This is a genomic window from Pseudomonas arsenicoxydans (assembly GCF_006438915.1).
Classification (GTDB): Bacteria; Pseudomonadota; Gammaproteobacteria; order Pseudomonadales; family Pseudomonadaceae; genus Aquipseudomonas; species Aquipseudomonas arsenicoxydans_A.
Genome location: NZ_RCZE01000007.1, coordinates 1 through 230,686 on the forward strand (window position 1 = coordinate 1; position 230,686 = coordinate 230,686).

Below are 230,686 nucleotides of genomic sequence, written 5' to 3' on the forward strand. Positions count from 1 at the left end.
GTTTAACATTCAGCAGAGATGTTGACTGTCACACCGCCTTCGCGAGCAAGCCCGCTCCCACATTTGATCAGTGTCATGGACTGAAAATGGGAGAAAAAAAAAGGCCTCGCACATGCGAGGCCTTTTATTTTGGTTTCAATCTGGTCAACTTTGCGGCCTCATTCCCTGGGCAAGTCCGAACATGAGCAATAACAAATCATGGTCAGGTTGCGCCGCCGTCGAGGCCTTGATTGCGCGTGGTAATGGACAGTGAGCATCGCTGCTCACTGAACTCAGGACCTGCGTGCGTGGCTGCTCCCAGGCAGCCACCGCCAATGAAGCAACTGCCAAGGCTCCTACTAAAAACAAACCTCGTGCAATTTCTAGTTTCATCGCTATAAACCTTTGATAGCGCTGCCAAACGCCGTCTCATAAAAGTAGACGAGTTTTTTCCAGTCTGCATCGCTGAATGACGAATGGCGACGCAGTTGCTTCAGGTCATGAGCGGCCGCTTGATGAGCGGTCATACGCTGTCGGCACTTCTCCAGATCGATCAAGGCGATTTCGACTTTGGCCGATTCACCTTCGCCGGTCACCCGCAAAAACACGTGCTTGATATAGAGGCAGCTGTGCTGCCAACGGCCCTTGTGCATGCGGGCGAGGTTCTCGGCCAGATCCTTTAACACGCGATCATTCACCGCCTCGCCATGACGCTCGCGACCACCACCGGCGTACCAGTGTTCGATTTCCTCGAAGCCATCCAGCGACTTGGTCACCAGCAATGCGCGCCATTTGTGCACAGGGTCGCGCTGTGCGCCGCAGAAAACGATTTCAGGAACACGCACATCGAGCTTGCGCAGGCCGATCAGCGCGTCTTGCTCGCGCAACACGGTCGGACGGCCAAACGGGTGCAGCCAGCTGCGATAGATATGGCCGGTCTGGCGCTTGGCATAGAGCAATTGTCCATCGCTGCCCATGACGCGCTGCACGCCACTTTCCCCGCCACGGCGAACGTTGGGTTCTTCAACCCATTCACCGCGCTGATTCCAGAAATAGTCGAAGCGGTCCTTGGGAGCGACTTCCGTTTCTGCTGCACATTGCACTGCCATCCTGTTACCTCTTGCGTAATACGTAAACGCGCCACATGGCGTAGAGCGGTATAAAGTCCAGTTTTTCCTGGATGCGGAAACCCGCTTGCTCGAATTCTTTTTCTACCGTTGCGGCCGGTAACACAAAGCGGTTTTGGTAACCTTCCTGCCCACGCCGCGCTTCTGAACGCTTGCGTTTCCAAGCCTTGAAGTTGCCGTCCACCCACAACGAAATGATCACGCTGTCACGGCTGACACGCTCGAATTCGCGCAGAATCGCCATTCGATGCTCGGCTTCACCGATGTGGTGCAACAAACGCATACAGAAAATGCTATCGACGGCGTTATCAGGCAAGGCGATGTCGAACGCAGAAGTGTGCAAGGGTTGTACCCGTTTTACCACGTCAGCGGGCTGCGCCTGGCAAGCTATCTTCACCATCGATTCAGAGTTGTCGGCGCCGATGATCGCGCGGTTGGCCTTCTCCGCCAGCATTGGCCAGAAACGCCCGGCACCGCATGGCAGGTCGAGCACCAGTCCAGGATCGCCGGCCAGCGTCAGCGCCTTGCGCCCCAGCTGAACGTCGCGCCAGTGGGACAGCTTGCGACCGAGGCCATCCTGATGCTTTTGCAGGTAGCGTTTAGCGTGTTGATCGTCGTATTTTTCGGAAAAGTCGAGTTTGATCGGGCCGTCCATCATCAGGTCTCCTGAAATGCTGATGCCACCAACCTTAGGTAGTTTAGTGTCGGAGTCAGGTCATTCAATTGTGAAAATTTCGTTGATGGAAACCCTGAACTATTTCAAGGTTTTACAGGATATCAACAATAGCTGAGGGCCATCCCAACGCAACCTGGCAATCAATTAGCATCCGACGCCTGTAACTCGACCTGAAATCGACAGCCATTGGGCTCCATGGTCGTCAGGCTGACGGTCCAGCCCTGGTTCTCACAAATCCGCTGCACCAGCGACAGCCCCAGACCCAGACCCTCGCCACGTTTTTCCGAACCCCGCACGAAAGGCTCGAACATCGCCTCGCGTTTTTCTTCGGGAATGCCCACCCCGCTGTCCTCGACCACAAACCCCGTGGCTGAGAGTGTCAGGCGAATGAAACCGTGTTCGGTGTAATGCAGCGCGTTGCGCAACAGGTTGCCCATCACCGCATGCAGGAGCGTTGCGTTGTAACGGGTTGTTGGCGGAGGACCCGCTTCGAAAATCAGCTTCAGCCCCTTGGTTTCAATGGGCTCTCGCCACAGCGTGAGCAACCCGCCAGCAACCTGTTTCAGGTTTTGCTGCGGCGACATGCTGGCGTCTTCACGTTGTGCGCGGGCCAGCATCAGAAAGGTTTGTACGAGTTCACGCATCTCTTCACAGGCACGGGCAATGCGCTCGACCTGGGCGCGGCCGCGCTGATCGATCCCGGGGTTTTCCAGCAGCAGCTCACAGGAACTGGCCAACACCATCAGGGGCGTACGCAGTTCGTGGCTGACGTCACTGGTAAACAACCGCTCGCGGGTCAGCGCCTGGCGCAAACGCCCCAGGGTGGCGTCGAAAGCTACGGCCAGTTCGCCCACTTCGTCAGCGGCATAATCCGGCGCCAGAGGCGGCGCCAGTCCCAACAATTGATCGCGATGACGCACCTGGCGGGCCAGTCGTACCACGGGCGCCATGACTTTACGCGCCAGGACCCAGCCGAGAAAAACCGCCAGCGCCAGGCTCAGGACGAAGCCGACCAGCACCACGGCAAACAGCACCCGCTCACGTTCTTCGAAATCGCTTTGGTCCTGAAGCAGCACGTAACGCCGGCCGTCGACGATTTCGACCATGGCGTGATACGACAGCTGATCGCGGAAAACCTCGTGAAAACCCGAATCGAGGTTACGCAAATCCTTGGGCAGTTCGAAATCCCCTGCCCCGCCGCTGAAGTAGAACAGTTGATCCGGCTCGGGGCGGTGGCTCCAGTCCGACATACTGTCCATCAGCAACAGTCGCTGCAGATCGCCACCCAGTCCGGACGAAATCAGCTTTTCTTCCACCACGTGCACGGTCGCGATAATGCCCATGGCAAAGGCGCCGGCCACCAATGCGCTCATCAGCGCAAAGGCGATGATGATCCGTTGAGCAAGGCTTTGCTTAAACTCCATCACGGCCCTCGGCCAAGCGATAACCCACACCGTGTACGGTTTGCAGCAATGGTTTGGCGAAGGGCTTGTCGATCACCTGACGCAATTGATGGACGTGGCTGCGCAGGCTGTCGCTGTCCGGGCAGTCATCACCCCACAGCGCTTCTTCGAGAATTTCCCGACGCAGCACGTGCGGGCTTTTCTGCATCAACACGGCCAGCAATTTCAGGCCCACCGGGTTGAGTTTCAGCAGTCGCCCTTCGCGGGTCACTTCCAGGGTGTCGAGGTCGTAGGCCAGATCGCCGACCTGCAACGTGCGACGACCGCCACCTTGGGTGCGACGCATCACCGCCTCGATCCGCGCGGCCAGCTCAGACAGCGCAAACGGTTTGATCAGGTAGTCGTCGGCGCCGGACTTGAAGCCCTGCAACCGGTCGTCGAGTTGATCGCGGGCGGTGAGCATGATCACCGGCGTGTCGCGGCGGGCGTCTTCGCGCAGGCGTTTGCATAAGGTGTAGCCGTCAATGCCGGGCAGCATGATATCAAGCACGATCAAGTCATAATGCTCGGTGGCTGCCAGGTGCAGGCCGGACAAACCGTCTTGTGCGCAATCCACGGTGTAGCCTTTGAGGCCCAGGTAATCAGCCAGATTGGCCAGGATATCGCGGTTGTCTTCAACCAATAGAATTCGCATGGGCACACCTCTGTAACACAGTAACGGCCGTCTTGGCCCGCGCAGCTTAAGGCCAAGTGTGGCTCAGGACTAGGGTTTCGCGTCGTAGAATCAATTCGTTCAACCAAATGGTAGGGTTAACACCTTTTTCACTGTCGATTCACACCCTGGCAACAGCATCCAGGCGAGAATCCCACGCGATTGATAATAAGGAAGGTTACACAATGGATTTCTTCAAGACGGCGCCAATGCGCTTCCTCCTGCTGGTTACCGGCGCCTGGCTGGCGATTTTCTTCCTGACCCGAACGGTTCTGCTACTCACTCACCTGGACGAGACCGGCAGCGGTTTCCTGTCCGTGTTTGGCATCGGCTTGCTGTATGACCTGGGCTTTATTGCCTATGCAGCATTGCCCATGGGCCTGTACTTGCTGTTATGTCCGCCAGCGTTGTGGCGCCTGCGTGGTCATCGCTGGTTGCTTCAGGGCCTGCTGACGGTCAGCCTGTTCGCCATGTTGTTCACCGCCGTGGCCGAATGGTTGTTCTGGGATGAATTTGGCGTGCGCTTCAATTTCATCGCCGTTGACTACCTGGTGTATTCCGATGAAGTACTGAACAACCTGCTCGAGTCCTATCCGATCGGCAAATTGTTGAGCCTGCTCGCGGTCCTGGCGGTCGGCCTGAGCTTCGCATTGCGCAAGCCCTTCAATGCCGCGATGAACGCCCCTTTGCCGCCATTGCGCGGGCGTCTGCTGAATGCTTTGGGCTTACTGATCGTGGCCGGTTTGAGCCTGCAACTGCTCAGCCAGGATTCACCTCGCGCACAAGGCGGTAACGCCTACCAGAATGAATTGGCGAGCAATGGCCCGTACCAGTTTTTCGCAGCGTTTCGCAACAACGATCTGGATTACCCGCAGTTCTACAGCACGCTGCCGGCCGACGTTGTCGCACAGCAGATTCGGGCCGAACTCAGCGAACCCAATGCACGTTTTGTCGGTAAGGACCCGCAAGACATCCGTCGGGACATCGATAACCCCGGCACCCTGCGCAAACCCAACATCGTGCTGGTGACCATCGAAAGCTTCAGTGCCAAGTACATGGGCAGCAATGGTGACCAGCGTAACCTGACGCCCAACCTCGATGCCCTGCGCAAACAGAGCCTGTACTTCAACAATTTCTACGCCACCGGCACCCGTACGGATCGCGGCCTGGAAGCCATCACACTGGCCATCCCGCCAACGCCGGGGCGCTCGATCGTCAAGCGCATAGGCCGTGAGAGCGGTTTTGCCAGCCTCGGCCAACAGCTAAAGGCCGTGGGTTACGACAGCGTGTTCGTTTACGGCGGTCGCGGTTACTTCGACAACATGAACGCGTTCTTCGGCGGCAACGGTTACCGCGTGGTCGACCAGAGCAGCGTCGATGAAGCCGAGATTCACTTCAAGAATGCCTGGGGCATGGCCGACGAGGACCTGTATACGCAAACGCTGAAACTGGCTGACGCCGATTATGCGAAGCAACAGCCGTTCCTGCTGCAACTGATGACGACGTCCAACCACCGCCCTTACACCTACCCGGACAACCGGATCGACATCAAATCCGGTAACGGCCGTGACGGCGCCGTGAAGTACACCGACTATGCCATTGGTCAGTTCCTCGATCAGGCGCGCAAAAAGCCGTGGTTTGACAATACAATCTTCGTCTTCGTCGCTGACCACACTGCGGGCAGCGCCGGTAAAGAAGATTTGCCGATCACCAACTACCAGATTCCGCTGTTCATTTATGCACCGAAGTTGATCCCGGCCCGTGAGACCGCACAACTGGCCAGCCAGATCGACCTCGCCCCCACATTGCTGGGCTTGCTGAATCTGGATTACGAATCGACCTTCTTTGGTCGCAACCTGTTGCAGGACAATCCGCTGCCGCCGCGCGTGGTGGTTGGCAATTATCAACACCTGGGGTTGTTTGACGGCAAGGATCTGGCGATCCTAAGCCCGCGCCAAGGGTTGCGCCGGCATGATGACGCGCTGACAGAAAGTCGCGAGTCCCGTGCCACCGCCAATGATCCATTGATCACCCGTGCGATTACGTATTACCAATCGGCCAGTTATGGCTTCAAGCAACAGCTGCTTGGCTGGAAGGCACCCAAGGAGGGTGCCGGCCAAGTTGGCGAACGTTAACCGAATCGCCCCGGGCTGATGCCCCGGGGTTTTCTTTTGTTCAGGATCCACCATGTCATCTACCGTTGTCCGTCCTGCCTCGCGCCCGCTCAATTTGTGGGTGTGCCTGGGTATTCCCGCCGTCGCGGCGATCGTTCTGGTGCTGCTCGAACTGACGTCCCTGGACATGGACCTTGCCAAGCTGTTCTACGATCCAGTGGCGGGGGATTTCATCGGACGCCACAGTTACTTCCTGGAAGACATCCTGCATGAGCGAGCCAAGCAGGTGGTCATCGCCTTTTCCGTGTTTTCGATCATCGGTTTTATTGCCTGCTTTTTCGTGGACAAGTTCAAGCCGTTCAAGCGGGAATTGGGCTGTCTGGTGCTGTCGCTGGCACTGGCAACCTCCTTTGTGACCCCGATGAAGGCAGTGACGGCGGTGCAATGCCCATGGAGCCTTGAGCAGTTCGGCGGTCACGAGACCTACAGCGAACTGCTGAGCCCTCGCCCGCACACGGAAAAACCTGGCCGTTGCTGGCCGGGTGGCCATGCCGCCACCGGTTTCACACTGTTTGCCCTGTTCTTTGTGTTGCGTGACCGTCGTCCGCGCATGGCGCGTGCGGCGTTTATCTTCGCCTTCACCCTGGGTTCGGTGTTCTCGATTGGCCGGATGATGCAAGGCGCGCACTTCTTTTCGCACAACGTGTGGACGGCGGTTTTCTGCTGGCTGATTTGCCTGGGATCGTATTACTACGTTCTATACCGGCCGGCTTCCAAGGTTGAATCGGTGGCCAAAGTGAAAGCAGTCAACGCCTGAAACACAGATCAAAATGTGGGAGCGGGCTTGCTCGCGAATGCGGTGTAACATCCAACGAATATGTTGCCTGTTACACCGCATTCGCGAGCAAGCCCGCTCCCAGGGTCCGGTGTAACTTCAGATTTTGGGCAATAAAAAACCCCGCCTGCTTTCGCAGGCGGGGTTTTTTTATACAGGGGTAAGGCTGGCTTACATCATGCCGCCCATACCGCCCATACCGCCCATGTCTGGCATGCCGCCAGCTGGAGCGTCGTCCTTGATCTCGGCGATCATGGCTTCGGTCGTGATCATCAGGCTGGCGATGGAAGCCGCTGCCTGCAGAGCCGAACGAGTCACTTTAGCCGGGTCGAGGATACCCATTTCGATCATGTCGCCGTATTCGCCGGTAGCAGCGTTGTAACCGTAGTTACCCGAACCCTGCTTGACCTTGTCGACCACTACGCTTGGCTCGTCACCGGAGTTGGCAACGATCTGGCGCAGTGGCGCTTCAACAGCGCGACGCAGCAACTGGATACCAACGTCCTGATCAGCGTTGTCGCCTTTCAGTTCGGAGATCGCCTGCAGAGCGCGAACCAGTGCCACGCCGCCGCCAGGTACCACGCCTTCTTCAACGGCTGCACGGGTAGCGTGCAGGGCGTCTTCAACGCGGGCTTTCTTCTCTTTCATTTCAACTTCGGAACCAGCGCCAACCTTGATCACTGCAACGCCGCCGGACAGTTTGGCCAGACGCTCTTGCAGTTTTTCACGGTCGTAGTCGGACGAAGTGTCAGCCACTTGCTGACGGATCTGCAGAACGCGAGCCTGGATGTCAGCCTCAACGCCGGCGCCGTCGATCACGGTGGTGTTTTCTTTGGACAGGATCACGCGCTTGGCATTACCCAGGTGTTCCAGGGTAGTGCTTTCCAGGCTCAGACCGATCTCTTCGGAGATTACGGTACCGCCGGTCAGGACAGCGATGTCCTGCAGCATGGCCTTGCGACGGTCGCCGAAGCCTGGAGCCTTGACGGCTGCGACTTTAACGATGCCACGCATGTTGTTCACAACCAGAGTCGCCAAGGCTTCGCCTTCAACGTCTTCGGCCACGATCAGCAGTGGACGGCCGGCTTTGGCAACGGCTTCCAGTACTGGCAACATTTCGCGGATGTTGGAGATCTTTTTGTCGACCAGCAGGATCAGCGGACCGTCCAGCTCGGCAGTCATGGTCTCTGGCTTGTTGACGAAGTACGGGGACAGGTAACCACGGTCGAACTGCATGCCTTCAACAACCGACAGTTCGTTTTCCAGGCCCGAGCCTTCTTCAACGGTGATCACGCCTTCTTTACCGACTTTTTCCATGGCTTCGGCAATGATGTCGCCGATGGAGCTGTCGGAGTTGGCCGAAATGGTGCCGACCTGAGCGATTGCCTTGGTGTCAGCGCAAGGCTTGGACAGGGCTTTGAGCTCTTTGACGATAGCGATGGTCGCTTTGTCGATGCCGCGCTTCAGGTCCATCGGGTTCATGCCGGCAGCGACGGCTTTCAGGCCTTCGTTGACGATCGATTGAGCCAGAACGGTAGCGGTGGTGGTGCCGTCGCCTGCGTCATCGTTGGCACGGGAGGCAACGTCTTTGACCAGCTGCGCGCCCATGTTTTCGAAGCGATCTTTCAGCTCGATTTCTTTGGCAACGGAAACGCCGTCCTTGGTGATGGTCGGAGCGCCGAAGCTCTTCTCGATGATCACGTTACGGCCTTTAGGGCCCAGGGTCGCTTTTACTGCGTCAGCCAGGACGTTCACACCGGCGAGCATTTTCTTGCGGGCGGAATCGCCGAATTTAACTTCTTTAGCAGCCATGATCGATATTCCTTAAATACTTTGTAGTAGCGGGAAAATGAGCGGGGAATCAGCCTTCGATAACAGCGAGAATCTCGTTCTCAGCCATTACCAGCAGGTCTTCGCCGTCAACTTTCACGGTGTTGCTGCCGGAGTACGGGCCGAACACAACCTTGTCACCCACTTTAACGGCCAGTGCACGCACTTCACCGTTGTCCAGCACGCGGCCGGTACCGACAGCGAGAATCTCGCCGCTGTTGGCTTTTTCAGCAGCCGAACCTGGCAGGACGATACCGCCAGCGGTTTTCTTTTCTTCTTCGCTGCGACGGATGACGACGCGGTCATGCAGAGGACGAAGCTTCATTGTCGATCTCTCCTAATTGTGGTTTTCATCGGCCGGTGTATTCCCGGCGGGTTTAACAAATCCGGCGGAGCCGGGTGCGGCTCGACAAGCGAGACGCGGAAGTCTGTCTGGCGTGATCGCCAGAAACCTTGCGGTGACCGTTACATAAGGGCGCATAAGCTTATTACAAGGGCGGGGATCGAAATTTTTTACAACGATGACCCGAAACAGACACGGCACCCGAAGGTGCCGTGCAGGTGAAACGTTTTACTGGGTGTCGCGGTGTTCGAACTCGCCTTCGATCACATTGGGCTCACGGCCCAGCGGCTCGCGTGGAGCAGGACCGCCACGCGGCTGCAGGTTGTCGGCGAATGCGCGCTGACGGATCGCGGCCTCTTCGGCGCGCTGACGCATTTTGTTGGCCAGCAGTCGACGGGAGATCGGCAGCAGCATGATCAGGCCCAGCACATCAGTCACGAAGCCCGGCAGGATCAATAGACCACCCGCCAGGGCCAGCATCAAGCCTTCCAGCATGGTCTGGGCCGGCAGCTCGCCACGATTCAGGCTTTCTCGGGCACGCAGTGCAGTGGCCAGACCGGCGATGCGCAACACGAACACGCCGAGCATCGAGCCGAGAATGATCAGTAGCAGGGCCGGGAAAAACCCGATTGCCCCACTGACTTTGACGAATACGAATAGCTCCAACACCGGGAACAGTACAAAGAGCAATAAAAAAGGGCGCATCAAATGGTTCCTCAACGCAAGAATGCCTTGCCAGTAAGCCTTAGATGACGTCGCCCTTTCGTGAATTCAAGCGTCGGCGACTTCTTTTTTGGGCCAATGCTCGGCGTGAGCCAGGAAAACCAAGGCTTCCCGGACTTGTGTCGGCGTATTACAAGGCGCTTGAAACGGCAACCAATACAGCGCCTGACCGATGCGCAAATGCATGCCTTCGGTGTCGATGCCGGCCAGCTGCGCCGGTTCGGTTTTCGGCAGGCCCGCCAGTTCGACGTAGTGCGCGATGGCTTTGGCGTGATCGGCATTCATGTGCTCGACCATGCTCACTTCGGCTTTGCCGGCAAACGGGTTGGCCAACGTCAGATGATCGACCCAGTGAATCGCACCGAAGCCGCCGATGTAGCGGTGACGCACCGGTTTGAGTACCCAGAAATCGAAATCGTGGGCCTTGTGATAACTCTGTGAATCCGGGAAGTAACGGTAGTAGCGATCGGCCGCCGCTTCAATGGCTGCCTCGTCTTCGAGCTTTTCTGCCTCGGCGAGGTACGTCAGGCGACCAACGGCTTGCACGTCGTCGGCCTCTCGCTCGCCTACGAACAGTGAGCATTTCGGGTCTTTCAGCAGGTTATGCGTGTGCTGGGCGATGCGGCTGATAAGGATCAGCGGCCGGCCCTGATCGTCCAGGCAGTAAGGAACCACCGAGCCAAACGGGTAACCCGGCATCGACTTGGAGTGGGTCGAAAGCACTCCACGGTATTCCTTGAGAAGCAATTCTCGGGCATTCTTGGCCGCTTCAACGCTCAATTTATGACTCCTTATATAGAATCCGTCGAAAAAACGGACAGGCGCCTGGGAATAAGTATCCAGTACGCCATCGGGGCAGTTCTCATGTGCAGCCAGGCCACACCAGGCGCAGATCGAGAGGCCCTCTAGAAGGAAACCACTCTGACCTGCTATTGGGGCATGCGAATGCAACTCACTGACAAAGTAATCATTATCACTGGCGGTTGCCAGGGTTTAGGCCGTTCGATGGCCGAGTATTTCGCGGGTAAAGGCGCGAAGCTGGCGCTGGTGGACCTGAACCAGGAAAAGCTCGACGACGCCGTCGCCGCGTGCAGGGTCAAGGGCGTCGAGGCGCGCAGCTACCTGTGCAACGTCGCCAATGAAGAGCAAGTGACCCACATGGTCGCCCAGGTCGCCGAAGATTTCGGTGCGATCCACGGCCTGATCAACAACGCCGGCATCCTGCGCGACGGCCTGTTGCTGAAGGTCAAGGACGGCGAAATGACCAAGATGAGCCTGGCCCAGTGGCAGGCGGTTATCGACGTCAACCTGACCGGCGTGTTCCTGTGCACCCGTGAAGTCGCGGCAAAAATGGTCGAGCTGAACAACAGCGGCGCGATCATCAATATCTCCTCGATTTCGCGTGCCGGCAACGTTGGCCAGACCAACTACTCGGCGGCCAAGGCAGGCGTCGCGGCAGCGACCGTGACCTGGGCCAAGGAACTGGCGCGCTACGGCATTCGCGTGGCGGGCATTGCCCCGGGCTTTATCGAAACCGAGATGACGCTGGGCATGAAGCCTGAAGCGCTGGAGAAAATGACGGCCGGTATTCCGCTCAAGCGCATGGGCAAACCGGAAGAGATCGCCCATTCGGCGGCGTACATTTTCGAGAACGACTACTACACCGGCCGGATCCTGGAAATGGATGGCGGGTTGCGGATATAAACCCACCGCAAAACCAATGTGGGAGCGGGCTTGCTCGCGAATGCGGAAGATCAGTCAACTTATCTGTTGAATGACACACCGCATTCGCGAGCAAGCCCGCTCCCACATTTAACTGTATTTCAGATTATCAATCGTCGCTGATGGTGATGTTCGGCATCGATGGCGACGCCGCTTCCTGCAACACGATCCGCGCGCCGACGTGGCGAGCGAGTTCCTGATACACCATCGCAATCGGGCTGTCCGGCTCGGCGATCACCGTTGGCTTGCCGCCATCGGCCTGCTCACGAATGGCCATTGCCAGCGGCAACGAGGCCAGCACTTCAACCCCGTACTGATTGGCCAGCTTCACCCCACCGCCCTCCCCAAACAGATGCTCCGCATGCCCGCAGTTGGAGCAGATGTGCACGGCCATGTTTTCCACCACGCCCAGCACCGGGATGTTGACCTTGCGGAACATCTCTACGCCTTTGCGCGCATCCAGCAACGCCAGGTCTTGCGGGGTGGTGACGATCACGGCACCGGCCACCGGGACTTTCTGTGCCAGGGTCAGCTGAATGTCACCGGTGCCTGGCGGCATGTCGATGACCAGGTAATCGAGGTCGCCCCACGCGGTTTGGGTCACCAATTGCAGCAGCGCACCGGAGACCATCGGCCCACGCCAGACCATCGGTGTGTTGTCGTCGGTCAGGAATGCCATCGACATCACTTCGACGCCATGGGACTCGATCGGCACGAACCATTTCTGATCCTTGACCTTTGGTCGGGTGCCTTCAGGGATGCCGAACATAATGCCCTGGCTCGGACCATAGATGTCCGCGTCGAGAATCCCGACCTTGGCGCCTTCACGGGCCAACGCCAGCGCCAGGTTCGCGGCGGTGGTGGACTTGCCCACGCCGCCCTTGCCGGATGCCACGGCCACCACGTTTTTCACGTTCGCCAGCCCCGGAATTTGTGCCTGGGCCTTGTGCGCGGCAATCACGCTGGTGATGTCGACACGGGCCGTCGTCACGCCGTCCAGGCCTTCGATAGCCATTTGCAGCATCTGCGACCAACCGCTCTTGAACAGACCGGCGGCGTAACCCAACTCCAGCTGGACGCTGACGCGATCGCCCTGGATGTCGATGTTACGCACGCATCCGGCGCTGACCGGGTCCTGGTTCAGGTAAGGGTCGGTGTATTGGCGAAGGACGGCTTCCACCGCTGCGCGATTGACGGCGCTCATGGGCAACTCCGATAGCAAGACTGGAAAATCAGGCGGGTATCCTACGCCGGACATACATTTGTGGCGAACAGATTACTGTGGCTGGAATGCTTCCTGTGGCGAGGGGGCTTGCCCCCGTTGGGTGGCGAAGCCGCCCCGAAACCAGCACACGCAATCCGGCAGATACACCGCAATCTCCGGTTTTACGACTGCTGCGCAGCCGAGCGGGGGCAAGCCCCCTCGCCACAAAAGCTCTTTTGTAACAGTAAGCCCTCAGGCCTCGGGGGTGAAAAATATGCGCCGGCGCTTTATAGTGGCCGACCTCCGTTTCATCAAGTAGCCGAGCCCCATGTCCGAGCCACGCAAGATCCTCGTCACCAGCGCCCTGCCCTATGCCAATGGTTCGATCCATCTTGGCCACATGCTGGAATACATCCAGACCGACATGTGGGTGCGCTTCCAGAAGCACCGCGGCAATCAATGCATTTATGTCTGCGCCGACGACGCCCACGGTTCGGCGATCATGCTGCGCGCGGAAAAGGAAGGCATCACCCCGGAACAACTGATCGCCAACGTCCAGGCTGAACACAGCGCCGACTTTGCCGAGTTCCTGGTGGACTTCGACAACTTCCACTCCACTCACGCCGAAGAAAACCGTGAGCTGTCGAGCCAGATCTACCTGAAGCTGCGCGACGCCGGGCACATTGCCCAGCGTTCCATCACGCAATACTTCGACCCGGAAAAGAAAATGTTCCTGGCCGACCGCTTCATCAAGGGCACCTGCCCGAAATGCGGCACTGAAGACCAGTACGGCGACAACTGCGAAAAATGCGGTGCGACCTACGCGCCCACCGACCTGAAGGATCCGAAGTCGGCGATCTCTGGCGCCACGCCGGTGCTCAAGGATTCCCAGCACTTTTTCTTCAAGCTGCCCGACTTCCAGGAAATGCTGCAAACCTGGACCCGCAGCGGCACCCTGCAAGACGCCGTGGCCAACAAAATCGCCGAATGGCTGGATGCCGGCCTGCAACAGTGGGACATCTCCCGCGATGCGCCGTACTTCGGTTTCGAGATCCCTGACGAGCCTGGCAAATATTTCTACGTGTGGCTGGATGCGCCGATCGGCTACATGGCCAGCTTCAAGAACCTGTGTGATCGCACGCCGGAGCTGGACTTCGACGCGTTCTGGGGCAAGGACTCCACGGCCGAGCTGTACCATTTCATCGGCAAGGACATCGTCAACTTCCACGCGCTGTTCTGGCCAGCCATGCTCGAAGGCGCGGGTTTCCGTAAACCGACCGGCATCAACGTGCACGGCTACCTGACCGTCAACGGTCAGAAAATGTCCAAGTCCCGCGGCACCTTCATCAAGGCCCGGACGTACCTCGATCACCTGTCGCCGGAATACCTGCGCTACTACTACGCGGCCAAGCTGAGCCGTGGCGTCGACGACCTCGACCTGAACCTCGAAGACTTCGTGCAGAAGGTCAACTCGGACCTGGTCGGCAAAGTCGTCAACATCGCCAGCCGTTGCGCCGGTTTCATCCATAAAGGCAACGCCGGTGTGCTGGTGGCGGGTAATGCCGCGCCTGAGCTGACCGACGCATTCCTGGCCGCTGCGCCAAGCATCGCCGAGGCTTACGAGGCTCGCGACTTCGCCCGCGCCATGCGCGAAATCATGGGTCTGGCCGACCGTGCCAACGCCTGGATCGCCGACAAGGCGCCGTGGTCGCTGAACAAACAGGAAGGCAAGCAGGACGAAGTCCAGGCCATCTGCGCCTTGGGCGTCAACCTGTTCCGCCAGTTGGTGATCTTCCTCAAGCCCGTCCTGCCGTTGCTGGCCGCCGATGCCGAGGCGTTCCTGAACGTCGCGCCGCTGACCTGGAACGACCACGCGACCCTGCTCAGCAATCATCAGTTGAACGAGTTCAAGCCGTTGATGACCCGCATCGACCCGGTGAAAGTGCAGGCCATGAGCGACGCTTCGAAAGAAGACCTGACCGCCAGCGCAACCGATACCGGCGAAGCTGCACCGGCCGGCAACGGCGAATTGGCCAAGGATCCGCTGTCGCCAGAGATCGAGTTCGACGCATTCGCTGCGATCGACCTGCGCGTCGCGCTGATCGTCAAGGCTGAACACGTGGAAGGCGCCGACAAGCTGCTGCGCCTGACCCTGGACATCGGCGACGAGCAACGCAACGTGTTCTCCGGGATCAAGAGCGCTTACCCGGACCCGTCCAAGCTCGATGGTCGCCTGACCATGATGATCGCCAACCTCAAGCCACGGAAAATGAAGTTCGGCATCTCCGAAGGCATGGTGATGGCGGCCGGTCCTGGCGGCGAAGAAATCTACCTGCTCAGCCCTGATAGCGGCGCCAAGCCGGGTCAGCGCATCAAGTAAGGTCTTGCTGCAAACCGATCCCACAGTCGTGCCTGGCGCGACTGTGGGATTTTCATATCTGGCCCACCCTCCGTCCTTGCCGGATAATGCCTAAGCTTTTTAGACCGCTCGTTATAAAGCCCCCGTTCTTGCCGGCACGATCATGACCGAGATACTGCTTACGCTTATCAGCGCTGCCCTGATCAACAATGTCGTGTTGCACTGGCCGCTGGGCGCCGATCCGCTGCTGGGTAACGTGCATCGGCAAGTCCATGCGCTGGGCATTGCGACCACCTGTTTGATGCTGATGGTTGGCACGCTAGGTTATTCAGCGGACCGTTGGCTGCTGGTGCCGTTGGAGCTGACGTCCCTGCGCCTGTTCGTGTTCTTGCCCTTAAGCGTTTTGTTGATCGCACCGATGCTGAAAGCGCTGTCGCGGGCACTGCCAAAACTGGCGTTCGACGGGCTCTGGCCGCTTCTCTTGGGCAACGCTGGCGTGCTCGGGTTGACGTTGCTCAATGCTCAGGACGACAAGGGATTCTTTCACGCCACCTTCCTGAGCCTCGGCGCCGGGTTGGGGTTTTGGCTGGTGCTGAGCCTGTTCAGCGATTTGCGCCAGCGCACACTCGATAACGATGTTCCCCTGCCCTTTCGTGGCCTGCCGATTCAGTTGATCGGCGCCGGACTGGTCGCAGTGGCATTTCTCGGATTTAGCGGACTGATCAAAACATGAGTCTGATTCAACGCATCGACGCCCTCCTGCCGCAGACTCAATGCGGCAAGTGTGGCCACCCCGGATGCAAGCCCTACGCCGAAGGCATCGCCAGCGGCGAGCTGATCAACAAGTGCCCGCCCGGCGGCAGCGAAACCATTGCAGCCCTGGCCGATCTGCTGAAAGTACCGGTGCTGGAACTGGACACCAGTCGCGGCTCAGCCCCGGCGCAGATTGCCTATATTCGCGAAGCCGAATGCATCGGTTGCACCAAGTGCATCCAGGCCTGCCCGGTGGATGCCATCGTAGGCGCGGCCAAGTTGATGCACACGGTGATCGTCGACGAATGCACCGGTTGCGACCTCTGCGTGGCGCCCTGCCCGGTGGATTGCATCGAGATGCGCCCGTTGCCGCTGGCCACGGTCCTGCCGATTGTCGGGGGCCTGGCCTTCAGCCTTGAAGAGCAACGGGCTCGCGCCGCCAAACGCAACCATGCACGGCGCCGCTTTGAACAACGCAATGCCCGCTTGCAGCGTGAGGAACAACAAAAAATCGCAGAACGCCAGGCCCGCGCCCAACGCGCCGTTGGGCACAGTGAAGTGACGACGACTGACCCGGTGCAAGCGGCGCTGGAACGCGTGCGCGCGCAAAAAGCGGCGAACGCTGATGCGGCGCTGAAAAAAGCCAAGATCGATGTGGCGATGAGTCGGGCGCAACTGAACAAATCGCTCAAGGCCTTCGGGCATCCACCGACCTTCGAGCAGCAATCGCAACTGATCGTGCTGCAACAACAGTTCGAGGCCGCCGCACAGGTCTTGGCACAACTGGAGAGCACTTCGCCGCCAACCCCGGCGCCGGTTACCCCGGCGAAGGACGCCGACTTGAAGCGGGCGAAAATCCAATTGGCCGTGCGTCGCGCCGAACTCAAGAAAGCCCAGGCCAACGAAGCACCGGCCGAACAGCTCGACGCCCTGCAACGTGCGCTCAACGAGGCCGAACAGGCCTTGCACGTCGCTGAAGCGGCGAGTGAACAACCGCTGCCGGACCTGACACGTATCGAAAAGCGCCCCATCGACAGCCAGCTTCGACAGTTGAAAACCGAATTGGCCTACGCCCGTGCCGACGTCAGCAAACTCGAACGAGGTGTGGACACCCCGAGCGAATTGATCGACAAGGCCCGCGCGCGGCTGCTGGAAGCCCAGCGTCAGGTGGACGCCTATGTCGCCCCTTGAATCGGTGGACGAACGCCTCCAGCAGGCCATGAAGCTGGTGTTGCTGGCGACCATGCCGGGGATGCTGACGTTGTTTTGGCTGTATGGCTGGGGCGTCTTGATCAACCTGATGCTGGCGGCCATCACCGCGCTGGCGGTTGAAGGCGCCGTCTTGCAACTGCGCCGGCGTCCGCTGAAACCCACGTTGAGCGACGGCAGTGCGATGGTCAGTGCGACGCTGCTGGCGCTGGCATTGCCATCGTACTGTCCATGGTGGATGACGGTGTGTGCGGCGGCGTTCGCGATATTGGGCAAGCAGGTATATGGCGGCGTGGGCAAGAATCCGTTCAATCCGGCGATGCTCGGTTTCGCCCTGGTGCTGGTGACCTTTCCCCAACAAATGACCCATTGGCCGTCCTCCCACGGCATGGACTTGCTCAGCGGCCTGCAACAGATATTCGGCTTCCACCTCAGCGCTGCACCAGACGCCTGGGCCCAGGCCACTGCGCTGGACAGCCTGCGCATCAACAAAAGCCTGACCATGGATGAACTCTTCGCCGGCAACCCGGCGTTCGGCCATTTCGGCGGACGCGGCGTGGAATGGGTCAACCTGGCCTTTCTGGCCGGTGGCGCGTTTCTCCTGCAACGGCGGGTATTCAGTTGGCATGCGCCGGTCGGCATGCTCGCCAGCCTGTTTGTCATCAGCCTGCTCTGCTGGAACGGTTCGGGCTCCGACTCCCATGGCTCACCGCTGTTTCATCTGCTCACCGGCGCGACCATGCTGGGGGCTTTTTTCATTGCCACTGAACCGGTGTCCGGGGCAAAAAGCGCGGGGGCCCGATTGCTCTTTGGTATCGGTGTGGGCTTGCTGACATACCTGATACGGACCTGGGGCGGCTATCCGGACGGATTGGCATTTGCCGTGTTACTGATGAACCTTTGCGTACCGGCGCTGGAGCGTTTTATTGCGTCCCGGCAGGAGCCCGTAAGCCCATGAACCGAGCGTCCAGCGTTTTGATTCTGGTGCTGCTCGCCGGACTGGGAATCGGCGCGACCTACCTCGCGCATTACACCAGCGCTCCGCGCATTGCCGCAGAACAACGACTGATCGACAGTCGCAACCTGCTGGACTTGCTGCCGGCGCAAAGCTACGACAATCAGCCGCTGGAACAGCCGCTTGCTGTCACCAACATCCCGTTGGCCAACAGCACGCTGCTGGGCGGCTACCTGGCGACCAAGGCCGGCCAGCCGAGCGTGGTGTTGCTGCGCAGCCAGACACTGGGCTATGAAGGCAAAATCGAGTTGATGATTGCCATCGATGCCAACGGTAAGTTGTTGGGGGTCAAAACCCTCAAGCAATCGGAAACCCCGGGGCTGGGTGGCAAGATCGCCGACTGGCCGAACGCATGGCTTCAGGCGTTTACCGGCAAGTCCCGCAACGAACCCGGCGATACTGGCTGGGCCTTGAAAAAGGATCAGGGACAATTCGATCAGGTGGCGGGGGCGACCATCACTTCAAGGGCGGTGATCAGCGCCATTCATGACGCCTTGCGCTACTTCGATGAACACCGCGAACCATTGATCGGGAGTGGCGCCCATGACTAAGTCATTGCCCCTGCAAAACTCACTGATGCTGGCGCCCCTGATCGGCGCCACGACTTCCTGGTCGGCGGCGCTGGGACTGTGGCTGATGTTCATTGTGGTGATCAGTGCCTATGGCGTTGGCATGTGTGCTTTGCGCTCGCGACTGGTTCCGCCGGCCTGCTTGCTTGCCAGCATCCTGCTGGCCGCCACGCTCACCAGCTGCGTGCAAATGGCCGCCCAAGCCTGGTCACTCCAATGGCATCAGCCTGTGGCGCTTTACGCTGGACTGATCGCCCTGCAATGCGTTGTGCTGGAATACAACGGTTTCTTCCAGAGCCCACGCCTTGATCGCGTGCGTCTGTGCGCCGCGTTTGGTGCTTTGATGCTGGGCTTGGGCCTGCTGCGCGAACTCCTTGGCAACGGCGGCCTGCACCTCGCCACGCTAGTCCCAGGCGGTTTCATCCTGCTGGGATTGTTGATTGCCGCACATCAGGCCTGGGCTCGCTCGACGCCCTCACATTGATTGACTGTTTTTAGGGATACGCATCGTTCATGAATGCCGCAAAACGTTTGGAAATTTTCCGCCGGTTTCACGAAGACAACCCGGAACCCAAGACGGAACTGGCGTATTCGTCGCCCTTCGAATTGCTGATTGCTGTCATTCTTTCCGCTCAGTCGACCGATGTCGGCGTCAATAAGGCCACCGCCAAACTCTATCCCGTGGCCAACACCCCGGCGGCGATCCATGCGCTGGGCGTCGAAGGGCTGTCTGATTACATCAAGACGATCGGCCTGTTTAATAGCAAAGCGAAAAACGTGATCGAAACCTGTCGCTTGCTGGTAGAGCGCCACGGCGGCGAAGTCCCGCAAACCCGCGAAGAACTGGAAGCGCTCCCTGGCGTCGGCCGTAAGACGGCGAACGTGGTGCTCAATACCGCCTTTCGCCAACTGACCATGGCCGTGGACACCCATATCTTCCGGGTCAGCAACCGCACCGGCATTGCTCCCGGCAAAAATGTCGTCGAGGTTGAGCAGAAACTGATGAAGTTTGTACCCAGGCAATACCTGCTCGACTCCCATCACTGGCTGATCCTTCACGGGCGCTACGTTTGCCTGGCCCGCAAGCCCCGCTGCGGCAGCTGCCGGATCGAGGATTTGTGCGAATACAAGCAAAAGACCTCAGACGATTGAGGCGCTATTAAAATTATTGATGTATCGATTGAAAAAATCTTTTTTACCCGCCGGGCGATTATCGATATAAGGGGCGCCAAAGGCAGTCTTAGCCTGGAGTTGACCTATGAGCACTGGCAAAGAGCAATTGGACGTAGAAGACGACTTCACACCCGTTGAGGCTGATGACGCTGAACCGGTGGTAGAGGTGGCAAAGACCAACCTGAGCAAACGTCGCACCATCGACAATTTGCTGGAGGAGCGCCGACTGCAAAAGCAATTGGCCGATTACGATTTTGACCTGTAATACCTAAAAGCCTCCCGAAACGGAGGCTTTTTACTAAGCGCCAATCGCTGATGAGCACGGCTTCATCAGACGTGGGTGGCACTTATACCAAGCCATTGCGTTGAGCCAGTTCGATCAGGTCGACCAGGGAGCGAGCATTGAGCTTCAACAACAGGCGGGTTTTGTAGGTACTGACGGTTTTATTGCTGAGAAACATTCCATCGGCAATCTCCTTATTGGTTTTTCCTCTGGCCAACTGTTGTAAAACCATCATTTCGCGTCCGGACAAACGATCCACCATATCGGCTTCACTGGCATTACCAAGACTTGAGCGCACGGTATGCAACGCTTGATTCGGAAAATAACTGTAGCCTGACAGCACGGCTTTTATTGCACTGAGCAACTCCGTCAGGTCCTGTTGTTTACACACATAGCCTGCCGCCCCCGACTGCATGCAACGCATGGAAAAATGCCCCGGTGCCTGTGAAGTCAATATCAGCACTTTAAGTGGCATCGCCGTCGATGTCAGCCGCGCAATAACCTCCAGACCATCCAGCTTGGGTATTCCAATATCCAGAATGACAATATCCGGCATAAGTTCGCGGGCAAGTTGTAATGCGTCCACGCCGTTATCTGTTTCTGCAATGACTTCGTAGCCATGGCGCTCCATTAGCATACGTACCGCAAGACGAATGACGGGGTGATCATCCACGATCAGCACTTTATTCATGGGCAAGTCCAATTTCGCTGTTCGAATTTTTAGAGCCCGCACAATAGCCTAGTCGCTTCATCCATGGCATGCCGCCCCCCTCGGCCACCCACAGCCAGAGACATTTCTTACAAACTTAAAAGACTAGTCCTACAAATTTCTTAAAACAAATTGCATCCTGCGTGGTATCAAACTTCGCGAAGCCAGCCTCCCGGCAGTTTTTCTGTATCGAAATACGGCAATAAAAAAAATAGCAATCCATCACGCGCGCACCTCCGACACCACACCAGGATTCAGCTACGCTTAAAAACAAGCAAGCCCCCTCACCGATAAAAAACCTTACACAAAAAAATGTCATTCTCAGAAACAACTAACCGCTTATTTTAAGACACACTTAAATCCAGACAACCCCACTATATTTCCCAGTAAAACGCCCCACACTCAACCCACACACAAACAATAACGCTATTCTATCAACCCCTTAAAAAATACAATTTTAAACCGGAGACTTACCCATCTACATCACTAATATTTTTCACACGATACAACTAAACCCTAACAAACAACCCTTCAACCCTCGAGCAAAAGCCAATACCATAATGAGCAAAAAACATGATAAAACTCAAAAGCAAAATTACGAACCCCATGACTATCATTGCAATATTCGCAACACTGTCTGAAGCATCAGCGGCCGTTTCACTACCCTTTCTCGGCGATGAGGAACGAACGCTTTACATCTGGTTTCTGATCAGTTTTCCGTTTTATTTGCTTCTACTATTCTTCGCGACCCTTAACTTCAACTATCGGTCGCTTTACGCGCCTTCTGATTTTGAAAAGGGAGAGCACTTTTTAACCGTCATGAAAAGCGCCGGTCGCAAGAGCCATACTTCCTCCGCGCCTAATCTTCCGGCCCGGCATTATGTCTGCCTGCCTGAAAGGCTGAAGGACCTGCACATCGTCGATGCACGCTCGACGGATCAGCCGTTAGAGTTCAGCTCGCTGCTGGCGAGCATTCAGCCAGCACAGAAAAAGCTCGCGCGAGTGATCGTATTTCTCACGTGCGGCGACTCGGAGACATCACTGAAAGAAAGCGTGCTCAAGCATTCGAAGCTGACAAAGAAGCGCAGCGGCTCCATCTTCTGCGTTGCTTATAATTCGAGCTCTCAAGCGCTGACAATCATTGGGCAAACGTTTTATCCGGCAGGGACCGGTAGGTAGCTCTTGAAGAGAAAAAGGAGAGAAAAACAGCAGGAAGGTGTAACGCACATCAAGAAAAAGCTGAATGCTCAATGAATGCCTGGCAGAACATCCCCCTTGCGAGGTGTGGCCTTGTCATCGACAAGGCCACACTTCTATTACCAGCTCAAAGGTCTCAGAACAGCTTGCGGCCTTTGTTCGCGGCAATGCGCATACGCAGGGCGTTGAGCTTGATGAAGCCCGCTGCGTCGGCCTGGTTGTAAGCGCCGCCGTCTTCTTCGAAGGTCGCGATGTTGGCATCGAACAACGATTCGTTAGACTTGCGACCGGTCACGATCACGTTGCCTTTGTACAGCTTCAGGCGAACAACGCCGTTCACGTGGGCCTGGGACGCATCGATCATCTGTTGCAACATCAGACGCTCAGGGCTCCACCAGTAACCGGTGTAGATCAGGCTGGCGTACTTGGGCATCAACTCGTCTTTGAGGTGAGCCACTTCGCGGTCCAGGGTGATCGATTCGATCGCACGGTGAGCGCGCAGCATGATGGTGCCGCCAGGCGTTTCGTAGCAGCCACGGGACTTCATGCCCACGTAACGGTTCTCGACAATGTCGAGACGGCCGATACCGTGTTCACCACCGATACGGTTCAGGGTCGCCAACACGGTGGCAGGGGTCATTTCGACGTCGTCCAGTGCAACGATGTCGCCGTTACGGTAGGTCAGTTCGAGGTACTGTGCTTTGTCAGGAGCGTTCTCCGGGGAGACGGTCCATTTCCACATGTCTTCTTCGTGCTCGGTCCAGGTGTCTTCCAGCACGCCGCCTTCATAGGAGATGTGCAGCAGGTTGGCATCCATCGAGTACGGGGATTTTTTCTTGCCGTGACGTTCGATCGGGATGTTGTGCTTTTCAGCGTAATCCATCAGCTTTTCACGGGACAGCAGGTCCCATTCACGCCACGGAGCAATCACTTTTACACCTGGCTTCAAGGCGTACGCGCCCAGTTCGAAACGAACCTGGTCGTTGCCCTTGCCAGTGGCGCCGTGGGAAATGGCGTCAGCGCCGGTTTCGTTGGCGATTTCAATCAGGCGTTTGGCGATCAACGGACGAGCGATGGAAGTACCCAGCAGGTACTCGCCTTCGTAAACGGTGTTGGCGCGGAACATCGGGAAAACGAAATCACGCACGAATTCTTCGCGCAAGTCGTCGATGTAGATCTCTTTGACGCCCATGGCCTGTGCCTTGGCGCGCGCAGGTTCGACCTCTTCGCCCTGACCCAGGTCAGCGGTAAAGGTCACCACTTCACAGTTATAAGTATCCTGCAGCCACTTGAGGATCACCGAAGTGTCCAGGCCGCCGGAATACGCCAGAACGACCTTGTTTACGTCCGCCATGCCATCACTCCACGGGGTTCTACGGAAAGCCGTGAAGTCTACCGGTCATACGAAATAATTTACAGTGGCGCGACAGCTTATGACGACGAAGCGACAGATTCTTTCGATCGAGCGACGAACTCAACAGGGTCAGGAGGTGGTCGCGGCGCTTCCTGATGTCGTGCCTTGAGGCGCGACGTTCTGGGTCGGTGCTACGCGCTCCAGGCGCACCGCGACCCGACGATTCTTCGCGCGGTTGGCGGCGTTGGTGTTGGGCGCCACAGGGTAACGCTCGCCGTGGAAGCGCATGGTGATCTGCGATTCCTGAATGCCGTTGGCCTTGAAATAGTCCATCACTGCCAGGGCGCGCCGGCGCGACAATTCACGGTTGGCCAAGCGATTGCCACTGTTATCGGAGTGCCCGTCGAGTTCGATGTGATTGACTGACGGATCAGCCTTCATGAACTCCAGCATCACTTGCAACTGCGCCTTGGCGTGCCCATCGAGTTCGATGCCTTCAGCACCCGTGAAGGTGATCTCGGACTGTTTGACCTGTTCGAAATTCTTCGGCAACAGTTTCGCCACACAGCTTTGGTAATCGTTGAACGCCTTGCTGAACTTGACCGGCAACAGCCGCACTTCCGACACCCGGCCATCGCCGGAGGCATGCCGGATCACCGGACTGCGCCCATCGATCAAGCCACTGATCAGACGCCCGGCTTGAGCTTGCGAGCTATTGAACAGCACATTGCCGCTGCCCAGGCGTACCGAGCCCAGATTGATATCGCCACGCCCTGGCTGCCACGGCGCGGCGGCCGCCAGCAAGGTCGCCGAACCACCACCGATCATCGCGTTGTAGGCATTCAGACGAAATATCGCCTGCTCGCCGGCACGGCGTACGAATTCACCCGAGCCGAAATCAGTGATCGGCTGAGTCAGGCGGCATTCGAACTTGTCACCTTCGACCGTCCACTCGATGCTCTCCAGACGCGTCTGGAAAGTGAGCGCCATCGCAGGAAGGCTGGCAAACACACTGAGCAAGGCTAAATAACGCTGGCGCACGGGAGGCTCCACTGGCTTCTACAACAAAAAGACCGACACACGCATGTTTCCGGCATACCTGATTCATATCGGTAGGTTCCTGCAAAACTTGATAGCGAGTGCCTGCAAGAGTCTTTTCCGGTAGCATTCCCCTGAGTTTGACCCGCCTGGAATCCCCTCATGTCCGACCGCCTGACCCTGCTGCGTCCCGACGACTGGCACATTCATCTTCGCGATGGTGCCGTGTTGACCAATACCGTTGCGGATGTTGCGCGCACCTTTGGTCGCGCCATCATCATGCCCAACCTGGTACCTCCGGTGCGTAACGCCGCTGAAGCCGACGGCTATCGCCAGCGAATCCTCGCTGCACGCCCGGCCGGCAGTCGCTTCGAACCGTTGATGGTGCTTTATCTGACCGACCGCACCCAGCCCGAAGAAATTCGCGAGGCCAAGGCCAGCGGTTTCGTGTATGCCGCCAAGCTGTACCCGGCCGGCGCGACCACCAACTCGGATTCTGGCGTCACCAGCATCGACAAGATCTTCCCTGCGCTAGAGGCCATGGCCGACGTCGGGATGCCTTTGCTGATTCACGGTGAAGTCACCCGTGGCGATGTGGACGTGTTCGACCGCGAAAAAATCTTTATCGATGAGCACATGCGCCGCGTGGTCGAGCGTTTCCCGACGCTCAAAGTGGTGTTCGAACACATCACCACCGCCGACGCCGTGCAATTCGTCAACGAGGCTTCGGCCAACGTCGGCGCCACCATCACCGCGCATCACCTGCTGTACAACCGCAACCACATGCTGGTGGGCGGGATTCGGCCGCACTTCTATTGCCTGCCGATTCTCAAGCGCAATACACACCAGGAAGCCCTGCTCGACGCCGCCACCAGTGGCAGCGAAAAGTTTTTCCTGGGCACCGACTCGGCCCCCCACGCCCAGCACGCCAAAGAAGCCGCGTGTGGCTGCGCCGGTTGCTACACCGCGTATGCGGCCATCGAGATGTACGCCGAAGCGTTCGAACAGCGCAACGCGCTGGACAAGCTCGAAGCCTTCGCCAGCCTTAACGGCCCGCGTTTCTATGGCCTGCCAGCGAACACCGACCGCATTACCCTGGTCCGCGATGAGTGGACCGCCCCGACCAGCCTGCCATTTGGCGAGCTGACCGTTATCCCGCTGCGCGCCGGTGAAAAACTGCGCTGGCGCCTGCTGGAGGAACACGCGTGAGTGAAGACCATTTCGACGACGAACAGGACGGTCAAGGCGGTGGAGGCGGTCCTCGTCATCCAATGGCTGCCAGATTCCGTGGCTACCTGCCGGTCGTCGTCGACGTAGAAACCGGTGGTTTCAACTCGGCCACCGACGCTCTGCTGGAAATTGCTGCAACCACCATCGCCATGGACGAGAAAGGGTTTGTGTACCCCGATCACACCTACTTCTTCCGTGTGGAGCCTTTTGAAGGCGCAAACATCGAAGCGGCGGCGCTGGAATTCACCGGGATCAAACTCGACCACCCGCTGCGCATGGCCGTGAGTGAAGAAGCAGCGCTGACCGATATTTTCCGCGGTATCCGCAAGGCCTTGAAAGCCAACGGCTGCAAACGGGCAATTCTGGTTGGCCACAACAGCAGCTTCGATTTGGGCTTCCTCAACGCAGCGGTCGCACGCCTGGACATGAAACGTAACCCGTTTCATCCGTTCTCCAGCTTCGACACCGCGACCCTTGCCGGTCTGGCCTACGGTCAAACCGTGCTGGCCAAGGCTTGCCAGGCAGCGGATATCGACTTCGACGGTCGCGAGGCTCACTCGGCTCGCTATGACACCGAGAAGACGGCCGAGCTATTCTGCGGCATCGTCAATCGCTGGAAACAGATGGGTGGCTGGGAAGACTTCAACGACTGAACTCGTTGATTTATCCCGCGCATAAAAAAACCGGCCTCTCAGAGGCCGGTTTTTATTGCCTGACGCGTGGGCTTACAAGGCCGCAGCGTGCTCGGTCAGGTAAGCAGCAACGCCTTCTGGCGAAGCGTTCATGCCCTTGTCGCCTTTTTTCCAGTTGGCAGGGCAAACTTCGCCGTGCTCTTCGTGGAATTGCAGAGCGTCGACCAGACGGATCAGCTCTTCCATGTTACGGCCCAGCGGCAGGTCGTTGATGATCTGCGAGCGGACAACGCCTTTGTCGTCGATCAGGAACGCGCCACGGAAAGCCACGCCGTCAGCGGACTGAACGTCATAGGCCTTCATGATTTCCTGCTTGATGTCGGCAGCCATGGTGTAGCGAACCTGGCCGATACCGCCATTGTTCACCGGGGTGTTGCGCCAGGCGTTGTGGGTGAAGTGCGAGTCGATCGACACGGCAACCACTTCAACGTTGCGGGACTTGAAGTCAGCCATGCGGTTGTCCAGAGCGATCAGCTCGGACGGGCAAACGAAGGTGAAGTCCAGTGGGTAGAAGAACACCAGGCCGTATTTGCCTTTGATGGCCGACGACAGGGTGAAGCTGTCTACGATTTCGCCATTGCCGAGAACGGCTGGAACGGTGAAGTCCGGGGCTTGTTTGCCTACGAGTACGCTCATTGGATATCTCCTGGTCTATTAACGTGAAGAACTGGATTCGCATCAGCCTGCCACCCTCAGGCGACAGCCCTGTGACACGACCCCCCTTCGAAGGACCGACCATCATACACGGCGTTTTTAGGCTGTCCTCAACGGTTTTTTGCTGGACGGTCAAAATTGCCGTCTTGAGCGTTACTGGCAGATTGCCTGGATAAAAACCGTTCGTCGGTCACGCCTGTTTATAGCGCAAAGCTTTCAGAAACCACTTTGACAATCATTCTCGTTAACATTAAGATCCATCGCAATTGAGTCACAACCAGCGACGGTTTTTTCTTATGTATGTCTGCCTCTGCACTGGCGTCACCGACGGTCAAATCCGCGATGCAATCTATGAAGGTTGCTGCAGCTATAAGGAAGTCCGTCAAACCACCGGCGTAGCCAGCCAATGCGGCAAATGCGCCTGCCTTGCAAAGGAAGTGGTTCGCGAAACCCTGACTAAATTGCAATCCGCCCAGGCAGCCATTCCTTTCCCTGTAGAATTTACTGCCGCGTAATTACCCTGTTTCAAAGAACCGGACCAGATGTCCGGTTTTTTTATGCCTGAAAATCAACTGCTTACGCTCTAGACGCGGAACACAAACATTCTTATTCCGATTAATTTTCATATAAGTTTCAATAACTTAGGTTTGACACCCTTACTTACGCGGCTCAAACTCAGCCTCATTGACAGCTACTCAGGGCAGGACCCCATCATGAAAGGCGACGTTACCGTCATCCAGCATCTCAACAAGATCCTTGCCAATGAGCTGGTCGCGATCAATCAATACTTTTTGCATGCACGCATGTACGAAGATTGGGGCCTGAACAAGCTGGGCAAGCACGAGTACCACGAATCCATCGATGAGATGAAGCACGCGGACAAGCTGATCAAGCGCATCCTGTTCCTTGAAGGCCTGCCGAACGTCCAGGACCTGGGCAAGCTGCACATCGGCGAGCACACCAAGGAAATGCTTGAGTGCGACCTGCGTATCGAACGCATCGGCCATGCCGACCTGAAAATCGCCATCGCTCATTGCGAAACGGTCGGCGACTTCGGTAGCCGTGAACTGCTCGAAGATATTCTCGAGTCCGAAGAAGAACATATCGACTGGCTGGAAACCCAACTGGGCCTGATCGATAAAGTCGGTCTTGAGAATTACCTGCAATCGCAGATGGGCGAAGACGAGTAAGTTAGCGCCCGCTAAACTCGAGACACTAAAAAGCCCCGCTCTCTTTTTAAGAGGCGGGGCTTTTTTATTGCCTGTAGGAGCATGGCTTGCCAGCGATAAACGATGAAGCGGTGTTCTTGCTGAACCGCGGCGCCTGCATCGCGAGCAAGCTCGGCTCCTACAAAGATCGAATCAAGCTTCGGTCTTGTTGGCAGCAGCCGCTTCAACAGCGGTTTTGATCGTGGTCTGCAACGAACCGTCAGCAGCCATTTCAGTCATGATGTCGCTACCGCCGACCAGCTCACCACCGACCCACAGTTGCGGGAAGGTTGGCCAGTTGGCGTATTTTGGCAGGTTGGCGCGGATTTCCGGGTTCTGCAGGATGTCCACGTACGCAAACTTTTCACCACATGCCATCACGGCCTGCGCGGCTTTCGCGGAGAAGCCACACTGCGGGGCATTCGGCGAACCTTTCATGTAAAGCAGAATGGTGTTGTTAGCAATCTGCTCTTTAATCGTTTCGATGATATCCATGGAGCACCTCGGCTGAACTTTCCGACTCAGAGGTCGGCACGGTGGCGCATTGTAACGGAAACCCGAGCGCCATGCTCGGTCTCCCCGACAGACACGATCACGCCGCCGCCACGGTGACCGGCACGCCGTTCAACGCCGCATTCCCTGACAACTCGTCGAGCTGACATTCGTCGGTCAGGTCATTGGCGCTGGATCCCGGCTGGGCACTGGCAATTGTCATCTGCACACCCGGTCGCGCATGCCCCCAGCCGTGCGGCAGGCTGACCACGCCTTTCATCATGTCCAGGCTGGCGACCACTTCCACTTCAATCATCCCGACCCGTGAACTCACCCGCACACGTTGCCCATCGCTGAGCCCGCGACTGGACAGGTCTTCCGGATGCATCAACAGTTGATGGCGCGGCTTGCCCTTCACCAGACGGTGATAGTTGTGCATCCACGAGTTGTTGCTGCGCACATGCCGGCGGCCAATCATCAGCAATTGGTCGGCGGCCGGTGCTTGCAGTGCGGCGAAACGGGCGAGGTCGGCAAGGATCACCGGCGGCGCTGCCTGCACGCGTTGATTGGCGGTTTTCAAACGTGGCGCGAGGTTGGATTTCAACGCGCCTAGGTCGACCCCATGCGGATGGTCGAACAAGGTTGCCAGCGACAGCTTGTGTTCCGACGCATCGCCATACAAACCCATTCGCAAGCCAAGGTCGATCATTTGCGCAGGAGGAATCGTCGGTTTGAGTTCCTTTCCTGTCTTCGTGGCAAACGCCTTGGCCAGGCCGACGAAAATCTCCCAGTCATGCAGCGCGCCGTCAGGCTTGGCCAGAATCGCCCGGTTGAAACGTGTCACGTTGCGCACCGCGAACAGGTTGAACGTCGTGTCGTAGTGATCGTTTTCCAGCGCCGAGGTCGACGGCAGAATCAGGTCGGCATAGCGTGTGGTTTCATTGATGTACAGGTCGACGCTGACCATGAACTCCAGACCATCCAGCGCCTGTTCCAGTTGCCGGCCATTGGGTGTCGACAGCACCGGATTGCCGGCGACGGTGATCAGCGCGCGGACCTGCCCATCCCCTTCGGTGAGCATTTCTTCTGCCAGCGCCGACACCGGCAACTCGCCGGCGTACTCCGGACGTGCGGACACACGGCTTTGCCACCGATTGAAATGCCCGCCTGAAGTCGACGCCACCAAATCCACCGCCGGCTCGGTGCACAGCGCGCCACCGACGCTATCAAGGTTGCCGGTGACCAGATTGATCAGTTGCACCAGCCAATGGCACAGCGTACCGAATGCTTGGGTGGAGACGCCCATGCGGCCGTAACACACCGCTGTCGGCGCTGCCGCAAAATCCCGCGCCAGTTGGCGAATCTGTTCGGCCGGCACGGCGCACAACGGGCTCATGGTTTCGGCGGTGAACGTGGCGATGGCCTGGCGCACGTCGTCCAGACCGTCGACCGGCAAATGACTCTCACGCGTCAGGTTTTCAGCGAACAAGGTATTGAGCAGCCCGAACAACAACGCCGCATCGCCACCGGGACGCACGAACAGGTGTTGATCGGCCATCGCGGCGGTTTCGCTGCGACGCGGATCGACCACCACCACTTTGCCGCCCCGGGCCTGAATCGCCTTCAAGCGTTTTTCCACATCCGGCACGGTCATGATGCTGCCGTTGGACGCCAGCGGGTTACCGCCCAGGATCAGCATGAAATCAGTGTGATCGATGTCCGGAATCGGCAACAACAACCCGTGGCCATACATCAAATGACTGGTCAGGTGATGCGGCAACTGGTCGACCGACGTCGCGGAAAAACGGTTACGGGTTTTCAGCAGGCCAAGGAAATAATTACTGTGGGTCATCAACCCGTAGTTGTGCACACTGGGATTGCCCTGGTACACCGCCACCGCATTCTGCCCGTGACGTTCCTGAATCGCCGCGAGGCGTTCGGCCACGAGGTTGAAGGCGTCTTCCCACGCGATAGGCTGCCATTCGCTGCCCACTCGCAGCATCGGCTGACGCAGGCGATCCGGATCGTTCTGAATATCTTGCAGGGCCACCGCCTTGGGGCAGATGTGCCCACGACTGAACGTATCCAGCGGATCACCCTTGATCGAGGTGATCTGCACCGCGCCGTCGGCTTCGGTGGTTTCGAGGGTCAGGCCGCAAATGGCTTCACACAAGTGGCAGGCACGGTGATGGAGAGTCTTGGTCATGGCCAGTCTCTGTCTTGTTCTGGGCGGGCAATATCGGCCGCGGGATCAAAACTATGGCGCCAGACACGCTCCTGCGCCAGCGACGTTCGTCTTGTGAATCGGCGCCCATCAGGCTAGCCGATGGCCGTATCCACTCAGTTCGGCGGCAATCGGGGTGGCGCCTGCAACTGGACTTCCTGAAGGGTTTCGACCTGCTCCTGAGGAACATGCACCCCGGTGAGCTCGCCGATCAGTCGCCAATGCTCGTCGAGCCCGGTGCTGATGGTTGCCATGCGATCAATCATCCGTCGACCGGCGGCTTGGGTCACTTCGTCTTCGCTGCGCATCAGCTCGAAGCACATCGAGGTCATTGAGGCGGTGAGGTGGGTCAGGGAGCGGGCTGTGATGCCGAGTAAATCCATTAACAGCTGTTCTTTCGATTCCATTTCGAAGGCTTCCTGCGTCACTTGTCAGGTAGTTATAACCCAGCACTTTGCATTAGCAAATGTTTCAGGCCTGACCCGGAACTTAGCGGGACGCAGAAGCCTTCAACGTTTGCTTCTTGAGGGGTGAAATCAATGCCGTCCATATGCCCCCAACGGCCAACCAAAGCATGACGCCAGAGCCGATCAGGATGATTGCTTTCTGGTTTGCCAGGATACCCAATTGATGAGGTTCCGCTTGATAGACCTGCAACGCAATATCGACAACGCTTACCACGGTAAACCACGCAACCACCAAGGCAGCGCCATGTTTGAGGTCGGGCGTTGATCGGTGGAGCAGTGAAGCGCCCAGATAAATTCCCGTTGCGATCAATCCACCCACTACCAAACACTGGGTCGAATCAATCTGCACTCGTGTCGTCCTTGAAATTCTTCACGCCAATAAAAGCACCGACGATGGCCCCCACCACGGCGCTCGGAACGCCGGGATAAATCGTGCTGGCGATGATCGCGAAGCCCATGACCGTGGACAGCACTGCCATATCAAATGCCGGAGAGACCCGACGAAGCCTTGTCAGGCCTGCGTATCCGGTTTTATTGATCGACATACGGGGTTCCCTCCTTGGGAGTGTTTGACTTGATTCAATCGACATTACGCAACGAGGCGCAGGTTACCTGAGTGCAGCCTGATTCCCGCACGCAAAACCGTAACAACAGACAACGCCGCCCTTGAGAAAACCAGCCATTTCGTTGCACACCCCCGGGAAGGCGCACGAATTCAATGCACGAACCCGATAAAAGGGGTGGTTGCATACCCGCTTCGGCACCGTGTACAAATGCTGGGCGACGAGGATCTGTACCCCCTCGCTAGCACCGAACGGTTGCAACGCTGCAACCTGTCGAAGCGGTAAAAATGAGCCCCCTATTGGTAAGACGCGACATTTAATTATAAGATCGCGCCTTCCCCTATTTCGTCGCCCCGTGCGGCTTACGCCGCAGGTCTCGCCCGTTGTTCCGTTAAACAAGGCTTTGAGCATCTGCGGTTTGTAGCAAAAAGGTAGTCAATGATGAGCGCAAGGCACTTTCTCTCCCTGATGGATTGCACGCCCGAAGAGCTGGTCAGCGTGATCCGTCGAGGCGTTGAGCTCAAGGACCTGCGTAACCGCGGCGTACTGTTCGAGCCTCTGAAAAACCGCGTCCTGGGGATGATTTTCGAGAAGTCCTCGACCCGCACCCGGATCTCCTTCGAAGCCGGCATGATCCAGCTCGGCGGCCAGGCGATCTTCCTGTCGCCACGCGACACGCAACTGGGCCGTGGCGAGCCGATCGGCGATGCCGCCATTGTCATGTCGAGCATGCTCGATGCGGTGATGATCCGTACGTTTTCCCACAGCACACTGACCGAATTCGCCGCCAATTCGCGCGTCCCGCTGATCAACGGCCTGTCCGATGACCTGCACCCGTGTCAGTTGCTGGCCGACATGCAAACCTTCCTTGAACATCGCGGTTCGATCCAGGGCAAGACCGTGGCCTGGATCGGCGACGGCAACAATATGTGCAACAGCTATATAGAAGCGGCGATCCAGTTCGACTTCCAGCTGCGCATTGCCTGCCCTGAAGGTTATGAACCCAACCCTGCCTTCGTGGCCAAGGCCGGCGATCGGGTGACCATCGTCCGCGATCCAAAGGAAGCCGTGCGCGGCGCTCACCTGGTCAGCACCGACGTCTGGACCTCCATGGGCCAGGAAGAAGAAACCGCCAAACGCCTGAAGCTGTTCGCGCCCTACCAGGTCAATCGCGCGCTGCTCGACCTGGCTGCTGACGACGTGCTGTTCATGCACTGCCTGCCGGCTCACCGCGGCGAAGAGATCAGCGTCGACCTGCTCGACGACAAACGCTCGGTCGCCTGGGACCAAGCCGAAAACCGTCTTCATGCACAAAAGGCCCTGCTCGAATTTCTCGTCGAACCGGCGTATCACCACGCATGAGCCAGCCATTACTGCTTAACCTGCGCAACCTCGCCTGCGGCTATCAAGACCAGCGGGTCGTGCAGAACCTCAACCTGCATTTGAATGCCGGTGACATCGGTTGCCTGCTCGGCTCTTCGGGCTGCGGTAAAACCACCACGTTGCGGGCGATTGCCGGTTTCGAACCGGTGCACGAAGGTGAAATCACCTTGGCCGGCGAGACCATTTCCCGTGCCGGTTTCACCCTCGCCCCGGAGAAACGCCGGATCGGCATGGTGTTCCAGGATTACGCGCTGTTTCCGCACTTGAGCGTGGCCGAGAACATCGCCTTCGGGATCCGCAAGCATCCGCAAAAGGAGCGCGTAACCGAAGAGCTGCTGGAACTGGTCAACCTGAAGAACCTTGGCAAGCGCTTCCCGCATGAACTGTCCGGCGGCCAACAGCAGCGTGTTGCCTTGGCTCGAGCCCTGGCACCGGAACCACAACTTCTATTGCTCGACGAACCGTTCTCCAACCTTGATGGCGAACTGCGACGCAAGCTCAGCCATGAGGTGCGCGACATTCTGAAAGCCCGTGGCACCAGCGCGATTCTGGTGACCCACGACCAGGAAGAAGCGTTCGCGGTCAGCGATCATGTCGGCGTGTTCAAGGAAGGTAGGCTGGAACAGTGGGATACGCCCTACAACCTGTATCACGAACCGCAGACACCGTTCGTGGCCAGCTTCATTGGCCAGGGTTACTTCATTCGCGGCCAGCTGAGCAGCCCGGAATCGGTGCAGACCGAGCTGGGTGAATTGCGCGGCAATCGGGCTTACACCTGGCCGATGGGCGGCGCGGTAAACGTGCTGCTGCGCCCGGACGATATCGTCTATGCGCCAGACAGCTCATTGAAGGCGCGAATTGTCGGCAAGTCTTTCCAGGGTGCATCGACGTTGTATCGGTTGCAGATGCCAACCGGGGCGCAACTGGAGTCTATTTTTCCGAGCCATGCTGATCATCAGGTCGGTGCTGACGTCGGCATTCGTGTGGCGGCTGATCACTTGGTGCTGTTTCAGGCGTCCGGCAGCATCGCCGCGCAGATTCCGGCCGTCGAGTCCGGCGTGCGCCGCTACAGCAACGCCAACTGATACACGCGGGCCAAATGTGGGAGCGAACCCCTGTGGCGAGGGGGCTTGCCCCCGTTGGGTCGCGAAGCGGCCCCGGCATTTCAAAGTTAACCAGTTTACGACTGCTTCGCAGCCGAACGGGGGCAAGCCCCCTCGCCACACATGCTCGCTCCCACAGTGGTTCTGCGCTAGGTCAGCATCAATGTGCCGCTCGCAACGAGCGTCGCATTCCCGCCAATCTTGACCCGATCACCTTCCAACCGACAGAACAACTCCCCACCCCGCTTCGAACACTGATACGCAGTCAGGCTCGTTTTACCCAGCCGCTTCGACCAATACGGAATCAGGCTGCAATGAGTCGAGCCCGTCACGGGATCTTCGTTGATCCCAATCGCCGGGGCGAAATAGCGGGAGACAAAATCATGCTTGCTGCCTTTGGCGGTCACGATCGCCCCAGGCCACGGCAGCTTCGCCAGCGCGACCATGTCGGGCTGGCAATCCAGCACAGCCTGTTCGGACTCCAGCACAACAAACAACTCGTTTGAACCGAGCACATCGACCACTTCGACACCCAGGGCGCGCTCGACGTCTAGAGTGACGCCCACTTCCGAAGGCGTGATCGCCGGAAAATCCAGCCACAAACGTTCACCTTCGCGGCTCACCCTCAATAGGCCGGACTTGCAAATGAAGTCCAGGCGTTCGGCGGGTTCTTTATAGATTTCAAACAATACACAGGCGCTGGCCAATGTCGCGTGGCCGCACAGCGGCACCTCAGTAGTCGGAGTAAACCAGCGGATGTGCCACCCCTGCCCTTCACGCACCACAAAGGCAGTTTCGGCGAGATTGTGTTCTGCGGCGATTTTTTGCATCAGCTCCTCAGCGAGCCAGGCATCGAGTCGATAGACCATCGCCGGGTTGCCACTGAACGGCCGATCACTGAACGCGTCGACCTGGTGAAATTCAAGCTGCATAACCCTCTCCCCGATTCAGGCGCGGCCAATGTCGGCGAATTTCGCCTGAGTATGTTCGGCCAGTACCGCCGGCGCCAACTCCACCTCAAGACCACGTCGACCGGCACTGACAAAAATGCTGGCGAAAGGCTGAGCCGAGTTATCGATGAATGTCCGCAAACGCTTCTTCTGCCCCAACGGACTGATTCCGCCCAACAAATAACCCGTCGCTCGCTGCGCTGCCGCCGGATCGGCCATTTCGACTTTTTTCACACCCGCCGCATGCGCCAGATGCTTCAAGTCCAGACTCCCGACGACCGGTACCACCGCCACCAGCAATTCACCTTTTTCACTGGCCGCGAGCAAGGTCTTGAACACCTGCGCCGGGTCGAGCCCGAGCTTTTCTGCTGCCTCCAACCCGTAGGACGCGGCCTTTGGATCATGTTCGTAACTGTGCACGCGATGTTCGGCTCGAACTTTTTTCAACAAATCCAATGCGGGGGTCATGACAGCTCCAGACTGGGCGGCAGTAGAAAAATCCTGCGCTGAATTCTAGGACATTGCCTCGCAAAAGGCTCTACTGCGGCCCTGATTTCAAGGTCTGGCGCCGTCTTTTACCGTTCGTCCACGAAGGAACCGTTGCGTGAACAATACGATCATTCACCTGACTAATAGTTGGATTGTGACCGACAGTTCACTTTCGACCTTTGACAGCAGTGTTTCTTGTCTATATTTTTTCGAATCTGAATACAGCACGAAAAGTCCTACAGCAGCACCCGGCAGCAAACCAAGACCAGGATGGGGATCCTGCCTTGGTGAAAATCGCGCTTCGACCATGATGAAAAAAGCGCCAGACAACAAAAACAATTGAGGTTTTCAATGACAACTGCTTTACAACAACCGTCGCTCTCGAGCCAATGCATGGCCGAGTTCCTGGGCACTGCGCTGCTTATCTTTTTTGGTACCGGTTGTGTTGCCGCGCTCAAGGTCGCGGGTGCCAGCTTTGGCTTGTGGGAAATAAGCATCATCTGGGGTGTCGGCGTCAGCATGGCCATCTACCTGACCGCCGGGGTTTCCGGGGCGCACCTCAATCCTGCCGTGAGCATTGCACTGAGCATTTTCGCTGACTTCGAAAAGCGCAAATTGCCGTTCTACATCCTCGCCCAAGTGGCGGGCGCCTTCTGCGGCGCGCTGCTGGTCTACACGCTTTACAGCAATCTATTCTTCGATTTCGAACAAACCCACCACATGGTCCGCGGCACTCAGGCCAGCCTGGAATTGGCGTCGGTGTTCTCGACTTTCCCCAATCCGGTCCTGACCACGGCCCAGGCGTTTCTGGTGGAGGTGATCATCACCGCGATCCTGATGGGCGTGATCATGTCCCTGACCGATGACAACAATGGTCTGCCCAACGGGCCAATGGCACCGCTGCTGATCGGCCTGCTGATTGCGGTGATCGGCAGTTCGATGGGCCCGCTGACCGGTTTCGCGATGAACCCGGCGCGTGATTTCGGCCCGAAACTGATGACTTTCTTCGCGGGCTGGGGTGAAATTTCCTTCACCGGCGGGCGAGATATCCCGTACTTCCTGATTCCAGTTTTTGCACCGATTGTCGGTGCCTGCCTCGGTGCTGCCGCCTATCGCGGGCTGATTGCCCGTCATCTGCCCAGCGCCACACCTGCTACAAAGGAAGCAACACCGGCCATTGACGGCAAACCAAGAACCTCTTGATACCGTAGGCGCGTGGTCCTGCCCCTGTGGCGCGCGCCTGACCTCAACCCCTTTTTTCGTCCAAGGCAATCGACATGACCGACACTCAGAATAAGAACTACATCATTGCCCTCGATCAGGGTACGACCAGCTCGCGCGCGATCATTTTCGACCGCGATGCGAACGTGGTCTGCACCGCCCAGCGCGAATTCGCCCAGCATTACCCGCAAGCCGGTTGGGTCGAACATGACCCGATGGAAATCTTCGCCACCCAAAGCGCCGTGATGGTCGAAGCCCTGGCACAAGCCGGCCTGCATCACGATCAGGTCGCGGCCATCGGCATCACCAACCAGCGCGAAACCACCGTGGTCTGGGACAAGACCACCGGCCGCCCGATCTACAACGCGATCGTCTGGCAGTGCCGCCGCAGCACCGAGATCTGCCAACAGCTCAAGCGCGACGGACATGAGCAATACATCAGCGACACCACAGGCCTGGTCACCGACCCGTACTTCTCCGGCACCAAGCTCAAGTGGATCCTCGACAACGTCGAAGGCAGCCGCGAGCGTGCGCGCAACGGCGAACTGCTGTTCGGCACCGTCGACAGCTGGCTGATCTGGAAATTTACCGGCGGCAAAGTCCACGTCACCGACTACACCAACGCCTCGCGCACCCTGCTCTTCAACATCCACACTCTGGAGTGGGACGCGAAGATGCTGGAGGTGCTGGATATTCCGCGCGAAATGCTGCCGGAAGTTAAGTCGTCTTCGGAAATCTACGGCCACACCAAAAGCGGCATCGCCATCGGCGGTATTGCCGGTGACCAGCAAGCCGCCCTGTTCGGCCAGATGTGCGTCGAGCCAGGCCAGGCGAAAAACACCTATGGCACCGGTTGCTTCCTGCTGATGAACACCGGCGACAAAGCGGTGAAGTCCAAGCACGGCATGCTGACCACCATCGCCTGCGGCCCGCGCGGCGAAGTGGCCTATGCGCTGGAAGGTGCAGTATTCAACGGCGGCTCCACGGTTCAGTGGCTGCGTGATGAACTGAAAATCATCAATGACGCCCACGACACCGAATACTTCGCCAACAAGGTCAAGGACAGCAACGGCGTGTACCTGGTGCCGGCCTTCACCGGTCTGGGCGCACCGTATTGGGACCCGTATGCCCGTGGTGCCCTGTTCGGCCTGACGCGGGGTGTGCGCGTGGACCACATCATTCGTGCCGCCCTGGAATCGATTGCCTACCAGACACGCGACGTACTTGACGCCATGCAACAGGATTCCGGCGAACGCCTCAAAGCATTGCGCGTGGACGGCGGTGCGGTAGCGAACAACTTCCTGATGCAATTCCAGGCCGACATCCTCGGCACTCAGGTCGAACGTCCGCAAATGCGTGAAACCACCGCACTTGGCGCCGCTTACCTCGCTGGCCTGGCGTGCGGCTTCTGGGGCAGCCTGGAAGAACTGCGCGGCAAGGCCGTGATCGAGCGCGAATTCGAACCGACCCTGGACGAAGCCGCGAAGGAAAAACTCTACGCCGGCTGGAAAAAAGCCGTCAGCCGCACCCGCGACTGGGAACCGCATGAAGGCGCTGAATAAGCCAACAACAGGTTCGCAATAGGTTGTAACTGGTCGGGAGCGGATTCCTGCGGCATCATGGGCAAATTTTGCACGGCAGCCCAAAGGAAGCCCCATGAATCTGCCTCCCCGTCAGCAGCAAATCCTCGAACTGGTTCGCGAACGCGGCTACGTCAGCATTGAGGAAATGGCCACGCTGTTCGTCGTTACACCGCAGACCATCCGCCGCGATATCAATCAGCTTGCGGAAGCCAATTTGTTGCGTCGTTACCATGGCGGCGCGGCCTACGATTCCAGTGTCGAAAACACTGCCTACGCCATGCGCGCCGATCAGATGCGCGATGAAAAACAGCGCATCGGCGAAGCCATTGCCGCCCAGATCCCTGATCACGCCTCGTTGTTCATCAATATTGGGACCACCACCGAATCGATTGCCCGGGCGCTGCTCAACCACAATCACCTGAAAATCATCACCAACAACCTGCACGTGGCCTCGATGCTCAGCGCCAAGGACGACTTCGACGTTCTGTTGACTGGCGGTAATGTGCGGCGCGACGGCGGCGTGGTCGGTCAGGCGAGTGTCGACTTTATCAATCAGTTCAAAGTCGACTTCGCGTTGGTGGGCATCAGCGGCATCGATGAAGATGGCAGCCTGCTGGACTTCGATTATCAGGAAGTGCGGGTGTCGCAGGCGATCATCGCCAATGCGCGCCAGGTGATTCTGGCGGCGGACTCCAGCAAATTCGGGCGCAACGCCATGATTCGCCTGGGGCCGATCAGCCTGATCGATTGCCTGGTCACCGACCAGCCGCCGGTCCCGGCGCTGGCGCAATTGTTGAGTCAGCACAAGATTCGACTCGAAGTCGTTTAACCCTCCAAAAGCAGCTCCCCTGTGGCGAGGGGGCTTGCTCCCGCTGGGTGGCGAAGCCGCCCCAAACCAAACAATGCGGCCTGTCAGGTAAACCGCACCCACCTTTTTGGGAGTGCTGCGCACTCCAGCGGGAGCAAGCTCCCTCGCCACGAAAATCAGCACCCCCTTCATTCAATGTTCGAAAATTTTCCTTTAACCGCCCTTCGATCAGTTTTTTCAATCGAAGTTAGCTGGCTGTGGACGTCCTAATGGGCTACCATTTTCGCAAATGAACATTAATGTTCGAATTCAAATACCAATACAAGCACCGAGGCCAGCCGATGCCCACTTCTACCTTGCCTACGCCCCCTCTCGCTGAGGTCTACGACATCGCCGTCATCGGTGGCGGGATCAATGGCGTGGGGATCGCAGCAGATGCCGCCGGTCGCGGTCTGTCGGTGTTCCTTTGTGAAAAGGACGACCTGGCCAGCCACACGTCCTCGGCCAGCAGCAAGCTGATCCACGGCGGCCTGCGCTACCTCGAACATTACGAATTCCGCCTGGTGCGCGAAGCCCTCGCCGAGCGCGAAGTGCTGTTGGCCAAGGCGCCGCACATCGTCAAGCAAATGCGCTTCGTGTTGCCGCATCGCCCGCACCTGCGTCCGGCGTGGATGATTCGCGCCGGCCTGTTTCTGTATGACCACCTCGGCAAACGGGAAAAACTGGCAGGTTCGAAAAGCCTGAAGTTCGGCCCGGAAAGCGCACTGAAAAGCGAAATCACCAAAGGCTTTGAATACTCCGATTGCTGGGTCGATGACGCACGCCTCGTTGTGCTGAACGCCATGGCCGCCCGTGAAAAAGGCGCCCACGTTCACACCCAGACCCGTTGTGTCAGCGCTCGTCGCACTAAAGGCCTGTGGCACCTGCACCTGGAACGCGCCGATGGCAGTCTGTTTTCGATCCGCGCCAAGGCATTGGTGAATGCCGCCGGCCCATGGGTGGCCAAGTTCATTCGCGACGACCTGAAGATGGAATCGCCGTACGGTATCCGCCTGATCCAGGGCAGCCACCTGATCGTGCCGAAGCTGTACGAAGGTGAACACGCGCACATTCTGCAAAACGAAGATCAGCGCATCGTTTTCACCATTCCGTACCTGAACCACTTCACCCTGATCGGCACCACCGACCGTGAGTACACCGGCGATCCCGCCAAAGTGGCAATCACCGAAGGCGAAACCGACTACCTGCTGAAAGTGGTCAACGCTCACTTCAAGAAGCAGATCAGCCGCGACGATATCCTGCACAGCTATTCCGGTGTTCGCCCCCTGTGCAACGACGAATCCGACAACCCGTCGGCCGTCACCCGCGATTACACCCTGGCGCTGTCGGGCACCGGTGAAGAAGCGCCATTGCTGTCGGTGTTCGGCGGCAAGCTGACGACCTACCGCAAACTGGCCGAGTCGGCGCTGGCACAACTGGCACCGTACTTCACGCACATCAAGCCAAGCTGGACCGCCAGCGCCACGCTGCCGGGCGGCGAAGACATGACCACCCCGCAAGCCTTGTGCGCCTTGATCCGCGACAAATACGACTGGGTGCCGACCGAGATCGCCCGCCGCTGGGCCACGACTTACGGCAGCCGCACCTGGCGCATGCTCGAAGGCGTACAGAACCTCAATGACATGGGTGAACACATCGGCGGCGGGCTCTACACCCGTGAAGTCGATTACCTGTGCAGCGATGAGTGGGCCACCACGGCGCATGACATCCTGTGGCGCCGCAGCAAGCTCGGGTTGTTCACCACCCCGGCCGAACAGCAGAAGCTGGCGGATTACCTGAGCAAGGTTGAACAGAATCGCAGCAAAATCGAAGCGGCCTGATTGGCAATCGGTTAAAGCAAAGCCCCCGAATCGAGAGATTCAGGGGCTTTTTGCTTTCCAGAGTCACCACAAACCAAATGTGGGAGCGGGCTTGCTCGCGAAGGCGTCGTGTCAGTCGACAACTGCTTTGACTGATACACCGCTTTCGCGAGCAAGCCCGCTCCCACAATGGATACATGCTCGGTAGGATATTCGGTTTTCCGAACGCGACCCATCAGTCGATTCGGTTAACCGGATACTTCCTCGCGAAAAATAACGCCATAAATATTTAATCCCCTTATAAATCAATATGTTGATCTATCCCGTCTGGCCTGGCACGAGTCATGCTCTACACTTCTTCGACGAATGCCCGTTGCGCCCCGTCAGGAGCCCACCGGCATTCGAAGCACAAAAGGGCCGACGAACTGGCTCCATAAAAAAAACAATGTCGAGGAAAATTTGATGCGCATCGTTCCCCATATCCTGGGCGCAGCCATTGCTGCCGCTCTGATCAGCACTCCGGTTTTCGCCGCCGAACTCACCGGCACCCTGAAAAAGATCAAAGAGTCCGGTGTCATCACCCTCGGGCATCGTGACGCTTCCATTCCGTTTTCCTACATCGCGGACGCTACCGGCAAACCGGTTGGCTACTCCCACGATCTGCAACTGAAAATCGTTGAAGCCATCAAGAAAGACCTGGACATGCCGAATCTCCAGGTCAAATACAATCTGGTGACCTCGCAAACCCGTATCCCGCTGGTGCAGAACGGTACCGTGGACGTCGAGTGCGGCTCCACCACCAACAACGTCGAGCGTCAGCAGCAAGTTGACTTCTCCGTCGGCATCTTCGAGATCGGCACCCGTCTGCTGTCCAAGAAAGATTCGCCGTACAAAGACTTCACCGACCTCAAAGGCAAGAACGTCGTGACCACCGCGGGCACCACGTCCGAGCGCCTCCTCAAGTCGATGAACGCCGACAAGCAAATGGGCATGAACGTCATCTCCGCCAAAGACCACGGCGAATCCTTCCAGATGCTGGAATCGGGCCGCGCGGTTGCGTTCATGATGGACGACGCCTTGCTGGCCGGCGAAGCCGCCAAAGCCAAGAAGGCTGATGACTGGGCCGTGACCGGTACTCCACAGTCCTACGAAATCTACGGCTGCATGGTCCGCAAGGGCGACGAGCCGTTCAAAAAGGCTGTGGATGACGCCATCGTCGCCACTTACAAGTCGGGCGAGATCAACAAGATCTACGAAAAATGGTTCATGCAGCCAATCCCGCCAAAAGGCCTGAACCTGAACTTCCCGATGAGCGACGAGCTCAAGGCCCTGATCGCCAATCCGACCGATAAAGCGGCTGACGACAAGAAGTCCTGATTTTCTGACTACCCTTATCTCCTGAGAGGGCCGTTGCCCTCCCAGGAGTTTGTCACTCCCTGCTGGCATTTTTGGAAACACTCGAACCGGTGGCTGTCGAGCCGCTCGTGTGTGCCTGACTATCATGGTCGGGCGGGAACGGAGCTTCCCCAGGCGGGCACTTGTACATCGATCGATCTGAGGGGAGACCCTAATGAATTACAACTGGGACTGGGGCGTATTCTTCAAGTCCACCGGGGTTGGCAGCGAGACCTATCTCGACTGGTACATCACCGGTTTGGGCTGGACCATTGCCATCGCCATCGTGGCCTGGATCATTGCCCTGACACTGGGCTCGGTTCTGGGCGTCATGCGCACCGTGCCGAATCGCATCGTATCGGGCATCGCGACCTGCTACGTCGAACTCTTCCGTAACGTGCCGCTGCTGGTTCAGCTGTTCATCTGGTACTTCCTGGTACCCGATCTGTTGCCGCAAAACCTGCAGGACTGGTACAAACAGGACCTCAACCCGACTACTTCGGCTTTCCTCAGCGTCGTCGTCTGCCTGGGCCTGTTCACCACCGCTCGCGTTTGCGAACAAGTGCGCACCGGTATCCAGGCCCTGCCAAAAGGTCAGGAATCCGCGGCCCGTGCCATGGGTTTCAAACTGCCGCAGATTTATTGGAACGTGCTGCTGCCCCAGGCCTACCGGATCATCATTCCGCCGCTTACCTCGGAATTCCTCAACGTGTTCAAGAACACGTCCGTGGCCTCGCTGATCGGCCTGATGGAGTTGCTCGCGCAAACCAAACAGACCGCCGAGTTCTCCGCCAACCTGTTCGAGGCGTTCACCCTGGCGACCCTGATCTACTTCACCCTGAACATGAGCCTGATGCTGCTGATGCGTCTGGTCGAGAAGAAAGTCGCCGTACCGGGCCTGATCTCCGTAGGGGGTAAATAATGGAACTCGACTTCTCGGGCATCATCCCGTCCCTGCCGGGCTTGTGGAACGGCATGGTCATGACCCTGCAACTGATGGCGCTGGGCGTGGTCGGCGGGATCATCCTCGGCACGATCCTGGCGCTGTGCCGACTGTCCCACAGCAAACTGCTGTCGAACCTTGCCGGCGCGTACGTTAACTACTTCCGCTCGATCCCGCTGCTGCTGGTGATCACCTGGTTCTACCTGGCGGTGCCGTTCGTACTGCGCTGGATCACTGGCGAAGACACCCCGATCGGCGCGTTCGCTTCGTGCATCGTGGCCTTCATGATGTTTGAAGCCGCGTACTTCTGCGAAATCGTCCGGGCCGGTGTGCAGTCGATTCCCAAGGGCCAGATGGGCGCAGCCCAGGCGCTGGGCATGACGTACGGCCAGATGATGCGTCTGATCATCCTGCCGCAAGCGTTCCGCAAGATGACCCCGCTGTTGCTGCAACAAAGCATCATCCTGTTCCAGGACACCTCGCTGGTCTACGCGGTTGGCCTGGTGGACTTCCTCAATGCTTCGCGTGCCAGTGGCGACATTATTGGTCGCTCCAATGAGTTCCTGATCTTCGCAGGTCTCGTGTACTTCACAATCAGCTTTGCCGCCTCGCTGCTGGTCAAGCGTCTGCAAAAAAGGTTTGCCGTATGATCTCTATCAAGAACATCAACAAGTGGTATGGCGACTTCCAGGTACTGACTGATTGCAGCACCGAGGTCAAAAAAGGCGAAGTGATCGTGGTGTGCGGGCCGTCCGGTTCCGGCAAATCCACGCTGATCAAATGCGTCAACGCGCTGGAACCGTTCCAGAAAGGCGACATCGTGGTCGATGGCACATCCATCGCAGACCCGAAGACCAACCTGCCGAAACTGCGTTCGCGCGTGGGCATGGTGTTCCAGCATTTCGAGCTGTTCCCGCACTTGACCATCACCGAAAACCTGACCATCGCGCAGATCAAGGTGTTGGGCCGCAGCAAGGAAGAAGCCACCAAGAAAGGCTTGCAACTGCTTGAGCGCGTCGGGCTGTCTGCCCATGCGCACAAACATCCGGGCCAGCTGTCCGGTGGTCAGCAACAGCGTGTGGCCATTGCCCGTGCGCTGGCGATGGACCCGATCGTCATGCTGTTCGACGAACCGACCTCGGCGCTGGACCCGGAAATGGTCAACGAAGTACTCGACGTGATGGTGCAACTGGCCCACGAAGGCATGACCATGATGTGCGTGACCCACGAAATGGGCTTCGCCCGTAAAGTGGCGGACCGGGTGATCTTCATGGACGCGGGCAAAATCATCGAAGACTGCAAGAAAGAAGAGTTCTTCGGCGACATCAGCCACCGGGCCGAGCGGACACAGCACTTCCTCAACAAGATTTTGCAGCACTAAAAACGGCACTGCCCTTGCCAGAAGGGCAGGCTCCCCTTTGTGGCGAGGGAGCTTGCTCCCGCTGGGTCGCGCAGCGGCCCCAAAACCTGCAAATGCAATTTGGCTGACACAACGCATTTGCCGGTTTTACGACTGCTTCGCAGCCGAGCGGGAGCAAGCTCCCTCGCCACAGGTCCCGCGTTCGACTGGAAACCAGAGCAAGCCCGTTGCGACGCTGGTTGACCCAAGGCATCTGTGATGAAATGCGACCCCCCTCTCTATCGCGCAGCGCCGCCATCACTTGCCGTGAAACCCCGTCTGATTCGCCATTTGCTCCTGCCGCCGCTGATCATCGCCCTGATGATCGGACTGGGTTACGCCGGCTTCTGGATCAGTGAACACTACGGCATTCGCAGCCTCAGCGAGAACGGCCAGCGTCAGCTCGAACTGCACGCCCGCGCCGTCGAGAGCGAGATCAGCAAGTACACCTACCTGCCCAGCCTGCTGGAGCTCGAATCCAGTGTTTCAGAACTGCTGGACGACCCATCGCCGGAACACCGGCAAACGGTCAATGATTACCTTGAAGGCCTGAACCGGCGCAGTCGCAGTCGGGCCATCTATGTGATGGACACCACCGGTCGCGTCATGGCCACCAGCAACTGGCGCGATGTCGACAGTTACCTCGGGGAAGACCTGTCCTTCCGCGCCTATTTCCAGAACGCCATTCGCGGCCAGCCGGGACGTTTCTACGGCATCGGCAGCACCAACGGCGAACCCGGTTATTACCTGGCCCACGGCCTTGAAGAACACGGCAAAATCATCGGCGTCGCGGTGGTCAAGGTGCGCCTCGAAGCCATGGAAGAACGCTGGCAGCGGGCGCGCCTCGAAGCGTTCGTCAGCGACGAGAACGGCATCATCATCCTCTCCAGCGACCCGGCGCGGCGCCTGAAGTCAGTCGTGCCGCTGAGCGACGAGACCAAGGAAAAACTCGCCCGAAGCCTCCAGTACTACTGGTTCCCGCTGAACGAACTGCAACCGCTGGCCCGTGAAACCCTGGCCGAAGGCGTGGAGAAACTAACCTTCCCCGCCAACAGCGAAGTGAAGTCCGACGAAGAGGACATCAGCTACCTGGCCCAGACCCGGCCCCTGAGCGACACACCGTGGAATTTCACCCTGCTCACGCCGTTGCAGGATTTGCGCCGCGAAGCGATCAACCAAGGGATTCTAGTGGCGGTGGCGTTTGCCCTCGTGGCGTTCTTGCTCATCGCCTGGAACGAGCGGCGCAAGGTCATCGCCACCCGCCTCGCCGCCCGGGAGGCCTTGCAGGAAGCCAACAATCAACTGGAGCGTCGGATTACCGAACGCACCACCGACCTGCGCGCCAGCAACGAACGGCTCAAGGCTCAGATCCGCGAGCGCCGGCAGGCTGAAGAGACGCTGCGCCGCGCCCAGGATGAACTGGTACAAGCTGGAAAACTCGCGGCCATTGGCCAAATGTCGACCAGCATAGCCCACGAATTGAACCAGCCATTGGCGGCCCTGCGAACCTTGTCCGGCAACACCGTACGCTTTCTGGAGCGCGGTCAGCTGGATGTCGCCAGCACCAACCTCAAGACCATCAACGAACTGATCGACCGCATGGGCCGGATTACCGCCAGCCTGCGTTCCTTCGCCCGTCGTGGTGACGACAAAGGCCAGGCCTGCCTCGGCAAAGCGGTGGACGCGGCCCTGCAACTGCTCGGCGGTCGGGTGGAAAGTGTTCATCTGCAACTGCATCGGGAATTCGCCGATGTGCAGGTGCAGATCGACCAGACCCGCCTCGAACAGATTCTGGTCAACCTGATCGGCAACGCCCTTGACGCCATGCACGCCCAGCCGCTGCCGGAGTTGTGGCTGGAAGGCGACGAATTCGACGGCAAATATCGCCTTCGCGTGCGCGACAACGGCCACGGCATTGACGCCGAAGCGCGCAAGCACCTGTTCGAACCGTTCTTCACCACCAAACCCGGCGAACAAGGGCTGGGCCTCGGCCTGACCCTGTCCGCCAGCCTGGCCGCCGCCACCGGCGGGCATTTGGGTGTCGAACACCCGGCCAGTGGTGGTACCACCTTCGTCCTCAGTTTACCGTTGGTAAGCCCCACTCCCGCCGAGCCAATATGAACAACGACCTTAGTGTGCTGATCGTCGAAGACGACCCTCATGTGCTGCTTGGCTGCCAACAGGCGCTGACCCTGGAAGACATTCCTTGCGTCGGTGTGGGCAGCGCCGAAGAAGCGCTGGAACGTGTCGGCGACAACTTTGCCGGCATCGTCATCAGCGACATTCGCCTGCCCGGCATCGATGGCCTGGAACTGCTGACCCGGCTCAAGGCCCGCGATCGCAGCCTGCCGGTGGTGCTGATTACCGGTCACGGCGACATCTCCATGGCGGTCGGCGCGATGCAAAAAGGCGCCTATGACTTCATGGAGAAACCCTTCTCCCCCGAACGCTTGGTGGACGTCGCCCGTCGAGCATTGGAACAACGTAGCCTCGCTCGAGAAGTCTCTTCGTTGCGCCGGCAACTGGCGGAGCGCGACTCGCTGGAAGGCCGGATCATCGGCCGTTCGCCGGCCATGCAAAATCTGCGAGAACTGATCGCCAACGTCGCCGACACCTCGGCCAACGTGCTGATCGAAGGCGAGACCGGCACCGGCAAAGAACTGGTCGCGCGCTGTCTGCATGACTTCAGTCGCCGCCACACCAAACAATTCGTCGCGCTGAACTGCGGCGGCTTGCCGGAGAATCTGTTCGAAAGTGAAATCTTCGGTCACGAGGCCAACGCCTTTACCGGTGCCGGCAAGCGGCGAATCGGCAAGATCGAACACGCCGACGGCGGCACGTTGTTCCTCGACGAAGTGGAAAGCATGCCCCTGCCGCTGCAAATCAAATTGCTGCGGGTGTTGCAGGAACGCACCCTCGAACGCCTCGGCTCGAACCAGAGCGTGGCAGTGGATTGCCGGGTGATCGCAGCCACCAAATCCGATCTGGCCGAAACCAGCAAGGCCGGCGAATTCCGCAGCGACCTGTATTACCGCTTAAACGTGGTGACCCTGGAACTGCCGCCGCTGCGCGAACGTCGCGAAGACATCCTGCAACTGTTCGAGCACTTCCTGCAGCAGTCGTCCCTGCGTTTTGATCGCGCGGTTCCGGAGCTGGACAACCAGACCCTGTCTAACCTGATGAGCCACGACTGGCCGGGCAATGTGCGTGAACTGCGCAACGTCGCTGAACGCTTTGCCCTCGGCCTGCCGGCCTTTAAAAAAAGCGGCGCCAGTGGCAGCAATCAGGGCCTCGCGTTCGCCGAAGCGGTGGAAGCCTTCGAGCGCACCTTGCTCGGCGACGCCTTGCAGCGCAGCGGCGGCAACCTGACCCAGGCCAGCCTGGAACTGGGGATGGCCAAGACCACGCTGTTCGACAAAGTCAAAAAGTACGGGCTAAGCCACTGATGGATTTGATGCTGAAAGCGGCGTTGGGTGCGGCGGTTGTACTGATTCTGGCGGCGCTGGCCAAGACCAAAAACTATTACATCGCCGGGCTGGTGCCGTTGTTTCCGACCTTTGCGCTGATTGCGCATTTCATCGTCGGCAAAGGGCGTTCGGTGGAGGACTTGAAGACCACCATCGTGTTTGGCATGTGGTCGATCATTCCGTACTTCGTTTACCTGGCGACGTTGTATGTGATGGTGGACCGGATGCGGTTGGAGGCTTCACTCGCGGTGGCGGCAGTCGGTTGGCTGATCGCGGCGACAATCCTCGTCACCGTGTGGGTCCGCCTCCACGCCTGACCGCCCACAGTTCCCTGTGGGAGCGGGCTTGCTCGCGAAGAGGCCAGCACATTCAACATCCATGTTGGCTGACACACCGCTTTCGCGAGCAAGCCCGCGCCCACCAGGGAACCGCATCGTCAGGGGGGCTGGCCCGTCCCTTGCATTTACCCCGCACAGCCCTCCCGGCCGGTCTTCATGTTTGATGAACCCGGTGTCCGGGAGGATCCGCCGAGGGTGAATCCTGACCGTGCCTATCCTAGATCCCGACCTGACCTTCACCGTCATCCTGCTGGTCGCCTTTTCCATCGTGCTGGACGTCATCGGCCAGCTCTGCTTCAAGCTAGGCCTGGACCGTTTGCCGGAACTCGAAGGCGGTTTCCGGCTGAACGCCTTCTGGGGCCAAGTGTTCAACGCGCCGCTGCTGTGGTTTGGAATCGGCGCCTATGCGCTGGAGTTTTTCGTCTGGCTTGAAGCCTTGTCCCGAGCCCCGCTGAGCCTGTTGTTTCCGGCCGGAGCCCTGGCTTATTGCGGCGTGGTGCTGGCGGGCAAGGTGGTGCTGGGCGAAACCGTCAGCCGCCGACGCTGGCTGGCAACGCTGGTGATTACGGTGGGCGTGATGCTCGTGTGTGCCGGTCATGCTTGAGCCCAAACCGATGGAATGGTTGCACGGGCGGCTCGGCACCGTGGTGCTCTGGGCACTGCTGATTATTCTGGAAAGTGCCGGACAGATTGCGACCAAGGTCGGTGGCGATCAGTTGGGCCAGATGACGTTCACCCTGCAATGGCTGCGGGCTGTGGTGGTCGACCCCGGCGTGTTGAGTGCAGTGGGCTGCGGCATCGGCGCTTTTTTTGTGTGGATGCTGATTTTGCGCCGCAGTAGTTTGTCGCTGGCGTTTCCGCTGAGTTCATTGGTGTTTGTCGGGGTTTTGCTCGGATCGTGGCTAGGACTGGGCGAGCAGATCAGCGGACTGCACTGGATAGGTGTGGCGGTGATTATTGGCGGGATTGCGTTGCTGGCTGAAGGTGAAGAAAGCTAGATCTCTGTTGAATTCGAGGACGCCTTCGCGAGCAAGCCCGCTCCCACATTCGACCGTGTTTTTCCTGAATGAATGCGATTGAATGTGGGAGCGGGCTTGCTCGCGAAGGCGTCAGTCAATTCAATAAAGATCCTTCAGTCGAATTTGTAAGCAATCGCCGCCTGCACTTCCCCCTGGTTACTATCCCCAACCTGTTTGACAAGGCTGCTATCCGCCGCCGAACCCGTCAGGTGAATCCAGCTCGCACTGGTCAGCAACGACCAGTGCGGCGCCAGCGGAAACTCAAAACTCTGGGTTAACGCCACATTCTGCAATCCACCTGCGGCGTTATAAGGCCGAATCCCGGAAGCCAGCGACTCATCCCCGCTGACACCAAAAAATGCCTGATTCTGCCGGGCATTGGCAAAGTGCGCCGTCACATTGGAGCTGCCAATCACCCCGCCACCCACGGGATAACCCACTTCGCCGCCGACCCGGCCCAACACCCCGCCACGCGCGCCGACCGCTTGCCCGGCAGAGGCAAACACCCGCCAGAAATCAGCCGGTGCGTACTGCACAAACCCGCCCACTTCGCCCATGTCCGGCACGTCGTGCAGGCCTTGCAGCTCACCGTTGGCAGTCCGTCCCGGCAGGTAATTCACGAACGGTCCGGCGCTGAAACCGTTGGCCTTCAACGCATTCCAGGTCAGGCCGTCATCCGTGCTCAGGCTGACATCGCCCCAGTCCAGATCGAGGTACGGCACCGGCCGGACTTCGTAGCGACTGCCGCTCGGATCGTGTGGCTGATAGCTGAGACCCGCTCCGGCCTCCCCGGTAATGCCGGCCGCTGAAACACTGGCCGACAGGCACGTCAGCGCGGTGAATAGAACAACAGTGATCCTCGACATGAGGCCATTCCTTGTACGGGATAGGCGCGCATCAATCCCCTTTTCACCTCCCCCGCGCAAGCACTCATGTTGTTTGTAGCGACCTACAAAAATTGTAGCTTCGCAGCGCCCCAACCCCGCCAGAACCCCAGCCCTGCGGGGCCAAACCCGGTTGGCACAGTCCCTGCTCTATCCCCTTGGCAAGCGCAGACAGCGCGCAACGCCCAATAGGTACTGCAGATGATTGACTGGCATATCGTGTGTGATTTCGACGGGACCATCACCCGCACCGACGTGATCGACAGCATCCTCCAACGCTTCGCCGACCCGAGTTGGGAAGCGATCGAAAACGAGTGGCTGGAAGGTCAGATCGGTTCCCGTGAATGCCTCAGCCGCCAGCTCGCGCTGGTCAAGGCCACCCCCAGTGAACTGCTCGGGTTCTTCGACACCATCGAGATCGACCCGGACTTCCCCGACTTCGTCGACCACGCCATCGGCCTCGGCGCCTCGTTTGAAGTGGTCAGCGACGGCATCGAACAAGGCATCGCCCGAATCCTTGCACGCCACTACGTCAGCCTGTTGCCGATCCTCGCCAACCGCTTGCGTCAGCTCGATCACGACAGCTGGCGCATCGACTTCCCCCACGCCAGCGACGCCTGCCGCGCCGCTTCCGGCAACTGCAAATGCAAATCCACCCCCAGCACTAAACGCGTGCTGGTGATCGGTGATGGCCAGTCCGACATGTGCGTCGCCGCCACCGCCGATTTCGTGTTCGCCAAGGATCGCCTGGCCGAGCACTGCGAGCGCAACGGCATCGCCCATGCGCGCTTCGACAGCTTCGCAGAACTCCCTGCCCTGTTGGCCCTGCTGCCAAACGCAAGCGCTGCCAACACCACCCCTTTCACCGCAGAAACACAGGAACGCTTCCACCATGTCTGATATTCGAATCGCTACCCCTGAAGACCAGATCCTCCTGGATAAAGAAGCCAAATACTGCTCGTACGGCGACACCGTTCACTACATCGACCCGCCGCGCATTTTCAGCCGTTGCGAAGGCTCCTACGTCTGGGACACCGAAGACCAGGCCTACCTCGACCTGCAAATGTGGTACTCGGCGGTCAACTTCGGTTACGCCAACCCACGCCTGAACAATGCGCTGAAACAACAGATCGACACCCTGCCGCAGATCGCCAGCCAGTACCTGCACAAAGGCAAGATCGAGCTCTCGGAAATGATCGCGGTCGACGCCAAGAAGAAGTTCGGCCTCGACGGTCGCGTGCACTTCAACGTCGGCGGTTCACAATCCATCGAGGACTCGCTGAAAGTCGTGCGCAACGCCACCAACGGCAAAAGCCTGATGTTCGCCTTCGAGGGTGGTTATCACGGCCGGACCCTCGGCGCCTCGTCGATCACCTCCAGCTACCGCTATCGCCGTCGCTACGGCCACTTCGGCGAGCGCGCCAATTTCATCCCGTTCCCGTATCACTTCCGTGGCCCGAAAGGCATGACCAAGGAAGAATACGGCAGCCACTGCGTGCAGCAATTCGCCCGCCTGTTCGAGACCGAATACAACGGCGTCTGGGACCCGAAAGTCGGCCAGAGTGAATACGCCGCGTTCTACGTCGAACCGATCCAGGGCACCGGCGGCTACGTGATTCCGCCGATGAATTTCTACAGCGAGCTCAAGCATGTGCTGGATCAGCACGGCATCCTGATGGTGGTCGATGAAATCCAGATGGGTTTCTGGCGCACCGGCAAACTGTGGTCGATCGAGCATTTCGACGTCAAACCGGACGTCATCGTCTTCGGCAAAGCCTTGACCAACGGCCTCAATCCGCTGGGCGGGATCTGGGCCAAAGAAGAACTGATCAACCCGAAAATCTTCCCGCCAGGGTCGACCCACTCCACCTTCGCCTCCAACCCGTTGGGCACCGCGGTGGGCCTGGAAATGTTCAAGATGACCAGCGAAGTCGACTACGGCGCCATGGTCATGAACAAGGGCAAATACTTCCTCGAAGGCCTGAAAGACTTGCAGAAGCGCTACCCGATCATCGGCGACGTCGACGGTCTGGGCCTGGCACTGCGTTGCGAAATTTGCGGCCCGGACGGTTTCACGCCGGACAAGGCAACCCTGGACTTCATGGTCGATGAAGGCATGAAGGGCGACATCGAAATCGACGGCAAACGCCTCGGCTTGATCCTCGACGTGGGCGGTTACTACAAAAACGTGATCACCCTCGCGCCGTCGCTGGAAATCAGCTACCCGGAAATCGACCTCGGCATCGCCCTGCTCGACCGTTTGCTGCATCGGGCCATGAAACGATGAACGCCGCAGAGATCGACATGGGCGAAGGCAGCGCCGGTTTCGTTCTCGGCTCAGGGGAGGTCGCGGTGTTGTTGATCCACGGCCTCACGGGCACCCCGACCGAGTTGCGTCGGGTGGCAATGGGCCTGGCCAAGGCCGGGTGCACCGTCTATGTGCCGACCCTGGCCGGCCATTGCGGGAACAACGCCGACCTGCAAGCCACCGGTTGGCGCGACTGGTACGAAAGCGCGCGCAACACCTTCGTCGGCGTGCGACGCAAACACAAGCATGTGTTCGTCGGCGGTTTGTCGATGGGCGCGGTGTTGTCGATGTACCTGGCTGCCGAGCATCCGGGGCAGATCGAAGGGTTGTTGCTGTACTCGACGACCCTGCGCTACGACGGCTGGAACATGCCCTGGGTGGCGAAATTGAGCAGCCTGGTGATGTCGATTCCGTACGGCGTGCACCTGTGCCGCTTCAACGAAAAATCACCGTTCGGCATCAAGGACGAACGCTTGCGCGCGATTGTCGAGCGACAGATGAAGGCCGGTGAAAGCAGCAATGCCGGCCTGCTGACCATGTCCGGGGTCAGCGTTCGCGAGCTGCATCGGCTGGTGGCGGCGGTGAAAAAACGTATGCCGCAGATCACTACTCAGGCGTTGGTGCTGCATTCAAGGGAGGACGACATCACCAGCGTGTGGAATGCCGACTATGTGGAGCGAAAACTCGGTGGGCCGGTGGTGAAAGTCTTGCTCGACGATTGCTATCACATGATCACCGTCGACCTGCAATACCGCCGCGTGGTGGAACTGAGCGCCGATTTCATCCAGCACCGTTTCATGCAGCAAGGTTACGCCCCGCAACCCATACGACAGGATTACCGTCAATTGGCCTGAACACGACCTGTAGCAACGGGCGAAGCCTGCTGCTACAGGGCGAAGTCGGCTACTGTATTGAAACGGTTTATCCGATCGGACCTGCTGCGATAAGCGAAACCCAATGACCAAAGAATCACCCGTCACCGCCCGACCGTTCGCCCTCTCCGGCTGGAGCCTGCAACGCAAACTGGTGCTCGCCTTCTGGTTGGTCAGCGTGATCCCGACCATGATTGCCGCCGAACTGGCGGCCACCACGCTGTCGCAGATTTTCGACAGCAACGTGCGCATCTGGCTGCAGGAATCGACCAAGATCGTCGAAGACGAAATCACTGAAATCCTCCACGAAAACGCCCGGGCCGCACAGTTGTTCCTGCGCTACACCCGCCCGCCCACGGATCGACTGTCGACCAGGCACGACAAACTCACCACCGACATTGCCGATTCCATGGGCATCGACGTGGTGGCGCTGGTGCGCAACAGCGATCACAAAGTGGTGTTCAGCACCGTCGCCGACGACATCGTCCGGCAAATCAGCATCGAACCCAAAGCGGTGTTGCAGACCCTGCAAGTCGGCGGCGTGGCGACCGGCACGGTGGTCTCGACCTTCGAGACCGATCAGGACAACGTTGACTATAAACTGGTGGTCGCGACGTACCTCGACAGCAGCTTCCTCACCAGCGTGGCCGATGTGCACTCTCTCGATCTGCGCTTGTACCTGGCCAAGGCCGACGACTTCCTGGAGATCTTCGCCACCCAGCGCTTCGAAGATCACCCGGCGACCGTGCCAGAGAAGATCGAACAAATCCTGCGCACCACCAAGCAGCCGATCGAGCAATTCACCAACCGCTACAGCGGCATCTATCGACCGATATTCAATGAAAACGGCGAGCTGCAAGGCGTGATTTTCAGCGGCCTGCTGCGCCACACCAGCCTGGTCGGGCTGGTGAACCAGAGCAACCTGTTCATCCTGATTTTCCTGCTCAGCTCGGCGGCGTCCCTGGCGGTCGGCTGGCTGGTGTCGCAGCGCCTGACCAAGCCGTTGCGCGGGCTGTCAAAAGGCGTACAAGCGGTGATTGCCGGCGATTACCGCCAGCGTCTGGAGGTCACCGGCGGCGACGAACTGGCGGAACTGAGCAGCACGTTCAACCACATGAGCGAACGCCTCGGCGAGTTGCAACACCTGGAATCACAGCTGCGCCGTCGCGACCGTTTGCATGCGCTGGGCGAAGTGGCGATGGGCCTGGCGCATGAAATCCGCAACCCCCTGGGCATCATCAAAACCGCCACGCAATTACTGCACCGGCGCGCCGATCTGCCCGAGACCGACAAACGTCACCTGGAATACGTGGTCAGCGAAGTCAGCCGCATCAATGACCTGATCACTGACTTCCTCGACTTCGCCAAGCCCAGCGCACCGATGCGCTCAACGCAACTGGCCCGTCCGCTGGTGGACGAGTTGATCGGCTTCTGCGCCCCGGAACTGGCCAGCCACAATATCGAGGTGCTTATCGAGGACCGCGCGCCGGCCGCGACCCTGTATGCCGATGCGCGGCAACTCAAGCAGGCCGGGCTGAACCTGGTGGTCAATGCCATCGACGCCATGCCCGAGGGCGGTCGCCTGACCGTCGGGATCAGCAGTGAACAGCACGTCACCGTTATCCGCTTCACGGACACCGGCCAGGGCATCGCCCCGGACATGCTCGAACGAATCTTCACGCCGTTCGTCACCACCAAGGCGTCAGGCACCGGGCTGGGTCTGGCCAAGGTCTTCTCGATCATGGAAAGTCACGACGGACGCATCGAATGCGTCAGTGAAAAAGCGGCCGGGGCGACCTTCACCTTGTACATCCCGGCCAACGGCGAACACTTCGACAGGGGCAGTGATGACACATAACGTACTGGTGGTCGACGACGAACCCAAGCTGTGCGACCTGCTGGCATCGGCCTTGAGTCAGAGCGGCATTCAGGTGTTCACCGCTGGCAATGGCTTGCACGCACTCAAGGTGCTGGAGGCCGAGGACATCGACCTGGTGATCAGCGACTGGCGCATGCCCGGCATGGACGGCCCGCAATTACTCGCGGAAATCAAAACCCGCTATCCGCAATTGCCGGTGATCGTCATGACCGCCTACAGCACGGTGAAAAACGCCGTGCAGTCAATGCGCAATGGCGCCTTCGACTACATCGCCAAGCCGTTCGATATCGACGAACTGGACATCACCGTCAACAAAGCCCTGCAGTTTCGCGACATCCTCAAAGACAACCAGCGCATGCGCGCCGAACTCGACGAACACCAGCAGATCGACAGCCTGATCGGCGACAGCCCGAGCTTCCGCCGGGTGCTGCACGCCATCGACTCGGTGCGTGAAAGCAACGCGACCATCCTGCTGACCGGCGAGAGCGGCACCGGCAAGGAAATGGTCGCCCGCGCCATCCACAAACACGGCAATCGCGCAGACAAACCCTTCGTTGCGGTGAACTGCGCGGCGATCCCGGAAGGCCTGCTGGAAAGCGAAATGTTCGGCCACCGCAAAGGCGCGTTTACCGGCGCCGTGGCAGATCGGGTCGGGCGCTTTATGCAGGCGGACCAAGGGACGTTGTTCCTCGATGAGATCGGTGAAATGCCGTTGGCCTTGCAGGCGAAAATTCTACGGGCGTTGCAGGAGCGGGTGATTGAACCGGTGGGCGATCCGCGCGAGCGCAAGGTGGATGTGCGGGTGATCGCGGCGACCAACAAGAACTTGCTGGACGCGGTGGCGAACAAGGAGTTTCGCGAAGACCTTTACTACCGCCTCAACGTGTTCCCGATTCCGTTGCCGGCGCTGCGTGAGCGGGTCGAAGACATCGCCCCACTGGCCCGGCACTTCGCCCATACGCTGGGGGCCACGGCGGGCAAGCGCATCACCGGTTTCAGCGCCGAGGCATTGCAGGCGATGGCCAATTATTCGTGGCCGGGGAATATTCGAGAACTGCAAAACTGCGTGGAGCGCGCGACCATCGTGGCGTCGGCGGCGGTGATTGAAGAGGATGATTTGCCGGCGTACCTGTTTGCGTCACGATCCACTGACAGTGGTGTTCTGGTCGCGGAAGGCAGCGTGCCGGCGGACCTGGAAGCGGCACTGGCACAGGTGGAGAAATTCTACATTCTGGCGGCGTTGGCGCAGAGCAATGGCGTGCAGGCTGCGGCGGCACAGTTGATCGGGATCTCCGAGCGCAGCTTTTGGTATCGACTGAAAAAACTGGGTATCCATGTGGACAAGATTGTCCGCTGATCACTGAACTGTGCGGCGATTGCCCATCGTCGCACGGCTAGTGCGCATACACCTTCTGCAACTGTGCTTGGCTCATGGCGTCTTCAAACGGCACCGGCACCGATTTCACCGCGCCGTACAGGTTGCGATAGCGCCAGTAGCTGCCGTTGGTGGCCAGTTGATAACCGCGCTCGACCACCCTCTGGCCATCGAGAACATAACGCAAGGTTTCCTGGGCCGCCGGCGGTGGCGGTGGCTGCATCAGGTCGGTGGACAGAACGCGCATCGATTCGTCGATACACTCGTCGAGCGCGGCCGTGACCTTCGCCAGATCGAGGCTGCCGTCGTCGATGCATTCCTTGCCACAGCGCCGAATCGGTTGGCTGACCACTTCGATGCGCATGCGATACAGGGCCGAACCGGCAATGTCCTGGACTTGCACCTGATTGATCAGCACGAAACTGCCACGATCCGGGGTCAGCATCAGTTTGGGTTCAATCACCAGGCGCGCGGTGACCTGCCCCTCTCCCTGCTTGAACCCGGCCACTTGCGAAGCCTGTTTATAGCGCTGTTGCAGACGCTCCTGCAACGGAACACCCGCCAGCAAGTCGGCCATGGGCCGCGCCTCATTGAGCGCCGCTTTTTCGGCATCGCGCTGCAACGTGCCGCTGCCCATTTGCGTATTGACCAGGCTGGCAACCAGCACGCCAGCAAGCCCGGCACTGTTGCCCGAACTCGCCACCATGTTGTAACTCGAGGTCGCGGCGGCCTGGGCTGCCTTGGTATCGATCACCGTGCTGGCACCGACAAACGTCGGCGGTAGTTGCACCTCAACCTTTAGCCCGTGAGCCTGGACATAGGGCAACGCGCCCTGGTCCTTGAAACCGGGCTGGGGGCCCGGTTTCTGCGCACAACCGCCCAACATCAGCAACGTCAGCGCCGCAGCGGCCGCGCTTGAGCGTTTCATTGCGCGAACGGGGTAATCATTTGCTGGCGGCTCGTGTCCATGGCCTGGTAGAAGGCGTTGGACAAGTTGGCGTAGTTTGGCTCATCCCATTCGCCCTGGGCGGCTTGCACCGCGGCAAAGGGTTGGAACCACAACAGTTTGTTGTCCGCCAGATCGACCACCATGCCCTGCCCGGTCACCTGGGCCATCGGAGCGCTGGTTGGCACGACGCTGTAGTAGCTGCGAGTGGCGCCGGTGGCGAAGACGTTGACCAACAGCAGTCGATCGACACCTTGAGCGGCTTTGATCGGGGTCAAGTCGCGTACCGTGTAGCCTTCGCGGAAACTGGTTTCCTTGAATTTTTGCAGGTCCAGCGGCTCGTCGATCCGCTTGGCCTTGTAGCCTTTGGCTTGCAGCTTGGCGACGATCACATCCGGCAACGTATTAAGGTCGCGGGTTTGCCAATGCTCCACGTTGTCGCTGAGCTTGCTGTTGACGCCGCGGTTGATCGCGTAATCGATAAGGCCCTGGTTACCGGTCAATGCCAGCACCGGCGCCGGCAGCACCGTGATTGCCACGCCGATGGTCGGCTCTTTGGCATCCCAGAATTGATGGTCCAGCGGCACAGGAGGCTGGACGTGAGCACAGCCAGTGAGGGTCAGGCAGGCCAGCAACGTGATGGCAGCCCAAGTACGAAACGCGTGAAAGGTCATGGATCAAGTCCCTATGATTGATAACAGTGCTTCCTGTGTCGGCAGCTTTCGTCTCAACTGTAGTGGCACATTGATATTTTTTTACGCGCAACGCTCTAGCGGCCGTGCTGGCTTCAGTTCACTTGCCCGCCCTTGGACTCACTCATGATCTGCCGGATCGCCCCGACAAACGTCTCCACCGGCTGCCCGCCAGTGACGGCGTACTGCCCGTTGAACACCACCGTCGGCACTGAACTCACGCCTCGGGTCAGCCATAGCTGCTCTTCCTCAACCACCTCTTTGGCGTATTCCTCCGACGCCAGAATCGCCTCGGCCCGCTGCCGGTTCAGCCCGACGCTTTCGGCAATCTGCGCCAACTGCCCGTGATCGGACGGGTTGCCGCCGTCGGTGAAATACGCCTTGAACAGCGCTTCTTTCAGGTTGAACTGCAAGCCTTCCAGCCCTGCCCAGTACAGCAACCGATGCGCATCAAAGGTGTTGTAGATGCGGCTGGTGCCGTCGGTGCGAAACGTAAACCCGACCTCGGCGCCACGGGCGCGGATCATTTCGCGGTTCTTCTGCGATTGCTCGGGCGTCGAGCCGTATTTTTCGCTGATGTGTTCGGTGATGTTCTGCCCTTCGGGGCCCATCTTCGGGTTCAGCTCGAACGGCTGGAAGCGGATCTCGGCCTGGACCTCATCACGCAAAATTTCCAGCGCCCGGGTCAGGCCGTACAAGCCGACGACGCACCAAGGGCAGGACACGTCGCTGACGAAATCGATTTTCAAAGGGGTACTCATCACACACCTCGCTGGCTGGATCGCGCGGGAAAGTTCGAACGATACACCCGACAGGCCCAAGGTGGCAGCCATACCACAATCCCCTGTGGGAGCAACCCTGTGGCGAGGGGGCTTGCCCCCGTTGGGTGGCGAAGCCGCCCCAGCATTTCAAAGTTAAACCGCATACACCGGGTTTACGACTGCTGCGCAGCCGGACGGGGGCAAGCCCCCTCGCCACAGGGTTGTTCCAATAGGGGATTTGGGGTGTTTTCTGGGGGTGTGTTTAGTTCTGTTTAAGGTTACTTCCGGAAAGCTACAGCGCCTTGCGCCGTCGCCTACAACCACGTCAGAATCCGCCGGCTTGTGCGCCTGGAGGCCCGTCGGTAACTTGGTCCTGTCACTGATTTCCAGTGATCGGGTTTAGTAGCCCGGCTAGATTATCCTCGGATGCACAAGTGTCATCAGTCAGGTTTCGACCTGCACTTGATGGTAGCTGTGCGCATGGCGCCCTCGGGCGCGCCGGGTTTTTGGGTAATCTTTACCGGTCTACTAACTTGCGCACAGCTGCCACCCTTTCCGTTTAGTAGCGAGACAGGTTGCGGCTCTGACTTTAGGAAGAATACCCAATGTTCAAAATTACTCCGAATCCACCGGAAACCGACGACGTTTCCCCCTACGAAACCCCCGAGTCCAAAAAACTCAACGAAGCCGCCGACCGCGCCCTCGATTACTACCTCAAACCGGTCATCCCCAAAGACACCCCACGCAAACCCAGCACCATTTACTTCGTTGCCCCCGACACCGACCACGAAACCCTGCTGGTCAACGCCTGCGAATCCCTGGCGTCAGCGAGCGTGATGTTGAGTGATTTCGCGGGGCAGTTGAACGGCACACAGCGTCACACGCTGCTGGGCATTCAGCACTCGGTCATGCTCGGCGAACTGGCGGTGAACCTGATGCTGGATAACGTCGTCCCCACCTAACCCCGAATCTGTCGTGACTGGGGAGCCTTTGTGGCGAGGGAGCTTGCTCCCGCTCGGCTGCGCAGCAGTCGTAAACCGGTGAATACGGACTTTCTGAGACTCCGCGTACGCAGGTTTTGGGCTGCTTCGCAGCCCAGCGGGAGCAAGCTCCCTCGCCACAGGGTTTTTGTCCAACAGATGGATTGGGGGTTACAGGAGATTCGGGGACGGCACCGGGTCAATCTGCGCCCAGTGCGAAGTGTCCTCGCGATGGGTCTGCAAGTACGGCAACACCGCCGCCAGCAGCGGTGCCTTGAACGCTTCCTGGAAGCGATGCGCCAACCCCGGAATCAGCACCAGTTGACTGCCACGAATGTGCGCCGCCAAATGCACGCCGTGCATCACCGGCAACAACGGATCAGCCGTGCCATGCACCACCAGCGTCGGCACGCGCAAGTGGTTGAGCAAACCCACACGACTGCGCTCGGCGAGGATTGCCATGATCTGGCGCTTTACGCCCTCGGGGTTGAACGCCCGGTCGTAGGACTGCGCCGCTTGTTGCAGCAACGCCTGACGGTCATCCGTCACCGACGGACTGCCCAGCGCCGCGAGCAAATCGGCCTGCTGCTCGAGCGCCACTTCACGATTCGGCGCGCCACGACGCGACAACAATTGCACCAGCGCCGCACTCGGCGCCGGCAAGCCTTCGGCCCCGGAGCTGGTCATGATCAACGTCAGGCTTTCCACACGCTGCGGCGCCATCGCCGCCATGTGCTGAGCAATCATCCCGCCCATGCTCGCGCCCAAGACGTGGAATTGTTCGACGTGCAAGACGTCCATCAACCCCAGCGCATCATCGGCCATGTCGGTCAGGGTGTACGGCGCCGACACCGGCAAGCCGAGTTTGTAGCGCAAGGCTTCGAAGGTCAGGTTGGCTTCGGCCGGGGTTTGCCGCCAGGTGGACAGGCCAACATCACGATTGTCGTAACGAATCACCCGGAAACCCTGCTGACACAGCGCGACCACCACCTCATCCGGCCAATGAATCAACTGCCCGCCCAACCCCATCACCAGCAACAAAGCAGGATCCGACGCACGGCCGATGCTCTGGTACGCCAGGCTTACCTGCGCCAGATCGGCATGTTCGGTTGGAACGTTGACGTCGCAACGGGACGCCGCGAAAGACGGCAGGCCGAACAGCAGCGCGGCCAGAAAGGCCGCTGTTGATAAAAATCGTGCACGCATGAAAAACACCAAAACGCAGAACCCCAGTAGAGCGCGAGTCTGATGATGTTTGTTCAATCGCGCTGCCACAGTTGCGTGACAATTTCGTGAATCTCGCCCAATGGTCAATGCGATAACTATGTAGTGCCATGGACGCGGGTAGATTTCTTTTAATGGTGCGCTTCAAGAGCGGATACGCCGCTCCCCTGCACAGAGCCCCGTTGCCATGAATGACAGTGCGTTCAGCACCCTGCCGGTTTCCCCACCTATTGGGATATCGGCCCCCGCGCTCCTGAAAAACAACCCTGATGAAAGCCTGCTGCTGAGCGCTTGGGCACGTTGGCGCGAGTGCAGCCAGGGTTTGCAGGCGTTGTTTGACGCCGCTCCGCGTCGAGGTCACCGCCCGGAACCGACGCTCAATGAACGCTGGAATGCCTATTGGGATGCCCGGGCACCGGGTACGCCGGTGTCGCGGCGCGAGCGGGCGGGTCAGTTGTACTGCCGTCATTTCGAGGCCTGCGCGCAGGTGGCATTCGCTCGCCGGACCCTGACGGCTGAACAGTTGCAGCCGTTGTTGTTGATCCTGGCTCCGCCCACCTCTGTTCTGCGTCTGAACGATGAGCCCATCCACACCGAGCAGTTGACCTTGGTGTTGAGCGACAGCGGCACCCTGAAACTCCCGGCCGCCTGGGTCATCAGCGTCGGCGACCGGCAACCCGCCGCGCAGTGGCTGTACCTGCCGGGCCGGCCGGTTCCCATTCAGCGCTTCAATCAGCGCAGTGACATGGAAGACTGGTTGTCCGGGCAATCCCTCGTTCCGCAGGGCCTGCCCGACGATGACGTGCGCGTTGAATACACCGCGAAAGCCGAGCCCCTCATTGTCGGAATCACAGAACTGCTTTTACACCCGCAGTACGCGAACGCCGTGGTTTTCACCGTTCCTGCGGACCTTGAAATCCCCCTGCCGTACAGCGCGCTTGAAGATGAACCACCGCTGTTCGACAGCCTGTTCGCCGACATTCCCTGGCCCCAGCGCCAGGCTTCACTGAACCGACAGCGCGATGCGCTCGAAGCACTGTTGGGCGACGATCTCGGCAGCGACCGCCACCCGTCATTCAAAGAGGCATTGAAGACGCTGGAGACGGCTGAGCAAGCCGCCGATACATCCGCAACCGCCCTGCTTTACCGGTCGCGCGCCCTCGATTTTACGACCCTCAACCGCGAGTTCAGCGCACTCCATCAGGCGCACAAGGATGGCCTGCGCTCCGAAGCCCAGCTTCAGTTCGCGCTCAAGCAACTCGACAATGATGAGTTCAGCCTGATCAACGCGGTGCTGGATACGCCGCTCGCGGCCGATCGCGACGCCGCCATCACCGCCGCCAGCCTGACGCTGTCGATGATCGGGGCCAACGGCAGCACTACCCGCGAGGCGCTCAACGGTCCCTTCGTCATCACCCGGGATACGCCATCGCCGCACAGTCTTTTGTTGTACTGGCCCGGCACCGGAGGCGGTTTGCAACGGTTTGCCAACCGCTCAGAACTGGAGCGACAGCTGTTCAAGATCCAGAGTCAGGACAAGGTCCTGGCCCTGCACCTGAACACAATCGTTAGCGACCCGCTGCATTTCAGCCTTGATCAGCAGACCACCCATTTCGAAGAACAAGCCGCGCATTTACGCCTGCCCACTCCCGACGCCGCCCAAGCCCTACAACGTGCAGACGAACTGGAAAAATTGCGCAAACAAACACTCGCCACCTTGCAAGTGCCGGTGCCGGCCGCACGGAGCCTGGCCTTCTCTCACCTGCTGGAACAAAGCCGCGCCGCAACCCTCTTCTCCCTGTTGCCCGAATGGTTGGGCACTTTATCGGCGTCCGACCGCACTGAACTCAAGGGGTTGGTCGAGGCGTATATCCTCGCCATGCACCGTAGTCACCAACAGTTGGAAAGCGCCCTGCCTCCTCGTGACGATTTCACCCGTCAGCACTTGCAGGCCCGTCTGCGAAAAGACTTCTCACTCAACGGGCATTTCAGCGTGCAACTGGATCTGCCCGACGCGGTGACGTTGCGAAAACAACTGTCCGATGGCGCCACCCCGGGAACCCCACAGAAACTCGTCGCAGTGCCCAGTGCAAGCCGCAGCAAAATGTCACTCGAAGAACTTGCCCAGCTCAACATCGATAACACGCCCTCGATGCAGCTGGAGCCCCTTTCACTGCGACTGGGTTTTATGCGATTGGAGGTCACGGCCGCGGATGAAGCCGAACGCCGCGCGTTGGCGAACGGCATCACCCTGCCCTGGCTGCGTAAAGTGCTGCCGGAGCTGGACCTGCCCCAAACTTATGAAAACCTGATTCGCGATACCTTCATGGGCTCGGCCAGCGAGGCCGCGTTCGTGAAGGAACATCGGCGTGAATGCCTGATCGAGCCTTGGCGAGCAATGCTCCAGTTGCAGGGGATGTGCGCGCGCCTGCAAAAGCACATCAATCAAAACCAATGTCAGGTCTTTAACATCGCCATTGAGGCCGATACCCCGCAAGCCTGGAACGTCGAAGGCAAGCGCATCGTGCTCTTGCCGGCGTACCTGAGCGCCGGTGGCAAGGACACGCCAAACGGGGGACCCACCACGTTGTCCGGGGTGACTTTCGTTGAAGAGCAAGTCAGCGGGATGACCCTGCTTTATTTGCCTGACAGTCCCGACGGCCAGTTCCTGCGCCGCTATGACAATCTCGAGACAGCTCGCAAGGCCCTGTTCAATCTGTGCCTGCGCAGCGAGATGGTCAGCTATCTGGCAGGACGCGCCTTGCAAGGCACAGTGAGTGCTCATGAAAGCCGCATCAACCAGGCGGTGCTCAAGCATTTCGACGCGATGATCGGGATTGGCATGCCCTGGCCGAAAACCACGTCACTGTCGGCCCATTTGCTCAATGCGCACATGGGACGACTGATCGAAGTGCATCGCGCAACCTCGCGCTCCAACGATGCCTTGTACCTGGAACGCTACGCGCTCAGCGGTCCGAGGGCGTTCAACTACATGAAAATGGCCGTGAGCATGGTGCCATATGTCGGCGCGGGCATCGCGATCTACGATGCCTGGCACAGCGCCAACCACGCCGCCGCGGCCCTGTTGCGCGGTGAGGTAGGCGACGGCCTGACGGAGATTGAATCGGTGTTGCTGTCACTGATCGATGCCGCCATGGACGTCCTTCCGGGCGCGTCCGCAGGATCCCGGTCAGCCAAGGGCGCCCGTTCACTGGCACGGCTTCGTCAAATCAACGCATTGGGCAAAAGTGCGGGGGCGCTGCAAGGAAAATCAAGGCGTCAAGCGCGGCATGGCTTCAATCGCTTCGCCGGTTACGATTATCAAAAGCCGATCTCTCTTGCCGGCTTACAACCGGCCACCCACGGGATGTACCGCAATATTTACCGGCACGCAGACGGCGACTTTATCGTTCGCCAGGGGCGAATCTTTCAGGTTGAACGCAGCACGGACTCACGTTATTGGCGACTGACCGGCACTCATCAAAAAACCTATAAACAACCCATCGGCCTTGATGAGGCGGGCCGTTGGGACACTTACTTCGGTGTCTACGGAGTCGCCTTCGAGGGCGGCGGACTGGGAGGCGGTGGGGCACTCGGGCACCTGGCGGACGGGCTAGACCGCTCTGGCCAGCGGCCATTCGCGCACGCCTGCCACGCTGGTGGGCCGATCATGCCTTTCGGCGCCATCACCAATTGACCGAAGCCGCCGATGACTTTGCCCCAAAACTCGACACCCAAGTCCCCCGGACCAATGCCCTGATCGAACAGTACAACGCCAGTACCGCCGCTCATCGCCCGACACTGATGGCGGCGACAGAAACCGCGTGTATCGCCGACATCGAATTGGCTGGCAGGCACTACCAGACGCTGGTTGAACTGTCGCCCCTCACTCACGGCAACAAAAAACGCGCGCTCCGGGAGATGCAGAGCCATGACGCCCTGTTGATCGCTGACCGGTACAAGCAACGCGCGTTCTTTGCCAACCATCGGACAAGCCCGCTGATCGACAGGATCGACGAGCTTGTCGAGCGCCTTGATGAACTGCCGGACAACGCGCTCAGTGAGCGTTTCCAGATACTGCGAGACATCCGCAAGTTACGTGTGGACTTTTTACACGGGCTGGATCAAATCGATGCCGCGATGCGCAATCTCAACCTGTGGTATGAGCGCATATCGGTCAGCAGCCAAAAGGCACAAATGAGCCCTGAAGTCATGATGCTGAACAGTCGGCTCAGCGAGATGAATCTGCTTTATCTGAGAACCGGGCATTTGCTGGAAATCGTCAAACGCTTTGATACGACCCAAGATGTTTCCTGGTTCTATCTGCAAGGCCAGGCCGAGAATCTGCGGATCAAAGTCGATCGCGCCCTGTTCACCCAATACAGCCTGCCGGAAGTCACCGCCACCCGAGCTCAACGCAATCAGATCTTGCAAGAGTGCTTCGATCTGTACGGGCAGTTTCGCCGCGACATGAATGCCTGGACCGCCAGCTATCCTCAGCACTTCCATCTGGACGCCGTCGCCCCATTGCTGGACGGTATCGAAAAAATGGCCGAACGAGCGCGCAGGGCCATGGATCAGCCGGCCCCCGCTTCCCCCGGCGGGCAACGCAGTAAAAAAGTATTCACCACCGAAGATGATCATTTGCTGATCGGGGTGGAGCATTGGGAGTCGACCACCCAGACGCACCGATACACGCTGACAGGCCGGGGTGGCTATGAGGAAATCTGGGAACTGGGCGTCAACGGCAAGTCTCGTCTGCTGAACCCGCCTAAACAGACGTCTGGAGCGCCACAAAGAAACCTTCAGGCCTTGGTCGAAGATGCCAATAACCGCCTGCAATCCCAGGAAACCTACAAGGTCAGGGTTCAAGCCTATGCGGATAAGGACATGCTTGGGGTCGATCTGGAGCACATGATGGTCAGCGAGGCCAGTGAGCTGAACCGTCGCGCCCTCACTATCGAAGAACTTGCCCCGCACGACTCCATCATTGAGCAACTGCGCGACAAGGCCACGGAACTCACGGCTACCGGGCGTCAAATGCGTACGCGCCAGTCGATACGTACGCAAAAACCTACCGATGGCATGCTCGACGACCTGATCAACCAAAACGCGGTGCAGATCCGTAAAACGGCGCCGATGAAAAATCTCGGCAAACGCCCTGACGGACGGATCGATTACCTGCAGGAGTACCCAGTGTGGGACCTGACGGCAACGCCGCCCAAGGTGCTGTGGTATGCCCACTTCCACTACAGCAAGCCCGCACCGGCATTTGCCGAATTCGAGAAAGCCCACTTGAAACTGCCCGAGCACCGGTATCTGACCCACGCCGACAACGCTGCCCTTCCCTACGCCGATATCGGCAAAAGATCAGTAGCGCTTAAGCACTTCGAGCCGCTGTAGCGCGCAAAACGGGAGCGGTTTGTCCGCTCCCGTTTTGGGCTTTTTATGCCAACTGGCTGCGCAGTTGTCGCGCCGCCGCCACCATATTTACCAACGCCGCTTCGGTCTCCGGCCACGCGCGGGTTTTCAACCCGCAATCGGGGTTCACCCACAACCGCTCCGCAGGAATGCGCTTTACGGCTTTGCTCATCAACTTGACCATTTGCGCGGTGTCCGGGACCCGTGGCGAGTGGATGTCGTAGACACCCGGCCCGATGTCGTTCGGGTAGTCGAATGCTTCGAACGCCTCCAGCAACTCCATGTCCGAACGCGAGGTTTCGAGGGTGATCACATCGGCATCCATCGCCGCGATGGACTCGATCACGTCGTTGAATTCGCTGTAGCACATGTGGGTGTGGATCTGGGTTTCATCCCGCACGCCGGAGGCTGTGAGGCGGAACGCTTGCACCGCCCAATCCAGATACTCCTGCCATTGCGCCCGGCGCAGCGGCAAGCCTTCGCGGAAGGCGGCTTCGTCGATCTGCACGATCTTGATGCCGGCGTTTTCCAGGTCCACCACTTCATCACGCAGGGCCAGCGCCAACTGCTGCGCCTGAATTTTGCGCGACACATCTTCACGGGGGAACGACCACATCAGCATGGTCACGGGACCGGTGAGCATGCCTTTCATCACGTTGTCGGTCAGTCCCTGTGCATAAGTGATCCAGTCGACTGTCATCGCCTTTGGACGGCTCAAGTCACCGTAGATAATCGCGGGTTTGACGCAGCGCGACCCGTAGCTCTGGACCCAGCCGAAACGGGTGAACAGGTAGCCGTCCAGTTGTTCGGCGAAGTATTCGACCATGTCATTGCGCTCGGCTTCCCCGTGCACCAACACGTCCAGGCCCAGGCGTTCCTGTATTTGCACGGCGTGGCGGATTTCGCTGTGCATGGCGTCGGTGTAATCGTTGGCTGACAGCTTGCCCTGCTTGAACGCCTGACGGGCCAGACGAATCGAACCGGTCTGCGGGAACGAGCCGATGGTGGTGGTCGGGAATGCTGGCAGCTTCAAGCGCGCACGTTGCTGCTCGATGCGCTGGGCAAACGGTGATTGGCGTTGGCTGTCCTTGTCACTGATGGCATTTATCCGTGCCTGCACCGCGGCTTTATGGATACGCGGCGACTCGGCGCGACTGAGCTGAATCGCCCGGCTCTCGGCCAGTGCGGCGTGTACTTTGGGTGACTGCGGATCGTTGAGGGCATCGCGCAACACGGCAATTTCGTCACACTTCTGCACGGCAAACGCCAGCCAGCTTTTCAGTTCCGGATCGAGCTTGTCTTCGCGACGCAGATCCACCGGGCTGTGCAGCAACGAGCAAGAACTGCTGACCCACAGGTTGTCGCCAAAACGCTCTTGCGCCGGTTGCAGCTGAGCCAGCGCCTGCTCCAGTTCGCACCGCCAGACGTTGCGACCGTTGACCAGGCCGACCGAGAGAATCTTGTAGGTCGGCAGGCGATCCAGCACCTGGCCGAGTTGATCCGGTGCGCGCACGGCGTCGATATGCAGGCCTTGCACCGGCAGGCCGACGGCCAGGCCGAGGTTGTCTTCCAGACCGCTGAAGTAGGTCGCTACGAGTTTCTTCAGCGGCGAGTATTGAAGGATGTGATAGGCGCGTTCGAAGGCGCTTTTCCAGGCTTGCGGCAGGTCGAGGGTCAGGATCGGCTCGTCGATCTGCACCCATTCCACGCCTTGTGCGGCGAGACGACCGAGGATTTCGTTGTACACCGGCAGCAGGCGTTCCAGCAGGTCGAGTTTGTCGAAGTCGTTGCCTTTGCCCTTGCCCAGCCACAGGTAAGTCAGTGGACCGATGATCACCGGTTTGACGTTGTGACCGAGGGCCTTGGCTTCATCCACTTCGTCGAACAGTTGCTCCCAGCTCAGCTTGAATTGCTGGTCAGCAGTGAATTCCGGGACCAGGTAATGGTAGTTGGTGTCGAACCACTTGGTCAGTTCCTGGGCGTATTGCGCGGTGCCGTGGTCGCCGCCGCAGCAACTGGCCGTGGCGCCACGGGCCATGGCGAACAAGGTGTCGAGGGTTGGCAGGCCGGCTGCATCTTTGGTGCGGTCGAAACGCTCGGGGATCACACCGAAGGTCAGCGAATGGGTCAGCACCTGGTCGTACCAGGCGAAGTCGCCCACGGGCAGCAGGTCGATGCCGGCGCCTTTCTGCAATTGCCAGTGCATGGCGCGCAATTGGCGGCCCACGCGGTCCAGGCCAGCCTGATCAATGTCGCCCTTCCAGTAGGATTCGAGGGCTTTTTTCAGTTCACGGTCCGCGCCGATGCGTGGGAAACCGAGTGTGTGGGCCAGCGCCATGGTGAATTGCTCCTGTAAAAGATGGCGCTATTGTCGACAGGCAAGCCAACATGAGACAAACTCAACCTTTTCGTGTTGATCACAAGTTTTCCTCATGGAGCCATCCGGTGCTTGAAATCCGCCACCTCAAGACCCTGCACGCCTTGCGTGAAGCCGACAGCCTGGTCGATGCCGCCGACCGTTTACACCTGACGCAATCGGCCCTGTCCCACCAGTTCAAGGAACTGGAGGAGCGCATGGGCATGCAGCTGTTCGTGCGCAAGACCAAACCGGTGCGCTTCACCAGCGCCGGCCTGCGGCTGCTGCAACTGGCCGATGCCACCCTGCCGCTGCTGCGTGGCGCCGAGCGTGATATCGCGCGATTGGCCGGTGGCACCGCCGGACGGCTGCACATGGCGATCGAGTGCCACAGTTGCTTCCAGTGGCTGATGCCGACCATCGACCAGTTCCGCGATGCGTGGCCCGAAGTCGAACTGGACCTGGCGTCCGGGTTTTCCTTTGCGCCGTTGCCGGCGCTGGCACGCGGTGATCTGGACCTGGTGGTGACCTCCGACCCGCTGGACATCGCCGGGATCACCTATGTGCCGTTGTTCACCTATGAAGCCATGTTGGCGGTGGCGAACCAGCACCGGTTGGCGAGCAAGGCTTACATCGTTCCCGAAGACTTGCTCACGGAGACTCTGATCACCTACCCGGTGGAACGTGATCGACTGGACATCTTCACCCGTTTCCTCGAGCCGGCCGACATCGAACCGGCGCAGGTCCGCACCTCGGAACTGTCGGTAATGATGATGCAACTGGTGGCCAGCGGACGCGGCGTGTGCGGCATGCCGCATTGGGCACTGCATGAATACAGCTCGCGGGGGTATGTGAAGGCCAAGCGGTTGGGCGAGAAAGGCTTGTTTGCAACGTTGTACGCGGGGATCCGCGCGGACATGCTGGATGCGCCGTACATGCGCGATTTTTTGCTGACGGCGAAGGACACGTCGTTCTCGACACTGGATGGTGTGAGCGCCGTTCGCTGATCATTTACTGACTGGAATGCAATCAAATGTGGGAGCGGGCTTGCTCGCGAATGCGGACTGACTTTCAGCATTGATGTTGGCTGATCCACCGCATTCGCGAGCAAGCCCGCTCCCACATTGGATATCGGTGAGGTTCAGATCTCACGCCACATGTGGATCTTGTCGAAGTAGTCCTCGCCGACCCGCACCGCCAGCGGTTCCAGGCCGAACTGGATGAAGCCGCAACGCTGGTACAGGTTGAAAGCGGCTTCGTTGCCGGCGGTGACGGTGAGCTGAATGAGTTTCAGCGAAGTATGGTTTTGCGCTTCGGCCAGCGCGGCTTGCACCAGTTCATAACCCAAGCCGTGCTGACGAAAATCGGCCGACACGTACATGCCAAACAGTGTCGCCTTGTGCCGGGCCTTTTCCCGAGGCTCGAAGGCGAGACCGACGATGCCGGCCAACCTGCCCTCCTCGAATGCACCGAACACCCCATCCAGCTTGCTGGTCAGGCGCCCTTCCCACCAGCTCAAAGGCATCGCCGCACGTTCGCGCACGCTGGAGGTGAACGCCTGCGGATGCCGGTCATACGCTTCGAGCATCAGTTCCCGGTAAGCCAGCGCATGGCTGGCGTCCAGCCGTTCGATCCACATGGTCAAGCCGCCCTGCGTTGCTCAAGCATCAGCCGTACCGCCAGCGCTGCCAACACAAACCCCATGACATAACGCTGCACCGCCAGCCAGGTCGGGTTCCTGACGAACCACGAGGCGATGCCCGCCGCGAACAATGCGATCAACAGGTTGACGCAGAAACTGACGCTGATCTGGGTCAGGCCGAGGATGATGCTTTGGCTGAACACCGAGCCGTGTTCAGGGTTGATGAACTGCGGAAACACCGACAGGTAAAACACCGCAATCTTCGGGTTCAGCGCGCTGGTGAGAAACCCCATGGTGATCAGTTTGCGCGACGAATCCGGCGGCAACTGCTGCGGCTCGAACGGCGAACGCGCACCGGGTTTGACCGCCTGCCAGGCCAACCACAGCAAATACAACGCCCCCGCCCATTTCAACACTTCATAGGCCATCGGCACGGCCAGAAACACCGCGGTCAAACCGGCTGCAGCCGCGAACAAATGCACGAAGAACCCCGCGACCACGCCGAGCAACGATGTCACGCCAGCCTTGCGCCCCTGGCAGATCGAACGGGAGATCAGGTAGATCATGTTCGGCCCCGGCGTCAGCACCATCAGCAACGCGGCAGCGGCGAAAATCAGCAGGTCTTGAAGCGGGATCATGGGCAATCCTTCGTCCGGAAATGATCAGGCAGTTTCGGTCAGTGAGGCTCGATAAAACGGCAGGATCAGGTCCCGTGTCAAGGGTGCCAGCGTGACACCGCCGTCGGTGGCCGGGTCGATCCAGATCACTTCTTCGATCTCGGCAGCCGGGGTGACGTCGACATCGATGGTCAGCAAAAACAGCTCGGCCTGTACGACAAAACCCGGCTCGTTGGCCGCCGGTGCCGAGAATTGCCCGAGGTAACCGGCCTGCGCGGGATCGATGATCAGCCCCAGCTCTTCTTCCAGCTCGCGGGCCAAGGCGTGAACCGGTTGCTCATGGGCTTCGATCTTGCCGCCCGGTTGCATGAAGGCTTGGGTGCCGCGCTTGCGCACCAGCAATGTACGGCCGTCGGGGCCGATCAACAGGGCGGCGGCGATGCGGATGATGCGGGGCGAAGCAGCGGATGACAGCGTCATGGATCAGGATCGTCCTTGGAAAAAGGAGCAAGGATCACATGGCTGCCGCTGCCTCGTCACGCCGAAAACATCTTCAAAGCACCACAGGGGGGGCCGCGACTGAAAACTCTAACCCACCTCGAGAATCGCGCCGTTCACTTGCTCTGGCACCTTCACGAAAATGCTGTATTTCGCGCCTTCAATGGCTTCGAAGGCGATTAGCTTTTCCACCAAGGGTCCGTTCAACACCTTACCGGCGTTACGCAGCAGCATGCCATTGTCGGCGTTGAGATTACGCGCCAGGATCAGCCCGCGCTGCAATTCGATGAAATCCACCGCCAGTTTCAACAGCCGCGAACCGAGCGGGATCGCCTCGCCTTTGAGCTTGTCGGGAAAACCGCTGCCGTCCCAGCGCTCCTGATGGTGAAGAATCAGACGGGCGGCATCCTTCATTGGATCGAGCATCATCAACAGCGATTCGCTCTGCTTTGGATAACTGCGATAGCGCTCGCGATCGTTATGGTGCAGCAGGTCCGAAGGCGCCGTCATCATGCTGTCGGACCAGCTCAACTTGCCGATGTTGTAGAGCGCCGCGGCCATGCTCAGGTCGCGGCTGGTGCCTTCATCCAGGCCATGCAGTTTGCAGTACACCCGCACCAGTTCGATGATCTGGCGGTTGGTCTGCTTGGCCGGCGACAGACGCAAGTTGGCCAGCTACGAGAACACCTCGGTGCCGGTAACGTAACTGCGCTTGAGTTCTTCTTTGGCCAGGTCGAGCATGTCGGCGGTCTGCTGGAGCTCAGCGGTGCGGGCCGCGACGTGTTTTTCCAGGGTGGTATTGAGCGATTTCAGTTGGTCGTTCTGCTGCCGCGTCAACTGCAACAGACGTTGGCGTTCGCGCTCGGAATACTGATGAGCCAGGGCCTGGCGTAAGGTCAGGAGTATTTCCTCGTCGTTCCAGGATTTGCTGATATAGCGGTGGATCTGCCCTTCATTGATCGCTTTGACAATCGTCGTCAGATCGGCGTAGCTGGTGAGCAGGATGCGGGTGGTTTCAGGGTGGCGCTAGTGGATATGCGCCAGCAGCGTGGCGCCGTCCATGCTGGGCATGCGTGCGTCGCTCATCACCTGGTCGATGGGTTGTTGCGCCAAGATTTCTAGCGCCTGAGCACCACGGGTGGCCAGCAGCACGTCGTTGGACTGGCCACGTAACAGACGGCGCAGGCTGTTGAGAATCACCCCTCGTCATCGACCAGCAGCACCTTGGGTTTATCGATCAACGGTGTGGGGATTTGCTCTTCCATGGCATGACCTCAAGTGAAACGGCAGCATCGTGACAAGCGCCGGGTAAACACCCCCTATTGCCGGGACCTGACCTACAGGCTAGATGATTTCTCGTGCCTCAACTAAACGATTCGTCTCAGCCAGCCCCGCGAAGTCGTGGCCAGGCGACTATGCTCACTTCACTCGGATCCATTATCTGTACCGGTTCGGCCAGGTGATCAGGGAAAGGATGCCCAATGAAAACACCGCACAAAACCGCTGTCGGCCCCCGCGCATGTCAATGAATACGCTGCTGGCGCGGGCCAACCGTCGAATTCTTATCGTCGACGACACGACTTCGATCCATGAGGACTTCATCAAGATCCTCAGCCGTCCATCGTTAGATGACGACAGCCTGAGCAGCGCTGAACACGCCCTGTTCGGCACGGCTGCGGCGATATCGTTGCAAGGCTTTGTGCTCGACTCGGCGTTTCAGGGCCTCGAAGCCCTGGACAAGGTCGAGACGGCGCTGGCCAACGACCTGCCCTACGCGATGGCCTTCATCGACATGCGCATGCCACCGGGCTGGGACGGCCTGGAGACCATCGAACGGCTGTGGCAGGTCGATCCAAAACTGCAAGTGGCTCTCTGCACGGCCTATTCCGACTATTCCTGGGAAGACATCGACGAGCGCCTGGAACTGGGCGATCGCCTGCTGATTCTGAAGAAGCCCTTCGATGCCATCGAAATCCGTCAGTTGGCCAGCGCACTGACCGCCAAGTGGCAAATGACCGAAGACGCGGCGCTGAAAATGTCACTGCTGGAACAAGCGGTCGAGGAACGCACCCGGGAGCTGTCCGATGCCAACATTATTGTGCAGAACAGCCCGACCATTCTGTATCGGCTGCGGGGCGAGCCATCGTTTCCGCTGATGTATATCTCGCACAACATCACCAAATACGGTCACATCGCGGCAAATCTCGTGGCGTCGGCCAACTGGGCCCAGGAGCTCATTCATCCCGACGATCAATCGAAGGTCGACACTGCCATGGCGCGGGTGCTGGACCGCCATGCGGCAGGTGCTTCCATCGAATTTCGGATGCGCACCGCAGACGGAGCCTGGCGTTGGGTCGAAAACCGCTATATCCCGGTGCGCGACGATGAAGGCCGCCTGCTGGAGGTCGAAGGCATCATCATCGATGTCACCGAGCGCAAGCTGGCCGAGGAGAAAATCGCCCTGCTGGCGCGCACCGACGGGCTGACCGGGTTGGCCAACCGCGCGACACTGATCGAGCGACTTCACCAGGCTTTCGCTGCTGCGCGTCGGGGCGCGTCACCGTTCGCCATGTTTTACCTGGACCTGGACCACTTCAAACGCATCAACGACACCCTCGGTCACCCGGTAGGGGACTCGTTGCTGCAGGAAGTCTCCCGGCGGATCAAGGCCTGTGTGCGCGAAAACGATGTGGTCGCCCGCCTCGGTGGCGACGAGTTTGCGATATTGCAACTGGACGTCAGCGACCCGACCCACTCCGCAGCCCTGGCCACCAAGGTCCGCGATGCACTGGTGCTGCCCTACTCCCTGGCCGGCAACGATGTGCGGGTCTCCGTCAGCATCGGCATCAGCAGTTACAGCCCGGCCAGCACTAGCGCCGACGGCCTGTTGACCCAGGCGGACATGGCGCTTTATCGCTCCAAGGAAAAGGGCCGCAACCAGTACCACTTCCATTCCGAGGAGATCAACCAGGAGGTGGTCGAACGTATGGCCATCGCCAGCGACTTGAGAGCGGCCATCGAACACGAAGAACTTGAACTGCATTACTGGCCGGAAGTGGACCTGACGACCGGTAAAATCCTCGGCATGGAGGTGGTGGTGAGCTGGAACCACCCCGAACGTGGTTTGCTGGAAGCCCCGGCGTTCCTCCCAGCTGCCGAAAAGACCGGTACGATCATCGCCCTCGGTCATTGGGTCCTGGATCGAGCCTGCCGGCAAATGCGCCAGTGGCGTGATGAAGGCGTCGCGCCACCGGTGATTGCGATCAAGCTCTCGTTGGCTCAGCTCAAGAGTGGTCCCGAACTGATCTATGACGTGCTGCGCACCACCGCGCGCTGGGAGCTCTGCGCCTGGGACCTGCGCTTCGACGTCACCGAAGCGACGCTGGCCCAGACCAAATGGACCCACAACGATGTGCTGCCGCGCTTGCGTGAACTGGGGGTGAAGATCGCCATCGACGACTTCGGCACCGAATATTCATCGTTCGACTACCTCAAGACCTACCAGGTCAATCACCTGAAACTCGCCCAGGCCTTCATCGACACTGCCGCCCGCGACCCGGCCAGCGCCAACACCCTGCGCGCCATTATCAACTTTGCCCGGGATGTCGGCATCGGCATCATCGCCGAAGGCGTCGAAACCCAGGAACAACGCAGTTCGCTGATGGCCACCGGCTCACCCATGAACGCGCAGGGTTACTACTTCAGCAAAGCCGTCAGCAGCCAACAGGCCGTCGAGTTGCTGAAGGCCGGCAGCATCGTACCGCCGAGCCACGACATCGGGCCAATCCGGGACAATCCGCAACGGTCCACGGAGGACAAAGGATGAAAGCGCCTTTCGTGCGGATCAACCGGCGCATTCTGATCGTCGACGACACGCCTTCGATTCATGATGATTTTCACAAGATCCTCGGCCCCGAGACCGAAGTTGAACAGTCCCTGGCCGGCACTGAAGAAGCCCTGTTCGGCACGCAGCAACCGGACAGGCTGACGTTCCAGCTCGACTCGGCCTATCAGGGTCAGGAAGCCCTCGAACGGGTCAAGCTCGCACTGGCCGAAGGACGTCCCTACGCCCTGGTGTTCACCGACATGCGCATGCCGCCGGGCTGGGATGGGCTGGAAACCATCGAACAACTGTGGAAGGCCGACCCGCACCTGCAAATTGCGCTGTGCACGGCGTATTCGGATTACTCTTGGGAGGCCATGGCCGAGCGGCTGGAATTCGGCGATCAGTTGCTGGTGCTGAAAAAGCCCTTTGACAGTCTGGAGATCCGCCAGATGGCCAGCGCCTTGACCTGGAAGTGGCAGATGGCGCAGGACGCGGCGCTGAAGGTGCTGAGCCTGGAGCAAACCATCGAGGCCCGGGTTCACGAATTGCTCAAGGTGTCGCACCTGTTGCAGTACGACGTATTAACCGAACTGCCCAACAGCACGTTGCTCGGTGACCGGTTGAACCAGTCACTGGCCCTGTCCCGACGCCATGACAAACAGCTGGCGGTGATGTTTCTGGGGCTCGATCGCTTCAAGCGCATCAACAATGCGCTGGGGCATCCGGCCGGTGACGAAATCCTCAAACGGGTCGGGAGAAACCTGGTGGCCACGGTGCGCGAGTCCGATTCGGTGTTTCGCTACGGTTCCGACGAATTCGTGGTGATCCTCGCCGACATCCGCCATCCGCAGCAGACCAAGGGCATCGCTGAAAAACTTTTGAATGCCATCCGTACGCCCCAGCACATCGCCGGCCACGATCTGAGCGTGACCGCCAGCCTGGGCATCAGCATTTACCCGCAAGACGGTTTCGATGCCATCGCACTGATCAAGAAAGCCGAAACCGCGATGCGCAACATCAAGGAAATCGGCCCGAACGATTTCAGTTTTTTCATCGACGAAATGAACCAGCGCGCACGGGATCAGCAACGCATTGAAACGGGCATTCGCCTGGGGCTGGAAAGGAAAGAGTTTGTCCTGCATTACCAACCCAAACTGGACCTGGTCAGCGGCCAGGTGGTGGGTGCCGAGGCCTTGATCCGTTGGCAAAAGCCGGGCGTCGGCCTGGTCTACCCGTCGGAGTTCATCGGTGTGGCCGAAGACAGCGGGTTGATTGTGCCGTTGAGCAAATGGGTGCTCGCCGAGGCCTGCCGACAAGCCTGTGCCTGGCAGGCAGACGGGCTGCCGAAAATCTGCATATCGGTGAATATGTCGGCCATCGATTTCCGTCAACGGGACTTTGTCGACGGTATCGAACAGACCCTCGAACAAACCGGTCTGGAGCCCGCCTTGCTGGAGCTGGAAATCACCGAAGGCGTGTTAATGCAAAACATCGATGCCACGGTCACCGCCCTGAATCGGCTCAAGGCATTGGGGGTGCGGCTGGCCATCGATGACTTCGGCACGGGTTACTCCAGCCTGAGTTACCTGCGCCGGTTTCCCATCGATGTGCTGAAGATCGATCAGTCGTTCATTCGTGGTTTGAGCAACGACAGCAATGACGCCGCCCTCGTCAGCTCCATCATCAGTATGGGCCGCAGCCTCAACCTGACCATCATCGCCGAAGGGGTGGAGACCCTTGAGCAATTGGACTTCCTCAAGGCGCATCAATGCGAGGAAGGCCAGGGTTACTACTTCAGCAAAGCCGTGGAGCCGAGTGCCTTCGTCCAGTATCTGAGGTCGTTAAACCCGCCACCACCCACCGTCTCGTGAACGAGACGCAACGATACTCAGGCCGTCAGCCAAGGAATCACCCGATGTCGCTCTCCTTCCACCACCTGTTCCTGGTGCCGCTACTCGGGCTTTGTCTGAACGCCGTCGGCGCGCCGCTGGATGAACCGCTCAAACCGCTGCCGGCGGTGCCACCGCTAGATCCGCAGCGGGTCGAACTCGGTCGCCAGTTGTTCAACGAACCCCGCTTGTCGGTCAACGGCAGCCTGTCCTGCGCCAGTTGCCATCGACTGGAAAACGGTGGCGCCGACAACAAGGCGCTTTCCATCGGCTTCACCGGCCTCCCGGTGACGGTCAACACCCCCAGCGTGTTCAACGCCAGTCTGAACTTCCGGCAATTCTGGAACGGTCGCTCCGACACCCTGGAAAACCAGGTCCACGAAGTGGTACAGAGCCCCGGCGAGATGGGCAGCAACTGGGAACATGTGGTGCAGACGCTGTCTGCCGATCCGGCTTATCAGACCTCATTCGGCGACGCCTACCCGGACGGCGTGACCATGAGCAACGTGCAAAACGCCCTCGCGAGCTATGAACGCACGCTGATCAGCGCCAACTCGCGTTTCGACCAATACCTGCAAGGCAACACCGAGATTCTCACGACCGACGAAAAGTACGGTTATCAACGCTTCAAGGAGTACGGCTGCATCGCCTGCCATCAGGGGGTGAACATCGGCGGCAACATGTACCAGAAGTTCGGTGTGATAGGCGACTACTTCCAGGCCAGGGGCCACCCGACCGAATCGGACCTTGGACGTTACCTGGTGACCAAGGATGAAGAGGATCGCTATGTGTTCAAGGTTCCGAGCTTGCGCAACGTCGCCGTGACCGCGCCGTACTTTCACGACGGCTCGGCCAACACCCTTGAAGACGCGGTGGACGTGATGTTCAAGTTCCAGCTCGGGCGTGTCCCGACGGACGAGGACAAGACCCTGATCGTCAAATTCCTCAAGACCCTGACCGGTGAATGGGAAGGCAAACCGTTATGAAAATGTCCCGCCGCCGCAGCCTCGCGCTGCTGAGTGTCGTGGCCTTGATGCTGGCCTCGACGCTGCTGTTCCTGTACCTCAAGTCCAACTCGAACCAGACAACCGACTACGCCGAATCCCGAGACCTGATCGGGCGCATCAAGCAGCTGAACGCGCAATGGGAAACCGAGATCCTCAAGGCCCGGATCGCAGCCCAATACAACTATGATTCGCTGGTCACACCCCTGACCGAGATAACGCAGCTGTGGGAACGGTTCACCAGCCTCGAATCGCACCACGGCCGCAACGAGTCACCCGTCTGGCGAGCCAGCCATGAGGCGTACTTGACAGCCATCCAGCAAAAGACCCGGTTGGTGGAACAGTTCAAGTCGCACAACGCGGTGCTGCGCAACTCCCTGGCCTACCTGCCAAATGTCGAAGACGACATTCAGCAGCAACTGTCCCAGTTAGTGGATGGCGACAAACTGCAGCTGCAAAATATCGCCACCGACACCTACGACTTGTTGCTCAGCAGCCTGGAATTTTCACAGGACACTTCTGACGACAAGGCGGCCGACATCCTGCTGGGCCTGAACAAACTCGGGGTGAACAAGCAGCGATTGCCGGAGCCGTTCCACACGCCGATCGATGTGCTGAGCAACCACATCGCGTTGATCCTGCGTGAACAACCGGTGGTGAATCGCTTGCTGGAAAACATCGAGGCCATCCCCGTGGCCGAACGCCTGGACGACATCACCCGACTGCTGAACACCGACCAGCAGCAAGTCGTCGCGGTCGATCAGCGCTATCACTTTTATATGCTGGTGTTTTCAACGTTGTTGGTGCTGTTGCTGGTGTACCTGGCCGTTCACCTGATGCGCAGTTTCACGGAAATCAATCGCGTCAATAAAGCCCTGCAAACCGCCAATGACGACCTTGAGCTGCGCGTTGAAGAGCGCACCCGTGAACTCAGGGATACCCAGAGCGAACTGCTCGACTCCGCGCGCCAGGCGGGCATGGCCGAGATCGCCACCAATGTGCTGCACAACGTCGGCAACGTGCTCAACAGCGTCAACATCTCGGCCGACCTGGTGAGCCGCAAACTGCGCGCGAGCAAGGCGCAGGGCCTGCGCAAGGCCATGCAGTTGATCAACGAGCATCCCGATGACCTCGGTGCCTTTCTGACTCTGGACCAGAAGGGCAAGTTGCTGCCCGGCTACCTCAATCAACTGGTGGAGGCCATTGCCCTGGAACAACTGGGCATGACCGACGAACTCGCCCAACTGAGCAAAAGCGTCGACCACATCAAGGACATTGTGGCCACGCAGCAATCCTACGCGGGCGCCAACAGCCTGCTCGAACCGCTGCACATCAGCGAACTGCTGGAGGACGCCCTGCGCATGAACTCCGGGGCACTCACTCGGCACCAGGTCATGGTGATCAAGGAGTACGGCGAGGTGCCGCTGGTCATGGGCGACAAGCACCGCTTGCTGCTGATTTTGATCAACCTGATCAGCAACGCCAAATACGCCATGTCCGGCCTCAACAACCGTCCGCGACACATGACCCTCGGGGTCAAGATCGTCGACGACACGACCCTGCAAATCAGCGTCAAGGACGACGGCGAAGGCATCGCCGAGGAAAACATGACACGCATCTTTGCCCACGGTTTTACCACCCGCAAGGAGGGTCACGGCTTTGGCCTGCACAGCTGCGCCCTGGCCGCCATCGAGATGAATGGCCACCTCACCGCCCACAGCGACGGGCCCGGCAAGGGGGCGCAGTTCACGTTGCAAATCCCATTGAAAACCGTCATGGAGGAAGCATGAGCGCGCTTTCGAACCGACGCATTTTGCTGATCGACGATACCCCATCCATTCACGAGGACTTTCGCAAGATCCTCACGCCCACGCCGCTCCGGCAAACTGCCGATTCACCAGACAAGGCCCGCCGCCTGAACACCACGCCAATTGCCTGAACTCCAGCGCATTCCTGTGGGAGGTGGCTTGCCAGCGAAAGCAATCTCAAGAGCCATGTAACTCTTCAGACCGCTATCGCCGGCAAGCCGGTTCCTACAATGGGTTCGGCCCGCCTTAGGTGGCTTCTTGGAAATCCATCTCCGGAGGCTGGCGACGGAAGCCGCCGGTCAGCACCGCCAGGTACACCACGCCAATCGCCAGCCAGCTCAGGCCCAGGTAAATCGCCAGGTGATCGAGGCTGACCATCAGCCACAAATCCGCCACAAGACCGATGAACGGGAACACCAGGAACAACACCAGCTCACGCGGGCCTTTTTTCTCGCCGCCGATCCAGTAGTGGAAGATCACCGACAGGTTGACCAGGCTGAAGGCGAGGAACGCGCCGAAGTTGATGAACGAGGTCGAGGTGGTGACGTCCAGTTTCAGCGCCAGCAACGCGACGACGGCGCACAACAGGATGCTGTTGACCGGGGTGCCGAAGCGTTCGTGCAAGGTGCCAAAGAACGATTTCGGCAGCACACCGTCGCGGCCCATGGCGAACAATAGCCGCGAACCGCTGGCCTGCGCCGACAGGCCCGAGGCGAACTGGCCGACGATCAGGCCGATCAGGAAGATCGACACGAACAGGTCGCCGCCGATGTTGCGGGCGATTTCATAGGCTGCCGAGTCGACGTTGTCGAACTGGAACGAGGGGTGCGCGATCTGCACGAAGTACGAGACGCTGACGAAGATCAGCCCGCCGATCAGGGTAATCAGCATGATTGCCCGCGGGATGGTGCGGCGTGGGTCGCGGGTTTCTTCGGTCAGGGTGCTGACCGCATCGAAGCCGAGGAACGAGTAACAGGCGATGGCCGCGCCGCTCATGATCAGCGGCATCTGCATGTCGCCGTTGAAGAACGGTTTGATCGACCACAACGGCGTGCTCGCATCGCCGCCGACGTAGTGGACGCACAGCACGACGAAGGCGATCAGCACCAGGGCCTGCACCAGCATCAGCAAAGCGTTAATGCCGTTGGCCAGTTTCAGGCCGATGATGTTGATCGCGCTGGTGATGCCGATGAACGCCAGCACCCACAGCCATTGCGGCACGGCCGGGAACGCGGAGTTGAGGTAGGCGGCGCCGATCAGCCAGATCGCCATCGGCAGGAACAGGTAATCGAGCAGCACCGCCCACCCGGCGATGAAGCCAAGTTTCGGGCTGATGGCTTTGCGCACGTAGCTGTAGGCCGAACCGGCGACGGGGAATGCCGAGGCCATTCGGCCGTAGCTCATGGCGGTGAAAAACATCGCCACCAGTGCCGCCAGGTACGCGGCCGGGACCCTGCCGGCGGTGGATTGAGCGAGGATGCCAAAGGTGCCGAGCACAATGATCGGCGTCATGTAGGCAATGCCAAACAGCACCACCGAACCCAATGACAGGGTGCGTTGCAAACGAGCCATGAGCGACTACTCCGAATTTATTAGATTTATGGCAGAGCCGAGTTCGGCGCTAAATTTCGGGGGTTACTTTGTTGTTTTTGGTTCAAGGGACAAACAGGTGTGTCGTCTGTCAGGGCCTCTTCGCGAGCAAGCCCGCTCCCACATTTGATCGCATTCCATTGAACAACTCGGTCGAATGTGGGAGCGGCGGTGCGACGATTCGACTTGCTCGCGAAGGGGCCAGTCAGAGCACTGCAACAACAGGATCAACGCGCAGGAATCAGCAACTCCCGAACCCCAGAAGCCCGCTCGACAATTTCCCCAGGCAACTTCAGCCGTTGATCATCCAGATACCGGTAGTCCTTGCGTGCCGCCCCCAACCGGTCGAAATCCAGCTCAACTGTAAATTGCCCTTCATCGCGACCCGCTTCGAACAACAGCGTGCCCAGCGGATCCACCAGCGCACTGCCGCCGGCGAACATCAATCCGTCATCGCCCGCTTCCACCCGATTGACCATCAGCGAAAACGCCTGGTTTTCCTGGGCGCGGGCCATGATCGCGGTGCGGTGGGTCGGGCCGTAGGGGTCCATGTTGCCGTTGGTGACGATCAGCAATTCGGCGCCCAGTTGCGCCAGCGCGCGGGCGGTTTCCGGGAATTCGATGTCGTAGCAGATCAGCAGGCCGACCCGCACACCGTTCCACTCGCAAGTGGCGTAACGGTCGCCGGGCTCGAACACGCCGCGATCCGAGGCCCACAAATGCGTCTTGCGGTATTTCAGCGCGATGCCTTCGGGGGTGATCAGCAGCGTGGTGTTGTAGAAGCGGCCGTTGTCGTTCTCGGCCATGCCGATCACCACGGCAATGTTGCGCTCGCGGGCGGCGGCGAGCACTGCACTGACGGTCGGGCCGTCCAGTGGCTCGGCGGTTTGCGCCACGGTGTCGGCGGTCGGGAAGCCCATCAGGTGGGTTTCCGGGAAGACGATCAGTTGGGTGTCGGCAGCGCAGGCTGAAATCGCCGCCAGGGCGCGTTCGAGGTTGTACGCGGTGCCGTTGTCACGGCCCGCCAACTGGGCGAGTTCGATTTTCATCGGTATTCCTTGTTCTTGGGGACGCCGGGCGGCAGAAAGATTGCCCGGCCGGTTTCTGTGCGCCAGTATGCGCAGCAAGCCACCGGCCGGGGAATCACGCCGCTGGGGTAACCCGATAGGGGTAGAGGCATGACACTTTCGCTGGACGACATCGCTTGGCACCGCTCGGTCGGGCAATTGATCGACGCGCTGGACAAGCCCAATTTCTGGACGCAACTGGTGCGTCTGCTGGATCAGTACGTGACCTTCGACAGTTGGGTGGCCCTGCTTTTCAGCGCCGACCAGCACCCGCAAGTGTTCGCCGAATGCCCGGGCGAGGACGGCAGCCCGGATCAGCTGTTTCAGGATTACCTGCGTGGTTTGTACCTGCTCGACCCGTTCTACATCGCCTGCCGCGAGCAATCGCGCACCGGCCTCTATCGCTTGTCGGAAGTGGCGCCGGAGCACTTCGAGCTGACCGAGTATTACCAGCGCTACTTTCGTCTGAATGTGGTCGCCGATGAAATCCAGTTCAATTGCCAGCTCGAAGGCGATCGTACGTTGTGCCTGTCGCTGGGCAGCAAGCAGCGCTTCAGTGGCCAGCAAATTGCCTTGCTGTCGCTGATCCAGCCGTGGGTGCTGGGCCTGTTGCGCCAACGCCTGCCTTATGAAATCAACGAAGTCGTGGCCCTCGCACCGTCGCCACCACAACCTGACTGGCGCGTGCAGCTGGAAGCGTCGGTGCAGCAACTCAAAGGCGCGCAACTGACTGCTCGGGAACTGGATGTGGGGCGGTTGATGCTCAGCGGTTGCTCCAGTAAAGAAATCGCCCGTAAGCTGGAAATCTCCGTGGAAACCGTGAAAGTCCATAAGAAACACATGTACAGCAAGCTGGGGATCAAATCCCAGTCCGAGCTGTTTTCGATTTTTCTGCAGGCGCAGAATGCCTGACAACCGCTGTTACACCACAGATCCCTGTGGCGAGGGAGCTTGCTCCCGCTGGACCGCGAAGCGGTCCCCATACAGGCGCCGCATTCAGTCAGACAAAACCCGTCAGCAGGTTTTGCGACTGCTTCGCAGCCGAGCGGGAGCAAGCTCCCTCGCCACAAGAGCCAGTTGCAGCATTGCCACAATTATTGAGTCCGAACCCAAGGAAACCGTATGAGCCTGTCACTCCTGAGCCGCTACGCCTTCTTTGCCGCTTGCGTGATTTTCACCCTCGCCAGCCTGCCTTTCCTCGAAAACGACTGGCTCTGGCCGATCACCGCCGTCACCGGCGTGCTCAGCCTGATCGGCCTGTTCGATCTGCTGCAAAGCCCACACGCAGTGCGCCGCAATTACCCGATCCTCGGCAACATTCGTTATCTGGTGGAAGGCATTCGTCCGGAAATCCGCCAATACCTGCTCGAATCCGACAGCGATGCCCTGCCCTTCTCCCGGGCCCAGCGGTCGCTGGTCTATTCGCGGGCCAAGAACGAAAGCGCCGACAAGCCTTTCGGCACGCTGATCGATGTGTATCAGTCGGGTTTCGAGTTCATCGGCCATTCGATGCGCCCGGCGCCGTTGAGCGACCCGAGCAGTTTTCGGGTGATCGTCGGCGGCCCGCAATGCACGCAACCGTACTCGGCCTCGGTGTTCAACATTTCGGCCATGAGTTTCGGCTCGCTCAGTGCCAACGCGATTCGTGCGTTGAACCAGGGCGCCAAGCTCGGCAATTTTGCCCATGACACCGGCGAAGGCAGCATCAGCGCTTATCACCGGGAAAACGGCGGCGACCTGACCTGGGAACTCGGCAGCGGCTACTTTGGCTGCCGCACCGCCGACGGGCGCTTCGACCCGGAACGCTTCGCCGCCCAGGCGCAAACGCCGCAAGTGCGCATGATCGAAATCAAGATGAGCCAAGGCGCCAAACCCGGCCATGGCGGGATCCTGCCCAAGCACAAAGTCACCAGGGAAATCGCCGAAACCCGCGGCATCCTGATGGGCGAAGACTGCATCTCGCCGTCACGGCACAGCGCGTTTTCGACGCCGATCGAACTGATGCATTTCATCCAGCAGTTGCGAGAACTGTCCGGCGGCAAACCAGTGGGCTTCAAGTTCTGCCTCGGTCACCCGTGGGAATTCATGGGCATCGCCAAAGCCATGCTGGAAACCGGTATTCTCCCGGACTTCATCGTCGTCGACGGCAAGGAAGGCGGCACCGGTGCAGCGCCGGTGGAGTTCACCGACCACATCGGCGTGCCGATGCGCGAAGGTTTGTTGTTCGTGCACAACACGCTGGTCGGCCTGAACCTGCGGGACAAAATCAAACTCGGTGCCAGCGGCAAGATCGTCAGCGCCTTCGACATCGCCAGCGTCCTGGCCATCGGTGCCGACTGGGCCAACTCGGCACGCGGCTTCATGTTTGCCATCGGTTGCATCCAGTCGCAAAGCTGCCACACCAACAAATGCCCGACTGGCGTCGCCACACAAGACGCTTTGCGCCAGCGCGCACTGGTGGTCCCGGACAAGGCCCAGCGGGTGTTCAACTTCCACCGCAACACGCTTAAAGCCCTGGCCGAAATGTTGGCGGCGGCAGGCCTCGATCACCCTTCGCAGTTGTCGGCCAAGCATCTGGTTCGGCGCATGTCAGCAACCGAGATCAAGTTGTTCTCGCAGTTGCATGTGTTCCTGAAACCGGGGGAATTGCTCACTGGTGAAGTGAATGGCGAGTTTTATTCGCGGATGTGGCAGATGGCGCGGGCGGACAGTTTTGAGCCTAATGAGGTGGCTGCTGCGTAAAAATACTGGGGCGCCAACTTCTTATTAAGAGGTTGGTGTCAAACAGGTCGAGAAAATCCGTTTGGAGTCGAGCGAACCTGTCTCAAACAGCTGAACCTGCGCATCCCCAGCAATAAAAGTTCTAATCAAGCGCCAGTTCTGTGGAAATACAGTTCCCTTTGATCCACGCAGATCCGTGCCCAGCACCCAGATTCGTCCGGACTTTGAGTTCATACATTCAAAATTATCCATATAAATATTGTCCGCCTCATTTTGAACTAAAGTCCATATCTGATAGCCTTCAGGCCGCCCCGAAGTCCCATCCCTCTTCGGGGGCGTATACAATTTCGGCGCTATGGTGGTGCTATTGTAATAAACGAAGGGAAAATACAAAAAGCCGTTCGTAACCAGAACACCATCATCACTTCCAGCATATTCATTTAAGTACGCGGAAAGAACATCCATCCTGTTCACTTCATCATAGACCGCATGCCCTCTCCGATAAACGTTACCTACACCCACCACTTCTAAAATAACAATCAACAGAAAAACCAGATAACACCCACTTACTTTACGCACCATAAAATTATCCAGCGCGATGGCCAGTACCATCGGCAACCCCATGGCCGCAAATATAAAGTAACGATCCACAAATAGTGGGTAGAAAAATGAGACAACCACAATCAGCAGCAAAGGAAACCATGTATAAATAACAAGCAGCGCGCTGCTTCCTTTCTTGCTTTTATCTTGCGCGACGACAACAAAGGACATCACAACAAAAACCACTGGCAAACTGTAATATGCCCAGGCAGCAAACATCAGGCCATCGGTGTAATTTAAAAATACCCATACCGCTGAGACCACCGCATGAATACCTGGCATCGCTACCCAATTAAAACCGGAAAACTTCAACTGATGTAAAAGACTAGGCACCCACGCGATAAAAATACAAACAATTGCCAGATTGGCCAACCACCAATCCACCGCAAAAAAATATTTATACCTCGTATCACGCCAGAACATCAAAATCAAAAGATAGACCCAATGCGAAGCCATGCACACCGCCGCAAAATAATGGGTATACAACCCGGCAGCCATCAACAGGGTATACACAACAATCGCAGGTTTCCGGTGAACCCCATTAACCCAGTAAACAAGTGCGACTGTTGCTCCCATCATAAAAAGAGCAAACAGTGAATACATTCGAATTTCTTGACTGTATCGAACCGCCATAGGCAGTAGCGCCAACATCACGCCACCCAGTATGGCAGCGCGCTTGGTACTGATTAACAGCAGCCACCACATCCCCATCATTACAGTCAGACAGCCGGCCACTACGCTAAGGCTTCGAGCAGAAAACACTCCGTTGCCAAATACCATCATCCAGGCATGTAAAGCCAGGTAGTAAAGTGGCGGATGAACATCTTGAGCTGTATGAAAAATGATCTGAGAGGGTGAATATGAACTCAAGATCAATGTAAATGCTTCATCCGACCAGATCGAAGTTCCCCCCAGAGCATGAAGTCGCACCCACACTGAAACCAAAAAAACTAAAGCCATCAGCAACATCATTAAATAACGGCGCTGAACACGCACGTCTTTCCTGACAATTGAGCTGTCCACTATTCAATTCCCCCACTGTCCAGCCCATTGAGCCCCTTTTGTTCGCGCAACAGCACAAACTTCGAAAAGAATCCCCCGCAAACCAGACTCAACAGCGAGAACGAAGCGACGGTCACCACCCCATGGAGTTTCCACACATCGGCGAAATGCCCAACGACGAAACTCATTACGCCCATGAAGCCGATATACGCGAGATAACGAAGTACCGACGTCCCGGCTTCAAACGTGTACAGCGCATGCACATAGAACGAAAACGTCGCGGCCACACAAAATGCCGAAAGGTTACTGGCCGCCTGACTTATTCCGGCGGCAGTGTTCAGGACATAAAAGAGCTGCCAATGAATCAGTGTATTGGCCACGCCAACCACCGCGTAGGTGGAGAACTCTTTCCATAAGGCTTTCATGTCCGTTCCCTGGCTGGTTGCTGTTTCAGGCGTTAACCTATCGCCAGTGCAAGATGTGCGTCTACTGTCAGAACTAACAGGTAACGCGGCCTTCCAGACCAACGGTCGATTACCACTGCAGCGTGGTCACCCGGGGCGGTTCTTTCATGACGATAAAACCGTAATCCCCCAGCAGATAAATGCGATAGAACAGGCTGTCCACCAGCGGTGGATAACCCTGGTAGCCCACCCGCGTGGCGTTGCGCCGTTCCTTTTCCCGGACCACGTTGGTGATGCCGGTTTTCGGCAGGTTTTCCGCGAGCATGTAGAAGTCGATGTTCAGCAGGTAGTGCAACACCGGCATTTGCTTGAACGACCCGGCGGCCGCCACCAGCCAGTGATCCGAGTAACTGACCGACAGGTAAATGCGCTTGGCGTTGCGCAATGCCGGGCGGGAGGCGATGTCGGCACTCAAGGCATACAGCGCATTGGTCGAAAAGGTCTTTTGCAGGGTCAGTACGCGGCCATAGGCGAAAGACAACGAGAGCGTCGCCAACAGCGGGATCAACAACAGCAATGGCAGCTTTCCATGCACTGGCGCCAGCACCCGATGACTCAGGTAAAACAGCAAAACCAGGACGACGCCAAAGCCCATCAAGGTTCGGGCGCCTTCATTGAAGTCGCGGAAAAACAAGGAGGCGCCGGGCACCAGCACTACCAAAACCGGCAACATTAAAAGACACGCGATACCAATCAGCGCTTTGTGCAGGCCCGTGTCCCACCGCGCCAGCACACCCCGCCCCACGCACACACCACCGGCGACAGCGCACAACAACAGCGCGCCGAACACCCAGGCAAATCCGCCATGAAACAGCAGCATGATTTTTTCCAGGACCCGGCCGGCATTGATTTCAACTTGCAGCAACGGTGCCGCCGCGCCGTTCAACATCGAGGTGCGGGTTTGACTCATGAAAGCAAAAGCCGTGGCGTAATAGATCAAGCCAGCCAGCAACAACTGCGCGACTTTCCAGCCGAGCAACCGGCACCACGCGGGCCACGATAATCGATCGTTGGCGCCCCGCAGCAATTCCAGGCAACAGAGCCCGAGAAACACATTGATGCTGACTTGATAAAGACCGATGGCCAATGCGGTCAGCAGTGCCGGAACCATGAGTTGCTGGACGCGCGAGAGGCTGCGAAAAGTGATCGCGAAGATCACCGCCACCACGCTCAGCGCCATGGTCGGGCCGTCGTATTGGTACGAGAGGTTTTGCAGGAAAAACGGGTTGTACCAAAGTGGCAGCAACACCAGGCAATGGGCAAACGACGGTTCGGGGAAATAGTGGAACGTCAGGCGTGTCAGGGCGGCGCTCATGGCCAGCGTGGCGATCAACAACGGCAACGGGAAGATATTGGGTGCGGCACCGCTGAAGGTCAGCAGGTTATAGAACCACTGCGCGAACAGGCGTCCCTCCTCTGTCCACGCCGTGCCGGCCGCCAGGGAACGCCAGTTGTCGTCGATGTAGGGGTAATCCGCGAGGATCATCGGCAGGACGTACAGCAGGGTCGCGATAAGAAACAACAACCAGACTTGACGGCCTGTGAACTCTTTGTCGAGCCATTCGCTGATCTTCATGCCGGCGCCTCAGGGGAATTCCGCCTTCAATCGATAAAGCTTTGATCCCGACGGTAGTCAGAGATCGTGAGGCTGCCGGGCTTTTAGACAAGCGGTTGCTTTTGGCAATGCTTGAGACATTCCGTAATACCCACGCTTTGCAATTGCCGGCGAATCCCTGCACCCTGCGCGCCGCCGATGAGCGGCGTACACCCCTTTGTGATGCCGCTCGCTCCTGTTTCAAAACCGTTCAAGAGCCCGCCGCCATGACGACTGAACGCGATCACCGAATCGACTTTTTCCGTGGCTTGGCACTGATCTTCATTTTCTGGGATCACGTGCCCCACAACCCCTTGGGTCAAATCACCCTGCGTAACTTCGGCTTCAGCGATGCGGCGGAAATCTTTGTGTTTCTGGCCGGTTACGCGGCGGTCCTGGCCTACGGCAAGATTCTCGCGCGCGACGGTTATCTGATCGCCTGCGTGAAAATCCTGCGCCGCGCCTGGGTGCTGTATGTGGTGCACATTTTCCTGCTGGCGATGCTGATGGGCATCGTGTTTTACGCCAACAGCCATGTGGAAACCCGTGATCTGGTCGAGGAAATGGGCCTGCACCACTTCATCACCAACCCGCAGCAAGCGTTGACGGATGAATTGCTGCTGCGCTTCAAGCCGAACCTGATGGACCCGTTGCCGCTGTACATCGTGCTGCTGGCCGGGTTGCCGCTGGTGTTGCCGATGCTGGTGCGCAAGGCGTGGGCGGTGGTGGCGGTGTCGTTGACCGTTTACCTGTTGGCGCCTTCGTTTGGCTGGAACCTGGCCGCGATCAAGGACGGCGTGTGGTACTTCAACCCCGTCACCTGGCAACTGCTGTTTGTGCTCGGTGGCGCGGCGGCGATTCACGGGCAAAAGCCCCGGTCGGTCGAGACGCGCCCGCTAACGCGCCAGCCTTTGTTTGTCGGTGCGGCGATGTATGCGGTGCTGGCCGGCGTGATTACCGTGTCCTGGCGCTGGCCGGAAATACATGACGCCGTGATGCCAACGATGCTGAGTAACCTGCTGTACCCGATCAGCAAGACCGACTTGTCGCCGGTGCGATTGCTGCACTTTCTGGCGCTGGCGTATGTCACGGCGAAACTGTTGCCGGACACGGGATGGACGCAACAGTGGCTGGCCCGACAATGCTCGCGCATGGGCCGTTACTCGCTGGAAGTGTTCTGCCTCGGCGTGTTGCTGGCGCCGCTGGCCGACATGGTCAACGCCCTGACCGACGATGCGTTTGCCATGCAAATCTTCACCGCGTTGGTAGGGGCCGGGTTGATGGGGTTGCTGGCGGTCTGGCTGGAGTTCAATAAACGCCTGATGCAATCACCGCAAAACGCCGTCGCCTGAAACCAAAAAGCCCCGGTCATCTCGACCGGGGCTTTTTGCATTTCAAGCGTTACGTCTTACGAAGCCGAACGCACCGCACCTTGCGACACCTGGGTCGGTTGCAACTTGAACACGTAGAACAACACCGTCAGCAGCACCAGGAACGCCGGCCCCACATACAGCGCCACGCGGGTGTCCGGGAAGTACGCCATCAGGCCGACCACCAACACCAGAAACGCCAGCGCCAGGTACGAACTGACCGGGTACAGCCACATCTTGTATTTGAGGCCGGCACGCTCGCTGGCGCTCAGGCCTTGGCGGAATTTGAGCTGGGCCAACAGGATCATCACCCAGGTCCAGATCGCGCCGAAGGTGGCAATCGCGGTGACCCAGACGAAGACCTTCTCCGGCACCAGGTAGTTGAGCAACACGCCCAGCAGCAACGCGCCCATCGACAACAACAAGGCGCGACGCGGCACGCCGTTGCTCGAGGTCTTGGCAAAACCGGCCGGGGCCTGACCATTCTGCGCCAGGCTATAGAGCATGCGCCCGGTGCTGAAGATGCCACCGTTGCAGGACGACAGCGCAGCGGTGATCACCACGAAGTTGATGATGCCGGCGGCGGTCTTGATGCCCAGACGCTCGAAGGTCATCACAAACGGACTGCCCTGAGTGCCGATTTCATTCCACGGGTAAATCGACAGGATCACGAACAGCGCGCCAACGTAGAACAGCAGAATCCGCCAGAACACCGAGCCGATGGCATCCGGGATGGTCTTCTGCGGGTTCTTCGCTTCACCGGCGGTCAGGCCGATCATCTCGACGCCGAGGTAGGCGAACATGACCATCTGCAGCGACATCAACACGCCTTGCACACCGTTGGGCATGAAACCGCCGTGGGCCCAGAGATTGGAAATCCCCAGCGCCACGCCATCATTACCGAAGCCGAATGCAATCACGCCGACGCCGCCGATGACCATCGCAATGATGGTGACGATCTTGATCAGGGCGAACCAGAATTCGAATTCACCGAAGGCTTTAACGGCGATCAGATTGATGGTGCCCATGCTGATCAACGCCGACAGCGCCCAGATCCAGCGGGGCACATCGGGGAACCAGACGCCCATGTACACCGCCACCGCAGTGATTTCCGCGACGCAGGTTACCAGCCACAGGAACCAGTAATTCCAGCCGGTGAGGAAGCCCGCCAAGGGGCCGAGGTAGTCTTGGGCGTAACGGCTGAACGAGCCGGCGACCGGGTTGTGCACGGCCATCTCGCCGAGGGCACGCATGATCACCAGAATCGCCAGGCCACCGATGATGTACGACAGCATGATGGCGGGGCCGGCCATTTCGATGGCCTTGGCCGAACCGAGAAACAGCCCGACACCAATACAGGCACCGAGTGCCATCAAGCGAATATGCCGTTCGCCGAGTTCGCGTTTAAGCGGGCCGCCCTGAGCGGTCTCGCCGTGGGGCAGGTGATTGCCGACTGGCATAGGGGACATCCTCGTCTTGTTATTGGATATGACCACCGAGTGTCGAAGCGCTGACCGATAAGCCATTGCTTGCCTGAAACCGGCCTTGCTTCGTGAGCAGGACCGTCCTGTAGGACAAAACCTCCAGGATCAGCGGGACGTGCAGTATAAAAAGCATTGCCCAGGCGTTTTCACTCTATAAACCACAAAATGCAGCCACAACTCTCGGCAAAAGGCGCTTTTGCGGAGAGGCTTTAACTGGCTAAAAGTGATTTCACCCGTGGCAGAAAACGGCGCCGAGTATTGCACAGCATGGGTGCATCGTCATGCCCAGACCTTCGCCGCATTTACCCGGCGAGGTGTCTATCTCAGCTATTTCAGACACAACCGCTCTCCCTCAGGCAAGAAGAGCTGTTGTGGATGCCTGCTGGTTGTCACACCTACCCAAGGTCATCTACGCCCCTGTGGCGAGGGAGCTTGCTCCCGCTCGACTGCGCAGCAGTCGTAAAACCTGCGACCCCATTTGCCTGAAAAACCACGATTGCCAGGGTTGGGACTGCTTCGCAGCCCAGCGGGAGCAAGCTCCCTCGCCACAGAAACCGTTCCTTCAGATGATTCAGACATTTCACTCAGAAGTTGAAGCCACGCAGAAACGAAGGCATGGCTAAGGTGAACTGGACTACCAGCTCAAGGACGCCAAGGAATGCATCCACGCCCAAATTCGCACCTGCTGCGCCATGGACGCTGTTCGGAGCCCGGCAGGGCCTATCTCATCACTGCAGTTACTCATCAGCGCCGTTGCATTTTTACCGACTGGCAAATGGGCCGTTTGCTGGTCGCCGAGCTCAGGCGAGCCCATGAAGAGAAATGGGTCAATTCGATAGCCTGGGTCGTCATGCCGGATCATTTCCATTGGCTGGTGCAACTCGAACAGCGCACCTTGGCGCAACTCATGCAGGCCATCAAATCACGCAGCACGCTCACCAATAACCAGGCATCAAACAGTCGAGGCGCCTTCTGGCAAACCGGCTATCACGACCGTGCAATCCGCGATGGCGAAGAACTCCTGCCGTTCGCCCGATACATAGTTGCCAACCCGTTGCGTGCCGGGCTGGTGGAAAAAATTGGTGATTACCCACTATGGGATGCCTGCTGGTTGTAACACTACCCAAGGTCACCTACGCACCTGTGGCGAGGGAGCTTGCTCCCGCTCGACTGCGCAGCAGTCGTAAAACCTGCGACCCCATTTGCCTGAAAAACCACGATTGCCAGGGTTGGGGCCGCTTCGCAGCCCAGCGGGAGCAAGCTCCCTCGCCACAAAAGGCAATACGTGTAGAAAAATTGGGTGCTCACAATTTTTTCACCATTGCCAACCACCGTCTAAGCTTCAGACAAGTCAGATCAATCTGCGTGAATGGATCAATCGGCTATGGGCGCTTTGTGGCAAACCGATACGAGTAAAACTGTGGTCCCGACTGAACGTGTGGATGAAGCGCCATCACCTGAAAAACCTCGCACCAGTCGTGTCAAACACGGCTGGAAGGCGTTTTGGTTGCTGCTGCTGATCATCGCGATTGTCGTGGGACTGGCGGCCGCCAAGGAAATGCGCACCTCGAAATTTCAATCCGGGGAAGTCAGCAAATTTGCCGCGTCCCTGAGCTACAAGCTGGAACCGGGCCCCAGCGACGCCATTCGTTACCCTGGCGCCGGGCCTTTTGATTTGCGTCTTGGCTACAGCTCACTGGATGTGTTCCTGCCCCGGTTGCTCAAGCGCGACTACGTGATAGCAGCCCAAACCCGTTTTTCCAAAAAGTTGATGGACTACAGCGACAAGGGCCTTTTCGTGCCCTACTCCGAAAAAATCCAGGCCGGCCTGTCGATTACCGACTGCCGTGCCATGCCGCTGTACCAGTTCAAATACCCACAACAGCTTTATTCAAGCTTTGACTCGATTCCGCCTGTAGTGGTCAGCAGCCTGTTGTTCATCGAGAACCGCTTCCTGCTCGACCCCAAGCAACCCTTGGCCAACCCCGCCGTGGACTGGCCGCGCTTCGGCATGGCCGCGTGGTCGCAGGTGGCCAAGTTGATTCACCTGCCGGGTCAATCGGCGGGTGGCAGCACGCTCGCGACACAGCTCGAAAAGTATCGGCACTCACCTGATGGCCTGACAGTCTCGGGCGGGGAAAAGATCCGGCAGATGATCTCCGCCACCGTGCGCGCTTATCAGGCCGGTCCGGAAACCCTAGACGCCCGGAAAAATGTGGTGCGCGACTACCTCAACAGCGTGCCGCTGTCCGCCGTGCCGGGCCACGGTGAAGTGCATGGCATGGCCGAAGGGTTGCGCGTCTGGTACGGCGCCGACTTCGACAAAGCCAACGAAACGCTGGCCAGCAACGACACGGATCCCAAGACCCTGGCCGCCAAAGGCTTGGCCCTGCGTGAAATGCTGTCATTGATGATTGCCCAGCGCCGCCCTTCTCACTACTTGACCAAGGGCCGTGACGAATTGGCCGATCTCACTGACAGCCACATTCGCCTGCTCGCACAGAACAACGTGATCGATGCGCCTTTTGCGGCGGCGGCGCTGGCCAGCAAGGTCACGTATCGCGACTGGCAAACCCAGCCGACCATTCAGCCAATCGAAACCAACAAAGGCATCAGTGTGGCCCGCAGTCGCCTGGGCGGGTTGCTCAATCGTCCGCTGTACGACCTCGACCGTCTCGACTTGTCTGCCACCAGCACCCTGCAAGGCGATTTGCAAAGCCAGGCCACGGAGTACCTCAAGCACCTGGCCGACCCGGTTTTTGCGACGCAGATCGGTTTGATGGGCGAACGCTTGCTCACCCCCACCAGCACCACGCAAGTGCGCTACAGCTTCACGCTGTTCGAACTAACGCCGGATGGCGCGCGCGTACGCGTGCAAACCGACAGCACCGACCAGCCGTTCGATATCAACGAAGGCAGCAAACTGGAACTGGGCTCTACCGCGAAAATGCGCGTACTGACCACTTACCTGCAGATCATTGCCGAGCTGCACGACAAGTACGCCAATATGACCGTCCCGGAACTGAAGAAAGTCGACGTCCCGGACCAGGACCGTCTGAGCCGCTGGGCCGTCGATTATCTGATCCAGAACAAAGACCGTAACCTGCCGGCCATGCTCGGCGCCGCGCTTGATCGCAAATACTCCGCGAGCCCCGGCGAAGCCTTTTTCACAGGTGGCGGGCTGCACGTGTTTCATAACTTTCGCAAGGAAGACAACGGCCGCATGCCGACGCTGCGCGATGCGATCCGTGAGTCGATCAACTTGCCGTTCATTCGGCTGATGCGCGACCTGGTGCGCTACACCACCTATTCCGGCCCCAACAACAGCGCCGAATTGCTCAAGGACGACCGCGACCCTCGGCGCCAGGAATACCTGGCCGACTTCGCTGACCGCGAAGGCACTTCGTTCTTGCTCAAGTTCTGGAAGAAATACAAAAACAAAGACACCCAGGCGCGGCTCGACACCTTCCTCGACAGCATGCGCCCGACCCCGATCCGCCTGGCCGCCGTGCATCGTTATCTGCTACCGCAAGCCAGCCAGGAAAGCTTCAACACCTTTGTGCGCTCGCACCTGAAAGGCGCCAAGCTCACCGAAAAACTCACTGACGAACGCCTGCAACGGCTTTACGAAAGCTACAGCCCCGGTGCCTACGATCTGCCGGACCAAGGCTTCATCGCCAAGGTCCACCCGCTGGACCTGTGGCTGATGGGTTACCTGCTGAACAACCCGGACGCCAAGTGGAGTCAGATTGTCAAAGCCAGCCAGTTCGAACGTCAGGAAGTCTATAGCTGGCTGTTCAAAAGCCAGCACAAGGGTGCCCGCGACAGTCGCATTCGTACCATGCTGGAGATCGAAGCGTTCCTGGACATTCACCAGCGCTGGCAGAAAGTCGGCTACCCGTTCGATCACCTGGTGCCGTCGCTGGCCACTGCCATCGGCAGCTCCGGCGACCGTCCGGCAGCGCTGGGCGAGTTGATCGGCACCATTCTCAACGATGGCGTGCGCATGCCGACACTGCGCATCGACACGCTCCATTTCGCGGCGAATACGCCCTACGAAACCAAACTGATCAATGACCCGGTCGCGGGCAAACGGGTGATGCCGTCCGAAGTGGCAACGGCCATGCGCGAGGCCTTGTCGCAAGTGGTGGATGCCGGTACCGCCAAACGTGTTTCCGGCAGTTTCATCACCCCCGATGGCAAACCCCTGGCGATGGGCGGCAAGACCGGGACCGGGGATAACCGCATCTCAGCCATCGGTTCCGGCGGGCAGGTCATCAGTTCGAAATCCCTCAACCGCACGGCCACCTTCGTGTTCTATATCGGTGATAGCCACTTCGGTACATTGACCGCGTTCGTGCCGGGGCGCACGGCCGAAGCCTTTAAATTCACCTCGGCGTTGCCGGTACAAGTGCTCAAGGGCATGGCGCCGATCCTGACACCGTATCTGCAACCGGGAAGTCACACTGGATGCCTGCCTGTTGAAGTTGCCCGACGCTAATACGGGCGGTAATTAATTATTTTCGGCATTGATAATCTCAATGCGTCGACACGTATTCAGCGGTATTCAACAGCAGTAATTCAGACTTTTACTTTGAGCCTTGGGCGTTAGGCTGGTGACTCCCATCAATGCTCAAGGTTTATAAAAGCATGCCTGAAATACAAGGAAGTATATTCAAAGGCCCTTTACAGGAGGCCGACGATACCAAAGGCCGTCATTACCCCTTAATAAAGGACCGGATCCACCCCACCTTCACCAGCGCTTCATTGCAAAGGGCCCGGGAACTGAGCCTTACTCAGAAGGTAACCGGGCCATGGATAAAGAGCGCCAGCGACGTTGATCATGACCGGTTACAAGAAGCCAATCTCAAACTCTGGTCCACTCAAAACCGGGTGGATGGTTTTATTGATAAGTTACAAAACATCTATAAGTTCGCCGAGCCGTTACTCACCGACGCATTAAGTAAACAGTACGGCGTCGATGTGGATGTCAAGACGACGTATTTACACCTTTACTTGCCCAAAGAGCGCCCGTGGTATGTGGTTGACCTCTCCGGCGGTGCGGTGACCCGCACGGTTTCACTGCTGGACGCGGCGCTGCACAACTTTGCGCTGAGCGAAACCTGCGAAGCCGATTCGGACTTCATCAGCCAGCCCGATGCGCGCGGGCACTTCGACATTCAGCCCATCAAACAGAAAATGACCATCGCACAGTTCCAGGCGTTATGCCGCGAACTGGACATCGGCGCGCGCTACTCCCGGTACCTCAATGAACAGCTGCTGCCCAGCGACGGCCTGGCCCGGATTTTTTTGAAACGTAACGTCGTCGAGCACGAGAGAGCCGCGTTCAAAGCGGCTGCGCAACAGGCCGTGATGACCCGTGACATCGACGCCGACGCGTGCGACCTGATCCTGAAAATGCTTGAGGGCCAGCGCAACCTCACCCGTAAGGGCCGAGTGATGCAATTCACTCAATTGTTCCTGCAGGACAGCCTGCTGACCGGGATTGTATTGATCACCCCGGACCTGGAACGAACCCGCGACGTCGTGCCGATTTTTGCCTACGTGCCGCAAGACCCCGAACACCCCCTCAAAGAATATCCGTCAACCGTTGCGTTCATGAATGAGCTGACTCGCCAGCTGCGCGACAACAAGGTCATCTCGTCGACCACCATGACTTATCGCCAATACTTCAGCCGGTTTGTCGACCAATCCGCGCGCGGGCATTTTTTCGGCGGGTTGCAGCAACGTCTGTTCGAGGTCAAATGGCATCACAAAGAACCGCTGGACCAACGCCCGAGCTGGCGCGAGGAGCCGGTCAGCAGTCCCAATCTGCAATTCAGCGCCGAACCGATTCGCGGTGACGTGTGGGAGCACCTCTATCAGCAGAAGCTGAACAAGATCCTCAATGATGCGCGGCATATCGCCGTGTCCACCGCCGATACCGATCGCAATGCCCGATGGGCCTGGTGGGAGAACTTCAAGAAAATTGTCTCGGACATCTTCAATGTCGCGCTGATGGTCGTCACACCGTTCGTGCCGGGGTTGGGGGAATTGATGATGGTCTACACCGCCTATCAGATGGTCAGCGATGTCATCGAAGGCATCGTCGACATGACGTTGGGGCTATGGACCGAATTCGCCGAGCATATCGTCGGCGTGGTGACGGATGTCATTCAATTGGCGGCGTTTGCGGCCGGCGTGAAGATTGGCGAGGTCGCACGCCTCAAACTTTCACCGCTGATCGAAGGCATGAAACCGGTGGAACTGCCCAATGGCCAGCAGCGTTTGTGGCATCCCGACCTCAAGCCCTACGAGCAGCCGAACATCGAGTTGCCGGCCGATTCAAAACCTGACGCATTGGGTCTGCATACCCACGAAGGTCAAAAGATTCTGCCGCTGGACAATAAACATTACGCCGTGCAAAAAGACCCGAAAACGGGCACCTATCGTGTCAAACACCCCCATCGCGGCGAGGCCTATTTACCCGAGCTGAAACACAACGGTTTCGGCGCCTGGACACATGAAGCGGAAAGCCCGCGAGGCTGGGATCACCCGACACTGATGCGCCGTCTCGGTCACCGCGCCGACGGTTTCAACGATGCGCAGCTGGAGCAGATCCGCATTGCCAGCGGCACCGAGGCGGCTGCATTACGCCAAATGTACGTTGAAAACACCGCACCACCCACGTTGCTCGCCGACGGGCTTGATCGCGCAGACATTCAAGAGCAAACCGAGCAGGCGATTCATGACATTCGCTCCGGATTGCCCATCGATCCCGCTGCTTACTGGTTCGAACCGCTGGCGACTTACCTTGAAGGCTGGCCCTCGGACAAAGCCCTGAAAGTCTACGAAAACGCCGACCTGAGGGGCCGCTTTCGCACCTACGGTAATGCCCGGGCGAGCGATGAACAGACGCTCGCCACCAGTCTGTCGCGTCTCATGCAGGGTGACCTGCCAAAGCAACTCATCGAGTTCCTGAGCGAAGAAGAACTTCAAGCGCTGCTCGGCCCGGGTGTTGCCAGGGAAAAACAGCTCCAGGCGCTGCGCAATCAACTGGCTGACGAGGCAAACCGCCTCAGACCCGACATCTTCAATCAGCGCTATCAAGCCGCACAAGCGAGCGCCAACCCGCAGATTCAACGGCTGCGCGAGGTGGCCCCAGCGTTGCCAACCCGCGCGGCAACCGTACTGCTCAACAGTGCCAACGGCGCTGAGCTGCAACGCATGACACGTGACAAACGCCTGCCACTGAACCTGAAAAACCAGGCGCGTGAAGCGGCCTTCGAAACCTTGGCCAACCACGCCTATGAAGGTTTCAACGATGATGCGCGCTGGGTTCCAGAGACCGAGCGACTGGTGCTGAACGCGCTCAGGATTCACACCGACGCGTTCGGCGATTTGCGTATCGACGTTCGTCAGGGCACCGACATTGGGCCCTTACGATGCAGCGTGGGAGCAGAAGACGCTTCGGTCGTCCGGGTATTGATCAAGGATGACGGGGCACGGTACGAAGTGTGGGACGCCGACAACCACAAATTGCACGAAGCCGACGACTTCTACGAATCGGTACTCAATGCCCTGCCAGCCAGTAAACGCACGCAACTGGGTTATCGACCCGGCCAGGGAACTTCGTTCCGGCAATGGGTGCTGGTCAAGACCGAAGCCCCCGCCGAGCGCCGGATCGCACTGGCAGAGCCGCCGATTCGCCCGGTCGGCGACCCGGACACCTTGCTGCTGTTGCGTGGTCCGGGCTTTTCCATACAAAGGGCCACCCTGGCGGAGCGGGTGCAGGATATTTACCCGCACTTGAACGAGCGCGAGGTCAGCACCTTTGTCCGCTCGCTGGGCGAAGAACCTCAGGCACGCAAAACCCTCGTTCGACTTGACCGCGAACTGGCGGATCTGCAAGTCGCACTCAACATATGGCGGTATCGCCAACCTGAAGCCTGGGGCCCGGATCGTAACGGATTCGTGAAGGGTGGTGGGTTGCACATTTACGAGCGGCTCATCGAGTGCTTTCAAAGAAAGTCGAGGGCCTTTGGCGAGCGCAGTGACACGCTTGAAGGCGGGTATGTGCTGGACCTGTCAACGGAGTTCAACACACTCGATCTGGAGCTGTGGTGGCGTGAACTGCCTGATCTCAAGTATTACCTCGATCAGGTCAGTACGCTCAATCTGGACCGCACCCTCTTTTCCGCCAGCAACACGGGGCTGCTGAAGGATTTCCCTAATCTTCGGCAACTGAGTGCCCGAGGCTGCGGATTGGAAAAGCTGCCGGTAACGATTGGCAAAATGCATTTTCTGCGCACGCTGCGCTTGATGAACAACCGGCTCCGCTTGACCCGGTCGGCCGTCGAGCAATTGCGGCATTTGACGCACATGGAAACGCTCAGGCTCGATGACAACCCGCAGTTGGGTCTGCTGCCGAACGTCGAACGCATGCCGAAACTGAAGATTCTGAGTTTGAGTAACACCGGCGCAACCGCCTGGCCTGACGGCCTGTTCACCCGGCATCGCCCGCGAGGGTTTTATCTGGACCTGATGCAAAACCCGTTGCGCGACATCCCCTTGGTCGTTCCGGGTTCCGAGGCCGCGCGCCTCGTGGCCCGTACTCGACTGTTTCCGACCGATCTTTCGGACGCCAACCTGATTGTCTATATGGACTACCGAAGGTCAGTGGGCATCAGCTCGGATCATCTGTACTCGGCCGTCGCTGATCGTGCGATCGATCAATGGCCCATGTCAGACGATTCCCAATGGTGGAGCTACAAGTCTGCCGGCCTGGGTATCTTCAGGGTAGAAGCCTGGCATGACCTGATGACCGAGCCAGACTCCCAAGGGTTCTTCAGCTTGATCCAGAAGCAGACAGAGTCGGCCGACTACCGCGCCGGTGGCGAACGGCGCAAGCAACTGAGTGATCGCGTATGGCGAATGATCGAGGCCATCGACCTGGACACGACATTGCGCAAAGAGTTGTTCGAGATGGCGACCGCACCGACCACGTGCGCTGACGCTGGCGCCCAGGTATTCAACAACATGGGCATCAAAGTCCTGGTCAGCGAGGCCTATGCCCAGTCGACATCGGCCGCGATCCTGGAAAGCAAGCTGGTGGCCTTGGCAAAAGGCGCCGCGCGTCTCGAACGGGTGGATGACATCGCCCGAGCGGATTTCGCCAGCCGAAAAGGTAATCCCGATGAAGTCGAAGTGTTCCTCGCTTACGAGACCGGCCTTGCCCAGCGTCTCGATTTACCCTGGCAATCGGAGACCATGCTCTATCGACCCGTTGCCGGCGTGAGTGCCAAAACGCTCGATACGGCCTTCGATACGGTGATGTCGATGGAAAGCGGCGACGGTTTGATCAATCACATGATCGAGCAGTCGTTCTGGGAAAAATACCTGCATGACACGTACCCCGCGGAGTTCAGCCGCAATGCCCGGACGTATGAAATCAGAACCGATCAATTGGATGAATTGCGCGAGGCCCAGCGTTCCTGGGCGAATTCCAAAGGACGGGTGATTGCGCAAAGACAGGCGCTCAAGAAGCGCCTGCTGGACCTGGCCAATCAACTGAACGTCCAGGAAAACCGTGTGCTCACCGATGAAGAAATGACCGACGAGGTCTACGGCGCATTGCTGAACGACATCGGCTACGAGGAAAAACAGCTAAGCAGGCGGTTGACCCGACAGGCGCTGCTCAACGCCAAGTAACAGCACTTGCCCTGGAGGCAGCACGCCTCCAGGGCAGGCTTTGATTACCCGATATCGGAGTCCCAGATCACGGTGATATTTCCAGAATAGCGAGAGGCCTCACCGGATTTGATCATGTAGTTCACGTAATAAGGTGCAATCTCGAAATGCAGGATGCCCGGCGCACGGTCCACGTAAAAGCCGGGTTTGAATTCTTGCGCATTCACCTGTCCAACATGCAACGGACGACGCGTGACCGGTTGCCCACTGATATCCGTCAGGCCATTCGGCAAGCTGACGCTCAGTTGCACCACGGCAGCGCGCTGCGAAACGGGGTCGCGAATCATGCAATCGAGCAACCCGGAAATTTCACACTCCAGCTGCATCTTGAAACGGCTCGACGAAGAGATATTGAACGTCTGATCACGAAACAATCGGGTCGGTTTACGCCCTTGGGTCAGCCAGGCTTGCCAGCCCCCTGGCGGAACGAGTTCCACTTGATTGCCGCCTGGGGGAATATCCACCTTCAAGGTGTGCTCGACAGTCAAAGCGAAGTTGAGCGTGATCAGGTTATCTTCCGGCAACATCACATCACCCATGTCGAAGTCGCCCCCGGGCCCGACGCGATAACTTAGGGTCCCCGTATAAAGCCCGGATGACATTTCCAACGGGTTCGGTGTACGAAGCTCGTAAGCAAAATCTACATAGTTGTAAGTCATTGCCGGTATTGGATATCGGGTCGATTTGACACAAACGCCTTCAACAGGCGTTTTCCAGAAAAAGGCATAGCTCCAGGGGTCGTAGGAGCCGACACCACTGTATTCGCAGGGCGGCGGTGAGTAGACCCAACTTGAGCCCCATAAGGTCTGATGCCCTTCGAGCCAGTTCGAGGCACCTGTCAGGCTGACGGTCGTCTCACTGAGCTTGTATTGAGACCCCATACCGGCAATGCGTACCTCGACCTGCTCCAACTCCCCCGTCTCTTCATTCTTCACGGGCAGCGACCTCCACTGGGCCGGAACTTTGAACATTGCATTACTACGTGGCTCGGCATCAGGCAGGATGGGCCTGATTGACTCGAATCTCAGTGGTAGCCGAATGCTGAACATGTTCAGGTTCTTGCACTCGGAGGGGTACGACGCGCAATAACCACTGCTTGGCGTCTGGTTGATGAATTTGTTGTCTGCAGGCTTCGATGGATCAGGCCGAAATACCGCCTTAATGTCCATTGACGTCGACATCGCCGGCTCAATGCTCCATCCGAACGCCACGATGGCCCAAGCCAACCGACTCGGAATTTTTTCAGTGCTCAGGATGTTCATCGTCTCTCTCAGGCCCCCGGAAGAATCGCATTGAAGATCATGTTGACGCTGCCAAAGTAACTACCAGGCTTGTAAACCCCATCGGCAGGCGGCATCGGGACGATTTCCAGCAACACGCGTTTGCCGGGGGCTGCCTCGGTCAGCGAAACCACTTCGCTGTTTTTGTGCTCGCTCAACAGCGTGCCGTTGAACAGCACCCGCAAGGCAATGTCATGGGCGTCGGTGCCGTTGGACAGATAGGGACGACCGTCAAGCCGCGCCTCGATCGAGCCTGCCTCGTTTTTCACGTCGAAATATTTGCGCAAGCCACCCAATGTCGACGACGTCAGATTCCATGGCAGTTGCTGCTCACGGTGGATCCAGCCCGGGTCGGATGGAATGACATAAAACGCCTGGGTCGGAATCGTCACGAACACTTCAAAGGTGTGCACTTCCCTGGCGGCGAAGGCACCAGCGCTCGACCCCATCACCACGGCCGACAAAAAAACCTGGATCAGCTTCTTGCTCATGGGTTATCCCTTCACGTCCAGTTTTTTGCTGCTTTCACCTTCAACCAGGGTAAAGCGATATTCGCGACCGGCCTGCTTCTCGAACTGAAACGTGCGGCCGGCCAGAATGTGATGCTTGGTTGTCGGTTGGCAGTCCTGCTCGTTCTTGATCGAGCAATCCTTGAACTCGTCGATCACCACCACGGTGTTGCCGTTGTTGCGGATCCGGTAGTTGCCGGCCTCGTTCTCGATTGCGCTGTCAAAACGTGTTTCTTTAGGCCGCACGAAAAACACTGCGCCGTAACCTGCCAGCACGGTGACCCCGGCGGACAAAGACTTTTTGTAGTCTTCGCGCTCTTCGCTGGAAACGGCGAATTCGTCTTCCTTCTCCGGCACGACCGGGACGAAACGCACCCGGAAATACCGCTCCCTGTCGCGTTCGCCCATGTACAGCAACCGTGTGCCCTGCATGCCATTGGCCGGCACGATCAGACGTGCCGGACTGGCCATCAAGCCATCCCGGGCGTTGCCGTCGGCCTGGGTCTTGAGCGGCACTTCGCGCGAGGTGCCGTCAGCCTCATAGAGGATTTCAAGGATGTTGACCTTGACGAAGGCCGTGCTGTCTCCGCCATTGAACACACGTTTCAGATAGGTGCTTTTATCGCCGTCCAGATAGTCGTAGACGGTCCCGATATTGATGCTCGGTGCCGCGTGAGCCAGTTGCGCGAAAAGATAAAAACCAAACAGTGCCAACAGGTGTTTCATCGTACTGAACCTCGTTGAATTGAATGCTGCAAAGTGCGGCTTGCTAGATGTCTGAATCCCAGATCACCGTCACATTCCCGGAGTACTGCCGTAGTTGCTCGGGCCTTATCATTTCCGCTACTGCGTCGGGAGGAATCTCGAAGTGCAGCGTTCCCGGTCTTCGCTCCACATAGAAAGCCGGTTGAAATAATCCGGTACCGCTGCCGTCACGCAGCAGGGGACGCCGTTCGACAGCGAGGCCATTGGCGTCGCTCAAACCACGAGGCAGGCTGACGCCGACGTTCAGGGGCACGACATGGCCGGACACTGGCTCGCGTAACGAGCAGGTCTTGCCGTCCTGGGTGTATTCACACTCCAGACTCATCTTGAAGCGCGAACTGGCCGAGATATTGAAGGTCTGGTCGCGGAACAGGCGTGTGGGTCTGCGCCCCTGCTGCAACCAGGCTTGCCAGCCGCCTTGCGGCAACAGCTCGACCCGATTGCCGCCTGGGGGAATCTCGACTTTGAGGGTGTGCTCGACGGTCAGGGTGAAGTCGAGCTGGATGATTGCGTCCGCGGGCACGACGATGTCACCGAGGTCAAAATCGCCGCCAGGGCCGATCGAATAGACCTGCTTCCCCACATAGACGCCCGTGGACATCTTCAGCGGGTCAGGCGTGCGCAGTTGGTAGGTGAAGTCCAGAGCGCCGTAACCAAACGCGGGAATGAGGAATTTGGCCTGCTTGCCACACACCGCCTCTTCAGGGGTCAGCCAGAAGAATTGGAAACCGGTCGCACCGTAATAGCTTGGAGGGCCAATTGCCCGGCACGGCCCCGGCGCAATTTGCCAGTCGCGTCCCCACAACGCCCTGTGCGCACTGACATAATCCGGTTGCCCTGTCAGCACCAACGCGGAGTGGCTAAGCGTGTAAACACCGCCTACCCCGGCAATACGCACCTCGACCGTGGCCGGCTCGCCAGTTTCGCGGTTCAACACCGGCAACGCTCGCCAGGCGGATGGCGCCTTGATCATCGCGCCTTGTCGTACGTTTTCGTGGTTAGGCTGGATCGGGCCGTTGAGTGCAATATTAAGATGAGAGCGCAAGCTGAATATGTCGTGAGCCTTGCAGATGGCGGGGTAACTCTGACAAAACCCTCTATTGGGCGTGGTATTGCTGAACTCGTTTTTCTGCGGGTTACTCGGGTCAGGGTTGAAAGTGGCCGTGATCGGAAGTACGACCGCGACAGCCTGCAGGCTTGACACCACCAGACAGGCCCCGATGAAAAGAGCCACCACCGTGCGCCATGGGAAAGTAGTCGAAACATTCATCGAGTTATGCACTCCAGAGATTGAGCAACACACATCAACCGGCGCTCTGCACGGCGTCGCCAACGTCTGCCAACGTATCCGGCGTGCAGCGCAGATCGCCGATCATCAGCACATTGTTTTCCGTGCGGCCATTGCTCGGGTCGAGGCGGAACTGACACAGCAACTGGTCGCCGTAGCGCACTTCCAGGGTCGGTGAGCCGGCGTTCATTTCCATGGAGAAGAAACCGTCCACCTCGCTCACCCCGCGACTGGCGTGGTTGATGATGTGATGGCCCTTGAGCGGGTTGCCCTGGGGGTCGATCAGGCGGCCGAGGACGGTGAGGGTTCTCATCACGCGAATCTGCCGATAATCCACGCCGCCCTTGTTCAGGTGATAACTGGAACGGGCCGGCTGGATGGTCGCGGCAGGCACGTGGTTGCCTTCGAAATCGAAACTGACGGAGCTGCTTTTGTAGGCCGTGATCGGCACAAAATTGCGCCCGGGCTTGAGCACCGCACTGCCGCCGCCCAAATCGTCGGCGCGCAAGGTAATGTCGTCGATGTCCGACTCGACATCGATGATCATGCCCGCGCCGTTGCGATGGTATTGGCTGGTCACGACCATTTTCCGTGCGCCGACGGCCACGGTGCTGTCCAGGTTCAAACCGCCAGTGAGGTCGTTGTTGAACGACGAGCGCTGAATGAAACCATCGCCGTTGACCAGGTCCGATTGCATCGTTGCCATCGTATTCAAGCCGATGCCGTAGGTATCGCTAATGGCCGTGGCAGACACACTTTGCAGAATGTGATCCTGCAGGTCTTTGCGGTAACTGACCGAGGCGTTGTTATCCCGGCCGCCCTCGCGCGCGGTTCGCGAGCCGATGCTGCCGGAGATCTGTTCACCGGGGCCACCCAGGGCAATGTTGACGCTCAGGTCGACACCACGGTTGCGCGCATCATCCGAACTGATGCTGCCCGGCCGATCGAACAAGGACAATCGCCAGTTGGCATCGCTGCCAAACAGCCGGGTCCGCTGGGTCCATCCCAGATCCACCCCGGTGCCATTGGTGTTGCCCTCACTGTGGGAGAACCGCGCATTGACCGAACTTTTGCTGTTCAGTCGATGGTTGATCGACAACGAAGCGTTGCTGGTTTGTCCGATAAACACGTTGGGCTGCCGTACCCGCGTGCCATCGGGCAGGGTGTCATACAGTTTTGTGGTGTCGAGCCAGCTGCGGTTATAGCTGGCGACAAGGCTGCCGCTGCCATAAGAGTAGAGCCCCTGCACGTCGAGACCGGTGCCGTAATTTTCGGTCTGGTAGACGTTGGCATACAGGCTGGCGTTATTGACGATGGCCCAATCCACCGATGTGCCGAGTTGCAGGCTATCGCTCACTTGTCGACCGCTCAGGCCGAGAATCACTCGCGGGTGCCACAGGTAGTTGATTGCGGCACCGGCGGTCATGTCGCCATCGTCGGGTTGATCCCAGTTGCTGAGCAAGCCCGATTCACGGCCGGCGAACAGGTTGTAGCGCCAGCGCTCGTCGTGATTGCGCCAGTTGTTCGGCTTGTAGACCAGTTCCTGAGTGCTGGACGTGATCTGCCCGTCCTCGATCAGGCGCACTTCCACTTCGTAAATCCCCCCCGGCAGCGGACGGGTATCGAGGGTCTGCAAACCGGCAGGCATTGCCTGGGTATTGATCAGCAGACCGTCGCGATAAATCTCCACGGACCCCTGGCGATTGGCGGTGACGTAAATCGGGTAAACCGCCGGTTTCGGGTTATTGATGGCCAGACTGTCGGAGCTGCCATACATCACGCCCAACGCCGTGTCGGGGCTGGTGCCAAAAGTGCGCGGCTGGCGGGACAGCCCCTCGGATGAGGGGGTGAAATAACCCAGGCGCAGAAAATTGCCTTGCAGTTCGCGCTGGGTATAAAGCTCATTGACGGCGTGGTAGAGCGTGTTATCCATGCCCCCCAGTCGCGACAGCTGAATATTGACCGCTTGGGTCCAATTGCCAAGGCTGCTACTGGCTTCCAGACCGTAGCGCCCACCAAGGTCCTGGTCCTGGCCGCCATTGAGGTTTAGTTGGTTACGCACGATCAACCCGGTGCTGCCGCCTTCGGGCAGGTTGTAATACTGCTGCACTTGATCGTCCCGTTCGGCGTTCTCCGTGAGAATCGAGACCAAGGAGTTTTCGAGACTGTAGTGCACGGCCAACAATTGTTCTGGGCATTTGGCCTCGCAGCTGCCGAGGGCCACACCTTGTTTCAGATAGCTCGACCAAATGTCGCGCTCACTGGGTTTGAACTGGCTGTCGCTGACATCCGTGAAGTCAACGAGGGTGATGCGATCATCGCGTGTTAACACGACCATCGCCTCACCGAGAAACTGTTGATCAAGTTCCACGCGCACCGCCAGCGGTACATCAAAGAAGTGCTCTTCGAACTCGCTCGGTAAACCCTTGGCTTGCGCAAGCAAACTACGAGGTGTGTGGCCGTTGTCCGCTGGCGCGGCCAGGGCAGTTGCACAAAAACATAGGGCAAGCGCCGTCGCGATGGGAGTCATCGGGAACATGAACGGGATACTCTGAAGATAAGTGCGTTGAAACCCGATCGACAGGCAATGATTACCCATCGACCGGTAAGTGCTAACGAATAAGGCTAAGCCTTAAGTCATGGCTGACTTAGATGCGCGGAACGGCATCGAAGACCACGACGGGATTGGCCGTGTAAGAACCTGTCTGACCGGTAGCAGGCGGGCCGGCAGTAATCACCAGATCAGCCCGCATGCCCCCGTTGGATGCGGCATCGCTGACCACTTCTTTGGGAGAAGCGGTCAAGGTTACGCCGTTGAAGGTGTAGAACAGCGGAATGTTGTTGATGCCGTTGAACAGCGGTTGCGGACCACCTTCCACATACGCATGGACCGAACCGTTATTGTGGCGGATATCGTAAGCCGCACGCAGCGGGCTCAAGGTCTCGGATACCACGTTGTAGGCCATTTTTTCATCTTTACCGAAGTCAGGATTCACCGGTTGGGCGTGGAATACTTCGGTGGGGATATTAGCGCTGATGTTGATGGACGAACGCGCTTGTTCCGCAGCGAATGCCATCGAAGAGCTGAGGGCCAGGAGGGTCATCGGAACGGCGATTGCAAGCTTCTTGAACATTATTAAGTACCTGTCTATATCAAAGGATTGGGCCGAGGAAAGTTTTGACAAGCAAACACCACTCCAAGCGGTGATGGCGATTTCGCTTAACTTTCGACGCCAGAGAATGATCGTCCAATCCCTTGAGAAAGTAAGTACGTAACTTCCGAAGAACATGTAGTAACAATGGCCTCCGAACAGCAGGAAAAAAGTTAAAAACACACTAAATGAATTGTTTTACCCTCAGAGAAATACTACACACAGCCTCAACTAAAAAAGCACACAGATAAGAACCAACCCACTTCCGTAAGACCCATACTACTTAACACCTGGCCATACACTAATGATCAACAAGTTAACCTGACAATTAGTTCAATTACTCTAAAAAAGCAATCAACTCATCATTCATTGCGCGTGGTCTTCAAGCGCCGCCCAAGGCCGACAGGATGGCAACCGTTGGTCGAGAACGCTTGCCCAAGTCGTAAGATATATCTTAAGTTGTATCTAAACACGACGAGAGAAGACTCAAAATGAGAGACCATCATTCCCATCGAGATCACAGCGACAGCCGCGACGGCTTCGAAAAACGCCCAGGCCCCGGCCGCGAACGCGGTGGACGCGGGCCACGGGTGTTCGCCCCCGGAGATCTGAAATTGCTGCTGTTGGCGCTGATCGCCGAACAGCCCTGCCACGGCTATGACCTGATCCGCCAGATCGAAAGCATGTTCGACGGCGCCTACAGCCCCAGCCCCGGCGTGATCTACCCGACCCTGACCTTCCTTGAAGAAAGCGAAATGATCCTGGGCGATGCCGAGGGCGGCAAAAAGCGCTACAGCATCACCGACGCCGGACGTCTGTCATTGACGGACCAGGCCATTGCGCTGGACGGTGTGCGGATGCGCATCGAGGTCAGCAAGCGCTCATTGCGCGGCCATGATCGTCCCGCCGAGATCCATGAGGCTGTGCATAACTTGCGTCACGCCTTGCAGATGCACCACGGCCGCTGGAGCCCGGAAGAAATCCTGCGGGTGCGCGACTTGCTCAACAACACCGCCAAAGCCATTGTCGACGGCCCTGCCGTTCAACCCGTTCAGGAGAAAGCTGAATGACTGAAGTGATCGTGCAATCCATCCACCGTGTCATGCATGAAATCAAACGCCGTCGATTGCAAGTGTTGCGCGTGGTCGACCTGACGCCGCGCATGCGCCGGATTACCTTGGGCGGGCCGGAGCTGGCCGGATTCGTCAGCCTCGGCACGGACGACCACGTCAAACTGCTGTTCCCACAGAACGCGGCGGAACACGCGGCGCTGGAAACGTTGGTGCTCGGCGCCGGCAAAGACAACGGGCCGATGCCGGCGATGCGTGACTACACGCCACGTCGTTATGACCTCGAAACTCAGGAGCTGGACATCGATTTCGTCCTGCACGGCGACGGTCCTGCCTCGACCTGGGCCGAGCAGGCTCAACCCGGCCAGTTCCTGCACATCGGTGGGCCACGCGGCTCTATGATCGTGCCGGACATGTTCGACAGCTACTTGCTGATCGGCGATGAAACCGCCCTGCCCGCCATCGCCCGCCGCCTCGAAGGCCTGGCGGCCAATCGGCGTGCGCTGGTGATTGTGGAAGTGGAGAACGGTGCCGAGCAGCAGCGTCTGGAAAGCCCCGCGCAGGTCAACGTTATCTGGGTCTTGCGCGAGGGCGGCAAGAACAACCTGCTGAACACCGTGAAACAACTGCAAGTACCCAGCGGCAATCTGTATGCGTGGGTGGCGACCGAGACCAAAGTCTCGCGCCAGATCCGTCGGGTATTGCTCGATGAGCATGGCTTGAATGAGCAGTTTGTTAAAGCGGTCGGCTACTGGCGGCTGGATGACAGCGACGATGAATAACTGAAGCCTGACCAGCATCCTGTGGCCAGGGGGCTTCTGTGGTAAGGGGGCTTCTGTGGCGAGGGGGCTTGCCCCCGTTGGGCTGTGAAGCGGCCCCAAAGTCCGGGAGCGCTGCGCACTCCAACGGGGGCAAGCCCCCTCGCCACAACAGCCCCCTCACCACAACAGCCTCCTTACCACAGCGGCCCCCTCGCCACAGTTCAGGTTCACTTTCGGGCCAGCCATCTGTCGAGTCCGATCACTATCAGCGCCACCACCACAAATCCCGCCAACAATCCCCCCGCATTCACGAACACCTGTGGATAACCCAACTTATCCACATCAATGAACGGATAGGGATAAACCGCCAACAAATGCCCGCGCCATAACGCATACCCGAAGTACATCAGCGGATAGATCACCCACAGGCCAATGTGCCGTAGCCGTAACGTCCCTTTGGGCACGCACTTCCACCAATAGGCCAGGAACAGCAACGGCATGATGTCGTGCAGCAATTCATCCGCCAGAAACTGCCAGCCTTCGGGGTGCCACAAATGCCGCAGCAATACGCTGTACCCCAACCCCACCACAGCGATGCTCACGGCAATCGCGCTGCTCACCCACGGCTGCAAAAACCAGCGGCGAGCCGCAGACTCGCGGGACGTCCATTCGCAGGTCAGAACCGTCGCCACCAGCGTGTTGGTCAGCACCGTGAAATAGCTGAAAAAGCTCACCAGACCGCCGATCAACCGGGCGTCCAGCGTCCAGCGTGAATACAGAATCAGGTACAGCTGAATGGCCAGTCCCGCCCAGCCCAGCACCGCCGCAGCGGCCACAAAACGACGCCTCGCGACCGAGCCCGGCATGTTCAGAGCGGTCGCTTGGTGCGCATCAACTTCACGTACAAGCGCTCGACCTTCTCGCGCGCCCACGGGGTTTTGCGCAGGAACGTCAGGCTCGACTTGATGCTCGGGTCGCTCTTGAAGCAGCGGATATCAATGCGCTCGGCCAGCCCCGACCATTCGTAATGTTCAACCAGGGCGTTGAGGATCTGTTCCAGCGTCACGCCATGCAGCGGGTTGTTGTTCTGTTCGGTCATGCCGGGCCTTCGAGCGATGTAAGGAGTGGGAAGCCGCGCACCTTAGCCGAGGGTGTGATCGGGTGGAAGCGCTGCGTGCGCTATCAGTCAATGTAGGTGACGTTGAAGATTGCCGCCCGGCACTGTTACCGAATCTGAAACGATCCATGTCCATAAAAGCCCTTTCTCTATTTGTAACAGAACATTATCCTTGCGCCGCCAAGCTGAAACGCTTCTTCAATCGGCTTCACGCCCTGCTGCACTCCGTATCTTCCCTAGAAAAAGACCCAGAATTTCTTCTCTATGCCTTACTTTCAAACTTCGCGAGACAGCGCTGTCTGCACAGCTGTTGCCAGCCGAAAAACCCTGAGCCTTATCGGTGGATTCACCGCGCTGGGCCTCGCCACCTGCACCCAGGCAGCCCCGGCCTTCGATAGCAATTCACCGTGGATGCTCGGCGACTGGAACGGCACGCGCACCGAACTTGCGGAAAAAGGCTACGACTTCAAAGTCGATTACACCGGCGAGATGGGCAGCAACCTGCACGGTGGCTACGACCATGACCGCACTGCGCGCTACAGCGATCAGTTTGGCCTCGGCACCCACCTGGATTTGCAGAAGATTCTGGACTGGGACGACGCCGAATTTCAGCTGACCATCACCGAGCGCAACGGCAATAACATTAGCAATGACCGCATCAACGATCCGCGCGTGGGCGGCTTTACCTCGGCCCAGGAAGTCTGGGGCCGTGGGCAAACTTGGCGCTTGACGCAGATGTGGTATCAGCAAAAACTCTTCGACCAGAAGCTCGACATCAAGGCCGGTCGTTTCGGCGAAGGCGAAGACTTCAACAGCTTCCCGTGCGACTTCCAGAACCTGGCGTTCTGCGGCTCGCAGGTCGGCAACTGGGTTGGCGACATCTGGTACAACTGGCCGGTCAGCCAATGGGCGATGCGCGTTAAATACCACCTGACGCCGCAGCTGTACGCGCAGGTCGGTGCCTACGAGCAAAACCCGTCGAACCTGGATCGCGACAACGGCTTCAAGCTCAGTGGCAGCGGCACCCAGGGCGCGATTTTGCCGGTGGAACTGGTGTGGACGCCGAAGCTCAACGGCCTGCCGGGTGAATACCGCGCCGGGTATTACTACAGCAGCGCCAGCGCCACCGACGTTTATAAAGACAGCAATGGTCAGCCAGCGGCTCTGAGTGGCGAGGCGTATCGCAGTGCATCGAGCAAACACGGTGTGTGGCTGGGCATTCAGCAGCAGATCACTAGCGTCGCCAGCGATAACAGCCGTGGTTTGAACGTGTTCGCCAACGGCACGATGCACGACAAAAAGACCAACGCCATCGACAACTACGTCCAGGCCGGCGTGGTCTACAAGGGCTTGTTCGATGCGCGCGCCAATGACGACATCGGCTTCGCCCTGGCCCGGGTTCACGTCAACCCGGCCTATCGCAAAAACGCCGAGGCAACCAATCAGGCGCGCGCCGTCTACAACTACGACGACCCGTCGTACCTGCCGCCGCAAGACACCGAATACAGCGCCGAACTCTATTACGGCGTGCATGTGACGAACTGGCTGACCGTGCGCCCGAACCTGCAATACATCCGCCATCCCGGTGGCGTGGACCAGGTCGATGACGCCCTGATTGGCGGGATCAAGATCACCTCGTCCTTTTAAAACACACACAGAACCTGTGGGAGCGGGCTTGCTCGCGAAGGGGCCGTCAGCCTCAACATCACTGTTGACTGACACATCGCATTCGCGAGCAAGCCCGCTCCCACAAGGGTTGCATCAACCGAACAGATTTCAACTGAACCATGCCCACGCCAGATCGTCATCTACAGTGAACTTGCGCGGGACTACTTAAAACGTCACGGAGAACCACACTATGAGCACTGATGGTGCTTTGAGTCGAAGCCGTCTGTTGCCGAGCCTGCTCGGCATCCTGCTTCTGCTAATGGGCCTGGCCATGCTGGCCGGCGGGATCAAGCTGAGCATGCTCGGCGGCTCGCTGTATTACCTGCTGGCCGGTATCGGCCTGACGCTGACCGGCGTGCTGCTGATCCTCGCCCGCCGCGCTGCACTGGGCCTTTACGCACTGGTGCTGTTTGCCAGCACCGTCTGGGCCTTGTGGGAAGTCGGCCTCGACTGGTGGCAACTGGTGCCGCGTCTGGCGCTGTGGTTTGCGCTGGGTATCGTCATGCTGCTGCCATGGTTGCGCCGCCCGCTGCTGCGCGAAGGCGCTGCACCGATGGGCACCGGCGCCCTGAGCGTCGCCGTGGTCGTGGCAGGCGTGGCCGCATTGGCCAGCCAATTCACCCACCCCGGTGAAATCAAAGGCCAACTGGACCGCGACAGCGTTCCCGGCATGACCAACACCGCGCCGGCCATGCCCGACGGTGACTGGAACTCCTACGGCCGCAGCGCCCACGGTGATCGTTACTCGCCCCTGGCGCAGATCACTCCGCAAAACGCGCACAAACTGGTCCCGGCGTGGACTTACCGGACCGGCGACCTGCCAGGCCCGAACGATCCCGGCGAGACCACCGCTGAAAACACCCCGCTGAAAGTCAACGGCATGCTCTACGTGTGCACGCCGCACAGCCAGGTGATCGCGCTGGACCCGGACACCGGCAAGGAAATCTGGCGTTTCGACCCTAAGCTCTCCACGCAAAACGCGGCGAACTTCAAGGGTTGGGCGCACATGACCTGCCGTGGCGTGTCGTATCACGATGACGCCGTCTACGCCTCCGAGCAGAGCCCGACCGGCAGCGCCAGCGCCGCCGTGACCAATGCCTGCCCACGCCGGATCTTCCTGCCGACCGCCGACACCCGTCTGATCGCCCTCAACGCCGACACCGGCAAGATGTGCGAAGACTTCGGCGACAAGGGCCAGGTTGACCTGCGCGCCAACATCGGCGGCTTCACCGCCGGCGGTTACTACTCCACCTCGCCGCCAGCGGTCACCAAAGACCTGGTGGTGATTGGCGGCCACGTCACCGATAACGTCTCCACCGACGAGCCTAGCGGCGTGATCCGCGCGTTCGACGTGCACACCGGCAAACTGGTGTGGAACTGGGACAGCGGCAAGCCGGACGACACCACGCCGATTGCCGAAGGCCAGACCTACACCCGCAACTCGCCGAACATGTGGTCCATGTTCGCGGTCGACGAAAAACTCGGCATGCTCTACCTGCCGATGGGCAACCAGACCCCGGACCAATTTGGTGGCGAACGCACCCCTGAATCGGAACTGCACGCCGCCGGCCTGACCGCTCTGGACATCGCCACCGGCAAAGTGCGCTGGCACTTCCAGTTCACCCACCACGATCTGTGGGACATGGACGTCGGCGGCCAGCCAACCCTGATGGACCTGAAAACCGCTGACGGCGTGAAGCCAGCGGTACTTGCGTCCACCAAGCAAGGCAGCATCTACGTGCTGGATCGCAGCACCGGCAAGGCCATCGTGCCGATCAACGAAGTGCCGGTGCCGCAAGGCGCTGTCGCCGGTGATCACACCTCGCCGACCCAACCCAAGTCCGACCTCAACTTCATGCCGCCGCCGTTGAAAGAACGCGACATGTGGGGTGTCACGCCGTTCGACCAACTGGTCTGCCGGATCACCTTCAAATCCCTGCGTTACGACGGCCCGTTCACCCCGCCATCGCTGCAAGGTTCGATCGTTTATCCGGGTAACTTCGGCGTGTTCGACTGGGGCGGTGTCTCGGTGGATCCAGTGCGTCAGATCCTGTTCGTGAACCCGGACTGGATGGCCTTTAAATCGAAGCTGATCCCGGCTGCGGAAATCGCCGCCCAAGGCCCGCGCAAAAGCGAAACCGAAGGCGTGCAGCCAAACAAAGGCGCGCCGTACGGCGTCGTCCTCGAACCTCTGCTGTCGCCAATGGGCCTGCCTTGCCAGGCACCGGCATGGGGCTACGTGGCCGCGGTCGACCTGACCACCCATGAAAAAATCTGGATGCACAAGAACGGCACCGTGCGCGACAGCTCACCGGTTCCGATCCCGTTGAGCATGGGTGTGCCAAGCCTGGGCGGTACCTTCGTCACTGCTGGCGGCGTAGGTTTCCTCAGCGGCACCCTCGACCAATACCTGCGCGCCTATGACGTGAAAAACGGCAAGCAACTGTGGGAAGGCCGCCTGCCTGCCGGCGCGCAAACCACACCGATGACCTACACCGGCAAAGACGGCAAGCAATACGTGCTGGTTGTTGCGGGCGGTCACGGATCGCTGGGCACCAAACAAGGCGACTATGTGATGGCGTACAAACTGTCCGAGTAAGGTTTAGCGGCGGTTAATGCAAAGGCGACTCCTGTGAGGGGGTCGCCTTTTTTTGTGGCCGCCATATCCGCCACACCGCAGAACAAATGTGGGAGCGGGCTTGCTCGCGAAAGCGGTGTGTCAGTCGATAAAAATGTTGAATGTTAAACAGCCTTCGCGAGCAAGCCCGCTCCCACATTTCGATTGAGATCAGTCTGAAAATACTGCGTTGGTCCCGCAATACCGCCATGGACATCCAGCAAATCGTCATGCTCGCCGAACTGGCGGCGAACCGGATGATGGACAACCTCGAACTGCCCAAATCCGCGCCACACCGCTAATCCCACTGATGCGCTCAATCCTGTAGGAGCCGAGCTTGCTCGCGATGACGGAGTGTCAGTCGCCATCAACGTTGAATGTGAATCCGCTATCGCGAGCGAGCTCGGCTCCTACGGTGGAACGGTGTGTATCAGGTAGAGATTGGTCGGCTATCAGGCCGCCAAGCCAGCTCGGTGCATCTACACTGGACAGGCCTACACGCGCACCTGTCCAGACCCTGAACACACAACTTGAAATATCCCGTGCCATTGAAACCACCCCCCACCTGCCCCATCTAACACCCATACCCAATTGCGCAGGTGCCCCATGAGCGACCAGCAAGAATTCCCCGAAGACCCGAGCGAGTACGACGAAGCCGAGCAAATCGAACACCACGCCACCGGCAAAGGCCTCGCCCTGCCCGGCCAGAACCTGCCGGACAAGGTCTACATTATCCCGATCCACAACCGCCCGTTCTTCCCGGCTCAAGTGCTGCCGGTCATCGTCAACGAAGAACCCTGGGCCGAAACCCTCGACCTGGTCAGCAAAGCCGATCACCACTCCCTGGCCCTGTTCTACATGGACACGCCCCAGGAAGACCCGCGCCATTTCAACACCGGCGCACTCCCCGAGTACGGCACGCTGGTCAAGGTTCACCACGCCAGTCGTGAAAACGGCAAACTGCAATTCGTCGCCCAGGGCCTGACCCGGGTGCGCATCAAGACCTGGCTCAAACACCATCGCCCACCCTACCTGGTGGAAGTCGAATACCCGCACCAGCCCACCGAGCCGACCGACGAGGTCAAGGCCTACGGCATGGCGCTGATCAACGCGATCAAGGAACTGCTGCCGCTCAACCCGCTGTACAGCGAAGAGCTGAAAAACTACCTCAACCGCTTCAGCCCCAACGACCCGTCGCCGCTGACCGATTTCGCTGCCGCCCTGACCTCAGCCACCGGTGGCGAGCTGCAAGAAGTCCTCGACTGCGTACCCATGCTCAAGCGCATGGAAAAAGTCCTGCCGATGTTGCGCAAGGAAGTCGAAGTCGCGCGCCTGCAAAAAGAGATCTCCGCCGAAGTTAACCGCAAGATTGGCGAGCATCAGCGTGAGTTCTTCCTCAAGGAACAACTCAAGGTGATCCAGCAAGAGCTGGGCCTGACCAAGGACGACCGCAGCGCCGACATCGAGCAGTTCGAGCAACGCCTGACCGGCAAAGTGCTCTCGCCGCAGGCGCAGAAACGCATCGAAGAGGAAATGAACAAGTTGTCGATCCTCGAGACCGGCTCGCCGGAGTACGCCGTCACCCGCAACTACCTCGACTGGGCGACCTCGGTGCCGTGGGGCGTGTACGGCGAAGACAAACTCGACCTCAAGCACGCGCGCAAGGTCCTGGACAAACACCACGCAGGCCTCGACGACATCAAGGACCGCATCCTCGAATTCCTCGCGGTCGGCGCTTACAAAGGCGAAATCAGCGGCTCCATCGTGCTGCTGGTCGGGCCGCCGGGCGTGGGTAAAACCAGCGTCGGCAAGTCCATCGCCGAATCCCTCGGCCGGCCGTTCTACCGCTTCAGCCTCGGTGGCATGCGCGATGAAGCCGAGATCAAGGGCCACCGCCGCACCTACATCGGCGCGCAACCGGGCAAACTCGTGCAGGCGTTGAAAGACGTCGAAGTGATGAACCCGGTGATCATGCTCGACGAGATCGACAAGATGGGCCAAAGCTACCAGGGCGACCCGGCCTCGGCGCTGCTGGAAACGCTTGATCCGGAACAGAACGTCGAATTCCTCGACCACTACCTGGACCTGCGTCTGGACCTGTCGAAAGTGCTGTTCGTGTGCACCGCCAACACCCTGGACTCGATCCCCGGCCCGTTGCTCGACCGGATGGAAGTGATTCGCTTGTCGGGTTACATCACCGAAGAAAAAATCGCCATCGCCAAGCGTCACCTGTGGCCCAAGCAGCTGGAAAAGGCCGGCGTGTCCAAAGGCAGCCTGAGCATCAGCGACAGCGCGCTCAAAGCCTTGATCGACGGTTACGCCCGTGAAGCCGGCGTACGCCAGTTGGAAAAACAACTGGGCAAACTGGTGCGCAAAGCCGTGGTGAAGTTGATCGACGAACCGAAAGCGGTGATCAAAATCGCGCCGAAAGACCTTGAAGCCTCACTCGGTCACCCGGTGTTCCGCAACGAGCAAGTGCTGTCCGGCACCGGCGTTATCACCGGGCTGGCCTGGACCAGCATGGGCGGCGCGACCTTGCCGATTGAAGCCACGCGGATTCACACCTTGAACCGTGGTTTCAAACTCACCGGGCAACTGGGCGATGTGATGAAAGAGTCGGCGGAAATCGCCTACAGCTACGTCAGCTCGAATCTGAAGTCGTTTGGCGGCGATCCGAAATTCTTCGACGAGGCCTTCGTCCACCTCCACGTCCCGGAAGGCGCCACCCCGAAAGACGGCCCGAGCGCCGGCGTGACCATGGCCAGCGCCCTGCTCTCGCTCGCACGCAACCAGCCGCCGAAAAAAGGCGTGGCCATGACCGGTGAACTGACGTTGACCGGGCATGTACTGCCGATTGGCGGGGTGCGCGAGAAAGTGATCGCGGCGCGGCGGCAGAAGATTTTCGAGTTGATCCTGCCGGAGCCGAACCGCGGAAGCTTTGAAGAACTGCCGGATTATTTGAAGGAAGGAATTACCGTGCACTTTGCCAAACGCTTTGCGGATGTGGCGAAGATATTGTTTTAAATAATTCGAATGCGCCACTGCCTGACCGACATGGGCAGTGAGCGCATTTGATTATAAGAAAAACCAAACCTTAAACAAAACAGACTAAAAAACTGTCATTCCTGACAGTTACCTTCTCCATGACGTTCGCCGCACACTTCCATTTCGGTTTCTACTTTTTACAGGAAGTGTCTTATGGCGAACACCCAAGCAATCGACGGCGTTTTAGTTGACGGCCAATTAACCGTTGAAACAAAAGACGTTACAAACCCAACCTCACCCTTACAGATGACAACATTTACAACCACTGCCATGAAGTACTCAGACAATCCACTCAGACCCGGGTTTTTTATCAGTTGTTTTAAAGATAAAGGTCTTTCCAGCGAAAGAACGCTGACTTTGGCCTTCACAACCGACGCAGTACCCCGTTTCACTGGGTACACGGAAGCCTTCACCACAAAAACAGAGACAGAGCCCTATAGTTTCGACATTATCGACTACACCGGCAAGATTGAAACAATGGAAATAACGCGAGACAAACGTCGGTACAACGTGATCGAGTTCGAAATTCTGGCCAAAAGAAGTGATAACAATGAAACACGTAAACTGACTGGCAAAGGGCATATTTTTATCACCAACCTGTCGATGGCACTTTAGGCTTCAGCGCCTGCCTGCGCGCAACACCGATGCCGGTCAAGTGCCGGCAGGTGATCCGCGCAGGCACCGTCACACTTTGTCTCATCTTCAGTTATGCTCGCCGTTCGTCGTGAACGCTGGAGCCGCTGACCTTATGTCCCCCACTCGCTTGTTTGTCCCCCTCGCCCTTTCCTTGCTGGCCGCCTGCGCCACGCAGCCGAAACAGAACGTGACCGTGGAAAAACAAAGCCAATGCCCGGTGAAACTCAACAGCGGGCAAAACCTGATCCTGACCCTGCCGAGCAACCCGACCACCGGTTATCGCTGGGCGATCCAGGACTCGGCCGGTGGTGTGCTGCATGCGCTCAGCCCTGAGGTGTACAGCAATCCGGAAGACGCCGGGATCGTCGGCAGCGCCGGTATTTCGACCTGGCGCTTTCAGGCCTTTACCGCCGGCACCGGGCGCTTGCGCCTGACCTCGCAGCAGCCTTGGGCCCCGGAAGTGTTGCCGGTGGAAACTTTCGACTGCGCAATCTCGGTTAACTGATCGTGGGCTGGCTGATTCTGGCGCTGATGGGCGCGGTGACCTTTCTGTATGGCGTGAGTGTGCACGCGACGTTGCTTTGTCTGCTGGTCAAACCGTTGCCAGTGCTGGCCCTGCTCGGCTGGTTGCACGACGCGCCGCCGAGCGACTATCGGCGCTGGATCAGTCTTGGCCTGATTTTTTCGCTGCTCGGCGACGTGTTGCTGGCGTGGCCGGGGGATCTGTTTGTGTTTGGTCTCGGGGCGTTTCTGGTCGCGCACCTGGCGTATCTGAAAGCCTATTTGAGTGATTGCCGGCGGTTGGCGGCGTTGCCATTGGTGATTGCGCTGGGAGTCGGCGCGGTGTTGCTGGGGATTCTGATTTCCCACGGCCTCGGACCATTGCTGATCCCGGTGATTGTTTACGGGTTGGCCATCAGCGCAATGCTCTGGCGGGCACTGGCTCGCTTGGGCACGAATGTGCCGAAACGCTCGGCACTGCTGGCGGCAGCAGGTGCGCTGGCGTTTGTATTCTCCGACAGCGTGATTGGCATCAGCCGCTTTGTCGCGCCTTTCGACGCAGCGCCTTATGTGATCATCCTCAGTTACTGGCTGGGACAGTGGGGAATTACCGCTTCGGCGTTCAGTTCAAAACCGCGCTGACCCCTGTGGCGAGGGAGCTTGCTCCCGCTCGGCTGCGAAGCAGTCGTTACGTCTGTAAATGCGGTAAGCCTGAAAAAATACACGGGAGCGCTTCGCACTCCAGCGGGAGCAAGCTCCCTCGCCACAAAAGTGTTTATCCCCGTTAGGCGAGGTGAACCCGGCGGTTTATCAGACAACCCGCGCATCCCCCCGTCAATTTGGCTAAAATGCCGGCCTTTTCCACCAACGCCGCTGGAACCGCCGTGAGCAAAGAACCCGATCGCCTTTTCGCCCAGCCTTTGGCCCAGGTGCCTGACTTCGCCTTTAACGAGGACGTGGTGCGGGTGTTCCCGGACATGATCAAGCGCTCGGTGCCGGGTTATCCGACCATCGTGGAAAACCTCGGCGTGCTCGCTGCGCAATTCGCCCAGCCCAACAGCGTGCTCTACGACCTCGGTTCGTCCCTGGGCGCCGTGACTCAGGCGTTGCGCCGTCACGTGCGCACCGACGGTTGCCGAGTCATCGCTGTGGATAACTCGGCGGCGATGGTCGAACGCTGCCGCGAATACCTCAACGGTCAGGACTCGATGTTCCAGGAGTTGCTGCCGGTAGAAGTGATCGAAGGCGACATCCTCGCCCTCGACTTCCAGCCAGCCTCGGTGGTGGCGCTGAACTTCACCTTGCAATTTATCGCCCCGGACCAGCGCACCGCGTTGCTCGCGCGCATTCGCCAGTCGTTGTTGCCGGGCGGCGCGCTGATCCTGTCGGAGAAGCTGCGCTTCAACGACCTCGAAGAACACGCGCTGCTCACCGACCTGCACGTCGCCTTCAAACGCGCCAACGGCTACAGCGAACTGGAAATCGCCCAGAAGCGCAGCGCCATCGAAAATGTCATGAAGCCCGACAGCCTCGAAGAACACCGCGACCGCCTGCTGGCCGCCGGGTTCTCGAAAGTCGTGCCGTGGTTTCAGTGTCTAAACTTTGCCTCGTTGATTGCCTTGCCATGATTGATCTGTCCCCCCTCGCCCGCCGTCTGGCCGGTACACCACTGGCCGCCTGGGCCAACACTCTGCAAGCGCAACTCGACAAGAAAATGGAGAAGGGTCACGGCGACCTGGAGCGCTGGCAAAGTGCGCTGGACGCCTTGCCGAAGATCCAGCCGAGGGTCGTCGACCTGCTAAACGGCCTGATGCTGGACACCGAGTGCGGCGACGAAACCCGTGCGCAGATGCGTACCGCGCTGATGGGGTTGTCGCCATGGCGCAAAGGGCCGTTTGATTTGTTTGGTGTGCACGTCGACACCGAATGGCGTTCGGACTGGAAGTGGTCGCGTGTTGCGCCGCATCTGGATCTGAAGGGCAAACGCATTCTTGATGTGGGGTGCGGCAACGGCTACTACATGTGGCGCATGCTCGGCGCCGGTGCCGACAGCGTGATCGGCGTTGACCCGAACTGGCTGTTCTTCTGCCAGTTCCAGGCCGTGCAACGTTACCTGTCCGAACCCAACGCCTGGCACCTGCCTTTCCCGTTCGAAGACTTGCCGCCGGAGCTGGAAGGCTTCGACACTGTTTTTTCCATGGGCGTGTTCTATCACCGTCGTTCGCCGATCGAGCATTTGCTGACGCTGAAGGATTGCCTGGTCAAGGGCGGTGAACTGGTGCTGGAGACGTTGGTGATCGAAGGCGATCAGCAACAGGTGCTGGTGCCGGAAGACCGTTACGCGCAGATGCGCAACGTGTGGTTCCTGCCGTCGGTGCCGGCGTTGGAGCTGTGGTTGCGCCGTGCCGGGTTTACCGATGTGCGTTGTGTGGACGTGAGCGTGACCACGGTCGAGGAACAGCGCGGGACGGAGTGGATGAAGTATCAGTCGCTGAGCGACTTCCTCGACCCGGACGATCACAGCAAGACGATTGAAGGGCTGCCGGCGCCGATGCGTGCAGTCATCGTCGCCCGCAAGTAAGCCAATCTCCCTGCCAATGGAGATCAAATGTGGGAGCGGGCTTGCTCGCGAAAGTGGTGGGTCAGTCAACATTTTAGTTGAATGATATTCCGCATTCGCGAGCAAGCCCGCTCCCACATTGGTTCTGTATTTATTCAGTAGGTTTGGCGCGTCTAGCCTTGAAGAACTCGCTCAACACCGCCCCACACTCCTGCGCCAACACCCCGCCTTCAAACAACACCCGGTGGTTCAAAAATCCTTGGGTGAAGAACTGCCCCTGACTCTGCACAATCCCGGCCTTGGGCTCCAGCGCGCCATACACCACCCGCGCAATCCGCGAGTGCACGATCAGGCCGGCGCACATGCTGCACGGCTCCAGCGTCACGTACAGCGTGCTGCCGGGCAGGCGATAGTTGCTGGCGGCCAAGGCGGCGGCGCGGATCGCGACCATCTCGGCATGGGCGCTCGGGTCGTTGCCGCTGATCGGGCAATTGAAGCCGCGCCCTATGATTTCGCCGTCCTGCACCAGCACTGCGCCCACGGGCACTTCACCCAACGCTGCGCCTTGTGCGGCCAGGGCCAGGGCTTCGCGCATGAAGTCGCGATCACGGCTGCGGTCGATGATCGCGGCGGGACGAATCTGACGCATCACGCCACCTCGATGGCGGCCATCAGGCCGGTTTCCATGTGATCGATCACATGGCAGTGGAACATCCAGATGCCCGGGTTATCCGCCACCAACGCCACTTGCGCACGTTCGTTCTTGCCCAACAGATACGTGTCGGTGAAGTACGGAATGACTTTGTGCCGGTTCGAGGCGATGACCTTGAAGCTCATGCCGTGCAAGTGAATCGGGTGCTGATACTGAGTCATGTTCTTCAATTCGAAAATGTAGCTCTTGCCCTTCTCGAGCTTGGCAATCGGGCGGTCAGCGCAAGTCTTGTCCGTGATGTCCCACGCCTTGCCGTTGATTTGCCACAGGCTGGGCGGTTTGCCGTTATCGACATTTACCGACACCGAGCCCACCCACTCGAAATTGAAGTTGAGTTTCTCGGCATTAGCCAGGTCCGGCTCGGCGATCGGGTTGGCAGGCAGCGCCGGCGGCCATGGTGTCGGTGCGTCGGTATTCGCCACTGAACGCAAGGTGCCCAGGCGAACCGGTCCGTTGCGCAGGGACAATTCCTCACCGGCCGGCGGCGCCTTGATCGCCAGGCAAATTCGCATGCCGGGGCCCAGCCAGTATTCCTTGCCCAGCGGGCGCGGCTCAATGGGATTGCCGTCCAGTGCGTAGATCTGCGCGTCGACACCGGGGATGTTGAGTCGATAGGTCAGGGTGTTATCGAGGTTGAGCACGCGCACTCGGGTGATCTGTCCGGCGGGCAAATCGATCACCGCTTGCGAGACGCCATTGATGGTCGACAAACGTCCCGCCGTACCGCCGCGCGCGGCTTCACGAGGAATGCTGAACGCAACGAACGCGCCCTCTTCATCGACGTGCCAGCTCTTGAGGCTCAGGGTTTTTTCGTACTTGAAACCGGTGGGCTCACGCTCCTCGATGATCAGCGGACCGACCAGCCCGCGACCAAGCTCTTCGCTGCTGTTCACGTGCGGGTGATACCAATAGCTGCCCGCGTCGGGCACGCGGAATTTGTAATCGAAGTATTCCCCCGGCAGCACCGGCAGTTGCGAAACGTAAGGCACGCCATCCATCTCCAGCGGCAGGCGGATGCCGTGCCAGTGAATGGTGGTCGCCACAGGCAGGTGGTTGATAAAACGCACCCGCAACCAGTCGCCCTGCCGGACGCGCAATTCAGTACCCGGTGCCGACGGGCCGAATGCCCAGGCTTCGGTCTTGTGCCCGGCCACCAGTTCGACGTCCAGCGGTGCTGCGATCAGTTCGTAGTCGTGACCTGCGTCAGCGTCGGCCATCTTGCCCAACCAGTAACGCGACGCGCCCCCCGCTCCGACACCAACGACAACAAGACCGGCCAGGCCACCGAGGATTTGGCGACGGGTAAAGGACATGAACTTAACTACCTCACGTATCAGCGACAGGCACCAAGGCCTGCAAAAGGCGAATACGATACACCTGCGGTTGAGAAACAGTAAGGGTGGGGTGGCAATGGGACACAGGGAGATCAAGGCTGGCAAAGCACGACACGTTGTTCTTTTCGGATGTGGCACGGCGCTGACCCTACACGGTCACGAAAGGCATGTGGGTATAACTATGTAGTGCACGTGCCTTGAGCAAACGGGTCATCCTCACGGCCCATTTCTCATGGAGCGAGAGCATGCCCGTTGATCAGAGTACCGAAGCCTTACCCAATGCTGCCGACAAGGAGCAGCTGAAAACAATTGCCCCCGTGGTTGTGACAGCCTGCCCGGGCTTGAAGGAAGAAGCCCACGCGGTCGCCAGCGAAATCCTGAAAAAATACGGCATCACCGGCATGGACCCGGATGAGGTCTGGTGGCACCGGTTCGATAACGTCTCGGCCAGCAGCACCAGAGCCTTTCTGGGTTGGGAGCACGCCCCCAAACCCTGTGAATCATTGACCCTGACGCAACTGGTCATCCAGGGATACCGCGTCACCGACCAAGACGACGCCCTCGAACTGAACAGTAACGGCGGGTTTTACACAGCAGATGCAAGCGCCAGCATTTTCAATGAAACCAATGAAGTGCGGATGTACCCCAGCAAGGTCCTCACGGACCTGTGGGAGATGAACCTCAGTGAACGCTATCTGAATAAACTGAACGCGTTCTGGGCCACTCATTTCGATGACTTCCGGACGCTGGCCAAAGGTAACTACCTCAGCAAGGCCGTCGAGGCGCGGCAAAACGGTCAACTGGAAGAGGAGGATTTTCAGACCGTCGTCAGGGCCGCCGTCGGTGCTGCGACCTGGCCGATCACCCTGGCGACCCTGCAGTCCCAAACCAAGCCGCCTGCAGATCTTCGTGTTTGCGCATTGGATGTCGCAGGGCATGTCGCCACCGATATTCTGCGCATCGTTGACCGCAACGGTCGGCAGATCACTTACGTTCCCGGCGCCGCACAGGCTTTCCACGTGCACCCGACACCGACGGACATGCACTGGTGGACTTTGCTGCAAATGAATGAGGAGCAGCCGCGCACCGAGTTCATGACCCATTTCCCGCTATCGGTACGTAAAGAAGTCCATGACAACATCACCCCGCTGATGAACCAGTTGGTCGGCACCTGGGGAAAATACGACCACCACTTGATCAATCAGAAAAACATCACGATCAGCGGCGATGCCTTCACTTGGCAGAGCCGGGCGGTCCAGAGCACGATGCTAGAAGAGGCGGATCTGACGCTGGTGACCCACGGACAAATGCGCAAACAGCTTTGGCTGGGTTACCTGACAGCCGGGCTGCATGTGTTTGGCCCCTTGGCGGTGATGGGCTGGCCAATCGCGTTGCCGGTGATCGGGGCCAGCATCGCCGCGATGGGCTTGAACATCGACAAGGCGGTCAATGGCAAAACGGCGGCGCAACGCAAGGCTGGCGTCATCGGCGCGGTGCTCGATGGCATCAATGTCCTGTTCAATATCCCGATGCTCAAGGAAGCCAGTGTTCTGGATGAAGTCGGGGCTTCAGTGGATGCCGCCGAAGCCGCCGACATGGCTTCGCTGAGGGAGTCGGACACTGCCGCTGAATCTACCGTAACGGAAGATCCGCGCGAGCCCGACAGTGCAGAGTCGAATCGCCCTCAACCCGACGGGTCACCTTTATCGCCGAAAGAACCGGTTGTAGTGCCTGAACAATGGCAATGCCATGAGCCGCTGGAAGGCGCAATGCTGTCTACCCAGAGCGGAAAATTTCAGGGGATCTATTCGCTCAATTCCAACCCATCGACCGCGATCAGGATGAACGACGTAGCCTATTACGTGCGCTTCGAAGCCGATGCCAACGGTGGCGGCAAATGGGCAATTATTGATCCAGAAAACCCCGACGCTTTCTCGGGCTCGCTTCCCGTTCGCCTGAACGTTGACGGTCAGTGGGAACTGATGACCCGCACAGGCCTGAAAGGAGGAATGCAATCGCCGCCCACCAACACGTTGGGTGAGTCCTCTCTACCCCAAGACGGGGCATGGGCGCAGGAACCCGGCACTTATGTAAAAAAACTGCGAAGTCCCCGCATGAGGGAATGGGCCCTCGGCGGTCCGGATGAGTTTATTACGGTTATTGAGGAAGAAGGACATGAAGTACAGACCAGTCGATTTGCCTGGCATCAGCGCATTGCACGTAACCGGCTGATACACGACGCCGAAGCCTACTACGAAGCTCATCCACCGTTGCCACCCGTGCAAACTTCTTCCCCCCCTCCGTTCAAAACGGCGGCAGAGCTGTTTCAAACAGCATCCGAACAAAAGTCCGGGTTGGTCTTGGGTCAGACTCCGGGCAGCATCGCCGGTAGAAAATTGTTGATCGAATATATGCCAACACTGGCGAAACTGGGGTTCAAGAGGCTCTATCTTCAAGGGCTACTGACCAACGCCAATCAAGTTGATCTGGACACTTTCGCTCGCACCGGGGAAATGCCCGCAGAGCTCGAAGACTACCTGCAGAAACTCGATCTCAAGACGGGTCAGGACCCGGAGGGAAAGTTCACTTCCCTGGAACTCGTGAAGGCCGCCAATGCGCAGCATATCCGTGTTCAAGCCGTCGACTGCGCGATTACTTACAACATCAATGGTCATGTCAGCCTCGAGCCGCAACAACAAATGGCACGAAGTTTTTTTGCTGGCGAAGTCATTCAACTGAATGAGCAAGCGCACGGATCAGCCAGTTGGGTGGCGTTGGTCAATCGGGAAAACATGAGCACCTTCAGGAGTTATCAAGGCATCAGTGAACAGGTGGGCGCTGTGAGTGTGCGCATCGATGAGGTGAGCCCCGGACTGGCGGAGCCCATTACAGCCGATTCCGGAGCGGCGGTGGTGTATGAGGACTCTGCGGACACGCCTGTCTATGATCTTCATGAAGCCTCCTTTGAGGACTTGAACGCCGTACAGTCATCCATCAAAGGCGCTTGGCGGCTGCCAGTGGAAACGCCCTGGACCTATAGATCCTCGACAAACCTGAAAGCCCTGTTGCCGGAGTCAGGCATGTACACCTTTCAGCGTTCTGATAGCGCCGTGCTTTTGGTCTATCGCAATGCCAACAAGCAGATAGAAGAAACCATTATCAAAACGATGCCCGGCGGATACATCGAACTCGATTCCCCCCTATGGCCGGACTTCGTCTTCAAGCCTTTCAATAATCTTGAAGCACTTAAAAACGCACTCGCCGCGAAGGGCATGAAACTCATGGGCTGGCCTGTCCAGCCGTTGGAAACGGCGGATGCCGTTGAACAAGTCGCCACTCAGAACACAACCTCCGAGGCATTCGGGACAGGCCAGGTGCTCGAAAAGCTCACTCCGACACTGCCTGAAATCGAGCCACAGACCGCAGTACCGGAGCACTGGCAGAGTAATGAAATTCTGGAAAGCGAGGCTCCTCTGGCCACCAGCGGAAAATTCCAGGGCATCTATTCGCTGAACTCAAACCCGTCCACCGCGATCCTGATGAACGATCAGTCCTACTACGTGCGTTATGAAGCCGACATCAATGGCGGCGGAACCTGGGCCATCATCGACCCGGCTAACCCACATGCCTCCACGGGTTCAATGCCGGTGCGATTGAATGGCGAGGGCGAATGGAAGCTGGCACCGAAAAGCGAATTGAGGGGCGGTGGCAAGGACCTGCCCGACCCCGTTCCCGGCTCCTCCACAGGAACCACCCATGCCCGGCCACCGGCCAGGTTTTTCAGACACTTGACTAAATACGACGCCCCCAATGGTCGCTCCTTGAACTTCCTGGCACTGGGAAAAAAAGAAACGCACATCAAAATTGTTAACCTTCCCGATGGGACCCTGAAAGGGGTGACTCCTTACGAAGAGTTCATCGCCGAACGACGTACTTCACTGGTGAAAGATGCGCGCGCATTCCATGCCCCAAAAAACTTCTTCGCCTCATTGCCCGCGCGTCCGGTACAGCCTGTTATCACGCCATCCATGACGCTCTCGGAGCTCATTGAGAAAATATTCGAGGCCGCACCCGGGTTAGTCATCGGTGAGAGTCAGGATCGCATTGCCAGCATGCGGTTCCTCATCGAGAACATGCAGACGCTGGCAAAGCATGGCGTCAAGACGATCTACATGCACCGTCTGCTAAACGACTTCATTCAGGTCGCCCTGAATACTTTTGCCGAATCAGGGCAAATGGATGGCATGTTGGAACTGTATTTGAAACAGCTCCAGACCGACCCTGCCGGTCAGTTCACCCCCCTTGAGGTTGTCCGAACTGCGCGTCAGTACGGCATTCGAATCCAGGCCACTGATTGCTTCGCGAGCTATCGGTATGAAGGCGCTTCCTTTGGCGTCACTTCACAACAATCCATCAAGAATTACCTCACTCATACGATCATCCAGGCCAACGAAGCCTACAGTCCCGGGAAGTGGGTAGCGCTGACTGGCCAGGAAAACACCAACACGTTCAGGGGCATCGCTGGCATCAGCGAAACAGAGGGGGGGATCGGTTTACGGATTGAAGAGGTACGTCCTGATCAGAGTCTGCACATCGAGATAGACCATGGAATCGAGGTCGGCCGTGACGTTCCGCTACAACCGCAAATGAACGGCGACTTTGACACTTTGTATGCCGACGTCAGCCTGGAAATGCCCACGCCTGCCATTCAACGAACACAGGAAGCAATCCTTCGACTCCTCTACCGTGCAGGCATGTTCACCATCGAGCGATCAGAAGATACCTGGACGTTGATCCATCGCAGCAGGACCGGTGAGATTGTGCGCACGATGATTGAGCGAACGGAGGGTGGCGCCTTTCTGATCAACCGTCCCGCCTGGACCGATATGCATCAAGTCAGCTACCAAAATATTGGCCTTCTTGTGCGAGCGCTCAACCGCATGGGTATGACGCTTGAAGGGCGTCTGCCCGTGTAACCAAGCAGGACCTGATACGCAAAAAGCCCCGTGAACTTACGCTCACGGGGCCTTTGAGGTGTTACGGACGATCAGTTGAAACCGGGATCACTCCCACTCAATCGTCGCAGGCGGCTTGCTCGACACGTCGTAAGTGACGCGGGAGATGCCTTCGATTTCATTGATGATGCGGCCGCTGACGGTTTCCAGCAGTTCGTAAGGCAGGTGAGCCCAACGCGCGGTCATGAAGTCGATGGTTTCAACGGCGCGCAGGGCTACGACCCAGGCGTAACGACGGCCATCGCCTACAACGCCAACCGACTTCACCGGTTGGAACACTACGAAGGCTTGGCTGACTTTGTGGTACCAGTCGGCCTTGCGCAGTTCTTCGATGAAGATGTGGTCGGCACGACGCAGCAGGTCGGCGTATTCCTTCTTCACTTCACCGAGAATCCGCACGCCCAGGCCCGGGCCCGGGAATGGGTGACGGTAGACCATGTCGTACGGCAGGCCGAGTTCCAGGCCCAGACGACGGACTTCGTCCTTGAACAGCTCGCGCAGTGGCTCGACCAGTTTCAGGTTCATCTCTTCCGGCAGGCCGCCCACGTTGTGGTGCGACTTGATCACGTGAGCCTTGCCGCTTTTGGCGCCAGCCGACTCAATCACGTCCGGGTAGATGGTGCCTTGGGCGAGGTACTTGATGTTGTCCAGTTTGTTGGACTGGGCATCGAAGACGTCGATGAAGGTACGGCCGATGATCTTGCGTTTCTTCTCTGGGTCGCTTTCGCCAGCCAGGTTGTTCAGGAACTGATCTTCGGCGTTGGCGCGGATCACCTTGACGCCCATGTTCTCGGCGAACATGGCCATCACTTGCTCGCCTTCGTGCAGACGCAGCAGGCCGTTGTCGACGAAGACGCAAGTCAGTTGGTCGCCGATGGCTTTGTGCAGCAATGCAGCCACTACCGAGGAGTCAACGCCGCCGGACAGGCCGAGCAGTACGTTGTCGGTGCCGACCTGGGCGCGAATGTTGGCGATGGCGTCTTCAGCAATCTTCGAAGGCGTCCACAGGGCTTCGCAGCCGCAGATGTCGAGGATGAAGCGCGAGAGGATGCGACCGCCCTGCTTGGTGTGGGTCACTTCCGGGTGGAACTGCACGCCGTAGTAGCCGCGAGCGTCGTTGAACATGCCGGCGATCGGGCAGCTTGGGGTGCTGGCGAGGATGTGGAAGTCCTGCGGCATCTTGGTGACCTTGTCACCGTGGCTCATCCACACGTCGAGGCCGAACAGGCCGTCGGCGTCGATGTGGTCTTCGATCCCGTCGAGCAGGCGGCTCTTGCCGACCACGTCAACGCGAGCGTAACCGAACTCACGCAGCTCGGAACCTTCAACCTTGCCACCCAGCTGTTCAGCCATGGTCTGCATGCCGTAGCAGATACCGAAGACCGGCACGCCCAGGTCAAACACCGCTTGCGGGCAGCGCGGGCTGTCGGCGACGTGCACGGACTCGGGGCCGCCGGCGAGAATGACGCCTTTTGGAGCGAATTCGCGGATCGCTTCGTCGTCCATGTCGAACGGATGCAGTTCGCAATACACGCCGATTTCGCGCACGCGGCGGGCGATCAGCTGGGTGTACTGGGAACCGAAGTCGAGGATCAGGATGCGGTGGGCGTGAATGTCGAGGGCCATGATTCAGTCTCGTCTAAGTAATTCAGAAACAGTCGTGATTCAGAAACAACTCGGGGCTGAATAAAACAGCCCCGGTTACTTAACTTTTTGCTGGAAGCCTCAACCTACGCGGTAGTTTGGCGCTTCTTTGGTGATTTGTACGTCGTGCACGTGGGACTCGGCCATGCCAGCACCGGTGATCCGCACGAACTCAGGCTTGGTGCGCATTTCTTCGATGTCGGCACTGCCGGTGTAACCCATCGAGGAACGCAGGCCGCCCATCAGTTGATGGATGATGGCGCTCAGTGTGCCCTTGTAAGGAACACGCCCTTCGATACCTTCCGGAACGAGTTTCTCGGCGCCTGCCGAGGAGTCCTGGAAGTAACGGTCGGAGGAACCCTGAGCCTGGGACATGGCGCCCAGCGAACCCATGCCACGGTAAGCCTTGTACGAACGCCCCTGGAACAGTTCGATCTCGCCCGGTGCTTCTTCAGTACCGGCGAACATCGAGCCCATCATCACGCAGGAAGCACCGGCTACGATGGCCTTGGACAGGTCACCGGAGAAGCGGATGCCGCCGTCGGCGATCAACGGAACGCCAGTGCCTTCAAGGGCAGCGGCGACGTTGGCGATGGCACTGATTTGCGGGACGCCGACACCGGCAACAATACGGGTGGTGCAGATCGAGCCAGGGCCGATACCGACCTTGACTGCGTCAGCGCCCGCTTCGGCCAGGGCCAGAGCGGCAGCGCCGGTGGCGATGTTGCCGCCGATGACCTGCACTTCAGGGAAATTCTGTTTGACCCAGCGAACGCGGTCGATCACGCCTTTGGAGTGGCCGTGAGCGGTGTCGACCACCACCACATCAACGCCGGCATTGACCAGGGCAGCGACGCGGTCACCGGTGTCTTTACCGGTACCGACAGCAGCGCCCACACGCAGACGACCTTGATCGTCCTTGCTGGCCAGCGGGTAAGCCTTGGCTTTTTCGATGTCGTTGACGGTCATCATGCCTTTAAGGGCGAATTTGTCGTCGACGATCAGTACGCGTTCGATACGGTGTTTGTGCAACAACTCGCGAACGTCGTTCTTGTCGGCGCCTTCCTTGACCGTGACCAGACGCTCTTTAGGCGTCATCACTTCACGGACGGAGACGTCCAAGCGGTTCTCGAAGCGCACGTCACGGGATGTGACGATGCCGACCAGGTCGCCATCGTGCAGTACCGGAACGCCGGAGATGTTGTGCATGCGGGTCAGTTCGAACAGTTCACGAACCGTGGCGTCTGCCTCGATCGTGATCGGGTCCTTGACCACGCCGGCTTCGTAACGCTTGACCTTGCGCACTTCGGCAGCTTGCTGCTCGATGGTCATGTTCTTGTGGATGATGCCGATGCCACCTTCCTGAGCCATGGCGATTGCCAGACGGGCTTCAGTGACGGTGTCCATGGCGGCAGAAACCAGAGGAATATTCAGCTCGATGCCACGGGTTAGGCGGGTCTTGAGACTGACTTCGTTAGGAAGTACCTCGGAATAACCGGGCACTAGGAGAATGTCGTCGAATGTCAGAGCTTCTTGGCTGATACGCAGCATCGCGGGGGCTCCCGAGCGGGAAAATGGAAGCGCGCCATTATAGTCAGACACCCCCTCGGGTTCAATGTAAAACTCTGTCTATTATCGATACGGTCGATTGACGGGCATTTAACCCCGAATTCTGTAGCAGCATGGCTTGCCCGCGATAACGTCCTTATGTCCGCCATCGCCAGCAAGCTGTGCTCCTACAGTTCGACTTTGACCCAACTGACTGGCTGATCCAGCCAATCGGCAAATTCATCGATAAAGCTCTGCTTGAACCCGGCTTCTGCCCAGTTGTTGAAGATAAAACCCAGGTTGGAAAAACCGCACTCCTGGAGGAAAAGGAACCCGTTGATGTCATCTTCATGCCCGCATTCGGGACAAGTGAAGTTATCGGTTCGGCCCGGCATCCAGTCTTCCAGGCTTTCGAACAGCGCTTCGCCGACTTCCTTGCGGCACTCGGCGCAGCCCGCCTCGCTCAGGAAACCTTTTGCCGGCGTATAGATGCAGCGCTTGGTGATGATCTCCAGGCCATTGATCGGCTCACCAAAGGGCAACGCTTCCGGGTGCAAGACCACCGCACGGGCGCCGTCGGCAAGGGCGTGGCCCATGCGATTGCCGGTGCGGCCGCAGGTGGTCAGTTCTTCCTTGATGATGTTTTTGCGCACCAGCCACCGCACGACCGCCCGGGCTCGGGGTTCGTGCACGGGCAGCGTAGAGATTTTCGGGACGATGATGCTTTGAGAGTTCATGGTGCGGCCCTGCAAATACTGAATATTCACCCTTGTGGCGAGGGAGCTTGCTCCCGCTCGGCTGCGCAGCAGTCGTATCCAACGCATGCGGTGTGCCTGACACACAACACTGCAGGTATTGGGGCCGCTTCGCAGCCCAGCGGGAGCAAGCTCCCTCGCCACAGGGACTGCGCCGGGCAGCTTAATCCCTGAGATGTTCCGGTCAAGTGCTCAGGTAACGCCCGATCAAGGCAATCCCGCTGGCCAGCACCAACCAGGTCACCAGTCGCACAAATGCCTCGCGCGATAACCTCCTGGTCAATCGCCGCCCGATCCACAGCCCCAAGGCCATGGCCGGCAACAAACACAGCGCCAACACCAACAAGGGTAGCTCGGCATACACACCTGCGACGGCAAACAGGCTCAAGCGCACCACCGTGCTGCAACTGATCAGCGCGCTCTGGGTCGCGCGGGCCGCCTCTTTGGGCAGGCGACTGTTCAAGTAGATGGCATACAAGAAGCCGCCACTGCCGAACAACGCCCCGAACATCCCGCCCACCGTGCCCATCGGCACCGCCCACGCGGCGGATAACTGCGTCGGACGGGTTTTGACCCACAGGCTGTAAATCGCATAGGCGCTGATAAACAGCCCCATCAGCAGCAGCAACACGTCTGACTTCAGGTTCAGCAGAAAAATCACCCCCAGCGTGCAACCCACCGCCATGCACGGCAGCAATCGCAGCAACTCGGGTTTCGCCACATCGCGCCTTGAAGGCAGCAGATTGCCAAACGCCGCGACAAAATCCAGCAGCACCAGCAACGGCACGATCTTCGACAGTGGCATGAACAGAATCAGAATCGGCCCCGCCACCAGCGCGGTGCCGAAGCCGGCGATGCCAAACACGATGTAAGCCAGAGCGATGCCCAGCCCGATGATCAGCCAATCCGTTGCGCCGAAGGGCCATTGGTGCAACATCTCGAATGCATTCATTGCAGGTCTTCCTTGAGTCCGGGCCCCGACTTTACCCCTGTAGGAGTGAGCCTGCTCGCGATAGCGGTGTATCAGTCGACAACAGTTTTGAATGCTAAACCGCTATCGCGAGCAGGCTCACTCCTACAAGGGATTTTTGTTGATGCATGGAGATTGATCGCCGAATGCCTTTAAACTGCGCCCCATGATTAAAGATCCCTTTGCAAGACTCGGCCTGGACCGTGAAGTCCTGACTGTCAGCCAGCTCAACGGCCGCGCGCGGGTGTTGCTCGAAGACGTGTTCAGCAATATCTGGGTCGAAGGTGAAATCTCCAACCTCGCCCGCCCGGCGTCCGGCCACGTGTATTTCACCCTCAAGGACAGCGGCGCCCAAGTGCGTTGCGCGTTGTTCCGGCAGAACGCAGCACGGGTTCGCCAGGCGCTGAAAGATGGCCTGGCGGTCAAAGTCCGCGGCAAGGTTTCATTGTTCGAGGGACGCGGCGACTATCAGCTGATCCTCGACACCGTGGAGCCGGCCGGTGACGGCGCGCTGCGTTTGGCTTTCGATGCACTGAAAGAAAAGCTCAGCGCCGAAGGCCTGTTCAGTGCCGAGCGAAAAGTGCCGCTGCCGGCGCATCCGCAACGCATCGGCATCATCAGCTCGCCAACCGGCGCGGTGATTCGCGACATTATCAGCGTGTTCCGCCGCCGTGCTCCGCAGATCCAGCTGACGCTGATCCCCACTGCCGTGCAAGGTCGCGAGGCCACCGCGCAGATTGTCCGCGCGCTGAAACTGGCGGACGCCCGCGGTTTCGACGCGCTGATCCTGGCCCGTGGCGGCGGTTCGCTGGAAGACCTCTGGTGCTTCAACGAAGAAGCGGTAGCCCGCGCCGTTGATGCCTGTGTCACGCCGATTGTCAGCGCCGTCGGTCACGAAACCGACGTGTCGATCAGTGATTTCGTCGCTGACGTTCGCGCCCCTACACCCTCCGCCGCCGCCGAGTTGCTCGCCCCGGACTCCAGCGATCTCGTGCGCCGGGTCGAAAGCCTGCATCGCCGGCTGGTGATGCGCATGCGCGACCGTTTGATGCGCGACCGCCTGCGCCTGGAAGGCATTTCCCGCCGCCTGCGCCATCCCGGCGAACGCCTGCGCCAGCAAGCGCAGCGCCTGGATGACCTGGACATGCGCATGCGTCGCGCCTTCGAGCACAGCCTCAACACCCGCCGCGAACGTTTGATTCGCTTGGAAACCCGCCTCGCCGGGCAACATCCCGGCCGGCAACTGGCGATGCTCCGCCAGCGCCTCGACAGCCTCGCCGAACGCCTGCCCCGTGCCATCCGCGAAGGCCTGAAGTCGCGACGCCTGCAACTGCAAAGTCAGGTGCAGACGTTGCAAGTGGTCAGCCCGCTGGCGACCCTCGCTCGTGGCTACAGCATTTTGCTGGACGAACGCGGCAATGCGATCCGCAGCGCCGAGCAAACCCACAACGGTCAGCGCCTCAAGGCCAAACTCGGCGACGGCGAACTGCAAGTACGGGTCGAAGACAATCACCTGACGCCTGTCACCCTTTCTTTACTGGATTGATCCATGCCGCGTTTTTTAGCTCCGCTGTTGTTGCTGTGCCTGACCTTCAACGCCCACGCCGACAGCTACATCACTCGCCTGTTGAACAAACCGGTGCCGGGCGGCGTGGCCGTGGTGGATCTGGGCGCCGCTGCCCAGGCGCCGAAAGCCAGCTATCAAGGCAAACCGGTGCTGGTGGTCAAGGAACAGAACAACTGGCTGGCGATTGTCGGCGTGCCGCTGACCGTGAAACCGGGTACGCAGCAGATCAGCAGCGGCGGTCGCAACCTGAACTTCACCGTCGGCAACAAGAAATACCCGGAACAACACATCACCCTGAAAAATACCCAGCAGGTCAATCCGAACGCGGACAACCTCAAGCGCATCGAAGGCGAACTGGCCGAGCAGATCCAGGCCTACCGCAGCTTCAGCCCGAACACGCCGAGTAACCTGCTGCTGGACAAACCGGTCAACGGGCCGCTGTCGAGCAAGTTTGGTGTGCGCCGTTTCTTTAATGGTGAAGAACGCAATCCGCACGCCGGGCTGGACTTTGCTGTGCCGGCGGGTACGCCGATCAAGACGCCGGCCGCGGGCAAGGTGATTCTGATCGGCAACTACTTCTTCAACGGCAACACGGTGTTTGTCGATCATGGGCAGGGCTTTATCAGCATGTTCTGTCATATGTCGAAAATTGATGTGAAGGTTGGGCAGCAGTTGGCGCGTGGTGGCGTGGTGGGCAAGGTCGGTGCTACTGGCCGAGCGACCGGGCCGCACATGCACTGGAATATCAGCCTGAATGATGCGCGGGTGGATCCGGCGATTTTTATCGGGGCGTTTCAACCTTAAATTAGTCGGTGAGGCTACTGACCTCTTCGCGAGCAAGCCCGCTCCCACATTGGATTTGTGTACGCCGCAGATCAAATGTGGGAGCGGGCTTGCTCGCGAAGGCGGCATCGCAGACGCTACCTATTCAGCCTCAAGATCCTCGATCCCATGGGCCTCCCGATCCGCCAAACAATGCCTGACCCACTCCTGCGTCTCCGCCGAAAACCCCGCCAACTCCTCAGACGTGATCAACTCCCGCGCGCACAACCCAAGTAAGTGCGACTGAGCCTCGTGCCGCGAAAACCTAAACACACCAAACGCCCAATACAGCTCCTTTTGTCTGGACTGAAGCAGCTCTTCAGTAGCTTCGATCCGATCATAAGGCTCCAGGCTTTTATCCAGCACGGTGCGCTCGACCTCCTCCATGATCCGGATACACATCCGCTCATGCGCCAACGGCCGCAACGCGCTATATCGCTTCCAGTCCGACTCGTTCATGTGCGACTCCTGCCTTGTTCAGGCTTTAAGCATAGCTGCGCTCAGGGAGGCATCGGCGCAATTCTCCAATTGCGCAGTGCTCAAACCTCGCGCAATCATCAACACAATCACCGCCACCCCTAGCAATAAAATCTCGATAAATTTGTGTTTTCGAGTATTCCTCTCAATTTTTTTCGACTGCTTGCCATCCTTCACCCCCGAGGTTAGGGTTGAAGGCATGAAAACCTTTCACACCCTCATTCAGCTTCGCCAGCACCGCAGCCTGTGCCTCGTCAGCGCACGACTGCCAGGCTGAATCGCGGTGCCTCGCCCCACGCTTTCCCCCAAGACAAAGAACAGTTGATCCACCGGCAGGCCGCCTTTTTTCGGCCAACACAATAAGGATTCCCCCGATGAGCATGCTCAAAGACCCGTCTTCGAAATACCGCGCGTTCCCGACAATCGACATCCCGGACCGCACCTGGCCGTCGAAGACCATCACCGCCGCGCCGATCTGGTGCAGCTCTGACCTTCGTGATGGCAACCAGTCGCTGATCGAGCCAATGGACGCGGTCAAGAAACTGCGCTTCTGGAAAACCCTGGTGTCGGTCGGTGTGAAAGAAATCGAAGCCTCGTTCCCGGCCGCATCGCAAACCGACTTCGACTTCGTGCGTACCCTGATCGAAGGCAAGCACATCCCGGACGACACCACCATTCAGGTGCTGACCCAAGGCCGTGAAGACTTGATCGAGCGCACGTTCGAATCCCTGCGCGGCGCGAAGAAAGCCATCGTTCACCTGTACAACGCGACCTCCCCTTCTTTCCGCCGGATTGTCTTCAATCAGGACAAGGACGGGATCAAGGAAATCGCCGTCAGCGCGGCCAAGTTGTTCGTCAAATACGCCGCCCAGCAACCGGACACCGAGTGGACCTTCGAGTACTCACCAGAGACTTTCAGCGCCACCGAACTGGAATTCGCCAAGGAAGTCTGCGATGCCGTGATCGAGGTCTGGAACCCGACACCTGAGCACAAGATGATCCTCAACTTGCCTGCCACCGTCGAATGCGCCACCCCGAACATCTACGCCGACCAGATCGAATGGTTCGGCCGTCACATCAACCGTCGTGACAGCGTGATCATCAGCCTGCACACCCACAACGACCGTGGCACCGGTGTCGCCGCTACCGAATTGGGCCTGATGGCCGGCGCCGACCGTGTCGAAGGCTGCCTGTTCGGCAACGGCGAGCGTACCGGTAACGTCGACCTCGTGACCGTGGCGCTGAACCTCTACACCCAGGGCGTTCACCCTGAACTGGACTTCTCCGACATCGACGGCGTGCGCAAGGTCGTCGAAGAGTGCAACCAGATCCAGGTACACCCACGTCACCCATACGTGGGCGATCTGGTGCACACCGCGTTCTCCGGCTCCCACCAGGATGCGATCCGCAAGGGCTTCGCCCAGCAGAAACCGGATGCCTTGTGGGAAGTGCCGTACTTGCCGATCGACCCGGCCGACATCGGTCGTAGCTACGAGGCGGTGATCCGCGTCAACAGCCAGTCGGGCAAGGGCGGTATCGCTTACCTGCTGGAACAGGAATACGGCATTAACTTGCCACGCCGCATGCAGATCGAGTTCAGCCAGGTCGTACAGCGCGAAACCGACCGCCTGGGCCTCGAGATGACCGCTCAACAGATCCACGCGTTGCTGCACAGCGAGTACTTGCAAGCCAACACCCCGTACGCGCTGGTCAGCCACCGCCTGCAGGAAGAAAACGGTCACAGCGCCGTGGAAGTGGAAGTCTCCAGCAAAGGTCAGGGCGAAACCAACCTGCACTGGCGCGGCAAAGGCAACGGCGCACTGGAAGCCCTGGTGGCCGGCCTGCCGATTCCGGTGGAGATCATGGACTACAACGAACACGCGATCGGCGCGGGCACCAATGCCAAGGCTGCGGCCTACATTGAACTGCGTGTGAACGGTGAACGTGCGGTGCACGGTGTGGGTATTGATGAAAACATCACCACTGCCAGCTTTAAAGCACTGTTCAGCGCGCTGAACCGCTCGCTGAGCCAGCCGGAAGCGAAAGCGGCGTAAGCCTGTCGCCGTAATGCAGAAGGCCCCGAGGTGCGAACCTTGGGGCCTTTTTGTTTGCCTGTGTTTTTTGTATGGGCTGAGCCGGCCCCTTCGCGAGCAAGCCCGCTCCCACATTAGACCGCGATTAAATGTGGGAGCGGGCTTGCTCGCGAAGAGGCCGGGGCGGTCAGCGAAAATCTCAGGTGAACTCGAACGTATCTGCGTCAAGGTTCGCCGGGAAACGCGTGCGATAGGCCTGAAGGTCCGCAGCATTCAGGACTACCTGAAACACACCGTCGGCCTCGCCGGCACTGAGCAGGGTTTCGCCCTGGAAATCCAGCACCTGACTGTCACCGGTGTACGCGAAACCTTTGCCATCGGTGCCGATGCGATTCACTGCGGCCACGTAGCAGAGGTTTTCGATGGCCCGTGCCGGCAGCAAGCGATTCCAATGCTGACGCCGCGCCCCCGGCCAGTTGGCGGTATACAGCAACAGATCGGTGTCGTGGGCATCGCGGCTCCAGACCGGGAAGCGCAGGTCGTAACAAATCAGCGGCCGCACGCGCCAGCCCTTGAGCTCGAACTGCACCTGACGCTCGCCCGGCGTGTAGTGGTTATGCTCGCCGGCCATGCGGAACAGATGGCGCTTGTCGTAATGCCACACCTCCCCGTCCGGCCGCGCCCACAGCAGGCGATTGCGATGACTGCCGTCTGCGGTTTGCACGATGATGCTGCCGGTGATGACCGCGTCGTGCTTCGCCGCCTGAACGCGCAGCCACTTGCTGGTCGGACCGTTTTCCGCCTCCGCCAGCGTTTGCGACTCCATGGAGAAACCGGTGGTGAACATCTCCGGCAGGATGATCAGGTCCGCGCCGCGCGCCTGCTCCAGCAACTGCTCGAAATGCTCGAGGTTGGCTTGCCGGTCGTGCCAGGCCAGCGTGGTCTGGATCAGCGCGACATTCAGGTTGGGCAGTGCACTCAGATCACGCATAGTTTTGCCGCTGCTTCACGCAGGGTCTCCTCGCGTTTGGCGAAGCACAGGCGCACCAGGCGCTGGCCTTCGGGTGGGGTCTGGTAGAACACCGAGATCGGGATGCTCGCCACACCATGTTCGCGGGTCATCCACAGCGCCATCTCGACGTCATTGAGGTCCGGGCGGATTTGCGAGTAGTCGACCAATTGGAAATAGGTGCCGGTCACGCGAGTGAAGCTGAAACGCGACGGTACCAACAGGTCGCAGAACAGATCCCGCTTGGCTTGATAGAAACCGGGCAACTCTTCGACGTGTTCCGGGTGCTCGGCCATGAAGTCGGCCAAGGCAAATTGCAGCGGAGTGACGCCGCAGAAACTGACGTATTGATGCACCTTGCGCAGCTCGGCGGTGAGCGCCGGTGGTGCGACCACGTAGCCGGTTTTCCAGCCAGTGACGTGGTAAGTCTTGCCGAAGGAACTGACCACGAAAGCGCGTTGATACAGCTCTTCGTGATTCAACACGCTGACATGAGGCACGCCGTCAAACACCAGGTGTTCGTAGACTTCATCGCTGACCAGATAGATGTCGCGACCCCGAATCAGATCCGCCAACTGATCCAGCTCCGCCCGGCTGATCAGCGCCCCACTCGGATTGTGCGGCGAGTTGAGCACGATCATCCGTGTACGCGGCGTGATGGCGTCAGCCAGTTTCTGGAAGTCGATGGAAAAATCATTCAGCCCGAGTTGCACATGCACGCAGCGTCCACCGGCCAGCTCCACCGACGGTTCATAACTGTCGTAGCAAGGATCGAACACGATCACTTCGTCACCGCTGTGGATAACCGCCTGAATCGCGCAGAAGATCGCTTGGGTGGCGCCGGGGGTGATGGTCACTTCGTGATCGGCATCGACGTTGACGCCATAGCTGCGAGCAATCTTCGATGACACTTGCTGACGCAGCACCGGCAGGCCAGTCATTGGCGAATACTGGTTATGGCCATTGGCGATGTGCCGGCCGACCGCATCGCACAGGGCTTGCGGGGCATCGAAATCGGGAAAACCCTGGGACAGGTTGATCGCCCCGGTTTGCGCCGCGAGTTGAGACATCTGAGTGAAGATAGTGATGCCGACATTCGGCAGCTTACTGGTGATCATCGGTGAGCCCCTGCAGGTGAGCTGCAAGTTTCCAGCGACAAGCTGCGAGCGGTCAAGCCTCAAACCTTCAGGCACAAAAAAGGGCCCCGAACAGGACCCTTTCTTGCGTTAACTTGAAGCTTGCAGCTTGAAACTTAAAGCTGCTTCTATTTCTTATCGCGGCGCTTTTTGTCGGCCTTTTTGTGGTGCGACATCATGCGACGCTTCTTGTTGACCTGTCGGTCGGTCAGCGTGGTCTTTTTGCCTTCGAACGGGTTCTCGCCGCCCTTGAACTCGATGCGGATCGGCGTACCGACCAGCTTCAAGACACGCCGGTAAGTGTTTTCCAGGTAACGAACGTAAGACTTCGGCACCTTCTCGATCTGGTTACCGTGGATCACGATGATCGGCGGGTTCGCACCACCCAAGTGGGCGTAACGCAGCTTGATCCGGCGGTTGTTGACCATCGGTGGCGCGTGCTCGCCAACCGCATCTTCCAGAATCGTGGTCAGGCGGTTGGTTGGCCAGCGAGTGACCGCAGACTTGAACGAGTTCTGTACGGAGGCGTAGAGGTTGCCAACGCCCGTGCCGTGCAGGGCCGAGATAAAGTGAATGTCGGCGTAGTCAACGAAGAACAGTCGACGTTGCAGCTCGACCTTCACGAAGTCGCGCTCGCTCGGCGTCATGCCGTCCCACTTGTTGATCGCGATAACCAGCGCACGACCGGCTTCAACGGCAAAGCCCAGCAAGTTCAGGTCGTGGTCCACCACGCCTTCGCGGGCGTCCATGACGAAGATCACCACGTTGGCGTCTTTGATCGCTTGCAGGGTTTTGACCACGGAGAACTTTTCAACTTCTTCGTGGATCTTGCCGCGCTTGCGCACACCGGCTGTGTCGATCAGCGTGTACTTCTCGTCGTTACGCTCGAACGGGATGTAGATACTGTCGCGGGTGGTGCCGGGCTCGTCATACACGATGACCCGGTCTTCACCGAGCATGCGGTTGACCAGGGTCGACTTGCCGACGTTCGGACGGCCGATGATCGCGATCTTGATCCCGTCTTTTTCGCTTGGGCCAGGAATGCGCTTGGCTTCCTCGCCTTCGGCAACGATCTCTTCTTCGCCTTCTTCCGACTCATCTTCATCTTTCGGGAAGGTGCTCAGAGCGATTTCCAGCATCTGGGTGATGCCGCGACCGTGAGCACCGGCGATTGGAATCGCGTGGCCCATGCCCAACGGGGCGAACTCAGCGCGGGCCATTTCAGGGTCGATGTTGTCGACCTTGTTGGCAACCACGTAGGAACGCTTGTTACGTTTGCGCAAATGCTCGGCGATCATCTGGTCGGCGGCGGTGAAACCGGCCTTGGCATCTACCAGGAACAGAACAACATCTGCTTCTTCAATGGCCAGCAGCGACTGCTCGGCCATTTTTTCGTCCATACCGTGCTCGTCACCGGAGATACCGCCGGTGTCGACCAGAATGTAGGAACGCCCTTGCCACTTGGCCTCACCGTATTGGCGATCACGGGTCAGACCGGACAAGTCGCCGACGATGGCGTCACGAGTCCTGGTCAGGCGGTTGAACAAGGTGGACTTGCCGACGTTCGGTCGGCCCACCAGGGCGATTACGGGAACCATGCGGCTCTCCACTTCGTTATTTCAGAAAATACAAAAGCCGCTGCGAGGCAGCGGCTGGTGCTCGGGGCAACGCTTGAGGGCGCCGCAAGCCTTGCAGAACAAGGCCGCTTGGGGGTTAAACCCCAAGCATAGTCAAACCTTTACTTAATGGTCAGGGCTTCCAGTTTGCCGCTGTTGCCATACACATAAATCGTGTCACCCACCACCAGCGGACGGGCACGCAGGCCGTCGCTGTCGATGCGCTCGCGGCCGACGAAACGACCGTCCACCTGACTCAGCAGGTGCAGGTAGCCTTCCATGTCGCCGACTGCAACGTAGCTAGAGAACACTTCCGGAGCCGACAGTTGACGACGGGCCAGCGAGTCGTTGCTCCACAATGCCGTGGTGGAACGCTCGTCGACGCCTTCAACAGTGCCCGCAGACAGGCTCACGTAGACGTTGCCAAAACCCTGGGCGACACCGGCATAGCTGGAAGCATCACGCTGCCAGAGCTGACGACCGCTTTGCAGGTCCAGTGCCGCAACGCGACCCTGGTAGCTGGCGACGTACAGGGTTTCGCCGGACAGCAGCAGACCGCCGTCGATGTCGACCACGCGCTCCAGTTCCGAACGACCCTGTGGAATCGCTACCCGTTGTTCCCATACCGGCACGCCGTTGGAAATGTCGAGAGCGACTACTTTACCAGTCGACAGGCCAGCCACCGCGAGGCGGTTGGTGACGATCGGTGCGCTGGTGCCGCGCAGGGTCAGGACCGCAGGGGTGCTGTCATACAACCAGCGCTGGTTGCCGGTCGCGGCATCCAGACCGATCAGACGGTCGTCCTGAGTCTGAACCACAACTACGTCACCGTTGTTGGCCGGCGGTGCGAGGACTTCACTGGTCACGCGAGCGCGCCATTTCTCTTCACCGTTGATCGCGTCCAGGGCAACGATTTCGCCTTTGAGCGTGCCAATCATGACCAGCCCGTAACCCACGCCAACGGCGCCGGAAACAGGCAGTTCGAGATCTTTCTTCCATTTGACGTCGCCATTGCTGCGATCCATCGCGACCACCACGCCAGTAACGTCGGCAGCATAGATGGTGTCGCCATCGATCGCCGGTACCAGCATGTTGTAGGTTTCGCCCTGACCGTCACCGATCGAACGACTCCACTGCTTGTGCAGGACCACTTCTTCTTTGAAGTCGACCAGCTCGGCAGGCGGCAATTCTTTTTTGCTGTTGCTGCTGCAACCCGCGGCCAAAATGGCCAGGGCCAGCAATGCTGCATGTTTCCAACGAATCACGTCACGCATCCCCTTTGGCCAGATCGTCCAGCTTGATTTGTAGACCGCCGACCGCCGCTTCATCCGACAGCGCTGCCTTGGCTTTTTGATACGCCTTGTTCGCTTCGTCGGTACGACCCAACTGCACCAGCAGGTCGCCTTTGAGTTCTTCGCGAGTGGCCAGGAATGCTTTGTCGGCATCGCCTTCGAGCAACTTCAGGGCTTCGTCGGCCTTGTTCTGCGCGGCCAGTACCTGCGCCAGACGCTGACGGGCAATTTCACCCAGCGCCGGGTTGGCCGGTTTGGCGATAATGGCTTTCAGCTCGGTGGCGGCGTCGTCCAGCTTGGCGCTGTCGACCGCGACTTTCGCCACGAACAGGCTGCCGTATTGCGCGTAGGCACTGCCGGCGAACTCGCTGTTGAGCTTGCCAGCCAGGTCGGCAACACGGGCTGCGTCGGGCTTGCCGTCAGGTGTCAGCGTGGTTTCGAGCAATTGCTGATAGAGCATCGAGGCGCCTTGCGACTGATTGCTCTGATACTTGTGAAAGGCTTGCCAGCCGAACACGATGACCAGCGCCAGCAGGCCGCCAGTAACCAGGGGCTTGCCGTTGCGTGACCACCAGTCCTTCAAATCCGCCAGTTGTTCGTCTTCGGTACTCGACACCCCAATACTCCTTAATCGCTAAATCAGCTGTTTGACAGCTTCAACCCTGCACGACGCAGGTGGCCAGGTGTGCAGCAAGCGCATCCCAGGCAATGCTTTGTTGTTCGCCCTGGCCACGCAGGGGTTTGAAACCTACCACTTGCTGGGCCATCTCATCGTCACCGAGGATCAGCGCATACAGCGCACCGCTCTTGTCGGCCTTCTTGAACTGGCTTTTGAAGCTGCCGGCGCCGGCATTGACTTGCAAGCGCAGGTTGGGCAATTGATCACGGACACGTTCGCTCAGGGTCAGGCCGGCGAGTTCCGCCGCTTCGCCGAAGGCGCAGAGGTAGACGTCGACCTGACGGGAGATTTCTTCCGGGATCTGCTCCAGGGTCTCAAGCAGCAGCACCAGACGCTCGATGCCCATGGCGAAACCAACGCCCGTGGTCGGCTTGCCGCCCATCTGCTCGACCAGACCGTCGTAACGACCACCGGCACACACGGTGCCCTGGGCGCCCAACTTGTCGGTGACCCATTCGAAAACGGTCTTGCTGTAGTAATCCAGCCCGCGAACCAGCTTCGGGTTGATCACATAAGGAATGCCGGCGGCGTCCAGACGAGCCTTGAGGCCCTCGAAGTGCACGCGGGACTCATCGTCCAGGTAATCGGCCATTTTCGGCGCGTCGACGAGGATCGCTTGGGTGTCGGCGTTCTTGGTATCCAGAACCCGCAGCGGGTTGGTCTTCAGACGGCGCTGGCTGTCTTCGTCCAGCTTGTCCAGATGCCCGGACAGGAACTCGACCAGCGCCTCACGATAGCGACCGCGCGATTCAGCAGTGCCCAGGCTGTTGAGCTCGAGCTTGACCGCATCACGAATGCCCAACTCGCCCCACAGGCGCCAGGTCAACACGATCAGCTCGGCATCAATGTCCGGACCGTCGAGGTTGAACACTTCGACACCGATCTGGTGGAACTGGCGATAACGGCCTTTCTGTGGACGCTCGTGACGGAACATCGGGCCGATGTACCAGAGTTTCTGCACCTGGCCACCGCCGGTGATGCCGTGCTCAAGCACTGCACGCACGCACGCAGCCGTGCCTTCCGGACGCAGGGTCAGGGAGTCGCCGTTGCGATCTTCGAAGGTGTACATCTCTTTTTCGACGATGTCGGTCACTTCACCGATGGAGCGCTTGAACAGCTCGGTGAACTCGACGATCGGCATACGGATCTGCTTGTAACCGTAGTTATCCAGCAGACGCGAAACGGTGCCCTCGAAATGACGCCACAGGGGAGTCTGTTCGGGCAGGATGTCGTTCATGCCACGAATGGCTTGCAGAGACTTGCTCACAATAAATCCTTAAATTCGTTCGGCTCTTGAGTCCGGCTCAGCCACGCGCAATAACGGCAGCGTCAGCTTCGACCTTCTCGGCCGCTTTCTGGCGGATCAAGCGTTCAAGCTCATCCACCAGATTGTCATTCGTCAGTTTCTGCGACGGCTTGCCGTCGATGTAAATCAGGTTGGGTGTGCCGCCGGTCAAGCCGATATGGGCTTCCTTGGCTTCACCCGGCCCGTTGACCACGCATCCGATGACCGCGACATCCAGCGGCACCAGCAGGTCTTCGAGGCGCCCTTCCAGCTCGTTCATGGTCTTGACCACATCGAAGTTCTGCCGCGAGCAGCTCGGGCAGGCGATGAAGTTGATGCCACGGGAACGCAGATGCAGGGACTTGAGAATGTCGTAGCCGACTTTCACTTCCTCGACCGGGTCAGCCGCCAACGAGATGCGAATGGTATCGCCAATCCCTTCGGCGAGCAGCATACCGAGGCCCACGGCGGATTTCACTGTGCCTGAACGCAAACCACCCGCTTCGGTGATGCCCAAGTGCAGCGGCTGGACGATTTCCTTGGCCAGCAGGCGGTAAGCTTCGACGGCCATGAACACGTCGGAGGCCTTCACGCTGACCTTGAAGTCCTGGAAGTTCAGGCGCTCGAGGTGCTCGACGTGACGCAGGGCAGATTCGACCAGCGCCGCCGGGGTCGGCTCGCCGTACTTCTTCTGCAGGTCTTTTTCCAGGGAGCCGGCGTTGACGCCGATGCGGATCGGAATCCCGCGATCACGGGCGGCATCGACTACCGCGCGGACGCGATCTTCACGACCAATGTTGCCCGGGTTGATGCGCAAGCAATCGACGCCCAGTTCGGCTACGCGCAAGGCGATCTTGTAGTCGAAGTGAATGTCGGCCACCAACGGCACTTTAACCAGTTGCTTGATCTTGCCGAAGGCTTCGGCGGCATCCATGTCTGGCACGGAAATGCGCACGATATCGACGCCAGCGGCTTCCAGACGATTGATCTGGGCCACGGTGGCGGCGACGTCATTGGTGTCGCTGTTGGTCATGCTCTGCACAGCGATAGGCGCATCGCCGCCAACAGGCACGTTACCGACCCAGATCTTGCGGGATTCGCGACGTTTGATTGGAGATTCGCCGTGCATGACTTATTGACCCAACTTCAGGCGAGCAGTCTCGCCACTGGTGAACGGAGCGACATCAACCGCCTGACCGTTGTAGCTGACCTGTGCACCACGGGCAAAGCCCAGGCGCACGGCAAACGGCGGCTTGCCGCTGACGGAAACGCTATCGCCTTTACGCTTGAGACCACTCAACAGCACTTTGCCGGTGCCATCGGTCACTTGCGTCCAGCAATCGGCGGTGAACTGCAGCTGAACCTGGCCTTGGCCGGCCACTGGAGCCGACGCAACCTGAGCTTGGGCAGTCGGAGCAACCGGAGCGGTCACTACCGGTGCCGGAACCGCGGGAACAGCCGGCGCCGGAGCAGTCGGTGTTGCAACCACAGGGGCAGTGTTGTGCGCTGGAGCGACAACCACTGGCGCAGCGCTGTGCGTCGGAGCTACCGGCGTCGGTGCTACCGGAGCAGCAGGCGCGGTTGCTTCAGCTTCAGCCGGGGCTTCAGAGGAGGTCTCTGCTTGTGGCAATGCCAGCGAAGTAGAGCCTTCAGCCTGACCTTGCGCGACGGCCTGGTCTTCCGGCTCGTCCAGCGGATGGATCTGGGTGGTGCCGTCGGCGCCTTCCACTTCAACGTGTTCCGGGGCGAGGCTGGTCAAATCCTTGTTGCGCAGTGAGGCTTGATCCTGCCACCAGACAAAACCGCCACCAATCACCGCGATCAGCAACAACAGGCTGACGATGCGCAAAATGGTATGGGAAACCCGCACCGGCTCTTCGATACGCCCCAGGCTGTGAACGCTGCTGCCCTTGGAATCGGTGCCAGTGGATTGGTCGAACTGCTGGACAAGAACGGCCTGGTCCATGCCGAGCAATTTGGCGTACGCACGGATATAACCGCGAGCAAAAGTATGCCCAGGCAGCTTGTCGAATGCGCCGGCTTCAAGATTGCTCAAGGAGGTAACAGTGAGGTTGAGCTTGAGGGCCACTTCGGCCAGCGACCAGCCATTGCTTTCGCGGGCCTGGCGCAAAGTCTCACCGGGGTTAACGCGATTCGCTGCTACAACTTCGGGATGCGCCGCTTTCATCATTGCTCCGACAGGTATTGCTGATATTCCGGCGTACCGGGATAGAGTCGTTTTAGTTGCAGGCCTGCACTTGCGGCCTTGTCGCGATCTTCGAACACGTTTGCCAGCCGAACGCCGAGCAATAGACTACGTGCATTTTGCTCGGCCAGCAGGCTAAAACGATCGTAATAGTCACGCGCGGGCACATAATGCCTGTCTTCGAAGGACAACTCAGCCATTTCGAGCAATGCACGTGGCTGTTGGCGATTCAAACGCAGGGCTTTTTCAAGTTGCTGCTGTGCAAGATCACGCTCGCCCAGCTTTGAAGCGGTCATGCCCAGGTTCTCGAATACTCGCGAACGCTCAGGATACAGCGTATCGGCGGCGGCCTGTTCAAAGCGCTCGTACGCCTCTTTGTAGCGTTTTTCCTCGAACAGGAAACTGCCGTAATTGTTCAGGATTCGTGCGTCGTTGGGGCGGGAGGACAGCGCCTTGCGAAAATGCTGGTCGGCCAGTTCCGGCTCCATTTCGGCCTGGAACACCAGACCCAGCGCGGCGTTGGCATCAGGGTCCGAGTTATCCAGTTCCAAAGCCTTTTTCAGCGGGACTTTGGCGCGCTCAGTCATGCCCTGCTGCAAGTACCCCAACCCCAACTGCACATAGGCCACACGCGCTTCATCGCGCCCCTTGCTGGTCTTCATCGGGTTGAAATCGCCCGACAGGACGCAACCAGTACATAGACTGGCCCACAGCAAAAGCAGCGCGAAGCGCAGGGACATAGAGATCCTCTCTTTAATTATTTCGCAGCGTTTGTAGCCATATCGTTTTCGGCGCTCAACTCGCGCACGGCGATATAACGTTCGCTGCGACGGGTGCGATCCAGCACCTGTCCTACCAATTGGCCACACGCGGCATCGATGTCTTCACCGCGGGTGGTGCGTACGGTGACATTGAAGCCTGCATGGTGAAGCTGATCCTGAAACCGGCGAATCGCGTTGTTGCTCGGGCGCTCGTAACCGGAATGCGGGAACGGGTTAAACGGAATCAGGTTGATTTTGCACGGGATGTTCTTGAGCAGCTCGATCATCTCAACGGCATGCTCAACCTTGTCGTTGATGTCCTTGAGCAAGGTGTACTCGATGGTCAGCACACGTTTTTCGCCCAGGGACGACATGTAGCGCTGGCACGACTCGAGCAGCATCTTAAGCGGATATTTCTTGTTGATCGGCACCAATTGGTTACGCAATGCGTCATTTGGTGCGTGCAGCGACAACGCCAGGGAGACGTCGATGTGCTTGGACAGCTCATCGATCATCGGTACCACGCCGGAGGTCGACAGGGTCACTCGGCGCTTGGAAATGCCGTAGCCCAGGTCGTCCATCATCAGGTGCATGGCCGCGACGACGTTGTCGAAGTTCAGCAGCGGCTCGCCCATGCCCATCATCACCACGTTGGTGATGGCACGGTCGGCAGTCGCCGGGATGCTGCCAAACGATTTATTGGCAATCCACACCTGACCGATGACTTCGGCGGCGGTGAGGTTGCTATTGAAACCTTGCTTGCCGGTGGAGCAGAAACTGCAATCCAGGGCACAGCCTGCCTGGGACGAAACGCACAGAGTGCCGCGTTTGCCCTGGGGAATGTACACGGTCTCGACGCAGCTGCCGGACGCCACGCGCACCACCCACTTACGGGTGCCGTCGGTGGAAATGTCCTCGCTGACCACTTCAGGACCGCGAACTTCAGCAATCACCTTGAGCTTGTCGCGCAAGGCTTTGCTGACGTTCGTCATGGCGTCGAAATCATCGACGCCAAGGTGGTGAATCCATTTCATTACCTGACCGGCACGGAAACGCTTCTCCCCGATCGAGTCGAAGAATTTTTCCATTTCCTGTTGAGTCAGACCCAGCAGGTTAGTTTTTACAGTCGATGTAGTCATGGATTCACCTTCACTCTTAAGCTAATGCTCAGCGAGTGGTTACTTCAGTAGCTGCGAAGAAGTACGAGATTTCGCGAGCAGCAGCGGCTTCGGAGTCCGAACCGTGTACGGCGTTGGCGTCGATGGAGTCAGCGAAGTCAGCGCGGATGGTGCCGGCAGCAGCTTCTTTAGGGTTGGTAGCGCCCATCAGCTCACGGTTCAGAGCGATAGCGTTTTCGCCTTCCAGAACCTGAACAACAACCGGGCCGGAGATCATGAAAGCAACCAGGTCACCGAAGAAACCACGAGCGCTGTGCTCAGCGTAGAAGCCTTCAGCTTCAGCTTTGGACAGTTGCTTCAGTTTCGAAGCTACAACGCGCAGGCCTGCTTTTTCGAAACGAGTGGTGATCTCGCCGATGACGTTTTTAGCAACAGCGTCAGGCTTGATGATGGAGAAAGTACGTTGAACAGCCATGGTGTAACTCCAGAAACGGTAATTTGTGAAAAATTAAACCCGCGAATTATACGCGGGTTCTTGGGTATTGCCTAACTGCGTACGGTGCAGACTCAGTCTGCTTCTTCGATCCAGGCAGCCTGAATGGCTTCAAGCACCTTCTCGCCACCGCGGGTCGGATCATCACTGAACTCCGGCAATGCCAGCACCCACTTGTGCAGATCGACGAAGTTCACGTAACGCGGGTCCACTTCCGGCTTGGATTCAGCCAGCTGGATCGCGATTTCCAGCACATCAACCCATTTCAGACTCATGTCACTTCCTTGAATCAGTGCGGCGCTTCAGCCGCATGGTTGAGCGAGTATTTCGGAATTTCAACGGTCAGGTCTTCAGTCCCGACAATCGCCTGACAGCCTAGACGAGATTGCGGCTCCAGACCCCAGGCCCGATCAAGAAAGTCTTCTTCCAGCTCATCGGCTTCTTCGAGCGAGTTAAAACCTTCACGAATGATGCAGTGACACGTGGTGCAGGCGCAAACGCCGCCACAGGCACTTTCCATCTCGATATGGTTGTCATGAGCCACTTCGAGAATGGACTTACCGGTTTCAGCCTCGACAACCATCCCGTCCGGGCAATGCTCGGCGTGAGGCAGAAAAATGATCTGCGGCATCAGTTATTCCTCGATTTCATTCAGGTTGCGCCCCGCCAGCGCGGCTTTCACCGTCGAGTCCAGGCGGCGGGCAGCAAAGGCATCGGTCACTTGCGACAGACGCTTGGTCTGCTGCTCGATGGCGTAACCATCGGTACCTTTCATCAGTTCGGTCAATTCCTGCACTTGCATGTCGATGACCAGACGCTCTTCGGCATCCAGCAAGCGCTCGCCATCAGCCTCCAGAGCCGCCTGCACCGCCTCAATCAGGCGCTGTGCGTCGACTTGCTGCTCACGCAGTACACGGGCGACTTTGTCGTCATTGGCGTGCTGGAACGAATCCTTGAGCATTTTGGCGATTTCGCCATCGGTCAGACCGTAGGACGGCTTGACCTGAATGCTCGCTTCAACGCCCGAACCCAATTCACGGGCCGAAACGCTGAGCAGACCGTCGGCATCAACCTGGAAGGTCACGCGAATCTTCGCCGCACCGGCCACCATCGCCGGAATGCCGCGCAATTCAAAACGCGCCAGGGAGCGGCAGTCGCTGATCAGCTCGCGCTCACCCTGCAACACGTGGATCGCCATGGCCGACTGGCCGTCTTTGTAGGTGGTGAAGTCCTGGGCGCGAGCGACGGGGATGGTGGTGTTGCGCGGAATCACCTTCTCCATCAGGCCGCCCATGGTTTCCAGCCCCAGGGACAACGGAATCACGTCGAGCAACAGCAACTCATCGCCATCGCGCTTGTTGCCAGCCAGGGTATCGGCCTGGATCGCGGCACCGATGGCCACCACTTGATCCGGATCGATTTCAGTCAGCGGCTGACGACCAAAGGCTTCAGCGACCGCTTCGCGAACGCGGGGCACACGCGTCGAGCCGCCAACCATGACCACTGCATGCACTTCTTCCAGCTCGACACCGGAGTCACGCACTGCGCGGCGACAGGCTTTCAGGCTGCGCGCGACCATCGGCTCGATCAGCGCATCAAAGGCTTCGCGGGTCAGCTCGGCTTTCCAGCCGCCATGAGCCACTTCAACCGACGAGGCGGTGGTCAGCGCTTCTTTGGCAGCGCAGGCTGTTTGCAACAGTTGACGCTGCGCGCCCGGATCGAGGTCGGCGGACAAACCGGCGCTCTCGATGATCCAGCCAGCAATCGCGTGATCGAAGTCATCGCCGCCCAGCGCGCTGTCGCCGCCGGTAGCCAAAACTTCAAACACGCCGCCGGTCAGGCGCAGAATCGAAATATCAAAGGTGCCGCCGCCCAAGTCATAAATGGCGACCAGGCCTTCAGCGTGCTGATCCAGACCGTAAGCCACTGCGGCCGCGGTTGGCTCATTGAGCAAACGCAGCACGTTCAGACCGGCCAGCTTGGCCGCGTCCTTGGTGGCTTGACGCTGCGCATCATCGAAATAGGCGGGAACGGTGATCACCGCGCCGACCAACTCGCCACCCAACGTCGCTTCAGCGCGCTGACGCAGCACTTTGAGGATATCGGCGGAGACTTCGACCGGGCTTTTCGGCCCCTGCACGGTGTCGATGAACGGCATGTGCGATTCGCCGCCGACAAAGCGGTAAGGCAGTTGATCGCCCAATTGCTTGACGTCGGACAGACCACGACCCATCAAGCGCTTGACCGACAGCACGGTGTTCAAAGGATCTGTGGCGGCAGCCAGCTTGGCGGATTCGCCGACTTCGACGCGATCAGCGTGATAGCGCACCGCAGACGGCAGGATGACCTGCCCGTCAGCGTCGGCCAGAGGCTCGGAAAGACCACTGCGCAACGCAGCGACCAGCGAATTGGTAGTGCCCAAGTCGATCCCCACAGCCAGACGACGCTGGTGCGGTTGAGGACTTTGGCCGGGTTCGGCGATCTGCAGTAGGGCCATTGGTATCAGGACTTATCTGTATATCAGGCGTGCGACCGGAGCGGCACTGGGTTAATCGTCGAGGCGCTCTTCTAACTGGCGCACTTCGTAGGTGAGCTTGTCGAGGAACTGCATGCGCCGCATCAGGCGTTCGGCCTGCTCACGGTGCGCCGCATCATTCCAACAAGCCGCGAAGCTTTGGTTCAGTACATCCTGGGCGGTTTTCAAGCGACGCTTGAACGCTGCAACACCGGCCAGATCGGCACTGTCTTGCAGGTCTTCGAGCTCTTCCCGCAGCTCCATCTGCTGCAGCAGAAACTCCGGATCATGCACCGTGACCTCCAGCGGCAGCTCGCCACCGTTCAAGGCGAGCAAGTAACGCGCGCGCTTGGGCGGACTTTTGAGCGTCTGGTAGGCCTCGTTGAGGCTCGCGGATTGCTCTAGCGCCAACCGCTGCTCACGCTCGGAAGCGTCAGCAAAGCGGTCCGGATGAACACTGCGCGCCAACTCACGGTAGCGCGTAGCCAGCTGATCGAGGTCCAGATTGAAACTCGGTTGCAGCTCAAATAAAGCGAAATGACAAGGAGTACCCACGACAAGCCTCAGATGTTGAAGCTTTCGCCGCAGCCACATTCACCGCGTACGTTGGGGTTGTTGAACTTGAAGCCTTCGTTCAACCCTTCCTTGACGAAATCGAGTTCGGTGCCGTCCAGGTAGGACAGGCTTTTCGGGTCGATAATCACTTTTTCACCGTGACTTTCGAACACCTGATCCTCTTCAACCACCTCGTCGACAAACTCCAGCACGTAGGCAAGGCCGGAACAGCCTGTGGTGCGAACACCCAGACGAATCCCTTCACCTTTGCCGCGCCCGTCGAGGGAGCGCCGCACGTGTCGAGCAGCCGCTTCTGTCATGCTGATAGCCATCGGTGACTCCTTACTCGTCGCCAAAACCTGAAAGTCAGATCAAGCCTTTCTTCTGCTTGTAGTCACGAACGGCCGCTTTGATAGCGTCTTCTGCGAGTACGGAGCAGTGGATTTTCACTGGCGGCAGAGCCAGTTCTTCAGCCAGCTGAGTGTTCTTGATGGTCTCGGCTTCGTCCAGGGTCTTGCCCTTCATCCACTCGGTAGCGAGGGAGCTGGAGGCGATAGCCGAACCGCAACCGTAGGTCTTGAACTTGGCGTCTTCGATGATGCCTTGCTCGTTGACCTTGATTTGCAGGCGCATAACGTCGCCGCACGCCGGAGCGCCAACCATGCCAGTGCCGACATCAGGATCTTCCGCGTCCATCTTGCCGACGTTGCGCGGGTTTTCGTAGTGGTCGATGACCTTTTCGCTGTAAGCCATGATGCTTAATCCTCACTCATCAGAGAGTCGCTCTTAAAGCCCTGCAAACCTTGGTCGTACAGGGCCGGTTCGCGGCGACTTGGAATCAGTGTGCCGCCCACTCGATTTTCGAAATGTCGACACCGTCTTTGTACATGTCCCACAGCGGCGACAGAGTGCGCAGCTTGGTAACGGCCTCGCAGACTTTCTGCGCGGCGTAGTCGATTTCTTCTTCGGTGGTGAAACGGCCGAAGGTGAAGCGAATCGAGCTGTGTGCCAGTTCGTCGTTGCGGCCCAGGGCGCGCAGTACGTACGAAGGCTCCAGCGAAGCTGAGGTGCAGGCCGAACCGGACGAAACAGCCAGGTCCTTGAGCGCCATGATCAGCGACTCGCCTTCAACGTAGTTGAAGCTCAGGTTCAGGTTGTGCGGTACGCGGGCGGTCATGCTGCCGTTGATGTACAGCTCTTCCAGGCCTTCGACCTGTTTGAAGAAGCGGTCGCTCAAGGCTTTGATGCGCACGTTTTCGGCAGCCATGTCTTCTTTGGCTACGCGGAAAGCTTCACCCATGCCGACGATCTGGTGGGTCGCCAGGGTGCCGGAACGCATGCCACGCTCGTGACCGCCGCCGTGCATGGTCGCTTCGATGCGAACACGCGGCTTGCGGCTGACGTACAGCGCGCCGATGCCTTTAGGGCCGTAGGTTTTGTGGGCAGAGAACGACATCAGGTCGACTTTCAGCTTCGACAGGTCGATGTCGACCTTGCCGGTGGACTGAGCCGCGTCGACGTGGAACAGAATGCCCTTGGAGCGGAGCAGTTCGCCGATGGCTTCGATGTCGTTGATGGTGCCGATTTCGTTGTTCACGTGCATGACCGAAACCAGAATGGTGTCGTCACGCAGTGCCGCTTCGATCATGGCCGGCGTTACCAAACCATCAGTCTGAGGCTCGAGGTAGGTCACTTCAAAACCTTCACGCTCCAGTTGGCGCATGGTGTCGAGGACAGCCTTGTGCTCAATCTTGGTGGTGATCAGGTGTTTGCCTTTGGTCGCATAGAAATGCGCCGCACCCTTGATTGCCAGGTTGTCGGATTCGGTGGCACCGGAGGTCCAGACGATTTCACGCGGATCGGCGTTGACCAGGTCTGCAACCTGACGACGGGCGTTTTCGACGGACTCTTCAGCTTTCCAGCCGAACACGTGGGAACGGGACGCCGGGTTACCGAAGTTTCCGTCAACCAGCAGGCATTCACTCATTTTTTGCGCAACACGCGGATCAACCGGGGTGGTCGCAGAGTAATCAAGGTAAATCGGCAATTTCATGGACTATCTCCTAAATCAGGCTGGCTGGCGTGCCGTTAGCTCTTTGGCTGTCATTCGACGGCGGACGCTTCAATCTTGTCCAGGCGTGGCGCCTTGCTGTTGCAACGGCGCTGGTCCTGACGCTGGGCTATGTCTTGTACCTCACGGCGAGTCACAAGGTCAGCCAAGCTGATACCGCTCAGAAATTCGTGAATCTGCAGGCTCAGGTCACACCACAAGTGGTGAGTCAGGCAGGTATCGCCTGAATGGCAATCGCCTTGGCCCTGGCATTTGGTGGCATCCACCGATTCGTTCACTGCATCGATCACCTGGGCGACCTGAATGCCCTGCATCTCGCGGGACAGTTGGTAGCCGCCGCCCGGACCGCGGACGCTGGACACCAGATTGCTGCGGCGCAATTTGGCGAAAAGCTGTTCGAGGTAGGACAGGGAGATGCCTTGGCGCTCGGAGATATCGGCCAGGGACACCGGCCCGTGCTGCGCGTGCAACGCCAGATCGAGCATGGCGGTCACAGCGTATCGGCCTTTTGTAGTCAGTCGCATGGACAATTACCACGGAGTTCGGAATGGGGCGAGTATGCAATTCCCGAGTATTTAAGTCAACTATAAGACCTAGTACTTTAGTCAGGTTTACCCGCAAAAGAGCGGCCGCATCATAGCAAAGGCTGGGGGTGTATCACCAGTAAATGCGCGTTATTGTTCTTCGCGAGCAAGCCCGCTCCCACAATGGAATGCATTTCAAATGTGGGAGCGGGCTTGCTCGCGAAGGGGGTCGACCCGGTCTAGCTGGCCTGACTCTGATCCTTGTCCTTCACGCAGGCGAAATCTTCTTCGCGCAGCTCAGGCAGATCCTTGGCACAGTAGTTACTGCCCAGATCTTTCAGTGCGCCGCACATCCCCTCCAGACGACCATCGACCGCCTGCAAGTGATCCAGCAACTGACCAATGGCACGCGCCACCGGGTCCGGCATGTCTTCGCCGACGCCGTAGGCATCGAAGCCGATCTTCTCGGCCATGGCCTTACGCTTGGCGTCCTGCTCGTCATCGGACTTGACGATGATCCGCCCGGGAATACCGACAACGGTCGCCCCGGCAGGCACTGCCTTGGTCACCACGGCGTTAGAACCGACCTTGGCACCCGCGCCGACGGTAAACGGGCCAAGTACCTTGGCGCCCGCACCGACGACCACGCCATCTTCAAGGGTCGGGTGACGTTTGCCCTTGTTCCAACTGGTCCCCCCGAGTGTCACGCCTTGATAAAGGGTGACGTCGTTGCCGATCTCGGCGGTTTCACCAATAACGATGCCCATGCCATGGTCAATAAAGAAGCGACGACCAACCTTGGCACCCGGATGGATCTCGATCCCGGTCAGCCAGCGACCGAAGTTCGATACCAGGCGCGCCAGCCATTTCAGCTCTGCGCGCCACAAGGCCGCCGACAGACGATGAATCCAGATGGCATGCATGCCCGGGTAGCACGTCAGAACTTCAAAAGCGTTACGCGCCGCCGGGTCTCGATGGAATACGCTTTGGATATCTTCACGCAGACGCTCAAACATTATTAATCCTTCCGCTTAAGAAGCTCGCCACGGGCCGCTTTTTGGGTTTCCGTGAGTATGCCGCGCAATATGTTCATTTCCGCCCGACTGACCGAGCTACGTCCGTACAACCGGCGCAGGCGCGCCATCAAGTGCCGTGGCTTTTCCGGATCGAGGAATTCGATGGCCACCAGGGTTTGTTCCAGGTGCTCATAGAATCGCTCCAGCTCATCCATGGTCGCCAGCTCACCACTTTTGGTGGACGCCACTTCATCTTTCTCGACCTTGCTCGGCTGCCCTTGGGCCGCAAGCCAGGACATGCGCACTTCATAGCCCAGCACCTGCACCGCCGCCCCAAGGTTCAGCGAACTGAACTCAGGGTCCGAGGGGATGTGCACGTGATAATGACATCGCTGCAGCTCTTCATTGGTCAGGCCGGAATCTTCACGACCAAATACCAAGGCAATCTCGGCGCCCTGCCCGGCTTCTTCCACCACTTTCACGCCGCATTCGCGGGGATCGAGCAGAGGCCAGGGAATGCGCCGGTCGCGAGCGCTGGTGCCAAGCACCAGATTGCAGCCGACCAAGGCATCTTCCAAGGTGGCGACGACTTGCGCGTTTTCAAGGATGTCACCGGCGCCGGAAGCACGAGCATCGGCTTCGTGATGCGGAAATAGCCGCGGTTCGACCAGCACCAGCCGCGACAGGCCCATGTTCTTCATGGCACGCGCAGCCCCGCCGATGTTGCCGGGATGGCTGGTATTGACCAGGACGACACGAATGTTATGCAGCACGGGAGGCGTTCTCGAACACAGAAATAGGGAGCCGAATCTTACAGTTCCTCCGGGTGTCCCGCCTCAAAAATAACTGTTCACTTTTGACGGCGTTCAATGTCGGCATGCTGCGTTGCCGCTTCTCCCTATAGCGAGCTATGAGTCGGCGCGGCGCCTTGCCTGCCAACATTGACCACTCGTCAAAAAGTGAACGTATTTCCGAGGCGGGACACACCGTTAAGCTATGAAAGCGAACACCGACCTTCACCTGTAGAAAAGTTCTGATAGAATGCCCGGCTTTCTTTAACAACCTTAGGTGACACATCCATGCAGCCCATGCTGAATATCGCGCTGCGCGCCGCCCGCAGCGCCAGTGAATTGATTTTCCGCTCCATCGAGCGCCTGGATACCATCAAGGTCGACGAAAAAGACGCCAAGGATTACGTATCCGAGGTGGATCGCGCCGCCGAACAGAAAATCATCGATGCGCTGCGCAAGGCCTACCCGAACCACTCGATCCTGGGTGAAGAGACCGGCATGCACGCCGGCAACGGTATCGAAGGCGAAGAATACCTGTGGATCATTGATCCGCTGGACGGCACCACCAACTTCCTGCGCGGCATTCCTCACTTCGCTGTCAGCATCGCCTGCAAATACCGCGGTCGCCTGGAACACGCCGTTGTTCTGGACCCGGTTCGCCAGGAAGAATTCACCGCCAGCCGTGGTCGCGGCGCTCAACTGAACGGTCGTCGCCTGCGCGTCAGCGGTCGCACCAGCCTGGATGGCGCCCTGCTGGGTACCGGCTTCCCGTTCCGTGACGACCAAATGGACAACCTCGAGAACTACCTGGGCATGTTCCGCGCTCTGGTTGGCCAGACCGCCGGCATCCGCCGCGCCGGTTCGGCAAGCCTGGACCTGGCCTACGTGGCTGCTGGTCGTTTCGACGCGTTCTGGGAGTCGGGTCTGTCCGAGTGGGACATGGCCGCAGGCGCCCTGCTGATTCAGGAAGCCGGCGGTTTGATCAGCGACTTCACCGGCGGTCACGACTTCCTTGAAAAAGGCCACGTCGTTGCCGGTAACACCAAATGCTTCAAGGCAGTTCTGACGGCGATCCAGCCGCACCTGCCGGCCTCGCTGAAGCGCTAAGCTTCCAGCGACAGAAAAAGCACCCTTCGAGGTGCTTTTTTTATGCATGGAATACTGCCCCACTCACACCAAAAACCTAATGTGGGAGCGGGCTTGCTCGCGAAAGCGGTGTATCAGCCCCCATCAATGCTGCATGTGAAGCCGCCTTCGCGAGCAAGCCCGCTCCCACATTGGAATTGTGGTGATTCATGAATTGCGGGCACAAAAAAAGCACCCCAAAGGGTGCTTATTTTTGACTCTCAAACCTGCGTATTCAGCGGTTTTCTTCATTCTGCGACAGGACCAGTTTGCCTTCCTTGTCGACCGGAATCTGGTTGCCGGGATCACGATCCATCCGCACTTTGCCTTCCTTGCCATCCAGCGAATAACGAACGTCGTAACCTACGACCTTGTCGCTGATGTCATTCACCGTATTGCAGCGAGTTTGAGTCGTGGTGTAGGTGTCACGCTCTTGCATGCCTTCCTGAACCTTGTTGCCTGCATAACCACCGCCGACAGCGCCTGCGACCGTGGCAATCTTCTTGCCGGTGCCGCCGCCGATCTGGTTACCCAGCAAACCACCTGCTAATGCACCGACCACCGTACCGGCAATCTGGTGTTGATCCTTGACCGGCGCTTGCCGAGTCACTGCGACATCCTTGCAGACTTCACGTGGCGTCTTGATCTGTGTCTTGACCGGTTCAACGGCTAGTACTTGCGCATACTCAGGGCCGCTTTTAACCAGGCTATAGGTGGCAACAGCACCCCCGGCAGTCACACCGACAGCACCCAATACCGCACCAACCAGCAACGACTTGTTCACATGAACCTCCTGACCATCACATGCGGGAAGAACCCGCGCTTCTCCCAGCCTTGGAGCATAAAAAAAGGCGCGAGTTCAACTCGCGCCTTTTTTGGCAGACAGCGGGAAACGATGGCCGTTATGGACGGTCGTCGACTTCCTTCTCGGTTGCCGCAGGAGGAATCAGATCCTCGCTGTTGAGGTTCAGCCAGATCAGCACCACGTTCGCGATGTAGATCGACGAGTAAGTACCCGCCAGAACACCGATGAACAGGGCAATGGAGAAACCGAACAGGTTGTCGCCACCGAAGAACAACAGGGCCGAGATCGCCAGCAACGTGGAGATCGAGGTCGCCATGGTGCGCAGCAGGGTTTGCGTGGTCGAGATGTTGATGTTCTCGATCAGGCTGGCCTTGCGCAGCACCCGGAAGTTCTCACGAACCCGGTCGAATACCACGATGGTGTCGTTGAGCGAGTAACCAATGATCGCCAGTACCGCCGCCAACACCGTCAGATCGAAGGTGATCTGGAAGAACGACAGGATACCGATGGTCACGATCACGTCGTGGATCAACGAAACGATGGCACCGACCGCAAACTTCCACTGAAAGCGGAACGCCAGGTAGATCAGGATGCCGCCCAGCGCCATCAGCATGCCGAGGCCGCCCTGGTCGCGCAACTCTTCACCCACCTGCGGGCCGACGAACTCGACGCGCTTGACGCTGGCCGGGTTGTCGCCGCCGACTTTCTGCAGCGCTTCAGCCACCTGGTGACCCAGTTGCGGATCTTCACCCGGCATACGTACCAGCAAATCGGTAGTTGCACCGAAGCTCTGCACGATTGCTTCGTGATAACCCGATGTCACCAGCTGCTCACGCACCTTGGTGACGTCGGCCGGACGCTCGTAGGTCAGCTCAATGAGCGTACCGCCGGTAAAGTCCAGGCCCCAGTTCATGCCCTTGTGGAAGACGCTGAAAATGGCCAGCGCCGTAAGGAACAATGTGACGCCGAACGCAAAGTTGCGAACGCCCATGAAGTTGATTGTACGTAACATGGCAGCCCCTTAAATCCACAACTTCTTGAAGTCACGACCGCCGAAGATCAGGTTGACCATCGCGCGGGTCACCATGATGGCCGTGAACATCGAGGTAAAGATCCCGAGGGACATGGTCACTGCGAAGCCTTTGACCGGGCCGGTGCCCATCGCAAAGAGAATCCCGCCGACCAACAATGTTGTCAGGTTGGCGTCGAGAATCGCGGTGAATGCCCGGCCGAAGCCTTCGTTGATTGCCCGTTGTACGGTCATGCCAGCTGCGATCTCTTCACGAATCCGCGAGAAGATCAGTACGTTGGCGTCGACCGCCATACCCATGGTCAATACGATACCGGCGATACCCGGCAGGGTCAGTGTTGCACCCAGCAGCGACATCAAGGCCAGCAGCAGCACCATGTTCACCGCCAGCGCGACGGTGGCAATGATGCCGAAGAAGCGGTAGATGGCGATGATGAACAGCGAGACAAACAGCATGCCCCACAGCGATGCATCGATACCCTTGGTGATGTTGTCGGCACCCAGGCTTGGACCAATGGTGCGCTCTTCAGCGAAGTACATCGGTGCAGCCAGACCACCGGCACGCAACAGCAGCGCCAGCTCGGAGGACTCGCCCTGACCGTTCAGGCCAGTGATGCGGAACTGAGCACCCAGCGGCGACTGGATGGTCGCCAGGCTGATGATTTTCTTCTCTTCTTTAAACGTCTGGACCGCAACGTCTTTCTCGACGCCGTTGACCATTTGCTTGGTGTAGGTGGTAACAGGGCGCTGCTCGATGAAGATCACCGCCATGCTGCGACCGACGTTGCTGCGAGTCGCACGACTCATCAGCTCGCCGCCATGACCATCCAGATGGATGTTCACTTCTGGCGTGCCGTGCTCGCCGAAGCCAGCCTTGGCGTTGGTGACCTGGTCACCGGTGATGATCAGGCCACGCTCGATCTGTGCTGGCGGACGCTTGCCTTCACGGAATTCGAACGTTTCGGTTGTGGCTTTCGAAGCCCCCGGCTCAGCGGCCAGACGGAACTCAAGGTTGGCCGTCTTGCCGAGGATACGCTTGGCTTCTGCGGTGTCCTGCACGCCCGGCAGCTCAACCACGATGCGGTTGGCGCCCTGACGCTGGACGATCGGTTCGGCAACACCCAGCTCGTTGACGCGGTTACGGACCGTGGTCAAGTTCTGCTTGATGGAGTATTCACGGATTTCCGCCAGCCTAGCTGGGGTCATCGCCAGACGCAGTACCGGTTGGCCATTGAGGTCGGCCGGAACAATGTCGAAATCGTTGAAGTTCTTGTGGATCAGCGCACGGGCCTGTTCGCGGGCAGCTTCATCACTGAAGCCCAACTGAATGGCACCGTTGAATTGCGGCAGGCTGCGATAGCGCAGTTTCTCTTTACGCAACAGGCTCTTTACATCGCCTTCGTACACTTTCAAGCGTGCGTCGATTGCCTTGTCCATGTCCACTTCCAGCAGGAAGTGCACACCACCGGACAAGTCCAGACCCAGCTTCATCGGGTGCGCACCGAGGCTGCGCAGCCACTGCGGAGTGGTTTGTGCCAGGTTCAGTGCAACAACGTAGTCATCGCCCAATGCCTTGCGCACGACGTCTTTGGCCGGCAGCTGATCTTCAGCCTTGGTCAGACGAATCAGACCGCCCTTGCCATTGGCCGCCAGCGTGGCTGCCTTGACGTTGATCCCGGATTCCTTGAGCGCAGTGCTCACACGATCCAGATCAGCCTGATTGACCAACAGCGCAGTACTTGCACCGCTGACCTGAATGGCCGGGTCATCAGGATATAGATTGGGAGCGGAATAAATCAGACCGACCGCCAGCACCGCCAGGATCAGAATGTATTTCCACAGAGGGTATTTGTTCAGCATCACGCCGCCCGTTTATGACGCGGGGCGCCTTGCGCGCCCCGTCGATTGAATATGAAGTTGAAACTTAGATCGCTTTCAGCGTGCCTTTTGGCAGCGTCGCGGCAATAGCGCCCTTCTGGAACTTCATTTCGACAGTGTCGGAAACTTCCAGAACAACGAAATCGTCTGCCACTTTAGTGATCTTGCCGGCGATACCACCGGTGGTCACAACTTCGTCGCCTTTTTGCAGGCTGCCCAGCAGGTTCTTCTGCTCTTTGGCGCGCTTGGCCTGTGGACGCCAGATCATCAGGTAGAAGATGACCAGGAAACCGACCAGGAAAATCCACTCAAAACCGCCACCCATTGGGCCGGCAGCAGCAGGTGCAGCAGCGTCAGCCATGGCATTAGAGATAAAAAAGCTCATTTAGCACTCCAGTTGCAAATGTTGAATCTTGGGTCAGAAAACTCAGTCCAAAGGCGGAACAGGTAACCCGCGTTTGGCGTAGAAGGCATCGACAAAGGCGGCCAATGTACCCTGTTGAATAGCCTCGCGTAAACCAGCCATAAGCACTTGATAATGCCGCAAGTTATGGATGGTATTGAGCATGCTTCCCAGCATTTCGCCGCACTTGTCCAAGTGATGCAGATAAGCACGGGAGAAGTTCTGGCAGGTATAGCAATCACAGGTCGGATCCAGCGGCGAATCATCATGGCGATGGAACGCGTTACGGATCTTCAGCACGCCGGTGTCGATGAACAGATGCCCATTGCGGGCATTACGGGTTGGCATCACGCAATCGAACATGTCCACACCGCGGCGCACACCCTCAACCAGATCTTCCGGTTTGCCAACGCCCATAAGGTAACGAGGTTTGTCAGCCGGCATCTGACCCGGCAGGTAATCCAGCACCTTGATCATTTCGTGCTTGGGCTCGCCCACCGACAGACCGCCAATGGCCAGGCCATCAAAGCCGATCTGGTCGAGGCCTTCCAGCGAGCGCATGCGCAGGTCCTGGTGCATGCCGCCCTGAACGATGCCGAACAGCGCCGCCGTGTTGTCGCCATGGGCTTCTTTCGAGCGCTTGGCCCAACGCAACGACAGCTCCATCGAAATACGTGCGACGTCTTCGTCAGCCGGGTACGGCGTGCATTCGTCGAAAATCATCACGATGTCCGAGCCCAGGTCACGCTGGACCTGCATCGATTCTTCCGGCCCCATGAACACTTTGGCGCCGTCGACAGGAGAAGCGAAGGTCACGCCCTCCTCCTTGATCTTGCGCATGGCGCCCAGGCTGAACACCTGGAAACCGCCGGAGTCGGTCAGAATTGGGCCTTTCCACTGCATGAAATCGTGCAGGTCGCCGTGCTTCTTGATCACTTCAGTGCCAGGACGCAGCCACAAGTGGAAAGTGTTGCCCAGAATGATTTCCGCGCCGGTGGCGGTAATATCCCGCGGCAACATGCCCTTGACGGTGCCGTAGGTGCCCACCGGCATGAAGGCCGGGGTTTCTACGGTGCCGCGTGGAAAGGTCAAACGACCGCGACGAGCCTTGCCGTCAGTAGCAAGCAACTCAAACGACATACGACTTTGGCGACTCATTCTTTGTCCTCAGGGCCACGTGGTGCGGGGTTACGGGTGATAAACATCGCATCACCGTAGCTGAAAAAGCGGTATCCATGCTCGACGGCCGCTTTATAGGCAGCCATGGCTTCGGGATAACCGGCGAACGCCGAAACCAGCATCAACAGCGTGGATTCAGGCAAATGGAAGTTGGTGACCAAGGCATCGACCACATGAAACGGTCGGCCCGGGTAGATAAAGATATCGGTGTCGCCACTGAACGGCTTGAGCACGCCATCGCGCGCAGCACTTTCCAGCGAACGCACGCTGGTGGTACCCACGGCCACCACGCGACCACCGCGAGCGCGACACGCTGCCACCGCATCCACCACGTCCTGGCCGACTTCCAGCCATTCGCTGTGCATGTGGTGATCTTCGATCTTCTCGACGCGCACCGGCTGGAACGTACCCGCACCGACGTGCAAGGTCACGAACGCGGTCTCGACGCCCTTGGCGGCAATCGCCTCCATCAGCGGCTGATCGAAATGCAGCCCCGCCGTCGGCGCCGCCACCGCGCCCAGGCGCTCGGCGTAGACCGTCTGATAACGCTCACGGTCCGAGCCTTCATCCGGGCGGTCTATATAAGGCGGCAACGGCATGTGCCCGACGCGGTCCAGCAGCGGCAACACCTCTTCGGCGAACCCCAGTTCGAACAACGCATCGTGACGCGCCAGCATCTCGGCCTCGCCACCGCCATCAATCAGGATCTTCGACCCCGGCTTCGGCGACTTGCTGGAACGCACATGCGCCAGCACGCGATGACTGTCGAGCACGCGCTCGACCAGGATTTCCAGCTTGCCGCCGGAAGCCTTCTGGCCAAACAGCCGCGCCGGAATCACCCGGGTATTGTTGAACACCATCAAATCGCCCGGGCGCAAATGCTCGAGCAAATCTGTGAATTGACGGTGTGCCAGGGCGCCGCTGACCCCATCAAGGGTCAACAGGCGACTGTTGCGACGCTCAGCCAAAGGGTGGCGGGCGATCAGCGAATCTGGGAGTTCGAAAGTAAAGTCAGCAACGCGCATGATGGGGTTCGTCTAGCAGGGGCCGGAAGTCTAGCCGAAATAGTGAAAATTCTCTATGTACCTGATTGACCGACGGTAATCTCATCTCTATACTCCGCGGCCATTGAGCCCTGATGGCGGAATTGGTAGACGCGGCGGATTCAAAATCCGTTTTCGAAAGGAGTGGGAGTTCGAGTCTCCCTCGGGGCACCAAAATTAAGAAAGGTCTTGCTTAGCAAGGCCTTTTTTTTTGTCTGCCAAAAAGTGCCTGACACAACGCCGACCTGTAGGAGCCGGCTTGCTGGCGATGCTTTTGATTTCTCGCCTCCTCGACCGGTACGACCCTTCTCAAGGATTCACCCCATGGAACTGCTGCTGGAAACCGTCGCCCTGTTCTGCCTCAAGCTTGCTTATGAGACGGAGGATTCGAGTCCGATTCTTCGGGATGATTTGGTGATGAGTGATTATGAGCGGGAGGTTTTTGGGTTGCTCGTGCGTCGGGGGGATGTTGAGGGGATTCAGTTTCGAGTGGCTCACTGCATTGGTTTGGCACTGGACGCTATAGGTGGTCTTGATACGCCGCTTGGGCGTGAGCTGCATCGGTTGTCTGCTGATTTCTGCAATGCACGGGCGATAGAGCAGCTTGAAGCGCCGGTCCTTGCGCTTAGGGACTATTTGAAAGACATTCAGTGAATGATGATCCCGCGTGCACACCAGGCGTTTCCGTCTTGTCTTGAACAAGAGGCGAAGGCTCTTGACCATGTTATGGGTCAGCTCCGTCAGGCGCGCGTGGCAATGCATCGATTCATAGAGGTCAGAGTCGGTGACGAGGAATTGGTCATTCCCTACCGGATTTATCATCAGGATCATGAAAGTGCCCTCACCCACCTGACTGAAACCCAGAGCATTTTGTACTCGTGTCTTCTGACACGGCACCATGATGGTCATGTGCGCCAACGTCATCTGGAGCGCATTGTCTCAGTGCATGAACTCTGGATTGTCCCGTTCGTGCTCCAGTTGACGGGCGAATACGTCATCGAGACTCTTGAAGCCGTCGAAGCGCATCTACCTACGCTCGATCCGGCTCTTTACGGTCGTTTCATTCGAGACAATCAGGCGTACTTTCAAACGACGCAAGCACGCATGATCAGCTATTGGGATTGCTACTACCGACGCCTGTATAAAAACCCATCCGACTATGTGGGGTTTCGCATCCTATCCAAATTTTGTGAGTTTTCTAAAAGCAGCTAGAACTCGACTCTGCCCCCCACCCACACCCAAAACAGCATGACTCGTCCGCCGTGCGTTTATTACACTGCATCGTCGAAAGCTGGAAGACCAAAGTGAAACAAACTGCATATGAAAAAGGCCCTGACGGGCCCTTTTTGGTGATGACGCTAAACTCAAAAGCAAATCAAACTTCGCTGTCAACTCACAGCCTGCTGACAATCTCCTTCCAGATGTACCCGTAGTTATATTCCAACCAACGAACAAGTAGTTTGTCGAACTGCCTACGAAACCAATTGTTCTTCCGGGCGGCGCGCCGTTCTTCAATCATGGCATTGAGGGAGTCAGGATCGAAGCCTGTCCATACCGTTGGGAGGGCCGCTGCAATATTGGTAAAGCACACAGGCGCAACTTCGGAGTAAAGAATCTCGTAGAGGGTTTGAGGATCAACTCCTCTCACCTGACTCGCTATGTAATCGTAATCAACCGGGAAATCATTGAACGGATCCGAGAGCGCGACCCTAATCTTTGTCAACTCAGATTGATTCAAAGAATATCCCAATGTGAAAACTCCTCTAATTCCTCATCAAGCGAGTCCGCTACCGTTCCGCCTGCGACGCCCCCAACAACAGTTCCCAGAAACACAACGGCAAATGCACAGATCGGGGCGCCTGGCCCACAGAGAGCGCTGACTCCAAGCCCTGCCAGAATACCGCCCGCCGCGCCGCCGCCCACAATGAGCCCTTGACGCGCCGTTTCCTTTTGTTTGTTTTCCGCATTCAGAATTTGATAAGTCGCGATAGCAGCTGTGACCAAAATGCCAAGCTTGCCCATTAGCTGCATTTTTTTAGTGCCATTTGTGAACTTGGAATTGTCCCGCCCTGCGGCCTCCAAAATTGTGTAATGAACCTTGCTCTGCTCCGTCGGTGAAAGGCTGTCGTAACTCTTCTTGAACAGCTCCTTGGAGTAACGATCAAAAAGCGTTTGAAGCGTTCTGCCATCGGCCTTCTTTTTTTGCACGACAGCCAAGCCCTGCACAGAGGTAACCTTGCGGTGCTCCATCAAGATCTTGTTTCGCATTTCATGACTGAACTGCACGCCCTCTCGCGCAGTGATCTTCCCGGTCTTCACATCGGCCAACGTCTGTTGTGACATACGTTTTATGTTTTTCAGGTAGCTCGCCCGGACCTTTTCGTCAGAGACCGCGTCCAGAGAGAACCTAAGTGCAGTTCCCTCCATCAGTTCTAACGCCCTATCGAGCGGAGAATCTTGTAAGGCGTGTTCACGCTGAACGACATAGCTGCCGGTGACGAGATATGGTTCTGTCATAGGATGTTCTTTATCCTAATATTCTATTCAAAAAGCTTTCTGTGAGAGACGACGTACCGGCTGGAGCTTCATCATCAAATTTGAGCATCACGCAGGTCTTACCGGACGGATTCGTAAACTTAACGGCATTGTCTTTACTGAACACCCCTGGCAGTGACGACCCATCCTCGAAATGAGCGGTGCACGATAAGCCTTCATAGCTTTCGTCAGCTGGAATTCTGAAGCCGATCCAGCTTGCGAAACCCGTTAACGGCGCAGGAGGAACAAATTCGCAGGGTGTGTGGGTATCGCCAATTATTACCGTACCCGAACCACCAATCACGATGCCGCCGTGGGTACCTCCGGTATCGATGGTCGCTGCATTCTTGCCGTAATGAACACGGTCGCAGACAGTCCTGAAGAGAGCGCACTACCGCAAGTGCAGGTGTCGCCCTGACGCGCTGCGGGAAGGCCGTCGAAGAATACGTCGGGAGATCCTGATGCAATCGGGTTGGTACCGTGCCCCGGTAAAGGACAACGGTATAAATCGCTTTTACGCGCTGCTGGCTTAGCCACTTTGACCTCCTGTCAAAAATCCTTGCGAGCGTCATAACCTACCCGAAACAAAGGGGACGGACCACATTACTTCACAACGTAATTTGGGCTCGATGTGTTCGAAGGTTGCGAGAACAGGGCCTCCACGATACCCTCCCACCGTCGCTGCCAATTCAGCGGCCGGGCTTGGTAACCCGAGGTAAATCACTGCGCAGCAGTGCCATGCGTTCGCAGGCGCTTTTTTTTTCGCCTGCGATCTGCGTTATGGCGGCTGTGCGTGGGACGTCTTCGGACGTGCCGGTTTCCTTGATTTCCCGGTTTACCAACCTGCGCACAGCTGCCACCCATTCGCTTGGTAACGAATTGTGGCGGCTCTTAAAAATTAAGGAGCTTCACAATGCGCTGTATGGATACGTACACAATTTGGCTTTTCCCTCAACGCAACTCCCAGTTGCGTAACGCCCCACCGTCCGCCCTCTCCCACCGCATCTCCATCATCGGAGGTGGCCAATGACCTATCAATCAGAGCTGAAAACCATCGGCCTAACCCCCGCCATTTACTGTGCCGATCAACCACTCTTCCACGTCACTCGTGGTGTTCCCCTTGGGGATGCATTAGCCATGGCTTCTGACTTTCTGTTTCTCGCCAAGAAGCTGAATGAAGATGCGGCGTATGCCACGGACACCGACCGGCACGCCTGGGCCGCGCATTATTTGACGGCGATGAGTAAGGCGGTGGTTGATGATGCGGTGAAGGTGCTTGGGCGGGGGCGGGGTTCTGCGGCGGCGGCTGAGCGGGCGGGGGCGACGTCTGAAGGATAGTGGTTGAAAAATGGGGAGTGGGCTGCTTGATGGTGGCGGTAGGGTCAGCATTGATGTTGGCTGGTCTGACGCCTTCGCGAGCAAGCCCGCTCCCACATTGGATGTGTGTTTAGTCAGTTGGGCCCCGAGTTTTTCGGGGTTTTTTCGTGTTGGGGTCAGAGGACGTGTTGGGAGATCAGTTTTGAGATTTCTACCATTGATGTTCTGCCGGTGAATTCGAACTTCACTTTTCCCAACGACGAGAAGTAGATCTCCAGCTCCGAATCCAGGTCGAAGGTGCCGGATGTTTCCACCGAGTACGCCACGATGTTTTTGTAGGGCAGCGAGGTAAAGTCTTTTTTGCTGCCGGTGAGGCCCTGGACGTTGACGGCGATGATGCGTTTGTTGGTGAACACCACGCCGTCGCGCATGGATTTGTAGGCGTCGATGACCTGCTCCCCTTCCAGCAGCAGTGCGCTGACGCGTTCGGCGTATTCTTCGTTTTGCTTGAGTTTGAAGAATCCCTTGTTGTTGAAATCGATCATGTGTCGCTCCTGTTATTCAATCTGTATCGGTCCTTTGGTCCCGGCATCGCTGTCGGTCCAGTAGTCCTGATTCTGCAGGCTTCGATCGCCCTGGAGGGTGAAGAGAATTTTGCCCTGGCGAAACTGTAGCGTGCCGTCGATACGCTTGGCGTTGACCTGTTTGCCGTTGACCCACACCTGTTCCTTGGCATCGATGCGGAGGGTGGCGACGGTTGCGCCGGCATCGCTCTTGGCCACCCATTGCCCGACGTAGGGGGTTTGGGCGCTTGAGCTGTCCGCGGTGGGGTTGCTGAAGCCGGCCTTGGCGTTTTCTGCCTTGCTCTTGTGGATATCGCAGCCTTGGGTTTCGCTGACCTGGGTGCAACCGGATTGCTCCAGCTGTTTGCGGTATGTGTCGTTGATGGCGTAGGCCGGGGATTGCGCCGCGATCAGGATGACCAGCGCAGGCAGGATGAGTCGGTTCATGTGTGCTCCTTTGCGATCTCGTCGGACGGCATCGTACGTTTACTGTAGCGGGCGAGTGTGCCGCGCTTGTGCCACAAAACATTTCAGACAATGCGCGCCGTGGTCAGTGCTCTTCTAGACTTAACGGGTGGTCGTGGAAAGAACCGAGCACGTCGCTTTGGTGCAGTCGAATCAATACCAGCGTGGCAAGCTGCCTCAATGCCCTATAAAAGGTGCGGCAAAGACCGCGCCGGGCACAACAAGATGCCCGCTCAGGGTGCCCTGGCCAACGGCCTGACAATGCCACGATACCGTGACGTGGTGTGAATGCCGCAGCCGACACTTTCGGACGACCGACAACCGCCAGGTTTGTCCGTGACCGTGAGGAATGCTGTATGCCTGATGAGATGTTGCAATTGCCTATGGTCAACAGCGTGCTGGAGCGCCACAAGGGCTCTGCGGGTGCACTGTTGCCCATCCTTCATGAGATTCAGGCCGGGATCGGTTACATCCCCGATGCCGCCATCCCCGAGATTGCCCACGCCCTCAATCAGAGTCAGGCCGAGATTCGTGGGGTGATCAGCTTTTACCATGACTTCCGCACCGCGCCGCCGGCCCGACATATTCTGCGTCTGTGTCGGGCTGAGTCGTGCAAGAGTCGTGGCGCCGAGCAGCTTGCCGCGCAGTTGCGTGAACGACTGCAACTGGACGATCACGGCAGCAGCGCCGATGGCAGCATCAGTTTGCGTCCGGTGTATTGCCTTGGCGCTTGTGCTTGTTCGCCAGCGCTGGAACTTGATGGTCAGGTGCATGCGCGGCTCAGTGCCGAGCGTCTCGATGCTTTGCTCGACGCTTGCCGGGAGGACGTATGAGCCTCTATCTATCCTGTGATTCCCTGGCCCGTGCCGTGGGTGCCGATGCGGTGGCGTCTGCCCTTGCCAGCCAGGACCTGCAACGCACCAGTTCTCGCGGCCTGTACTGGCTGGAACCGCTGTTGGAAGTGGACACCGCGCAAGGCCGTATCGGTTTTGGCCCGCTGACCGCTAGCGATGTGCCGTCCGTGCTCGATGCGCTGCAAGGCGAGCCGTCCTCGCACCCACTGGCCTTGGGCCTGGTGGAAGAATTGCCGTATCTGAAGTCTCAACAACGTTTGCTGTTTGCCCGCGCCGGCATCACCCGGCCGTTGTCGCTGGACGATTACCGGGCCCACGGAGGTTTCGAGGGTTTAACAAGGGCCGTCACTATTGGCGGCGATGAGACCGCGACCGCGGTGTTCGATTCAGGCCTGCGTGGCCGTGGCGGCGCGGCCTTCCCCGCCGGGATCAAATGGCGCACGGTGCGCGCCACCCAGGCGACGCAGAAATACATTGTGTGCAACGCCGACGAAGGCGACTCCGGCACTTTCGCCGACCGCATGTTGATGGAAGGTGACCCCTTCCTGCTGATCGAAGGCATGGCCATTGCCGGCATCACCGTCGGCGCCAGCTACGGCTACATCTATGTGCGCTCGGAATATCCACAGGCCATCGCCACGCTGAACGAGGCGCTGGTGATTGCCCGGACTAACGGTTACCTCGGCGCCAATGTCGGCGGCAGCGGCTTGGCCTTCGATATGGAAGTGCGCGTCGGTGCAGGCGCTTATATCTGCGGTGAAGAAACCGCGCTGCTGGATTCGCTGGAAGGCAAGCGCGGGATCGTCCGCGCCAAGCCGCCGATCCCCGCGTTGAAAGGCCTATTCGGTTTGCCGACTCTGGTGCACAACGTACTGACGCTGGCCTCGGTGCCGCTGATTCTGGCCAAGGGTGCGCAGTTCTATCGCGATTACGGCATGGGCCGCTCCTTGGGCACGATGCCGTTCCAATTGGCGGGCAATATTCGTCGTGGCGGTCTGGTGGAACGGGCTTTCGGCCTGACCCTGCGGGAACTGGTGGAAGACTACGGCGGCGGCACCGCCAGTGGCCGACCATTGAAAGCTGCGCAAGTCGGCGGCCCACTCGGCGCCTGGGTGCCACCGTCGCAATTCGACACACCGCTGGATTACGAAGCGTTCGCCGGCATCGGCGCGATGCTCGGTCATGGCGGTGTGGTGGTGGCTGACGACACGCTTGACATGGCCCACATGGCGCGCTTCGCCATGCAGTTCTGCGCCGAGGAATCCTGTGGCAAGTGCACGCCCTGCCGCATCGGCTCGACCCGGGGCGTGGAGGTGATCGACCGCTTGCTGGCAGCACCGGACCAGAACGGTCGCGATGAGCAGGTGATCCTCCTCAAGGACCTGTGCGACACCCTGCAATACGGTTCGCTGTGCGCCTTGGGCGGCATGGTGTCCTTTCCCGTCGCCAGCGCCCTCAAGTACTTCCCCGCCGACTTCGGTCTGCAATCTTCGGAGGCCGACCAATGATCACTCTCTTCGACCCGAACACCGACATCGATCTGGGCACTCCGGCCCGCGAAAGTCAGGTGCAAATCACCCTGAACATCGACGGCCGCAGCATCAGCGTGCCCGAAGGCACTTCGGTGATGCGCGCCGCCGCGCTGATGGGCACCACGATTCCGAAACTGTGCGCCACCGACAGCCTCGAAGCCTTCGGTTCTTGCCGCATGTGTCTGGTAGAAATCGATGGCATGCGCGGCTACCCGGCGTCCTGCACCACGCCGGTCAGCGAAGGCATGAGCGTTCACACCCAGACGCCGAAACTCGCGACCCTGCGCCGCAACGTCATGGAGTTGTACATCTCCGATCACCCGCTGGACTGCCTGACCTGCTCGGCCAACGGCAACTGCGAACTGCAAACCGTTGCCGGTCAGGTTGGCCTGCGGGAAGTGCGTTACGGCTATGAAGGCGAGAATCATCTGGCCGATGTGAAGGACACTTCCAACCCCTATTTCGACTACGACCCGAGCAAGTGCATCGTCTGCAACCGTTGCGTGCGCGCCTGCGAAGAAACCCAAGGCACGTTTGCCCTGACCATTACCGGTCGCGGGTTCGAGTCCCGGGTCGAGGCCGCCGGTGGCGATAACTTCCTCGACTCGGAATGCGTGTCTTGCGGCGCCTGTGTGCAAGCCTGCCCTACCGCGACGCTGATGGAAAAAAGCGTGGTCGAACTGGGTCAGCCCGAACGCAGCGTGATCACCACGTGCGCCTATTGCGGCGTGGGTTGCTCGTTCCGCGCAGAGATGAAAGGCGACCAACTGGTGCGCATGGTTCCGGACAAGAACGGTCAGGCCAACCACGGCCACTCCTGCGTCAAAGGACGCTTTGCCTGGGGCTACGCCACTCACCCGGATCGCATCACCAAACCGATGATCCGTAAGCACATCAACGACCCGTGGCAGGAAGTCAGCTGGGATGAAGCGGTGACCTACGCCGCCAGCGAATTCCGTCGGCTGCAGCAAAAATACGGCCGTGATTCCATTGGTGGGATCACCTCCAGCCGTTGCACCAACGAAGAAACCTATCTGGTGCAAAAACTGGTGCGCGCCGCGTTCGGCAACAACAACGTCGACACCTGCGCGCGGGTCTGCCACTCGCCGACCGGTTATGGCTTGAAACAAACGCTCGGTGAGTCCGCCGGCACCCAGAGTTTCGACTCGGTGATGCAGGCCGACGTGATCCTGGTGATGGGCGCCAACCCCAGCGACGCCCACCCTGTGTTCGCCTCCCAGCTCAAACGCCGTCTGCGTGAAGGCGCGCGGCTGATCGTCATCGACCCACGCCGCATTGATCTGGTGGACTCGGTGCATGCCCGCGCTGAATATCATTTGGCCCTGCGTCCGGGCACCAACGTCGCGATGCTCAACGCCTTGGCCCACGTGATCGTCACCGAAGGCCTGCTTGATCAAGCCTTTATCGACGCCCGCTGCGAGGGCAGCGATTTCGCGCGCTGGAGTGAGTTCGTCAGCCGCGCAGAAAACTCACCGGAAGTGCTCGCCGCCATCTGCGGCGTAGACGCTGCCGACATCCGCGCCGCCGCCCGCCTGTATGCCACCGGCGGCAACGCGGCGATCTATTACGGCCTCGGCGTCACCGAGCACAGCCAGGGCAGCACCGCGGTCATGGGCATCGCCAACCTGGCCATGGCCACCGGCAACATCGGCCGCGAAGGCGTCGGCGTGAACCCGCTGCGGGGGCAGAATAACGTGCAGGGCTCTTGCGACATGGGCTCCTTCCCCCACGAATTGCCGGGCTACCGACACATCTCCAACGAGGTGGTGCGGGCGCAGTTCGAACAGGCGTGGAACGTCACCCTGCAACCCGATCCGGGCCTGCGCATTCCGAACATGTTCGAGGCCGCCCTCAGCGGCAGTTTCAAGGGCCTGTATTGCCAGGGCGAGGACATCGCCCAGAGCGATCCGAATACCCAGCACGTCACCGCAGCCCTGTCGGCCATGGAATGCATCGTGGTGCAGGATATTTTCCTCAACGAAACCGCCAGGTTCGCCCACGTGTTCCTGCCGGGCAGTTCGTTCCTGGAAAAAGACGGCACCTTCACCAACGCCGAGCGCCGCATCTCTCGGGTGCGCAAGGTCATGGACCCTCTGGGCGGCAAGGCCGACTGGGAAGGCACCGTGGCCCTGGCCAACGCCTTGGGCTACCCGATGAACTACCAGCATCCGTCAGAAATCATGGATGAAATCGCCAGCCTGACGCCGACCTTCACCAACGTCAGCTACGCCGAACTGGATCGCCATGGCAGCCTGCAATGGCCGTGCAACGCCGCAGCACCGGACGGCACGCCGACCATGCACATCGAGGAGTTCGTGCGCGGCAAGGGGCGTTTCATGCTCACCGGGTACGTGCCCACCGAAGAGAAGGTCAACAACCGCTATCCGCTGCTGCTGACCACCGGGCGCATCCTCAGCCAGTACAACGTCGGCGCTCAGACCCGGCGTACCGAAAACGTCGCCTGGCACGACGAAGATCGTCTGGAAATCCACCCGACCGACGCCGAGAGTCGTGGCATCAATGAGGGTGACTGGGTCGGCATCGGCAGCCGCGCGGGTCAGACCGTGCTGCGTGCGCGGGTCACCGAACGGGTCGCGCCGGGCGTGGTGTACACCACGTTCCACTTCCCTGAATCGGGGGCCAACGTGATCACCACCGACAACTCTGACTGGGCCACCAACTGTCCGGAGTACAAGGTCACCGCCGTGGAGGTCAGCCGCGTTTACCACCCTTCCGAGTGGCAAAAACGCTATCAGGCGTTCAGTGATGAACAGGACCGTTTGCTCAAGGAACGCCGGCATGCCCGTGGCGCTAAAGCGGAGGTGCGCCGATGAGCACTGAAAACCTGATCAAGATGGCCAACCAGATCGCCCAGTATTTCGCCACCGAACCGGACCAGCAACAGGCCGTGCTCGGCGTACGCAATCATCTGCAGATGTACTGGACGCCAAGCATGCGCAAGGAATTGCTGGCCTGGCAGACGGAGCATCAGGGCGCGGACATGCATCCATTGGCGCAGGCGGCGGTCAGTGGGGCGGGGTGGGCGGCTTAGGTTCACACGATCCTCGGAAAGGATTGCCCCTTGGCCTGTTGACTGAAAACTGTGGCGAGGGAGCTTGCTCCCGCTGAACTGCGCAGCAGTCCCCTTCTTCTTCGGAACTTAGGGGGCCGCTTCGCGACCCAGCGGGAGCAAGCTCCCTCGCCACATTGGAGTCGCGCTGCGGCTCAAATAATCGACATAAACCCACAACGCCCTTCAGCTCAAAGCCACTGATTTGATATCGTGCGTGCCATCGCCTCATCAAAGACCCACGACGTTGTTAACAGGGAAGGTTGAATGCAGTTAATCAGTATGTTGCTGTTCTTCGCTGCAACAGCAGGGATGTGGATTTGGGTCGTGAAGAGCCGTGGCCCGTTGAATATCTGGCTGGCGAACCTTGGCGCCGCCGTGGCCAGTTTTATCGTCGGGGCTGCGATACTGATTCTTTGCTCGAGATGGCTAACCCCGGACATCCCCTTCTCCCGAGCCCCGGCCTTTGCGCTGTATACGTTGATGGCATATATAGGCGTTCTGATCGGGACCTGGCTCTTTATGATCGCCAGGTGCAACCAGGAACAATCCCCCTTCTATCGTCATTTGGCTGCGTTAGCGTGCAGCCTGGTGGCCGCATTGATTGCGCTGGTGGTGTCGGTCACGATCTTTCCCCTCAAGTGACCCCCTCGGGCGATTGATGAAGCTCAGCCAGGGCTCTGCGCTATCATCGCCGACCTGTGCGCCAAGAGCCTTGAACCCGGATGTCCGTATCTCTGCCATTGCCTGACGATAAACACTCACTGCCACCGGTGCTGGTCGGCCCGCTGTTGCGGCGGCTGGAACCTGCGCGGCTGGTCATGTGGCTCGTGGGCTCCCGGGCGCTGTCGCTGACGTTGCGCCTGCAAGACTGTGCCGACATCCGACTGGATGCCGGACAGTGCACCGTCATCCCGGTCGGCACTCACGCGTTTATCCACTTGATCGATGTGCCGCTGGCGACCGCCCTGCCCTGCGACACCATGATCGATTACGACCTGTTGATCGACGGGACTGGCATCGCCGACTGGGCCCCGCATCTGCTCTACGGCGAGGCGCGCTGCCCGAACTTCGTGCTGCGCTCGCGCATTGATCAATTACTGCATGGCTCCTGCCGTAAACCCCATCACCCGGCCACCGATGGCTTGCTCTGTGTCGACGGACTATTGGCAACGGAACATGACGCATCGCAGCGCCCGGCACTGCTGATGATGACCGGCGATCAGGTGTACGCGGATGATGTCGCGGGCCCGATGCTGCGAGCGATCCATGCCTTGATCGACCGTCTGGGTCTGTTTGAAGAACACCTCGAAGGCGCCGTGGTCAGCGACAGCGCCAGACTCTACGAACACCCGGCCAGTTACTACCACCGTGCGGATTTGTTACCGGCGCTTGAGAGCAACGAAACCCTGCGCGAGCGATTTTTCGGTGGCGCGCGCAAGCCGATTTTCACCAGCAGCAGTGCCGACAATCACCTGGTGACGTTTGCTGAAGTGATGGCCATGTATTTGCTGGTCTGGTCGCCGACGCCGTGGACATTGATCGCCCCGCAACCGCCCGCGCTGACGCCTGAAAGACTCAAGCGTTATGCCGTTGAACAAACCCATATCGATGGCTTCAAGTCCGGCCTGGGCGGTGTCGCTCGGGCCATGGCGCACCTGCCGTGCCTGATGATTTTCGACGACCATGACATCACCGACGACTGGAACCTTTCCGCGCAATGGGAAGAAACGGCCTACGGCCATCCGTTCTCCAAGCGCATCATCGGCAACGCCTTGATCGCCTACATGCTTTGCCAGGGCTGGGGCAACAACCCGGACGCGTTCAACGGTGTGCTGGAAAAAATCCGTTTGCTCAGCATCACCGGGGGCGACCGTTACCTCGACAGTCCGGTGCAGGATGACTTGATCGATGCGCTGTTGAGCTTTCAGCAGTGGCATTACGTGCTGCCCACCACGCCCGCACTGGTGGTGATCGACACCCGCACCCGGCGCTGGCGCAGCGAGATGAACCTCAAGCAACCGTCGGGCCTGCTGGACTGGGAAGCCCTCAGCGAACTGCAACAGGAACTGCTCGATCACCCGTCGGCGATCATCGTTTCACCGGCGCCGATCTTCGGCGTCAAACTGATCGAAACCGTGCAGAAAGTCTTCAGCTGGTTCGGTTATCCCCTGTTGGTGGACGCCGAAAACTGGATGGCCCATCGCGGCGCGGCGCAAGTGATCCTGAACATCTTCCGACACTCGCGTACACCGGGTAACTACGTGGTGCTGTCCGGTGATGTGCATTATTCCTTCGTCTACGAAGTGCTGATCCGACACCGCAAGGCCGGTCCGAAAATCTGGCAGATCACCAGCAGCGGCATCAAAAACGAATTCCCGCCGACGCTGCTCGAATGGTTCGACCGCCTCAACCGCTGGCTCTACTCGCCGCGCTCGCCCCTCAACTGGCTGACCAAACGCCGACGCATGCGCATCGTCCCGCACATCCCCGAACATGCCGAGGCCGGCGAACGGCTATGGAACTCGGCGGGCATCGGCCAGGTGTACTTCAATGAGAAAGGGCAACCCCAGGATATCTATCAGCACAACTCAAACGGCTCGCCCAAGACCCGGATGGTTGCGCCTGAACATGACGACTGAAACGGCGAGTCACCATGAACCTCACCCGCACGCTGATCATCGGCAACTCTGGCGCCGGAAAAAGCTGGCTGGCGGAACGATTGGCCGCACAACTCAAGGCGCCATGGATCGATCTCGACCTGATTTACTGGGTCTCGGACGAACACAGCATCGCCCGCCCGCACGCGGCGGCACTGGGCATCGCGCGGGTGGCGGCCGATGAAGATGAGTGGGTGATCGAAGGTGTTTATGGCTGGATCGTCAGAGAACTTATCCACAGGGCAACGGCGCTGATCTGGTTGTGTGTGGATGACGACAGCTGTGTGGCCAATATTCGTCAGCGAGAACACAGACCGGACAATGACGAGTTGCTGAAAGCGTTGGTGGAATGGGCCGCCAGTTATCGGATACGCGAGGACGCCAGTGGATTTACCGCACACCGGCAGTTGTTCGCAGGGTTTCACGGCTCAAAAATCAAACTCATGGATCGAGGTGAGATCAGCGCTTTCGCGAACACGCAATCAAACCAACTCTGACACCTACCCTGTGGCGAGGGAGCTTGCTCCCGCTGGGCTGCGAAGCGGCCCCAACAAATGGGCCTGCTGCGCAAGCCAGCGGGAGCAAGCTCCCTCGCCACAGTTTAATCAGCGCAGGCAATGGTCACGGCCCGGCCAACCCCTCTGACAATCATCTCCACCTCCCGCTCATCGATCGTCAGCGGCGGCAACAAGCGAATGGTCTTCCCCCGGGTTACGTTAATCAGCAAACCGTGATCCCGCGCGGCGATCAGGGTCAGGTCGCGGATCGGCTGCTTGAGTTCGATGCCGATCATCAAGCCTTTACCACGGATCGCCAGGACGTTCGGATTGTCCGCCAGTTCGCTGCGTAATCTGGCGAGCAGGCGTTCGCCCTGAAGCCTGGCGTTCTCCAGCAGACCTTGCTCTTCGATGATGTCCAGCACCGTGCAGCCGACGCGACAGGCCAATGGATTACCGCCGAACGTGCTGCCATGACTGCCCGGTGTGAACAGATCGGCGGCTTTGCCCCGGGCCAGGCAGGCGCCGATGGGGATGCCGTTGCCGAGGCCTTTGGCCAGGGTCATGACGTCCGGGACAATGCCCTCGTGCTGGAACGCGAACCATTGGCCGGTGCGGCCGATGCCGGTCTGGATTTCGTCGAGCATCATCAACCACGAGCGCTTGTTGCAGAGTTCGCGCACCGCTTTGAGATAGCCCGGCGGCGCCAGCCGAACACCGCTTTCGCCCTGGATCGGCTCCATCAGGACTGCCACGATTCGTTGGCCATGGGCTTGTTGCACCTTTTCCAGCGCGCGCAGGTCACCGAACGGTACTTTGACGAAATCCCCCGGCAACTCATTGAAGCCCAGACGCACAGCCGGGCCATCGCTGGCGGATAACGTGCCCAGCGTTCGCCCATGGAAGGCATTTTCCATGACCACCACCAGCGGTTGCTCGACGCCTTTGTGCCAGCCGTAAAGCCGTGCGAGTTTCAGCGCGGTTTCGTTGGCTTCGGCACCGGAGTTGTTGAAGAACGCCCGCTCCATACCGGACAACATCGTCAGCCGCTGCGCCAACCGTTGTTGCCAATCGATGCAGTAGAGGTTGGACGTGTGCAACAGCAAACCGGCTTGCTCGCTGATCGCCGAGACGATTCGAGGATGGGAGTGGCCAACGTTGGTCACCGCCACGCCCGCCACCGCGTCCAGGTATTCACGACCCGCCTCATCCCACAGGCGCGTACCCAACCCTTTGCTGAAACTCAGGGCCAGCGGTTGGTAAGTACTCATCAGGCAGGCGGCGGTCATGGCATCAAGCTCCATCAATGGTCAGTGTTTTTGCAGTATGGTTAGCCACCTGAGCTGGATAAACGCTGCAATACTTCAATCATCTTAAAGCCGAGCTTGATAATGGATTTATTCCAGGCAATGACCGTTTACGTACGCGTGGTAGAAGCCGGCAGCATGACGGCCGCCGCGCAGCAGTGTGAAATGTCCACGACCATGGTTGGCAATCACCTGCGCGCGCTGGAACAACGCCTGGGTGTGCGCTTGCTCCACCGTACGACACGGCGCCAGCGCCTGACGGAATTCGGCTCGGCTTATTACCAGCGCTGCCTTGAAGTATTGGGATTGGTCGCCGATTCCGAACGGCTGGCCGAACAGAGTCAGGACGCGCCCAGCGGTACCTTGCGCATCACGGCACCGCTGACCTTCGGCACGGAAAGGCTCGCGCCGGCGCTCAGCGAGTTTTCCCTGCAATGTCCGAAGGTCAAACTGGACGTGGTGCTCACCAACGGGCGTCCCGACCTGCTCGAAAACGGCCTTGATGTGGCGTTTCGCCTGGGCGCCATTGAGCCGTCCAACCTGATCGCCCGGCCTCTGATCGACTACACCCTGACCATGTGCGCATCACCGGAGTACCTGGCACGCCGATCAACACCGGAAAAACCCGAAGACCTGCAACATCACGACTGCTTGTCCTTTGCCTACCCGGTCGGGGATGACTGGCAATCGGTTGAAAAACAATGGCGCCTGAGCGGCCCGGAAGGTGAAGTGATGGTGGCCGTCAGTGGTCCGATGCTGATCAACAGTTCGGCGGGGTTGCATCAGGCAGCCCGAACCGGAATGGGCATCGTGATGCTGCCCGATGCGTTGGTCGAACAGGACCTGCTCGACGGAAAACTGGTGGCGTTGATGCAGCACTATCAACTGCCGAGCCGGCCCATGCACCTGGTGTATGCCCAGGACCGCTACCGGCTGCCGAAATTACGCCACTTCGTCGACTTTGCCATGCAGTTATGGGGCAAACACTAGCCGTGGCATTGCGCCATGAACTAATCTCGACGCCAGGCGGATCAATTGATATCTGTGCGTCAGGGAGAGCGGTGATGGGGGAAGCGTCGAATATCACGCCGTTGAAATTCAATGTCTCAGATTTTAGCGAAGACCTGCTCCACACCATTCTGGAACTGGTCAGCGATGGCATTTGGGACTGGAACGCCAACACAGGTTTTGTTTACCGCAACCCCGGTTGGTACAAGATGCTCGGCTACGAGCCTCATTCCCTGGACAACACCGCGTTGACTTGGGAAAACCTCATCCACCCTGACGATTACCCCGGCGTCATGGCCGTGTTTGATGACTACCTGAAACAGCGCGCGCCCACCTATCAAGCCGAATATCGCTGCCGCATGCTGGACGGCAACTACACCTGGATCGAAGACCGCGGCTATGTGCTGTCCCGCAATGCCGACGGTTCGGTGGCGCGCATGGTCGGCGCGCACCGCAGCATCGACGACAAACGACGTCTGCTCGAGGAGTTGGAACGACGCGCTCATTCCCTTGAAGCCATCGTTGAAGAGCGTACGCGGGAGTTGTCCCGGGTCAATCAGCAGCTTCAGATTCAACTCGAAGAGAACTGCAAACTGGCGGAAACCGACGCGCTCACCGCCATCGCCAATCGCTACCTGATGGAAAAAAGTCTGCCTCAGGAATGCGAACGAGCCCAACGCTTTCGACGACCGCTGTCTCTGATTGCCATGGACATCGATGACTTCAAGATCATCAACGATCACTACGGCCATGCCTTGGGTGATGCAGCCATCGTGCAGGTGGTCGAGGGCGTGAAGCACTTCGTGCGCGAAGGTGATCTGCTGGCGCGATGGGGCGGTGACGAGTTCGTCATGATCCTTCCCGATACCTCATTGGCTGACGCCAGACTCCTGGCCGAAAAAATCCGCGATGGCCTGTCGAGCCTGCCCCCGGTGGGCGCGTTTCAGGTGACCATGAGTTTTGGCGTGGTTCAGCGCTTTGAGGAAGAACAGCAGACTGGTTTGCTGGCTCGGGCTGATCAGGCGCTTTATCGGTCGAAGGTAGCGGGCAAGAATGTGATTTCGGGGTGAATGACATCTTGCTCATTCGCGATGTTCTGCCCTCGGAAGTGGAATCCGTACGAGTCTTTTTGGGCGAAAACGGATGGTCTCACCGAATAGGATCCACTGAAAATTTTGCGCAGTTGATTGCCAACTCCCAACGTACAGCGCTTGCATTGAAGGATGCCAAAATCATCGGGTTTGCCCGTGGCATCACTGACGGTCTATCCAATGGGTATCTATCGATGGTGGTCGTGAGTGGACAACATCGGCGTGAAGGTGTCGGCCAGGCACTGGTCGAACATGTCATGGGACAGAACGCCGATATCACCTGGGTGCTGCGAGCCGGCCGGGAAGGCACCTCGACGTTCTTTTCGAGCTTGGGCTTTGAGCCGTCGAACATCGCAATGGAGCGCCCGCGTCGTAAATAGCCCGACTGCCATTCACATCCCCGCCTTCACCAACACTGGTTTTTCCTGATAACGGTCGGGATACAACTGCTTCAACTGCGCCACTTTCGGTAGATCGTTGATCACGATGTACGGATAGGTCGGGTGTTCGGTCAGAAAATCTTGATGCTCCTCCTCCGCCGGGTAGAAACCGTTGTAGGTTTCCAGCCTGGTCACGATGGGTTTGTTGAACGAATGAGCCGCGTCTAACTGGGCGATGTAAGCCTGGGCGACGCGTTGCTGTTCGGTGTTCTCAATGAAAATCGCCGATCGGTATTGAGTGCCGCTGTCGGGGCCCTGACGGTTCAGTTCGGTGGGGTTGTGGGCCACCGAAAAATAGATCTGCAGCAACTTCCCATAACTGACCTGAGCCGGATCGAAAGTGACCTCGACGGATTCCGCATGGCCAGTATCGCCCTCGCTGACCCGTTCATATTGGGCGGTGTTCGCCGCACCGCCGGCGTAACCGGAGACCGCTTTCTTCACGCCTTTAACGTGCTGGAAAACGCCTTGGACGCCCCAAAAACATCCGCCGGCAAACACCACCTTTTCGCTGTGGGCCTGGGTCGTTTCATCCAGTGCTGGCGGAGGGATGACGACCGCTTCTTCGGCTCCGAACGAGAATGCCGAACACTGACTGATAACGCCGGCAGCGGCCATTCCCAACAGGGTGCGGCGCCAGGTGAACAGGGTTTTCATGGAGCAGACTCCTCAACAAATGAAATGACTTCAACCGAACGTGAACGCATAAGCCGAGACACCCGGATCGAGAAACTCGATGCTGAACGTCCGATCTGTCACGCCGCCGTTCTGGCGTACCAATTGATACAAACGCTGTGAATTCACACTGCCGCTGCCATCGGGTGCCACATCGGTGCCGTGGGCATCACCTGGGGCTTTGCCGTCGATGAGCACTTTGAATCGCACCGGTTTACCGTCGGCACCGGGGCCCAGCACCAGGTGCAGATCACGGGCATGGAAGCGATACACGATGCGACTGGCTGGCGCGCTGGAGGTCGCACGCTCTGAACCGACATTCCACGTCCCGTCCAGGCTCCAGTCGTTGAGGGCCAGTTCGGCGGGAGGGCTGTACGCGGCGACTTTGTCCGGCACAAGGCCGGTTTCAGGGACGAAATGCTCCGCCCGCTGGAAACCGACATAGGTTTCCGTTGATTGCACTTCGCTCATGTCCGGCGCGAGCTGAACCCCTGTCGCCTCCGCGTTGATCAAACCGTCCGCGACTTTCACCGCGCCCGCTTCACGCAAAAGTTGCTGGATGACCCTTTCCGATTCGGCGTAATCGCCTTCACCAAAGTGGTGATAACGAATGCGCCCCTGAGCATCGGCAAAATAGTGGGCCGGCCAGTATTCGTTGTTGAAGGCGCGCCAGATCTTGTAGTCGTTATCGATGGCCACCGGGTAAGTGATGCCCAGGTCCTTCATGGCCTTGGTGACATTACCGACGTCCCGTTCGAAGGCGAATTCGGGGGCATGAACACCGATCACCACCAATCCCTGATCGCGATACTTCTCTGCCCAGGCTTTCACATACGGCAAGGTGCGCAGGCAGTTGATGCAGGAGTAAGTCCAGAAATCCACCAACACGACTTTGCCCTTCAAGGCCTGCGCGCTCAGAGGTGGGGAATTGAGCCATTGCACCGCGCCATCCAGCGGTGGGAGATTGCCTTCAATCGGCAACGCGCCCGATGCCTTGTCACTCACCTTCATCGCCCCACCCGCAGCCATCATCGCCCCGCTGTTGTTCAGCGACTTGCCGGCCAACCGGCCCACCAGGGCTTGCTCGATCCCGCCGGTGGACGCGGTCGAAACCCGCGCCAGAATCCCCGTATCCACCCCCAGGGCAATCGCGGCGACACCCGCCAGCATCGCTGCCCCCAGACCGCGCCGAACCCATTCGCCAGCGCCAATCGAGCGCTTCATCGCCGCAAAGACTTTACCGCCAAGCAGCAATGCCACGGCGAGCGACGTGGCGGCACCGGCCGCATACGCCAGCAGCAACAACGTGGTTTCGATGCTTGCCCCTTGCAGCGCCGCACCGGTCAGCAACAGGCCCAGAATCGGCCCGGCGCAAGGTGCCCAGAGCAGGCCCGTGGCGACGCCGATCAGGAACGAAGCGCCGGGACGCGGCCGGGCATCGGCGCCTGCGGCTTCCGACAGTCGGCTGCCGGCCGCCACCAGTGGCCGCGTCAGCCGCTCGGCCAGTTGCGGCAACAGCAGCGTCAGTCCGAACAATGCAACGAACAGCAACGCGAGCCAGCGACCGTACTGATTGACTTGCACCACCCAACCGCCGCCCACCGCCGCTAACGTGGCGACCAGGGCGAAGGTCAACGCCATCCCCGCCAACAGCGGCAAGCCACTTTTCATAAACGGCTGCCCGGTTCGCGCGAAGACAAAGGGCAGCACCGGCAGAATGCAGGGGCTGACAATCGTCAATACACCACCGAGATAAGCGAGAACCAAAAGCCACATAGCGTCGACCTGCATCAAGTGAGTGAAAGGACATGCCCAAGGATCAAGCTGCCTGTGGCTCGAACGTCAACGCCAGACCATTCATGCAATAACGCAGGCCGGTAGGCTTTGGCCCGTCATCGAAGACATGCCCCAGATGACCGCCACAGCGCCGACAGTGGACTTCTTCACGCAGCACGCCAAAGGACCGGTCCTGACGAGTGGCCACCGCTTTGTCCAGGGGGGCCCAGAAGCTGGGCCAGCCGGTGCGGCTGTCAAACTTGGTATTGGATGAGAACAGTGGCAGATCACAACCGGCGCAGGCGAAAACGCCTTCGCGATGTTCATTGTTCAAAGGGCTGCTGTAAGCCCGCTCGGTGCCCTCTTCACGCAGGATTTCGTACTGCTCGTCGCTGAGCATGGCGTGCCATTCGCTGTCGCTGTGGGTCACCTCGAATACCTGCGCCGCGCCGGCATCACTGACCAGTGCGGTACTGGCGGCAAATTTTGGCAACACACCGATCACCAAGGCTGCAGCGCCCAGCCCGCCGCCCGCTACAAGAAACTGTCGCCGTGAAAACATGGTCTTCTCCAAAATTCCCGATGCCTGATAAGGAACACAGCCTAGGCTTGGGTTGATCGCCAAATCCTCACGAGCAGTTAAACAATTCGTGATAACTCGGACTGAGGAAAACCCGCACAATGTGCCCATTGCGCTACAAAGGATTGAGCTTTATGGAACAGACCAAACGTGTCCTGGTAGTCGAGGACGACCTGCACATCGCCGACCTTATCTGCCTGCATCTTCGCGATGAACAGTTCGAGGTGGTGCACTGCGCCGACGGTGACGAAGGCATGCGCCTGCTACAGCAAGGAAGCTGGGACGCGTTGATCCTCGACCTGATGTTGCCCGGTGTCGACGGCCTGGAAATCTGCCGCCGGGCGCGGGCGATGGCCCGCTACACCCCGATCATCATCACCAGCGCACGCTCCAGCGAAGTACACCGGATCCTCGGGCTTGAACTCGGCGCCGACGATTACCTCGCCAAACCCTTTTCGATGCTGGAACTGGTCGCCCGGGTCAAAGCCCTGCTGCGCCGGGTCGACGCCATGGCCCGCAACCTGAAAATGGACTCGGGCAGCCTGATGACGGACGGCCTGTCCATCGACCCGATCACCCGCGACGTCTCGCTCGACGGTCGGCGTCTGGACCTCACACCACGGGAGTTCGACTTGCTGTACTTCTTCGTCCGCCAACCCGGAAAAGTCTTCTCGCGTATGGACCTGCTCAACGCAGTCTGGGGTTACAGCCATGAAGGTTACGAACACACGGTGAACACCCACATCAACCGTCTGCGGGCCAAGATCGAAGCCGATCCGGCGCTCCCCGCGCGCATCCTCACGGTGTGGGGCCGAGGCTACAAATTCGCCGTCAAGGAGGAGCAGCCATGAGGCTGACCCTGACACAACGCCTGTCCCTGGTGTTCGCCATTCTGTTGCTGGTGTGCTGTGGCACATCGGCCTGGATGCAAGTGCGCTCCAACAAAATGCATGAACTGGAAGTGGTCCAGGGGCTGTCGCGTGATCTGGCGCAACACATCGCCCAAGACACGGTGCTGATGGACAGCAGCGGCCTGATGCCCAATGCCATTCGTGAACTGTTCAGCAAACTCATGCAGGTCAACCCCAGCGTTGAGGTTTATCTGCTGGACACCGAGGGCAAGATCGTCGGAAGCGCCGCACCCGAGGGCCGGATTCATCGGGAGCGGATCGATCTGGCCCCCGTCCAGCGCCTGCTCAAAGGCGATGCCCTGCCGATTCTCGGTGATGACCCGCGCAGTATCGATGGCCGCAAGGTGTTCAGCGCCGCGCCATTGCGGGTCAACGGTCAGCCGGCCGGTTATCTATATGTGGTACTGCTCAGCGAAGAACACGACCGCCTCGCGGAACGCGGTGCCACCAGCGCCGCGCTCAATACCGCGCTGTTGTCCATCGGTCTGGTGGCGTTGCTGTGCCTGATTGCCGGTCTGACGGCATTTGCCCTGATTACCCGACCGTTGCGACGCCTGACCGAGAGAGTCAGCCAGTTCGACATCGACGGCGTACCCTCCACACCGCCTGCTTTAGTACCGGTAGAAAAAGCCGCCAGTCACGATGAAATTGCCGTGCTGGACGCGGCCTTCCGGCAGATGCAATCCCGCCTCAGTGAACAGTGGCGCTCCCTGACTCGTCAGGATCAGGAACGCCGCGAACTGGTGGCGAACATTTCCCACGATCTGCGAACGCCACTGGCTTCACTGCATGGATACCTGGAAACCCTGTCGCTCAAGGACGCCACGTTATCCCCCGCCGACCGGCGTCGCTATCTAGGCATCGCCCTCGATCAAAGCCGCAAGGTAGGTGGCCTGGCCCAATCGCTGCTGGAACTGGTCAGGCTGGAACACGGATTTGTACAACCCGTGCTGGAGCGCTTCTCCCTGACCGATCTGGTACAGGATATTTTTCAGAAATTCGAACTGACCGCCGAAGCGCGCCAGATCGAACTGAAGGCCACTTTCGCCCCGAACGTTTCTGCGGCCTGCGCCGACCTTGGATTGATCGAGCGGGTACTGACCAACCTGTTCGACAACGCCCTGCGCGATACCCCTCAAGGTGGAGAGATCGAGCTGAGCCTGCGCCCACAAGGGCCATTTATCGAAGTCACCGTCAGCGACACCGGCCCCGGCATCGCGGCGCCATTACGCGAAGGTCTGTTCCTGCGCCCTTTCAACATTGGCGGCGCACGGCGCGATGGCGGGTTGGGGCTGCGCATCGTGCATCGGATCCTGCAATTGCACGGTCGCGAGATCCAGCTGATCGATCTGCCCGGACGGGGCGCGACCTTCCGCTTCTCCTTGCCGGTGGATCAGCAAACGGCAGAACAATGGGCGGTTCACTCGATGAATCTGAATTCGATGGGGAAATAGCCGACGGGACACGCTTCGGCAACGGCTATTATCTCGGCACTTGTTTTCCGGCATGGACGCTGCGTGATGCTCAACACCCTTCAACACACCCCGCTGTGGGTTTATGCGGTATTCCTGGTGCTCTGCTGCTACGGAATCAAAGCGCTATCCCCGACTGAGGAAAGCAAAACCTCGCTACGCGTGACTCCGCCGATCTTGCTCGGCTGGTCGCTCTACTCACTGAACCTGTCATTGAGCCCCGCCGCCTCCCTCTGTTGCTGGTTGGTCGCCGTTGTTCTGGGAGGTCTGAGCGCGTTGGTGATTTTCCAAAGCAAAGGGGTCGAACTCAATAAGCCGAAAACCGGGCTGGTCGTACCGGGAACAGCAAAAACACTGGTGCTCTACCTGCTGTTTTTTTCCGTGAATTACTACTTCGGCTACCAGGATGATGTTCATCCGGAACAAGCCGCCACACTTGAGATGTTACTGCTCAAGGCCTCCGCTTCCGGGTTTGTCTGCGGATTGATCAGTGGTCGATCATTGAAGTTTTATCGGGTGCTGTCAGCGCTTCAGTCACAACGCCAGCAAATGGCCATCGACTGAAGGCTTCCCGCAAAAATCATGACCAACTGCCTGTTCATCCGTGACAACTCAGCGTGGGTCCAATAGATTAGGCGACCTGAAAAGGCCCTGTGCTTTCTCGCCTCAATTCAAGTTAAAAGAAGTAGTGAAATTTCAATGTCCGATTCCAACACCGCTGAATCCGTAGTTACCCTGTCGTCCAAAGCGGAATACGAAAACTCCATCAATCTTTCACACCACGTGCCACAGGCCAAGACCATCAGCGAGATGGTCCTGGACGCTTTCCAGTCCACCCGGGAAAGCGACCAGATCCGCGAGCTGCGCGCCGCGATTCGCCAGGCACATGACAGCTTCGACGACGATAAAGCCTATGAGCTGATGGGTGAACTCAAGCAACTCAAGGACGCGGAAGCATCCGACATCGCCGCGCTCGAAGACTTGAGCAGCAAATTCCCGATCAGCCGGATTCTCTCCAGCTTCAAGGATGACCCGGCGTTTCAGGAAATCGTCTACGGCCTCGCGTTGAAAGTGCTGAACCAGACTCACCAGGCCATCAGCAACCCGAGCAGTGGCAAGAGCAAAGTGGCTCGCGCCAAGAAAGATCTCGAAGTGTTCACCATCAGCAAGGACGGCATAAACGTCACCCTGCCGCTGCGCACCCCGCGTTCAAGCCTGAACGTTGACCGCAAAGCCCTGGAGTTCCTCGGCTTCACCTTCGTCGGCGAAGGCGATGACGCAGTCATTGAAAGCGAGACGTTCCTGGATAACGCCGGCGTCGAACAAGCAGTCAACCGCAAGAACATCATTACCGCACTGCAACAACAAACTGCGTTCGACGGCTACAGCATCGCCGCGCAGTAACACGTTTCACCCAAAAGCCCCGCCCTTGCAGCGGGGCTTTTTTGTGACTGATGTTTGCTAGTGGGTCGTATCTCCCCTTTCGTCAGGTGAAGGAATTGCTGCTTGCTTGACTATAATCAATTTGCCTATAGTTTGGTGATGCGAACCCAATTCTTTGAAACCTCTTCGTTCACCGCCACCGTTGGCGATTATCTGACGGACGATGAGTATCGTTCGCTGCAAACGTATATGCAGTCGAACCCACAGGCAGGCGATGTCATGCCTCGTACAGGTGGCTTCCGCAAACTGCGCTGGGTAGATGAGCGACGAGGTAAAGGCAGGCGTGGTGGCTTGCGGGTTGTCTATTATTGGCTTATGAATGATGGCCAGTTCTGGATGTTTGCAATTTATGACAAGGATGAGCTTGAGAATTTGACTGCCGACCAAGAGAAGGCGCTCAAGAAAGCCATAGGCACAGAGTTAAAGGCACGAGGTACCCCATGAAAAAGCGCGACCTGTTTGCAGAGTTGATGCAGGGCGTTGACGAGATGGCTGCTCAGCGAGAAGGCAAGATCACGCTGCGAAATACTACGGTGGAAGATAACCCGGCTCCTGAGGTAGGCGCACAAGAAATCGTTGCGCTGCGTACTAAGTTGCATATGTCCCAGGCCGTTTTTGCCAAGCGAATTCGAACCAGCCCCAGCACCCTGAGAAATTGGGAGCAGGAAAAATCCAAGCCAAATGCTCAAGCGGCTTTATTGATTAGGCTGGTGGAGAAATTCCCCGATATGGTCGAGCGACTCCAAGCCGTTTGAGTGGATAGCTCTTTATCAAAAAGCCCCGCCTACGAGAGAAAAGCGGGGCTTTTTATTGCCTGCGAAAATCAGGAAATCGCAGGATGCAGCGCCGCGATCATGTCCACTTCCACCGGCGCGTTTTTCGGCAACTGATAAACACCGACCGTTGTCCGCGTATGTTTGCCGGCATCGCCCAACACATGGGTGAAGACATCCGACGCGCCGTTGGCCACCTCACTGAGGTCGACAAAATCGAACGTGGATTTCACATAAACGGTGACACGAAGCAGTGCCTTGACGTTATCCAGTGAACCGACGGCCTCGCGGATCAATGCCAGACCGCGAATCGCGCTGATACTCGCGGCCTCTTGGGCATCGGCCAGATTGAGCTCCAGGCCCACCCGGCCCGGGTACTGGATTTTGCCGTTCATGCGCGGCACCAGGCCACTGACATACAGCTCATCGTCATGCCGAAGCAGTGGCGCGTAATGCCCCCCGGCCGCGTTCTCGTCGTAGATATCGAAACCGTGTTCCTTCGCCATCTCGAGGAAACGTTCGTCGCGGGTTGTTTGCCTAATCATCTACTGAGCCCTCTTGATCCACCGTGCAAACGCGATTTTGATGGTAGAGACAGACGCTTCTCTTGATCAGGGCAAGTTCGTATAGAATCCAGCGAACTTTACTGCCAGGGAGACCAGTAAAATGCAGGCTCAGCGCGCTGTGATCGCCGCCATCGTGTTCCAGCCGGGAGTGCCGCTGGTGCAGCAGATTGTCGATCACTTGTCCGAGGCAATCAGCCAGGGAGGCCTGCCGCACGGGGCCAAGTTGCCGCCGATTCGCGAACTTTCCGAATTGATGAGCGTCGGAAAATCCACCGTAGTCGACGCCCTCGACCGATTGCGGGCCAAGGGGCTGGTGGTCTCACGCCAGGGCTCGGGGCATTACGTCCACCGGGCAAGCACCCAGACCTCAACCGCTGCTGGCCCGGATCTGCAACCTCAAGACACCCTCAGCCGAGTCCGTCGTGCGGTGCTTGTGGATAACGGCGCGCTACGTCCCGGTTGTGGATTTTTGCCCGGTTCGTGGTTGCCCGCCGAAGAACTGCTCAAAGCCGTGCGCGGCACCCTTCGTGCGACATCTCTGCGCATGGGTGAATACGGTGAGGTCGGTGGTTATCGGCCGCTGCGTGAGGCATTGCGGGTCAAGCTGTCGGGCTTTGGCATCGAAGTGCCGGTGGAACAAATCATCACCACCGCCAACACCATGCAGGCCATCGACCAACTGATGCGCCTGTTGATAAAACCCGGCGATACCGTGCTGCTCGATGATCCGTGCTACTTCAACTTGCACACCAATCTGGCCTTGCACGGCGCCAAGGTCATCACCATTGCCCGTGATTGCAATGGGCTGAATCTGGAGGCGCTCGAGCAATTGCTGATCGCCCATCGCCCCGTGCTCTACATGACCAACAGCACCGTGCATAACCCGACCGGTCATTCGTTTTCGGCGGCGCAGGTGTATCGCCTGCTGGAGTTGAGTCACCGCTACGGATTCCACATTGTTGAAGATGACCTGTACGGCGATCTCCAGCAACGACGCACCCCACGCCTGGCCGCAAGCGGGCTGGACAATGTCAGTTACGTGTCCGGTTTCTCCAAGACCCTGACGGCCAACAGCCGGGTCAGCTACGCCGTGTTGTCACCACCACTGGCGGCCCGGATGATCAGCCTGAAGATGAGCATCGGCGGCGTGACCTCGGAATTGGCGGAACAGATCACCTGCACCATGCTCAGCAATGGCAGCTACGCCAAGCACATCCGGCGCACGGTAGATCGCTTGTATGAATCGAGCAGTCGCGTGGCGCGTTGGCTGGTGGAGGCTGGATGCTCGGTGTCATCGGTGCCGGGTGAAGGGTTGTTCATCTGGGCTCGTTTACCCAACGGGTTGCACGCCGAAACCCTCGCCAATAAGGGCCTCAAGAGTGACCTGGTGCTGGCGCCCGGGGCCATGTTGAGTAAAGCGGCCGACGCCAATAGTTTTCTGCGCTTCAATGTTGCGCACAGCGATGATCCGCAGGTGCGGGAGCGGTTTTTCCGGTTGCTGGATACCTGAGTTTTTTTGATAAACCGAGGTGCGGCTTTCGCGAGCAAGCCCGCTCCCACATTTGACCGCATTCAAACTGGAGAAACCCGGTCAAATGTGGGAGCGGGCTTGCTCGCGAAGGGGGCAACTCGGTCCAAAAGAAAGTCCTAACAAAAAGCCCCGCACTTCTCTCGAAGGCGGGGCTTTTGTTGACAGCATCCGACGCTTAGGGCGCGTACGTCAGCAGCAGTTCGGTCGGCACTTTGAAGTCCAGGGACATCATCACGCTCAACGCGGTAATGGTGAAGATCGAGAACACGAACAGCTTGCGTGCCCAGACCGTGTCATCCACTGCCTTGTAACCGGTCCAGGCCATGTACAACCAGTACATGCCCATGGCCGCGGCGACGGCGAGGTAGCTCATGCCGGCGTAGCCGCTGAAGGTCAGCATCAAGGTCGCCACGAGGAAGGCCAGGATGTAGATCAGGATGTGCTTCTTGGCCACCTGAATCCCGCGCTTCACTGGCAGCACCGGAATCGAAGCGGCCAGGTAATCGTTGAAGCGGAAAATCGCGATGGCGTAGGAGTGCGGCATCTGCCACAGGCTGAACATCACCAGCAACGTCAGTGCGGCCATGTCGAAGCTGTTGGTCACAGCGACGTAGCCAATCACCGGCGGCATGGCGCCCGACAGGCTGCCCACCAGCGTGCCGTGAACCGACTTGCGCTTGAGGTACAGGCTGTAGAAGCCGACGTAGATGACGAAACCGATCACCGCAAACAGCGCGGCCAACGGATTCGCCACCTTGTACAACAACACAACGCCGGCAACACCCAGGACGGTCGCAAAGGCCAGGGCCAGTTTCAGGGAGATCAAGCCCTGGACCAGCACCCGGTTCTTGGTGCGTTCCATCTTCAGGTCGATGTCGCGGTCGATGCAGTTGTTGAACACGCAACCGGAAGCCACCACCAGGGACGTGCCGATCATGGCGGCCAGGAAAATGGCCAGATCGACATGCCCTTTCGAGGCCAGGAAAAATCCGCCTGCCACAGAAAGCACGTTACCGAAAATGATCCCCGGTTTGGTGATTTGGATAAAGTGCTTAAAGGACATCCGGACTTTCCTCAGTGCGCCATCATGACGGTGTGGATGCTGAGCATGATCCACAGCGACAGGCCTACCAACAGGACGATTACCAATGCAGCGAAAACAAACGCGATCACGTTGTTACGCTGGGCAGCGGAGCGGTCCAGGTGGAGGAAGTACACCAGGTGCACGAGCACCTGGATCACTGCGAAGATCAATACGATCCACAGGGTCATGGCTTTCGGCAGCGACGGGTACATCACCAGGCCGAAAGGAATGATCGTCAGGATCACCGACAGGATGAAGCCAATGGCGTAGGACTTGACGCTGCCGTGGCTGTCGTCGTGGCCGTGGCCATCGTGGGAGTGTGCATTAGCCATTACAGGGTCCCCATCAGGTAAACAACGGTGAATACGCAGATCCACACCACGTCCAGGAAGTGCCAGAACAGGCTCAGGCAGCTCAGGCGGGTTTTGTTGGTCGCCGTCAGGCCGTTTTTCTGGACCTGATACATCATGATCGCCATCCAGATCAGACCGCTGGTCACGTGCAGACCGTGGGTGCCGACCAGGGTGAAGAACCCGGACAGGAAGCCGCTGCGGTTAGGACCGTAGCCTTCGGAGATCAGCATGTGGAACTCGTTGATCTCCATGCCGATGAAGCCCAGGCCGAACAGGAAGGTGATGGCCAACCAGCCCAACACTGCCTTCTTGTTGCCCTTGAACAACGCCAGCATGGCGAAGCCGTAGGTGATCGAACTGAACAACAGGCAGGCGGTTTCGCCCAGCACGTATGGCAGCTCGAAGATGTCGTGGCCCGACGGGCCACCCGCTACGTTGTTAACCAGTACCGCGTACACCGCGAAGATCGACGCAAACAGAATGCAGTCGGTCATCAGGTAGAGCCAGAAACCGAATACGGTCATCTCGCCCGAGTCGTGGTGATGGTCATCGTGCCCATGTCCATCGACATGGGTGTGTCCAGCATTGGTCACTAAGTTCGACATGGTTTAAGCCTGTTCCAACGAGGTTTCAACACGGGTGGCAGTGGCCGGGATTTTCCCTGCGGCTACCAGACGTTTGCGCTGCTCGGCTTCGGTGCGCTCGATCACATCGACCGGCACCATGTAGCCCTGGTCATCACGGGCAGCGTGGATCACGAAGTAGACCACGGCGCCAGCGAGGCCGAAGATGGCCATCCACCAGATGTGCCAGATCATCGCGAAACCGAACACGGTCAACAGAGCACCCATGACCAGGCCGGTCGCGGTGTTGTTTGGCATGTGGATCGGCTCGTACTTGACCGGAGTCTGGTACGCAGTACCGTCTTCCTTGGCTTCAGTGAACGGGTCGATGCAGTCGGCTTTTGGCAGTACGGCAAAGTTGTAGAACGGTGGTGGCGACGAGGTCGACCATTCCAGCGTGTGGGCATTCCACGGGTCGCCGTGCTCGCACATGTTTTCCGGCTTCTTACGGTCACGAACACTGACGTACAGCTGGATCAACTGGCAGGCGATGCCACAGGCGATCATCACCGCACCGAACATGGCAACGTACAGGTACGGTACCCACTCAGGGTTGGTGGTGGCGTTCAGACGACGGGTCATGCCCATGAAGCCCAGTGCATAGAGCGGCATGAACGCGACGAAGAAGCCCGAGATCCAGAACCAGAACGCTGCCTTGCCCCAACCTTCGTGCAGCTTGAAGCCGAACGCTTTAGGGAAGTAGAAACCGAAGCCGGCGATGTAACCGAATACGGCGCCGCCGATGATCACGTTGTGGAAGTGAGCAATGACAAACAGGCTGTTGTGCAGTACGAAGTCAGCACCCGGAATGGCCAGCAGTACGCCGGTCATGCCGCCGATCGCGAAGGTCACCATGAAGCCCAGGGTCCACAGAACCTGGCTGGTCATGCGCAGACGGCCCTGGTAGATGGTGAACAGCCAGTTGAATAGCTTCACCCCCGTCGGGATCGAGATCAGCATCGTCGCCAGACCGAAGAAGGCGTTGACGTTGGCACCCGAACCCATGGTGAAGAAGTGGTGCAGCCAGACCATGAAGCCCAGGATCGAGATCGCGCCCGAGGCGTAGATCATCGAGTGGTGGCCGAACAGTTTCTTGCCGGAGAACGCCGAGATGACTTCGGAGAAGATCCCGAATGCCGGCAGAATCAGGATGTAAACCTCGGGGTGACCCCACGCCCAGAACAGGTTGACGTACATCATCGGATTGCCACCAAGTTCATTGGTGAAAATGTGGAAATCCATGTAACGGTCAAGCGTCAGCAAAGCCAGGGTAGCGGTCAGGATCGGGAAGGAAGCGACGATCAGCACGTTGGCCCAGGTGCAGGTCCAGGTGAAGATCGGCATGTCCATCAGTTTCATGCCCGGGGTACGCATTTTCAGCACGGTGGCCAGGAAGTTGACCCCGGTCAGCGTCGTACCTAGCCCGGATAGCTGTAGCGCCCAGATGTAGTAGTCCACACCCACGCCAGGGCTGTAGCCGAGTTCCGACAGCGGTGGATACGCAACCCAACCGGTACGGGCGAATTCGCCGACACCCAGGGACACGTTCACCAGCACGACGCCAGACATCAGCAGCCAGAAGCTCAGGGAGTTCAGGAACGGATAGGCAACGTCACGCGCACCGATCTGCAGCGGCACTGCAAGGTTCATCAGGCCGGTGAAGAATGGCATCGCCATAAAGATGATCATGATCACACCGTGAGCGGTGAAGATCTGGTCATAGTGTTCAGGCGGCAGGTAGCCAGGCGAACCTTCGGTGGACAAGGCCAACTGGGTACGCATCATGATGGCGTCGGCAAAACCGCGCAGCAGCATGACCATGGCGACGATGATGTACATCACGCCGATTTTCTTGTGGTCGACCGAAGTCAGCCACTCAGTCCACAAGTAGGTCCACTTCTTGAAGTAGGTGATTGCAGCGAACACCGCCAGACCACCGAGCGCGATCATGGCGATGGTAATCATCACGATCGGCTCGTGGAACGGAATCGCTTCCCAACTTAATTTACCAAACATCGTTTACTCCTCTGCCCCGGCAGCTGAATGCGAACTCGATTCCATCCCTTCCATCTGGGCCACTTCTTTCTCTTTCTTCTCGTGGTCCACTTTCGGACCCGGTTTCATGCCTTCGTACTTGTCGACGATGGTCTGGAACAGGTTCGGCGTGAACGAGGAGTAGAGCGCTACTGGATTGTTCTGGCTTGGTTTGGAAAGGGCTTCGTATTCAGCTTTTTCAAGCTGTTTAGGTGCCTTCTTGACATCACTGACCCAGGCATCGAAGTCCGCCTGAGAGGTGGCGATTGCTTTGAACTTCATGCCGGTGAAACCCGCGCCGCTGTAGTTGGCGGAGATCCCGTCGAATTCAGCGTTCTGGTTGGCGATCAGGTGCAGTTTGGTCTGCATGCCCGCCATCGCGTAGATCTGGCCGCCCAGGCCCGGAATGAAGAACGAGTTCATCACGGTGTCGGAGGTAATCTGGAAGTTGATCGGCGTGTTGGCCGGGAACACAATCTTGTTGACCGTGGCGATGCCTTGTTCCGGGTAGATGAACAACCACTTCCAGTCCATCGATACCACTTGAATGGTGATCGGCTTGACGTCGGATTCCAGCGGCTTGTACGGGTCCAGAGCGTGGGTCGACTTGTAGGTGACATAACCCAGGGCAATGATGATCAGTACTGGAATGGCCCACACCGCGATTTCAATCTTGGTGGAGTGCGACCACTTCGGCGTGTAGACCGCGTCAGTGTTGGAGGCGCGATATTTCCAAGCGAACAGGAAGGTCATGACGATGACCGGTACCACGACAAGAAGCATCAGCAGCGTAGCGGTGATGATCAGGTTTCGCTCGTCCAGGCCAACCTGGCCCTTGGGATCGAGCAAGGTCATGTTGCAGCCTGACAGCAACAATGTGCCAATCAGCGGCAATAAGCCTAGTAGTCTGGGGTACCTGTTTTTACTCATCTCACGACCTCTAAAGCAGCTTGCGCAATGCAGTTGGGTTTTGATCGCCAACACTTCACCCTGCCAAGGGTTGGCATTTTTCTTGGATTGAATAAGGGCTGCCCGTCGCGCGTCAGACGCTGCTCGACAAATCCTGGGACAGCGGTAAGTTCTTATTCGAATTCGTGGTCAAAGGCCTTGTTACAGACCAATTCCATTTGGTGCGGATAGTTGGAAGGCTCCGACACCTGGGAGTCGCATGAGGCGTTCAAGCCTCTCGACGCCCTACTTTCTGCTCATGCTGAGCAGTGCCGGGAATTCAGTGCGGGCGATTGTAGATATGTAACGATTCATAAACCATGTCTCATCCCGAAATAATTTTTATCCATTCCAGCAACAATCATTAACGGATTTCGCAAAAGTCCGGCATGTTATCGAAATTGATTCTCAACAAAAACATCAAAAATAGTAGGTCTACCGCACGCAGTTCAGACAGCTTCGGGGCTGCTGCGCCCTACCCCGACACTGCTCAACCCCCTATGAGACAAGGGCTAGGGCAATTCGCCAGCCCCTGTTAAAACTGCCTGCTCCAGCATTTCCGGGGTTAGATGATCATCCGCCGCAACAGACCAATTTTGTTGCCCGCCCCCATGCCAATTCAGCCCCTTGAAATGCCTTGCGACACTCGCGCTGTGACAACATGTCGCACACGTGTCGCACCCCTGCTTGTCGCGCATCAAGGTCTTTTTACCTGGCCTCTGAAAATGCAAAACGCCCCGGCCCCCTCAACGAGGGCCGGGGCGTTTTCATGGGTGACGCAGCGGTGCGGCGATGCGCCTCAGCGCAGAGCTTTACGGTTACGCGACGTGAGCAACGGCACCAGAACCACGATCAGCACAAACGCCACCAGCGCCCATTGCGCCAGCGACAGACCGAGGATCGGCGGGTACGGCGTGGAGCAGAAGCCATCCACCTGGAAGCCCAGCGGGAAGATTTTCGCCAGCGGCAGACCATCGACAATCGGCTGCAGCACATCGATGCCGCAACTGACCGCAGGGTAGAACTGGGTGTAGACGTGATGCCCGGCCACTGCGACTCCGGCCAGGGCACTGATGACCACCAGCGTTTCGAACACGGTGATGCTGCGACGTGTGCGCGTGGCCGCGCCGATAAAGGCAAACACCGCGATTAACAACAACGCGTAGCGCTGGAGAATGCACAGCGGGCATGGCGCCTCGCCCAACACAATTTGCATGTACAGCGCGCCGCCGATCAGCGCCAGGCAGATGATGCCCAGCAACACCAGATAGCGCCGTTCGCGGCCCAATCGCATTGTTTCCTCGCTCATCGCGTTTCCCTTTTAGATAGCAGTTGCCGCCAGTCTACACGCAGGCTCTGAGGTTGGAGAGCCTGGCGCGTGCCGGTGGATTTGGGGGAATAAACGATAAGCCGGTTAAGAAGGGATTAACTTTGGAAGTGTTTTTCAAGGTTGAAGACCGCGGTGCGGCCATTCGCGAGCAAGCCCGCTCCCACATTCGACTGCATTCCCCTGAGAGAACTCGGTCAAGTGTGGGAGCGGCGGTGCGACGATTCGACTTGCTCGCGAAGCAGGCGACTCGGTCTCCCGAGTCGCCGCAAACAGTTACTCCAACGCCGAAGCCGGCCCAAAGAACTCATAACGACTCTGCTTCTCCGGAACCCCCAACGCTTTGAGGTGACGCTTGATCGCCGCCATGAACCCCTTAGGCCCCAGGAAGTAAGCATCCAGGTCACGCTGCTCGGGCAACCACTCGCCCAGTTGCTCCCGACTCAACAACCCGACCTTGTCCGCTGCCGGACTCACACCGTCATCCTCAGCGTAGCAATAGAAGCGCTTGAGTTGCGGATGACGCTCAGCCAACCCATCGATCCAGTCACGGAAGGCATGCACGCTGCCGTTACGCGCGCAGTGGATAAAGTGCACCGGGCGCTCGGTGGCCAGCGCGGCTTCAAGCATTGCCAGTGTCGGCGTAATGCCGACACCGCCGCTGATCAGCACCAGCGGTTTATCGCTGGCCGTCAGGGTGAATTCGCCCGATGGCGGGAACAGCTGGATACTCGCCCCGACATGCAACTGATCGTGCAAATGGTTGGACGCCCGCCCACCGGTTTCACGCTTGACGCTGATGCGGTACTGGCCCTTGTTCGCCAGCGCCGACAGTGAGTAGTTGCGACGGATCTCTTCGCCGTCGAGGATCAGTTTCATGCCGATGTACTGGCCGGGCTCCGCCGCAAAGATCGGGCCTTTGTCGGCAGGTTCGAAGTAGAAGGAGGTGATTTCCGCACTTTCCTCAACCTTGGCCGCAATGATGAATTCCCGCGCCCCGCGCCAGCCGCCGGGCGCCTGTTCTTTCTGATCGTAGATACTGGTTTCGGCACCGATCAGAATATCGGCGAGTTGACCATACGCAGCACCCCATGCCGCAATGACTTCAGGGGTGGCGATTTCTTCGCCCAGCACCTCGGCAATGGCACGCAGCAGGCAGGTGCCGACAATCGGGTAGTGTTCCGGCAGGATTTGCAGGGCCACGTGTTTGTTGATGATCTTGGCCACCAGGTCGCCCAACTGATCGAGCTGGTCGATGTGCCGGGCGTACATCAAGACACCGTTGGCCAGCGCGCGCGGCTGATCACCACTGGCCTGGTGGGCCTGGTTGAACAACGGGCGGACTTCCGGGTATTCGGAGAGCAACATGCGGTAGAAGTGAGTAATCAGCGCTTCGCCGCCGCTTTCCAGCAGCGGCACGGTGGATTTGACGATGGCACGGTCTTGAACGCTAAGCATAAGGACGACTCCGGAGCTTGATGTGTATTTCCTTAGAGTTATCAGTTTCCGTGCCAAGTATTAAAACCATATAAATCAATATCTTAAAAACATAGTAGTCATATCGACACACGCCGCTTTATAGTCATGTCGACTACACGGAGTCACTATGACTGCAAAATCCCTGCTCACTGCCCTGCTGCCCCTGGTCTCTGACCTGTCCCGCGAACTGCCCGAAGGTGAGCGGTATCGACGCTTGCTCGAAACCATGCGCGCGCTGCTTCCCTGTGATGCGGCAGCCCTGCTGCGCCTTGATGGCGAATGGTTGGTGCCGTTGGCCGTCGACGGTTTGAGCACGGACACCCTGGGCCGGCGCTTCAAAATCAGCGAGCACCCGCGATTCGAGGCCTTGCTCAGCAGCCACGGCCCGACCCGCTTCGCCGCCGACAGCGACTTGCCTGACCCTTACGATGGACTGGTCGAGGGTCTCGACGATCATCTGGAAGTGCATGACTGCATGGGTTGCCCGCTGTTTATCGACGAGCGCCCATGGGGACTGTTGACCCTCGACGCTCTCGACCCGGAACAATTTCAGCCCATCGAACTGGACGCCCTGCAAGCCTTTGCCAGCCTCGCTGCAGCCACGGTCAACGCCGCCGAGCGTATCGAGCGCCTGGCCAACCGCGCCGAAGACGAACACCAGCGCGCCGAGGTTTACCGTCAGGCCAACGGTCAGCAAAACCGCGAGATGATCGGCCAGAGCAAGACCCACAAACGTCTGGTGGAAGAGATCAATCTGGTGGGCGGCAGCGACCTGACCGTGCTGATCACCGGCGAAACCGGAGTCGGCAAGGAACTGGTCGCGCAGGCGATTCATGCTGCCTCCGCCCGGGCCGACAAACCGATCATCAGCCTCAATTGCGCGGCCCTGCCGGACACCCTGGTGGAGAGTGAGTTGTTCGGCCATGTGCGCGGCGCGTTCACCGGCGCGATGAATGATCGTCGCGGCAAATTCGAACTGGCCAATGGCGGCACGCTGTTTCTTGATGAAGTCGGTGAGCTGTCACTGACGGTGCAAGCCAAGCTGCTGCGCGTCCTGCAAAGCGGGCAGCTGCAGCGCTTGGGCTCGGACAAGGAACACACGGTGGACGTGCGCCTGATCGCGGCGACCAACCGTGACCTGGCGGAAGAAGTGCGCAACGGTCGCTACCGTGCCGACTTCTACCATCGCTTGAGCGTCTACCCGTTGCTGGTGCCGGCACTGCGCGATCGCGGACGGGATGTATTGCTGCTCAGCGGCTTCTTCCTGGAGCAGAATCGCTCACGCATGGGCCTCAACAGCCTGCGCCTGAACAGCGACGCCCAGGCTGCCTTGCTGGCCTATAACTGGCCGGGGAATGTGCGGGAGCTGGAGCATTTGATTGGTCGTAGCGCGCTTAAAGCACTAGGTAATTGCAAGGATCGGCCGAAGATTCTCAGCTTGAGCGCGGCGGATCTTGATTTGCCTACTGGCAGTGTTGAGGTGCTTACCGAACAACCAGTCGTCAGCCCTGTGACGTTGGTAGCCGGTGATCTGCGTGAAGCCACGGAGAATTATCAGCGGCAATTGATCAGCGCTTGCCTGGAGCGACACCATAACAACTGGGCGAGCGCGGCTCGTGAGCTGGGTTTGGACCGGGCGAATTTGGGGCGCATGGCCAAGCGGTTGGGGATGAAATAGCCTAATCATCAAGGTAAGTGAAAACTTGTGGCGAGGGGGCTTGCCCCCGTTCGGCCGCGAAGCGGTCGTGAGACAAGCGACCAGGTCTTTGCGGGAAAAGCTGGGAGCGCTTCGCACTCCAACGGGGGCAAGCCCCCTCGCCACAGGCAAGCCCCCTCACCACAGGCAAGCTCCCTCGCCACAGGGTTCACCACTTGGCTGACGGCAGGGAATGTTTCTAAAGCCTGCCCACTACAAGTCGATAACCCGATATCGATAGTTTTTGGCAATCCCGCGATCGCCCACCACCTTTTTCCAGAAGGTACATATGTCTTCCAACAAAGCCCGCGCAGATTCACTTTCGCTTCTGCTGTTTACCTTGCGCAGCGGCAAGCTGATGGCGATCAACCTGCTCAAAGTCAGTGAAATCATCCCGTGCCCGCCGCTGACCCGGCTGCCGGAGTCGCATCCCCACGTTAAAGGCATCGCCACCCTGCGCGGTGCGTCGTTGTCGGTGATCGACCTGAGCCGTGCCATCGGCGAGCGCCCGTTGGAAGACCCGAACGGTGGCTGCCTGATCGTCACCGACGTCAGTCGCTCCAAGCAGGGCCTGCATGTTCAGGCCGTGAGCAAGATCGTCCACTGCCTGACCACCGACATCCGTCCGCCACCCTTTGGTTCCGGCGGCGTGCGCTCGTACATCACCGGCGTGACCTCGGTCGACGGTACGCTGGTGCAAGTGCTGGACATTGAAAAAGTCATCCACGGCATCGCCCCGGCACAGATCGAAACGGCCCCGACCGAACTGAGCATGGAAGACGCCGAAGTCCTGGGCAGCGCGCGCATTCTGGTGGTCGATGACAGCCAGGTCGCCCTGCAACAATCCGTGCACACCCTGCGCAACCTCGGCCTGCAATGCCACACCGCGCGCAGCGCCAAGGAAGCCATCGACTGCCTGCTCGACCTGCAAGGTACGGCCCAGCAGATCAACCTGATCGTCTCGGACATCGAGATGTCGGAGATGGACGGCTACGCCTTCACCCGCACCCTGCGCGAAACGCCGGACTTCTCGCACCTGTATGTGCTGCTGCACACCTCCCTGGACAGTGCGATGAACAGCGAAAAAGCACGTTTGGCCGGGGCTAACGCGGTGCTGACCAAGTTCTCTTCGCCTGAGCTGACCAAATGCCTGATCGAGGCGGCCAGGGCTGTCGCTGAACAAGGTCATTAAGAGGTGGCCGAGGACTTTTGCTATTTGATGCGGCGCAACCTCGCCGAGGCTGTGCCAGCGATCGCCTGGCCTGAAGGCATCGTCCTCAGCCAATACCGCCCTGAATGGGCAGAATCCGTTCATCAGTTGATGGAATTGGGTTACCGGGACGGTGGCGGCCGCGTGCCGGCACTGGAGGTGTGGCAGCAGCGCTTTGAAACCGACCCTGAATACGATCCTGCCCTGTGTTTCATTGCGCTGGATGCCAACGGCATCGTCGGTGTATGCCAGTGCTGGACCAGCGCCTACATCAAGAACCTGGTGGTTCACCCGCGGGCGCAACGCCTCGGGCTGGGCCGCGCATTGTTGCTGCAGGCGTTTCACGTGTTTCAGCTACGTCGGGAAGGGTTTGTTGATTTGAAGGTCCTGGAAGACAACCTTCGGGCGCAGCGGCTGTATGAAGGTGCCGGGATGTATGTGGTCCGCCGGGAACCGGTCCCCGCCTGACACACCGCCATCAAACCCTCAGGCATACTCGGCCATACAAGCCCAACGGATGCCCGAACAATGAAAGCCGCCACCCTGACCTTCCTCTGCCTCACCGCCCTCGCCTCCCAGGCCCAAGCCTCCAGCCCCGACGCCTGGGCCGCCTACGACAAAGCAGTCCTCACCAGTTGCACCAAAGCCAGCGGCCTGAAAAACGCCAAGCCCGTCGGCAACCCTGCGCAATTCGATGACCGGGTCGACTACACCGCCCTCCTGCTGCAAGGCCAATACCCGCAAAAACACATGAAAGGCCAGCAAGGCACCGAGCTGTGCCTCTACAACAAGAAGACCAAAACCGCCTACGTGACCGAATGGGACTCCGTTCGCCCGACCGCCAAGGCCCAGTGAATGGCGCATAACTTGCTTCATCGCTGAGCATTGCGGTGACAATCTGTCGCCGTTTCTTGCCCTCACATGCGGCCCGGCGATCAATGAATACAAAGTTTTCCTGCGTAGGCTGCGGCAAGTGCTGCAACGACCACCACGTTCCCCTGACCCTGGCGGAAGCCCGCATGTGGGCGGCCGATGGCGGTCAAGTGATCGTGCTGGTCGAGGGTTTTCTGGGTAACGGCCTGGGCCTGCCGGTGCAACAACGCGAACACGCCGAACGCCGCTCGGTGGTGGTTCGAAGCGGCGCGTCCGAGGCGTACGTGGCGATCACCTTTGCCGCTTATAACGTCGGTCCCTGCCGGAATCTTGACGAAGACAACCGGTGTGGCATCTACGAGCGCCGACCCCTGGTGTGCCGCATCTACCCGGCGGAAATCAACCCGCACATCCTGCTGAACACAGCGACCAAGGATTGCCCACCCGAGTCGTGGGAACAGGGCCCCGATTTGATCATCGGCGGCAAGTTGGTCGATCAGGAGCTGGCGGAGTTGATCCAGCGTTCTCGCCAGGCGGATCGCGATGACGTTCAGGCCAAGGACGCAATTTGCGGGTTGTTGGGGATTCGGACTACGGCACTTAAGGGTGACGGGTTTACCGCTTATCTGCCGGACATGAACGCGTTTGCCACGGTCATCGATCAGGTATCAGCGCAACCACTGGGGGCGACGGAGAGTGACTGGTTGTTTCATGTGTCGGGGGATGACATTGCCGGGCAAGTGCAGGCGGCGGGTGCGCAACTGGTGACTGAAGCGCCGGTGAATTATGCGTTTATTTCGTTGCGGGTGGCTTGATCCAAGGGATGAGTTGCCTGTTATGACCCCTTCGCGAGCAAGCCCGCTCCCACATTAGATTTTCTTCGCGCACAAAATTTGTGTCAGATGGAGATCAAATGTGGGAGCGGGCTTGCTCGCGAAAGCGGTAGATCAAGCACCGCAGAATCTGAAACTCAGCGCTTACCCATCGAACGACGAGTACCCGGAGGCGCCGCGCCAGGCGTCTTGGTGTGGCCATTCTTAGCGCCATTCTTGTACCAAGGCTGGCTGGCGTTTTTCGCGGCCGCCAGATCACCCGGTTTGAACGGGAACTTGAACGCCGGGATGGCGGCTTTGGTTTCGCTGTCTGCGCTGGAGTCGACGCTGTCTGGCAGGTCTGCCTGGTCGTCGCTCAAAGCGTCGGCAACCGGCGGTTTTGTCGGGGAAGTCATGAAAGCTCCGGGTGATGCACATAGAGTCGGGCCCGGTCAGCGAGCCGCGAAAGGCGGCAGTATACCTGTGTCGAGAGCTGCAAGCTTCACACCGCGCGTGAGTCCGTCGGGTTTGTGCTGGCGAACCCACCGCCGCTGAATCTCAAACTGACAGCCCCGTCAGTTAGCAGTCACCTTCCTGACGGGCTGACAGGGTTATAAAGAAGGGTATAAACCTGACAATACCCCAACCTCTCAGCCCGGCGCCCCACTCGCATGCGAATTCAGAAAAAACCCGCCTTGATCGCAGGTCTGCTAATTGCCTTGGCAGCGCTGGGCACCTGGTACCTCGTCAAACCGGCCACTGCCAAGCTCGCCGCCCCGACCGCCATCCCGGTGCGCGTGGTCAACGTCGTTGAGAAAGACGTGCCGCGTTATGTCAGCGGCATCGGCTCGGTGTTGTCCTTGCACAGTGTGGTGGTGCGCCCGCAGATCGACGGCATTCTCACCAAAATCCTGGTCAAGGAAGGCCAATTGGTGAATAAGGGTGACTTGCTGGCCACCATCGACGACCGCTCGATCCGTGCCAGCCTCGATCAGGCCCGCGCCCAATTGGGCGAAAGCCAGGCGCAGCTGCAAGTGGCACTGGTCAACCTCAAGCGCTACAAGTTGCTGAGTGTCGACGACGGGGTGTCCAAACAGACTTACGACCAGCAACAAGCGCTGGTCAACCAGCTCAAAGCCACCGCCCAAGGCAATCAGGCGTCCATCGACGCCGCTCAGGTGCAACTCTCCTACACACAGATTCACTCGCCGGTCACCGGACGCGTCGGTATTCGTACAGTCGATGAAGGCAACTTCCTGCGCATGACCGACGCCCAGGGCCTGTTCACCGTGACGCAGATCGACCCGATCGCCGTCGAGTTTTCCCTGCCGCAGCAAATGTTGCCGACCCTGCAAGGGCTGATCGGCGACCCGCAACGCGCACAAGTGAAGGCCTACATTGGCGCCGACACCGACGGTGAAACCGGCAATCTGCTGGGCGAAGGTCACTTGACCCTGATCGACAACCAGATCAACGCCAACACCGGGACCATCCGCGCCAAGGCAGAATTCAACAACCCAGGGCAGAAACTCTGGCCGGGCCTGTTGGTGACGGTAAAAATTCAGACGGCCCTGGAGAAAGATGCGTTGGTGGTGCCGCCCACCGTCGTACAACGCGGCCTCGATCAACACTTCGTGTACCGGGTCAACGGCGACAAAGTGGAAACCGTGACCGTGCAGGTGGTTGCTCAAGGCAGCGGCCAGGACATCATCAAAGGCGTGAAACCGGGGGATGTGCTGGTCAGTGACGGCCAGTCGCGGCTCAAGCCGGGGTCGACGGTGCAGGTGATGACCGATCCGCCACAAGTGGTGCAATCGGAGCCGAAGCCATGAAGGGCCACGGCTCGGTTTCTGCCTGGTGCATCGATCACCCGGTCGCCACCCTCCTGCTGACTTTTGCGCTGGTATTGCTCGGCGCCATTGCCTTCCCGCGCCTGCCGATTGCGCCGCTGCCGGAAGCGGAATTCCCGACCATTCAGGTGGCCGCGCAATTGCCCGGCGCCAGCCCGGAAACCATGGCGTCGTCGGTGGCCACGCCGCTTGAAGTGCAATTCAGCGCCATCCCAGGCGTGACCCAGATGACGTCGAGCAGTGCCTTGGGTTCGACCAACCTGACCCTGCAATTCACCCTCGACAAAAGCATCGACACCGCCGCCCAGGAAGTCCAGGCCGCGATCAACACCGCCGCCGGCAAGCTGCCCAAGGACATGCCGACGCTACCGACCTGGCGCAAGGTCAACCCGGCCGACAGCCCGGTACTGATCCTCAGCGTCAACTCCACGCAAATGCCCGGCACTGAGCTCAGCGACCTGGTGGAAACCCTGCTCTCGCGTCAGATCAGTCAGATCGATGGCGTAGGCCAAATCAACATCACCGGCCAGCAACGTCCGGCGATTCGCGTTCAAGCCTCGGCGGACAAACTGGCGGCCATCGGCCTGACCCTCGCCGACATACGTCTGGCGATCCAGAACACCAGCCTCAACCTGGCCAAAGGGGCGTTGTACGGCGAGTCGAGCATTTCCACGCTGTCGACCAACGACCAGTTGTTCCACCCCGAGGAATACAGCCAGCTCATCGTTTCCTACAAGGACGGCGCCCCGGTTCATCTGAGGGATGTCGCCAAAGTCGTCAACGGTTCGGAAGATGCCTACGTTCAGGCCTGGGCCGGCGACAAGCCTGGGGTAAACCTGGTGATCTCCCGGCAACCGGGCGCGAACATCGTCGAGACGGTGGATCGTATTCAAGCCGCGTTGCCGGCCCTGGAAGCGATGCTCCCCGCCTCGGTGCAGGTCAAGGTACTGGTCGACCGCACCCAGACCATCCGCGCGTCTTTGCACGAAGTGGAAATCACCCTGCTGATCGCGATCATGCTGGTGGTGGCGGTGATGGCGCTGTTCCTGCGCCAATGGTCGGCGACACTGATCGTGTCCGCCGTATTGGGCGTTTCGCTGATCGCCAGCTTCGCGCTGATGTATGTCATGGGCTTCAGCCTGAACAACCTGACGCTGGTGGCGATTGTGGTGGCCGTGGGGTTTGTGGTCGACGATGCGATTGTGGTGGTGGAGAACATTCACCGCCACCTTGAGGCCGGCGACGGCATGCGCGAAGCGGCGATCAAGGGTGCGGGCGAGATTGGTTTTACCGTGGTCTCGATCAGTTTCTCGCTGGTGGCGGCGTTCATTCCACTGCTGTTCATGGGCGGCGTGGTCGGTCGGCTGTTCAAGGAATTCGCCCTGACCGCGACGTCGACGATCATGATTTCGGTGGTGGTATCGCTGACCCTGGCGCCGACCCTGGCTGCGCTGTTCATGCGTGCGCCGGTGCATCACGCCCACAGCAAACCGACCTTCGGCGAACGCTTGGTGACAGGTTACGAAAAACTGCTGCGCAGCGCCCTCGCCCATCAGAAATTGATGATCGGTGTGTTTGGTCTTTCCCTCTGTCTGGCCATCGTCGGTTACATCTTCATTCCCAAAGGCTTCTTCCCGGTGCAGGACACCGGGTTTGTCCTCGGCACCACCGAAGCTGCCGCCGATATTTCCTACGGCGACATGGTGAAAAAACACCTGGCGATGGCCGAAATCGTCGCGGCGGATCCCGCGGTTGCGGCGTTTTCCCACTCGGTCGGGGTGTCGGGCAGTAACCAGACCATCGCCAACGGCCGCTTCTGGATTTCCCTGAAAAAACGCGGCGACCGCGACGTCTCGGCCAGCCAGTTCATCGATCGGATTCGTCCGCAACTGATGAAAGTCCCCGGCATCGTGCTGTACCTGCGCGCCGGCCAGGACATCAACCTCAGCTCCGGCCCGAGCCGCGCCCAGTACCAATATGTGCTCAAGAGCAACGATGGCGCGACCCTCAGCACCTGGACCCAGCGCCTCACGGAAAAGCTGCGCGGCAACCCCGCGTTCCGCGACATTTCCAACGACCTGCAACTGGGCGGCAGCATCACTCACATCAACATCGACCGCAGCGCCGCCGCGCGTTTCGGCCTGACCGCCAGTGACGTCGACGAAGCGCTGTACGATGCGTTTGGCCAGCGTCAGGTCAATGAATTCCAGACCCAGATCAACCAGTACAACGTGATACTGGAACTGGACACCCAGCAACGCGGCAAGGCCGAAAGCCTTAACTATTTCTACCTGCGCTCACCGCTGAGCGGGGAAATGGTGCCGCTGTCGGCGCTGGCCAAATTTGACGCGCCCACGGTCGGCCCGTTGTCCATCGCCCACGACGGCATGTTCCCGGCCGCCAACTTGTCGTTCAACCTCGCGCCCGGCGTGGCGTTGGGCGATGCGGTGATCATGCTCAACCAGGCCAAGGCCGACATCGGCATGCCAGCGGCCATGAGCGGCAACTTCCAGGGCGCGGCGCAGGCGTTCCAGAGTTCGCTGGCCAGCCAGCCGTGGCTGATTCTGGCGGCGCTGGTGGCGGTGTACATCATTCTCGGTGTGCTTTACGAGAGCTTCGTGCATCCGCTGACCATCATCTCGACACTGCCGTCGGCGGGACTCGGGGCGGTGATCATGCTGTGGATCTGCGGCCAGGACTTTTCGATCATGGCGTTGATCGGGCTGGTGCTGCTGATCGGTATCGTGAAGAAGAACGGCATCCTGATGATCGACTTCGCGCTGGACGCCCAGCGCAACCGTGGCTTGCCACCGGAAGAGGCGATTTTCCAGGCCTGCATCACAAGGTTCCGGCCGATCATCATGACCACCCTCGCCGCCCTGCTCGGTGCGCTGCCGCTGATGCTCGGCTACGGCACCGGTGCCGAACTGCGCCAGCCACTGGGTATCGCGGTGGTCGGCGGCTTGCTGGTGAGCCAGGCGCTGACGCTGTTCACCACTCCGGTCATATACTTGTGGCTTGAGCGGCTATTTCACAGGCCCAAACCAGCGCCGGTACCGGCCCTGGCGACCACAGACTGAGGCGGGGTCATGCGCGTTCTGATTATCGAAGACGAAGAAAAAACCGCGGACTATTTGCACCGCGGCCTGACGGAACAGGGTTACACCGTGGACGTGGCGCGCGACGGCGTTGAAGGGCTGCACCTGGCGCTGGAAAGTGACTATGCGGTGATCGTCCTCGACGTCATGCTGCCGGGCCTCGACGGCTTCGGCGTGCTGCGCGCGTTGCGTGCGCGCAAGCAAACCCCGGTGATCATGCTTACCGCCCGCGAGCGCGTAGAAGATCGCATCAAAGGACTGCGCGACGGCGCTGACGATTACCTCGGCAAACCGTTTTCCTTCCTCGAACTGGTGGCGCGCCTGCAAGCGCTGACCCGGCGCAGTGGCGGTCACGAACCGGTGCAAGTGAGCATCGCCGACCTGTGGATAGATTTGATCAGCCGTAAAGCGACCCGCGCCGGCACACGGCTGGACCTGACCGCCAAAGAGTTTTCGCTGCTGAGTGTGCTGGCCCGTCGGCAAGGCGAAATTCTCTCGAAAACGGCGATTGCCGAGATGGTCTGGGACATCAATTTCGACAGCGACGCCAACGTCGTCGAGGTCGCGATCAAGCGTCTGCGGGCCAAGCTCGACGGGCCGTTCGACGAGAAACTGCTGCACACGATTCGTGGCATGGGTTATGTGCTGGAGAGCCGTGGTGTCCAGTAACTCCATCGCACTGCGCCTGAGCGGGATGTTCACGCTGGTGGCGCTGTTAGTGTTTTTGTTGATCGGCTGGGCGTTGTATCAGCAGGTCGACAAGGGCTTGGGTCTGCTGCCCGAAGCCGAGCTGGATGCGCGCTACAGTGTGCTCGAATCGACGGTCGGCCGTTACGGCACGCCCGAGCATTGGGTGAAGATCAACAACAAGCTCAAGCTGCTTGGCGAGGAAGACAAGCGCATCAGTTTCTGGATTATCAGCGGCGATCCGCAGTACGAATATGGCAACCCGACGCCGCAGATTCGCGCCTTCGCCGAAGGGCCACTGGGCATGCGTGACTTGCAGTTGCCGGATCATCCCTATCCGCTGAAAGTGCTGGTGAGCCAGTTCCCGGCCAAGGATCAACGCCCGCCACTGCGCTTCATGATTGGCATCGACACCGAGACGTTTTTCGAGACTCAGCATCACCTGCTGATCGCGCTGATCAGCCTGGCGATTATTGGTGTGTTGTTGGCGTCTGCGTTGGGGTATTGGGTGGCGCGCATTGGCCTCAAGCCGTTGATCAAGTTGTCCCAGGAAGCCCAGCGCCTGGCCCCGCCACTGCGTTCCGGGCGCTTGCGGTTATCGTCGCTGCCGCCGGAATTGAACCAGTTCGTCAATTCGTTCAACTCTACGCTGGAGCGGGTCGAGCAGGCGTATTCACGACTGGAATCGTTCAACGCCGACGTCGCCCATGAATTGCGCTCGCCGCTGACCAACCTGATCGGCCAGACCCAGGTCGCGCTGACACGCGGGCGCTCCGCCGAACACTATTTCGAAGTGCTGCAATCAAACCTCGAAGAACTGGAACGGCTGCGCTCGATCATCAACGACATGCTGTTCCTCGCCAGCGCGGATCAGGGCAGCAAGGCCACCAAACTGACGTCCACTTCGCTCGCGGATGAAGTGGCGACGACGCTGGAGTATCTGGATTTCATTCTTGAGGATGCGCAGGTTCAGGTGCAGGTCAGCGGTGATGCGCAGGTGCGGATCGAGATCGCGCATCTGCGCCGGGCGTTGATCAACTTGCTGAGCAACGCGGTGCAGCACACTGAACCCGGGCAAGTGATTCAGGTGCGGATCGAGGTCACGGAGCATCAGGTAAGTATTGGTGTGGCCAACCCTGGATCGCCGATTGCCAGCGAGCATTTGCCGCGGTTGTTCGAGCGGTTTTATCGGGTGGATGCGTCGCGCAGCAACAGTGGCAACAATCACGGATTGGGGTTGGCGATCGTCAAGGCGATTGCGCTGATGCATGGCGGCGACGTGTTTGTACGCAGCGACCACGGCATAAATACCTTCGGCATCCACCTCCCCGTCTGACCCCACCCAATTCCCTGTGGCGAGGGGGCTTGCCCCCGTTCCAGTGCGCAGCACTGGCGCTTTTTCACAAACGCTACAAGAAGGGGCCGCTTCGCAGCCCAACGGGGGCAAGCCCCCTCGCCACAGCAAGCCCCCTCGCCACAAAAGCCTACCATTGCCTATGAACCACTGTTGCTTCTGGCGCAACAGTCCTTTCTTCGATTGGCTCTGTTTCCGACAGGCCAAGATCCTTATCTTTGCCCGCACCAAACAGCACTTGCCAAGCAAGAAGGTTTAAAAGATGTCCAACATTACGGGTATTGCCAGCGCTTTCGTTTTGTCCTCATTGTTCCTGTCGCCGTTCGCAATCGCGGAAGAATCGCAGACGTTCGTCGCGCAAAATGCCGCACGCGCCGCCGCCTACGATCAATACCAGAGCGAAATGACGGCCAAGGCTCAAGATGCCGCGCAAACCCCGCAAGCGTCCACTTCTGCCACCCAGCCGCGGGTTGAGAAAGACAGCTGATTCATCGAACTACCGTTTCCCTCGACACCTTTCATCGGCTCTTCCCTTTGAAAAGTTGTCTTCAAAGCCGCTGCTATCAGCGGCTTTTTTTCATTGGGGGCTAGCGCAAGTGCGTTCCCGCTCAATGTCTTCTAAGCTTGAACAAGTAAAGGCCAGCGTGTTTTGCTGGCCTTTTTTATGCTCTTCAAGCAGACAGCCGCCCCATGCCAGTGAGCCACCCACAACACCTTTCAGGCAAGACAGGTCGACCTGAGATCATGGTGATGCTTGGCAGCTTGCTGACGGTGATCGCGATTCTCAGCATCGTCGCGTTTCTGCTGATCCGCGAACACGCCAATGCCCAGCAGGCCGCCACCCGCAGCGCGACCACCATTGCGCAGTTGATCGACGCGGACGTGCTGCGCACCGTAGAGCTCTACGATTTGACCCTGCAAGGCCTGATTGCGGCCTCGCAGCGCGAAGACCTGAAACAGGTTTCACCGCAGATCCGTCATTTGGTGCTGTTCGACCGCTCCACCACGGCGCGCTTCAAGGGCGACATTCTGTTATTGGACAAGCACGGGGACGTGCTCGCCGACTCATCGCTGGTTGAGCCCAAGCCCGGCAACTTCGCCGACCGCGACTATTTCCTCGCCCATGCGTTTAACAGCGACACCGGCATGTTCATCAGCCGGCCGTTCAAGCCTCGCTGCGACTGTGACGACAGCGAAGAGTGGCGGATCAGTTTCAGCCGACGCATCTCCTCGTCCTCCGGCGAGTTTCTCGGCGTCGCCGTGGCGTCGATGCGCCTCGCGTACTTCGAACAGTTGTTCAACAGCCTGGACATCGGCAACGGCAGCACCCTGAGCATCATCAATGACGACGGTATTCTGCTCGCGCAAAAACCTCATTTGATCAACGACCCCGTCGGCAAGAATTTCGCTGGCCGGCCCAATGTCATACGCATCCTGCGTGAGGGCGCGGGCAGTTTCGACAGCGTGTCCAGCGTCGATCATCAACAACGCCTGTACACCTTTTCCAGGGTCGGCAACCTGCCGTTGACGGTCATCGTCGCGCTCTCCGGCAACGAAGTGTTCGCCACCTGGAAACGCACCGCGATTGTCATCAGCGGTGCCACCGGCGTGCTGTGCATCGGCCTGCTCTGGCTGACCTGGCTGCTGTGCCGCGAGCTTCGGCTGCGCCATCACGCCGAACAGGAACTGGCGCTGTTGGCCGCCACCGATGCCCTGACCGGTGTCGCCAACCGCCGGACCCTGGATCAAACCCTGCGCCATGAGTGGTTTCGCGCCCAACGTTCCGGCAAACCGCTGTCGGTGCTGATGGTCGACGCCGACCACTTCAAGGCGTTCAACGATCGCCACGGTCATCAGGGTGGCGACGATGCGTTACGGGCGGTGGCCAAGGTGATCTGCGCCAATGTACGGCGTCCCGGGGACTTGGTGGCGCGGTACGGAGGTGAGGAGTTTTCGGTGATTCTGGCGGAAACCGACAACGCGGGGGCCCGGCAGATTGCTGAAAAAATCCGCGTGGCGGTGGAGCAGATGCCGTTGGTGGCGGATGCTGAGTTGCCGATTACTGTCAGTATCGGTATTAGTACCTGGACAACGGAAAAGGAAATCAGTCTGGAACAGTTGCTTTTTATGGCGGACAAAGCGCTGTATCAGGCGAAGGAAGGTGGGCGAAATCGCGTGGTGGCTGCCCAGTGAGTATGCGCTGTGGCAGCCGGCCTCTTCGCGAGCAAGCCCGCTCCCACATTTGATCGCATTCCAATGTGGGAGCGGGCTTGCTCGCGAAGAGGCCCGCCCAGGCAATGCAGTAAAACGGAGATAAAAAAAGGCCACCCGAAGGCAGCCTTTAAAAACTAGAGAGGTTTTTTGCTTACACGGCCGCGACGGGACGCATGTAAGAGATCGGTGCAGTGCTGGCGTCTTCGAAAGTCACGACTTCCCAAGCATCTGTCTGCTCAATCAACTTGCGCAGCAGCTGGTTGTTCAATGCATGTCCGGACTTGAAGCCCTTGAACTCACCAATCAGGCTATTGCCCAGCAGGTAGAGGTCACCAATTGCATCGAGGATCTTGTGCTTCACGAATTCGTCTTCATAGCGAAGGCCGTCTTCGTTCAGTACACCATCCGCGTCGACCACAATAGCGTTTTCAACGCTGCCGCCGAGTGCGAGGTTGTGCTTGCGCAGGTACTCGATGTCACTCATGAAACCAAAGGTACGGGCGCGGCTGACTTCTTTTACGAACGAAGTACTGGAAAAATCCACGCTTGCACTTTGTGTGCGGTTACGGAAAACCGGGTGATCGAAATCGATCTCGAAACTCACCTTGAAGCCTTCGAAAGGGACAAAAGTGGCGCGCTTGTCGCCGTCTTCCACTGTCACTTCCCGCAGGATCCGGATGAACTTCTTCGGTGCGTCCTGTTCTTCCAGGCCGGCCGACTGAATCAGGAATACGAAAGGTCCAGCGCTACCATCCATGATCGGTACTTCGGACGCGGAGAGCTCGACGTAGGCGTTATCGATGCCCAGGCCAGCCATGGCCGAGAGCAAGTGCTCCACCGTGTCCACTTTGACGTCACCGTTAACCAGAGTGGTCGACATAGTGGTTTCGCCAACGTTTTCTGCGCGAGCAGGAATCTGCACCACAGGATCGAGGTCAGCACGACAAAACACGATGCCGGTGTCGATAGGCGCGGGCTTGAGGGTCAGATATACCTTCTCCCCGGAGTGCAGGCCTACACCTGTGGCACGGATAATATTTTTCAGTGTGCGTTGTTTAATCATGGCTTGGGCCGCTTCAGCGCAAATTGCGAACTGGTATCAACAAAGGCTGGCGATGATAGCAGACCAGACCTTTGCTGAACACCAATCAACTTCATAGCCCTGATACATTCCATCAATCAGCCTGACGACGCAGGAAAGCCGGGATGTCCAGGTAGTCCAGATCATCTTGCGGATTCATCTTCGCGGCAGTCGCAGCACCGGCCTGAGCCTGGTTGCGCATGACGGTCGGACGGTCCAGGTCACGGTAGTTCACCGCTGGCTGTTCCTGACGAGCGGGCGCCGATTGTTGTGGCTGGGAGGCCATAGAGGTGTGAACGGTGTTGTCGATGACCTTCACAGGCTTCTCGATTTTCGCGCCCAGACCGGTAGCAACCACCGTCACGTGCAACTCGTCGCGCATGTCCGGATCGATAACGGTACCGACCTTGACCATGGCGTGCTCGGAAGCGAAGGCTTCGATGATGCTACCCACGTCGGAGTACTCACCCAGGGACAGGTCAGGACCGGCGGTGATGTTCACCAGGATGCCGCGTGCACCTTGCAGGTTCACGTCTTCGAGCAACGGGTTGCGAATGGCCGCTTCGGTGGCCTCGCGTGCACGGTTCGGACCGCTGGCGCAGCCAGTGCCCATCATCGCCATGCCCATTTCGCTCATCACGGTACGGACGTCGGCAAAGTCGACGTTGATCATGCCCGGACGCTTGATGATGTCGGAGATACCGCGAACGGCACCGGCCAATACATCGTCGGCCTTGGCAAATGCGGACAGCAGGCTTGCGTCCTTGCCAAGAATGGTCAGCAGTTTCTCGTTGGGAATGGTGATCAACGAGTCGACGCTTTCAGACAGCAGACGGATGCCTTCGTCGGCGATCTGCATGCGCTTGCGACCTTCGAACGGGAACGGACGAGTCACCACCGCAACGGTGAGGATCCCCATTTCCTTGGCCACTTCGGCAATGATTGGCGCCGCACCGGTACCGGTACCGCCGCCCATGCCAGTGGTGATGAACACCATGTTGGTGCCCTGCAGGACTTCGGCAATGCGCTCACGGTCTTCGAGAGCGGCCTGACGACCTACTTCAGGGTTGGCGCCGGCGCCCAGACCTTTGGTCACGCCGGTGCCCAGTTGCAGGATGGTCCGCGCGCCGATGGATTTCAGCGCCTGGGCATCAGTGTTGGCGCAGATGAATTCAACGCCTTCAATGTTGCTCTTGACCATATGGTTGACAGCGTTGCCGCCGCCTCCGCCAACACCGATAACTTTAATAACCGGGCTTGCGGGGATGTTGTCTACGAGTTCGAACATTTTCCCTCTCCTTTACGTTCTCTAGTTTTTTCGCCTACTGCCTGTCTCTACAACGGTGCTGCGGTAAATCTTTAGAAGTTGCCTTGTACCCAGCTCTTGATGCGATCGAGCAAGGCGGCTTTCGGTTCTTCATTGCTGTAGCTGTCGCGACTGCTGATGCCCGAGAACGAAATCCCGTCGGACTGCTTCTGCAGGCCGTACATCAACAGGCCAACGCCCGTGGAATAAATCGGGTTGCGGACCACGTCGTCCAGGCCCTTGACGCCATGCGGCACGCCCAGGCGGACCGGCATGTGGAAGATTTCTTCAGCCAGTTCAGTGGCGCCTTCCATCTTCGACGTACCGCCGGTCAGCACGATGCCGGCCGGGATCAGGTCTTCGTAGCCGCTGCGACGCAGTTCGGCCTGGATCAGCGTGAACAGTTCGTCGTAACGCGGCTCGACCACTTCGGCCAGGGCCTGACGGGACAGCTCGCGCGGTGGACGATCGCCAACACTTGGCACCTTGATGGTTTCACCGGCACCGGCCAGTTTGGCCAGGGCGCAGGCGTAGCGAATCTTGATTTCTTCGGCGTACTGGGTCGGGGTGCGCAACGCCATGGCGATGTCGTTGGTCACCTGATCACCCGCAATCGGGATCACCGCGGTGTGACGGATCGCGCCTTCGGTGAAGATGGCGATGTCGGTGGTACCGCCGCCGATGTCCACCAGGCACACGCCCAGCTCTTTCTCGTCGTCGGTCAGCACCGAGTAGGCCGAAGCCAGTTGCTCGAGAATGATGTCGTCGATTTCCAGGCCACAGCGACGCACACATTTTTCAATGTTCTGTGCGGCGTTGACGGCGCAGGTGACCACGTGAACCTTGGCTTCCAGGCGTACGCCGGACATGCCCAGTGGCTCACGAACGCCTTCCTGGTTATCGATCACGTAATCCTGCGGCAGGGTGTGCAGCACGCGCTGGTCAGCCGGGATCGCCACAGCCTGGGCTGCGTCGAGGACGCGCTCAAGGTCGGCCGCGCTGACTTCGCGATCACGAATCGCCACGATGCCGTGGGAGTTCAGGCTGCGGATGTGATTGCCGGCCACGCCGACAAACGCCGAGTGAATGCGGCAACCGGCCATCAGCTGCGCTTCTTCGATAGCGCGCTGGATCGACTGGACGGTGGACTCGATGTTCACAACCACGCCTTTCTTCAGGCCACGGGACGGATGGGTACCGATCCCGACGATTTCCAGCGTGCCGTCGTCCGCAACCTCGCCGACCAGCGCCACCACCTTGGAGGTGCCGATATCGAGACCGACGATCATTTTGCCGCTTTGCACGTTTGCCATGGGTCCTGCCTCTTCTTAATTCTTCGCGACAGCGGGTTGGGCTGTCGTGGGCGCTACAGGTTCCCGCCAGCCAACAGCGAGGCCGTTGGCGTAGCGCAGATCGATGCGCGCAATGTTCGTAATCTGTTCTTTGAGCGTCTTTTCATAGATGGCAATGAAACGGCGCATCTTCTCCACCAGGTTGCCGCGCCCCAGCAGCAGTTCGATCCCCGGGCCGGCACTGCCGGCTCCGGTAGTCAGGAACCAGCTGCCACGTTCACGCAACTCCAGGCGTGCAATCGAGAAGCCCAGCGGCCTGAGCATCTGGCTCAGCACCTGGTATTGCTGCATCACTTGCTGTTGAGCCCGTTGTGGGCCGAACAGCTGTGGCAAGTGTTCGTAGTTCGCCAGCTCACGCGGGGTAAACGCCTGGCCCTGGTTGTTCAACAGCGATTCATCGCCCCAACGGGCCACCGGCAGTTGTTCTTCCAAGCGGATTACCACTTGATCCGGCCACACCCGACGCACTTCGGCGTGGGCAATCCATGGCATCGTCTCAAGCTCGGTGCGCATGCTTTCCAGGTCGATGGTGAAGAAGCTCGACGCCACGTACGGGGCGATCCGCTGCTGCACGGCTTGCTGGCTGATGTAACTCAAATCACCCTGCACGTTGATCTTGGTGATCGGCCGGTCGGCGTACGGCAGCAAACGCTGCGCGCCTTCGTAAGTGCCAAACCCCAGTGCAACCAACAGCACTGGCCAGAACAACGCTTTGAGAAAACCAAAATTGGCTTTCGGCAGGCGCATCGACATCGGCTCTTTCGCCACCATTCGGCTGGCGCCCCGTGGCACCGGCTTGCGGCCGGGTGCGGGTGGAGGCTGATGTCTTAGCTGCGCGCCTTGCATGGTCTTACCCTCGCGGCTCGTTGTTGCCGGTAATGCTGGCGGCCAGAATCGCCAGAACCAGTTGCTGGAAATCCAGACCGGCAGCACGGGCCGCCATCGGCACCAGGCTGTGATCGGTCATGCCCGGCGCGGTGTTCACTTCCAGGAACCAGAACTGCCCGTCGGCGTCCTGCATCACGTCTGCCCTGCCCCAACCGGCGATACCCAGCGCCTCGCAGGCTTTCGCCGTGAGGTCCATGAGTTCCTTTTCCTTGGTGCTGTCGAGCCCGCACGGAATGCGGTACTGGGTATCGTTGGCGATGTACTTGGCGTCGTAGTCGTAAAAACTGTGCGTCGTGCCCAGGGCAATCGGAGGCAACACCTGGTCACGCAGGGTGGCGATGGTGAACTCCGGACCGTGAATCCATTGCTCGACCAACACTTGCGAATCGTAGGTACTGGCCGCTTTCCAGGCGTCGATCAACTCGGGCGTGGAACTCACTTTGGCCATACCGATACTTGAACCTTCATGCGCCGGTTTGACGATCAAAGGGAAGCCCAGTTCCGTCGCGGCGGAAATACAATCGGCCTCGCTGCTCAAGACGGCGTGACGCGGTGTCGGAATACCCAGGCTGTGCCAGACCTGTTTGGTCCGCAGCTTGTCCATGGCCAGCGCCGAAGCGAGAATGCCGCTGCCGGTGTACGGAATGCCCAGGCATTCGAGCAGGCCCTGCATGCTGCCGTCTTCACCGCCACGACCGTGGAGGATAACGAAGGCGCGATCGATTTTTTCGTTGAGCAAACGCTGCAACAGGTCGTCGCCGACGTCGAGGCCGAACGCGTCCACACCGGCACTTTGCAGTGCCGCGAGGACCGCGTTACCGGACTTCAGCGACACCTCACGCTCGGCACTCTTGCCGCCAAACAGCACGGCGACGCGGCCGAAATCTTTCGGCGCGACGGTGGAAACGAGGTTGGCGTAAGCAGCAGTCATTTCAACTTCCCCACGGCAGGTGCAGCAACGGCACCGGCGAACAACGGACTGTTCAACAGTTTTGGCGCGAGACCACCGATATCACCGGCGCCCTGGCACAGCAGGATGTCGCCGGCACGCAGCAGCGGCTTGACCAGCGGCGCAAGGTCGACACCACGCTCGATGTAGATCGGGTCGAGCTGACCGCGCTGGCGGATGCTGTTGCACAACTTGCGGCTGTCAGCGCCCGGGATCGGCTCTTCGCCGGCCGGGTACACTTCCATCAGCAGCAGGACGTTGGCATCGGCCAGTACATTGACGAAGTCGTCGTACAGGTCGCGGGTGCGGCTGTAACGGTGCGGTTGGTAAACCATCACCAGACGGCGCTCCGGCCAGCCACCACGTACGGCCTTGATCACGGCGGCGACTTCGGTCGGGTGGTGACCGTAGTCGTCGACCAGCATCACGTGGCCGTCTTCGACCGGCAGTTCGCCGTAGACCTGGAAGCGTCGACCGACGCCCTGGAACCCGGACAGGCCCTGGACAATGGCTTCATCGCTGACACCCTCGTCAGAGGCAATGCAGATGGTCGCCAGCGCATTCAATACGTTATGGTTGCCCGGCATGTTCACCGAGACATCCAGTGGCTCGCGGTCAGGGCGCAGCACGGTGAAGAAGGTCTGCATACCCTGCTGACGCACATTGATCGCGCGCACGTCGCAGTCATCGCCGAAGCCGTAGGTGACGGTCGGGCGCTTGACCAGCGGAAGGATTTCACGCACCACCGGATCGTCCAGACACACCACGGCCAGACCGTAGAACGGCAGGTTGTGGAGGAACTCGACGAAGGTTTTCTTCAGTTTGTTGAAGTCACCGTCGTAGGTCGCCATGTGGTCGGCGTCGATGTTGGTGACCACGGCCACCAGCGGCTGCAAGTGCAGGAAGCTGGCGTCGCTTTCATCGGCTTCGGCGATCAGGTAACGGCTGGTGCCGAGCTGGGCATTGGTGCCCGCGGCATTCAGTCGTCCACCGATGACGAACGTCGGGTCCAGGCCACCTGCCGCGAACACCGAAGCGATCAGGCTGGTGGTGGTGGTTTTGCCGTGGGTACCGGCGACGGCGATACCGTGGCGGTAGCGCATCAGCTCGGCCAGCATCTCGGCGCGCGGGACCACCGGAATACGGCGTTCCAGCGCAGTCGCGACTTCCGGGTTGGAGGTGTTGACGGCGCTCGACACCACCAGCACATCAGCAGACGCGGCGTTCTCGGCGCGGTGACCGATAAAGATGTGCGCGCCGAAAGATTCCAGGCGCTCGGTGACCGGCGAAGCCTTCAGGTCGGAACCGGACACGTCATAGCCCAGGTTCAACAACACTTCAGCAATACCGCACATGCCCACGCCGCCGATGCCGACGAAGTGGATTTTACGGATGCGGCGCATTTCCGGTTGCGGCATGGCTTTCTGATTCTCAACCATGGGCCACCTCCAGGCAGGTATCGACCACGTTACGGGTGGCATCGGGTTTGGCCAGGCGGCGTGCCGCAGTAGCCATCTCGTTGAGTCGTTGTGGTTGCATCAGGACCTCTGTCAGGCGAGCGGCAAGATCCGCTGCGCCAGTCGTTCTTTGCGGCATCAGGAAGGCAGCGCCTTCACGGGCCAAATAATCGGCGTTGCGGGTCTGGTGATCGTCGATCGCGTGGGGCAAAGGCACCAGCATCGAGGGCAGACCGGCGGCGGCCAGTTCACTGATGGTCAACGCGCCTGCGCGGCACACCACCAGGTCGGCCCAGCCATAGGCTTGGGCCATGTCTTTGATGAAAGGCTGCACTTGCGCCTCGACGCCAGCCGCGCGATAGCGCTCTGCAGTCACCTCATCGTGGTTTTTACCGGCCTGATGAAACACTTCCGGACGCAGGTCGGGGGCGACTTGCGACAGGGCTTCAGGCAACAATTTGTTCAACGGTTCTGCGCCCAGGCTTCCACCCAGGATCAGCAAACGCGCCTTGCGACCGGCCAGGGCGGGTCGCACTGTTTCGAGGAACAGCTCGGTGCGCACCGGGTTACCGGTGGTCCTACGGCTGTCCGACAGGGTAAAGGTGTCGGGGAACGCTTCACAGACTCGGGCGGCCAACGGCACCAGCAACCGATTGGCGGTACCGGCCACGGCGTTCTGTTCGTGAACAATCACAGGAACACCAGCCAGTTTGGCGGCAACACCGCCGGGGCCGGTCACGTAACCACCGAAGCCGACCACGCACACGGGCCGCAGCTGACGAATGATCGCCCGCGCCTGCCAGACGGATTTGAGCAACATGAACGGCGCCTTGAGCAGAGACAATTTGCCCTTGCCGCGCAAGCCGCTGGCGTTGATCCGATGCAGCTCGATACCGGCCATCGGTACCAGGTCGTTCTCGATACCGCGCGGCGTTCCGAGCCAATGCACGGTGTAACCGCGGGCCTGGAATTCACGAGCGCAAGCCAGTGCCGGGAACACATGGCCCCCGGTGCCGCCCGCCATAATCAATACGTTAGCGCCCATGGGGTGGCTCCTCGGCGAAGTCACTCTCATGGAACTCCATCTCTTCGCTGCCCAGGTGGGTTCGACTCTCCCACTCGATGCGCAGCAACAAGCCGAGACAGGCACCGCATATCACCAACGAACTGCCGCCATAACTGAGGAACGGCAGGGTCAGGCCTTTGGTCGGCAGCAGGCCGACGTTCACGCCTATGTTGATCAGGAACTGACCAATCCACAGGAACGACAGGCCGTACGCGATGTAAGCGGCGAAGAACTGCTTGGCCTTCTCGGCCCAATAACCGATGTACATGCCACGAATACAGACAAAGACGAACAGCGCCACGGTGCACAACGAGCCCACGGCCCCCAGCTCTTCAGCGAGCACCGAGAACACGAAGTCGGTGTGGGCTTCCGGCAGGTAGAACTGTTTTTGCACGCTGTTGCCCAGGCCAACGCCCAGCCATTCGCCGCGACCAAACGCGATCAATGCCTGAGACAACTGATAACCGGCACCAAACTGGTCGGCCCACGGGTCGGCAAAGTTGGTCAGGCGCGCCATTCGATACGGCTGCACTTGAATCAACAGCACCACCGCCGCGACGGCCAGGACCACCATCAAGGAAAACCGGAACAGCCCGACCCCGCCCAGGAACAGCATGGCCGCCGCCGCCCCCATCATCACGACGGTGGCACCGAAGTCTGGTTCCATCAACAACAGGCCGGCCATTGGCAGCAGCACGATGAACGGTTTGAAGAAGCCCATCCAGCTTTCGCGCACTTCTTTCTGGCGACGCACCAGATAGCCGGCGAGGTAGATCACCACAAACACCTTGGCGATCTCGGAAGGCTGAACGTTGAAGAAGCTGAAGCCGATCCAGCGCATCGAACCGTTCACTTCACGACCGATCCCCGGAATGATCACCATCACCAGCAAACCGAATGCACCCAGCAACATCAGCCAGCCCAGGCGTTGCCAGGTGGCGATCGGGATCATCATGGTGATGACGCAGGCACCCAGGCCCAGAACGATGTAGATAAGGTGGCGGATCATGTAATACAGGGCACTGCCCGACTGTACCGCGGCGACTTCGGTCGAGGCCGATGCAATCATGACCAGCCCCAGGCCGATCAGGGCCAGGCAACCGGCGAGCATCGGGAAGTCGAGATCGACACCGCGCCCGGTGATGATCGGCGACGGATAAGGCTTGATGATGTTTTTCAGGCTCATGCCAGTTCCTCCACGGCTTGGACGAACTGGTGACCACGGTCTTCGTAGTTCTTGAACATGTCGAAACTGGCGCAGGCGGGTGACAGCAGCACCACGTCACCGGGGTGGGCTGCTGCGCGGCATTGCTCCACGGCTTCGACCAGCGAACCGACGCGGATCAGCGGCACGGCATCGCCGATAGCCTGGCCGATTTTGTCGGAATCACGGCCCATCAGGATCACGGCGCGGCAGTTGACTGCCACCGGATCACGCAGGTCATTGAACTCGGCACCCTTGCCGTCGCCCCCGGCGATCAGCACGACCTTGCCGTCGATGTCCGCGCCCAAACCTTCGATGGCCGCCAGCGCGGCACCGACGTTGGTGGCCTTGGAATCGTTGTAGTAGCCGACGCCGTCCAGATCACGCACCCACTGGCAGCGATGCTCGAGGCCGGCAAAGCTGCGCAGGGCCGTGAGCATGGCATCGAAGGGCAGACCGACGGCGTGGCCCAGCGCCAGTGCCGCCAAGGCGTTGGACTGGTTGTGGGCGCCACGAATTTTCAACTCGCGCACCGGCATCAGGTTCTGGAATTCGAAGGCCAGGTACTTCTCGCCGTCTTCTTCGCGGATACCGAACGCCTTGAAATCAGGCTTGCTCAAACCGAAGGTCCAGCACGGCTGGCCCTCGCCCATCAATGGACGGCTCAGGGCGTCCTGACGGTTGACCACAAACTGCCTGGCGCCACGGAAGATCCGGTGCTTGGCCAGGTGATAGGCCGGCAGACCGCTGTAACGGTCCATGTGGTCTTCGCTGACGTTGAGCACGGTCGCCACTTCAGCGTTCAGTTGATCGGTGGTTTCCAGCTGGAAGCTCGACAGTTCCATCACGTACAGCTCGATGTCGTCGCTGAGCAGGTCCAGCGCCGGCGTACCGAGGTTGCCACCGACCGCCACACGCTTGCCCGCCGCGACTGCCATCTCGCCGACGAGGGTGGTGACGGTGCTTTTCGCATTGGAACCACTGATGGCAACAATCGGCGCCTTCGCGTTACGCGCGAACAGCTCGATGTCGCCGGACAACTTCACGCCACGGGCGGCAGCAGCCTGCAGGGCCGGGGTCGCCAGCGCCAGGCCAGGGCTCACGTAGAGCTCGTCGGCACGGCACAGGAACTCGACGTCCAACTCGCCACAACGCACTTCCACGTGCGGATAGTCACGCTTGAGCGTGGCCAGTTCCGGTGGATTTTCCCGCGTATCGGCCACAGCAAACGACGTGCCCCGGTTCGCCAGGAAGCGAACCAGGGACATGCCGCTCTTGCCGAGGCCGACAACGATGCGGAAGTGGTCAGAAGCGATCAGAGACACGAGTTTCTACCTCAGCTTCAGGGTGGCAAGGCCGACCAGTACGAGAATCACGGTGATGATCCAGAAACGGACGATCACGCGTGGCTCAGGCCAGCCCTTGAGTTCAAAGTGGTGGTGAATCGGTGCCATGCGGAACACGCGGCGACCGGTCATCTTGAAAGAAGCCACCTGGATGACCACCGACAGGGTCTCCATCACGAACACACCGCCCATGATGAACAGGACGATTTCCTGACGGACGATCACCGCGATGGTGCCCAAGGCCGCGCCCAGTGCCAGCGCGCCGACGTCGCCCATGAACACCTGGGCCGGATAGGTGTTGAACCAGAGGAATCCGAGGCCGGCACCGATCAGCGCGCCGCAGAACACGATCAATTCACCCGCGCCCGGTACATAAGGAATCAGCAGGTATTCAGCGAACTTCACGTTACCCGACAGGTAGCAGAAGATCCCCAGGCCGCCGCCGACCATCACAGTCGGCATGATTGCCAGGCCATCGAGGCCGTCAGTCAGGTTAACCGCGTTGCTTGAGCCAACGATCACGAAGTAGGTCAGGACGATGAAGCCTGCGCCCAGCGGAATGCTGTAATCCTTGAGCATCGGCAGGATCAGGGTGGTTTCCACCGGGGTGGCGGCAGTCATATAAAGGAAGATCGCTGCGCCGAGACCGAACACCGACTGCCAGAAGTACTTCCAGCGACTCGGCAAGCCACGGGAGTTCTTCTCGATCACTTTGCGGTAATCGTCGACCCAGCCGATCGCGCCGAACAGCAAAGTCACCAGCAGCACAGTCCAGACATAACGGTTGCTCAGGTCTGCCCAGAGCAAGGTGCTGACGCCGATGGACGACAGAATCAACGCGCCACCCATGGTCGGCGTACCCGACTTGGACAAGTGCGACTGTGGACCGTCGTTGCGAACGGATTGACCGATCTGACGGTTCTGCAAAGTGCGGATCATCCACGGGCCATAGCACAGCGACAAAACCAGCGCGGTCAGCACACCGAGAATCCCGCGCAGGGTCAGGTACTGGAAGACCGCGAAGCCTTTGTAGAACTGTTGCAGATACTCCGCTAGCAGCAGCAGCATTAATGTTTCTCCAGACTGGGCCCGCACAAAGCGGTGACGATGTTTTCCATCGCAGCGCTGCGCGAGCCCTTGATCAAAATGGTGGTGTTGGTGTCTTGCTCGGCACCCAGCGCCTTGATCAGTTCAGCCTGAGTGCTGAAGTGAAAGGCCTGTGGACCGAAAGCGTTTACGGCGTGAACCATCATGGGTCCGACGGCATACAGCGCGGATACTTTGCCGCGGGCGTATTCGCCCACATCGCGGTGCCCCTGCTCCGCCCAATCGCCCAACTCGCCGATATCCCCGAGCACCAGGACGGTGCGACCGGAAAAGCCGGCGAGTATATCAACGGCGGCGCACATGGAGGTGGGGTTTGCGTTGTACGTGTCATCAATCACGCGCATGCCGTTGGTAGCCAATTGCGCGACGGTGCGACCCTTGACCGGTTGCACGGCGGCCAGGCCCGAGGCGATGCCGAACAGCGACACGCCCAAGGCGTGAGCGGCAGCAGCAGCGGCCATGGCGTTGGCGACGTTATGCGTGCCGAGCAGGTTCAATTGAACACGCTCCACGGCGTCAGGCGTGTGCAGGTTGAACGCCGGGCAACCGCGAGCGTCGCGGTCCAGGTCGCTGGCATAGAAGTCAGCGCTGAGGTTGCTCAGGGCGAACGTCAGCACTTTGCGACCGGCCGCGCGGGTCTTCCAGATTTCAAAAGCCTTGTCGTCAAGATTAAGAACGGCGATGCCATCGGCCTCGAGCCCTTCGATAATTTCGCCTTTGGCTTCAACGATTTTTTCCGGCCCGCCAAACTCGCCAACGTGGGCAGTCCCGGCGTTGTTGAGGATGGCCACGTGGGGTTTGGTCATGCCCACGGTGTAGGCAATTTCGCCCAGGCGCGAGGCACCGAGTTCGATCACGGCGGCGGTGTGTTCCGGCGCGAGTTCGAGCAAGGTCAGCGGCACGCCGAGGTCGTTGTTCAGGTTGCCACGGGTCGCCAGCACCGGACCGCGCGTGCGCAGGATGCTCGCGAGCATTTCCTTGACCGTGGTCTTGCCGCTGGAACCGGTGATGGCAGCGACCGGGTTGGTGAACGCCGCACGGTTCAGCGCGCCCAGTTGGCCGAGCGCTTGGCGGGTGTCCTTGACCAGCAGTTGCGGCAACGCGCTGTCGGCGACTTCACGCTCGACCAGTGCGGCCACCGCGCCTTTGCTGGCTACGTCGTTCAGGTAATCGTGACCGTCGAAACGCGGGCCGGTCAGGGCAATAAACAGTTGTCCGGGCTTGATCGCACGGCTGTCGATGCTGACGCCATCGAACGTGGCATCGGCAGCGAGCAGTTGGCCGTTCAATGCGCCGGTCAGTTCGCTCAGTTTCAAGGCTTTAAGCATGAGCCACCTCCCAAGCAGTCAGGGCATGATCGGCCTCGACCAGATCGGAGAAGTCGTGACGCTCGCCGTTGATTTCCTGATAGTCCTCGTGACCTTTACCGGCCAGGACAATCACGTCATCCGCCGAAGCGCTGGCGATCAACTGGGCAATCGCCTGGCCACGGCCGGCCACGAACGTCACTTTATCCACAGCCTTGAAGCCGGCGCGGATGTCATCGAAGATCACGGACGGGTCTTCGGTGCGAGGGTTGTCATCGGTGACCAGCACGCCGTCGGCCAGACGCTCGACCACTTCGGCCATCAGCGGACGCTTGCCGCGATCACGATCGCCGCCGCAGCCGAACAGGCACAGCAAGCGGCCCTTGGCGTGTGGGCGCAGGGCCATCAAGACTTTTTCCAGCGCGTCCGGGGTGTGGGCGTAATCGACCACCACCAACGGCTGGGTGCCGCCGCCGAGGCGCTGCATGCGACCGGCCGGGCCTTCGAGCTTTGGCAGGACGTTGAGAATTTCGTCCAGTGCATAATCCAGACCGAGCAACGCACCGACTGCGGCCAGGACGTTGCTCAGGTTGAAGCGACCGAGCAAGGTGCTGCGCAAATGGTGCTCGCCCTGCGGCGTCACCAACGTGGCGCGCACGCCTTCGTCATCAAATTGCGCTTCACGGCAATACAGGTAGGCGCTGTTGTCTTCGAGGCTGTAGGTGATCAACCGCGACTCACGCTTTTCGGCAGCCAGTTGCCGGCCGAATTCGTCGTCGAGGTTCACCACCCGGCACTTCAAATCGTTCCAGGCAAACAGCTTGGCCTTGGCTTCGCCGTAGGCCTGCATGGTGCCGTGGTAATCGAGGTGATCGCGGGACAGGTTGGTCATCACCGCCACGTCAAACGCCAGCGCGGTGACGCGGCCCTGATCCAGGCCATGAGAAGAAACTTCCATGGCGACCGCTTTGGCGCCGGCCTTTTTCAGGTCGGCCAGGGTCGCTTGCACCGCGATTGGATTCGGTGTGGTGTGCAGGCCGCTTTCCAGCGCGCCGTAGAAACCGGAGCCCAATGTGCCGACGATGCCGCAATGTTGACCCAGCAGATCAAGCGCCTGGGCCACCAATTGGGTCACGCTGGTTTTACCGTTGGTGCCGGTCACGCCGACCAGATTCAGGTGACGGCTCGGGTCGCCATAAAAGCGCCCGGCGATGTCCGACAGCTGCGCGGCCAGGCCTTTGACCGGAATCAACGGCACGTCGGTAATCGGCAACACGGTCGAGCCTTCGACTTCATACGCCACCGCGGCAGCGCCGCGTTGCAGCGCGTCAGCGATGTGCTCACGACCGTCGAAACGCCCGCCAGGCACAGCGAGAAACAAGTCGCCAGCGCGCACGTTGCGGCTGTCGAGCGCCAATTCGCGGATCAACAGATCACGGCCGGCGTGGGCGAAAATTTTATTCAGACTTAGAGACATCAGCCGCGCCCTCCATTGGCTTTCAGCGGAACAACGGGGGTCGCGTTCGCGGTTTGCGTCGGCGGCAGGTTGTCCGGCGTGATGTTCATCAGGCGCAGCGTCCCGGACATCACTTTGCTGAACACTGGCGCCGAAACCAGACCACCGAAGTAACCGGCCTTGGTCGGTTCGTCGATCACCACGACGATTGCGTAACGTGGATCGCTCATCGGGCCAAAGCCGGCGAACAGCGAACGGTAAGAGTTCTCGGCGTAGCCCTTGGTGCCCACCGACGTTTTACGTGCAGTACCCGACTTGCCGGCCACGTGATACGCCGGCACCTGCGCGCGGAACACACCACGCGGCGCTTCGATCACTTGGGTCAGCATGCCCTGCATGGTTTTCGCGACGGCTTCCGGCAGCACTTGCGTGGTCTGCGGCGGCGTGTCGGTTTTGATCAGGGTCAGCGGCGCGAGGCGACCGTTGTTGGCCAGCGCCGAGAAGGCGTGGACCAGTTGGATCGCGGTCACGGAAATACCGTAGCCGTAGGACAGCGTGGCGGTTTCAGCCTTGCGCCATTCGCGGTAGTTAGGCAGGTTGCCGACGCGCTCGCCCGGGAAGCCG

207 protein-coding genes, 1 tRNA gene and 3 pseudogenes (1 of these 211 cut by a window edge) are annotated in these 230,686 nt (G+C 59.0%); 100 read left to right on the forward strand and 111 right to left on the reverse strand.

Annotation, left to right across the window (positions count from 1 at the left end; translation table 11 throughout):
• Positions 1-144: 144 nt before the first annotated feature.
• The 5 genes from EAH78_RS15730 to colR all read right to left on the reverse strand — a co-directional run bounded on the left by EAH78_RS15730 (position 145) and on the right by colR (position 3,879).
• Positions 145-372 (reverse strand): hypothetical protein, encoded by a 228-nt coding sequence (locus EAH78_RS15730; RefSeq protein ID WP_140668330.1) that lies wholly within the window; start codon positions 370-372, stop codon positions 145-147.
• A gap of 2 nt (positions 373-374) precedes the next feature.
• A complete protein-coding gene (locus EAH78_RS15735; protein WP_140668331.1) occupies positions 375-1,088 on the reverse strand; it encodes a lipopolysaccharide kinase InaA family protein in 714 nt (237 codons plus the stop codon).
• A 4-nt stretch (positions 1,089-1,092) separates the two neighbouring features.
• Entirely contained in the window at positions 1,093-1,761 is a 669-nt protein-coding gene (locus EAH78_RS15740; RefSeq protein WP_140668593.1) for a class I SAM-dependent methyltransferase, read from the reverse strand.
• Between the two features lie 161 nt (positions 1,762-1,922).
• Entirely contained in the window at positions 1,923-3,206 is a 1,284-nt protein-coding gene (locus EAH78_RS15745) for a sensor histidine kinase (protein WP_140668332.1), read from the reverse strand.
• On the reverse strand, positions 3,196-3,879 hold the full coding sequence (gene colR / locus EAH78_RS15750) for a two-component system response regulator ColR (protein WP_007948597.1): 684 nt from the start codon (positions 3,877-3,879) through the stop codon (positions 3,196-3,198). Before colR ends, EAH78_RS15745 begins: the two co-directional genes overlap by 11 nt.
• Before the next feature lie 203 nt (positions 3,880-4,082).
• Between colR and EAH78_RS15755 the strand changes: the two genes are divergently transcribed.
• A complete protein-coding gene (locus EAH78_RS15755) occupies positions 4,083-6,032 on the forward strand; it encodes an LTA synthase family protein (RefSeq protein ID WP_140668333.1) in 1,950 nt (649 codons plus the stop codon).
• 52 nt (positions 6,033-6,084) lie between these two features.
• The gene (locus EAH78_RS15760; RefSeq protein ID WP_140668334.1) at positions 6,085-6,828 is read left to right on the forward strand and encodes a phosphatase PAP2 family protein; all 744 of its coding nucleotides are present in this window, start codon (positions 6,085-6,087) and stop codon (positions 6,826-6,828) included.
• Positions 6,829-7,017: 189 nt separating this feature from the next.
• On the opposite strand, the gene groL is transcribed toward EAH78_RS15760, so the two are convergent.
• The 4 genes from groL to EAH78_RS15785 form a co-directional block, all read right to left on the reverse strand.
• Positions 7,018-8,658, reverse strand: coding sequence for a chaperonin GroEL (gene groL, locus EAH78_RS15770; protein WP_140668336.1), 1,641 nt, complete (start codon positions 8,656-8,658; stop codon positions 7,018-7,020).
• Between the two features lie 49 nt (positions 8,659-8,707).
• Positions 8,708-9,001, reverse strand: a complete 294-nt coding sequence (locus EAH78_RS15775; RefSeq protein ID WP_019827816.1) for a co-chaperone GroES — start codon at positions 8,999-9,001, stop codon at positions 8,708-8,710.
• Positions 9,002-9,247: 246 nt separating this feature from the next.
• Positions 9,248-9,724 carry an FxsA family protein gene (locus EAH78_RS15780; RefSeq protein ID WP_140668337.1) on the reverse strand — a complete coding sequence of 159 codons (477 nt, stop codon included), beginning with the start codon at positions 9,722-9,724 and terminating at the stop codon, positions 9,248-9,250.
• 66 nt (positions 9,725-9,790) lie between these two features.
• The gene (locus EAH78_RS15785; RefSeq protein WP_140668338.1) at positions 9,791-10,522 is read right to left on the reverse strand and encodes a HugZ family protein; all 732 of its coding nucleotides are present in this window, start codon (positions 10,520-10,522) and stop codon (positions 9,791-9,793) included.
• Positions 10,523-10,687: 165 nt separating this feature from the next.
• Between EAH78_RS15785 and EAH78_RS15790 the strand changes: the two genes are divergently transcribed.
• Positions 10,688-11,446 carry an SDR family oxidoreductase gene (locus tag EAH78_RS15790; protein ID WP_140668339.1) on the forward strand — a complete coding sequence of 253 codons (759 nt, stop codon included), beginning with the start codon at positions 10,688-10,690 and terminating at the stop codon, positions 11,444-11,446.
• Between the two features lie 127 nt (positions 11,447-11,573).
• Here EAH78_RS15790 and apbC read toward each other — a convergent pair whose 3' ends face one another.
• Complete coding sequence (gene apbC, locus EAH78_RS15795) at positions 11,574-12,668, reverse strand: iron-sulfur cluster carrier protein ApbC (RefSeq protein ID WP_140668340.1); 1,095 nt, start codon at positions 12,666-12,668, stop codon at positions 11,574-11,576.
• Between the two features lie 328 nt (positions 12,669-12,996).
• On the opposite strand from apbC, the gene metG reads away from it, so the two are divergent.
• The 8 genes from metG to EAH78_RS15835 all read left to right on the forward strand — a co-directional run bounded on the left by metG (position 12,997) and on the right by EAH78_RS15835 (position 20,011).
• The gene (gene metG / locus EAH78_RS15800; protein WP_027922856.1) at positions 12,997-15,048 is read left to right on the forward strand and encodes a methionine--tRNA ligase; all 2,052 of its coding nucleotides are present in this window, start codon (positions 12,997-12,999) and stop codon (positions 15,046-15,048) included.
• 142 nt (positions 15,049-15,190) lie between these two features.
• Positions 15,191-15,760: an electron transport complex protein RnfA gene (locus EAH78_RS15805; protein ID WP_140668341.1), complete on the forward strand. Its 570-nt coding sequence runs from the start codon at positions 15,191-15,193 to the stop codon at positions 15,758-15,760.
• Positions 15,757-16,971, forward strand: coding sequence for an electron transport complex subunit RsxB (gene rsxB, locus EAH78_RS15810; RefSeq protein WP_140668342.1), 1,215 nt, complete (start codon positions 15,757-15,759; stop codon positions 16,969-16,971). Before EAH78_RS15805 ends, rsxB begins: the two co-directional genes overlap by 4 nt.
• The gene (locus EAH78_RS15815) at positions 16,958-17,947 is read left to right on the forward strand and encodes an RnfABCDGE type electron transport complex subunit D (protein ID WP_140668343.1); all 990 of its coding nucleotides are present in this window, start codon (positions 16,958-16,960) and stop codon (positions 17,945-17,947) included. Before rsxB ends, EAH78_RS15815 begins: the two co-directional genes overlap by 14 nt.
• Positions 17,944-18,555, forward strand: a complete 612-nt coding sequence (locus EAH78_RS15820; RefSeq protein ID WP_140668344.1) for an RnfABCDGE type electron transport complex subunit G — start codon at positions 17,944-17,946, stop codon at positions 18,553-18,555. The genes EAH78_RS15815 and EAH78_RS15820 overlap by 4 nt, the downstream gene beginning before the upstream one ends.
• The gene (locus tag EAH78_RS15825) at positions 18,548-19,057 is read left to right on the forward strand and encodes an Rnf-Nqr domain containing protein (RefSeq protein WP_140668345.1); all 510 of its coding nucleotides are present in this window, start codon (positions 18,548-18,550) and stop codon (positions 19,055-19,057) included. The genes EAH78_RS15820 and EAH78_RS15825 overlap by 8 nt, the downstream gene beginning before the upstream one ends.
• 29 nt (positions 19,058-19,086) lie before the next feature.
• Complete coding sequence (gene nth / locus EAH78_RS15830; protein ID WP_140668346.1) at positions 19,087-19,725, forward strand: endonuclease III; 639 nt, start codon at positions 19,087-19,089, stop codon at positions 19,723-19,725.
• A gap of 106 nt (positions 19,726-19,831) precedes the next feature.
• Positions 19,832-20,011: a PA3496 family putative envelope integrity protein gene (locus EAH78_RS15835; protein WP_007898493.1), complete on the forward strand. Its 180-nt coding sequence runs from the start codon at positions 19,832-19,834 to the stop codon at positions 20,009-20,011.
• An 82-nt stretch (positions 20,012-20,093) separates the two neighbouring features.
• On the opposite strand, the gene EAH78_RS15840 is transcribed toward EAH78_RS15835, so the two are convergent.
• Positions 20,094-20,720 carry a response regulator transcription factor gene (locus EAH78_RS15840; RefSeq protein ID WP_007943575.1) on the reverse strand — a complete coding sequence of 209 codons (627 nt, stop codon included), beginning with the start codon at positions 20,718-20,720 and terminating at the stop codon, positions 20,094-20,096.
• A gap of 591 nt (positions 20,721-21,311) precedes the next feature.
• Between EAH78_RS15840 and EAH78_RS15845 the strand changes: the two genes are divergently transcribed.
• Entirely contained in the window at positions 21,312-21,917 is a 606-nt protein-coding gene (locus EAH78_RS15845) for a hypothetical protein (RefSeq protein WP_140668347.1), read from the forward strand.
• Between the two features lie 154 nt (positions 21,918-22,071).
• Here EAH78_RS15845 and EAH78_RS15850 read toward each other — a convergent pair whose 3' ends face one another.
• Both EAH78_RS15850 and EAH78_RS15855 read right to left on the reverse strand, forming a co-directional pair.
• The gene (locus EAH78_RS15850; RefSeq protein ID WP_140668348.1) at positions 22,072-23,289 is read right to left on the reverse strand and encodes an argininosuccinate synthase; all 1,218 of its coding nucleotides are present in this window, start codon (positions 23,287-23,289) and stop codon (positions 22,072-22,074) included.
• 129 nt (positions 23,290-23,418) lie between these two features.
• Complete coding sequence (locus EAH78_RS15855) at positions 23,419-24,330, reverse strand: flagellar protein MotY (protein ID WP_140668349.1); 912 nt, start codon at positions 24,328-24,330, stop codon at positions 23,419-23,421.
• Between the two features lie 159 nt (positions 24,331-24,489).
• Here EAH78_RS15855 and pyrC point away from each other — a divergent pair, with 159 nt between their 5' ends.
• A complete protein-coding gene (pyrC, locus tag EAH78_RS15860; protein ID WP_140668350.1) occupies positions 24,490-25,536 on the forward strand; it encodes a dihydroorotase in 1,047 nt (348 codons plus the stop codon).
• Positions 25,533-26,210, forward strand: coding sequence for a ribonuclease T (rnt, locus tag EAH78_RS15865; RefSeq protein ID WP_027922845.1), 678 nt, complete (start codon positions 25,533-25,535; stop codon positions 26,208-26,210). The genes pyrC and rnt overlap by 4 nt, the downstream gene beginning before the upstream one ends.
• A 72-nt stretch (positions 26,211-26,282) precedes the next feature.
• On the opposite strand, the gene EAH78_RS15870 is transcribed toward rnt, so the two are convergent.
• The gene (locus EAH78_RS15870) at positions 26,283-26,885 is read right to left on the reverse strand and encodes a peroxiredoxin (protein ID WP_027922844.1); all 603 of its coding nucleotides are present in this window, start codon (positions 26,883-26,885) and stop codon (positions 26,283-26,285) included.
• A gap of 314 nt (positions 26,886-27,199) precedes the next feature.
• On the opposite strand from EAH78_RS15870, the gene EAH78_RS15875 reads away from it, so the two are divergent.
• Positions 27,200-27,418: a bacterioferritin-associated ferredoxin gene (locus EAH78_RS15875; RefSeq protein WP_140668351.1), complete on the forward strand. Its 219-nt coding sequence runs from the start codon at positions 27,200-27,202 to the stop codon at positions 27,416-27,418.
• A gap of 198 nt (positions 27,419-27,616) precedes the next feature.
• Positions 27,617-28,093, forward strand: coding sequence for a bacterioferritin (gene bfr / locus EAH78_RS15880; protein WP_140668352.1), 477 nt, complete (start codon positions 27,617-27,619; stop codon positions 28,091-28,093).
• A 171-nt stretch (positions 28,094-28,264) separates the two neighbouring features.
• Here the strand turns inward: bfr and grxD are convergent, their stop codons facing one another.
• From grxD to EAH78_RS15905, 5 genes are all read right to left on the reverse strand, one after another.
• Positions 28,265-28,606: a Grx4 family monothiol glutaredoxin gene (gene grxD, locus EAH78_RS15885; RefSeq protein WP_140668353.1), complete on the reverse strand. Its 342-nt coding sequence runs from the start codon at positions 28,604-28,606 to the stop codon at positions 28,265-28,267.
• Positions 28,607-28,703: 97 nt separating this feature from the next.
• Positions 28,704-30,809 carry a molybdopterin oxidoreductase family protein gene (locus EAH78_RS15890; protein ID WP_140668354.1) on the reverse strand — a complete coding sequence of 702 codons (2,106 nt, stop codon included), beginning with the start codon at positions 30,807-30,809 and terminating at the stop codon, positions 28,704-28,706.
• A 134-nt stretch (positions 30,810-30,943) separates the two neighbouring features.
• The gene (locus EAH78_RS15895; RefSeq protein WP_140668355.1) at positions 30,944-31,234 is read right to left on the reverse strand and encodes a hypothetical protein; all 291 of its coding nucleotides are present in this window, start codon (positions 31,232-31,234) and stop codon (positions 30,944-30,946) included.
• Positions 31,235-31,316: 82 nt separating this feature from the next.
• Positions 31,317-31,643: a hypothetical protein gene (locus EAH78_RS15900; RefSeq protein ID WP_140668356.1), complete on the reverse strand. Its 327-nt coding sequence runs from the start codon at positions 31,641-31,643 to the stop codon at positions 31,317-31,319.
• Entirely contained in the window at positions 31,633-31,839 is a 207-nt protein-coding gene (locus EAH78_RS15905; protein ID WP_140668357.1) for a hypothetical protein, read from the reverse strand. The genes EAH78_RS15900 and EAH78_RS15905 overlap by 11 nt, the downstream gene beginning before the upstream one ends.
• Before the next feature lie 459 nt (positions 31,840-32,298).
• On the opposite strand from EAH78_RS15905, the gene argF reads away from it, so the two are divergent.
• Positions 32,299-33,219, forward strand: coding sequence for an ornithine carbamoyltransferase (gene argF / locus EAH78_RS15910; protein WP_140668358.1), 921 nt, complete (start codon positions 32,299-32,301; stop codon positions 33,217-33,219).
• Positions 33,216-34,325, forward strand: coding sequence for an ABC transporter ATP-binding protein (locus EAH78_RS15915; protein ID WP_140668359.1), 1,110 nt, complete (start codon positions 33,216-33,218; stop codon positions 34,323-34,325). Before argF ends, EAH78_RS15915 begins: the two co-directional genes overlap by 4 nt.
• Before the next feature lie 167 nt (positions 34,326-34,492).
• Here the strand turns inward: EAH78_RS15915 and EAH78_RS15920 are convergent, their stop codons facing one another.
• Together EAH78_RS15920 and ybaK are read right to left on the reverse strand one after the other, a co-directional pair.
• The gene (locus EAH78_RS15920; protein ID WP_140668360.1) at positions 34,493-35,275 is read right to left on the reverse strand and encodes a PhzF family phenazine biosynthesis protein; all 783 of its coding nucleotides are present in this window, start codon (positions 35,273-35,275) and stop codon (positions 34,493-34,495) included.
• A gap of 15 nt (positions 35,276-35,290) precedes the next feature.
• Positions 35,291-35,761: a Cys-tRNA(Pro) deacylase gene (gene ybaK / locus EAH78_RS15925; RefSeq protein WP_123434948.1), complete on the reverse strand. Its 471-nt coding sequence runs from the start codon at positions 35,759-35,761 to the stop codon at positions 35,291-35,293.
• Positions 35,762-35,897: 136 nt separating this feature from the next.
• On the opposite strand from ybaK, the gene EAH78_RS15930 reads away from it, so the two are divergent.
• From EAH78_RS15930 to EAH78_RS16005, 14 genes are all read left to right on the forward strand, one after another.
• Positions 35,898-36,125, forward strand: a complete 228-nt coding sequence (locus EAH78_RS15930) for a hypothetical protein (protein WP_140668361.1) — start codon at positions 35,898-35,900, stop codon at positions 36,123-36,125.
• Positions 36,126-36,133: 8 nt separating this feature from the next.
• Positions 36,134-36,985: an MIP/aquaporin family protein gene (locus EAH78_RS15935; RefSeq protein WP_140668362.1), complete on the forward strand. Its 852-nt coding sequence runs from the start codon at positions 36,134-36,136 to the stop codon at positions 36,983-36,985.
• A 74-nt stretch (positions 36,986-37,059) separates the two neighbouring features.
• The gene (gene glpK, locus EAH78_RS15940) at positions 37,060-38,565 is read left to right on the forward strand and encodes a glycerol kinase GlpK (protein WP_140668363.1); all 1,506 of its coding nucleotides are present in this window, start codon (positions 37,060-37,062) and stop codon (positions 38,563-38,565) included.
• Positions 38,566-38,659: 94 nt separating this feature from the next.
• On the forward strand, positions 38,660-39,415 hold the full coding sequence (locus EAH78_RS15945) for a DeoR family transcriptional regulator (RefSeq protein WP_007943555.1): 756 nt from the start codon (positions 38,660-38,662) through the stop codon (positions 39,413-39,415).
• A gap of 320 nt (positions 39,416-39,735) precedes the next feature.
• Positions 39,736-41,274: a glycerol-3-phosphate dehydrogenase gene (glpD, locus tag EAH78_RS15950; protein WP_140668594.1), complete on the forward strand. Its 1,539-nt coding sequence runs from the start codon at positions 39,736-39,738 to the stop codon at positions 41,272-41,274.
• A gap of 441 nt (positions 41,275-41,715) precedes the next feature.
• Positions 41,716-42,630 (forward strand): glutamate/aspartate ABC transporter substrate-binding protein, encoded by a 915-nt coding sequence (locus EAH78_RS15960; protein ID WP_140668364.1) that lies wholly within the window; start codon positions 41,716-41,718, stop codon positions 42,628-42,630.
• Between the two features lie 193 nt (positions 42,631-42,823).
• Positions 42,824-43,570 carry an amino acid ABC transporter permease gene (locus EAH78_RS15965; RefSeq protein WP_140668365.1) on the forward strand — a complete coding sequence of 249 codons (747 nt, stop codon included), beginning with the start codon at positions 42,824-42,826 and terminating at the stop codon, positions 43,568-43,570.
• Entirely contained in the window at positions 43,570-44,241 is a 672-nt protein-coding gene (locus EAH78_RS15970) for an amino acid ABC transporter permease (RefSeq protein WP_140668366.1), read from the forward strand. Before EAH78_RS15965 ends, EAH78_RS15970 begins: the two co-directional genes overlap by 1 nt.
• Positions 44,238-44,972, forward strand: a complete 735-nt coding sequence (locus tag EAH78_RS15975) for an amino acid ABC transporter ATP-binding protein (protein WP_008056645.1) — start codon at positions 44,238-44,240, stop codon at positions 44,970-44,972. Before EAH78_RS15970 ends, EAH78_RS15975 begins: the two co-directional genes overlap by 4 nt.
• Positions 44,973-45,209: 237 nt before the next feature.
• Positions 45,210-47,111 carry a sensor histidine kinase gene (locus tag EAH78_RS15980; protein ID WP_140668367.1) on the forward strand — a complete coding sequence of 634 codons (1,902 nt, stop codon included), beginning with the start codon at positions 45,210-45,212 and terminating at the stop codon, positions 47,109-47,111.
• Positions 47,108-48,436 carry a sigma-54-dependent transcriptional regulator gene (locus tag EAH78_RS15985; RefSeq protein WP_140668368.1) on the forward strand — a complete coding sequence of 443 codons (1,329 nt, stop codon included), beginning with the start codon at positions 47,108-47,110 and terminating at the stop codon, positions 48,434-48,436. The genes EAH78_RS15980 and EAH78_RS15985 overlap by 4 nt, the downstream gene beginning before the upstream one ends.
• An 8-nt stretch (positions 48,437-48,444) precedes the next feature.
• Entirely contained in the window at positions 48,445-48,774 is a 330-nt protein-coding gene (locus tag EAH78_RS15990) for a GlpM family protein (RefSeq protein WP_170219132.1), read from the forward strand.
• 250 nt (positions 48,775-49,024) lie between these two features.
• Positions 49,025-49,399 carry a transporter gene (locus EAH78_RS16000; RefSeq protein WP_140668595.1) on the forward strand — a complete coding sequence of 125 codons (375 nt, stop codon included), beginning with the start codon at positions 49,025-49,027 and terminating at the stop codon, positions 49,397-49,399.
• Positions 49,392-49,793 carry an EamA family transporter gene (locus tag EAH78_RS16005; RefSeq protein WP_140668370.1) on the forward strand — a complete coding sequence of 134 codons (402 nt, stop codon included), beginning with the start codon at positions 49,392-49,394 and terminating at the stop codon, positions 49,791-49,793. The genes EAH78_RS16000 and EAH78_RS16005 overlap by 8 nt, the downstream gene beginning before the upstream one ends.
• Before the next feature lie 134 nt (positions 49,794-49,927).
• Here EAH78_RS16005 and EAH78_RS16010 read toward each other — a convergent pair whose 3' ends face one another.
• The gene (locus tag EAH78_RS16010; RefSeq protein ID WP_140668371.1) at positions 49,928-50,680 is read right to left on the reverse strand and encodes a MipA/OmpV family protein; all 753 of its coding nucleotides are present in this window, start codon (positions 50,678-50,680) and stop codon (positions 49,928-49,930) included.
• A gap of 219 nt (positions 50,681-50,899) precedes the next feature.
• Here EAH78_RS16010 and EAH78_RS16015 point away from each other — a divergent pair, with 219 nt between their 5' ends.
• The 5 genes from EAH78_RS16015 to EAH78_RS16035 all read left to right on the forward strand — a co-directional run bounded on the left by EAH78_RS16015 (position 50,900) and on the right by EAH78_RS16035 (position 57,114).
• On the forward strand, positions 50,900-51,598 hold the full coding sequence (locus EAH78_RS16015; protein WP_140668372.1) for an MtnX-like HAD-IB family phosphatase: 699 nt from the start codon (positions 50,900-50,902) through the stop codon (positions 51,596-51,598).
• Entirely contained in the window at positions 51,591-52,985 is a 1,395-nt protein-coding gene (locus EAH78_RS16020; RefSeq protein ID WP_140668373.1) for an aspartate aminotransferase family protein, read from the forward strand. Before EAH78_RS16015 ends, EAH78_RS16020 begins: the two co-directional genes overlap by 8 nt.
• Positions 52,982-53,860, forward strand: coding sequence for an alpha/beta hydrolase (locus tag EAH78_RS16025; protein WP_140668374.1), 879 nt, complete (start codon positions 52,982-52,984; stop codon positions 53,858-53,860). Before EAH78_RS16020 ends, EAH78_RS16025 begins: the two co-directional genes overlap by 4 nt.
• Positions 53,861-53,963: 103 nt before the next feature.
• The gene (locus tag EAH78_RS16030) at positions 53,964-55,736 is read left to right on the forward strand and encodes a sensor histidine kinase (protein WP_140668375.1); all 1,773 of its coding nucleotides are present in this window, start codon (positions 53,964-53,966) and stop codon (positions 55,734-55,736) included.
• Complete coding sequence (locus tag EAH78_RS16035; protein WP_140668376.1) at positions 55,726-57,114, forward strand: sigma-54-dependent transcriptional regulator; 1,389 nt, start codon at positions 55,726-55,728, stop codon at positions 57,112-57,114. The genes EAH78_RS16030 and EAH78_RS16035 overlap by 11 nt, the downstream gene beginning before the upstream one ends.
• A gap of 37 nt (positions 57,115-57,151) precedes the next feature.
• Here EAH78_RS16035 and EAH78_RS16040 read toward each other — a convergent pair whose 3' ends face one another.
• From EAH78_RS16040 to EAH78_RS16050, 3 genes are all read right to left on the reverse strand, one after another.
• Positions 57,152-58,060, reverse strand: a complete 909-nt coding sequence (locus EAH78_RS16040) for a hypothetical protein (protein ID WP_140668377.1) — start codon at positions 58,058-58,060, stop codon at positions 57,152-57,154.
• A complete protein-coding gene (locus EAH78_RS16045) occupies positions 58,057-58,752 on the reverse strand; it encodes a hypothetical protein (RefSeq protein ID WP_140668378.1) in 696 nt (231 codons plus the stop codon). The genes EAH78_RS16040 and EAH78_RS16045 overlap by 4 nt, the downstream gene beginning before the upstream one ends.
• A gap of 113 nt (positions 58,753-58,865) precedes the next feature.
• A complete protein-coding gene (locus tag EAH78_RS16050; protein WP_140668379.1) occupies positions 58,866-59,531 on the reverse strand; it encodes a DsbA family oxidoreductase in 666 nt (221 codons plus the stop codon).
• Positions 59,532-60,136: 605 nt separating this feature from the next.
• Here EAH78_RS16050 and EAH78_RS16055 point away from each other — a divergent pair.
• Positions 60,137-60,493 carry a DUF6124 family protein gene (locus EAH78_RS16055; RefSeq protein WP_140668380.1) on the forward strand — a complete coding sequence of 119 codons (357 nt, stop codon included), beginning with the start codon at positions 60,137-60,139 and terminating at the stop codon, positions 60,491-60,493.
• Positions 60,494-60,682: 189 nt separating this feature from the next.
• Here the strand turns inward: EAH78_RS16055 and EAH78_RS16060 are convergent, their stop codons facing one another.
• Positions 60,683-61,717 carry an alpha/beta fold hydrolase gene (locus EAH78_RS16060; RefSeq protein ID WP_140668381.1) on the reverse strand — a complete coding sequence of 345 codons (1,035 nt, stop codon included), beginning with the start codon at positions 61,715-61,717 and terminating at the stop codon, positions 60,683-60,685.
• A gap of 205 nt (positions 61,718-61,922) precedes the next feature.
• Between EAH78_RS16060 and EAH78_RS16065 the strand changes: the two genes are divergently transcribed.
• Together EAH78_RS16065 and EAH78_RS32725 are read left to right on the forward strand one after the other, a co-directional pair.
• Entirely contained in the window at positions 61,923-65,432 is a 3,510-nt protein-coding gene (locus tag EAH78_RS16065; RefSeq protein ID WP_240051886.1) for a dermonecrotic toxin domain-containing protein, read from the forward strand.
• Positions 65,429-67,138 (forward strand): hypothetical protein, encoded by a 1,710-nt coding sequence (locus EAH78_RS32725; RefSeq protein ID WP_240051887.1) that lies wholly within the window; start codon positions 65,429-65,431, stop codon positions 67,136-67,138. The genes EAH78_RS16065 and EAH78_RS32725 overlap by 4 nt, the downstream gene beginning before the upstream one ends.
• Before the next feature lie 43 nt (positions 67,139-67,181).
• On the opposite strand, the gene metE is transcribed toward EAH78_RS32725, so the two are convergent.
• Positions 67,182-69,494 (reverse strand): 5-methyltetrahydropteroyltriglutamate--homocysteine S-methyltransferase, encoded by a 2,313-nt coding sequence (gene metE / locus EAH78_RS16070; RefSeq protein ID WP_140668382.1) that lies wholly within the window; start codon positions 69,492-69,494, stop codon positions 67,182-67,184.
• Between the two features lie 107 nt (positions 69,495-69,601).
• Between metE and metR the strand changes: the two genes are divergently transcribed.
• Positions 69,602-70,519, forward strand: a complete 918-nt coding sequence (metR, locus tag EAH78_RS16075) for a transcriptional regulator MetR (RefSeq protein WP_140668383.1) — start codon at positions 69,602-69,604, stop codon at positions 70,517-70,519.
• Between the two features lie 134 nt (positions 70,520-70,653).
• Here the strand turns inward: metR and EAH78_RS16080 are convergent, their stop codons facing one another.
• The 4 genes and pseudogenes from EAH78_RS16080 to EAH78_RS16095 form a co-directional block, all read right to left on the reverse strand.
• Positions 70,654-71,151 (reverse strand): GNAT family N-acetyltransferase, encoded by a 498-nt coding sequence (locus tag EAH78_RS16080; RefSeq protein ID WP_140668384.1) that lies wholly within the window; start codon positions 71,149-71,151, stop codon positions 70,654-70,656.
• 2 nt (positions 71,152-71,153) lie between these two features.
• Entirely contained in the window at positions 71,154-71,792 is a 639-nt protein-coding gene (locus EAH78_RS16085; protein WP_140668385.1) for a LysE family translocator, read from the reverse strand.
• A 24-nt stretch (positions 71,793-71,816) separates the two neighbouring features.
• Positions 71,817-72,251, reverse strand: coding sequence for an NUDIX hydrolase (locus EAH78_RS16090; protein ID WP_140668386.1), 435 nt, complete (start codon positions 72,249-72,251; stop codon positions 71,817-71,819).
• A 108-nt stretch (positions 72,252-72,359) separates the two neighbouring features.
• Positions 72,360-73,534, reverse strand: a pseudogene (locus EAH78_RS16095) (HD domain-containing phosphohydrolase).
• A 254-nt stretch (positions 73,535-73,788) separates the two neighbouring features.
• On the opposite strand from EAH78_RS16095, the gene EAH78_RS16100 reads away from it, so the two are divergent.
• Genes EAH78_RS16100 through EAH78_RS32165 form a run of 5 tightly spaced genes read left to right on the forward strand, consistent with a single transcriptional unit; the run spans position 73,789 to position 80,927 of the window.
• Positions 73,789-76,095, forward strand: coding sequence for an EAL domain-containing protein (locus tag EAH78_RS16100; RefSeq protein ID WP_140668387.1), 2,307 nt, complete (start codon positions 73,789-73,791; stop codon positions 76,093-76,095).
• Positions 76,092-77,966, forward strand: coding sequence for a putative bifunctional diguanylate cyclase/phosphodiesterase (locus tag EAH78_RS16105; protein ID WP_140668388.1), 1,875 nt, complete (start codon positions 76,092-76,094; stop codon positions 77,964-77,966). The genes EAH78_RS16100 and EAH78_RS16105 overlap by 4 nt, the downstream gene beginning before the upstream one ends.
• Before the next feature lie 44 nt (positions 77,967-78,010).
• The gene (locus EAH78_RS16110; protein ID WP_140668389.1) at positions 78,011-78,970 is read left to right on the forward strand and encodes a cytochrome-c peroxidase; all 960 of its coding nucleotides are present in this window, start codon (positions 78,011-78,013) and stop codon (positions 78,968-78,970) included.
• Complete coding sequence (locus EAH78_RS16115; protein ID WP_140668390.1) at positions 78,967-80,778, forward strand: DAHL domain-containing protein; 1,812 nt, start codon at positions 78,967-78,969, stop codon at positions 80,776-80,778. The genes EAH78_RS16110 and EAH78_RS16115 overlap by 4 nt, the downstream gene beginning before the upstream one ends.
• Entirely contained in the window at positions 80,775-80,927 is a 153-nt protein-coding gene (locus EAH78_RS32165) for a hypothetical protein (protein ID WP_161599687.1), read from the forward strand. Before EAH78_RS16115 ends, EAH78_RS32165 begins: the two co-directional genes overlap by 4 nt.
• A gap of 115 nt (positions 80,928-81,042) precedes the next feature.
• Here EAH78_RS32165 and EAH78_RS16120 read toward each other — a convergent pair whose 3' ends face one another.
• Together EAH78_RS16120 and EAH78_RS16125 are read right to left on the reverse strand one after the other, a co-directional pair.
• Positions 81,043-82,368, reverse strand: a complete 1,326-nt coding sequence (locus tag EAH78_RS16120; protein ID WP_140668391.1) for an APC family permease — start codon at positions 82,366-82,368, stop codon at positions 81,043-81,045.
• 245 nt (positions 82,369-82,613) lie between these two features.
• The gene (locus EAH78_RS16125) at positions 82,614-83,435 is read right to left on the reverse strand and encodes a carbon-nitrogen hydrolase family protein (protein WP_140668392.1); all 822 of its coding nucleotides are present in this window, start codon (positions 83,433-83,435) and stop codon (positions 82,614-82,616) included.
• A gap of 129 nt (positions 83,436-83,564) precedes the next feature.
• Here EAH78_RS16125 and EAH78_RS16130 point away from each other — a divergent pair, with 129 nt between their 5' ends.
• Together EAH78_RS16130 and EAH78_RS16140 are read left to right on the forward strand one after the other, a co-directional pair.
• Positions 83,565-84,365 (forward strand): helix-turn-helix transcriptional regulator, encoded by an 801-nt coding sequence (locus tag EAH78_RS16130; protein WP_027922800.1) that lies wholly within the window; start codon positions 83,565-83,567, stop codon positions 84,363-84,365.
• Between the two features lie 210 nt (positions 84,366-84,575).
• Positions 84,576-86,195, forward strand: coding sequence for an FMN-binding glutamate synthase family protein (locus EAH78_RS16140; protein ID WP_140668393.1), 1,620 nt, complete (start codon positions 84,576-84,578; stop codon positions 86,193-86,195).
• 24 nt (positions 86,196-86,219) lie between these two features.
• Here the strand turns inward: EAH78_RS16140 and EAH78_RS16145 are convergent, their stop codons facing one another.
• The 3 genes from EAH78_RS16145 to EAH78_RS16155 form a co-directional block, all read right to left on the reverse strand.
• Entirely contained in the window at positions 86,220-87,797 is a 1,578-nt protein-coding gene (locus EAH78_RS16145) for a glycosyltransferase family 39 protein (RefSeq protein WP_140668394.1), read from the reverse strand.
• Positions 87,797-88,201 (reverse strand): GtrA family protein, encoded by a 405-nt coding sequence (locus tag EAH78_RS16150; protein ID WP_140668395.1) that lies wholly within the window; start codon positions 88,199-88,201, stop codon positions 87,797-87,799. The genes EAH78_RS16145 and EAH78_RS16150 overlap by 1 nt, the downstream gene beginning before the upstream one ends.
• Positions 88,202-88,310: 109 nt before the next feature.
• A complete protein-coding gene (locus EAH78_RS16155; RefSeq protein ID WP_140668396.1) occupies positions 88,311-89,816 on the reverse strand; it encodes a glucosyltransferase domain-containing protein in 1,506 nt (501 codons plus the stop codon).
• 245 nt (positions 89,817-90,061) lie between these two features.
• Here EAH78_RS16155 and EAH78_RS16160 point away from each other — a divergent pair, with 245 nt between their 5' ends.
• The gene (locus EAH78_RS16160; protein ID WP_140668397.1) at positions 90,062-91,186 is read left to right on the forward strand and encodes an OpgC family protein; all 1,125 of its coding nucleotides are present in this window, start codon (positions 90,062-90,064) and stop codon (positions 91,184-91,186) included.
• Positions 91,187-91,242: 56 nt separating this feature from the next.
• Here the strand turns inward: EAH78_RS16160 and EAH78_RS16165 are convergent, their stop codons facing one another.
• Positions 91,243-92,664 (reverse strand): amino acid permease, encoded by a 1,422-nt coding sequence (locus EAH78_RS16165; protein WP_140668398.1) that lies wholly within the window; start codon positions 92,662-92,664, stop codon positions 91,243-91,245.
• Positions 92,665-93,346: 682 nt separating this feature from the next.
• Here EAH78_RS16165 and EAH78_RS16175 point away from each other — a divergent pair.
• From EAH78_RS16175 to EAH78_RS16190, 3 genes are all read left to right on the forward strand, one after another.
• Positions 93,347-93,805, forward strand: coding sequence for an REP-associated tyrosine transposase (locus EAH78_RS16175; protein ID WP_140668400.1), 459 nt, complete (start codon positions 93,347-93,349; stop codon positions 93,803-93,805).
• A 267-nt stretch (positions 93,806-94,072) separates the two neighbouring features.
• A complete protein-coding gene (locus EAH78_RS16185; protein ID WP_140668402.1) occupies positions 94,073-97,189 on the forward strand; it encodes a transglycosylase domain-containing protein in 3,117 nt (1,038 codons plus the stop codon).
• Positions 97,190-97,581: 392 nt separating this feature from the next.
• Positions 97,582-102,399: an NEL-type E3 ubiquitin ligase domain-containing protein gene (locus EAH78_RS16190; RefSeq protein ID WP_140668403.1), complete on the forward strand. Its 4,818-nt coding sequence runs from the start codon at positions 97,582-97,584 to the stop codon at positions 102,397-102,399.
• Between the two features lie 44 nt (positions 102,400-102,443).
• Here the strand turns inward: EAH78_RS16190 and EAH78_RS16195 are convergent, their stop codons facing one another.
• The 6 genes from EAH78_RS16195 to EAH78_RS16220 all read right to left on the reverse strand — a co-directional run bounded on the left by EAH78_RS16195 (position 102,444) and on the right by EAH78_RS16220 (position 109,414).
• The gene (locus EAH78_RS16195) at positions 102,444-103,700 is read right to left on the reverse strand and encodes a hypothetical protein (RefSeq protein WP_345789801.1); all 1,257 of its coding nucleotides are present in this window, start codon (positions 103,698-103,700) and stop codon (positions 102,444-102,446) included.
• An 8-nt stretch (positions 103,701-103,708) separates the two neighbouring features.
• Positions 103,709-104,209, reverse strand: a complete 501-nt coding sequence (locus EAH78_RS16200) for a CS1 type fimbrial major subunit (protein ID WP_140668404.1) — start codon at positions 104,207-104,209, stop codon at positions 103,709-103,711.
• A 3-nt stretch (positions 104,210-104,212) separates the two neighbouring features.
• Positions 104,213-104,953, reverse strand: a complete 741-nt coding sequence (locus EAH78_RS16205) for a molecular chaperone (RefSeq protein ID WP_140668405.1) — start codon at positions 104,951-104,953, stop codon at positions 104,213-104,215.
• Positions 104,954-104,996: 43 nt separating this feature from the next.
• Entirely contained in the window at positions 104,997-106,262 is a 1,266-nt protein-coding gene (locus EAH78_RS16210) for a hypothetical protein (RefSeq protein WP_140668406.1), read from the reverse strand.
• Between the two features lie 34 nt (positions 106,263-106,296).
• Positions 106,297-108,819, reverse strand: coding sequence for a TcfC E-set like domain-containing protein (locus tag EAH78_RS16215; RefSeq protein WP_140668407.1), 2,523 nt, complete (start codon positions 108,817-108,819; stop codon positions 106,297-106,299).
• Between the two features lie 109 nt (positions 108,820-108,928).
• Positions 108,929-109,414 carry a CS1 type fimbrial major subunit gene (locus EAH78_RS16220; protein WP_140668408.1) on the reverse strand — a complete coding sequence of 162 codons (486 nt, stop codon included), beginning with the start codon at positions 109,412-109,414 and terminating at the stop codon, positions 108,929-108,931.
• A gap of 509 nt (positions 109,415-109,923) precedes the next feature.
• Here EAH78_RS16220 and EAH78_RS16225 point away from each other — a divergent pair.
• Both EAH78_RS16225 and EAH78_RS16230 read left to right on the forward strand, forming a co-directional pair.
• The gene (locus tag EAH78_RS16225) at positions 109,924-110,502 is read left to right on the forward strand and encodes a PadR family transcriptional regulator (protein ID WP_140668409.1); all 579 of its coding nucleotides are present in this window, start codon (positions 109,924-109,926) and stop codon (positions 110,500-110,502) included.
• Positions 110,499-111,284 (forward strand): siderophore-interacting protein, encoded by a 786-nt coding sequence (locus EAH78_RS16230; RefSeq protein ID WP_140668410.1) that lies wholly within the window; start codon positions 110,499-110,501, stop codon positions 111,282-111,284. Before EAH78_RS16225 ends, EAH78_RS16230 begins: the two co-directional genes overlap by 4 nt.
• 206 nt (positions 111,285-111,490) lie before the next feature.
• Here the strand turns inward: EAH78_RS16230 and EAH78_RS16235 are convergent, their stop codons facing one another.
• Both EAH78_RS16235 and EAH78_RS16240 read right to left on the reverse strand, forming a co-directional pair.
• The gene (locus EAH78_RS16235; RefSeq protein ID WP_140668411.1) at positions 111,491-112,129 is read right to left on the reverse strand and encodes a Pr6Pr family membrane protein; all 639 of its coding nucleotides are present in this window, start codon (positions 112,127-112,129) and stop codon (positions 111,491-111,493) included.
• A 2-nt stretch (positions 112,130-112,131) separates the two neighbouring features.
• On the reverse strand, positions 112,132-112,362 hold the full coding sequence (locus EAH78_RS16240) for a VF530 family DNA-binding protein (protein WP_007903672.1): 231 nt from the start codon (positions 112,360-112,362) through the stop codon (positions 112,132-112,134).
• Between the two features lie 282 nt (positions 112,363-112,644).
• Here EAH78_RS16240 and EAH78_RS16245 point away from each other — a divergent pair, with 282 nt between their 5' ends.
• From EAH78_RS16245 to cmoB, 9 genes and pseudogenes are all read left to right on the forward strand, one after another.
• Positions 112,645-114,027 carry a carbohydrate porin gene (locus tag EAH78_RS16245; protein WP_140668412.1) on the forward strand — a complete coding sequence of 461 codons (1,383 nt, stop codon included), beginning with the start codon at positions 112,645-112,647 and terminating at the stop codon, positions 114,025-114,027.
• A 211-nt stretch (positions 114,028-114,238) separates the two neighbouring features.
• Positions 114,239-116,647, forward strand: a complete 2,409-nt coding sequence (locus EAH78_RS16255) for a glucose/quinate/shikimate family membrane-bound PQQ-dependent dehydrogenase (RefSeq protein WP_140668414.1) — start codon at positions 114,239-114,241, stop codon at positions 116,645-116,647.
• A gap of 215 nt (positions 116,648-116,862) precedes the next feature.
• A pseudogene (locus EAH78_RS33370) lies at positions 116,863-116,967 on the forward strand (DUF6124 family protein); the annotation flags it as partial.
• A gap of 304 nt (positions 116,968-117,271) precedes the next feature.
• Positions 117,272-119,689: an endopeptidase La gene (lon, locus tag EAH78_RS16265; protein ID WP_123435002.1), complete on the forward strand. Its 2,418-nt coding sequence runs from the start codon at positions 117,272-117,274 to the stop codon at positions 119,687-119,689.
• A gap of 174 nt (positions 119,690-119,863) precedes the next feature.
• Entirely contained in the window at positions 119,864-120,325 is a 462-nt protein-coding gene (locus EAH78_RS16270) for a hypothetical protein (protein WP_140668416.1), read from the forward strand.
• A 133-nt stretch (positions 120,326-120,458) separates the two neighbouring features.
• On the forward strand, positions 120,459-120,851 hold the full coding sequence (locus EAH78_RS16275; protein ID WP_140668417.1) for a protease inhibitor I42 family protein: 393 nt from the start codon (positions 120,459-120,461) through the stop codon (positions 120,849-120,851).
• Between the two features lie 2 nt (positions 120,852-120,853).
• Positions 120,854-121,489: a lysoplasmalogenase gene (locus tag EAH78_RS16280; RefSeq protein WP_140668418.1), complete on the forward strand. Its 636-nt coding sequence runs from the start codon at positions 120,854-120,856 to the stop codon at positions 121,487-121,489.
• 206 nt (positions 121,490-121,695) lie between these two features.
• The gene (gene cmoA / locus EAH78_RS16285) at positions 121,696-122,475 is read left to right on the forward strand and encodes a carboxy-S-adenosyl-L-methionine synthase CmoA (RefSeq protein ID WP_193560083.1); all 780 of its coding nucleotides are present in this window, start codon (positions 121,696-121,698) and stop codon (positions 122,473-122,475) included.
• Positions 122,472-123,428, forward strand: a complete 957-nt coding sequence (cmoB, locus tag EAH78_RS16290) for a tRNA 5-methoxyuridine(34)/uridine 5-oxyacetic acid(34) synthase CmoB (protein ID WP_140668420.1) — start codon at positions 122,472-122,474, stop codon at positions 123,426-123,428. The genes cmoA and cmoB overlap by 4 nt, the downstream gene beginning before the upstream one ends.
• A 130-nt stretch (positions 123,429-123,558) precedes the next feature.
• On the opposite strand, the gene tadA is transcribed toward cmoB, so the two are convergent.
• A complete protein-coding gene (gene tadA / locus EAH78_RS16295; RefSeq protein ID WP_140668421.1) occupies positions 123,559-124,056 on the reverse strand; it encodes a tRNA adenosine(34) deaminase TadA in 498 nt (165 codons plus the stop codon).
• Entirely contained in the window at positions 124,056-125,432 is a 1,377-nt protein-coding gene (locus EAH78_RS16300; protein ID WP_140668422.1) for a multicopper oxidase family protein, read from the reverse strand. The genes tadA and EAH78_RS16300 overlap by 1 nt, the downstream gene beginning before the upstream one ends.
• 266 nt (positions 125,433-125,698) lie before the next feature.
• Here EAH78_RS16300 and EAH78_RS16305 point away from each other — a divergent pair, with 266 nt between their 5' ends.
• The gene (locus tag EAH78_RS16305; protein ID WP_140668423.1) at positions 125,699-130,429 is read left to right on the forward strand and encodes a membrane-targeted effector domain-containing toxin; all 4,731 of its coding nucleotides are present in this window, start codon (positions 125,699-125,701) and stop codon (positions 130,427-130,429) included.
• A gap of 87 nt (positions 130,430-130,516) precedes the next feature.
• On the opposite strand, the gene guaA is transcribed toward EAH78_RS16305, so the two are convergent.
• From guaA to EAH78_RS16325, 4 genes are all read right to left on the reverse strand, one after another.
• The gene (gene guaA / locus EAH78_RS16310; protein ID WP_027922773.1) at positions 130,517-132,094 is read right to left on the reverse strand and encodes a glutamine-hydrolyzing GMP synthase; all 1,578 of its coding nucleotides are present in this window, start codon (positions 132,092-132,094) and stop codon (positions 130,517-130,519) included.
• A 99-nt stretch (positions 132,095-132,193) separates the two neighbouring features.
• The gene (guaB, locus tag EAH78_RS16315; protein ID WP_140668424.1) at positions 132,194-133,663 is read right to left on the reverse strand and encodes an IMP dehydrogenase; all 1,470 of its coding nucleotides are present in this window, start codon (positions 133,661-133,663) and stop codon (positions 132,194-132,196) included.
• Between the two features lie 185 nt (positions 133,664-133,848).
• Entirely contained in the window at positions 133,849-134,397 is a 549-nt protein-coding gene (locus EAH78_RS16320) for a sugar ABC transporter ATPase (RefSeq protein WP_140668425.1), read from the reverse strand.
• Between the two features lie 202 nt (positions 134,398-134,599).
• Complete coding sequence (locus tag EAH78_RS16325; protein ID WP_140668426.1) at positions 134,600-135,367, reverse strand: sulfite exporter TauE/SafE family protein; 768 nt, start codon at positions 135,365-135,367, stop codon at positions 134,600-134,602.
• 184 nt (positions 135,368-135,551) lie between these two features.
• On the opposite strand from EAH78_RS16325, the gene xseA reads away from it, so the two are divergent.
• Both xseA and EAH78_RS16335 read left to right on the forward strand, forming a co-directional pair.
• Positions 135,552-136,931 (forward strand): exodeoxyribonuclease VII large subunit, encoded by a 1,380-nt coding sequence (gene xseA / locus EAH78_RS16330; RefSeq protein WP_140668427.1) that lies wholly within the window; start codon positions 135,552-135,554, stop codon positions 136,929-136,931.
• Positions 136,932-136,934: 3 nt separating this feature from the next.
• Complete coding sequence (locus EAH78_RS16335; RefSeq protein ID WP_140668428.1) at positions 136,935-137,756, forward strand: peptidoglycan DD-metalloendopeptidase family protein; 822 nt, start codon at positions 136,935-136,937, stop codon at positions 137,754-137,756.
• 120 nt (positions 137,757-137,876) lie between these two features.
• Here EAH78_RS16335 and EAH78_RS16340 read toward each other — a convergent pair whose 3' ends face one another.
• Both EAH78_RS16340 and EAH78_RS16345 read right to left on the reverse strand, forming a co-directional pair.
• Positions 137,877-138,233, reverse strand: a complete 357-nt coding sequence (locus EAH78_RS16340) for a hypothetical protein (protein ID WP_140668429.1) — start codon at positions 138,231-138,233, stop codon at positions 137,877-137,879.
• A gap of 18 nt (positions 138,234-138,251) precedes the next feature.
• A complete protein-coding gene (locus EAH78_RS16345; protein WP_140668430.1) occupies positions 138,252-138,452 on the reverse strand; it encodes a hypothetical protein in 201 nt (66 codons plus the stop codon).
• Between the two features lie 173 nt (positions 138,453-138,625).
• Between EAH78_RS16345 and leuA the strand changes: the two genes are divergently transcribed.
• Positions 138,626-140,305 (forward strand): 2-isopropylmalate synthase, encoded by a 1,680-nt coding sequence (leuA, locus tag EAH78_RS16355; RefSeq protein ID WP_140668431.1) that lies wholly within the window; start codon positions 138,626-138,628, stop codon positions 140,303-140,305.
• A 178-nt stretch (positions 140,306-140,483) separates the two neighbouring features.
• Here the strand turns inward: leuA and EAH78_RS16360 are convergent, their stop codons facing one another.
• From EAH78_RS16360 to trmJ, 21 genes are all read right to left on the reverse strand, one after another.
• Positions 140,484-141,275, reverse strand: a complete 792-nt coding sequence (locus EAH78_RS16360; RefSeq protein ID WP_140668432.1) for an amidohydrolase — start codon at positions 141,273-141,275, stop codon at positions 140,484-140,486.
• Positions 141,263-142,411: a pyridoxal phosphate-dependent aminotransferase gene (locus EAH78_RS16365; protein ID WP_140668433.1), complete on the reverse strand. Its 1,149-nt coding sequence runs from the start codon at positions 142,409-142,411 to the stop codon at positions 141,263-141,265. Before EAH78_RS16365 ends, EAH78_RS16360 begins: the two co-directional genes overlap by 13 nt.
• A gap of 146 nt (positions 142,412-142,557) precedes the next feature.
• Entirely contained in the window at positions 142,558-144,027 is a 1,470-nt protein-coding gene (der, locus tag EAH78_RS16370; RefSeq protein WP_140668434.1) for a ribosome biogenesis GTPase Der, read from the reverse strand.
• A 140-nt stretch (positions 144,028-144,167) separates the two neighbouring features.
• Positions 144,168-145,319, reverse strand: coding sequence for an outer membrane protein assembly factor BamB (gene bamB, locus EAH78_RS16375; protein ID WP_140668435.1), 1,152 nt, complete (start codon positions 145,317-145,319; stop codon positions 144,168-144,170).
• On the reverse strand, positions 145,312-145,953 hold the full coding sequence (locus EAH78_RS16380) for a tetratricopeptide repeat protein (protein ID WP_123435022.1): 642 nt from the start codon (positions 145,951-145,953) through the stop codon (positions 145,312-145,314). The genes bamB and EAH78_RS16380 overlap by 8 nt, the downstream gene beginning before the upstream one ends.
• A 40-nt stretch (positions 145,954-145,993) precedes the next feature.
• Positions 145,994-147,283, reverse strand: coding sequence for a histidine--tRNA ligase (gene hisS, locus EAH78_RS16385; RefSeq protein ID WP_140668436.1), 1,290 nt, complete (start codon positions 147,281-147,283; stop codon positions 145,994-145,996).
• A gap of 37 nt (positions 147,284-147,320) precedes the next feature.
• Positions 147,321-148,430 carry a flavodoxin-dependent (E)-4-hydroxy-3-methylbut-2-enyl-diphosphate synthase gene (gene ispG / locus EAH78_RS16390; protein ID WP_045057725.1) on the reverse strand — a complete coding sequence of 370 codons (1,110 nt, stop codon included), beginning with the start codon at positions 148,428-148,430 and terminating at the stop codon, positions 147,321-147,323.
• Positions 148,431-148,433: 3 nt separating this feature from the next.
• Positions 148,434-149,489 carry a RodZ domain-containing protein gene (locus EAH78_RS16395; RefSeq protein WP_140668437.1) on the reverse strand — a complete coding sequence of 352 codons (1,056 nt, stop codon included), beginning with the start codon at positions 149,487-149,489 and terminating at the stop codon, positions 148,434-148,436.
• Positions 149,489-150,247 (reverse strand): type IV pilus biogenesis/stability protein PilW, encoded by a 759-nt coding sequence (gene pilW / locus EAH78_RS16400; protein ID WP_140668438.1) that lies wholly within the window; start codon positions 150,245-150,247, stop codon positions 149,489-149,491. The genes EAH78_RS16395 and pilW overlap by 1 nt, the downstream gene beginning before the upstream one ends.
• A 17-nt stretch (positions 150,248-150,264) precedes the next feature.
• Positions 150,265-151,407: a 23S rRNA (adenine(2503)-C(2))-methyltransferase RlmN gene (rlmN, locus tag EAH78_RS16405; protein ID WP_027922755.1), complete on the reverse strand. Its 1,143-nt coding sequence runs from the start codon at positions 151,405-151,407 to the stop codon at positions 150,265-150,267.
• 28 nt (positions 151,408-151,435) lie between these two features.
• Entirely contained in the window at positions 151,436-151,861 is a 426-nt protein-coding gene (ndk, locus tag EAH78_RS16410; protein WP_007916882.1) for a nucleoside-diphosphate kinase, read from the reverse strand.
• A 92-nt stretch (positions 151,862-151,953) separates the two neighbouring features.
• Complete coding sequence (gene iscX / locus EAH78_RS16415) at positions 151,954-152,154, reverse strand: Fe-S cluster assembly protein IscX (protein WP_017340315.1); 201 nt, start codon at positions 152,152-152,154, stop codon at positions 151,954-151,956.
• Positions 152,155-152,168: 14 nt separating this feature from the next.
• The gene (gene fdx, locus EAH78_RS16420) at positions 152,169-152,510 is read right to left on the reverse strand and encodes an ISC system 2Fe-2S type ferredoxin (RefSeq protein WP_133840209.1); all 342 of its coding nucleotides are present in this window, start codon (positions 152,508-152,510) and stop codon (positions 152,169-152,171) included.
• Between the two features lie 3 nt (positions 152,511-152,513).
• Complete coding sequence (gene hscA, locus EAH78_RS16425) at positions 152,514-154,376, reverse strand: Fe-S protein assembly chaperone HscA (protein WP_140668439.1); 1,863 nt, start codon at positions 154,374-154,376, stop codon at positions 152,514-152,516.
• A 51-nt stretch (positions 154,377-154,427) separates the two neighbouring features.
• Complete coding sequence (hscB, locus tag EAH78_RS16430; RefSeq protein WP_027922751.1) at positions 154,428-154,949, reverse strand: co-chaperone HscB; 522 nt, start codon at positions 154,947-154,949, stop codon at positions 154,428-154,430.
• Positions 154,950-154,957: 8 nt separating this feature from the next.
• Entirely contained in the window at positions 154,958-155,281 is a 324-nt protein-coding gene (iscA, locus tag EAH78_RS16435) for an iron-sulfur cluster assembly protein IscA (RefSeq protein ID WP_123435026.1), read from the reverse strand.
• Between the two features lie 34 nt (positions 155,282-155,315).
• Positions 155,316-155,702: a Fe-S cluster assembly scaffold IscU gene (gene iscU / locus EAH78_RS16440; RefSeq protein WP_003443374.1), complete on the reverse strand. Its 387-nt coding sequence runs from the start codon at positions 155,700-155,702 to the stop codon at positions 155,316-155,318.
• A gap of 85 nt (positions 155,703-155,787) precedes the next feature.
• Positions 155,788-157,002, reverse strand: a complete 1,215-nt coding sequence (locus EAH78_RS16445) for an IscS subfamily cysteine desulfurase (RefSeq protein ID WP_007948176.1) — start codon at positions 157,000-157,002, stop codon at positions 155,788-155,790.
• Between the two features lie 50 nt (positions 157,003-157,052).
• Complete coding sequence (gene iscR / locus EAH78_RS16450) at positions 157,053-157,544, reverse strand: Fe-S cluster assembly transcriptional regulator IscR (protein ID WP_027922748.1); 492 nt, start codon at positions 157,542-157,544, stop codon at positions 157,053-157,055.
• A gap of 239 nt (positions 157,545-157,783) precedes the next feature.
• Positions 157,784-158,560 carry a serine O-acetyltransferase gene (gene cysE / locus EAH78_RS16455; protein ID WP_140668440.1) on the reverse strand — a complete coding sequence of 259 codons (777 nt, stop codon included), beginning with the start codon at positions 158,558-158,560 and terminating at the stop codon, positions 157,784-157,786.
• A 2-nt stretch (positions 158,561-158,562) separates the two neighbouring features.
• A complete protein-coding gene (trmJ, locus tag EAH78_RS16460; protein ID WP_140668441.1) occupies positions 158,563-159,333 on the reverse strand; it encodes a tRNA (cytosine(32)/uridine(32)-2'-O)-methyltransferase TrmJ in 771 nt (256 codons plus the stop codon).
• A 306-nt stretch (positions 159,334-159,639) separates the two neighbouring features.
• Here trmJ and suhB point away from each other — a divergent pair, with 306 nt between their 5' ends.
• A complete protein-coding gene (suhB, locus tag EAH78_RS16465; protein WP_140668442.1) occupies positions 159,640-160,458 on the forward strand; it encodes a type III secretion system regulator SuhB in 819 nt (272 codons plus the stop codon).
• 253 nt (positions 160,459-160,711) lie between these two features.
• Here the strand turns inward: suhB and EAH78_RS16470 are convergent, their stop codons facing one another.
• From EAH78_RS16470 to queA, 6 genes are all read right to left on the reverse strand, one after another.
• The gene (locus tag EAH78_RS16470) at positions 160,712-161,260 is read right to left on the reverse strand and encodes a glycine zipper 2TM domain-containing protein (RefSeq protein WP_027922743.1); all 549 of its coding nucleotides are present in this window, start codon (positions 161,258-161,260) and stop codon (positions 160,712-160,714) included.
• Between the two features lie 118 nt (positions 161,261-161,378).
• Complete coding sequence (secF, locus tag EAH78_RS16475; RefSeq protein ID WP_140668443.1) at positions 161,379-162,293, reverse strand: protein translocase subunit SecF; 915 nt, start codon at positions 162,291-162,293, stop codon at positions 161,379-161,381.
• A 9-nt stretch (positions 162,294-162,302) separates the two neighbouring features.
• Positions 162,303-164,171 carry a protein translocase subunit SecD gene (gene secD / locus EAH78_RS16480; protein WP_140668444.1) on the reverse strand — a complete coding sequence of 623 codons (1,869 nt, stop codon included), beginning with the start codon at positions 164,169-164,171 and terminating at the stop codon, positions 162,303-162,305.
• A 64-nt stretch (positions 164,172-164,235) separates the two neighbouring features.
• The gene (yajC, locus tag EAH78_RS16485) at positions 164,236-164,574 is read right to left on the reverse strand and encodes a preprotein translocase subunit YajC (protein WP_003185175.1); all 339 of its coding nucleotides are present in this window, start codon (positions 164,572-164,574) and stop codon (positions 164,236-164,238) included.
• A gap of 42 nt (positions 164,575-164,616) precedes the next feature.
• A complete protein-coding gene (gene tgt, locus EAH78_RS16490) occupies positions 164,617-165,732 on the reverse strand; it encodes a tRNA guanosine(34) transglycosylase Tgt (protein WP_170219133.1) in 1,116 nt (371 codons plus the stop codon).
• 14 nt (positions 165,733-165,746) lie between these two features.
• Positions 165,747-166,796, reverse strand: coding sequence for a tRNA preQ1(34) S-adenosylmethionine ribosyltransferase-isomerase QueA (gene queA, locus EAH78_RS16495; RefSeq protein ID WP_140668445.1), 1,050 nt, complete (start codon positions 166,794-166,796; stop codon positions 165,747-165,749).
• Between the two features lie 107 nt (positions 166,797-166,903).
• On the opposite strand from queA, the gene EAH78_RS16500 reads away from it, so the two are divergent.
• From EAH78_RS16500 to EAH78_RS16510, 3 genes are all read left to right on the forward strand, one after another.
• Positions 166,904-166,988, forward strand: a tRNA-Leu gene (locus EAH78_RS16500).
• Positions 166,989-167,138: 150 nt separating this feature from the next.
• Positions 167,139-167,468 (forward strand): hypothetical protein, encoded by a 330-nt coding sequence (locus tag EAH78_RS16505; RefSeq protein WP_140668446.1) that lies wholly within the window; start codon positions 167,139-167,141, stop codon positions 167,466-167,468.
• Entirely contained in the window at positions 167,469-168,026 is a 558-nt protein-coding gene (locus tag EAH78_RS16510) for a hypothetical protein (RefSeq protein ID WP_140668447.1), read from the forward strand. It abuts the gene before it with no gap.
• A 181-nt stretch (positions 168,027-168,207) separates the two neighbouring features.
• On the opposite strand, the gene EAH78_RS16515 is transcribed toward EAH78_RS16510, so the two are convergent.
• The 3 genes and pseudogenes from EAH78_RS16515 to EAH78_RS16525 all read right to left on the reverse strand — a co-directional run bounded on the left by EAH78_RS16515 (position 168,208) and on the right by EAH78_RS16525 (position 169,886).
• Positions 168,208-168,564: a DUF7079 family protein gene (locus EAH78_RS16515; RefSeq protein ID WP_140668448.1), complete on the reverse strand. Its 357-nt coding sequence runs from the start codon at positions 168,562-168,564 to the stop codon at positions 168,208-168,210.
• On the reverse strand, positions 168,549-169,331 hold the full coding sequence (locus EAH78_RS16520) for a hypothetical protein (RefSeq protein ID WP_140668449.1): 783 nt from the start codon (positions 169,329-169,331) through the stop codon (positions 168,549-168,551). The genes EAH78_RS16515 and EAH78_RS16520 overlap by 16 nt, the downstream gene beginning before the upstream one ends.
• A gap of 10 nt (positions 169,332-169,341) precedes the next feature.
• Positions 169,342-169,886, reverse strand: a pseudogene (locus tag EAH78_RS16525) (PAAR domain-containing protein).
• A gap of 489 nt (positions 169,887-170,375) precedes the next feature.
• Between EAH78_RS16525 and EAH78_RS16530 the strand changes: the two are divergent.
• Entirely contained in the window at positions 170,376-170,687 is a 312-nt protein-coding gene (locus EAH78_RS16530; RefSeq protein ID WP_140668450.1) for a DUF3077 domain-containing protein, read from the forward strand.
• Positions 170,688-170,842: 155 nt separating this feature from the next.
• Here the strand turns inward: EAH78_RS16530 and EAH78_RS16540 are convergent, their stop codons facing one another.
• Positions 170,843-171,211 (reverse strand): PH domain-containing protein, encoded by a 369-nt coding sequence (locus tag EAH78_RS16540; protein WP_077431301.1) that lies wholly within the window; start codon positions 171,209-171,211, stop codon positions 170,843-170,845.
• A 12-nt stretch (positions 171,212-171,223) separates the two neighbouring features.
• Entirely contained in the window at positions 171,224-171,676 is a 453-nt protein-coding gene (locus tag EAH78_RS16545) for a hypothetical protein (RefSeq protein WP_140668452.1), read from the reverse strand.
• Between the two features lie 374 nt (positions 171,677-172,050).
• Between EAH78_RS16545 and EAH78_RS16550 the strand changes: the two genes are divergently transcribed.
• From EAH78_RS16550 to EAH78_RS16580, 7 genes are all read left to right on the forward strand, one after another.
• Positions 172,051-172,527 carry a formate dehydrogenase subunit gamma gene (locus EAH78_RS16550; RefSeq protein ID WP_140668453.1) on the forward strand — a complete coding sequence of 159 codons (477 nt, stop codon included), beginning with the start codon at positions 172,051-172,053 and terminating at the stop codon, positions 172,525-172,527.
• The gene (locus EAH78_RS16555) at positions 172,524-174,056 is read left to right on the forward strand and encodes a formate dehydrogenase beta subunit (protein WP_140668454.1); all 1,533 of its coding nucleotides are present in this window, start codon (positions 172,524-172,526) and stop codon (positions 174,054-174,056) included. The genes EAH78_RS16550 and EAH78_RS16555 overlap by 4 nt, the downstream gene beginning before the upstream one ends.
• On the forward strand, positions 174,053-176,935 hold the full coding sequence (gene fdhF, locus EAH78_RS16560; protein ID WP_140668455.1) for a formate dehydrogenase subunit alpha: 2,883 nt from the start codon (positions 174,053-174,055) through the stop codon (positions 176,933-176,935). The genes EAH78_RS16555 and fdhF overlap by 4 nt, the downstream gene beginning before the upstream one ends.
• Positions 176,932-177,153: a formate dehydrogenase subunit delta gene (locus tag EAH78_RS16565; RefSeq protein WP_140668456.1), complete on the forward strand. Its 222-nt coding sequence runs from the start codon at positions 176,932-176,934 to the stop codon at positions 177,151-177,153. Before fdhF ends, EAH78_RS16565 begins: the two co-directional genes overlap by 4 nt.
• Positions 177,154-177,438: 285 nt before the next feature.
• Complete coding sequence (locus tag EAH78_RS16570; RefSeq protein ID WP_140668457.1) at positions 177,439-177,816, forward strand: hypothetical protein; 378 nt, start codon at positions 177,439-177,441, stop codon at positions 177,814-177,816.
• Between the two features lie 80 nt (positions 177,817-177,896).
• On the forward strand, positions 177,897-179,813 hold the full coding sequence (locus EAH78_RS16575) for an alkaline phosphatase D family protein (RefSeq protein WP_140668458.1): 1,917 nt from the start codon (positions 177,897-177,899) through the stop codon (positions 179,811-179,813).
• Positions 179,814-179,827: 14 nt separating this feature from the next.
• Entirely contained in the window at positions 179,828-180,328 is a 501-nt protein-coding gene (locus EAH78_RS16580; protein ID WP_140668459.1) for an adenylate kinase, read from the forward strand.
• Between the two features lie 104 nt (positions 180,329-180,432).
• Here EAH78_RS16580 and EAH78_RS16590 read toward each other — a convergent pair whose 3' ends face one another.
• Positions 180,433-181,617, reverse strand: a complete 1,185-nt coding sequence (locus EAH78_RS16590) for an aspartate aminotransferase family protein (protein WP_140668460.1) — start codon at positions 181,615-181,617, stop codon at positions 180,433-180,435.
• A 102-nt stretch (positions 181,618-181,719) separates the two neighbouring features.
• Here EAH78_RS16590 and EAH78_RS16595 point away from each other — a divergent pair, with 102 nt between their 5' ends.
• The 3 genes from EAH78_RS16595 (at position 181,720) to EAH78_RS16605 (ending at position 184,114) form a co-directional block, all read left to right on the forward strand.
• The gene (locus EAH78_RS16595; protein WP_140668461.1) at positions 181,720-182,625 is read left to right on the forward strand and encodes a LysR family transcriptional regulator; all 906 of its coding nucleotides are present in this window, start codon (positions 181,720-181,722) and stop codon (positions 182,623-182,625) included.
• Between the two features lie 74 nt (positions 182,626-182,699).
• Positions 182,700-183,713, forward strand: coding sequence for a sensor domain-containing diguanylate cyclase (locus tag EAH78_RS16600; RefSeq protein WP_140668462.1), 1,014 nt, complete (start codon positions 182,700-182,702; stop codon positions 183,711-183,713).
• Positions 183,710-184,114: a GNAT family N-acetyltransferase gene (locus tag EAH78_RS16605; RefSeq protein ID WP_140668463.1), complete on the forward strand. Its 405-nt coding sequence runs from the start codon at positions 183,710-183,712 to the stop codon at positions 184,112-184,114. Before EAH78_RS16600 ends, EAH78_RS16605 begins: the two co-directional genes overlap by 4 nt.
• A 12-nt stretch (positions 184,115-184,126) precedes the next feature.
• Here EAH78_RS16605 and msrA read toward each other — a convergent pair whose 3' ends face one another.
• Genes msrA through msrB form a run of 3 tightly spaced genes read right to left on the reverse strand, consistent with a single transcriptional unit; the run spans position 184,127 to position 187,187 of the window.
• Positions 184,127-184,831, reverse strand: coding sequence for a peptide-methionine (S)-S-oxide reductase MsrA (msrA, locus tag EAH78_RS16610; RefSeq protein WP_140668464.1), 705 nt, complete (start codon positions 184,829-184,831; stop codon positions 184,127-184,129).
• Positions 184,832-184,861: 30 nt separating this feature from the next.
• Complete coding sequence (locus EAH78_RS16615) at positions 184,862-186,625, reverse strand: cytochrome c biogenesis protein DipZ (protein WP_140668465.1); 1,764 nt, start codon at positions 186,623-186,625, stop codon at positions 184,862-184,864.
• 43 nt (positions 186,626-186,668) lie between these two features.
• A complete protein-coding gene (msrB, locus tag EAH78_RS16620) occupies positions 186,669-187,187 on the reverse strand; it encodes a peptide-methionine (R)-S-oxide reductase MsrB (RefSeq protein ID WP_140668466.1) in 519 nt (172 codons plus the stop codon).
• A 152-nt stretch (positions 187,188-187,339) separates the two neighbouring features.
• Here msrB and EAH78_RS16625 point away from each other — a divergent pair, with 152 nt between their 5' ends.
• The 6 genes from EAH78_RS16625 to EAH78_RS16650 all read left to right on the forward strand — a co-directional run bounded on the left by EAH78_RS16625 (position 187,340) and on the right by EAH78_RS16650 (position 191,786).
• The gene (locus tag EAH78_RS16625) at positions 187,340-188,056 is read left to right on the forward strand and encodes a response regulator transcription factor (RefSeq protein WP_140668467.1); all 717 of its coding nucleotides are present in this window, start codon (positions 187,340-187,342) and stop codon (positions 188,054-188,056) included.
• The gene (locus tag EAH78_RS16630; protein WP_140668468.1) at positions 188,053-189,570 is read left to right on the forward strand and encodes a sensor histidine kinase; all 1,518 of its coding nucleotides are present in this window, start codon (positions 188,053-188,055) and stop codon (positions 189,568-189,570) included. Before EAH78_RS16625 ends, EAH78_RS16630 begins: the two co-directional genes overlap by 4 nt.
• Before the next feature lie 66 nt (positions 189,571-189,636).
• Complete coding sequence (locus EAH78_RS16635; RefSeq protein ID WP_140668469.1) at positions 189,637-190,152, forward strand: hypothetical protein; 516 nt, start codon at positions 189,637-189,639, stop codon at positions 190,150-190,152.
• 135 nt (positions 190,153-190,287) lie between these two features.
• The gene (locus EAH78_RS16640) at positions 190,288-190,992 is read left to right on the forward strand and encodes a hypothetical protein (protein WP_140668470.1); all 705 of its coding nucleotides are present in this window, start codon (positions 190,288-190,290) and stop codon (positions 190,990-190,992) included.
• A 138-nt stretch (positions 190,993-191,130) separates the two neighbouring features.
• The gene (locus EAH78_RS16645) at positions 191,131-191,475 is read left to right on the forward strand and encodes a toxin (protein WP_140668599.1); all 345 of its coding nucleotides are present in this window, start codon (positions 191,131-191,133) and stop codon (positions 191,473-191,475) included.
• A complete protein-coding gene (locus EAH78_RS16650; protein WP_140668471.1) occupies positions 191,472-191,786 on the forward strand; it encodes a helix-turn-helix domain-containing protein in 315 nt (104 codons plus the stop codon). Before EAH78_RS16645 ends, EAH78_RS16650 begins: the two co-directional genes overlap by 4 nt.
• Before the next feature lie 68 nt (positions 191,787-191,854).
• Here EAH78_RS16650 and EAH78_RS16655 read toward each other — a convergent pair whose 3' ends face one another.
• A complete protein-coding gene (locus tag EAH78_RS16655) occupies positions 191,855-192,349 on the reverse strand; it encodes a RidA family protein (RefSeq protein WP_140668472.1) in 495 nt (164 codons plus the stop codon).
• A gap of 121 nt (positions 192,350-192,470) precedes the next feature.
• Here EAH78_RS16655 and EAH78_RS16660 point away from each other — a divergent pair, with 121 nt between their 5' ends.
• Positions 192,471-193,880 (forward strand): PLP-dependent aminotransferase family protein, encoded by a 1,410-nt coding sequence (locus tag EAH78_RS16660; RefSeq protein WP_140668473.1) that lies wholly within the window; start codon positions 192,471-192,473, stop codon positions 193,878-193,880.
• A 196-nt stretch (positions 193,881-194,076) separates the two neighbouring features.
• On the opposite strand, the gene cyoE is transcribed toward EAH78_RS16660, so the two are convergent.
• The 7 genes from cyoE to hmpA all read right to left on the reverse strand — a co-directional run bounded on the left by cyoE (position 194,077) and on the right by hmpA (position 201,728).
• On the reverse strand, positions 194,077-194,964 hold the full coding sequence (gene cyoE, locus EAH78_RS16665; RefSeq protein ID WP_140668474.1) for a heme o synthase: 888 nt from the start codon (positions 194,962-194,964) through the stop codon (positions 194,077-194,079).
• A gap of 11 nt (positions 194,965-194,975) precedes the next feature.
• Complete coding sequence (gene cyoD, locus EAH78_RS16670; protein WP_140668475.1) at positions 194,976-195,317, reverse strand: cytochrome o ubiquinol oxidase subunit IV; 342 nt, start codon at positions 195,315-195,317, stop codon at positions 194,976-194,978.
• Complete coding sequence (locus tag EAH78_RS16675; protein WP_027922711.1) at positions 195,317-195,943, reverse strand: cytochrome o ubiquinol oxidase subunit III; 627 nt, start codon at positions 195,941-195,943, stop codon at positions 195,317-195,319. The genes cyoD and EAH78_RS16675 overlap by 1 nt, the downstream gene beginning before the upstream one ends.
• A 3-nt stretch (positions 195,944-195,946) precedes the next feature.
• Positions 195,947-197,977, reverse strand: a complete 2,031-nt coding sequence (gene cyoB / locus EAH78_RS16680; protein ID WP_140668476.1) for a cytochrome o ubiquinol oxidase subunit I — start codon at positions 197,975-197,977, stop codon at positions 195,947-195,949.
• A 3-nt stretch (positions 197,978-197,980) separates the two neighbouring features.
• A complete protein-coding gene (cyoA, locus tag EAH78_RS16685; RefSeq protein ID WP_140668477.1) occupies positions 197,981-198,925 on the reverse strand; it encodes a ubiquinol oxidase subunit II in 945 nt (314 codons plus the stop codon).
• An 817-nt stretch (positions 198,926-199,742) separates the two neighbouring features.
• Positions 199,743-200,252 (reverse strand): disulfide bond formation protein B, encoded by a 510-nt coding sequence (locus tag EAH78_RS16695; protein WP_140668478.1) that lies wholly within the window; start codon positions 200,250-200,252, stop codon positions 199,743-199,745.
• A 294-nt stretch (positions 200,253-200,546) separates the two neighbouring features.
• On the reverse strand, positions 200,547-201,728 hold the full coding sequence (gene hmpA / locus EAH78_RS16700; RefSeq protein ID WP_140668479.1) for an NO-inducible flavohemoprotein: 1,182 nt from the start codon (positions 201,726-201,728) through the stop codon (positions 200,547-200,549).
• Positions 201,729-201,876: 148 nt separating this feature from the next.
• Here hmpA and norR point away from each other — a divergent pair, with 148 nt between their 5' ends.
• From norR to EAH78_RS16725, 5 genes are all read left to right on the forward strand, one after another.
• Positions 201,877-203,427, forward strand: a complete 1,551-nt coding sequence (gene norR / locus EAH78_RS16705; RefSeq protein WP_140668480.1) for a nitric oxide reductase transcriptional regulator NorR — start codon at positions 201,877-201,879, stop codon at positions 203,425-203,427.
• A 307-nt stretch (positions 203,428-203,734) separates the two neighbouring features.
• Positions 203,735-204,637, forward strand: a complete 903-nt coding sequence (locus EAH78_RS16710) for a chemotaxis protein CheV (protein ID WP_140668481.1) — start codon at positions 203,735-203,737, stop codon at positions 204,635-204,637.
• A 27-nt stretch (positions 204,638-204,664) separates the two neighbouring features.
• Positions 204,665-205,123, forward strand: coding sequence for a GNAT family N-acetyltransferase (locus EAH78_RS16715; RefSeq protein WP_140668482.1), 459 nt, complete (start codon positions 204,665-204,667; stop codon positions 205,121-205,123).
• A 60-nt stretch (positions 205,124-205,183) separates the two neighbouring features.
• Entirely contained in the window at positions 205,184-205,510 is a 327-nt protein-coding gene (locus EAH78_RS16720; RefSeq protein WP_140668483.1) for a hypothetical protein, read from the forward strand.
• Between the two features lie 83 nt (positions 205,511-205,593).
• Positions 205,594-206,343 carry a YkgJ family cysteine cluster protein gene (locus EAH78_RS16725; RefSeq protein ID WP_140668484.1) on the forward strand — a complete coding sequence of 250 codons (750 nt, stop codon included), beginning with the start codon at positions 205,594-205,596 and terminating at the stop codon, positions 206,341-206,343.
• Between the two features lie 155 nt (positions 206,344-206,498).
• Here EAH78_RS16725 and EAH78_RS16730 read toward each other — a convergent pair whose 3' ends face one another.
• Positions 206,499-206,756, reverse strand: coding sequence for a hypothetical protein (locus EAH78_RS16730; protein ID WP_140668485.1), 258 nt, complete (start codon positions 206,754-206,756; stop codon positions 206,499-206,501).
• Positions 206,757-207,011: 255 nt separating this feature from the next.
• Here EAH78_RS16730 and EAH78_RS16735 point away from each other — a divergent pair, with 255 nt between their 5' ends.
• The 6 genes from EAH78_RS16735 (at position 207,012) to EAH78_RS16760 (ending at position 215,522) form a co-directional block, all read left to right on the forward strand.
• Positions 207,012-208,172, forward strand: coding sequence for an efflux RND transporter periplasmic adaptor subunit (locus tag EAH78_RS16735; protein ID WP_140668486.1), 1,161 nt, complete (start codon positions 207,012-207,014; stop codon positions 208,170-208,172).
• Positions 208,169-211,270 (forward strand): multidrug efflux RND transporter permease subunit, encoded by a 3,102-nt coding sequence (locus tag EAH78_RS16740; RefSeq protein WP_140668487.1) that lies wholly within the window; start codon positions 208,169-208,171, stop codon positions 211,268-211,270. Before EAH78_RS16735 ends, EAH78_RS16740 begins: the two co-directional genes overlap by 4 nt.
• A 9-nt stretch (positions 211,271-211,279) precedes the next feature.
• On the forward strand, positions 211,280-211,957 hold the full coding sequence (locus EAH78_RS16745) for a heavy metal response regulator transcription factor (RefSeq protein ID WP_007943491.1): 678 nt from the start codon (positions 211,280-211,282) through the stop codon (positions 211,955-211,957).
• Positions 211,947-213,311 carry a heavy metal sensor histidine kinase gene (locus EAH78_RS16750; protein WP_140668488.1) on the forward strand — a complete coding sequence of 455 codons (1,365 nt, stop codon included), beginning with the start codon at positions 211,947-211,949 and terminating at the stop codon, positions 213,309-213,311. The genes EAH78_RS16745 and EAH78_RS16750 overlap by 11 nt, the downstream gene beginning before the upstream one ends.
• A gap of 280 nt (positions 213,312-213,591) precedes the next feature.
• The gene (locus EAH78_RS16755) at positions 213,592-213,816 is read left to right on the forward strand and encodes a hypothetical protein (protein WP_140668489.1); all 225 of its coding nucleotides are present in this window, start codon (positions 213,592-213,594) and stop codon (positions 213,814-213,816) included.
• 257 nt (positions 213,817-214,073) lie between these two features.
• Entirely contained in the window at positions 214,074-215,522 is a 1,449-nt protein-coding gene (locus tag EAH78_RS16760) for a GGDEF domain-containing protein (RefSeq protein WP_193560085.1), read from the forward strand.
• Between the two features lie 172 nt (positions 215,523-215,694).
• Here EAH78_RS16760 and lpxC read toward each other — a convergent pair whose 3' ends face one another.
• From lpxC to EAH78_RS16825, 13 genes are all read right to left on the reverse strand, one after another.
• Positions 215,695-216,606: a UDP-3-O-acyl-N-acetylglucosamine deacetylase gene (gene lpxC, locus EAH78_RS16765; protein ID WP_007943488.1), complete on the reverse strand. Its 912-nt coding sequence runs from the start codon at positions 216,604-216,606 to the stop codon at positions 215,695-215,697.
• A 112-nt stretch (positions 216,607-216,718) separates the two neighbouring features.
• A complete protein-coding gene (gene ftsZ, locus EAH78_RS16770; protein ID WP_007943486.1) occupies positions 216,719-217,912 on the reverse strand; it encodes a cell division protein FtsZ in 1,194 nt (397 codons plus the stop codon).
• Positions 217,913-217,983: 71 nt separating this feature from the next.
• Complete coding sequence (ftsA, locus tag EAH78_RS16775) at positions 217,984-219,243, reverse strand: cell division protein FtsA (RefSeq protein WP_140668491.1); 1,260 nt, start codon at positions 219,241-219,243, stop codon at positions 217,984-217,986.
• A 15-nt stretch (positions 219,244-219,258) separates the two neighbouring features.
• On the reverse strand, positions 219,259-220,128 hold the full coding sequence (locus EAH78_RS16780; protein WP_140668492.1) for a cell division protein FtsQ/DivIB: 870 nt from the start codon (positions 220,126-220,128) through the stop codon (positions 219,259-219,261).
• 4 nt (positions 220,129-220,132) lie between these two features.
• Positions 220,133-221,101: a D-alanine--D-alanine ligase gene (locus EAH78_RS16785; RefSeq protein WP_140668493.1), complete on the reverse strand. Its 969-nt coding sequence runs from the start codon at positions 221,099-221,101 to the stop codon at positions 220,133-220,135.
• Positions 221,098-222,558, reverse strand: a complete 1,461-nt coding sequence (gene murC, locus EAH78_RS16790) for a UDP-N-acetylmuramate--L-alanine ligase (protein WP_140668494.1) — start codon at positions 222,556-222,558, stop codon at positions 221,098-221,100. Before murC ends, EAH78_RS16785 begins: the two co-directional genes overlap by 4 nt.
• On the reverse strand, positions 222,551-223,621 hold the full coding sequence (gene murG / locus EAH78_RS16795) for an undecaprenyldiphospho-muramoylpentapeptide beta-N-acetylglucosaminyltransferase (RefSeq protein ID WP_140668495.1): 1,071 nt from the start codon (positions 223,619-223,621) through the stop codon (positions 222,551-222,553). Before murG ends, murC begins: the two co-directional genes overlap by 8 nt.
• Positions 223,611-224,828: a putative lipid II flippase FtsW gene (ftsW, locus tag EAH78_RS16800; protein WP_140668496.1), complete on the reverse strand. Its 1,218-nt coding sequence runs from the start codon at positions 224,826-224,828 to the stop codon at positions 223,611-223,613. The genes murG and ftsW overlap by 11 nt, the downstream gene beginning before the upstream one ends.
• Positions 224,825-226,171 (reverse strand): UDP-N-acetylmuramoyl-L-alanine--D-glutamate ligase, encoded by a 1,347-nt coding sequence (gene murD, locus EAH78_RS16805; RefSeq protein ID WP_140668497.1) that lies wholly within the window; start codon positions 226,169-226,171, stop codon positions 224,825-224,827. Before murD ends, ftsW begins: the two co-directional genes overlap by 4 nt.
• 6 nt (positions 226,172-226,177) lie before the next feature.
• Positions 226,178-227,260 carry a phospho-N-acetylmuramoyl-pentapeptide-transferase gene (mraY, locus tag EAH78_RS16810; RefSeq protein WP_123435073.1) on the reverse strand — a complete coding sequence of 361 codons (1,083 nt, stop codon included), beginning with the start codon at positions 227,258-227,260 and terminating at the stop codon, positions 226,178-226,180.
• Positions 227,260-228,627 carry a UDP-N-acetylmuramoyl-tripeptide--D-alanyl-D-alanine ligase gene (locus EAH78_RS16815; protein WP_140668498.1) on the reverse strand — a complete coding sequence of 456 codons (1,368 nt, stop codon included), beginning with the start codon at positions 228,625-228,627 and terminating at the stop codon, positions 227,260-227,262. The genes mraY and EAH78_RS16815 overlap by 1 nt, the downstream gene beginning before the upstream one ends.
• Complete coding sequence (locus tag EAH78_RS16820) at positions 228,620-230,083, reverse strand: UDP-N-acetylmuramoyl-L-alanyl-D-glutamate--2,6-diaminopimelate ligase (protein ID WP_140668499.1); 1,464 nt, start codon at positions 230,081-230,083, stop codon at positions 228,620-228,622. The genes EAH78_RS16815 and EAH78_RS16820 overlap by 8 nt, the downstream gene beginning before the upstream one ends.
• On the reverse strand, positions 230,083-230,686 hold the final stretch of the coding sequence (locus EAH78_RS16825; RefSeq protein ID WP_193560087.1) for a peptidoglycan D,D-transpeptidase FtsI family protein. The gene runs 1,136 nt beyond the window's last position; only the last 604 of its 1,740 coding nucleotides appear in the window; its start codon lies off the right edge, out of view; it ends in the stop codon at positions 230,083-230,085. Before EAH78_RS16825 ends, EAH78_RS16820 begins: the two co-directional genes overlap by 1 nt.

Bases quoted from the DNA above. Each gene is read 5' to 3' on its own strand.
- EAH78_RS15775 (WP_019827816.1), bottom strand. From the start codon at position 9,001: ATGAAGCTTCGTCCTCTGCATGACCGCGTCGTCATCCGTCGCAGCGAA.
- EAH78_RS16590 (WP_140668460.1), bottom strand. From the start codon at position 181,617: ATGACCGCCGCCTGCCTGATGAGTACTTACCAACCGCTGGCCCTGAGT.
- ftsW (WP_140668496.1), bottom strand. From the start codon at position 224,828: ATGAGCCTGAAAAACATCATCAAGCCTTATCCGTCGCCGATCATCACC.
- rlmN (WP_027922755.1), bottom strand. From the start codon at position 151,407: ATGACTACATCGACTGTAAAAACTAACCTGCTGGGTCTGACTCAACAG.
- EAH78_RS15850 (WP_140668348.1), bottom strand. From the start codon at position 23,289: ATGGCGGACGTAAACAAGGTCGTTCTGGCGTATTCCGGCGGCCTGGAC.
- EAH78_RS15935 (WP_140668362.1), top strand. From the start codon at position 36,134: ATGACAACTGCTTTACAACAACCGTCGCTCTCGAGCCAATGCATGGCC.
- EAH78_RS16360 (WP_140668432.1), bottom strand. From the start codon at position 141,275: ATGCGTGATCTGAGTGCACTGCCCAACCTGAATGTCGCGCTGATCCAG.
- EAH78_RS15920 (WP_140668360.1), bottom strand. From the start codon at position 35,275: ATGCAGCTTGAATTTCACCAGGTCGACGCGTTCAGTGATCGGCCGTTC.
- rsxB (WP_140668342.1), top strand. From the start codon at position 15,757: ATGAGTCTGATTCAACGCATCGACGCCCTCCTGCCGCAGACTCAATGC.
- EAH78_RS15760 (WP_140668334.1), top strand. From the start codon at position 6,085: ATGTCATCTACCGTTGTCCGTCCTGCCTCGCGCCCGCTCAATTTGTGG.
- EAH78_RS16195 (WP_345789801.1), bottom strand. From the start codon at position 103,700: ATGAACATCCTGAGCACTGAAAAAATTCCGAGTCGGTTGGCTTGGGCC.
- EAH78_RS15945 (WP_007943555.1), top strand. From the start codon at position 38,660: ATGAATCTGCCTCCCCGTCAGCAGCAAATCCTCGAACTGGTTCGCGAA.
- EAH78_RS16645 (WP_140668599.1), top strand. From the start codon at position 191,131: ATGCGAACCCAATTCTTTGAAACCTCTTCGTTCACCGCCACCGTTGGC.
- EAH78_RS16050 (WP_140668379.1), bottom strand. From the start codon at position 59,531: ATGAGTACCCCTTTGAAAATCGATTTCGTCAGCGACGTGTCCTGCCCT.
- msrB (WP_140668466.1), bottom strand. From the start codon at position 187,187: ATGTTTTCACGGCGACAGTTTCTTGTAGCGGGCGGCGGGCTGGGCGCT.
- EAH78_RS15960 (WP_140668364.1), top strand. From the start codon at position 41,716: ATGCGCATCGTTCCCCATATCCTGGGCGCAGCCATTGCTGCCGCTCTG.
- EAH78_RS16735 (WP_140668486.1), top strand. From the start codon at position 207,012: ATGCGAATTCAGAAAAAACCCGCCTTGATCGCAGGTCTGCTAATTGCC.
- der (WP_140668434.1), bottom strand. From the start codon at position 144,027: ATGGTTCCCGTAATCGCCCTGGTGGGCCGACCGAACGTCGGCAAGTCC.
- EAH78_RS16275 (WP_140668417.1), top strand. From the start codon at position 120,459: ATGTCCCCCACTCGCTTGTTTGTCCCCCTCGCCCTTTCCTTGCTGGCC.
- EAH78_RS16040 (WP_140668377.1), bottom strand. From the start codon at position 58,060: ATGAAACGCTCAAGCGCGGCCGCTGCGGCGCTGACGTTGCTGATGTTG.
- EAH78_RS16065 (WP_240051886.1), top strand. From the start codon at position 61,923: ATGAATGACAGTGCGTTCAGCACCCTGCCGGTTTCCCCACCTATTGGG.
- EAH78_RS32165 (WP_161599687.1), top strand. From the start codon at position 80,775: ATGAGCGCGCTTTCGAACCGACGCATTTTGCTGATCGACGATACCCCA.
- EAH78_RS15870 (WP_027922844.1), bottom strand. From the start codon at position 26,885: ATGAGCGTACTCGTAGGCAAACAAGCCCCGGACTTCACCGTTCCAGCC.
- EAH78_RS15825 (WP_140668345.1), top strand. From the start codon at position 18,548: ATGACTAAGTCATTGCCCCTGCAAAACTCACTGATGCTGGCGCCCCTG.
- EAH78_RS16345 (WP_140668430.1), bottom strand. From the start codon at position 138,452: ATGCCTTCAACCCTAACCTCGGGGGTGAAGGATGGCAAGCAGTCGAAA.
- tgt (WP_170219133.1), bottom strand. From the start codon at position 165,732: ATGTCGTTTGAGTTGCTTGCTACTGACGGCAAGGCTCGTCGCGGTCGT.
- EAH78_RS16125 (WP_140668392.1), bottom strand. From the start codon at position 83,435: ATGAAAATCGAACTCGCCCAGTTGGCGGGCCGTGACAACGGCACCGCG.
- EAH78_RS16720 (WP_140668483.1), top strand. From the start codon at position 205,184: ATGAAAGCCGCCACCCTGACCTTCCTCTGCCTCACCGCCCTCGCCTCC.
- EAH78_RS16595 (WP_140668461.1), top strand. From the start codon at position 181,720: ATGGATTTATTCCAGGCAATGACCGTTTACGTACGCGTGGTAGAAGCC.
- EAH78_RS16185 (WP_140668402.1), top strand. From the start codon at position 94,073: ATGGGCGCTTTGTGGCAAACCGATACGAGTAAAACTGTGGTCCCGACT.
- hmpA (WP_140668479.1), bottom strand. From the start codon at position 201,728: ATGCTTAGCGTTCAAGACCGTGCCATCGTCAAATCCACCGTGCCGCTG.
- EAH78_RS16695 (WP_140668478.1), bottom strand. From the start codon at position 200,252: ATGAGCGAGGAAACAATGCGATTGGGCCGCGAACGGCGCTATCTGGTG.
- EAH78_RS16575 (WP_140668458.1), top strand. From the start codon at position 177,897: ATGTCCGTATCTCTGCCATTGCCTGACGATAAACACTCACTGCCACCG.
- EAH78_RS16740 (WP_140668487.1), top strand. From the start codon at position 208,169: ATGAAGGGCCACGGCTCGGTTTCTGCCTGGTGCATCGATCACCCGGTC.
- EAH78_RS16545 (WP_140668452.1), bottom strand. From the start codon at position 171,676: ATGAACCGACTCATCCTGCCTGCGCTGGTCATCCTGATCGCGGCGCAA.
- EAH78_RS16815 (WP_140668498.1), bottom strand. From the start codon at position 228,627: ATGCTTAAAGCCTTGAAACTGAGCGAACTGACCGGCGCATTGAACGGC.
- EAH78_RS16780 (WP_140668492.1), bottom strand. From the start codon at position 220,128: ATGCAAGGCGCGCAGCTAAGACATCAGCCTCCACCCGCACCCGGCCGC.
- EAH78_RS16630 (WP_140668468.1), top strand. From the start codon at position 188,053: ATGAGGCTGACCCTGACACAACGCCTGTCCCTGGTGTTCGCCATTCTG.
- EAH78_RS16640 (WP_140668470.1), top strand. From the start codon at position 190,288: ATGTCCGATTCCAACACCGCTGAATCCGTAGTTACCCTGTCGTCCAAA.
- EAH78_RS16165 (WP_140668398.1), bottom strand. From the start codon at position 92,664: ATGCCAGTCGGCAATCACCTGCCCCACGGCGAGACCGCTCAGGGCGGC.
- EAH78_RS16225 (WP_140668409.1), top strand. From the start codon at position 109,924: ATGAGAGACCATCATTCCCATCGAGATCACAGCGACAGCCGCGACGGC.
- EAH78_RS16635 (WP_140668469.1), top strand. From the start codon at position 189,637: ATGCTCAACACCCTTCAACACACCCCGCTGTGGGTTTATGCGGTATTC.
- guaA (WP_027922773.1), bottom strand. From the start codon at position 132,094: ATGGCCCTCGACATTCACGCCCACCGCATCCTGATCCTCGACTTCGGT.
- EAH78_RS16030 (WP_140668375.1), top strand. From the start codon at position 53,964: ATGACCAAAGAATCACCCGTCACCGCCCGACCGTTCGCCCTCTCCGGC.
- EAH78_RS15970 (WP_140668366.1), top strand. From the start codon at position 43,570: ATGGAACTCGACTTCTCGGGCATCATCCCGTCCCTGCCGGGCTTGTGG.
- lpxC (WP_007943488.1), bottom strand. From the start codon at position 216,606: ATGATTAAACAACGCACACTGAAAAATATTATCCGTGCCACAGGTGTA.
- EAH78_RS16445 (WP_007948176.1), bottom strand. From the start codon at position 157,002: ATGAAATTGCCGATTTACCTTGATTACTCTGCGACCACCCCGGTTGAT.
- EAH78_RS16210 (WP_140668406.1), bottom strand. From the start codon at position 106,262: ATGAATGTTTCGACTACTTTCCCATGGCGCACGGTGGTGGCTCTTTTC.
- ndk (WP_007916882.1), bottom strand. From the start codon at position 151,861: ATGGCTGTTCAACGTACTTTCTCCATCATCAAGCCTGACGCTGTTGCT.
- EAH78_RS16205 (WP_140668405.1), bottom strand. From the start codon at position 104,953: ATGAAACACCTGTTGGCACTGTTTGGTTTTTATCTTTTCGCGCAACTG.
- murG (WP_140668495.1), bottom strand. From the start codon at position 223,621: ATGGGCGCTAACGTATTGATTATGGCGGGCGGCACCGGGGGCCATGTG.
- bamB (WP_140668435.1), bottom strand. From the start codon at position 145,319: ATGCGTGACGTGATTCGTTGGAAACATGCAGCATTGCTGGCCCTGGCC.
- EAH78_RS16625 (WP_140668467.1), top strand. From the start codon at position 187,340: ATGGAACAGACCAAACGTGTCCTGGTAGTCGAGGACGACCTGCACATC.
- apbC (WP_140668340.1), bottom strand. From the start codon at position 12,668: ATGAGCGCCGTCAATCGCGCAGCGGTGGAAGCCGTCCTTCGCCAATAC.
- EAH78_RS16565 (WP_140668456.1), top strand. From the start codon at position 176,932: ATGAGCACTGAAAACCTGATCAAGATGGCCAACCAGATCGCCCAGTAT.
- EAH78_RS16130 (WP_027922800.1), top strand. From the start codon at position 83,565: ATGACACTTTCGCTGGACGACATCGCTTGGCACCGCTCGGTCGGGCAA.
- EAH78_RS15740 (WP_140668593.1), bottom strand. From the start codon at position 1,761: ATGGACGGCCCGATCAAACTCGACTTTTCCGAAAAATACGACGATCAA.
- secF (WP_140668443.1), bottom strand. From the start codon at position 162,293: ATGTTACGTACAATCAACTTCATGGGCGTTCGCAACTTTGCGTTCGGC.
- EAH78_RS16200 (WP_140668404.1), bottom strand. From the start codon at position 104,209: ATGAGCAAGAAGCTGATCCAGGTTTTTTTGTCGGCCGTGGTGATGGGG.
- EAH78_RS16110 (WP_140668389.1), top strand. From the start codon at position 78,011: ATGTCGCTCTCCTTCCACCACCTGTTCCTGGTGCCGCTACTCGGGCTT.
- nth (WP_140668346.1), top strand. From the start codon at position 19,087: ATGAATGCCGCAAAACGTTTGGAAATTTTCCGCCGGTTTCACGAAGAC.
- cmoB (WP_140668420.1), top strand. From the start codon at position 122,472: ATGATTGATCTGTCCCCCCTCGCCCGCCGTCTGGCCGGTACACCACTG.
- EAH78_RS16245 (WP_140668412.1), top strand. From the start codon at position 112,645: ATGCCTTACTTTCAAACTTCGCGAGACAGCGCTGTCTGCACAGCTGTT.
- cyoA (WP_140668477.1), bottom strand. From the start codon at position 198,925: ATGAGTAAAAACAGGTACCCCAGACTACTAGGCTTATTGCCGCTGATT.
- EAH78_RS16820 (WP_140668499.1), bottom strand. From the start codon at position 230,083: ATGTCTCTAAGTCTGAATAAAATTTTCGCCCACGCCGGCCGTGATCTG.
- EAH78_RS16570 (WP_140668457.1), top strand. From the start codon at position 177,439: ATGCAGTTAATCAGTATGTTGCTGTTCTTCGCTGCAACAGCAGGGATG.
- EAH78_RS16510 (WP_140668447.1), top strand. From the start codon at position 167,469: ATGATGATCCCGCGTGCACACCAGGCGTTTCCGTCTTGTCTTGAACAA.
- EAH78_RS16085 (WP_140668385.1), bottom strand. From the start codon at position 71,792: ATGATCCCGCTTCAAGACCTGCTGATTTTCGCCGCTGCCGCGTTGCTG.
- EAH78_RS15975 (WP_008056645.1), top strand. From the start codon at position 44,238: ATGATCTCTATCAAGAACATCAACAAGTGGTATGGCGACTTCCAGGTA.
- EAH78_RS16600 (WP_140668462.1), top strand. From the start codon at position 182,700: ATGGGGGAAGCGTCGAATATCACGCCGTTGAAATTCAATGTCTCAGAT.
- EAH78_RS15890 (WP_140668354.1), bottom strand. From the start codon at position 30,809: ATGACCAAGACTCTCCATCACCGTGCCTGCCACTTGTGTGAAGCCATT.
- EAH78_RS16120 (WP_140668391.1), bottom strand. From the start codon at position 82,368: ATGGCTCGTTTGCAACGCACCCTGTCATTGGGTTCGGTGGTGCTGTTT.
- leuA (WP_140668431.1), top strand. From the start codon at position 138,626: ATGAGCATGCTCAAAGACCCGTCTTCGAAATACCGCGCGTTCCCGACA.
- EAH78_RS16155 (WP_140668396.1), bottom strand. From the start codon at position 89,816: ATGAAGATCAGCGAATGGCTCGACAAAGAGTTCACAGGCCGTCAAGTC.
- argF (WP_140668358.1), top strand. From the start codon at position 32,299: ATGAGCGCAAGGCACTTTCTCTCCCTGATGGATTGCACGCCCGAAGAG.
- EAH78_RS16035 (WP_140668376.1), top strand. From the start codon at position 55,726: ATGACACATAACGTACTGGTGGTCGACGACGAACCCAAGCTGTGCGAC.
- EAH78_RS15845 (WP_140668347.1), top strand. From the start codon at position 21,312: ATGATAAAACTCAAAAGCAAAATTACGAACCCCATGACTATCATTGCA.
- EAH78_RS15980 (WP_140668367.1), top strand. From the start codon at position 45,210: ATGAAATGCGACCCCCCTCTCTATCGCGCAGCGCCGCCATCACTTGCC.
- EAH78_RS16725 (WP_140668484.1), top strand. From the start codon at position 205,594: ATGAATACAAAGTTTTCCTGCGTAGGCTGCGGCAAGTGCTGCAACGAC.
- EAH78_RS16020 (WP_140668373.1), top strand. From the start codon at position 51,591: ATGTCTGATATTCGAATCGCTACCCCTGAAGACCAGATCCTCCTGGAT.
- EAH78_RS16580 (WP_140668459.1), top strand. From the start codon at position 179,828: ATGAACCTCACCCGCACGCTGATCATCGGCAACTCTGGCGCCGGAAAA.
- ftsA (WP_140668491.1), bottom strand. From the start codon at position 219,243: ATGGCAAACGTGCAAAGCGGCAAAATGATCGTCGGTCTCGATATCGGC.
- grxD (WP_140668353.1), bottom strand. From the start codon at position 28,606: ATGGATATCATCGAAACGATTAAAGAGCAGATTGCTAACAACACCATT.
- EAH78_RS16550 (WP_140668453.1), top strand. From the start codon at position 172,051: ATGCCTGATGAGATGTTGCAATTGCCTATGGTCAACAGCGTGCTGGAG.
- guaB (WP_140668424.1), bottom strand. From the start codon at position 133,663: ATGCTGCGTATCAGCCAAGAAGCTCTGACATTCGACGACATTCTCCTA.
- hscA (WP_140668439.1), bottom strand. From the start codon at position 154,376: ATGGCCCTACTGCAGATCGCCGAACCCGGCCAAAGTCCTCAACCGCAC.
- EAH78_RS15805 (WP_140668341.1), top strand. From the start codon at position 15,191: ATGACCGAGATACTGCTTACGCTTATCAGCGCTGCCCTGATCAACAAT.
- EAH78_RS16080 (WP_140668384.1), bottom strand. From the start codon at position 71,151: ATGTGGATCGAACGGCTGGACGCCAGCCATGCGCTGGCTTACCGGGAA.
- EAH78_RS16055 (WP_140668380.1), top strand. From the start codon at position 60,137: ATGTTCAAAATTACTCCGAATCCACCGGAAACCGACGACGTTTCCCCC.
- EAH78_RS16025 (WP_140668374.1), top strand. From the start codon at position 52,982: ATGAACGCCGCAGAGATCGACATGGGCGAAGGCAGCGCCGGTTTCGTT.
- EAH78_RS15875 (WP_140668351.1), top strand. From the start codon at position 27,200: ATGTATGTCTGCCTCTGCACTGGCGTCACCGACGGTCAAATCCGCGAT.
- EAH78_RS16140 (WP_140668393.1), top strand. From the start codon at position 84,576: ATGAGCCTGTCACTCCTGAGCCGCTACGCCTTCTTTGCCGCTTGCGTG.
- EAH78_RS16395 (WP_140668437.1), bottom strand. From the start codon at position 149,489: ATGAAAGCGGCGCATCCCGAAGTTGTAGCAGCGAATCGCGTTAACCCC.
- EAH78_RS16555 (WP_140668454.1), top strand. From the start codon at position 172,524: ATGAGCCTCTATCTATCCTGTGATTCCCTGGCCCGTGCCGTGGGTGCC.
- EAH78_RS16650 (WP_140668471.1), top strand. From the start codon at position 191,472: ATGAAAAAGCGCGACCTGTTTGCAGAGTTGATGCAGGGCGTTGACGAG.
- EAH78_RS16325 (WP_140668426.1), bottom strand. From the start codon at position 135,367: ATGAATGCATTCGAGATGTTGCACCAATGGCCCTTCGGCGCAACGGAT.
- colR (WP_007948597.1), bottom strand. From the start codon at position 3,879: ATGCGAATTCTATTGGTTGAAGACAACCGCGATATCCTGGCCAATCTG.
- yajC (WP_003185175.1), bottom strand. From the start codon at position 164,574: ATGAGCTTTTTTATCTCTAATGCCATGGCTGACGCTGCTGCACCTGCT.
- EAH78_RS16230 (WP_140668410.1), top strand. From the start codon at position 110,499: ATGACTGAAGTGATCGTGCAATCCATCCACCGTGTCATGCATGAAATC.
- EAH78_RS16365 (WP_140668433.1), bottom strand. From the start codon at position 142,411: ATGATCACCAGTAAGCTGCCGAATGTCGGCATCACTATCTTCACTCAG.
- groL (WP_140668336.1), bottom strand. From the start codon at position 8,658: ATGGCTGCTAAAGAAGTTAAATTCGGCGATTCCGCCCGCAAGAAAATG.
- glpD (WP_140668594.1), top strand. From the start codon at position 39,736: ATGCCCACTTCTACCTTGCCTACGCCCCCTCTCGCTGAGGTCTACGAC.
- fdhF (WP_140668455.1), top strand. From the start codon at position 174,053: ATGATCACTCTCTTCGACCCGAACACCGACATCGATCTGGGCACTCCG.
- mraY (WP_123435073.1), bottom strand. From the start codon at position 227,260: ATGCTGCTGCTGCTAGCGGAGTATCTGCAACAGTTCTACAAAGGCTTC.
- queA (WP_140668445.1), bottom strand. From the start codon at position 166,796: ATGCGCGTTGCTGACTTTACTTTCGAACTCCCAGATTCGCTGATCGCC.
- murC (WP_140668494.1), bottom strand. From the start codon at position 222,558: ATGGTTGAGAATCAGAAAGCCATGCCGCAACCGGAAATGCGCCGCATC.
- EAH78_RS15905 (WP_140668357.1), bottom strand. From the start codon at position 31,839: ATGTCGATCAATAAAACCGGATACGCAGGCCTGACAAGGCTTCGTCGG.
- ispG (WP_045057725.1), bottom strand. From the start codon at position 148,430: ATGCACGGCGAATCTCCAATCAAACGTCGCGAATCCCGCAAGATCTGG.
- EAH78_RS16045 (WP_140668378.1), bottom strand. From the start codon at position 58,752: ATGACCTTTCACGCGTTTCGTACTTGGGCTGCCATCACGTTGCTGGCC.
- ybaK (WP_123434948.1), bottom strand. From the start codon at position 35,761: ATGACCCCCGCATTGGATTTGTTGAAAAAAGTTCGAGCCGAACATCGC.
- EAH78_RS16755 (WP_140668489.1), top strand. From the start codon at position 213,592: ATGTCCAACATTACGGGTATTGCCAGCGCTTTCGTTTTGTCCTCATTG.
- EAH78_RS16540 (WP_077431301.1), bottom strand. From the start codon at position 171,211: ATGATCGATTTCAACAACAAGGGATTCTTCAAACTCAAGCAAAACGAA.
- EAH78_RS16220 (WP_140668408.1), bottom strand. From the start codon at position 109,414: ATGTTCAAGAAGCTTGCAATCGCCGTTCCGATGACCCTCCTGGCCCTC.
- EAH78_RS15735 (WP_140668331.1), bottom strand. From the start codon at position 1,088: ATGGCAGTGCAATGTGCAGCAGAAACGGAAGTCGCTCCCAAGGACCGC.
- EAH78_RS16615 (WP_140668465.1), bottom strand. From the start codon at position 186,625: ATGTGGCTTTTGGTTCTCGCTTATCTCGGTGGTGTATTGACGATTGTC.
- EAH78_RS16100 (WP_140668387.1), top strand. From the start codon at position 73,789: ATGTCAATGAATACGCTGCTGGCGCGGGCCAACCGTCGAATTCTTATC.
- iscX (WP_017340315.1), bottom strand. From the start codon at position 152,154: ATGAGTCTGAAATGGGTTGATGTGCTGGAAATCGCGATCCAGCTGGCT.
- EAH78_RS15985 (WP_140668368.1), top strand. From the start codon at position 47,108: ATGAACAACGACCTTAGTGTGCTGATCGTCGAAGACGACCCTCATGTG.
- EAH78_RS16505 (WP_140668446.1), top strand. From the start codon at position 167,139: ATGGAACTGCTGCTGGAAACCGTCGCCCTGTTCTGCCTCAAGCTTGCT.
- tadA (WP_140668421.1), bottom strand. From the start codon at position 124,056: ATGCGTCAGATTCGTCCCGCCGCGATCATCGACCGCAGCCGTGATCGC.
- glpK (WP_140668363.1), top strand. From the start codon at position 37,060: ATGACCGACACTCAGAATAAGAACTACATCATTGCCCTCGATCAGGGT.
- iscA (WP_123435026.1), bottom strand. From the start codon at position 155,281: ATGGCTATCAGCATGACAGAAGCGGCTGCTCGACACGTGCGGCGCTCC.
- EAH78_RS16660 (WP_140668473.1), top strand. From the start codon at position 192,471: ATGCAGGCTCAGCGCGCTGTGATCGCCGCCATCGTGTTCCAGCCGGGA.
- EAH78_RS16655 (WP_140668472.1), bottom strand. From the start codon at position 192,349: ATGATTAGGCAAACAACCCGCGACGAACGTTTCCTCGAGATGGCGAAG.
- EAH78_RS16215 (WP_140668407.1), bottom strand. From the start codon at position 108,819: ATGTTCCCGATGACTCCCATCGCGACGGCGCTTGCCCTATGTTTTTGT.
- ftsZ (WP_007943486.1), bottom strand. From the start codon at position 217,912: ATGTTCGAACTCGTAGACAACATCCCCGCAAGCCCGGTTATTAAAGTT.
- cyoD (WP_140668475.1), bottom strand. From the start codon at position 195,317: ATGGCTAATGCACACTCCCACGATGGCCACGGCCACGACGACAGCCAC.
- norR (WP_140668480.1), top strand. From the start codon at position 201,877: ATGACTGCAAAATCCCTGCTCACTGCCCTGCTGCCCCTGGTCTCTGAC.
- lon (WP_123435002.1), top strand. From the start codon at position 117,272: ATGAGCGACCAGCAAGAATTCCCCGAAGACCCGAGCGAGTACGACGAA.
- EAH78_RS16060 (WP_140668381.1), bottom strand. From the start codon at position 61,717: ATGCGTGCACGATTTTTATCAACAGCGGCCTTTCTGGCCGCGCTGCTG.
- EAH78_RS16300 (WP_140668422.1), bottom strand. From the start codon at position 125,432: ATGTCCTTTACCCGTCGCCAAATCCTCGGTGGCCTGGCCGGTCTTGTT.
- EAH78_RS16785 (WP_140668493.1), bottom strand. From the start codon at position 221,101: ATGACTGCTGCTTACGCCAACCTCGTTTCCACCGTCGCGCCGAAAGAT.
- secD (WP_140668444.1), bottom strand. From the start codon at position 164,171: ATGCTGAACAAATACCCTCTGTGGAAATACATTCTGATCCTGGCGGTG.
- metG (WP_027922856.1), top strand. From the start codon at position 12,997: ATGTCCGAGCCACGCAAGATCCTCGTCACCAGCGCCCTGCCCTATGCC.
- EAH78_RS16005 (WP_140668370.1), top strand. From the start codon at position 49,392: ATGCTTGAGCCCAAACCGATGGAATGGTTGCACGGGCGGCTCGGCACC.
- bfr (WP_140668352.1), top strand. From the start codon at position 27,617: ATGAAAGGCGACGTTACCGTCATCCAGCATCTCAACAAGATCCTTGCC.
- EAH78_RS16335 (WP_140668428.1), top strand. From the start codon at position 136,935: ATGCCGCGTTTTTTAGCTCCGCTGTTGTTGCTGTGCCTGACCTTCAAC.
- EAH78_RS15745 (WP_140668332.1), bottom strand. From the start codon at position 3,206: ATGGAGTTTAAGCAAAGCCTTGCTCAACGGATCATCATCGCCTTTGCG.
- EAH78_RS16305 (WP_140668423.1), top strand. From the start codon at position 125,699: ATGCCCGTTGATCAGAGTACCGAAGCCTTACCCAATGCTGCCGACAAG.
- iscR (WP_027922748.1), bottom strand. From the start codon at position 157,544: ATGCGACTGACTACAAAAGGCCGATACGCTGTGACCGCCATGCTCGAT.
- EAH78_RS16520 (WP_140668449.1), bottom strand. From the start codon at position 169,331: ATGACAGAACCATATCTCGTCACCGGCAGCTATGTCGTTCAGCGTGAA.
- pyrC (WP_140668350.1), top strand. From the start codon at position 24,490: ATGTCCGACCGCCTGACCCTGCTGCGTCCCGACGACTGGCACATTCAT.
- EAH78_RS15835 (WP_007898493.1), top strand. From the start codon at position 19,832: ATGAGCACTGGCAAAGAGCAATTGGACGTAGAAGACGACTTCACACCC.
- pilW (WP_140668438.1), bottom strand. From the start codon at position 150,247: ATGTCCCTGCGCTTCGCGCTGCTTTTGCTGTGGGCCAGTCTATGTACT.
- cyoE (WP_140668474.1), bottom strand. From the start codon at position 194,964: ATGTCCTTTAAGCACTTTATCCAAATCACCAAACCGGGGATCATTTTC.
- EAH78_RS16710 (WP_140668481.1), top strand. From the start codon at position 203,735: ATGTCTTCCAACAAAGCCCGCGCAGATTCACTTTCGCTTCTGCTGTTT.
- cmoA (WP_193560083.1), top strand. From the start codon at position 121,696: ATGCCGGCCTTTTCCACCAACGCCGCTGGAACCGCCGTGAGCAAAGAA.
- EAH78_RS15895 (WP_140668355.1), bottom strand. From the start codon at position 31,234: ATGGAATCGAAAGAACAGCTGTTAATGGATTTACTCGGCATCACAGCC.
- EAH78_RS15815 (WP_140668343.1), top strand. From the start codon at position 16,958: ATGTCGCCCCTTGAATCGGTGGACGAACGCCTCCAGCAGGCCATGAAG.
- EAH78_RS16105 (WP_140668388.1), top strand. From the start codon at position 76,092: ATGAAAGCGCCTTTCGTGCGGATCAACCGGCGCATTCTGATCGTCGAC.
- EAH78_RS16090 (WP_140668386.1), bottom strand. From the start codon at position 72,251: ATGACGCTGTCATCCGCTGCTTCGCCCCGCATCATCCGCATCGCCGCC.
- EAH78_RS15730 (WP_140668330.1), bottom strand. From the start codon at position 372: ATGAAACTAGAAATTGCACGAGGTTTGTTTTTAGTAGGAGCCTTGGCA.
- metE (WP_140668382.1), bottom strand. From the start codon at position 69,494: ATGGCGCTGGCCCACACACTCGGTTTCCCACGCATCGGCGCGGACCGT.
- EAH78_RS16320 (WP_140668425.1), bottom strand. From the start codon at position 134,397: ATGAACTCTCAAAGCATCATCGTCCCGAAAATCTCTACGCTGCCCGTG.
- EAH78_RS16530 (WP_140668450.1), top strand. From the start codon at position 170,376: ATGACCTATCAATCAGAGCTGAAAACCATCGGCCTAACCCCCGCCATT.
- EAH78_RS15915 (WP_140668359.1), top strand. From the start codon at position 33,216: ATGAGCCAGCCATTACTGCTTAACCTGCGCAACCTCGCCTGCGGCTAT.
- EAH78_RS16255 (WP_140668414.1), top strand. From the start codon at position 114,239: ATGAGCACTGATGGTGCTTTGAGTCGAAGCCGTCTGTTGCCGAGCCTG.
- EAH78_RS16270 (WP_140668416.1), top strand. From the start codon at position 119,864: ATGGCGAACACCCAAGCAATCGACGGCGTTTTAGTTGACGGCCAATTA.
- EAH78_RS16235 (WP_140668411.1), bottom strand. From the start codon at position 112,129: ATGCCGGGCTCGGTCGCGAGGCGTCGTTTTGTGGCCGCTGCGGCGGTG.
- EAH78_RS15790 (WP_140668339.1), top strand. From the start codon at position 10,688: ATGCAACTCACTGACAAAGTAATCATTATCACTGGCGGTTGCCAGGGT.
- EAH78_RS16730 (WP_140668485.1), bottom strand. From the start codon at position 206,756: ATGACTTCCCCGACAAAACCGCCGGTTGCCGACGCTTTGAGCGACGAC.
- EAH78_RS15990 (WP_170219132.1), top strand. From the start codon at position 48,445: ATGCTGAAAGCGGCGTTGGGTGCGGCGGTTGTACTGATTCTGGCGGCG.
- EAH78_RS16340 (WP_140668429.1), bottom strand. From the start codon at position 138,233: ATGAACGAGTCGGACTGGAAGCGATATAGCGCGTTGCGGCCGTTGGCG.
- EAH78_RS16115 (WP_140668390.1), top strand. From the start codon at position 78,967: ATGAAAATGTCCCGCCGCCGCAGCCTCGCGCTGCTGAGTGTCGTGGCC.
- suhB (WP_140668442.1), top strand. From the start codon at position 159,640: ATGCAGCCCATGCTGAATATCGCGCTGCGCGCCGCCCGCAGCGCCAGT.
- EAH78_RS16175 (WP_140668400.1), top strand. From the start codon at position 93,347: ATGCATCCACGCCCAAATTCGCACCTGCTGCGCCATGGACGCTGTTCG.
- xseA (WP_140668427.1), top strand. From the start codon at position 135,552: ATGATTAAAGATCCCTTTGCAAGACTCGGCCTGGACCGTGAAGTCCTG.
- EAH78_RS15780 (WP_140668337.1), bottom strand. From the start codon at position 9,724: ATGCGCCCTTTTTTATTGCTCTTTGTACTGTTCCCGGTGTTGGAGCTA.
- EAH78_RS16015 (WP_140668372.1), top strand. From the start codon at position 50,900: ATGATTGACTGGCATATCGTGTGTGATTTCGACGGGACCATCACCCGC.
- EAH78_RS16760 (WP_193560085.1), top strand. From the start codon at position 214,074: ATGGTGATGCTTGGCAGCTTGCTGACGGTGATCGCGATTCTCAGCATC.
- EAH78_RS16240 (WP_007903672.1), bottom strand. From the start codon at position 112,362: ATGACCGAACAGAACAACAACCCGCTGCATGGCGTGACGCTGGAACAG.
- EAH78_RS16715 (WP_140668482.1), top strand. From the start codon at position 204,665: ATGCGGCGCAACCTCGCCGAGGCTGTGCCAGCGATCGCCTGGCCTGAA.
- EAH78_RS15965 (WP_140668365.1), top strand. From the start codon at position 42,824: ATGAATTACAACTGGGACTGGGGCGTATTCTTCAAGTCCACCGGGGTT.
- EAH78_RS15840 (WP_007943575.1), bottom strand. From the start codon at position 20,720: ATGAATAAAGTGCTGATCGTGGATGATCACCCCGTCATTCGTCTTGCG.
- EAH78_RS16160 (WP_140668397.1), top strand. From the start codon at position 90,062: ATGACGACTGAACGCGATCACCGAATCGACTTTTTCCGTGGCTTGGCA.
- EAH78_RS16150 (WP_140668395.1), bottom strand. From the start codon at position 88,201: ATGAAAGCCTTATGGAAAGAGTTCTCCACCTACGCGGTGGTTGGCGTG.
- cyoB (WP_140668476.1), bottom strand. From the start codon at position 197,977: ATGTTTGGTAAATTAAGTTGGGAAGCGATTCCGTTCCACGAGCCGATC.
- EAH78_RS16745 (WP_007943491.1), top strand. From the start codon at position 211,280: ATGCGCGTTCTGATTATCGAAGACGAAGAAAAAACCGCGGACTATTTG.
- EAH78_RS16675 (WP_027922711.1), bottom strand. From the start codon at position 195,943: ATGTCGAACTTAGTGACCAATGCTGGACACACCCATGTCGATGGACAT.
- fdx (WP_133840209.1), bottom strand. From the start codon at position 152,510: ATGCCGCAGATCATTTTTCTGCCTCACGCCGAGCATTGCCCGGACGGG.
- EAH78_RS15755 (WP_140668333.1), top strand. From the start codon at position 4,083: ATGGATTTCTTCAAGACGGCGCCAATGCGCTTCCTCCTGCTGGTTACC.
- iscU (WP_003443374.1), bottom strand. From the start codon at position 155,702: ATGGCTTACAGCGAAAAGGTCATCGACCACTACGAAAACCCGCGCAAC.
- cysE (WP_140668440.1), bottom strand. From the start codon at position 158,560: ATGTTTGAGCGTCTGCGTGAAGATATCCAAAGCGTATTCCATCGAGAC.
- EAH78_RS16010 (WP_140668371.1), bottom strand. From the start codon at position 50,680: ATGTCGAGGATCACTGTTGTTCTATTCACCGCGCTGACGTGCCTGTCG.
- msrA (WP_140668464.1), bottom strand. From the start codon at position 184,831: ATGAAAACCCTGTTCACCTGGCGCCGCACCCTGTTGGGAATGGCCGCT.
- EAH78_RS15820 (WP_140668344.1), top strand. From the start codon at position 17,944: ATGAACCGAGCGTCCAGCGTTTTGATTCTGGTGCTGCTCGCCGGACTG.